This is a genomic window from Neisseria sp. DTU_2021_1001991_1_SI_NGA_ILE_055 (genome assembly GCF_032342915.1).
Taxonomy (GTDB): Bacteria; Pseudomonadota; Gammaproteobacteria; order Burkholderiales; family Neisseriaceae; genus Neisseria.
This window is the reverse complement of the sequence record NZ_CP135440.1, coordinates 807,402-1,038,087: the sequence shown is the minus strand read 5'-3', so window position 1 is coordinate 1,038,087 and position 230,686 is coordinate 807,402. Positions and strand designations below refer to the sequence as shown.

Genomic DNA, 230,686 nt, shown 5'->3' with positions numbered 1-230,686 from the left:
TCTTGAAAGCAATGTGTAAAAATTTACGTTAATATTGTAAAATATAATGATATAATTACTCTGTTATTGGGGTTATTTTTACGTATTTTTAAGAAAGTCATCAATATTTGATTGCAACAAGTTGAAATAATTAGAGTTTTATTTTTTCATTCTTTCCTTATATAGAAACAACCGTTCTGAGCATTAAGTTTTTTCTTGTTAATATGTATCTATGAAATTGACATCTCTTTTATTTTCTATGGTATTATTAGAATAGTATGGTTTATTAGAAATTATACATAGGTGATGTTTCAATTTTATCATTAAGGATAAGAAAATGAATTTAGATCTTTCTTTTGAAGTAGTAAACCAGCAATCAACAACGATGGCAAAATATTCCGACGGCTGTTCTGGACAGCGTAGTGATTGTTGTACGAGAGTATGTACGAGAATCAATAATGAAGCATCATCAACAGATGCTTGGGATATGTACCTTGAAGTTAATGCAGGTGTATTGCAATACTAAACAACTTTATGTGCCCTGTTTTAAACAGGGCTTTTTGCTAAAATTATTATGCTAAATAAAAAATTTAAATTACAAGATACTCTAGATGTTTATATTTCGGAATTGGAAAATGATAAAGTTATAGTTACTTTTAGTAGAATGACTACGCGAGAACGTTTAGAAATCACAACTCATCGTGATGTGGCTATGTTTTTAGCTTGCTTGAATGGAAAACAAACGACATTAGAAATTCTAAATACTTTAGGGCATTTTGATATTGGACAAGCAGTTAAACTATTAGATTTTTTACGATCTAAGCACCTTATTTGTGAAATAGATAATAATGCAATTGAAAATTCTCGTTATTCCCGCCAAATTGCTTATTTTGATGATATGGTATTGAATCAGAGCGGGAATGAATCACAGCAAAAATTGCAGAATAAGCATATTGTGATCATCGGTTGTGGGGCCGTTACTGGTGCTATGGCAGAAATTTTAGCTCGAGCAGGAGTAGAAAAATTTACGCTTATTGATGATAGAAAAGTTCGTCAATCAGATCTCCTTCGTCATTTATTTTGTCGTTTGAATCAGATTGGTAATTATAAAACAGATATATTAGCTGATTATTTAAAACGTATAAATTACAAAATTCAAACAAAAATTTTTCATGAAAAGTTATTGCCACAAACTGATTTGAATAATTGGATCACAGATGATGTTGATTTAGTGATTAATGGTTGTGATGAACCCTATATTGGACATACTTCTTTAAAAATTGGACGTTTTTTACAAAAGAAAAATATTCCAATGTATGTAATGGGGGGATTTGATGCACATCTAATGAGTTCGGGAGAACTGGTTTTTTCACCATATACCCCTTGTATTGATTGTTGTCAGCAAACCTTCCAAAAAGCGTTAACCAATTGGAAACCTACTTATACTAAAGTAGAAAAACCTGAGATATTAATAAAAGAAATAAATAATATTTCAATAAGTCAAGAACAGCTTTGGGATATTGGTGGAGCAGGTGGATTGTCAGCTATGTCACTTTTTTCTGCTAATTTGAGTTGTCTGAGAATTATTCAGTTCTTGGTTGGCGATGATAATTTTGATTATAAAACAGAGCGATATGAGTATTTAATTGATAAGGGTGAAATGACGGTATTTGAAATGGTTAAGCAAACTAATTTTTGTGGATTGTGTAATGGATAATTTGCGTTTACGTCGTTCAATAGGTATTGTTACTATGGAACAATACATTGATTTTTTTAAATCAAATACGCGAGAAAGTATCATATTGAAAATGAATAACCCTCAAATTGTAACATTGTTACAATGTTTTGATGGTAATACAAGCATACAACAGGTTTGTGAAAAGTATCAAATTAGCAATATAGCTCAATTAGAAAAATTATTAGAATATTTACATAAAGAACATATTTTAATTCATCAAGATGTACCATATCCATTAGATTTTGTTACAAATAAAATTCGTTTGTTAAATTTGCTGGAGGACTATTGTCATTCAACAAGTGAAGTAATGGCTAAAGTAAAAGATTTGGCTAATAAAACTGTACTGATCATTGGTTTAGGTGCAGTAGGAAGCTTTATTGCAATGCAATTAGTACAATTTGGTGTTTCTAACTTGATTTTTGTAGATAAAGATTGTGTTGATGAGAGTAATTTACACCGACAGTATTATTTTGAAGAACAAATAGGTAAGCTAAAATCTAAAGTTTTACAGCAAGAAATTTTAGCTATAAATCCTGATTGTCATATTGAGATTATTGACGATTTTCTAACTGAAGACTTTTTTAAAAAATATGAAATGCCTGCACATTTAGATCTAATTATTAATTGTGCAGATGAACCAAATGTAGATAAAACCAGCCGTATTGTGGCGGAGTATGCGATGGAGAAGCGTATTCCTCATATTATTGGAGGTGGTTATAATTTACATTTAACATTAATTGGTCAAACAATTATTCCATTTCAAACAGCTTGTTTCGAATGCTTTAATCTATTTTTGAAAGAGTTAAATGATACTAGTTTACGGAATGTGAAAAAACTACACAGAGAAAATAGAAAATTAGGTTCATTTGCACCATTATCAGGTATAGCATCGAATTTAGCTGTATTAGATGCATTTAAGTTGTTAATTGGTAGATTAGATAAACTACAACAAGCTAATAAGAGAATAGAATTTAACTCAGCTTCGCATAAATTTTCTGTTATGCAAGTAAACCGTTCAAAAAAGTGTAAATGGTGTGGTAATGAATAATAATATTGAACTTTATCAGGTACGAACTCATAATCTGAAAAACATTTCTGTATCGATTCCTAAAAAGAAAATTACAGTAATTTATGGGCGTTCTGGAGCAGGGAAAAGTTCATTAGCTTTTTCTACACTACATAAACTTTGTGCTGATGAATTTGAAGCAATGGAAAATGGTTTTAGTGATAACGAAGATTATCAGCTTGATGGATATAGTGGCATTATTCCCAGTATTGCGATTAATCAAACCAATAAAAATAATAATCCACGTTCTACACTTTATTCATTTTTAAATATGGCACAGATCATTTCTGCAGTTAAGAAAGATAATCTATTTCCATATACGTTACTTAAACTCAATAAACCACAAAATGAATGCAAATATTGTAACGGTTTAGGTGAAACAGCTGAAGTTATAGATACTAATTTAATTGATGAGCAGAAAACACTTGAAGAAAATCCATTTAAAATATGGCAAAAAGGATATCTATCAGAGTTATATTACAAATTAATGATTGCCTATTGCGAAGCTGAATTTATCTCAATAAATAAACCATATTATCTGCTTTCAGAGGATGAAAAAAATAAGTTGCTTTATGCTACAAGTAAAGAAAAATTAGTTGTGCGTTTTAAGCATAATGGTAAATATAAGCAAAGAAAGATATATTATCAAGGTGTAATGCTCTGTGCGGAATCTAAATTGAGTTCAAATACGATGGCTGATTGTGTAGAGATGAGGGTTTGTCCTTATTGCTTAGGAAGCAGGGTAGATCGAACAGTTTATAAGGATCAAAAAGTAGCAAATATTGATTTTATCGATTTTTTACGCTTACCTATTAGTGAGTTAGAAAATAAGTTGAAACATCAAGCCGAGTTCTCTCATTTGCACCGCGTATTAGATAGTATTTGTGAAATGGGATTAGGTTATTTGAATCTATCTCGTGCTATTCCATCTTTATCTGGTGGTGAATTGCAAAAATTAAAATTTAGCCGTATTTTAAATTCAGAGATTTCAGGGGTACTAATTGTGATTGATGAAATTTCATCTCAATTAAGTGATGAGGCATACCCAATTATTTGGTGTAAACTGAAACAGCTTACTGAAAAAAATACTGTGGTGTTAGTTGAGCATAATTGTTATTTTATTGAAAAAGCGGATTATCAGATTCATATTGGGAGATTCGCAGGTAGCCAAGGTGGTTATCTTTGTGAAAAAGAGAATATTTGTGCTTCTAATAATTCTATTAAACATAGAAAAACTAGGGATTTTTTCAAATTTACTGGGATAAATAAGCATAATTTACATAATCAAGCAGTAAATATTCCTAAGAAATCTATTACTGTGTTTACGGGTGTATCGGGAAGTGGTAAATCTAGCTTAGCAAAATGGATTGAAATTAATCAAAAAGCAATTTATATTACACAAAAAAATAGCCAGTTCTCTGCACGTTCAGTATTAGCTTCTACCTTGAAGGTTAATAAAATCATCGCTGAATACTTTGCTAAGCAGACTGGTTTACATGAAGATGAATTTCTCTTGCATAAAAATGCAGGTTGTAAAATTTGTCACGGTATTGGGGTTATTAAATATGAAAGAGGATTTGATAAGGATCTATATCTAAACTGCCATCAGTGTAATGGACATTTGTTTAATGAGCAAAATTTAGCAATTTATCAAAAAGTAGATGGATTGTCTATTTTAGATTTTTATCAGACTGAGATCAGCGAACTTTTATCTTTGTTACCCAAATCACTGGGAAGCTTTGTACAAATACTCACAACAGTTAATGAGTTAGGCTTGGGACATTTAACACTTTCTCGCAAAACTCAAACATTATCAGGTGGTGAGATCCGCCGTTTGAAATTGTGTGAACATCTTGCGCGTCAGAAAGAGACAAAGAAAATTTTGATTATTGATGAACCAGCAGCAGGCTTAGATCCAGAAACAGCAGATAAAGTTGCTGCTTTTATTCGGAAACGATCAGATTTATTCTCTAGTGTTATCTTGATCGAACATCGTTCTGAAGTTATTCGTTATGCAGATTATGAGGTAAAAGTAGGGCCTTCTGCAGGAGTTGAAGGAGGAAATATTGTTTCACAAGAATTCTTATAATTAAATAATTTAAAATTAATTTAGATGAGGTTTTAATAAATTTTTCTACAAAAATTATTAATAAAAATAAATATTATTTTTATACAAGCTAGCATCTTTATAAAGAATTAATTTGAAAGTTAAAAAATAATAAATTCTTAATTTATATTAAGATTGTCTTTAAAATTATCTAAAGAAAATCCTACATTTGTATCGAGCCGTTGACGGTCAGGCTGATTTCTTCCGAACCCGGAGAAGCCGGTACGCCATCTTCTATTCCTGCAGCCACTTCTGCGGCGGGGATTGCACGCAGCATTTTGGCGTGTGCAAAGTCGCCGCCGACTTGGCGGTTGCCGATATGGCCCAGGTTGAGTTTGACGATTTTGTAGCTGGAGAAGCCGAGTGTTTGGGCGAGGTTTTGGGCGCGGTCTTTGAAGCGCAGGATGACGGCTTTGCTCAGTTGATCGACGGTTTCTTCGCGTTTTTCTTTGGATACGGAAAATGAGGAGTTTTCCAAAACGGCGATATTGATACTGTCGGCAATCAGGCGGTTGAGTGCTTCAAAGTCTTTGCTTTCTACTTTGAAGTAAGCGTGTTCTTCCCAGCCGGTTTGGGTACGTTTGCCGTTGGTGTATTGATAGCGCGGGGAGGCGTTGCGTTCCATCAGCTCGGCTTTAAATTTGCTGTTTTGGGAGATTTTGTTGAACTGGTTGAATTTCTTCATGAAGGCTTGGTTGACGGCTTGACGGTCTTTGCCTTCTGCATTGACGCTGAAATACGCGGTCATGGTATCTCGCGGTACTTCCATGTTGGCAGATTCGGAAAATTCAACGATGTTGTAGTTGAGGCTTTCTGCTGCTACGGGCAGGGAGGCGGCTAGCAGTAGGGCAATAAGGGCTGGACGGAGCATTTTGGTTTCCTTATAAGGGGATTTCAAAAAAGTAATTTAGCATGAAAGATGGAAATGTTGGCTTTGGCAAGCGTAAGGATTTGTATGGACTGAGGCTGTCTGAAAAGAAGTTACTTTATATCCATCAGGCCGACTTCATGGGGATTGAGGCGGGCGTTTTCTTCTTGGCCTAAGCCGACCAATTTACGCAAGCGGGTCATGTAGGCGTTGACATCAAGGCCCCGTCCGTAGCGTTGCGCTTCCCAGATGGTTTCTGCCAAGGCTTCCATCATATCGTGTTCAGCTTTGACCCAGTCGCCGTTGTAACAGGCGCAAAGTTGTTGGTGGATGGCACGGATGCCCGGGGGCTGGTCGATGGCGCTTTGCTCTTGTAGGGAAAGGTGTAGCGACATGTGCAGGAATGGGTTGCTTTCGCCGTCTTCGGGCAGCCATTCTTTATCTAAATATTGTTCGATGTCTTCGAGATAGTGTCCGTATTCGGGATGGGCTTCGATAATGCGTAAGGCTTTTTGCTGTAGGCCGTCCAATTGGAGCGGTGCGAGCCTGTGTTGCCAGACGTGGGCAAAAAATCGGCGGACATCGTGGGTGTTTACGTCATACATGATGGGTGTAATTTGATTTTGGGATATGTGATTATATAGCGATTGCGATAAAAAAGGCCGTCTGAAAAGTGTGTTTTCAGACGGCCTTTGTTTTGTAGGGTTTAGCGGCGGTCGATGATTCGGTAATACACTTCGCCGTCTTGAACATAGCCCAATTCGACGCGGGCAATTTCGGCGATGGCCTCTTGTCCGTGTGCCAAGTCTTCAACTTCCGCATTGAGGAAATTGTTGCGTAAAGTGAGCGTTTGGTTTTTTTCCTCCTGACGGACGAGCTGCTCCTGCAATTCTTCCGTATGCCCGACGCTGCCTTTGCCAAACCAAAGGCTGTACTGACAGCACAACAGTGCGAAGGTTAAAACAAAAGTCACCCACTTCATACAATCAATATCCTATATTTTGCTTATTTGCTCAGTTGGTAGAATGCGGCTTTGCCGGGGTAGTAAGCGGCTTCTGCCAATTCTTCTTCAATGCGCAGCAATTGGTTGTATTTCGCCATGCGGTCGGAGCGGGACAGGGAGCCGGTTTTGATTTGCATACAGTTGGTGGCAACTGCCAAGTCGGCAATGGTGCTGTCTTCTGTTTCGCCGGAACGGTGGCTCATTACGCTGGCGTAGCGGTTGCGTTTGGCCAAGTCGACGGCTTGCAGGGTTTCGCTCAATGTACCGATTTGGTTGACTTTAACCAGCAATGCGTTTGCTACGCCTTTTTCGATGCCTTCGGCCAAGATTTTTGGATTGGTTACGAACAAGTCGTCGCCGACCAATTGAACTTTTTTGCCCAATTTTTCGGTCAGCAGTTTCCAGCCTTCCCAGTCGTTTTCGTCCATGCCGTCTTCGATGGAAATGATTGGGAATTCGTTAACCAGGCCTTCCAGGTATTCGGCAAATTCTGCGCTGGTGTAGGAGCGGCCTTCTGCTTCCAGGTGGTATTGGCCGTCTTTGTAGAACTCGCTGGATGCGCAGTCCAGGGCGAACAATACGTCTTCGCCTGCTTTGTAGCCGGCGGCTTCGGTGGCTTCCACCATCAATTGCAGGGCTTCTTTGTGGCTGTTCAGGTTGGGTGCGAAACCACCTTCGTCGCCAACGGTAGTTGGGAAGCCTTTGCTGTCACACAGTTTTTTCAGCGCGTGGAAAATTTCGGCACCGCAACGCAGGGCTTCGCGGAAAGATTTTGCGCCGACAGGCATGATCATGAATTCTTGGATGTTCAGGCTGTTGTTGGCGTGTTCGCCGCCGTTGATTACGTTCATCATCGGAACCGGCAGAGCCATTGGGCCTGCGCCGCCCAAGTAACGGTACAGCGGCAAGCCTGCATCTTCAGCGGCCGCGCGTGCTACGGCCATAGAAACGGCCAAAGTGGCGTTGGCGCCCAAGTTGCCTTTGTTTTCAGTACCATCCAATTCGATCATGATTTGGTCGATATAAGATTGTTCGCTGGCATCGATGCCGATGAGGGCTTGCGCGATTTGGTTGTTAACGTGGTCAACGGCTTTCAATACGCCTTTGCCCAAGTAACGGGATTTGTCGCCGTCACGCAGTTCCAAAGCTTCTTTTTGACCGGTTGATGCGCCGCTTGGTACGGCTGCACGGCCCATGACGCCGGATTCCAACAATACGTCACACTCTACAGTAGGGTTGCCGCGAGAGTCTAAGATTTCGCGTGCAAAAATATCAACGATTGCGCTCATGAATATCTCCAAAATAGGATGGTAAAAGAAAAGTAGCTTTGTTACGCTTCAGACAGCCTTGAGGATGATTGCCGAAGTCTGATGAATGCAGCCATTATACCGTCTTTGCCGGGCATGGCATCGGCATCGGTATGAAACCGACTGTAAGTTTGTTTCACGTCAATATCGGTTAAACAAACATAAGTCATATAGTGTAACATTTTTTCCCCTTTTTAGGGTGAAAAGCTGATTAAATAAGGCATAAGGCCGTCTGAAAACCAGATTAGCCTTCGCCTAAAATCATCGAACCTATGCCGTCATCGGTCAGCACTTCCAAGAGCAGGGCGTTGGGAACGCGGCCGTCTATGATGTGCGTGGCTTTGACGCCGCTTTTGGCGGCTTCGACGGCGGAGGCAATTTTAGGCAGCATGCCGCCGTACAGCGTGCCGTCTTCAATCAGTTCGTCAATGCGGCTTGGCGTCAGGGTGGTCAATAATTTGCCTTCTTTATCCAGTACGCCGGGGATGTTGGTCATCATCAGCAGTTTTTCGGCTTGAAGTTTTTCCGCCAGTTTGCCGGCAACCAAGTCGGCATTGATGTTGAACGCTTCGCCGTTTTGGCCTACGCCGATGGGTGCGATGACCGGAATGCAGCCGCGCTCGACCAAGCCTTCCACTAAACGGGTATCAATGTCGGCCACGGTGCCGACTTGGCCGATGTCCACGCCTTTTTGCTCGGGCGTGTCGATCAGGAGTTTTTCCGCTTTGATGAAGTGGTTGTCCCGGCCTGTAATGCCGACGGCGCGACCGCCGAAGGAGGTAATCATGGAAACGATTTCTTTATTGACGTGTCCGCCCAAAACCATTTCTACGATGTCCATGGTTTCGCTGTCGGTGACGCGCATGCCTTGAACAAATTCTCCTTTTTTGCCGACTTTTTCCAGCATTTCATTGATTTGCGGGCCGCCGCCGTGAACGATGACGGGATGCAGGCCGATCAGTTTGAGCAGGACGACATCGCGTGCGAAGCCCTCTTTTAAGGCCGACTCGGTCATGGCGTTGCCGCCGTATTTGATGACGATGATGGAGCCGGAAAAACGGCGGATATAAGGTAAAGATTCGGCAAGGACGCGCGCTTTGATCGCAGAGGAGACAGATTGTTGCTGAGTCATGGTTTCAACCTTGTTTCATGATTTCGGCCTTTATCTTAATCCCAAAGGCCGTCTGAAACAATATTTCCAAGCGCTTGAAATCCTGTTAAATCAGTTAAATGGTTGAAACCAGCCTCATGCAAACGGTAAAATGACGGTTTGCTTCGGCCTCTTTGCCGATTACTAAGGATACCCATGATGAAAATCAGCACCCAATTCGATGCCGGTTCGGTCGTTGTCAAAGATTTGAGCAACCCTGCCGATATCCGTCTCGCCCTGCGTCCCGACAATGCTTCGGAGTTTGCCCAATGGTTTTACTTCCGTTTGCAGGGTGCGGCCTATCAAAACTGCGTGATGCATTTTGAAAATGCGGCGGACGCTGCGTATCCTTTGGGCTGGGAGGACTATCAGGCTTGCGCTTCTTACGACCGCCAAAATTGGTTCCGCGTGCCGACCAGCTATGAAAACGGCGTGTTGACCATCAACCATACGCCTTTGTCCAACAGCGTTTACTACGCTTATTTCGAGCCTTATTCCAACGAGCAGCATTTGAACCTTTTGGGCGATGCGCAGGGTAGCGGCTTGTGCCGTATCGACGACTTGGGCAGTACCGTTCAAGGCCGCGACATCAATCTTTTGACCATCGGCAACCAAGTCGAAAGCGACATGAAAGTCTGGATTATCGCCCGTCAACATCCGGGCGAAACCATGGCGGAATGGTTTGTCGAAGGTTTGCTGGGCCGCCTGCTTGATCCGCAAGATCCGACCGCGCGCATGTTGCTTGACCGTGCGACTTTCTACATTGTGCCGAATATGAATCCGGACGGTTCGGTATTGGGCAATTTGCGTACCAATGCCGCCGGCGCCAACCTCAACCGCGAATGGGAAAACCCGACTTTGGAGCGAAGCCCCGAAGTCTTTACCGTCCGCGAAAAAATGATGGAAACCGGCGTGGATTTGTTCTTGGATATTCACGGCGATGAAGGTCTGCCGTTTGTCTTTGTGGCCGGTACCGAAGGCGTGCCGAACTACGATGAGCGCATCGAAGCCTTGGAAGACCAATTCAAGCTTGCGTTGCTCAATGCCAGCCCTGATTTCCAAGACGATTACGGCTATGACAAAGATGCGCCGGGTCAGGCAAACATGACTTTGGCGACCAACTGGGTCGGCAATCATTTCAACTGCCTTGCCTATACTTTGGAAATGCCGTTTAAAGACAATGCCAACCTGCCGGACGACGATTTCGGCTGGAACGGCCAACGCTCGCTGCGCTTGGGCGAGGCCATGTTGTCTGCTATTTTGAATGTGGTTGGCGATTTGCGTTAAACCGTCCGACACTGCATACAGGCCGTCTGAAAGTTCAGGCTTTCAGACGGCCTTTGAGATAAGGAACACACATTATGATGATACATCCCCAGTTTGATCCGGTGCTGATCAGCATCGGCCCGCTTGCCATCCGCTGGTATGCCTTGAGCTATATTGTCGGTTTTATCCTGTTTACGATTTTGGGCCGCCGCCGTATCGCGCAGGGCAATTCTGTGTTTACCAAAGAAACACTCGACGATTTCCTGACTTGGGGTATCTTGGGCGTCATCTTGGGCGGGCGTATCGGCTACGTTTTGTTTTATAAATTTTCCGACTATTTGGCCAACCCGTTGGATATTTTCAAAGTGTGGGAAGGCGGCATGTCGTTTCACGGCGGCTTCTTGGGTGTGGTCGTTGCCATGTGGCTGTTTGGCCGCAAGCACAACATCAGTATCTTGAAATTGATGGATACCGTTGCGCCGCTCGTACCGCTGGGCTTGGCTTCCGGCCGTATCGGCAACTTTATCAACGGCGAACTTTGGGGACGCGTGACCGAACTCAATGCTTTCTGGGCAATGGGTTTCCCGCAAGCGCGTTACGAAGATGCGGAAGCCGCGGCGCATAATCCTTTGTGGGCAGAATGGCTGCAACAATACGGCATGCTGCCGCGCCATCCGTCTCAACTTTACCAGTTTGCCCTTGAAGGCATTTGCCTGTTTGTCATTGTTTGGATTTTCTCGAAAAAACCACGTCCGGCCGGACAAACGGCAGCATTGTTCTTGGGCGGTTACGGATTGTTCCGCTTTATCGCTGAATTTGCCCGTCAGCCTGACGACTATCTCGGCCTATTGACTTTGGGCTTGTCCATGGGTCAATGGTTGAGCGTGCCGATGATTGTATTGGGTGTGATTGGTTTCGTTTGGTTTGGCCGTAAAAACAGTGTTGCCAAAGCGTAAATAAAACAAGAAATAAAGGCCGTCTGAAAAGGTTTTCAGACGGCCTTTTAATGTCTTCAAGAGGATGGATTTTAGGCTTAACCGAAAAAGCCCATTTTAACTTGAATGAGTTTTTCCAACTCCGGCAGGACGCGGCGGCGTGAAACGAAGAAGATAATGTGGTCGCCGTCTTGGAGGATGGTTTCGGTGTGGTGTCCCATAATGACCTCGCCGGTTGCGCCGCGGACGATGGCGGCGATGTAGCAGTCGCTTGGCCATTTGATGCCGCTGATGCGGCGGCCGACGATGGCGGAAGTGTTTTTGTCGCCATGTACCACCACTTCGATGGCTTCGGCCGTGCCGCGGCGCAGAGGGTGGACGGCAACGATGTCGCCGCGGCGGATGTGGGCGAGGATGGAGCCGATGGTGATCAGATGAGGGGAAACGACGATATCGATTTTGTTGCCTTCGAGCAAATCGACGTAACTTGAGCGGTTGACAATGGTAATTACTCGTTTGGCACCAAGGTTTTTCGCCAACAGGCTGGACATGATGTTGTTTTCGTCGTCGTTGGTCAGCGCGCAGAAGACGTCGATTTCGTCGATGTATTCTTCGTCCAGTAGGGTTTCGTCGGTGGCGGAACCTTGCAGGACGAGGGTGTTGTCCAGATTTTCGGCCAGCCATTCGGCACGGTGGGGTTTGTATTCGATAATTTTGATGTCGTATTTGGATTCGAGCTGCTTGGCGAGGCGGTAGCCGATGTTGCCGCCGCCGGCGATCATGATGCGGCGGGTACGCGCTTCTTTCGGACGCAATTCGCGCATGATGGCTTCCACGCTGTTGATGTCGGCGGCAAACAGGACTTCATCGCCTTCGATGATGACGGTTTGCGGGGTGGGGACGATCAGGCGGTTGTTGCGGTAGATGGCGCAGATTTGGCAGTCCACGCCTTCGAGCAGGTGTTGGTTGATGTCGGCAATTTCACGGCCGATCAGCAAACCGCCTTTGCGTGCTTGAACAATCACCATGCGCACTTTATCGTTGGCAAAACTGAGTACCTGCAATGAGCTGGTGTAGTTGAGCAGGCCGACAAGTTGTTCGGTAACCAGTTGTTCGGGGCTGATGGTTTCGGTAATGCCGAAGATGTTGAGGCTGCCTTCTTCGGGGTTGTCGCTGCCGTCAACCGGGTATTCGAGGTATTCGCTTGAGCGCACGCGTGCGATGCGGCTGGGGATGTTGAATAGGTCGGCGGCGATTTTGGAGGCGACAATGTTGGTTTCGTCGCTGCGTGTCAGGGCAAGCAGGAGGTCGGAGTCCGCCGCGCCTGCCTGTTCGAGGGTAAAGGGCGATGCGCCGTTGCCGACGATGGTTTGGACATCGAGACGGCTGCTGATGCGGTTGAGTGCTTTTTCGTCGATGTCGATGATGGTAACGTCGTTGCTGGGAACGGAGGCGAGGTTTTGGGCGACGGTCGAGCCGACTTGGCCGCTGCCGAGAATGAGTATTTTCACGGTAATCGAGTGTGTTCGGTAAAAATGAAATTGTAACAAAAGGCCGTCTGAAATTGGAGTTTCAGACGGCCTGATTTTTCAATCGGCTAAAGGATTACCAATAGCCCAAGGCTTTCCACCATAAGATGCCGACAGTGCTGAAAATCAGGATTTCGACCACGCTCATGATGAAGCCGGCTTTCCACCATTCGGTCATGTTGACGTAGTTTGAGCCGTAAATGACAGGTGCAGAACCGGTGGCGTAGTGGGTCAGCGACATCATGATGCCGGTAGCGGCTGCCATAATCAGGGCAAACAGCATCGGTGGTGCGCCCAAGGCCAAGCCTGCGCCGTAGAATGCGCCGAACATGGCGGTAACGTGTGCCGTACCGCTGGCGAAAACGTAGTGGGCGTAGAGGTAGGCCAGCATCAACAGGGCGCAACCGGCTTCCCAACCCAAGCCCATGTGGGCGATGCCGCTTTGCATGGAGTCGGACAACCAGCTGATGAGGCCCAGTTTGTTGAGGAAGTTTGCCATCATCACCAAGGCCGCGAACCAGACGATGGTGTCCCACGCGCTTTTTTCTTTCAGCGCGTCGTCCCAAGTCAGTACGCCGGTCAACAGGCACAGGCTCAAGCCGAGGAAGGTGGTGGCGGTAGCGTCCACTTTCACGCCGAACAGCATTTCAGGAATACCCGCCCACAACAGCAGCAGAACTAAGAAAATACCCAGCATGATTTTTTCTTCACGCTTCATCGGTCCCATGGCAGCCAAATGCTCTTTTGCCAATGCAGTGGCGTTAGGGGTTTGTTTGATTTCAGGCGGATACAGGAAATACAGCACCAGCGGCATCAGCAGCATAGCAATCAGGCCGGGTACGACCATTGCCAAGAACCAAGTACCCCAAGAGAGTTGGATTTGCGAATTGGTGGCTTTGGCAACCAATTCGACCACCAGCGGATTAGGTGCGGTGGCGGTGATAAAAATCAGACAGGTAATCACATTGGAGTGGAAATTGACCAGTGAAAGGTATTTACCGATTTTGCCTTCCGTCCCTTTTTCTGGGTCGGAGTCGAAGCTCAGTGCGATGGACTTCATAATCGGATGCACGATGGCACCGCCGCGCGCGGTATTACTCGGCGTTACCGGACCGATGACCAAGTCGGCCAGCGCCAGGCTGTAACCAACGCCCAGCGTGCGTTTGCCGAAGAGGGAAATCAAGAGGTAGCCAATACGCATACCCAAGCCGGTTTTCAACAGGCCGCGCGAGATGATGATGGCGATACCGATCATCCAGATGAGCGAGTTGTTGAGGCTGCTCAAAGCGTCTTTGGTTGCATCGGCAGCTTTTTCGTTGGTCACGCCGGTCAGTGCAACCAAGGTAATGCCCAAAATCGCCATTGCGCCGATGGGCATGGCTTTGCCGATGATGCCGGCGATGATGCCGACGAACAATGCCAAAAGATGCCATGCGTCAGGCGATACGCCTTGGGGAACGGGGATAACGAACCAGATAAGCAGCGTCAGCACAAGTGCGACCGCAGCAGGAATTGGCTTGAAGCCCATATTGAATCTCCTAATTTGAGGATTAAAGAATTGGGAAATCAGTTTTCAGACGGCCTGAGTATTGCTTAAGGCCGTCTGAACGTATTTTGGTAGGTTCGGAAGGTATTTTTCTTAATGGGTTTCTTTTCTATCTTGGAAAGAAGAGAAAGGGGGGCGGGTATCGTTTTTCAGACGGCCTTTACAGCAACAGGCCGTCTGAAAACAATACCGATTTACTCCTGTTCTGCCGGCAGGCCGTACTCTTCGGGGAAGGTGCGCAGCGAGCTTTGCAGCACGGTTACTGCGCCGTCAATCAAACCGCAACGGCCGCTTCGGGGCAGCAGTTGGCACAGGCTTTGCAAGGCGCGCAGGTCGTCTGAAGTGCCGATGCCGGTGTCCACGCGGTTGAGCAGGCGGGAAAGTTGGAACGTGCCGCCTTTGCACGGCGGACATTGTCCGCATGAGTTGGCAGCAAAAAACTCCACATATTCAGATACTTTACGCACCACACTCGTGCCTTCGGAAATCACAATCATCGCACCCGTACCGAGGCTGGATTTGCGTTCGCGCACGGAAACGAAGTCCAATGGCACATCCAAATCTTTGGCAGTCAGAAGCGTGTTTGACGGGCCGCCTGTGAAGACGGCTTTAAACGTGCGGCCTTCAAGCATACCGCCGCCGTGATCGAAAATCAGTGATTTCAGCGTTGTACCCATCGGCAGCTCGTACAGGCCCGGGTTCAATACGTCGCCGGAGAGCGAGTAGAGTTTCGTACCTGCGGCATCACCCAAACCCAGTGATTTGTACCATTCCGCGCCTTTGGCAAGGATTTGCGGAATATTGGCGAAGGTTTCGGTGTTGTTGATTAGGGTCGGTTCACCGTTGACACCGCTTTCGGCTGGGAAAGGCGGCTTGCGGCGCGGGAACGGGAAACCGCCTTCCAACCATGAAATGACAGCGGTTTCTTCGCCGCCGATATAACGGCCCGAAGTTTCAACCAGCTGCAAATCCAAAGGTTTGCCCAAGTAGTTTTCAATGCGGATAAACAAATCGCTGTTTTTCCATTGCTCGATGGCCGGTGTGATGGAAGCGATGGATTCGGTTTGATGCGGATTGATGTACAAAATCGCTTTGTTGGCGCGGCAGGCAACAGCGGCAATCAGGACGCCTTCGATGACTTGGTGCGGTGTTTTTGCCAGCAAAACGCGGTCTTTGAATGTACCCGGTTCGTCTTCGTTGGCATTGCAGACGACGTATTTGTCGCCATTTTTGCTTTGGGCGGCAACGGCAGCCTCCCATTTGCGCCAGGTCGGGAAACCTGCGCCGCCCATACCGCAAAGATTGGCTTCTTGCAGTTTGGAAACAATGCTTTGAGGATCGGCAAGCGCCGCCAACAGGCCTTCGCCGCCGCCAACTTTACGCCATGCGGCTAAATCTGCGCCGACTTGGCGGGAAGGGTGCAGTAAGTTTTGATTGGCTTGATTCATGATTGTTGCTCCTGCAAACCGGCGTGTTCGCGCAAATCGAATTTGCCGTAGTCGGGATATAAAACGGGGGCTTTGATGTCGCTGGTCAGACCGGCGCGGGTCATTTCGCGTTGCAGGTCGTGGACGTGGCCGACACCGCCGCGTACTTTTTTCAGCGGCAGGCCGCAATTTGCCGCGGCTTTACCGGCACGGCGGCCGAAGCTGATGATGTCCAGAAGTGCGTTGCCCATCAGACGGTTGCGACCGTGGATGCCGCCGGTTACTTCGCCGGCACAATAGAGGCCTTCCACGCAAGTCGCGCCGTCGCCGTTGATTTCGACGCCGCCGTTTTGATAGTGCAGGGTCGGATGAATCATCATCGGCTCAACAGCAGGGTCGATGCCACATTTGTGGGCGACGTGGCCGAGTGTTACCAAACGGTTCAATACATCGGGGTCGTTGGCAATCAGGCGCGGGGTATCGAGGAATACACCGACTTGACCGTCGCGCACCACGCCGCGGCCTTCGCGACATTCGCGCAGAATCGCGGCGGCAACGACGTCGCGCGGCTGCAATTCGTCAACAAAACGCTCGCCCAAGCCGTTGACCAGCTTGGTGCCAGCGGAGCGCACAGCTTCGGAAATCAGCGCACCTGCCAAGTGTGGCGGATGGGCGACACCGGTCGGGTGGTATTGGAAGGAATCGACATCGCGCAGTTTCGCGCCGATGCGGTATGCCATCACCAGGCCGTCTGCAGTCGCGCCATAGTGGTTGGATGTGGCGAAACCTTGCAGGTGCAGACGTCCGCTGCCGCCGGTTGCCAAGACCACGGCTTTGGCGTGAACCAATACCAAAGAGCGTTTTTCCAAATCGTACAAAATCGCGCCGACGCAGCGGCCGTGTTCGTCTGATAATAATTCGATGGTGGGGTGGCGGTTGAGCTGAGTGATGTTTTCGTCGAGTTCGACCGCCTCGCGCAGGACGCGCATCATTTCGAGGCCGGTAAAGTCGCGGTAGCTCAAAATACGCGGTACGGTTGTACCGCCTGCGCGTTTGCGGCTCAACATGCCGTTGCTGTCCGCGCCTTTGGCAAGGTCAAAAGTCATGCCCAAGCCGATCAGCCAGCGGATGGCTGACGGCGCGTCGGTAACCATTTGTGCCACCAATTCTTTTTTGCCTGCGTTGTGGCCGCCTTTGATGGTGTCGTCAAAGTGTTGCTGCAGGCTGTCTTCCGCACCGACTGCCGCCTGAATGCCGCCTTCGGCCATCACGGTATTGCTGTCACCGATACGCAGCTTGTTTGCCATAATCACGCGCGCGCCTGCCTCGGTCGCGGATAACGCTGCTGCCGCACCTGCGCCGCCGCCGCCGATTACCAAGACGTCAGTGTTCAAGTGTTCTGCACCCGACAAATCATAGTCGTCAATCAGAGGCTGACTGATTAAGAGTTTGGCCAAATCAGGGTGGCAGTAATCGCCTTGGTTCGGGCCGATAGGCAGTTTCACACGCGCATCGGCCTGATAGTCAGGGTGAAATTGGCTCAGCAATTCGTTTTTTTCAGGTAAATCGCCACGCAGTTCCAATGAGGATGCACGCAGATTGGCAAGGGCGGTTTCGTAGTCTATGCCTTGGATTTTGTTAGCCATCACACTGACTCCTCTTCAAATTCGACTTTCATTTTGCCACTGTCGATTTCGCGCAGGCGGCGCATCAAATCCACTGGGCGCAACGTACGCGCCGCTTTCATACGGCGGGCGAACAGGCCTAAGTGGTTCGGACGGATGTGTTCTGGGCAGGAGAGGGTGCAGAGGTTGCACATCACGCATTGGTCGAAGGTCAGCGCAGCCGCGCCAAAATCGCCGGAAACTACCTGCGCTACGCCGTTTTCCACTTGCAAACCTTTAGGACAGGCGCGGTTGCAGCCGCCGCAATGACGGCAGTTTTGCGCTTCGGGGAAGGCTTTGGCGGTATCGTCCAACCAGTTCCAGCCGTCGCCAATCTCGCTCACGTCGTAATATTGGATATGCTCAGGAATAAAGTAGTCCAAGAAGCTGACCTGCATGCCTTCCTCGACTTTGGTCTCGCATGCCAGTGCAGTGGTTACTTCGCGCTCGCCTTCTTTACGAATCATGCAGCGGCAGGAACCGCATACGCCTTGACCCATGCAGCCGACGTTGGCAGTAATCGCATTGCCCGAACGTGCATAGGCTTGGATGATTGACGAATCGGCGGAAGCTTTGACTTCGTGGCCGTCTATGGTCAGGGTTAACAAATTTTCACTCATGATTTGTTCCTGTGAAATTGGAAGTTGGAATAGTGGATAATTTGGTTAATTGTATTTTTATTACATTTATTGCGTATGAGGAAATATCCAAGTGATTTACTCGGAAATTCTTTTAAAATCAATGTTTATCTATATAAGGCGAAGTGTATCAGAATTTGTTGAATTTGATGATAGGGAGGAATTGGCATTGCTTAAGGAGAAGATTGTAAACAAAATATGCCTATTATTTAGACAAATTAATTATTTATATTTGATTTTAAAGGTAAAAGAAAATTACCTTTTCAGTATATTTGCAAAAATAATCTAATATTTGCTAGTAGAAATCATTATTATATCTTAAGGTTTAATATATAACTTATTGTATATATTAGATAATATTAATTTTGTAAACAAACGAAAAGGCTGTTATAAAATTTCAGAAAATTAAATAAGTTTGACATCCGTCAAGAAGGTTGAGGGAGAGAATGACATAAATTTTACAATTGTGTATCGTATTAAAAAATAAAATGGCCGTCTGAAATGGAGATAGTTCTCTTTTAAATACAGGCTACTAAATTTTTTACTCAGATGTGTAGGGCAAATATTTCAGACGGCCTGGCAATAAGGTTATCATTTAATAATAATGTAGTTTTATTTCTATGTAAGTGAATGGCCAGTAGATATGGGTTATCAATAACCAAGTGATTTAATATGTTATTAAATTCTAATTAAATCAATAAGGTACGAAAATGATATTGTCTAGATTATTCATTTGAAAGCACTATTACGCTATTGAAGGCCGTCTGAAAAATCGGTCTCTTAAAAAATAAACAAACCCTTCCTACCATGACTCCCGAAAAGGAACACAATCATGACCGTCATCAAGCAAGAAGACTTTATTCAAAGTATTTTCGACGCTTTCCAATTTATCAGCTACTACCATCCTAAAGACTACATTCAGGCTTTGTACAAGGCTTACCAAAAAGAAGAGAACCCTGCCGCCAAAGATGCAATGGCGCAGATTTTGGTCAATAGCCGTATGTGTGCCGAAGGCCATCGTCCGATTTGTCAGGATACCGGTATTGCGACCGTATTTTTGAAAGTGGGCATGGATGTACAGTGGGATGCCGAGATGAGCGTACAGGAAATGGTTAACGAAGGCGTACGCCGCGCATATACCTATCCTGACAACAAACTGCGCGCCTCCGTATTGGCCGACCCGGCAGGCAAACGTCAAAATACCAAAGACAACACCCCTGCCGTTGTACATATGGAAATCGTGAAAGGCGACAAAGTCGAGGTTACTTGCGCGGCTAAAGGCGGCGGTTCTGAAAACAAAACCAAAGTGGCCATGCTCAACCCATCAGACAGTATCGTGGACTGGGTATTGAAAACCGTTCCTCAAATGGGTGCTGGCTGGTGTCCTCCGGGTATTTTGGGTATCGGCATCGGCGGTACGCCTGAAAAAGCAGTGTTGATGGCTAAAGAGAGCCTGATGAGTCACATCGATATTCAGGAGCTCAAAGAAAAAGCCGATTCCGGTGCAGAATTGTCTACCACCGAAGCCCTGCGCTTGGAACTCTACAAAAAAGTAAATGCCTTGGGCATCGGCGCACAAGGTTTGGGCGGTTTGAGCACCGTGCTGGATGTCAAAATCCTTGACTACCCAACCCACGCGGCTTCCAAACCGATTGCCATGATTCCAAACTGTGCGGCTACCCGCCACATCGAATTTGAATTGGACGGCTCAGGCCCGGCCAAACTGGAAGCCCCGTCTTTGGAAGACTGGCCGGATTTGACTTACAGCCCTGACAACGGCAAACGTGTCGATGTCAACAATCTGACCAAAGAAGAAGTAGCCACATGGAAAACCGGCGACGTATTGTTGCTGAACGGTAAAATCCTGACCGGCCGTGATGCCGCGCACAAACGTCTAGTTGACATGCTCAACAAAGGCGAAGAGTTGCCGGTGGATTTCACCAACAAACTGATTTACTACGTCGGCCCGGTTGATCCAGTCCGTGACGAAGTTGTTGGCCCGGCCGGTCCGACTACTTCCACCCGTATGGATAAATTTACCCGCCAAATGCTGGAACAAACCGGCCTCTTGGGTATGATCGGTAAATCCGAACGCGGCGCAGCAACCTGCCAAGCCATTGCCGATAACAAAGCCGTTTACCTGATGGCTGTCGGCGGCGCGGCATATCTGGTGGCCAAAGCCATTAAAGCATCTAAAGTTTTGGCGTTCCCAGAATTGGGTATGGAAGCGATTTACGAATTTGAAGTCAAAGACATGCCGGTTACTGTTGCAGTGGATAGCAACGGTGAATCGGTTCACGCCATTGCACCAAAACAATGGCAGGCCAAAATCGGTATTATCCCGGTTGAAGCTTGATATTTGACTGAATAATCAAAGGCCGTCTGAACGATTTCAGATGGCCTTTTTTGCGTATAAATAATTCAAATATTTTCAAACGAGTAAATTTCCCTTCCTAAAAAACACTTGTCAAAATCAGTATTTGAAACTAAAATTCACAACTTATCAAGTCGGAGTGTGGCGCAGTCTGGTAGCGCACTTGCATGGGGTGCAAGGGGTCGAAGGTTCGAATCCTTTCACTCCGACCAAAAGATTTTAAGGACTTAACCTGTTTTTCCGGTTAAGTCCTTTTTGTTTTTACTCGTGGAGTAAACAAAAAATTGGCTAGTATTGGTTATTGTTAGATACAGTTAGAAACATTTAACCATCTTTTAAGATTTATTGTTGCTTTCTATAACTGTTTTATCTAATTAATCTCCTTAACATCAGAATGCTCAATATATCAAGATATTCAATACCTTTTCTGTATTCAAGCTACATTTTTTCTAAACAATTTAAAAACTTTTGCTGTTTTACTGTGTAAATGAGACCTTTACAAAATTCCCCAAAATCCCCTAAATTCCCATCAAGACATTTAGGGGATTTTCCATGACCACCTTCTTCCAACAAACCGCACAAGCCATGATCTCCAAACACATCGACCGCTTCCCACTATTGAAGTTAGATCAGGTGATTGATTGGCAGCCGATCGAACAATACCTGAATCGTCAAAAAAACCGTTACCTTAGAGACCACCGCGTCCCCTATTGTCCATGTTCAAAGCCGTCCTGCTCGGACAATGGCACAGCCTCTCCGATCCCGAACTAGAACACAGCCTCATTACCCGCATCGACTTCAACCTGTTTTGCCACTGAGCATCCCCGATTACAGCACCTTATACCGCTACCGCAACTGGCTGGCGCAAGACGACACCCTGTCCGAATTGCTCAAACTGATTAACCGACAATTGACCGAAAAAGGCCTAAAAGTAGAGAAAGCATCCGCCGCCGTCATTGATGCCACCATTATTCAGACCGCCGGCAGCAAACAGCGTCAGGCCATAGAAGTCGACGAGGAAGGACAAGTCAGCGCCCAAACCACACCGAGTAAGGACAAAGATGCCCGTTGGACAAAGAAAAACGGTCTCTACAAACTTGGTTACAAACAACATACCCGTACCGATGAGGAAGGCTATATCGAGAAACTGCACATCACCCCCGCCAATGTCCATGAGTGCAACCATCTTTCCCCTTTGTTGGAGGGTATTGCCGAAGGCACGACCGTCTATGCCGATAAAGGCTATGACAGTGAGGAAAACCGGCAACATCTGGAAGAGCATCGGTTACAGGACGGCATTATGCGCAAAGCCTACCGCAACCGTCCGCTGACGGAAGCGCAAACCAAACGTAACCGATATTTGTCGAAGACCCGTTATGTGGTCGAACAAAGCTTCGGTACGCTGCACCGTAAATTCCGCTATGCGCGGGCAGCCTATTTCGGACTGATTAAAGTGAGTGCACAAAGCCATCTGAAGACGATGTGTTTAAACCTGTTGAAAGCGGCTAACAGGCTAAGTGCGCCTGTTGCTGCCTAAAAGGCGGCCCGGATGCCTGATTATCGGGTATCCAGGGAGGATTAAGGGGGTATTTGAGTAGAATCAGTGGGTACTTGGAACGAAAACAGCCGAAAACCTGTGTTTGGATTTCGGCTGTCGTGGGAAGGGCTTTTTTGCAAAGGTCTCGGCCTTGGCCAATTTATTGGGCAAAGCGGATCAGGCTGTCGGCAAGCTTATCGGCTGCAGTTTCATAGCCTTGTGCAGAAAAGTGAACGCCGTCTTTGGCTGCCAAGCCTTGCGCCATCCAGTTTTTCATGCTGCATGCCCCGCCCATCGCATCCTGCCAAGACCAGAACATGATTTTTTCATCACGGGCGATGCGTTGCTGCATTTGTTGTACTTCGCTGAGCAATACAGGGCGGTTGCCGCAGCTGCCGTAGGCGGTTTTCAAAGATTCCGGCGCGCCGAGGATCAGGATGCCTGCGTTGGGCAGGGTGTTTTTGATTTGACGGATATAGTTGCGCCATGTCCGCTCGGTAGAGGAAATATCGAGGTTGCCGGAAAAGGCTTCGTTGGTACCGTAGGCAAGAATGATTAAATCGGCTTTGGTTTGTGCCAAATCTTCCCACATGCCCGGCCGCCATTTTGACCATTGGGACAATTGCGCGCCGTTGATGCCCATGGCGGAAACGGTTACGCCGCGTCCGGGGCGTTCGATATTAATGAAACCGATTTGCCAAGGCATGCTGCTGCTGAGGGTCATCGGTAGGGAGGCATTGGTATGCAACAGTTGCCAGCCGTTTTGTTTGGCCGGGATTTCGCGGCCGTTAACGATCAGGGTTTGCTCGGACCAAACCGGTTTGCCGAAGATGGAGATTTGTTGCATGTCCATGCTGCCGTCGGCTGCGCTTAAGGTAACGCTGCCACCGTCGGCGCGTGCTTCAATGCCGCCGAAAGAGAAATCGCTGTGTGATTTGCGGCTGCTGATGGTGTTCCAACCGCTGCCGCTGTAACGGACGGTTGCCATGCGCTGGCCTTTGACGGTGTTGGGGTAAACCCAACCGATGCCGCCGTTGCCCCATTGTTGTTGCAAACGGCGGCGCAGGCGGTCGGTGAAATAGTCGCCGGCGGTGTGTGAGTCGCCGACTTGGATAATGCGGAATTTGCCGTCTGAAGTATTGTTGAGCTGTTGCAGTTTGTTCAGCCAGGCAGGGCGGTTGGAGCCGTAGTTGCTTAACAGGCCGTCATCGGCGGCACAGGCGGCCATAGGGAGTGCAAGAAGCGTGAGGAGTAAGGTTTTATTAAATTTCATGGTTGTGTATCGTGTGTAAAATTAATTTTTTCCATAATTTTTTCGGCCAATAGTTTTTGGCCTTCTGCGGAAAAGTGAATGCCGTCCTTGCTGCGGTAACGGATGATTTTTCCATCTACTTTGACAGAGTCGGCATATTCTTCTGCGCCATTGCTCAACAGTTTGTCGGTCGGCAGCCAGATGGCTTGAGGCGACACCGTATCCGACAGAATTTTGTCGAGGTAGCGCATCTGTTCGTTGAGCTTGGCTTTTTTCATGTAAGGAATGCCCAGCCAAATGACTTGGACATCATGTGTGGAGGCTGCATCAAGAATACGGCGGACGCGGCTGAGGTATTCTGCTTCCCATTCAGGGGAGGCGAACTTCAGGTATTTTTTACCCATTGGGAAATCCCAAGGGTCGTTAGGGCCTAAGAATACAACCAAAACGCGGATGTCGGGTTCTTTTTGCAAAGTTTGTTCGATGGTTTTCGGCCAATCGAAGAAGTTGGGGTAGGACAAGCCGGTGCTTTGTTTGCTGAGGTTGACCGATTGTACGCCATATTCTTGCTTGAGGTGTTTTTGTACGAAAGGTGCAACGCCCTGCATCAGTGAGTCGCCGGCAAAGAAAACTTTGTTGCCTTTTTTCAATATAACCTGTGTTGCCGACTGATCAGCCTGATTGTTTGGCTCGCTGGCGGCGGCATCCGTATTGTTAGCCGCATCAGAAGCGGCAGTCTCTTTTTGATTGTCCGATGTCTCAATGTTTTCCGTATTTTCAGACGGCCCTGTTGTTTCAATGCCAGAATCTTCCGAAGCTAAAGCGTCTTCTGCTTCCAGCGAGGCTTTCAGGCCGTCTGAAAATTCGTAGGCTTTTTGTTGCCAATCCGCACCGATACGCCACCAAGCGTATTCGGATAAAGGCTCAAGCGGACTGTTCTCATGATAGGTCTGCTGCCAATAGGCATTGATGGAGTTTTGGGCAAACCACGTCAACGCAACCGCACTGAGCAGAATAGAAACAAACAGGGAGATAAAGCGTTTCATGTTCTGCTCCTTAGAAGTTGGCGTAAATAAAGCCGGGAATGCCGGATGGGGCGAAGACGATAATCAGGGCGAGGATCAGCGTGATGGGGATAAACCACAGCCATGCAGGCAGTTTGTCCAAGCCTTTTACCGATGCTTCAAATAAGCGAAGCAAATACGGGTACAGCAAAAGCATCAGTGCAAATGCACCCAGCAACATGAGATCGGTCGGCAGAGGCGCGTTCCAACCTTTATCATTGGCAAATAAGGCGCTGAACAGCATTTCCGTATCGGCAAGCGTTGCGCTGTTGAACACGACAAACGCGAAACAAACGAAATGGAAGGTAAACAGCCAGGCGAGCGGTTTGCCGATTTTCAGACGGCCTAAGGCGTTGCGGCCGACGATTTTATCGCCGCAGTTAAGGAACACTAAAGCCGCACCGTGCAACGCGCCCCAAATCAAAAAGCTCCAGCCGTAGCCATGCCAAATGCCGGAAAGCAACATGGCAATCATCAGATTGAGCTGGGTGCGTCCGAAGCCTTTTTTGCTGCCGCCCAAAGGGATATAGATATAGTCGCGAATCCAAGTGGACAGGCTGATGTGCCATCTGTCCCAGAAGTCGCGGATGTTGATGGCACGAAGCGGCGCGGCAAAGTTTTTCGGCAGCTGGAAGCCGAGCAGCATGGCCAAGCCGATGACCAAATCCGAGTAGCCGGAAAAGTCGAAAAAGAGTTGGAAGGTGTAGCCATAAATCGCAGACAACACGCCCCAGCCGTCGAACTGGGCCGGATTTTCAAAAACAGGCGATACCCAGCCTTCCGCCAATACGCCGGCAAGCCACCATTTTTTAGCAATGCCCAACACAATCAGGCCGACCGCCAACGCTGGATAAATCAGCTGGCGTGTCTGTTTGGTGCGGATTTGCGCCAATGCGCCCGCTTGTTCGCCGTCTATGCTTTTAAAAGCGGCCGCACGGATAATCGGGCCGGATGTGATGGTGGGGAAGAAGCTCAGATGCAGTAGGAGCTCGTGCCACTCAAAACGGTCCCCTTTAGGCTCGCGGTAGCAATACACCAAGTAAGCCAGCGATTGGAAAGTGTAATAAGACAAGCCCAGAGGCAAAATAATGTCGATGACGGCGCTTTGCCCTGTATATTGCTGAATAATTGGGCGGAAAAAGTCGAAATATTTGAAGAAACACAAAACAGTCAATGCCGCCGAAATACCGCAACCCAGCCAAAATTTGCGGATATTCTCGTTTTCAGAAAACATCAGCACGCTGATCAGGTAAACCACAGACGAGTAAACCAAAATCAGTGCGGCAAAAATGGGGTCGATACGGTAAAGCCAGCCCAGCCCGGCAACCAAAAGTAAAACGTTTTGAACTTGCGGCAAACGTGCAAATGCCCAGTACAAGGGCAAAAATACGATAAAGAATACCGCAAATTCAATAGACAGCAACGGCATGACAATTCCTTGATGTGTTTAAACTTTCAAACTTTTCGATTGATTGTTATTTTTTGGCGTTAAGTTTGGCACGGATAATTTCGACTACCGCGGGTAAAATCGAAATCACGATGATTGCCGCCATAACTAAGCCCAGATTGTTTTTGACGACGGGGATATTGGCGAAGAAGTAGCCTGCATAGGAAAACAACAATACCCACAACACTGCGCCGATAATGTTGTAACGGATAAACGTTGCGTAGTGCATATCGCCCATGCCGGCGACAAATGGCGCAAACGTCCGCACAATCGGCACAAAGCGCGCAATGATGATGGTTTTGCCGCCGTGTTTTTCATAGAACGCATGGGTTTTTTCCAAATACGAACGGCGGAAAATTTTGGAATCCGGATTGGCAAACAGTTTTTGTCCAAAATACTTGCCAATCATAAAATTGGCCGCATCGCCTAAAATGGCGGCTGCTAAGAGCAGCAATACCATGACGTGGATGTTCATGCCACCGATGGCCGCAATACCGCCTGCAGCAAACAGCAGTGAGTCGCCGGGTAAAAATGGCGTTACGACCAAACCGGTTTCGCAGAAAATCACAACAAACAAAATCGCGTAAATCCACGGGCCGTATTGGGCGGAGAGGTGGACAAGGTGTTGGTCGATATGGAGGATGAAATCGATAATGGTAGAAATCACTAGGGTTCCTAAATAAAAAGGCCGTCTGAAAAAGAACAGACAAATGTTTCGGCGAGAAGTTCGACATTGTAAAACCAAAGCGGAATAAAACCAATGCCGTAAGCTGTTTAGAAGTGCAGATATGTTGCAGGTATAGGCTTCAGACGGCCTTTATCCTTGATGGTGAACCGCAAAACAACGTAAAATAAAGCCGATTTCAATCTAACCGGTGTGCCTTTGTGAACCAGCTCATCTTCGATTTTGCCAGCCATGATTATCCCGGCTTCGACAAATTTCTGGGAACAGAAAATGCCGAGCTGGTGTATGTGTTGCAGCACAAACATGGGCAATTTATCTATGTTTGGGGCGAAGAGGGCGCAGGCAAAAGCCATCTCTTGCAGGCATGGGTCGCCCAGGCGCTCGATGCCGGTCGAAATGCCCTCTATATTGACGCCGCCGCCACGCCGCTGACAGAAGCTGCATTGGATACGGAATATCTTGCCATTGACCAAATCGAAAAGCTTAATAATGAAGAACAGGCTTTACTGTTTGCCATCTTCAACCGCTTCCGCAACAGTGGCAAAGGCTTTTTGCTTTTGAGTTCCGAATATACGCCGCAGCAGCTCGTTATCCGTGAAGACCTGCGCACACGCATGGCGTATTGCCTGGTTTACGAAGTCAAACCGCTGACTGACCGGGAAAAAATCGATGCGCTTGTCAGCATGGCCGCCGCCCGTCAGGTAACTATCGATCCAGAAATCTTCGAATACCTGCTGAACCATTGGCGGCGCGATATGGACAGCCTGATGCAAATGCTCGATACCCTCGACAACTACGCCGTTATGATGGGCAAGCGCATTACTTTGCCGCTTTTGCGCCAGCTTTTAAAACAACAGGAAACCCAATGAAAAACCTTGCCATTTTCGACCTCGACAATACCTTGATCAATACCGATTCGGATCACTCCTGGCCGCAATACCTGATTAAAAAAGGCATAGTCGATGCGGCTGAAACCGAGGCGCAAAATGAAAAGTTTTACCAAGACTATCAAAACGGTTGCCTTGATATTGATGCCTTCCTTAAATTCCATCTCGCGCCTTTAGCCCGTTTCAGCAAGGAAGAATTGGCTGAGTTTCATCGCGAGTTTATGGCCGAATATATTGTTCCGCATATTTCTCCGATGCAGCGTATGTTGGTGCAAAGTCATCAAATGGCGGGTGACGAAATGTTGGTTATTTCTTCGACCAACGAGTTCATCATTACCCCTATCTGCCATCTTTTCGGTATTCACAACATTATCGGCACACAGCTTGAAACCGGTGAAGACGGCCGATATACCGGCAACTATGTCGGTACGCCCAGCCTGAAAGAAGGCAAAATTACCCGATTGAACCAATGGCTTGCCGAGCGCGGCGAGACCTTTGAAAGCTACGGTAAGGTTTATTTTTACAGCGACTCCAAAAACGACTTACCGTTGCTGCGTATCGTAGACGAACCTGTCGCCGTCAATCCGGATGCCGAGCTGGAAAAAGAAGCCAAAGCAAAAGGTTGGCCAATTTTGAATTTCAAATAAAGACGAATCAGGCCGTCTGAAATATTTAACCTAACCACAACCCTAATAAGGACTAAAACATGAAAACGACTAAACTCCTCGCCTCAGCCCTGTTGTTTGCCACTGTATTCGGTACTGCAAAAGCAGCCGATACCGAAACTCTGGAAGCCATGAAAGCGCAAAACGGCAGCGTTAAAACCGTTTTGATGGATGTTTTCACGACTCCTGCCGGCAATGTTGACCGCGTGAATATCATTCAATCCAGCGGCAATCCTGAAATGGACGAACGCGCAGTGAAAAGCGTTTCCAAATATCCTTATCCGAAACGCAAAACCGCATCTAAATACCAACACACCGTTACTTTTGAAACCAATGTTGAAGTAATCAACAACTGATTCGGACGCAAGGCCGTCTGAAAAACAGAAGGCGTTTTGATTGGGAAATTTCCTGTCAAAACGCCGTTTTATTCGTTAAACAAGTATAACCAAAATTGCCGTAAAACCACACACTCCGGTGCTATACTAAAACAAATAAACTGATTCGTCACACATCATGTCTCCCCGTCCAGTTACCATTACTTCTTACAATATGCACAAAGGCATGTCTGCGCTCAACCGCAAAGTGCAGGTCAACCGCATGGCTGACGCGTTGGGTGCATTGGGTTCGGACGTTTTGTTTTTACAAGAAGTCCAAGGACAACATCTCAACAGAAGCCGCCGTACCGACTTCCCCGATGCGCCGCATTACGACATCATCGGCGACAGCCTCGATTACCATCGCAGCTACGGCAAAAATGCCGTCTATCCCAAACGACACCACGGCAACGCCATTCTCAGCCGCCTGCCGCTGAAAACGGAAAACAACCTCAACATCAGCGTCAACAAACTCGAACAGCGCGGTCTGTTGCATTGCGAAGTCGTACCCGAAGGTTGGGAAGACCCGCTGGTGTGTCTGTGCGTCCACCTCAATTTGCGAGAACCTGACCGCCTCAAACAATACCGCGCCATCAGTGACTACGTTGGCCGATACATTCGTCCGGAAAGCCCGTTGATTATCGCAGGTGATTTTAATGACTGGCGGCAGAAATCAGCACGTGAGCTGGGCAGGGCATTAGATTTGAACGAAGTATTCGTCGATAATACAGGCAAACGCCCCAAAACCTTCCCTTCGCGCCTGCCCATCCTCAGCCTCGACCGCATTTACACGCGCAACCTTGATGTCATCGATTCTGAAATTCACAACAGTAAAGATTGGCAGCATTTATCAGATCATCTGCCGTTGAGTGTAACAGTTAGACCGCATCGTAAAATGAATATGAAATCAGATAGAAAAATGTAAGGCTGAAATTTTTTAAAGCAAAGCACTATTGGTAATGTATCGAAAGAAAAAGTTTTTCACTCAGATATTTGAGACAAAACAGGCCGTCTGAAACGTTTCAGACGGCCTGTTTTAAGTTTATAAAAAAGCGCAAACCTTTTTAAATCAAAAGTTTGCGCTTTAAATCTGGTGGAGGCGGGGTCAACCGTACTTTGAGATTAACTCATTGATTTAAATGGAATCATATCTTTATATTCGGTAAAAGTTACCCCAAAAGTTACCCCAAAAATGTCAGGTAGGTGCATTTTTTTGCCACTATTTTTCCCTTTGTTAGATTGCCAGTTTAAGCCGTTTGGGTAGCAGGGCAAAAATATTTTGCGGCATTTCTGCCAAGCTGTAAACATGGTTGAATTGTAACACTGGAAATTATCTGCGCTTGTGGGGTGCTCTCTGCTTTCTTCTTCCAGCCGTCCGATATTGCCTTTCGGGCGGCTTTTGTTTGTATCGGCTCTGTCAGTCATGCGCCCAAACAAGAAAGCGTATATACAGAAAAAACGCAAAAATCGTTTGTTACCTTGTTACCAATGGCTGTAAGCCTTGCCAGTCATGGCTTACACGGTAACAAAACACATATTTTAACCTTGTTACCATTTGTTACCGCTCCTATTTTTTAAGCGTAACCATTTGAATATAAAAGGGTAACAAGTGGTAACAAATCGGTAACAAGTAAATTTATGTTCATTTGTTACCGTTTTTTCTGTGTTTTTATATTTATACTCATATAGTTATAAGTGTTAAGTTTTGTGGTAACAAAGGTAACAAGTGATTTTGCCTCGCGCATATGGTTTTATCTTTTCGCGCGTCTTGGTCTTCTTTCCTTTTTTATGGGCTCGCAAAATTCAATGGGCTGCATGATTACGCGCTTATTGGTATAAAAAACATTAAAAAACATGGGTGTAGTCATATGAATACACCATTATTACGCGCGGGCGCGCGCGTATTGGTGTCGAAATTATTTATTCCACTGCCTGCCTTTTTGGTAGATATGGCGTAAATAGGCTAAAATTGCGCTGTAAGCGTGTTTCGTTGATTTGGTAGGGTAGGGTATAGGGAATCGGTCAAACAGCCTTAATTTTTGAGATTTAGGGGCTTTCTGTTGATTTTATGCTTCTTGGTTGGTCTGCCTGAATGTTTGGACGTAAAAAAGCCCGCCTGTGTTGGTCATGGCGGGCTTGGTTAGGATTTTGGAATTAACCCCATGTAAATGATTAGTCGTCCAGTTCTATATTTGTAGCTAAAACATGAAACCAGCCGTTACCTTTCCGCTGGTGTTGATAGCCTCTGTTTTTGTGGTTATATTTCAACAATCCATTATCTGCTAATACGCGGCAAACTTTCGCTTCATCGAAACTCTGGGCGATTTCATCGGCAAAGACACGGCGGATTACCCATAATTCCAATTTTTCCCCCTCCTGTTTCCTATATCCTGCATGGTCTTTATTGGTGCTTTTATCGCTCCATTCCATAAACCGCGTGCCTAATGCGTGTTGGGCGATAAAATCCTCTGCCTGCTCAATAATTCGGCGGTCTTCGTGTTTTCCTGCTCCGTTGGCTTCTAGCCATTCATCAAAGCATTTTTTCACGCCTGCCATGCCTACACCTACGGGCAAGCCGGTAACAGGGGCGGCAAGTTCCAAAGCAGCGGCGGCAATCGCAAAGCGTTTTGCTACTCTTCGCGCCTGTCCTGATAATTCGGGAATAGTTGCCATAAATGCGGCCATGCGCTCCGTTGCCTGCTGTTTGGCTTGTTCTAGGTCGTCTAAAAGCTGTCGGATAAATAGTCTTCCTGCCGTTCCGTGATATTTTTCTGTTGATTGGGCGATATGCTCACTCAACAATGCGCCATCTTCAAATCCGTGCAATGTGTCATAAATGCCGTATTGCGCGGCGGCTCTGATACTAGGCAAGCGGGCGGCTTGTCCTGCGTTCCAATCGCCCTTATGGTGCTTCAAGATGGAATCGGGGGTCTTTTCGCCGGTGGAAAACATCATCACTTTCCAGCGGGTCAAAGCACGGTTTCCGCCTTGTTTTGCGCCTTGCACTTTGTTGATACCGTTCATAACGCTATAAACAGTATCGCCGATAACGTGAGGGCTTGCCTGTCCTATTTCGTCCAACACCAGCAAGCCATCATTACGGGCGGCGGCTGTGTTGGAAAAGCCTATTTTCGTACCGCTCCAAGACAACAGGCTTCCTGATGGTTTGCCCCATACGCTCAAGGCTACTTTTGCGGCTGTGGTTTTGCCGTCTGAAGAATCGCCCATCAAGTGGAAGCCCCCCGATTCTTCGTTTAACAGGGAAAGCAACGGGGCAGCAAATGAAGCTCCCAAAGCAAGGCATAGACGGCTATTTCCTACTGCATATCGGGCTATGTTTTGTTGCCAGTCGGTAAGCTCTCCGTTTGGCTGATATGCCTTTGCTTGGCTGGTGTCGCCGTTGTAGATAATGGCGGGGTCTTTGTCGGTCGCTGTGATGGTTTCCCCGCTAGGCATAATGTAGCTGTCTTCGTGCCAGCCTGCGCGGTCGGTAATGGTAAAGGCTGTCTGGCTTCCCTCTTTCTGCAAATAGTCTGCCAGTTTTCGCCTTTTTGTTGGGTTGCTCTCAATGAATAAGCCGTAAAACCCCAAACGCTCCCAGCATTTCCCACCGGCAATTTCTGCTTGTGGTAGGGCGGCGGTTTTATGCCGGCGTGTGATTTTGTCTTTAAACTTGATAATCCGATAATACGCGCCGTCATTGTCTTGCCCCGTGCCTATGATGTCGATAGGGTCGGAAAGCAATAGTGGCTCTGCTTCAACAATATCGCCGTCTTTGTCGGTTCTAACGTTTATCCACCATACGCCCCGATTGTCGGTTTCAAAGCGTGGGTGTGGGCGGAATGGCTCGATATTCTCAAGGTTGTAGTCGTTGGTGCTTTCCTGCTTCGCTGTTTCGGTATTTTTCATGCTGTCTGTCCTCCGAAATGATTGTCTGATTGCTTCTTCTCGTTCAGTTCGTCTAGTGCATCATAGCCGGGCGTTTTGCTTTGCCATATGCTCGCTTTGATTCCCTGCTTAATGGCTCGCATTGCCAAGTCATAAGCGGCTCTGTAACCAACAGGGCGGGGCGTGTCGTTATCGGCAATAATCGCAATTTCTTTTATACCGTTCGGAAAGTGAAAATTTGCCATGCTGTTTGCGCTCAAGGCCGCGTATAAGCCCCAATCGTAAGCCTTGTACAATTCACGGGCGGCAAGGGCGGTTTCTATGCCCTCTGCAATGACAAGACGGCCATTTTCAGGAATCGGGAACAAGTGGACGGCTTGCCCCGATATACTGCCTTGCTTACGGTTTCGCATTTTCTTTGCCGGTAATGTTTCGCCTGTTTCAGGGTCTTTGATTGCCAGTTTCTGATAGCGTGGGGCGTGTAGTCCGTCCTCTCCGCATGGCTTGTCATAGCCCGCCTGCAAATAGGTCAGGTGCAAGCCTTGTAGTTCCTCGTCCATATCGCGGATAGCGCAAACCATACAAGGGAAACGGCCAAGCAAAAGCGGCTTATCCTTGCCCGTTGTCCAATAGTCTTTTTCAGGTAGGAAACGGACGTTTTCGGGTAAATGCGCCATATCCAAACCGCGTGATTTCAAATACTGGATAACAGGGGAATCGGGGCGGATAGGTTCTGTGCGTCTCCACAATGCGGCCAGTTTCTCGATTTGGTCTTTTTCGGGGCGTGGTTGCGCTTGTGGGCGTTTGGGCGGTATCGGCAAAGGGTCTGCATTATCCATGCCTAAAACGCCTGAAACCTGCTTTAAGGCCGTCTGAAAATCACACCCGAAAAAGTGCATTACCAAGCCGAAACCATCGCCCGCGCCGTTGTTGTAATGGCTGCAAATGAATGTGCCGTTTCCGTCCTTGTCGTCATATCTGAAACGGTCTTTCCCTCCACACGCGGGGCAGGGCTGGTGTTTGTCGCGTAAAAACTTAGGGTCTATGCCGATTGCCGCGTGTATTTCCGGCCAGCGGTATTGCGCGGCGGCTCTGATTTCTTTGTATGTTGGTTTCATTTTCCTACCTCCTCGAATCTGTCCATAGCTTCGCGGGCTATGACTGATACAGTATGAATCGCCTCTTTTTGGCTTGCTCCGTCATTCACAATCAGCAAGATAGTGCTTACAACGTCCACCGCTACGATTGCTTTCTCTTTGTTGTTTAGTTGGTTTGCCAGCTTATCCAAGATGGTTTTCATTGCTCTGCCTCCTCTGATACAGGTTCTAAAACGATTCCGGCTGTCGGGTCTGTTTCCCATATTGCGGGCGTTTCCGGCTCTAGTTGCTCCGTGTCGGCGTGGGCGGGCTGGTTACAGGCTCGGACTACCAAAGCCAAAAGCAACACCCAAAACACCAGCAAAGCGCGGTTAAGATACCGGCGGAAACGGTCGGATTTATTGGTCTGTTTCATGGTTTTATCCTTTGCTCTGCCTCCAGTGTTTCAAAACATGAATCTAATAAAATCAATTAGTTATGAAAACACTAGGGCGAAGTTTGCCCTATGCCGTCTGAAATAGGCGGCATAAAGGCGGGTAAATTTCAGGGAATAAGAGGGCTTAATCTGCTTTGGTTACGCTGTAAGTAGCCCATTCTTTCAGGCCGTCTGAAAGCCCAAGCAGGGCGGAAACCTGATTTACAGATTCCGTAAAGCTGTAAACAAACACCAACGTCAGCAGGTCAAAACCGCTGCCGCCTTTGGGGGTGCATTGGTTGCAGATGTAGCCGCCGCCGTCTGAATCGTCAGGGCGCGGGATGGGGTCGGTTTTGAATATATCCCTCAAGCTCGGATGACAAATCGAAAGATTCCAAGTTTTCCGCATGGGGGACTAGGGTTTGAATGACTGTGGCAAGGCGTGCCGTGCTTCCACTCGCACTTATGGGGGCGTTGCGGACGGAATGGGCGGCCATGTTGTCGCAAATGGTGTCGATGATTGCGCCCGTATTGGCGATAAATTCGCCGCCGTAGTACAGCGCGTCCATGATGCGGTTTGCCAGCTCTAAGGGGATGGTTACCGTTTGGGCTTGATTTTGAATGGTTTGGATTTGGGTAGAATTTGAAGATTTCATGAGGTGCTACCTTTCTGTTTGGCTAATGCCTCCTCCGTTCTCACACGGTAGGGCGGCGGGCAAAGGCAAGGTGTGAGAAACTGGCAAACAGTACCAGCGGGCGTGCGCCCTCCTTGCCCCGCCCACCATGAAAGGTAAAGCTAGGGGATAGATACAAAAAAACCGCTAGGTGGGTTTGTATCTGCCTGTTTGTTTCAGCTTCTCACGGCTGACCTGCTATTGAACAGGTTAGCTAATCTTGCCGTTTTGCTTGGTGTTTGTAAATACTTTTCAGACGGATTTTTATAAATGTCTGATTCTGCTTTTAATTAAAAGGGGCTATGCCTCGCCTGGCACGTTTTACAGGCGCGCTTGGCGTTATGACTTGCTCCTTTCCGACACCAGCAAAGAAAACCGCCCGCGTTTCACGGTCTCCCCAAATTGGTTTTTTACATCTTCCATCACGGTTATGATTTCATGCCCCGCTCTGCGAAGCTCCATAATGCGTGAGTTATAGCCAAGTATGCCCATTTGGGAAAGCTCCCATGATGTAACACTTCCCTGTCTTAATCGGTTTAAAACGCGCTCTCTTTGGCTTGGTGTTTTGGGCTTAATACTGATAGAATTATTGCTCATAATCTTTTACCTTTTAATTTTGCCGTCTGAATGGCCGTTCAGGCGGTTTTATTTTTCAAAAATCAGGTCTTGAGTTATCATCGCGCGCGCGGGCGCGTATTGGTCCGAAAACTCCTGTTCTCCTTTCATTAGCTTGCCTGTTCTGTAAGCCATTTCTTCACTTCTCCTGCTACATAAAAGCGGCTGCGCGTGCCTGTGATTTGGCGTGATTGCGGGAATTGTCCTGCTGCCTCCAGTCGTCTAATTTGGCTGCTGCTCAAGCGAGTGATTCCGCGCCGTCCTTTCGCTTGGCTTGTCTCAAGTTCTGCAATAGTTAATTGCGCGGTATCAGGTAAGCTGTCGATATTGATAATGTGCATTTATTGCCTCCTTTTGGTTAATCTTGCCTGCGGGTTGCTGGCGTTTCGATAGGCATAAATATAGCCGCCTCAATGGGCGGCTTGTCCTATATAGGATTGCATAAAACCTAATTAGGTTATTGTGAAAGACGGTCGATACCTTGCTTAATATATTTTGCTAATGTGTCTCCAGTGGGGGGCTTGCCTAGTTTATCAGCTTGTCTTTCCCACTCTTGGATAATAGTTTCTGCTGTCTCGTATGGTTTACTACAATCAGTTTTTGTATAGATAGCGGAAAGTGCCGCAATAATTTCAGCTTGTTTATTTTCAGTGCGTTTGCTGATAGATTTTTGTATCTTCATTTTTTCGCTCAATACTTCTTTTAGCTCATTAAAACTCTTACTTGTAAGGCGTAAGGTATCAGTAGTAACCGTTATACTCCATTTATTACTCTCTAAAAAATCTCTATCTGGGTATCTAGGTTGAAACCGATAGTCTCCTACTTTAGCAAAATCGGCTAATGCCTCATTTGGAATGTATTGAAAAAACCAGCCCTCAGTTTTCAAGTCTGTAATGTATGGTAACCCTGCTATTTGTCCGTAATTTTCATTTTCTACATCAATTACTTCCTGTGGTGTTTTACATTCTATCAGTTTTGTTTCAGAAGCTAGTTTGGGGATTCTTACAGTATAGTTTTCAAAAGCTGGATTAATGCCAAGATGCTGTAAACCCTCTGGGGCTGCCTCAATATGCTCCCCATTAATGTCTAATAGATATGGACATACGCTAGCTTTAGCTGATTTTTTAATTTCAATTTCTTGCATTGTGGTGCTGTGAATTGGTGCGAAATAACCTTTAAATAAATAATATTCAATAATTAAGGGCTTATCAATATTTGGGAAATAACGTTCTGCCAAGCTCCTTTTAAAAAATCTCATTGTAGATGCTTGTATGCAAAATTCAGTTAATCCGATAGCCCCATAATGGATAATATCATTAACTTCAAAGCTATCATTAAGCTGTTTACTTAATTCATTAGCTGCATCTTTCAAGGTGTAATATGCGCGCCATGCCATTTTGCGTTCTCCTGCATAAATATAAATACACACCAGCAAGGCTATCTAATGCCTCTATCCATAAATAATTTTTAGGGGCGCGGTTGTTTATCCTGCTATGCCTGAATGTGCTTTCAATTCATCGAGATAATCAGCCCATTTTTGAACCATATCGGCGCGTTGTTCTAAATATTCCGCATGGTTATAGGTTGCCCTTCGGCATAAAACGGATTGAGTAGCCCTATCCCAAAAATCAACAGGGGGGGCGTTGTGTGGTACTTCGCGGCGGAAATATATCCGCTCCTTTTCTGTTTCCAGTATCAGGCTATCGCTTCAATGCCCTTGTTCTTGACGATAGTAAGCAGCTTCAAAGCCGCGCCGCTCGGCTTTTTAATACCCCGCTCCCATTCGGAAACTTGGTTTTTACCGATGTTTAGATACATGGCAAAAGCGGCTTGTGATAATGCTTCGCGCTCTCTGATTGCCTTGATGTCTTCGCCGCTCAATGGTTTGATTTCGGTCAGGCATGATTTGTCAAAATCGCGCATTGTTTTTTTGTCGATAACGCCGATGTCGTGCAGTCCCTGCATGGTTTCATGTATTGCTGCGAAAATCTCGCTTTTGTATTTCATGGCTGTATCTCCGTGAAAGTGCCGTTTGATTTGGCTTGTTCTATGTCGGTTTCCGTCATTGCCAAGATGATGGCGGCGGCTTTCTTTAATTCTGCAAGTTCTTTATCTGTGATGTTTTCGCGGTCGTTCTTGGCAAAGGCGGTCATGAAAAACGCCCGTTCTCCATGCCTGAAAAATATCAGGCTACGATAACCGCCGCTTCTGCCTTGTCCTTGCCTTGCTATGCGTTGCTTGATAACGCCGCCGCCTAAATCTGCGTCTATCAGTCCGTCATTTGCCCGCTCTACTGCTTCTATTAGCTCGGAATCGCTGATTTTGTGCTTCTTGGCAAATTTCGTTATCCACTGGTTTCTAAATATCCGCATGGTTTTCTTTCGTAATGCTTAAGATGATAGTTTATTCTGCCGTTTCCTGCAATACGCCTGAATGTGCTTTTAATTCATCAAGATAATCAGCCCATTTTTGAACCATATCGGCGCGCTGTTCTAAATATTCCGCATGGTTATAGGCTGCCCTTGTCGTATTGGGGTCTTTGTGGGCTAGTTGTCGCTCTACCCAATCAGCGTTATAGCCCATCTCATTCAATATCGTGCTGGCTGTATGCCTAAAGCCGTGCTGTGTGGTTTCTTCCAAGAATCCTAGACGGTCTAATGCTTTTCGTATTGCTCCCTCGCTCAAGGGCTGTTTTTTGCTGGTGTTACAAAATACATATTCATAATGCCCCGTTACGGGCTTCAAGCCGTCCAGTATTGCTAAGGCTTGGCGGCTCAAGGGGACAATATGGTCTATCTTGTTCTTCATGTTTACGCCGTCTTTATAGTATTGCTGCCCCTCCCAATCAATTTCACACCAGCGCAATAAACGTAATTCGGAAGGGCGGGCAAATACATAAGGGGAAAGCTGTAATAGGGCGCGTGTTTGCGGAAAGCCAGCGTAACCGTCAAAAGCCCGTAACATCTCGCCTATCCTTTGCGGGTCTTTAATGAAGCGGTAATGTTTCTGTTCCACCTTTGCCAGCTCTCCCCGTAATTCGGCGGCGGGATTGAACAGGCTCAAGCGAAGTTTCACGGCATATTTGAAAACTTGATTTACCACGTCATAAACTTTCTGTGCCGTGTCATATTTCCCCGCCGATTCCAGCTTCTGCAACAGTCCTAAAACCTCAAGCGGCATGATTTCGTCTATTTTGCGTGTTGCAAGGTCAGGGAAAATATGAAGCTCAAGGCTGCGGATAACTCTTTGTGCATGGTCGGGCTTCCATTTATTCGGCTTTGCTACTTGGTCGCTATGCCATTTGCGCGCGATAGCCTCAAATGTGTTTTTTAGCTGCTCTGCCTGCCTCTGTGCTTTGTCTTGCTGGTGTAGCTTAGGGTCTATCCCTTTTGCTATCAGCCCGCGTAATTCTTCGCGTTTTTCCCTTGCTTCTTTTAAGCTGATTTCAGGATAGACACCCAGTCGCATTTCATCGCGTTTGTTGTCGCTTGGCCGGTAGTAACGAAAACGCCAGTATTTGCCGTTTCCCCTTGCTTGAAGATATAACCCCCCGCCGTCTGATAATTGATTCGGCGGTTGTAGTTTTTTGCATTGGCTATCTGTAAGCGGTAGCGTCTGTTTAGGCATTTTTAATCCAGTTTGGGGTAACTTTTAAAAACTCATTAAGCCATTGTTAATAATTGGTTTTATGGGTTTTTGGGGTAACTTGTTTAAAAAAATAGGGCTAATTTGCCCATTTTTCGGGCTTGTTTTTTGGGTAATTCCTGAAAAGTTACCCTAAAAGTTACCCCATAAATGATGAAAACTCAAGCATACGCCAGCATATTTGAGGCAATAAAAAAGCCTTGAAACCGTTATGGCTCAAGGCTTTATGCGTATTACAGGATACTGCTGAAAATTGGGTATGGTGGAGGCGGGGGGAATCGAACCCCCGTCCGAAAGTCCTCTACAGAGCGTTCTACATACTTAGTTGTGTCTATTTAGAATCTCGTCCCCATCATGCCGACCAACAGGCCTTCAGGGAACCAGTTACCTTAAATCTCGTTTCCTGCCAAGTAACCCGACAGAAAACCAGTCAATGTAGAATGACGTTGCGGTAGCTTGCGCTACACAGCCCATTGACCAACTGCTGCAACGGCAGGCCTTAAGCGGCCAGTGCGTAAGTTTCGTCGTTTGCGACTATTTTGATTCAGTGTTTAACGGGAAATCTGAGACCCCGGTATGCCCGCATCTGCTTTGCAACCCCCGTCGAAACCAAGATCGCCCCCAGATAGGAAAGGTCGATTATACGCATGTCGGCGGGCTTTGCCAAGTTGCTGTTTGATTAAAAAGGCCGTCTGAACAGCGGTTTGCTTTTTCAGACGGCCTCTTTGTTTAGGTTTATTGACGGTAGTTTTGCAGGAAACGTTCGAGTTTGCCCATGGCCTCTTCGATTTGATGAACGGGCGGCAGGGTAACGATACGGAAGTGGTCGGGGCGTATCCAGTTGAAGCCTGTGCCTTGGACGAACAGGACTTTTTCACGTACGAGTAAGTCGTAGATGAATTTCATGTCGTCGTGGATGCTGTACATTTCGGTATCGATTTTGGGGAACATATACAATGCGCCCATGGGTTTGACGCAGGATATGCCCGGAATCTGATTGACCAATTCCCATGCTTTGTTGCGTTGTTCGAGCAGGCGACCGCCGGGGAGGAGGAATTCGTTGATGCTTTGGTATCCGCCCAAGGCCGTCTGAATGGCGTGCTGCATGGGTGTGGTGGCACAAAGGCGCATAGACGAGAGCATATCCAAGCCTTCGATATAGCCTTTTGCATGATGTTTCGGGCCGTTAAGTATCATCCAGCCTTGACGGAAACCGGCAACGCGGTAGGCTTTTGAGAGGCCGTTGAATGTCACGGTCAGGAGGTCGGGGGCGAGCGCGGCGATATGGTGGTGTACGGCGTCGTCGTAGAGGATTTTGTCGTAAATTTCGTCGGCAAAAATAATCAGGCCGTGTTTGCGCGCCAATTCGGCGATTTCGAGCAGGATTTCTTTGCTGTACACCGCGCCTGTCGGGTTGTTGGGGTTGATGACGACGATGGCTTTGGTTTTAGGCGTAATTTTGGCTTCCATGTCGGCCAGGTTGGGAAACCAGTTGTTTTCTTCGTCGCATAGATAATGGCGGACGGTACCGCCTGCCAGTGTCGCGGCGGCGGTCCACAAAGGATAGTCCGGTGCGGGAATCAGGATTTCGTCACCGTCGTTGAGCAGCGCCTGCATGGACATGGTAATCAATTCGGAGACGCCGTTGCCGATGTAAACGTCGTTGACGGTAACGTCGAGCAGTCCTTTGGTTTGGTAGTAATGAACGATGGCTTTGCGTGCGGAGTAGAGGCCTTTGGAGTCGCAATAGCCTTGAGAAGTGGGCAGGTTACGGATGACGTCAACCAAGATTTCGTCAGGCGCTTCAAAGCCGAACGGGGCAGGGTTGCCGATATTGAGCTTGAGGATTTTGTTGCCTTCTTCTTCCAGTTGCAGGGCTTTTTTATGAACCGGGCCGCGGATGTCGTAGCAAACGTGGTCCAGTTTGGATGATTTGGGGAATTTCTCCATGATGTGTGTTCCGTAAAATTGTTAACAATGGGATAAATGTACTCTTTTTGCGGGTAAATTAAAAGGGTTTCAGACGGCCAAGGCTTACTTATTGCGTGCTTCGGCACGGCGAACCGTCACGCTTTTACCGCCTATGCCCCAGTTGTCCATATCGATTTCGTCGATGACGACGACGGTTGTCTCAGGGTTTTTATTGAGAACGCGTGAGAGTAATTCGGTGACGCCACGGATTAATTCGGCTTTTTGCTCCGCGCTCGGGGCTTCGCTTCCGCCGGTTACTTTAATGTTGACGTAGGGCATGGCTTCCTCCTTTGAAAATAATGTTTATATGTTATCTTATTTTTATCAGGCCGTCTGAAATTTAATTGCAGGATTTTTCATTGCTCATGCCTGCTTTTACAAAGAATTAAGTTTTTTGGAATGGATTGTTTTTACAATGCGGTTTTATTTTGGATGGATATCATCATGAACCGTTTTCTTCAGACTTTGATTGTGGCCGCTCCGATGGTGATTGCCGCGCCTTATGTGGCGGCGGAAACGCATCCGGCGCAAAAGCAGATGCAGCAGAACATTGATTCTGTGTTGAAAATCGCACGCAATACGTCTTTGACAGAGGCGCAACGCGTGAAACAGGTTGAGCAGTATGCCAACCGTTATTTGGATTATGAACGTATTTCGGCTTTGGCGGTCGGTGCGCCATGGCGTGAATTTTCTGCCAAGCAGAAAACCGATTTTATCCGTGCATTCAAAGATATGGTCATTGCGATGTACTCGCATTCCGCGTTAATTGGTGCGGCGGATGCAAATGTGCGCCTGTTGCCGAAGATGACGGCAAACGGCAATAAGTTTGACGTTTTCTCGGAAATTCAAACCAAAAAAGGCACGAAGTATGAGGTGGCTTACCAACTTTACCAAAGCGGCGGTGTGTATAAGATTTACAACATCCGCGTGGACGGTACCAGCTTGGTAACGGTATACCGCAATCAATTTGGCGAGCTGATTAAGAGCAAAGGCATTGACGGTACGATTGCCACTGTCGAAGCCAAGGGCTTGAAGAAACAATAAGGCAGATTGATAAAAGGCCGTCTGAAACTTGTTTCAGACGGCCTTTTTGTATTACGGGCTGATTAGGCGCGTTTGCGGAATTCGCCGGTACGGGTATCGATTTCGATTTTGTCGCCGTTTTCGATGTAAGACATCACTTGGATTTCAGTGCCGCCGACCAGACGTGCGGTTTTCATCACTTTGCCGGAAGTATCGCCTTTAACGGCAGGCTCGGTGTATTCAACTTCGCGAACGATGATGGTAGGCAATTCTACGGAGATTGGGTTGCCTTCGTAGAAAGTGACTTCGCATTGGTCTTCCATGCCGTCAACGATGAATTTCAACGCGTCGCCGATGTTGTCGGCTTCGATTTCGTATTGGTTGAACTCTTCGTCCATGAAGACGTACATTGGGTCGGCAAAGTAGCTGTAAGTACAGTTTTTGCGGGACAGGATCACGACGTCGAATTTGTCGTCGGCTTTGTAAATGGTTTCAGTAGCGGCACCGGTCAGCAGGTTTTTCAGTTTCATGCTGACTTTGGCGGAAGAGCGGCCGCCTTTGATGTATTCGGTTTTTTGAACGACCATAGGATCGTTGCCGACCATGAATACGTTGCCGGCGCGCAGTTCTTGTGCTGTTTTCATTGTGGTTTTCCAATCAAATCGGTTGTAATAAAACGCGCTATTTTAGCGTATTTTTTTGTGCTTTGAAATAAAGGCGGCAAGTTTTTCGACGGCACTTTTTTGGGCAAAAAGTCCGTCCCGCCATTTTGCCGCGCTTTGGCGCCATTCGTTTTGATGTGCCGTCAGGGTTTGCCATGCCTGCAGGCGTTGGTTGTCGCTGAGTGCTTCGCCGTTGTTGAGTTCGTCGGAAAGGAGGCGGTGTGCCGTGGCGACAACATCCGGATAAATCTGATGCGCTTTGTCCCAAAACGCGTGCAGCTTGTCGAGATGGATATTTTCTTCTTGCGGGTAGATGTGCCAAAAGAAAGGTTTTCCGGCGAGCTGGGCGCGAACAAAGCTGTCTTCGCCCCGTATGACGGCGCCGTCGGCAAGATTGAGCAGTTTGTCAAAATCCTGTTGGGCAACGAAAGGGATTTTGATCAGGGTAATGTGTTCGCTCTGATACACATCGCCGTCTTCAAGCAGGGCGTTTTGCGGCACTAGGCCGCTGTTTTTCAGGCTGGCGATGATTTGTGTACCTGCAAGCAGCAAGGTAATGGGTTGGCCGGCCTGTTGCCACATGGTCAGCCATTTTGCCCAAATATCGCTTTGATAGCCGAAAAGCAGCCATTCGTGCTTGTTTTTTGCGGGAAGTTTGAGTTGTCGGCGTAAGGTTTCCGTATCAAAGCGGGCAGATTCGGCGTAATCACGTTCGCGTAGCAGGCCGCCGCTTTTTTCGCTGAAACCCATAAACCAAAAGTATTTCTGTATGCCGCCGGCTTGTAGCGAGGGCATTAAGTGCAGTCTCTCGTTGCTGTCTTCCGCACTGAGGTATTCCCAGTTGAGCCAAAGCGGTCGGTGTCGGCGGATGATGGATTGAACGTCATCGGGCAGTTCGCAGGCGAAGGTTTCGATGACAATGTCGGGGGTAGGGGCTGTATCGGTATCTTCGGCATGGTCGGCTTGCCAAGCGTGAATGCCGATGCCTTGATGGATATTGGGAATCGAGGCTAGGTCAGGGCAGAGTGCCTGAAGGGATGGGAAATCGTCTGTCCATAAATGCACTTGCCAGCCGAGTTCCCGTTGCAAAACACGTGCCAGCCGCCATGAAACGCCGATGTCGCCGAAGTTGTCGATGACGTTGCAGAAAATCCAGCAGGTATAAGGTGGGGGAGTGTTCATGGAAAAATATGCCCAAGGCCGTCTGAAAACATTAGAATGCGCCGAAATAGTGGAACAAATAAACAATCAGCAAAACAATAGGGATAAACATCCAAATACTTTGCTGTTCCAATTCAGGCTCTTGTTTGAGGTGGTGTTTGATGACGTCAAAGAGGACGAATTTGAATAGAAATGTGGCCTCGCAGGCAAGGATGATGCCGTTGATGAGGTGTTGCGTTTTGTCTTCGGGCGGGTTGAGTGCAAACCACAAAAGAGTGGCGAGCGGAATCAGACAGACGGCGAGCCAGCGCAGAAGGATGGGTTTGGACATGGTGTGTGTGCAAGAAATAAAAAGGGCATTATACCTTGTCGTCTTTCAGACAAGTGCAAATCAGGCTATCATTCGTTTTATTTGAAGCGAACATTTATCCCTATGCAAACCCAAGCCATCATCCGCCATATTGTTCAATGGCTCAAAGATTACGCCGAGCAGGCGCGTGCCAAAGGTTTTGTCGTCGGCGTATCCGGCGGCATCGATTCTGCCGTGGTTTCCACCCTTGCCGCGCAAACCGGTTTGTCGGTTTTGTTGTTGGAAATGCCGATTCGTCAGAAGTCCGACCAAGTCAACCGCGCACAAGAACACATGGGCCGTCTGAAACAGCGTTATCCCAATGTAAAAGCGCAAAGCGTTGATTTGACCCCGGCGTTTGATACGTTTGCCGATACCGTTGACGTCAGCGAAACTGAATTTCCCAACAAACAGCTGGCACTGGCCAATGCACGCAGCCGCCTGCGCATGACGACGCTTTATTATTACGGCCAGCTGCATGGTTTGCTGGTGGCGGGGACGGGCAACAAAATTGAAGATTTCGGCGTCGGTTTCTTCACCAAATACGGAGACGGCGGCGTGGACATCAGCCCGATTGCCGATTTGACCAAAACTCAAGTGTACGCGTTGGCTGCCGAGCTGGACGTATCGGAAGACATTCAAAAAGCCGTACCGACAGACGGACTTTGGGATACCGAGCGTACCGATGAAGAGCAAATGGGCGCATCTTATCCCGAACTCGAATGGGCGATGAGCGTGTACGGCAGCCATAAGCCTGAAGATTTTGAAGGCAGGCAGCGCGAAGTTTTGGCAATCTATACCCGGTTGCACAAAGCCATGCAGCACAAAGTCAATCCGATTCCGGTTTGCAAGATTCCGGAAGAATTGTTTTAAGTTTGAACATTAAAAGGCCGTCTGAAAACGCTGGATTAAGGTTTTCAGACGGCCTTTTATATTTTATTTCAATAAGAATTAGGAATATGCTTGAAAAACAGCATCATCAAATACCAAAACAGCGTAGCCGCCGCCGCACCCAGCAATACCCATGCGCTGATTTTGGCGATTTCCCGAATGGTGCGCTTTTGTTTGCGGCTGAACAAACGGTTCACAATCAATGCCGCTATGGCGCAAAAGAAAAAAAATCGCAAAAGCCTGCCTATCATTTCACATTCTCCCAAAAATATTGCCTTTAATCAGGGCAGGCCGTCTGAAGCCTCATGCACAAAACAAAAACGAAACGTTATAATACCCCTTTTGCCGCTTCACTTGGAAATTACAAATGACAACAAATGCCTCAGTGGGCATTGTAACGCCCCAGAAAATCCCGTTTGACACACCGCTTGCTCTGGAAAACGGCAAAACCTTACCCCGTTTCGACCTAATGATTGAAACCTACGGCACACTCAATGCCGACAAAAGTAATGCCGTCCTGATCTGCCACGCCCTGTCAGGCAATCATCACGTTGCCGGCAAGCACAGTGCGGAGGATAAATACGCCGGCTGGTGGGACAATATGGTCGGCCCCGGCAAACCCATCGATACCGAACGCTTTTTCGTTGTCGGTTTGAACAACTTGGGCGGCTGCGACGGCAGTACCGGCCCTTTGTCCGAAAATCCTGAAACCGGCCACGAATATGGCGCGGATTTTCCGGTTGTAACCGTCAAAGACTGGGTGAAGTCCCAATCCATGCTTGCCGATTATCTCGGTATTCAAAAATGGGCGGCCATTGTCGGCGGCAGCTTGGGCGGTATGCAGGCATTGCAATGGACGATTTCTTTGCCTGAACGCGTTGCCCACGCGCTCGTCATCGCTTCTGCGCCTAAACTTTCCACTCAAAACATCGCGTTTAACGATGTTGCCCGTCAGGCTATTTTGACCGATCCCGATTTCCATGAAGGCAATTACCGCAGCCATCATACCGTTCCTTCACGCGGTTTGCGTATCGCGCGCATGATGGGGCACATTACCTATCTTGCCGAAGACGGCTTGGGTAAAAAATTCGGCCGCGATTTAAAATCAGACGGCTATCAGTATGGCTACGGCGTTGAATTTGAAGTGGAATCTTATCTTCGCTATCAAGGCGATAAGTTTGTCGGCCGCTTTGATGCCAATACTTATCTGCTGATGACCAAGGCGCTTGACTACTTCGACCCGGCCGCCGATTACGGCCACAACCTCACGCGCGCCGTGGAGAATGTGCAGGCCAAGTTTTTTGTTGCCAGCTTCAGTACCGACTGGCGCTTCTCGCCGCAACGTTCGCATGAATTGGTCAAGGCATTAATCGCCGCGCAAAAATCCGTGCAATACATTGAAGTCAAATCCAATCACGGCCACGATGCGTTCTTGATGGAAGACGAAGCCTATATCCGCGCGGTTGCCGCTTACATGAACAACGTTTACAAGGACTGCCAAAAATGAATCTGCGCGACGATTTGCAACTCATTTACGATTGGATACCCGAAGGCAGCCGCGTACTCGATTTGGGCTGCGGCGACGGCGAGCTGTTGGCCGCGTTGGTGGAACATAAAAACTGCACCGGCTACGGTGTTGAAATCGATACCGACAGTGTGATTGCCGCTATATCCCGCGGCGTAAACGTCATTCAAGCCGATTTGGAAGAAGGCTTGGTGGCTTTTGGCGATCAAAGCTTTGATGTGATTGTTTTGAGCCAAACCATTCAAGCCATGCAGAACACGGAAAAAATCCTGCGCTGCCTGATGCGCGTGGCCAAGCAGGCCATCGTCAGCTTCCCTAACTTCGGCTACTGGCGCAACCGCTTTCAAATCGCCATTGGCGGCCATATGCCGGTTTCCGAGCGGATGCCGTATCATTGGTACGATACGCCCAATATCCATTGGTGTACCCTCAAAGACTTCGATTTATTGTGCGCCAAAAACAAAATCCGCGTGCTTGAGCGTGCGGTCATGACGGGCAACCGACAGGTCAAACATCTGCCGAATTTATTGGGCAGTCTGGCGTTTTATCGCGTAGGTTGATTACGGTGAACAATAAAGGCCGTCTGAACAGGTAATCACGAAAGCATGGCTTTTGAGATAGCTGTTCAGACGGTCTTTTTTTGTTAAAGCCGATTTAAGCCTGTTTCAATTTTTCCAATAAGGCCAAACTGCCGGCATCGACCAGACGGTAGGTTTCGTCAAAGTCGCCTGTGTACCACGGATCGGGAACGTGGTTGTACCCTGAATCGGGGATCCTGAGATTTTCATCTCAAGCTCTATCAAAATAATTATTTTCTATATTAGAAAAGTGAGAATACAAGCACAGCCAAGGCTGCACCGATAACAGGTCCCACAACTGGAATCCAAGCATAAGACCAGTCTCCATCGCCTTTGTTTGGAATTGGCAAGATACTGTGCATGATACGAGGTCCAAGGTCACGCGCAGGGTTCAAGGCACAACCTGTTGTCCCACCTAGTGATAGACTAATACCGACAATCAAAGTCCCCACTGCAAAGGTGCCGATACCTGCCTGAAAATCATAAAGCCCCAAAGCAAAGATTGTCAATACCAAAACAAAGGTGCCAAGGATTTCACTGATTAAGTTAGAAACTGTATCCTTGATGGCCGGTCCAGTACTGAAGGTTGCCAGGATATTGCCTGCATTTTCTTCTGCCTCATAATGCGGTTTGAATTGCAACCAAACCAAAATCTGACCCAGCATAGCCCCTGCGAACTGAGCTAGGATGTATGGGAAAACGGAAGCCCAAGGCAAACCACCTTTTAAGGCCACACCAATGGTCACAGCTGGGTTTAAATGAGCTGGACTGAGCTTGCCAGATACAAAGACCGCAACTGCAACCGCAATTCCCCAACCCATAGAACTCACAATCCAACCTGCATTGTTGCTCTTGGTTTTAGGAAGAACCACACCTGCAACAACACCATTTCCTAGAAGAATCAGGATTAAAGTCCCCAAAAATTCTCCAAATAATTCATTCATCATCTTTCTGTCCCCATTAAAAAGAAGGAGAGGGTAGACTAGGAGTCCTGCCCTCCACCTCTTTTATTTTAATTCTGCTAAATCATTGTTAGCAAGAGCTGCTTCGACATCAGCACGGTAAGCGGCTTTTTCTTCTTCAGTCCAGTCATAGAATCGTCCCATTTCATTCAAAACTGGCTCAACGATGCTGTCCAAGCTATCACGCATGAAAAGCATGTGGTTGGTACGACGAAGGTCGGTCAGTTTGAAGATTTTGCCGGGGTGGAAACCGAGCTGTTTTTCAGTTTCTCTGAGATTGTTGTCGTCCATCACGATGATGTAGTCGAAATGTTCGGCATCGCTGGGTTTGATTTTGCTGCTGGTAAAGCATGACGGGTCGATGCCGTGTTGCTTGAGTGCGCGGCGCGTGCCTTCGTGCATGTCTTCCCCATCGTGCCAACCTGATGTGCCTGCGCTGGCCGTAATGATGGCATTGTCCATGCCTGCTTCGCGGGCGCGATGGCGCAGGACGTATTCGGCCATGGGGGAGCGGCAGATATTGCCGAGGCAGACGAAAAGGATTTTGTGGGTTTTCATATGCGTGAAAATGAGCGGTAAGGTTTGAAAATCAATGCAACACGCTAAACCGTTTTCAGACGGCCTTGCGTGTTGCATTTTCAATTTAGTTTACATTGCTGAAGAAAGGATTATGGCCTTCCAGTTTCAACGCTTGGGCATAAGTAGGGATGTTCTCGTTTTCTCCCAGTGGGTTATGCAGCAGGTAGAGGTGCTCGATTCGGCATTCTGCCATCAGGTCGAGGAAGTTTTGCTGCACGATGGCGATATTGTCGGTTGAGGCCAGCTCCCAAGTGAAGGTCTGTGGAACGATTTCAAACGCGCTGTCTGTCGCGTTGAAGCTGAACTGGAGCTTGCCGTCCGCTTTCGCTGCGGCAACAACGCCGACACGCGGGCTTTGCATACGGATGGCGCGGATGGCGTTGGTGGCAAAAACGTCCATGGCCATGCGTTGGCGGGTGTGGCTGCCGTCGGTAAGCGCGTCAAGCGGTGTATTGGGCGAGAGCGGGTTGGTAAAGAGGGTAACGCCGTCGAGGGCGAGATGTTCTTGCCAAACCTGCATCAATGGCAGACCTGCCTGTTGCAGGTTGAGGCCCAAGGCCGTCTGAATGTCTTTATTGCCGTAGCCCAGCGCGTAAACAACATGGACGGATTGACCTTCGGGCAGCATCAATGGTTTGTATTCGAATTTTTGCAGGAATGCGCCTGCCGCTTCATCGTTTTGCTTGGCTTGGAACCAGTCGCCCGGGGTAATGCTGCTCAAGTCGGTAGATTGGACGAGGTAAGGCAGCCATTGCGTGTTTTGCGTGAGGGTGCGCAGGTTGGGGTAGTTTTGCAGGCAGGCGAAGAGGGCTTCGGTAGGCAGTGTGAGCGGCAGGGTTTGTTCTTTTTTGCAACCGGCAACCAAAACGACAGGCAGGGCAAACCATTGGGCTTCGTTATCGTTTTCTGCCTTCAGGACTTCGCCCACGCTTTGAATCAGGCTGGTGTAAGTGCCGACATCGGGGGCCATGGTCATCGCCAATGAAAGGTTGATGTAATGGTTTTGGCTGAGCATGGTGCGGATTTCGGTTTGCAGTTGGCCGGCCGAAAGCTTGCGTGATGCGGAGGAGGAGTTGTGTGCCAGCTGATAGGCATTGAGCAGAAGGTAGTTTTTGATAGGGCTTTGCGGATAAGGGCGGGTATCGGGAAGAACAAAGGTTTTCATGACGGTTTGAAGTGTTGTGTTGTAAGTGTGGCGATTATAGCAATTTAGTCAGTCGGTGTGCTTGTTAATAAATTAAATTCAACTGGCGATAGGGATACGCTTCATTTCTATACGGTTTAAGTATCGGCATTTTCTAAGTTGAGGAGGGTAAATGCCCGATGTGTTATAATCCATGACCAAACATAATTCAGAAAGGAACAAAATCATGCGCTTGCTTCATACTATGTTGCGTGTCGGCAATCTCGAACGCTCTTTGGATTTCTATCAAAACGTATTGAATATGCAACTGCTGCGCCGCCGCGATTATCCTGAAGGCCGTTTTACTTTGGCTTTTGTCGGTTATGGCGATGAGGCGGACCATACTGTTTTGGAACTGACCCACAACTGGGATACCGAGTCTTACGACTTGGGCGATGCTTACGGCCACATCGCGATTGAAGTTGATGATGCTTACGCCGCGTGCGAACGCGTCAAAGAAATGGGCGGCAAAGTGGTACGCGAAGCCGGCCCGATGAAACACGGCACGACTGTGATTGCGTTTGTCGAAGATCCGGACGGCTACAAAATTGAATTTATTCAAAAGAAAAGCGGTAGCGATTCGGTTCAATATTCATCTTAAGACATAAGATAGTGGAAAAGGCCGTCTGAACATTCAGACGGCCTTTTTTGATCAGCCCAACTGTTTTTGCTTTTCGCTCAACAGGGCGTGTACTTGAAGCGCGGTAGCGTAGCGGTCTTCTCCTGCTTCAATCGGATCGAGGAAATGCAGTTCGACTGTACTGGAAGGCTGGCTGATGACCATGCAGATGGATTGCCAGAGGCTGATGTCGCCGTAGTAGGCAGTGTGCGGATTGGGGCTGCTGCCGTCCGGATTCGGATAGCGGCAGAGCGCCGGAATAATCGGTACGCCTGCATCATAGGCCGTCTGAAAAAAGCTGGGTTTGAACGGCAGGATTTCACGGCCTTCGGTACTGGTTCCTTCGGGGAAAATGGTGACAGTATCGCCGTTTTTCAGCGCTTCGGTTACGCCGGCGATTTTGGCGGAATTGCCTTTGATGCCGCGGTTGCGCGAGACGTAAACAGTTTGTGCCTGCGTAGCGAGATAACCGACCACCGGCCATTTGGCTACATCGTCTTTAGCCACGAAACGGCCGGGGAAAGCGCCGTTGACCGCCATAATGTCCAACCATGAAATATGGTTGCTGATAAGCATTTGGCCACGGCCTTCTTGCGGCGGCGTGCCGAAAGTTTGCAGTTTCATGCCGCAGGAAGCGAGCACGCGCAGCGACCATAACTGGATTGCGCGCAGTTTGCGTTTGCTGCTGTAAAAGGGAAACAGAAAAAACATTTCGGCCATGCCGTACAAAAGGCAGCCGGCAATGCAAAGGAGGCGGAAGATAAAACGGATTTTGGCGGTCATTGTGTGTGTTTTTTTATAAAAGATGAGGCAGGCCGTCTGAAGCTTCAGACGGCCTTTTATTATGAATCGGTTTTAGGGGCGAAACGCTGCAAGTAGCGGTCGGAAAGGTGGCTGATGTCCATCATGATCAGCACATCCGCGCAGTTGAACGCTTCATCGACGCAAGGCTCGCCGCAAAACCACGCACCCGCTTTGAGATAGCCTTTGATCAGTGCGGGTACAGGCGGGTTTTCAGACGGCGTGATGCTGTCCCATTTGAGCGGGTTGAGCGGTTTGACGCGCCATTGTTCCGGAGCAAGGTATTTGCCTTTTAAAGCATGATACAGACCGGCCGCATCGCTGCCGCCGTCGCGCATTTCGATACTGCCGCAACCAATCATAAAGCGCAGGTTTTCGTCTTTCATGAATTTGACCAAACCGGTCCACAACAGCATGACCAAGCCGCCGTTGCGGTAGTCCGGGTGGGTACAGGCGCGGCCGAGTTCGACAGTTTGCGGCAGGATGTCTTTCAAAGGCTCAAGGTCGAATTCATGCTCGCTGTACCAGCCGCCGACTTTTTTTGCGGTTTCTTCGGTAATCAGGCGGTAGCAGCCGATAACTTCGCCGGTTGCATCGTCAAATGCGAGCAGGTGGTGGCAATGCTCATCATAAGGATCGACATCGCGGCCGTCATCACTTTCGATTTCCGCACCCAATTCTTGGGCAAAAACCTGATAGCGCAATCTTTGGGCGGCTTCGATTTCAGCTTGGGTTTCTGCAAGGCGTACGCTCAGGCCGATTTTGGGGCCCGTTTGATTGAAACGGCTGGGGGACATGATGTTTCCTGTTTGAAGAAAATGGCTGATTATAGCGGATATACGGACAGATTTATATTGGTTTGCTTTGCGGTAGGGCAAATTATGTCGGGTTGTTGGAAAAAGGCTTCAGGCCGTCTGAATTTGGCATGCCAAGCGGTAGAAGCGTAAAATCAATGTTTTTGCCGCTTTTTTTGTTATGGAAACCTCTTTTCTGCTTGCCGGAAAAATTACCGAGCTGACGCTGATTGTTTTGATGGGCATGGCTTTGGTGAAGGCCGGGCTGTTGAAATCGGAAAACAGCTACACGCTCTCCGTCATTGCGCTTTATTTGATCAGCCCGTCTGTCATGATTCATGCTTTTCAGATGGACAATACGTCGCAGATTATCGAAGGGCTGAAGCTTTCCATCATGCTGGCGGTGTTTTTTCATATAGTGCTGATTGTTTTGGGCAGGGTGTTTAAACACTTGTTCAAACTCGATGCGCTCGAACACGCGGCGACGGTGTACAGCAATTCGGGCAACCTGATTATTCCTTTGGTAATGTCGGTATTTGGTGCGGAATGGGTGATTTACACCACCGGTTTTATCTTGGTGCAGACGTTTTTGTTTTGGACGCATCTGCGCCTGTTGATTTGCGGTCGCGGCAATGTGGCTTGGAAAACCATTTTCACCAATATCAACATCTTATCCATGTTGGTCGGGCTGCTGATGTTTGCCTTTCAAATCAAGCTGCCGCACATTGTTGATAATACTTTGGCGACGGTGGGCAGTATGATTGGCCCGGTTGCCATGTTGGTGGCGGGCATGCTTTTGGCCTCTTTGCCGTTGCGTTCGATTGTGTGGACGCCGAGGCTTTATCTCGTTGCTTTTTTAAGGCTGATTTTGATTCCGGTATTATTGCTTTTCGCCGTCAAAGCCTGCGGTTTTGCCCATCATGATGCGCATGCGGATACGGTTGTGTTAATCAGCTTTTTGGCAACGACTTCGCCTGCCGCTTCGACAGTTACCCAAATGGCGGTTGTTTACGGCAAAAATGCCCAAAAAGCCAGTGCGATTTATGGGCTGACGACCCTGCTTTGTGTGGTAACCATGCCGGTAATGATTGCCTTATATCGTTGGATTATTTAAGAAAAGGGCAGGCCGTCTGAAACTTTGACTTTATGTTTCAGACGGCCTGTTTGGTATTTTAATTTTGAAAATAACTTTTATTATCAATTAATTAAGTAATTAAAAAACTATACAAAGCCGCAAGCAGCGTGTATCCTTATACCTAACATTCATCCAATATCAATCTTTAAAGGAACACAGCCATGACCGACTTTACCGTTTGGGAAACCGCACCTTTCAATTCTACCATCGACCATATCCTGCAGCGTTACCACAATGTTCACCGCGCCCAGTTTGAAGAGTTGGTTCCGCTGGCGCAAAAAGTGGCGCAGGTTCATGCCGATACTTTCCCTGCCGAAGTGCCTGATTTGTTGGCCTATATGCAAAACGAGCTGTTGATGCACATGATGAAAGAGGAGCGCATGTTGTTCCCGATGATTAATCAGGGTGTGGGTCGCGGCGCGGCCATGCCCATCAGCGTGATGATGCATGAACACGAAGACCACGATCAGGCCATCGCGCGTTTGGAAGAATTGACCAATAATTTTGAGCTTCCCGAAGGCGCTTGCGGCAGCTGGACCCGTTTGTACGCATTGGCCAAAGAGATGGTGGACGATTTGAAAGACCACATCCACTTGGAAAATGAGATTTTGTTCCCCCGCGTTTTGGCTTCTTAAGAATTGATGTTAATCAAGGCCGTCTGAATGTTCAGACGGCCTGTTCTTTAATCCCTTGCTAAGTTAGTACAATAGTTCTAAAATTTTAATAAAGAAACAAAAATAAGCAGTAAAGGCACACATCCGTTTTTTTGTTTACTTGAGAAGGAGTTTATGAATGAAACATTCTAAAGTTTTACTATCGGGTATTCTGTTTGCTGCTGTGACTGCATGCGCCCAAACGACGGACGGTAGCTGGAGTGCCCTGCAGGATACGAAAACAGGTGTGCAGTCGCGACCTTATTATGAATTTGGCAATGTGGTTCAGAAGATTTCTTTTAAGAAAACCGGCAATCCGGAAAATGGTTTGAAAAAGCCTGTCTTGACGGTGTATCGCCAAGGCAAGCTGTTGGGCGAAGCATATAATTTGGAAGCCTCTCATGGCAGCCCCTTGTTGCCAACCCTGTTTCTGGTAAACGGCAAGTCATTAAATGTAAATGACGGCAACGATAAAAAACAATTGGCTTCTGCGAAGAGAATCGATTTTTACGATTTCGGCCACGGCCGTATCGGCCATGCAGTCTTTACCGCGCCTAACGGCATCTGTCAGGATATGAAACACGGCAAAGGCGTTTCCTATAAGCTGGTTACCAACTATGTTAATTTTCCGGATTACCCTTCGCCTGAAAATATCTTGATTATCACTGCGCAAGGCAAATATGAGCAAGACGGGTTTATATTGGATGCCACTGAGTCGAGAGTGACCAGTGCCAATAAAGAGTTTGCCAAAAAATATGGCGAAGCCCTGAAATCCAAGAATGGCCCTGAGACCAGGCATGTGAATATGGCCAATGCAGCCAGTGCGGAAAAAGGCAGACTGTTGGCTGATTATATCTGTCAGTAATCATATTAAAGGCCGTCTGAAATTCAGACGGCCTTTTTGAATCATGAATGCATCTCTTGTTCAAACGACAGCAGAATCTGTTTTACTTCATCCGCTTCTTTGACGGCGCGGATACGGTCAAACAATATCTGCGCCTGTTCAAACTCTTTTTTCATCATGCCCAGCCATTGTTTCAAACGGGCAACCGGATATTTGTTGTTGGCCTCTTTGGCAAGGCATAAGTCGAAGAATTGGACTATCCATGAAGAGACTTCGGCAAAGTCGGTGTCTTTCACTGTTTCGCCGTTTTCATATTGCTTGATTTGCCGTGCCAAGTCTGGACGGATAACCGCGCCGCGCCCGAGCATCACGCTGTCGCAGCCGCTGACGGTTTTAATGTCGAGATAGTCTTGAAGGCTGAACACATCGCCGTTGGCAGTAACGGGAATACTGACTGCATCGCGGATTTTGCGCACCCATTCCCAATGAGCCGGCGGCTCGTAGCCTTCGACTTTGGTGCGCGCATGGACGGTCAACGCGCATGCGCCGCCGTTTTCAATCGCGGAGGCGCATTCCAATGCCAGACTTTTGTCTTCATAACCGAGCCGCATCTTGGCAGTCAGCGGAATGTGTTGCGGCAGGCGTTGGCGCAGGGTGCGGACGATGTGATAAATCAAGTCGGGCTCTTTGAGCAAGACCGCGCCACCTTTGTGTTTGTTGACCGTCGGCGCGGGGCAGCCGAAGTTGAGGTCGATTTTGTCCGCACCGAAACGCACGGCTTCCAAAGCATTGACGGCCATGTTTTCCGCATCGCTGCCCAAAAGCTGGACAGTACAGGGCGTGCCGGCCGGCGTACGGTTGGCATGGGCGATTTCGGGAACATATTTAAGCCAAGTGGCGCGTGAGTGGACCGTGTGTGTAATGCGGACAAATTCGCTGACACATTCGTCAAATCCGCCGATGCGCGTCAACAGGTCGCGCATCACATCGTCCACCAGCCCCTGCATGGGGGCAAGAATAAGCTGCATGAGTCAGGCCGTCTGAAAAAAGGAGGACATATTGTAGCGGTATATCGGTTAAAATACAGCTTCCTTTTTCAGACGGCCTTTTTATGATGCACACAATTCCGGCAACCGCCGCCATGTTGGTAAAAAATTCAGAACGTTATCTCTCAGAAGTTTTGAGTGCGCTGAAAGACTTTGACGAAGTCCTGCTGTTGGACAACGGCTCGACCGACCGTACTTTTGAAATTGCCAAGGGTTTTCCCAATGTCAGCTATTACAAGCATGACTTTATTGGGTTTGGGCCGATGAAAAATCTGGCGGCCAGGCTGGCGCAAAACGATTGGATTTTCAGCATAGACAGCGATGAAGTGGCGGATGAGGCTTTAATCGAAGCCATTCGTGCGGCCGTTTTGGAAAATGAGAAGGAACATATCTTTTCGCTTTCCCGTCTGAACCATTACCACGGCTGCCTGATTAAAGGCTGCGGCTGGTATCCGGATATTATTCCGCGCCTTTATCATCGCAGGTTTACCCGTTTTTCCGACCGTCAGGTGCATGAGTCTTTGGTGTTGCCGCAGGAAGCCAAGGTTAAACAACTTGATGGCCGTCTGAAACATTATTCTTTTGAAAACGCCGAAGGGCTGATTCAGAAAATGCAGCAGTACAGCTCGCTGTATGCGGAAGAAAACCGCTTCAAGAAAGACAGTTCGCCGTTTAAGGCTTTGCTGCATGGCGGCGTATCGTTTGTGAAAAATTACCTGCTCAAACGCGGTTTTGCCTATGGGGCGGACGGGCTGACGATTTCGGTGTCCAACGCGCAAGGTTCGTATTACAAATATGTCAAACTTTACGAGCGCAACCGCACGATAACTGTCTCCCTCATCATCACTACCTACAATCGTCCCGATGCTCTGGAGCTGGTGTTGAAATCGGCTTTATCGCAAACCCGTCTGCCGGATGAGATTATTGTCGCGGATGACGGCTCAAGGCAGGAAACCGCCGAAGTGGTTGATTTTATCCGCCGCAGAACAAGCATTCCGGTCAAGCATTCATGGCAGCCGGATAGGGGCTTTCGTGCCGCCGAATCGCGCAATCGTGCGCTGGCGCAGGCGAAAAGTGATTATATTGTGTTGATTGACGGCGATATGGTTTTGGATCCGTCTTTTATCGCCGATCATTTGAAGATTGCCCGCAAAGGCCGTCTGATACAGGGTTCCCGCGTGATTTTGACTGAGGATAAAACGCAGGATATTTTAGACGAAGGTGATTTGCCTGCTTTGTCCATGTTCAGCTCGGGAATAGAAAAACGGCTTTCCGCCCTGCGCTGTCGTTGTTTGGCCAAACTGGCAGGCCGAAAAGGCAACCGCAAACACAAAGGCATCAAAACCTGCAATATGGGCTTTTTCCGCAGCGATGCGCTGGCTGTTAACGGGTTTGACAATAGCTTTGTCGGTTGGGGCAGGGAGGACAGTGAATTTGTCGCCCGTTGCTATCATAATGGGATGAAACGCTATAATTTGAAATTTGCCGGCATTGCGTACCACCTCTGGCACAATGAGGCAGAACGCGATTCCTTGCCGCAAAACGACGCCTTGTTGGAGGCAACCTTGTCGGAACGCAAAATCCGCTGTGTTCATGGCGTATCGGATTTTATAAAAGATGAAGAAGTAGCCGGAAAATAGCCTTATCATTTCATCTGAATCATAGAGGCCGTCTGAAAATCTTCAGACGGTCTTTTTTGTGCTTTTGATGAGTCTATTGGTTAAATGAGAATATTATTTATTTGATGTGGATCAGTATGTATAATTAGGTAAAGTATGGTTAGGGAAGAGGGTTTACTCTATAATCCAACCGTTTGTAATTTTATTTCGGCGAAGGCCAGATTTTGGGAGTTGTGATGTCAACTATGTTTTTTATCCAGTTTGCCGTTGTGCTGCTGTGTATCCTGATTGGCGCGCAGGTTGGCGGTATTGGTTTGGGCGTGCTCGGCGGTATCGGCTTGGCCGTATTGTCTTTTGGTTTCCATCTTCAGCCGACCAGCCCGCCGATTGATGTGATGCTGATGATTATGGCGGTAGTGTCTGCCGCGGCGGCCATGCAGGCCAGTGGCGGTTTGGACTATATGATTAAAATTGCTACGCGCGTGTTGCACCGTAATCCGAAATACATCACTTTTATCGCGCCGGCGGTAACGTACACCTTCACTGTGTTGGCGGGTACGGGCCATGTGGCTTACTCGGTCTTGCCCGTGATTGCCGAAGTCAGCCGCCGCAATGGCATCCGTCCTTCCCGTCCGTTGACAATGGCGGTTATCGCTTCCCAATTTGCGATTGTCGCCAGCCCGATTGCCGCTGCCGTTGTTGCCTGCGTCTCCATGCTTGAGCCGCAACACGTCACGATGGCGGATGTGTTGAAAGTCACCGTTCCGTCCACGATTTTGGGTATTGGTTTGGCTTGCGTGTTCGTAAACAAACTGGGCAAAGAATTGAAAGACGATCCGCATTATCAGGCTTTGTTGAAAGACCCGAACTATGTGAAAGAATACATCGATGTGGAGGAACAACAAACCGATGTTGCCATTTCGCCGAAAGCCAAATTGTCGGTCGGTATTTTCTTGACTGCGGCATTGCTGGTGGTCGTGATGGGTGCGCTGCCTGAGTTGCGTCCGGCCTTTGAACACGATGGCGCGATCAAGCCTATGGGCATGGCGCATACGATTGAAATCGTGATGCTGTCTGCTTCTGCGCTGATTATTTTGGCGTGTAAGCCTAATGGCGATGCGATTACCCGAGGTTCGGTATTCCATGCCGGTATGCGTGCCGTGATAGCGGTGTTTGGCGTGGCTTGGTTGGGCGATACCTTGATGAACGGCCACTTGGCAGAAGTGGAATCGACCGTCAGCCATTTGGTTGAGTCTGCACCATGGACTTTTGCCTTCGCCCTGTTTGTCTTGTCGGTATTGGTCAACAGCCAGGGCGCGACAGTAGCGACGTTGTTCCCAATCGCCATCAAACTGGGGATTCCTGCGCCCATTATTATCGGCACATTTGTTGCGGTAAACGGCTATTTCTTTATACCAAACTACGGTCCGATTATTGCCGCTATCGACTTCGATACAACCGGCTCGACCAAAATCGGCAAATTCATCTTCAACCACAGCTTCATGATACCGGGCTTGTTGAGCATGGCATTTAGTCTAGCTTTCGGTTTGTTGTTGGTTCAACTGTATTATTGATGGACTGAGACCTTTGCAAAATTCCTCAAAATCCCCTAAATTCCCACAAAGACATTTAGGGGATTTTTCATGAGTACCTTCTTCCAGCAAACCGCACAAGCCATGATTGCCAAACACATCGACCGCTTCCCGCTATTGAAGTTGGATCAGGTGATTGATTGGCAACCGATCGAACAATACCTGAATTGTCAAAAAATCCGTTACCTCCGAGACCACCGCGGCCGTCCCGCCTATCCCCTGTTGTCCATGTTCAAAGCCGTCCTGCTCGGACAATGGCACAGCCTCTCCGATCCCGAACTCGAACACAGCCTCATCACCCGCATCGATTTCAACCTGTTTTGCCGTTTTGACGAACTGAGCATCCCCGATTACAGCACCTTATGCCGCTACCGCAACTGGCTGGCGCAAGACAACACCCTGTCCGAACTACTGGAACTGATCAACCGCCAACTGACCGAAAAAGGCCTAAAAATAGAGAAAGCATCCGCCGCCGTCGTTGATGCCACTATTATTCAGACCGCCGGCAGCAAACAGCGCCAGGCCATAGAAGTCGACGAGGAAGGACAAGTCAGCGGCCAAGCCACACCGAGTAAAGACAGCGATGCCCGTTGGATAAAGAAAAACGGCCTCTACAAACTCGGTTACAAACAACATACCCGTACCGATGCGGAAGGCTATATCGAGAAACTGCACATTACCCCAGCCAATGCCCATGAGTGCAAACACCTGTCGCCTTTGTTGGAAGGTCTGCCCAAAGGTACGACCGTCTATGCCGATAAAGGCTATGACAGTGAGGAAAACCGGCAACATCTGGAAGAGCATCGGTTACAGGACGGCATTATGCGCAAAGCCTACCGCAACCGTCCGCTGACGGAAGCGCAAACCAAACGTAACCGATATTTGTCGAAGACCCGTTATGTGGTCGAACAAAGCTTCGGCACGCTGCACCGTAAATTCCGCTATGCGCGGGCAGCCTATTTCGGGCTGATCAAAGTGAGTGCGCAAAGCCATCTGAAGGCGATGTGTTTGAACCTGTTGAAAGCCGCCAACAGGCTAAGTGTGCCTGTTGCTGCCTAAAAGGCGGCCCGGATGCCTGATTAATCAGGTATCCAAGGGGGATTAAGGGGGGATTTGGGTAGAATCAGTGGATATTTGAAACAAAAACAGCCGAAAATCTTTGTTTGGATCTCGGCTGTCGGAAGGAAAGGAATTTTGCAAAGGTCTCGGACTGAACGATGAAGGCCGTCTGAAATTTAATTTCAGACGGCCTTTTTGATATTGTTATTTGAGAGCTTAATTGCAGTATTTATTGACGTCGTTTTGGTATTGCTTAATCAGGCTGTCGCGATTGGCCAAGCGTGCGCTTTCGGCGACTTGGCGGTTGATTTTGGCGATTTTGCAGTTTTCCAGCTTGTTTTGGCGGTTTTGTTCTTCGATTTTTTTATTGCGCTCTTCGATTTGTTTGTTTTGTTCCGCAACCTGTTCGTTGGGTTGCTCGGCAACCGGCTCAGATGCCGCCGCGGCAGGCGCAACGGCAGGTTTGACGTTGTGCGTGCGGATGTTGACCACGCCGGAACGCTTCGGTTGCAGGCGGTTTGGCGTATCGGAATAGCTGTTGCCCGATGCGCCTTTCCAAGTGTATACCTCGGCCGCACCGGTCAGGGCGGCGGAAGAGAGAAGGGCTGCTATCAGACAGGTTTTGAGTACGGAAGATTTCATGGGTTTCCCTTATGTAAATGATGTTCTCATGCGGCTTATTTTACTTGAAACTGCAATGCGTTGGCATATTTTTGTACGCCAAATCAAATCATGTAAAAAAATAACGTTAAAACATGTATTGCCAATGTTAGCATCAAGCCGGTGTGATATAATGCCGTGCATCTTGCACAAACTGAAAGACCGAGCATCATGCGTATTGTAGAAAAAGCCTATACTTTCGACGACGTTTTGTTGGTTCCAGCGCACTCAAACGTGCTGCCTCGAGATGTCAAACTTCAAACCAAACTCACCCGCGATATCACGCTCAACCTCCCTCTACTTTCTGCTGCAATGGATACCGTTACCGAAGCGCGTCTGGCCATCTCTATGGCTCAAGAAGGCGGCATCGGCATCATCCATAAAAACATGACGCCGGAGTTGCAAGCGCGTGCCGTTTCCAAAGTGAAGCGCCATGAGAGCGGCGTGGTGAAAGATCCCGTTACCGTTGCGCCGACCGCATTGATCCGCGACGTATTGGAAATGCGCGCACAACGCAAACGCAAAATGTCCGGTCTGCCTGTTGTTGAAAACGGTAAAGTGGTTGGTATCGTGACCAACCGCGACCTGCGTTTTGAAAACCGTGTCGATCTGCCGGTTTCTGCCATCATGACCCCCCGCGACCGTTTGGTTACCGTTCCTGAAGGTACCAGCATCGACGAAGCCCGCGAAATCATGCATGCGCACAAAGTAGAGCGCGTTTTGGTATTGAACGACCAAGATGAACTCAAAGGTCTGATTACCGTTAAAGATATTCTGAAAACAACCGAATTCCCTAATGCCAGCAAAGATGCCGAAGGCCGTCTGCGCGTCGGTGCTGCGGTGGGTACCGGCGGCGATACCGAAGAGCGCGTCAAAGCATTGGTAGAAGCAGGTGTGGACGTGATTGTGGTCGATACTGCCCACGGCCATAGCCAAGGCGTTATCGATCGCGTGCGCTGGGTCAAAGAAACTTATCCGCACATTCAAGTCATCGGCGGCAATATCGCGACTGCCCAAGCCGCTTTGGATTTGGTGGCCGCCGGTGCGGATGCCGTTAAAGTCGGTATCGGCCCGGGCTCGATTTGTACGACCCGTATCGTGGCAGGCGTGGGCGTGCCTCAACTGACTGCGATTCACAATGTTTCCGAAGCCTTGAAAGGTACAGGCGTTCCCCTGATTGCCGACGGCGGTATCCGCTTCTCCGGCGATATTGCCAAAGCTCTGGCAGCAGGTGCATACAGCGTCATGCTCGGCGGTATGTTTGCCGGTACGGAAGAAGCCCCGGGCGAAATCGAACTCTACCAAGGCCGCTCTTACAAGTCTTACCGCGGCATGGGTTCGTTGGGTGCGATGAGCCAAGGCTCTGCCGACCGCTACTTCCAAGACAAAACCGACAGCACAGACAAATATGTTCCTGAAGGCATCGAAGGCCGCGTTCCTTACAAAGGCCCGATTGTGAACATCATCCACCAGCTGACCGGTGGTCTGCGCTCCAGCATGGGTTATTTGGGTTGCGCCAATATTGCTGAAATGCACGAGAAAGCAGAATTTGTGGAAATCACTTCTGCCGGTATGAGCGAATCCCACGTTCATGACGTACAAATCACTAAAGAAGCGCCTAACTACCATCGTTAAACCAGTATAAAAAGGTCGTCTGAAAATATTTCAGACGGCCTTTCTGTTTTTATAAGGTTTTCAAAATGAAGAGAATATTGCTTGCCGCCGTTATGCTTGGTATTTCAGGCTTGGCATTTTCAGAGTCTATTTAAGAATTGGAAAGAAGGCCGCTTAATATATTGAAAGGTCTGGGATTATCTGTTGAGGCTCAAAAAGGGTTTGTTTGGGTTGTTGTTCCTGTTGATGAACAAGGCAGGGCCGGTCAAGCAGTATGGAGCAAGGAGGGTGAAGTTTCTTCTGAGTTTATGGAATTGGCAAAACAGAAAATTGCTTCATTTAAACGATTCAAACCTAAATGGGCTTATGCTCATACTCTGGCAGGATATCAAGAGAAATTGCTAAAAGTGCAGAAACAAAAATGTGCAGCAATTGATCCTGATGGGTTTAAACGATGGAACAATAATCCGTATATTAAATCGGATTTAATAGGTGAGCCTTTATTGGATTGTTTGAATAAAGTATCCGAAGAGCAGGCCAATATCAAAGTCAACATTCCCAGCGTTGCCCAATTTTTTATTATTTCTGAGAAACAGGCAATGGTGAATATTGCTCAGATTTATCTTCCAGGATATCCCGCTCTATCAGCAGAAAATGGAGAAGAAGGCTCTGTCGTTATGGAATTACATATAGCAGGAGGAAAGGTTGATGCAGCAAAAATTGTTAAAAGCAGCGGTTATTCCCGATTAGATAAAGCTGCACGTAAGGCTATTTGGAGATTAACTTTTTCCAAAAAAGCTCGGGAAGATATTGGATATTATCAACTTGTACATTTTGTACTAGATAATTAAACCGAGTTTCAGACGGCCTTTTAAAAATCGTATTACAATAAGCCAAAATTAAAAACACATTCCATTATGTCCAAAAAAATCGTGATTATTACTCCAAGCTGGATTGGCGACTGCGTCATGACCCAACCGCTTTATCGCCGTTTGCATGAGCTGCATCCCGGCTGCACCATTGATGCTTTTGCGCCCAAATGGTCGATGGCTGTATTTGAGCGTATGCCTGAAATCAACCGTGTGATGGAAAATCCGTTTGGACATGGTGCGTTGGAATTGAAAAAACGCTGGCGTATCGGGCGTGAATTGGGAAGAGAAGGCTATGATCAAGTGATTGTTTTGCCCGGTTCGCTCAAATCCGCCATTATTGCCTTGGCTACGGGTATTAAACAGCGTACGGGCTACGTCGGCGAGTCGCGCTATTTTTTGCTGAACGATATCCGCAAGTTGGATAAGGCTGCGTTGCCTCTGATGGTTGACCGCTATACTGCGCTGGCGTATCCGACCCAAGCGGATTTTAACGGGCATTCCGATAATCCCTGTTTCACGATTGATCCCGAAAGCCGTCAAGCCGCTTTGGCAAAACATGGTTTGACGACGGATAAACCGATTTTGGCATTTTGTCCCGGTGCGGAATATGGCCCGGCCAAGCGTTGGCCTGCGCGTCATTTTGCCGAACTCGGCCGCCGCTATTTGGCTGAGGGTTGGCAGGTTTGGCTGTTTGGTTCGCAAAAAGATTTCGATATTGCAGATGAAATCAACCGGCTTTCAGACGGCCTGTGTACCAATCTTTGCGGCAAAACCAATCTTTCGGAGGCGATTGATTTGTTGTCTTGCGCCGATACGGTTGTGTGCAACGACAGCGGTCTGATGCACCTTGCGGCCGCGCTTGATCGGAAATTGGTTGCAGTTTACGGCTCATCCAGCCCTGACCATACGCCGCCTCTCAGCCAAAAGGCAAAAATTGTCAGTTTGAATTTGGATTGCTCGCCTTGTTTTAAGCGTGAATGTCCGTTGGGGCATACGGATTGTTTGAACAAGCTGATGCCGGATAGGGTACAAAAAGCGGCGGAAGAGCTGGCTCGTTCGGCGCAATCCAATAAAGATTAGATGGAAAGCAGCAAAGGGTAGATTTGAGTCTGCCTTTTGATTTTTTGTTTCTTTTATTTTTTAACCAAAGGCCGTCTGAAAATCATATTTCAGACGGCCTTTTTTGGTTTGAAATCAATACATCTGATTATTTTTGATGCAGATTGTAAACGTATTCGACTTCTTCGCGGCTGCCCATGAATACGGCAACACGTTGGTGCAGGCCGGTAGGTTGGATGTCGAGCATGGCTTCGATGGCGTTGTTTGATGCGCCGCCGGCCTGTTCCATAATCAGGCTCATCGGGTTGGCTTCGTACATCAGGCGAAGTTTGCCCGGTTTGGATGGGTCGCGTTTGTCTTGCGGATACATGAATACGCCGCCGCGCATCAGGATGCGGTGGATTTCGGCAACCATGCTGGCTACCCAGCGCATATTGTAGTTTTTGCCGCGTACGCCGGTTTCGCCTGCCAGCAATTCGTCAATGTATTGTTGAACAGGGGCGAACCAATGTCTTTGGTTGGACATATTGATGGCGAATTCTTTAGTGGATTCTGGAACGCGCGGATTTTCTTTAGTCAGCAGGAATTGGTTGGCATCGTCCAGAGTGAAGACGAATACGCCATGACCGACAGTCAGTACCAGTTGGGTTTGCGGACCGTATAAAACATAACCTGCGGCCACTTGGTCGCGGCCTTTTTGCAGGAAGGATTCGGTAGTCAATGCGCCTTCAGGTTTGGCCAAGACGGAGAAAATAGTGCCAACGGAGATGTTGACGTCGATATTGGAAGAGCCGTCCAACGGGTCAAACAATACCAAATAACTGCCGTTTTCGTGCGTGGCGACATAGGTGTCTTCTTCTTCGCTGGCGAGGCCTGCGATGTTGGCATTGGCTTTTAAAACATCAATCATGATGTTGTTGGCGATGACGTCAAGTTTCTTTTGGTCTTCGCCTTGGATGTTGCCGGTACCTGCCATGCCCAAAACGCCGGAAAGCGCGCCGAGGCGGACTTTGGCATTAATGTCTAAACAGGCGGCGGCTACGGACTCCAGTACGCCGGCCAGCTCTTGCGGCAGTTTGTGTTCGGGCAGGTGTTGGGCTAAAAATTGGTTCAATGTCTTCATGGTTTCACTCTTTTCCTAAGTTTGAATCGAATATTTTTCAATTTCAGGCCGTCTGAAAACGGCGTGTTCATTTGGTTTTGCTCTCGGCCATACCTAAAACTTCTTTAGTGCAGGCGATGCTGGTGTCTTTGATGCGTTTTTTCAGCTCGTCACTCATGGTATTGCTGCCGCCCAAAAGCGAGGTTGCTTCTTCGGGGCTGATTTTATCAACTGTTTTTTCGCCGATACAGCGGCAGATTTTTTCAGTGGTCGCGGAATCAAACGGGCTTTTTCCGGAGGCTTTTTCTACGCAGGCTTCGGTTGCCGAGCGGACAAATTCGGTGCGGAAACTTTGGGTAAATTCTTCTTTAAATTCGTTTTTTACTGATTCGCTGCACGCGCAAAGCAGGAGTGTGCAGGCTAGGGGTGTGCGTATATTCATGAGTGGACGGCCGTTAATTTTTATGTTGTGAATTGTAGTGGAAAAAGGCTTAAGTATAAAGGGTTAAGGCCGTCTGAACAGGTATGGCGACAAAATCGAAGCGCTTGGTATACGTTCAGACGGCAGCGTTTATTTCGTTTTGCTTTCCAATACATAATGCGCGCCGGTATCTTGCGCCAAAATTTTGGAAAGCTCGGGCAGATTGTTTTGTAATTGTTCGGCAAGCATATAGGGCGGATTGATGACGAACATGCCGCTGCCGTGCATGCCGAAGCCGTCGCTGCGCGGCGTATGGACATGAAGCTCGGCGTGCAGATAATTGTTGGGAGCGATTTTTTTGAGTTCGTCCGGCAGTTTGCGGCTTTCTTCGCGGCTCAAGCAGGGATACCAAACCATGTAGCAGCCGGTTTCAAAGCGTTTTAAAGCATCTTTCAAAACTTGGACGACGCGGCGGTAGTCTTGTTTTTCTTCGTAGGGCGGATCAATCAAGACGGCGGCGCGGCGGGGCGGAGGAGGCAAGAGTGAAATCAGGCCTTGATAACCGTCCGCTTGGCTGACCTGTACTTTGCGCGTCGGACGGACTTCGCGCATATTGTTTTGCAAATGGACAAAATCGGCAGGGTGCAGCTCAAAGAGGCGCATTTTGTCGCTGTCGCGCGTGAGCGCCTGTGCCAGCCAAGGCGAGCCGCAGTAAAGGTTGTCTTGCGGCAGTATTTGTTTCAGACGGCCTACAAATTCGGCCAATTCGGCAGGTAGCTTGTCAGCTTGTTCCAAGAGCGCAATGCCTTGTTTGTATTCGCCGACTTTTTGCGCTTCATCACCGCTCAAATCATACAAACCGGCACCACTGTGCGTATCGATATACCAATAAGGCTTGTCTTTGCGGTTGAAATATTCGAGGACGAGGAAAAGGGTAAAGTGCTTGAGCATATCGGCATGGTTGCCGGCATGGAAGGCGTGGCGGTAGCTGAGCATGATCGGGCTGCGGAAATAAAAATCCGATTATACCCCAAACCATCGCCATCACCGCTTTCAGACGGCCTTTGTGCCTGGAAAATGCTACAATATCCGCCTTATCGTACCATCGGAAAGAAGACATTATGTTTACAGGCATCGTACAAGGCATGGGCAAAATTACAGACATCGCCCAACCTTCGCCCGACTTTCGTACTCACACAGTCGAGCTGCCCCCCGAAATCGCCGACAATCTGCAAACCGGCGCCTCTGTCGCCAACAACGGCTGCTGCCTGACCATTACCCGAATCGACGGCAACAAAGTCAGCTTTGATTTGATGGACGAGACCTTACGCAAAACCAATCTCGGCAGCTTGAAAGTCGGCGACAGTGTCAATTTGGAACGCGCGGCGCGGTTTGGCGATGAAATCGGCGGCCATGTGATGAGCGGCCATGTGATGGCGGTTACCCGAATTTCCCGAATTCAATCCAGCGAGTTCAACCGTACAGTTTGGTTTGAGCTGCCGGAAAACCTCAAACCCTACATCCTGACCAAAGGCTTTGTCGGTTTGGACGGTTGCAGCCTGACCATAGGCGAAGTCAGCGACAGCGAATTTTGCGTACACCTGATTCCGGAGACTTTGGAGCGTACCCTGTTTGGCAGCCGCAAAGAAGGCAACCTCATCAATATTGAAATCGATCCGCAAACCCAAGCCGTTGTCGATACCGTTATGCGTGTATTGGCTCAAAAGGCCGTCTGAAAAAAGAAAGCCGAAATGAAATTATCCAATTTTTTGAAAAAAGCGAATTCCGTTTTAAACCGTCTGGATTTAATCCTGCCTGACGAAGCCGGTAAAACCGACTGGCGCGCTTTGGCCTACCGTTGGCACAGCGTGGGCAAAAAAGGTATTTTGGAAAGCCTGCCGCGTCCGCATACGTTTCCTTTGAGCAGATTGGCGGCAGTCGGTTCGCAAACCGATAGGCTGAAACGCAATACCGAGCAATTTTTGGCAGGCCGTCCGGCAAATAATGTCTTGATGACCGGCGCGCGCGGTACGGGCAAATCTTCCTTGGTGAAAGCATTGTTGCACGAATACGCCGAGCGCGGCCTGCGACTGATTGAGGTGGATAAAAGCGATTTAATCAGCTTGCCGGCTTTGTTGACGCTGTTGTCCGAACGTCCTGAGAAATTTATCGTCTTCTGCGATGATTTGTCGTTTGAAACCGGCGATGAAACCTATAAAGCCTTGAAAACCGCTTTGGATGGCGGACTGTCGCAACGTTGCACCAATGTTTTGGTTTATGCCACTTCCAACCGCCGTCATTTAATTCCCGAATACATGGATGAAAACGGCGGTACTACGGGCACTCGCGGCGAAATCCATCAGAAGGAAGCCATCGAGGAGAAAATCTCCCTTTCCGACCGCTTCGGCTTATGGCTGAGTTTTTATCCTTTCGATCAAAACGATTATTTGACCGCCGTAGCCAACTGGTTGGACGATTTTAATGTGCCTTTTGACGATACCTCGCGCCAAGCCGCGTTGCAATGGGCGCAAATGCGCGGCAGCCGTTCAGGCCGCTCGGCATGGCAGTTTGCCTGCGACTGGGCAGGACGCTTGCCGGAAGAAAGAGTGTTGGATTAAGGCTGAAAAAGTAAAGGCCGTCTGAATATGGTTTCAGACGGCCTTTTGTATTTTTATTTATCCATCAGCGCAAGCATGAAGACAACCATTGTTGGCGTTGGCGCGGATTGAGCAGATGATAGAGGCGGTATTGGATTTCCATTTCATCCACTGCATAGTCCATGCTGGAGAGGTAGCGGCTTTCAACATAGTCGCGGGCGGCGTTTGAGTCGAATGAGTCGCCGGAGAGGATTTTGATGATGGTTTGACGGCGGTTGCGGTCGGAGCGTACGGTTTTGCGGTAGGCTTTATCGTTGATTTGTTTGAAGTCGGTACGCAGGCGGCGCAGTGCAGCGTGTTGGTCGGCGGATAAATTGAGCTGTCGGATGTCGCAATTTGGGTGGAAGTCGTCCAAAGTGGCCAGAAACGGACCGGCGTGTGCAGGCAGACTGGAACAGAGTAGGGCGAGTGCTAAGAAAATAAAAGTCGGATAGCGGGAAAGTGCAACAGACACGGTGTTTTCCTAATGTTTCATCAGGTTTGGAAATATAACCGATAAGCGTGTGAAAGGCAGTATCAATGCAGTTAACTTTTGTTAATGATGTTAGATTTTTTTGAATGTGTATGTAATCTAATAATTTATTTTCAAAGCCTTACTATGTGATTATAAGTTTCATTAATGTATATGAAATGTAAATTCATAAAAATGACGGCAGAGACGTTGTCGGCGGCATACAACATAGGGTTAAAAATGCGATAATGATAAAGGAACACACTTTAGGAGAATAAACATGACCGACTACCGTATTGCCCCCAGTATTTTGTCTGCCGATTTTGCCCGCCTGGGCGAAGAGGTTGCCGAAGTTATCCGCGCTGGTGCGGATTTGATTCATTTTGACGTGATGGACAATCATTATGTGCCGAATCTGACTTTCGGCCCTATGGTTTGCGCAGCTTTGAAACCATATGCAACCGTGCCGGTCGATGTGCATTTGATGGTTGAGCCGGTGGATGATTTGATTCATGCGTTTGCCAAAGCCGGTGCCAATATCATTACTTTTCATCCGGAAGCCAGCCGCCACATCGACCGCAGCTTGGGTTTGATTAAAGAATACGGCTGTCAGGCAGGCTTGGTATTGAATCCTGCCACGCCGGTCAATATTCTGGAAAACGTTTTGGACAAACTGGATATGGTGTTGCTGATGTCGGTCAACCCGGGCTTCGGCGGACAAAGCTTTATCCCGAATACACTGGTGAAAATCCGCAAAGTGCGCGAGATGTTGGACGAGTATGAACGGCAAAGCGGCCGCCGTATCGCATTGGAAGTCGATGGCGGCGTGAAGACAGACAATATTGCTGAAATTGCGGCGGCAGGTGCGGATACATTTGTGGCTGGTTCGGCGATTTTTGGCAAACCGGATTACAAAGCCGTTATCGATGAAATGCGCCAACAGTTGGCGCAAGTCGGATAACCAAGCCGGGATATTCTTGGTTTCCAAATTTTAAATAATCAATGTTTAATATTAAAGGCCGTCTGAAATGATTTTCAGACGGCCTTTTGTTTTAGCCTAAACCCTTACAGCGGCCATTTCAATGCCGGATTGCTTTCAATGACTGCTTTGAATTGGTTTTGAATACGCTCAATCGCTTCTTGCGTATCCGCTTCAAAACGCAACACCAAAATCGGTGTGGTATTGGAAGCACGCATCAGGCCGAAGCCGTCGGGGAATTCAACGCGCAGGCCGTCGATGGTGATGATTTCGGTCGCGCCTTCGAATTTGGCTTTGGCGGCGAGTTCGTCGATAACCTGATGGCCGTTGCTGCCTTCCGGCAGGTCGATGTTGAGTTCAGGAGTGGAAATGCTTTGCGGCAGCTTGTTCAATACTTCGGACGGATTGTCGAAGGCAGACAGGATTTCCAAGAGGCGTGCGCCGGCATACATACCGTCGTCGAAGCCGAACCAGCGTTCTTTAAAGAAGATGTGTCCGCTCATTTCGCCGGCAACCAGTGCGCCGGTTTTTTTCATGGTGGATTTGATGAAGCTGTGGCCGGTTTTCTCCATGACAGGATCACCGCCGTGTTCTTTAATCCAAGGCGCGAGCAGGCGGGTGGATTTGACGTCGAAAATCACTTTGGCTTTGGGATTGCGGCTTAATACGTCTTGCGCGAAAAGCATCAGTTGGCGGTCCGGATAGATGATGTTGCCGTCTTTGGTAACCACGCCCAAGCGGTCGGCATCGCCATCAAATGCCAAGCCGATTTCGGCATCGCCGTTTTTGAGCTCGACAATGAGGTCTTGCAGGTTTTTCGGTTTGGAAGGGTCGGGGTGGTGATTAGGGAAATTGCCGTCCACTTCGCAGAAAAGTTCGGTTACTTCGTTGCCCAAGCCTTTGTAGAGTTTGCCCGCGAATGCGCCGCCGACACCGTTGCCTGCATCGATGGCGATTTTCATCGGGCGTTTGAGCTTGATGTGGCCGACGATATTGTTGTGGTATTCGCCGGAGATGTCTTTTTCGGTTACGCTGCCTTGTTTGTCGGCGGCAACAAAACCGTCTTTTTCAACAATGGCTAAAAGTTCTTGAATGGCTTCGCCTGCGAGCGTGTCGCCGCCGAGCATCATTTTGAAACCGTTGTAATCAGGCGGATTGTGGCTGCCGGTAATCATCACACCGCTGCCGCCGCATTCGTTGATGGCCGCGAAGTAGAGCATAGGGGTAGCAACCATGCCGACGTTGAGGACGTCGATGCCGCTATCTGTGAAACCGCGTTGAATCTGCGCCATCAGGCCGGGACCGCTCAAACGTCCGTCGCGGCCGAGTGCGATACGGGTAATGCCTTTTTCGGAGGCTTTGGTGGCAATGGCTTTGCCGATTAAATAGGCAGCTTCGTCGGTCAGGGTTTTGCCGACGATGCCTCGGATGTCGTAGGCTTTGAAAATGTTGCGGGCGATATTTGCCATGTGGATTTCCTTTAAATTTAAGGGGAAATAATGAGGCTTATTCTAACACGGCTAAAAGGCCGTCTGAAGAATTCAGACGGCCTTTTATCGTTACATCAAAGAACAGTGTTGCTTGGACGAATCAATTGTTAAAAGTGTTGCACTGGTTGATGTCGCCGCTTTCCAAACCGCGCTTGAGCCAAGTCATACGTGCTTCGGACGAGCCATGGGTAAAGCTGTCGGGAACGACATAGCCCTGAGCCTGTTTCTGCAAGCGGTCGTCGCCAACGGATTCGGCGGCCAGCATGGCTTTTTGAATGTCTTCGGCTTTGAAGATATTGTTATTGACGGCGTAGTGTCCCCAAATGCCGGCGAAACAGTCGGCCTGCAATTCGAGTTTAACAGAAAGGGCATTGGCCTCTTTTTTGCCGACTTGCTGTTGCATTTTGTGGACTTTAGGCAGAATGCCGAGCAGGTTTTGAACGTGATGGCCGACTTCATGGGCAATAACGTAGGCAAACGCGGCATCGCTGGCCGATTCGAGCTTGGTGCGCATGTCTTCGTAGAAGCTCAAGTCCAAATAAACTTTTTGGTCGCCTGGACAGTAAAACGGGCCCATGGCAGATTGGCCCGTACCGCAGGCGGTGGACGTACCGCCTTCATATAACACCATGGTTGTCGGCGTGTAGCGTTGGCCGTGTTGTTGGAAATATTTGCTCCATGCTTTTTCCGTATCGGCAAGGACGACGCGGGACAGTTCGTTCAATTCAGCTTCTTGTTGGCTGTCGAGTCGGGAGGCTTGCTGGGTAGGGATACCCATCGAAGATGAGCCGCCGACCAAACCGCTCAAATCCACGCCGTAATATGCGCCGACCAAAACCACGATAATGCCGAGTATGCCCGGCGTTTTGCCGCCACCGCCGCCGCCACGGCTTCCGCGGCGGTCTTCGACGTTTTGGCTTTGTTCACGGCCTTTCCAATCCATAATGCGTATCCTGTATAGTTTTCATGCGGCGGATTATACTATGGAATGTCAAATGTGTTTGATCGAATTGTGAATATTGCTTGAGGCCGTCTGAAAATGCGATATCGGGAAAGTGAAAACGGCAGTATCTTTCAGACGGCCTTGGGGTTTGTTAGAATGAGCCAACCTACTATTGGGAGATATAAGATGAAAGTCAGCAGTAAAGCTATTGTCAACGGTGAATTTGAAGACAAATACGGCAAGCGCGGCAGCCAGTTCAGCCCGAACGGTATGCCTACTTATTCGATTCCTTTTGAGATCGAAGATGCGCCGGAGGGAACAAAATCGTTTGCCGTGGTGTTGGAAGACAAAGATGCCATTTCAGCATCGGGCTTCGTATGGACGCATTGGTTGATTTCGGATTTGAAACGTACTTCCGTGGAAGAAAATGAAAGCATTTCTGCAACGGATTTCACGCAAGGCGCGAATACTTGGGCGAGCGCGTTGGGTAAATTTGAAATCGAAGAGGCTTCGTTTTATGGCGGTATGGCGCCACCGAACAACCGCCATCGTTACGAGCTGATTGTGTACGCGCTGGATACCGTTTTGGATTTGCCGCGCGGTTTCCGCTTTAATGAGCTGCATTTTGCCATGCAGGGTCATGTTTTGGATTCGGCATGTGTGGTCGGTACTTATGATGTGTGAAGGTATCGTCATTAATGATTGAAAAACAGCCTGTCCGTTTTGAATTCGGACAGGCTGTTTTTATGTGAAATCAAATCAATTAAACCACTTCGGCTTTGGTGATGATGACAGGTTCGCTCGGTACGTCGTCGTGGTAGCCGTGACGTTTGGTAGAAACGCCTTCGATAGCATCGACAACGTCAAAACCGTCAACGACTTTGCCGAATACGGCATAGCCCCAGTCTTGGACGACGGTTTTGCCGTACAGCTCTTTAGAACGGAAGTTCAGGAAAGCGTTGTCGGCAGTGTTGATGAAAAATTGCGCGCTGGCAGAGTGCGGATCGGAAGTACGCGCCATGGCGATGGTGTATTTTTCGTTAGGCAAACCGTTGGACGCTTCGTTTTGAATCGGATCGCGGGTTTCTTTTTCGTTCATGTTTTCATCCATGCCGCCGCCTTGAATCATGAAGCCTTTGATGACGCGGTGGAAGATTACGCCGTCGTAGAAGCCGTCTTTAACGTATTGCTCGAAGTTTTTAGCTGTAACGGGGGCTTTGTCGAAATCAAGTTCGATTTTGATGTCGCCTTTGTTGGTGTGCAGGATAATCATGGGTTTCCTTTCGTTAGAATCCGGTTTTAATCATTCGTTAAATTGTGTCTGAACGACAAACTTCAAGGCCGTCTGAAAAATATTCTTTCAGACGGCCTGGACTATGTTTACGGGTTTACGGCATCAGGACGAAATAAGCCCACAGCGCAACCAATACGATACAGAGGACGTTCAGCAATAAGCCGACGTTCATCATTTCGCGTTGTTTAATCAAGCCCGTACCGAACACAATCGCGTTAGGCGGCGTAGCAACCGGCAGCATGAACGCGCAAGATGCGCCGATGCCGATAACGAATACCAAGACTTGTTCGGGCAGCCCCATTTGTGTGGCGATGCTGGCGAAAATAGGCACGAGCAGCGCGGCGGAAGCCGTGTTACTGGTGAACTCGGTCAGGAAGATGATGAAGGCGGCAACCACGAAAATCACCAGCAATGCAGGAGAATGGGAGAAGGTGGAGGCAACCTGTTGACCCAATGCTTCGGACGCGCCGGAAGATTGCAGCAACGCGCTCAAGCTGATACCGCCGCCGAAGAGCATCAATACACCCCAGTCGGTATTGCGCGCAACTTCTTTCCATTGCGCCACGCCGAATACGACGACGGCAACAGCGGCAATCAGGGCGATGACGGTGTCTGGGTTGGAAATACCGAATGTTGCTTTGATTTTGGAGCTGAATACCCAAGCAACGGCGGCAGCCAAGAAAATCAACAATGCGATCACGCGGTGCAGCGTCCAAGGGATAGATTCCTCTTTAACTTCCACGCGCTCATTCAAATTAGGTTTGAGGATTACATACATGGAGAACAGCATCAGTGGCAGGATCAACAGCATCATCGGCAGGCCGAGCTTCATCCAGCCGACGAAGTCCAAGTTCAGCGCTTTGGCGGCAATCATGTTTGGCGGCGAACCGACCACGGTACCCAAGCCGCCGATACTGGCGCAGTAGGCGATGCCGAGCAGGACGAAAACGTAGGTTTTGCGTTCTTTTTCTTGGTCGAGGTGGCTCATCATACCCATTGCCAAAGGCAGCATCATGGCGGCGGTCGCGGTATTGCTGATCCACATGGACAGGAAGGCGGTAACGGCAAACAGCATCAACACGGCCACTTTCATATTGCCGCGCGACAGGCGCAACAGGCTGACAGCGATTTTACGGTCGAGGCGCTGCATGTGCAGGGCGGTGGCAAGCGCGAAGCCGCCGAAGAAGATGTAAATCGTCGGATCGGCAAAGCCCGCCATCGCTTTTTTGATGTCCATGTCGGGGAAGCCGAGTACGACGGCGAGAATCGGCACCATCAATGCGGTTACCGTGATGTGTACGGCTTCGGTAAACCAAAGTGCCGCAACGAAAATCAACAGCGCAATACCTTTGTTGGCATCGGTGCTGTAGGGAAGGATGTAATAAATGCCGAAGCAGACAACAGCAGAGATAATGGTCGTCAGCAGTCCTTTAAAGTCGGTAATCGGCTTCTGCGCACTGAGAAGCTCAACGTTCTCAGGATGCTGAGTTTTATCCTTGGCGTTTAAGTCCATGATGTATTCCTCTGAAACATGATTGGTTTTTCTTTTCAGCCGTACGTTCAGACGGCCTAATAGGCGACAGTATATTTGTAATTTGATGTAGTGTAAACAAATTGTAAATTATTTTTTAAAAATGAAATGAAAACCGGATAAGCAGCAAGAAAACTGCTTATCCGGCGAAATGAAGACCCATCGTGAGCTAATAAGAATCAGGACAAATCGGTAAAATTGCCAAAATTACGGTAGAGTCAGTAATACCATCCTGATTTATATGGATTTAAACCTTTTACGTCAGATTGTCTTGTTCCTTAAACAACAAGCCGCAAACGGCCAGACCTGCCGCCGCCAGCAAGGCTCCGGCAATGCCGATATTGGAAAGACCGAACCAGACGGTTACATAATGTCCCAAAAGCGCACCGCCGCCGATACCGACATTGTACAAACCTGAATAAATCGAGTTGGCCACATCTGTCGCATCGGAAGCAAACGTCAATACTTTGGAGACCATGCCCAAGCTGACAATGACGATGGCCACGCCCCAAATAAACACCAGCGCGTACACCGCATAAGGGAAAGAGGCAAACGGCAGAAGCAGCAGGGCGGAGAGCAGGATGACTGCCACTGCGCCGAGCATAAACAAACGTTGCGATTTGGCAAACCATTTGCCAAACAGATAAGAAGCGGCGAAGCCTGCCAAACCGTACAGGCTCAAAACGATGGTAACTTGTTCTGCCTTAAATCCGCCAACTTGCAACACAAAAGGCTCGATATAGCTGTATGCCGTGAAATGGGCTGTAATAATCAACACCGTCATGGCATAAAGCAACATCAGGTTGCGGCGTTTGAACAAACTCGGCAGACTGCTTAAAGAGCCGGTATTTTGGCTGGGTAAAGCAGGTAGGTTTTTGGCCAACACCAGCATTACGCCGGCAGCACAGACCCCGATCAGCAGGAAGCTGAGCTGCCAGCCGAAGTATTGCCCGACCACGCGCCCCAGCGGAATGCCCAAAACCATAGCCAAAACCGTACCCGTACTGAGCAAGCCCAAAGCCTGATTGGTTTTGCCGGTGGGCGCAAGCCGTACCGCCAAAGAAGCCGTAATCGACCAAAATACCGCGTGTGTCAGCGCAATCCCGATACGGCTGACCAAGAGGATGTTGAAGTTCCAAGAAAAGAACGACAGCGCGTGAAACAGCGCAAACAGTGCAAACAGCATCAGCAATAATTTGCGCCGTTCGATGTTTTTCGTCATCAGCATCAGCGGCAGCGATAGGAGCGCAACAATCCACGCATACACCGTAATCATCATGCCCACTTCCGTTGCCGGTTTGCCAAAGCTTTGACCGATGTCACTCAAAAGCGCAATCGGAATATATTCGGTGGTATTGAAAATAAACGCCCCCACCGCCAGCGCGCATACGCTAACCCATTGTTTGAATGTTGAAGTCATTATTATGTCCGTTTGATGAAGCAAAGGGCATTATTGTACGCCTATCTGCATTTTTCAGACGGCCTTAATGAAGAATTTGCAAGTCGTTGGCGTAAGGAGTAAAGTGTTTGGCAATTATCTTTGTTTGAACGAAAGGAAATACAAATGCAAACAGTTACCCTCAACATCGACGGCATGACTTGCGGCGGCTGCGTGAAAAGCGTAACCCGTCTTTTGGAAGGCGTAGAAGGCGTGGAAAAAGCAGAAGTCAGCCTGGAAAACAAAAATGCAGTGATTACTTTCGATGAAAGCAAAACAGATGCCGACGCGCTGATTGATGCCGTAGAAGACGGCGGCTACGATATCACCCTTTAAGGCTTAAAAACATAGAGTAAGGTAGTTTTGTTGACTACTGAGTATTAAAAACACTTATTAAAAAATAAGTGTTTTTAATCATAATTTTAAATAGAAATTATTATGATTTTAACTGAAAGAAAAATAGAGCAAAAATTTATTCAAAAACTCATTGATTTAAAATATACCCACCGACCTGATATTCACGATCGTGAGTCACTCGAACAAAATTTTCGTCAAAAATTCGAGCAGTTGAATCGCGTCCGTTTAACTGATAGCGAATTTGAGCGCCTAAAACTGGAAATTATCAAGCCTGACGTATTTTCTGCCGCGAAACTACTGCGTGAGATCAATACTTTCATTCGCGAAGATGAGACTCCACTTCACTATACTCTAGTTAATATCAAAGACTGGTGTAAGAACGACTACGAAGTCATCAGTCAACTGCGCATCAATACTGATACTAGTCATCACCGTTACGACGTAATTTTGTTAATTAACGGGCTTCCGTTGGTACAAATTGAGCTAAAAACCCTGCAAATTCCGCCGATAAAAGCCATTGAGCAGATTATCGACTACAAGAACGATACTGGAAATGGTTACGGGAACAGTCTTTTATGTTTTATGCAGCTTTTTATCGTCAGTAATGAAAGTAGTACCTATTATTTTGCTAATAACTCAAACAAACATTTTAGCTTCACCGCAGACGAACGCTTTCTGCCCGTTTACCATTTTGCCGATGAAGCCAACAACAAAATCAACCATCTCTACGACTTTGCCGATAAATTCTTAGAAAAATGTACCTTAGGCAGAATGATCAGTCGTTATATGGTATTGGTTGCCAGTGAGCAAAAATTGTTAATGATGCGTCCTTACCAAATTTATGCCGTCAAAGCGATTGTGGATTGCATTCATCAAAGTCGCGGTAATGGCTATATCTGGCACACTACCGGTTCAGGTAAAACACTGACTTCCTTTAAAGCCTCAACCCTGCTCAAAGACAATCCTGACATCGATAAATGCCTGTTTGTTGTAGATAGAAAAGACCTTGATCGCCAAACACGTGAGGAATTCAACCGTTTCCAAGAAGGCTGCGTTGAAGAAAATACCAATACCCAAACTTTGGTAAACCGTCTGCTGTCCGATGATTACGCTGACAAAGTCATCGTAACTACTATTCAAAAACTCGGCTTGGCACTCAAAGAAAACAGCAAATACCACAACCAATTAAGCACACTCAAAGACAAACGCATGGTCTTTATCTTTGACGAATGCCACCGCAGCCAATTCGGTGATAACCATCGGGCGATCAAAAACTTCTTCCCTAATGCGCAACTGTTTGGTTTTACTGGCACACCGATTTTTGAAGAAAATGCCAGTTATAAACGTATTGATGGCACGGATGCTACACTTCAGACGACCTTAGACATCTTTGAACAGCAGCTGCATGCCTACACCATCACCAATGCCATTGATGATGGTAACGTCTTGAAATTCCATATTGATTATTACAAAGCCGAAGGCGATAAACCTGTTTCTGCCGCTCACTCAACCACCAAGCAGGCGATTGTTGATTCCATTTTGAGTAAACACGATGCAGCAACGGCTGAACGTCGTTTTAATGCTATTTTTGCCACTGCATCCATCAACGATGCTATCGAATACTACAACTTATTCAAGTCTGCCCAAGCCAAGTTGCAAGCAGACAATCCCGAATTTGAGCCGTTGAACATCGCCTGCGTTTTCTCGCCGCCTGCACAGGCAATGCAGAAAGATGACCACAAAAACCAATCCGACATCGTTCAAATGCAGGAAGATTTACAACAGGAAAAATTCGATAATCAAACTGATCCAGAAGGAAAAAAAGCAGCCTTAAAAACTATTATTGAAGATTACAACCGTCAATACAGTACTAACCACAGCATTGGTGAATTCGACGTGTACTATCAGGATATTCAAAAACGCATCAAAGACCACCAATATCCCGACAAAGACTATGCGCACAAAAACAAGATCGACATTACCATTGTCGTCGATATGCTGTTGACCGGATTCGACAGCAAATATCTAAACACGCTCTATGTCGATAAAAACCTCAAGTACCACGGCTTGATCCAAGCCTTTTCCCGTACCAACCGCGTTTTGAACGCAAGTAAGCCCTACGGCAATATCCTCGATTTTCGAGGACAAGAGGCGCAGGTAGATGAAGCCATCAAACGCTTTTCAGGGCAGGATGCAGAGCGCGCCAAAGAAATCTGGATAGTCGATCCCGCAGAAATCGTCATGACCAAACTGCAAAACGCCATGACTCAACTTGAAGACTTCATGTCATCGCAAGGCGTAGCATGCGAACCATCCGAGGTTTATAACCTTAAAGGCGACAACGCCCGCGCAGGCTTTCTTAACCTATTTAAAGAAGTCCAACGTTACAAAACCCAGCTTGGGCAATACACCGATTTAAGCGAAGAACAAAAGCAAGAAATAGAAGCCATTCTACCCGCCGATACTCAGCGTGCTTTCAAAGGCGTATATCTGGATATGGCACAACGCTATAAAGAACAAACTGGTAAGAAAGATACTGTTTTACCCCAAGAAATCGAACAATTGGATTTTGAATTTGTCCTCTTTTCATCTGCCATCATCGATTACGACTATATCATGCGCTTGATTGCTGAAAACACATCCAAGCCGAAGAAACAGCAGATGAGCCGCAAGCAATTGGTCGACCTGATTGCCTCCAGCAGCGACCTAATGGACGAAAAAGACGACATCATCGCCTATATCGACAGCCTGAAAGCAGGCGAAGCCCTAAGCGAACAAGACGTTAAAACAGGCTATCAGGCATTCCGCCAAGAAAAAACAGACAAAAAACTGACCGCACTTTCCGAAAAACACGGCATCTCAGGCGCAACCCTGTCCGCTTTTGTCAACGAAATTATGGATAGAATGATTTTCGACGGTGAAAAACTGACCGACCTGCTTGAGCCGCTGGATTTAAGCTGGAAAGAACGCCGTCTGAAAGAGCTTGCCCTGATGGAAGACCTTGTCCCTTTGCTGAAAGGTTTGGCAAAAGGCAAAGAGATTTCAGGGTTGAAGGCTTACGAATAGGCTGCCTGTTTTTTCAGGTAGCCCGACAAGACAAAAGAGAACAAACATGGACAAACAAGACGATAAACAAGAACGTGTGACCCCAAAACTGCGGTTTCCGGAGTTTCAGACGACGTTGGGGTGGAGTAATAAACCTTTAAGTAAGCTAGCGAATCGTATTACATCAAAGAACAAATCAGGAGAAATCACTCGTGTATTTACTAACTCTGCGAATGATGGTGTAGTAGATCAAAGTGATTATTTTGATAGAGAGATTGCAAATAAAGATAATCTAAACGGCTACTACATTATTGAACTGGGTGATTATGTATATAACCCTAGAATTTCAACTGCCGCCCCAGTAGGACCGATTTCCAAAAACAAAATAGCCAAAGGGGTAATGTCGCCGTTATACACAGTATTTAGATTTCATCAGACTGACAACGACTTCTATGAGCACTATTTCAAAACCAATTGCTGGCATAAATACCTGCAACACGTTTCTAATAGTGGGGCCAGGCATGATCGTATGAATATTACGAATGATGATTTTATGGCAATGCCAGTGCCAATATTATCACCAGAAGAGCAACAAAAAATCGCCGACTGCCTGTCTTCCATCGACGAATTGATAGAACTGGAAGAACAGGCGATTGCAGGCTTGAAGCAGCATAAAAAAGGTCTGATGCAGCAATTGTTTCCGGCAGCCGGATAAATACAGGATAGAAACAAACGATGAATAAGCAAGACGACAAAAAACGAGTAACGCCCAAAATGCGGTTTCCCGAGTTTCAGACGACGTTGGGGTGGGAGGCAAGCAGTGTTTCAAAAACCTGCAAGTCATTTAGTGGCGGAACACCAAATACTGCCAATAAATATTTTTATGGCGGGAAAATTCCATTTATTCGATCTGCTGAAATTGCACTTGAAAAAACTGAATTATTTTTAACAGAAGAAGGGTTGAACAACTCATCTGCCAAAATGGTAAATAAAGGGGATGTTTTAGTAGCTTTGTATGGAGCAAACAGCGGAAATGTTGCATTGTCTAAAATTGATGGTGCTATTAATCAAGCAATATTGTGCCTGCAGCACCAAAATAATAACGCCTTTCTCTATCACATTTTATCCTATAATCAAGAAAAAATTGTTAATACCTATATTCAAGGAGGGCAAGGAAATCTTTCAGGAGAAATCATAAAATCAATAAAACTTCCCTTTCCTAGCCCGAAAGAACAACAAAAAATCGCCGACTGCCTTTCATCAATCGACGAACTGATTAATTTTAGAGAACAAAAACTTGCTGCCTTAAAACAGCATAAAAAAGGCTTGATGCAGCAGTTATTCCCAAGCCACAATGACCTGCAAGCAAGCAAGCAAGCAAGCAAGCAAGCAAGCAAGCAAGCAAGCAAGCAAGCAAGCAAGCAAGCAAGCAAGCAAGCAAGCAAGCAATAGTTTATCCGAAACTTAGATTCCCGCAATTTAAAGATTGTGAAGGTTGGAGGGTTGTACGTATTTCTGATTTATTAGTCGAGAAAAAACGTCCTGTTAAACTTGAAAATGAAACAGAATATTGTCTCGTTACAGTTAAACGACGCCACGGTGGAATTACGCTAAGAGAAGTTGCAAAAGGCAAAGAAATTAAAGTTCAATCACAATTTAGAGTATTTACAGATGATTTCTTAATTTCAAAACGCCAAATAGTACATTGTGCATGTGGGGTATTACCTGAAGAGCTTGATGGTTCTATAGTTTCAAATGAATATTCAGTATTAAATGCCAAAGAAAATGTAAATATTACGTTTTTTAATTATTTTTGCCACCAGCCAATCGTTGAGAAATCATTTCTTGATTGTAGTAGTGGGATTGTTATCGAAAAAATGCTATTTAAGTTAGATGAATGGATGAAGCAAGAATTCTATTTCCCTAAAAATCCAAAAGAACAACAAGCCATAGCCGATTGCCTATCATCACTAGACAAGCTGATCAACGAAGAAAACGAACAGATAGGCCGTCTGAAAGACCATAAGAAGGGACTGATGCAGCAGTTATTCCCTAACATTTAGGAATCGATATGAATAATAATCAAATAAAAATTACAACCTATAAAACTATGAAATGGCTTGCCAAAAGAATTCGAGACGATTTAAATAATAAAGATTTTGTCTTGCTTTATGCTTACAATGGCACAGGTAAAACCTGCCTATCTATGGAAGTAAAAAAACAAAATCAAAAGAAGAATAATAATCAAACCAACACTCTTTATTTCAACGCATATACTGAAGACTTGTTTTATTGGAATAATGATTTTATAAATGATGGCCATGAACCAAAATTGCTACTAAATTCTGATTCAAAATTCTTTAGCGGATTAAAAGAACTAGCATTGGAAGAAAAAATTTCATTTTATCTGAATCGATATGCGGATTTTGATTTTAAAATTGACTATAAAAATTGGTACATATCATTTACCAATCCAACTCAACCAGATAAATTAATTAAAATCTCGCGAGGGGAAGAGGTTATTTTTATTTGGTGCTTTTTTCTTGCATTATGTCAATTGGTTTCAGATAGACATGAATCTTACCAATGGGTTAAATATATTTATATTGATGACCCTGTTTCATCTTTAGATGATAACAACACTATTTCCATTGCTTGTGATTTGGCAAAATTATTAAAGGAAAATAAAGATAAATTTAAAGCAATCATTTCATCACATCATGGATTATTCTTTAATGTCATGTGCAATGAATTAAAAAAACAGGAGCATAAGAAATATTTTTTACACAAAGATAAAACGACAAATTATCTTCATCTCCAGTCAACTGACGATGTTCCTTTTTTTCATCATGTAGCCAGCCTTAGTAAGATACAAGCGGCTATTGATAGTGATTCAATATATACATATCACTTTAATATGCTAAGAAGTATCTTAGAAAAAACTTCTAGTTTCTTAGGTTACAATGATTTTTCAGATTGCCTGACAGGTATTGATGATGAGATTCTATATGCTCGAGCTCTAAATTTATTGAGTCACGGTAATCATTCTATTTATGAGCCTAGGGAAATGAATCAAGATAATAAGGATTTATTTAAAGAAATCTTCCAAAATTTCTTAGATAAATACCACTTTTCTTTACCCCAATTAATCGAGAAGCAACCATGACCCAAGAACAATTAAACCAACTCGGCAAAACGCTATGGGCAATCGCCGATCAACTGCGCGGGGCGATGAATGCCGACGATTTCCGCGACTATATGCTGTCGTTTCTGTTTTTACGTTATCTGTCAGACAACTACGAGCTTGCCGCACAAAAAGAATTGGGGCGGGATTATCCGCAATTGAGCGATGAAGACAAACGTACACCGCTTGCCGTGTGGTATGAACAAAATGCTGACTTCGTCGCAGATTTTGAAAAACAGATGCGCCGTAAAGTACATTATGTGATTAAGCCCGATTTTCTTTGGAGCAGCATTGCTGAGCTTGCACGTATTCAAAGCAGTAAATTATTAAATACTTTGCAAGAGGGTTTTAAATATATTGAAAACGAGTCTTTTGAAAGTACGTTTGGCGGCTTATTTTCCGAAATTAATTTAAATTCGGAAAAACTTGGCAAAAATTACGAAGAACGAAATAACCGATTAAGTGAGGTCATCAAAAAAATTGCTGAAGGCATCAATGAGTTTTCTACCGATAGCGATGCTTTGGGCGATGCCTATGAATACTTAATTGCCCAGTTTGCGTCCGGCTCTGGTAAGAAGGCCGGCGAGTTTTATACTCCCCAACAGGTTTCCACTATTTTGTCACGGATTGTCACGCTTGACAGCCAAAACCCCGCCAGCGGCAAAAAGAAAAAGCTGGACAATGTGCTGGACTTTGCCTGCGGTTCGGGGTCTTTATTGCTGAATGTGCGTCATCAGATGGCGGAAGAAGACGGGCATATCGGCAAAATCTACGGACAGGAAAAGAATATTACCACCTACAACCTGGCGCGGATGAATATGCTGCTGCACGGTGTAAAGGATACAGAATTTACCATTCATCACGGCGATTCTCTGCTCAACGATTGGGATATTCTCAATGAAATGAATCCTGCGAAGAAGCTGGAATTCGATGCCGTTGTTGCCAATCCGCCGTTCAGTTACCGCTGGGAGCCGAAAGAGGATTTGGCAAACGATTTCCGCTTCAAAAACTATGGGCTTGCCCCTAAATCGGCAGCAGATTTCGCCTTTTTGCTACACGGTTTCCATTTTTTAAGCGATAGCGGCACGATGGCCATCATTCTGCCGCACGGCGTATTGTTCCGAGGCGGTGCGGAAGAAAAAATCCGCACCAAACTACTCAAAGACGGCAATATTGATGCCGTGATCGGTCTGCCTGCCAATTTGTTTTATTCAACAGGTATTCCAGTCTGCATTTTGGTGTTGAAAAAATGTAAAAAAGAAGACGACGTTTTGTTTATCAACGCCGCCGATTATTTTGAAAAAGACAAACGCCAAAACCGCCTGACAGGCGAACATATCGATAAAATCGTGGACTGCTACCAATACCGCAAAGAAGAACAAGGCTACTCACGCCGTGTATCTATGCAGGAAATTGAAGATAACGGCTACAATCTGAATATTGCCCGCTATGTCAGCAATACTCCTATTGAGGAAGAAATCGATTTGGTCGCTAATCATAGTATTTTGATGGATTTGGATTTAAAAATTAAAGAGGCTACGGAAAAACATAATGCATTTTTGAAAGAATTGGGATTACCATTGTTGCCATAATATATTTATTAATTGGACCCCAAGTGAGAGATATGTAAGAATCTTTGGCCGTCTGAAACGTTTCAGACGGCCTTTGTCTCTTGATAACTTACTTTTTGCCATTATGTCGTTTTCGTTTGATAATACATAAACACAAAAAACACGCGCCAAACAATCAATAGGAGGCTTTGCCATGCAACAAAAAGTCCGTTTCCAAATCGAAGGCATGACCTGTCAGGCCTGCGCTTCGCGTATTGAAAAAGTGTTGAATAAAAAAGATTTTGTCGAATCGGCGGGGGTAAACTTCGCCAGCGAGGAGGCACAGGTTACGTTTGACGACAGCAAAACCTCCGCCGCAGACATTGCCAAAATCATTGAGAAAACCGGCTACGGCGCGAAGGAAAAAACGGAAGATACATTGCCGCAGCCTGAGGAGGCCGCGCATATCGGCTGGCAGCTGTGGCTGCTGTTCGCCATCAATATCCCGTTCCTTATCGGTATGGCAGGCATGATGATCGGGCGGCACGATTGGATGATTCCGCCGTTGTGGCAGTTTGCGCTGGCGAGCATTGTGCAGCTTTGGCTGGCGGTGCCGTTTTACAAAAGCGCGTGGGCGAGCATCAAGGGCGGGCTGGCGAATATGGACGTGCTGGTTACCATCGGTACGGTGTCGATTTACCTGTATTCCGTCTATATGCTGTTTTATCCCATTTATATGTTTTTTTTCAGTCCGCACGCGGCGCACGGTATGGAGCATGTGTATTATCATGTGTATTTTGAAGCGGGCGTGATGGTGATCGGTTTTGTGTCGCTGGGCAAATTTTTGGAACACCGTACCAAAAAATCCAGCCTGAACAGCTTGGGCCTGCTGCTGAAACTTACGCCGACCCAAGTCAACGTGCAACGCAACGGCGAATGGGAACAATTGCCCATCGACCAAGTGCAAATCGGCGATCTGATCCGCGCTAACCACGGCGAACGCATTGCCGCCGACGGCATTATCGAGAGCGGCAGCGGCTGGGCGGACGAGAGCCACCTCACCGGTGAATCCAACCCCGAAGAGAAAAAGGCAGGCGGCAAAGTGTTGGCAGGCGCGCTGATGACCGAAGGCAGCGTGGTGTACCGCGCCACGCAGCTCGGCAGCCAAACCCTGCTCGGTGATATGATGAACGCGCTATCCGAAGCGCAAGGCAGCAAGGCGCCGATTGCGCGCGTGGCAGACAAGGCGGCGGCGGTGTTCGTGCCAACTGTCGTGGGCATTGCGCTTTTGACTTTTATCGCCACTTGGCTGGTGAAAGGCGATTGGACGATTGCACTGATGCATGCCGTCGCCGTTTTGGTGATTGCCTGTCCATGCGCGCTTGGTCTGGCAACGCCCGCCGCGATTATGGTCGGCATGGGCAAGGCGGTGAAACATGGCATTTGGTTCAAAGACGCGGCGGCGATGGAAGAAGCCGCCCACGTCGATGCCGTCGTATTGGACAAAACCGGCACGCTGACCGAAGGCAGGCCGCAGGTTGCCGCCGTCTATTGCGTTCCCGACAGCGGCTTTGACGAAGACGATTTGTACCGCCTCGCCGCCGCCGTTGAACAAAACGCCGCTCATCCGCTTGCCCGTGCCATCGTTTCCGCCGCCCAAGAGCGTGGCTTGGATATTCCCTCCGCGCAAGATGCGCAAACCGTTGTCGGCGCAGGCATTACCGCCGAAGTGGAAGGCGTGGGTTTGGTGAAAGCGGGCAAAGCCGAATTTGCCGAATTGACCTTGCCGAAGTTTTCAGACGGCGTTTGGGACATTGCAAGCATTGTTGCAGTCTCAGTCAATAGCAAACCTATCGGCGCATTCGCGCTTGCCGACGCATTGAAAGCCGATACCGCCGAAGCCATAGGCCGTCTGAAAAAACACGGCATCGACGTTTACATCATGAGCGGCGACAACCAAGGCACGGTCGAATACGTCGCCAAACAACTGGGCATCGCACACGCTTTCGGCAATATGAGTCCGCGCGACAAAGCCGCCGAAGTGCAAAAACTCAAAGCCGCCGGCAAAACCGTGGCAATGGTCGGCGACGGCATCAACGACGCGCCCGCGCTCGCTGCCGCCAACGTCAGCTTCGCCATGAAAGGCGGTGCGGACGTTGCCGAACACACCGCGTCCGCCACGCTGATGCAGCATTCGGTCAACCAGCTCGCCGATGCCCTGCTGGTGTCGCAGGCGACTTTGAAAAACATCAAGCAAAACCTGTTCTTCGCCTTCTTCTACAATATATTGGGTGTTCCGCTCGCCGCGCTCGGCTTCCTAAATCCTGTTATCGCAGGTGCGGCAATGGCGGCAAGCTCGGTTTCAGTATTGAGCAATGCTTTGCGCCTGAAACGGGTGAAGATTGAGTGATAATATAAAGGCCGTCTGAAGATTGTTTTTCAGACGGCCTGTCATTTAAGTATTTTTGAAGGAATAATCAGATGAAAACACTTCGTTTATTGTTTGGCTTGGCATTGGTTGCTACTGGGTTTAGCGTGCAGGCTGGGGATTACAGCGAGAAGCAGCACGATAAGCTGATACGAGAATGCAATCGGAACAATCTGGAGAGTTGTGTCACTGCGGCCATTTGGACGCGCGATTATCTTGAAGCGCCTGCTCATGCTTATCCGTTTCTGAAAAAAGCCTGCGATGGCGGCAATATGCGCGGCTGCAATGTTTTGGGTAATCTGTATCTCAATCCGTCCAGCGGTTTGGGCATGGATTATGCCGCCGCGGTCAAACTCTACGAACGGGCCTGTAAAGGCGGTTATGAAAATGCCTGTACCAATCTTGAAGAAACTAAAGCGGAGATGGCGCAAGGCACTACATCAGACCGCGACAGCCGTTTAAACCAACTGAGCGAATCTTGTGCTTTGGAAAACGAAGCTGCTTGTCAGGCGTTAATGCTGGAAATGCAACGTTGAGCGTCAAGCTGAGGCCGTCTGAAGACTGTTTCTTCAGACGGCCTTTAATCCATATTTTCTGATTTTGAGACCCACGCGGGAGTATGTTGTATGGACATGATGTTGTTTACCAATATTGTATTGATTGTTTTATGTATTTTTACCATGTTGCTGGTGTGGTCGCGTAACTGGAAACGCAAGCAGGCGTATTTTGAGAAAATCAAAAGCAATCCGGAAAACCTCAAATGGGTTGGGCGGAATCTGACCGGTCAGGAATGGAAGGATTGGAAAGCCGTGAGCGACCGTTTTGGGCTGCCCATGTTGCAGGCCAAGCAATTAATTGATTTTTATAAAAACAGTCAGCGTTAATTTATGATTTAACGATAGAACTTGACTGAAGTTAAGGCCGTCTGAAATAGCGCTCTTATAATAATATAAGTGATATTTCAGACGGCCTTGCTGTTTGTTCAAATAAAGGGAGGAGAACAAAAATGACCGTTTACTTAATCGGCGATTCCGTTCGGCTTGCTTCGGAGCCTTACACACGCGCCGCTTTGCCTGAGGCGGATATTGTTTCTCCATCGGAAAACTGTCGCTCGTCGCATGATGTATTAGAGCATATCGAGCAATGGACAGAGGGCGCGACTGCGGGAGACATTATCCACATCAACTGCGGTTTGCACGACATCCGCTACAATCAAGGCTGTAATGAGCCAGTGGCTGATATAGAAACCTACCGCAACAATCTGACCCAAATTTTCGAGTATCTGAAACAGACCGGGACAAAAATTATTTGGGCGAGCAGTACGCCCTTTTTGGAAAGCGTACACAATATCGTCAAACCTTCGCGCCGCTATATGGCTGATTTGAAGGCCTATAACCGTGTGGCGGAGGATTTGGCAAGGCAATATGGTTTTGCCGTCAATGATTTATACAGTCTGATGTTTGAGCAGGATTTGACCGATGTGATGCTGTGTGACGGCCTTCATTTCAATGAGTTTGGCAGTAAGATGATAGGCAAGGCAGTAGCCGAAGCGATATCGAAACAGATGGGCTAACCCTACTTAACTCGTTTTGTCATGTTTTGGCTTTCAGACGGCCTTTGAAGTTAAAGCGAAGCCCCTGATATAAGGTAATGCAGCACTAATCTTATCAACATTAATCCAGGAGTATAACCATGAGCGGCGAATTAGATAAAATCAGCGGTAAAGTAAAAGAAGTGGCTGGCGATGTATCCGGCAATGCTAAACTTGAAGCTGAAGGCTTGGTTCAACAAGGCGTTGGCAAAGTAAAAGAAGTGGTCGGCGACATTGAAGAAAAAGCAGGCGATGTTTTGCAAAAAGGCAAAGAAGAAGCCGAGCATTTGGTTGATGAAGCCGAAGAAAAAGCCGAAGGCTTGATTAATGATATTAAAAGCAAATTTTAATATTTAAAGAATAAAAGGCCGTCTGAAAGATTTTTCAGACAGCCTTTGTTTATGGTTTTAAAGTTTAGGCAAACTGTTTGCCAAATTCGATAAACTCGTCTTTTTTGGCTTTGGCTTTGCCGGAGTCGATGGCTTCTTGCGCGGCTTTGACACCGTCCGCCAGCGAAGCGACCACATTTCCTGCGTAGAGCGCGGCGGCGGCATTGAGGACGACGATGTCGCGTGCGGCACCGGCTTTGCCGTCCAGCACTTCGTTCATTTTTTGCAGGGATTCTTGCGCGTTTTCGACTTTGATTTCGTCCAAATTGCGGCGGATTTCCATGCCGAAATCGGCAGGGCTGATGTCGTATTCGGTAATTTTGCCGTCTTTCAGTTCGGCAACGCGGGTTTTGCCGGTCAGTGTGATTTCATCCAAACCGCCTTCGCCGCACACAACCAAAACATGTTTGGAGCCAAGCTGTTGCAATACGCGGGAAAGAATGCCGCACAAGTCGATGTGGAACACGCCCAAGAGTTGGTTTGCCGCGCTGGCAGGATTGGTCAGCGGGCCCAAGATATTGAAGATGCTGCGGAAGCCGAGCGAACGGCGGACAGGGGCGACATAGCGCATGGCGCTGTGATGGTTGGGCGCGAACATAAAGCCGATGCCGGTTTGCTGAATGCTTTGGGCGACCTGTTCTGGGTTGAGGTTGAGGTTGGCGCCCATTTGTTCCATGACATCGGCGGCGCCGCTCGATGAAGAAACGGAGCGGCCGCCGTGTTTGGCGACTTTTGCGCCTGCCGCAGCCGCGACAAACATGGAAGTCGTGGAAATATTGAAGGTTTTGGCACCGTCGCCGCCTGTACCGACAATATCGACCAAATCATCGGCGTTTTCCAACGGCACTTTGGTGGCAAATTCGCGCATTACGCTGGCTGCAGCGGTAATCTCGGAAACGGTTTCAACTTTAATCCGCAGGCCGGTCAGAATGGCGGCGATTTGCTCGGGCGGAACTTGGCCGCTCATGATTTGGCGCATGAGGTCGGTCATTTCATCGTAGAAAAGTTCGTTGTTGCTGATGAGGCGTTCAATCGCTTGTTGAGGGGTGATCATGATTTTTCCTTTGTTCGTGTCCGATGTGATTCAGGCCGTCTGAAAATGCGGTTTGAACACTGTCAAACCCATTTCAGACGGCCTTTCATTAAGATTTTTGCGGGCGGTAGTCTTTGAATTCTTCCAAGAAGTTTTTCAGCATGTCGTGGCCGTGTTCGGTCAGCAGGGCTTCGGGGTGGAACTGTACGCCTTCGACGGCATATTCTTTGTGGCGTACGCCCATGATTTCGCCGTCTTCCGTCCATGCGGTAACTTCGAGGCAGTCGGGCAGGGTAGCTCGGTCGATGGCCAGGCTGTGGTAGCGCGTGCAGTTGACCGGATTGGGCAGGTCTTTAAACATGCCTGTGCCGTGATGGAAAACGGGGGAGACTTTGCCGTGCATCATCGTTTGCGCGCGCACGACATTGCCGCCGAACGCTTCGCCCATGGTTTGATGGCCGAGGCACACGCCCATGACGGGCAGCCTGCCGGCAAAGTGCTGCATGGCCGCAACAGAAATGCCTGCCTCTTTAGGGGAGCAAGGGCCCGGACCGATGACCAGATATTGCGGTTTCAGGGCTTCGATTTCTTCGAGGGTGATTTCATCGTTGCAGCGTACCAAAACTTCCTGCCCCAATTCGGCAAAGTATTGAACGATGTTGTAGGTGAAGCTGTCGTAGTTATCAATGAATAAAAGCATTTGCAAACCTTTAATGACATTTCGGCAGACAGGGTAAGGCCTGCCAAAAGTGTAAAAACCGTTTATATTTGCATAATATCACAATCTTCCCCTAAAGGCCGTCTGAAACGGCGGATAAGACAAAACAGCTAAAAAATGCTATGCTTTACGCTTTGAACCTAATCTGTTTGAAGTGATGAAAAAGTATCTTATCCCGACTGCCGCCGTCGTTATCGCCGCTGCGCTCGGCACGCCTTACTATCTCGGTGTCAAAGCGGAAGAAAGCCTGACCGAGCAACAAAAGCTGTTGCAGGAATCCGGTTTTCTGACCGTTGAATCCCACCAATACGATCGCGGCTGGTTCAGTTCAACCGAGACGACCGTCATCCGCCTCAAGCCGACCCTGCTTCAAAATACGCAAAAATACCTGCCGGACAATTTGAAAACCGTCCTGCAAGAGCCGATTACGGTTATCAACCACGTGACCCACGGCCCGTTTGCCGGCGGCTTCGGTACGCGCGCCCACGTGGAAACCGAGTTCCAATACCATCCGGAAACCAAAAAAGTTTTGGACCGCTTCTTCGGCCAGCAAACGCCGTTGACCATGACCAATACGGTTTACCTTTCCGGCGACGGCAAACTCAGCCTCAATATTCCCGCCTTCGATTATGAAGAGCTTTCCGGTATCAAGCTCAACTGGAAAGGCTTTAGCGGCAATACCGATTACAGCCAAGGCTTCAAAAGCTATCGCCACGATTACCTTGCGCCGTCTTTGCAAGTCAAATTGGCCGACAAAGGCGATGTGTCTTTGGAAAACCTGCGTTTCCAATCCGAAACGGAAGACGGCCTGACCAAACTTGCTTTGGGTAAGAGCAGCATTACGCTGGATAAATTCCTGCTGCAATGGAAAGAAAACATCGATTACAACGTTAAGTTGAACGAATTGGTCAACCTCGTAACCAATCTGCAAATCGGTGCGTTTATCAATCCGACCGGTACGATTGCTCCGTCTAAAATCGAAGTCAACAAACTGCGTTTCGATACTCAGACCGGCGAAGTCGATAAATTCATCAACAGCGAAGGCCGCTTCCAATTTGAAAGCCTGACTTATGGCGAAGACAAATACGGCCCTCTAGATATTAATGTTGCTGCCGAGCATTTGGATGCTGCATCACTTTTGGCATTGAAAAACAAAATTGCCGAAGTGTCCGTGAAGAAAATGAGCGAAGAAGAAATTCAGGCTTCCTTGATTCAGACGGCCAAAAACGAGGCTTCGGGTCTGTTTACCAACAATCCGGTTTTAAACGTCAAAACCTTCAAATTTACCATGCCTAATGGTGATGTCGATGTCAGCGGCAAGCTTGCCTTTAAAGGTTTGACGGCCAAAGACCTCAACAGCCTGGGCGATATGCTGAAAAAAACCGAAGCCGACTTCAACATGAGCGTACCGCAAAAATTGTTGGAGCAGCTCGCCGTCAACCAAGCCAGCAGCCTGTTTAGCGTCAATGCCGAAGATGAAGCCGCAGGCCGCGCCAGCATCGACGATATCAACGAGACCTTGCGCCTGATGGTGGACAGCACTATTAAAAGCATGGCAAGAGAAAAATATTTGACCTTAGAAGACGATAATGTCAAAACTCATCTGACTCTGCAAAACAGCGAGTTGAAATTAAACGGAAAAGTCCTTCAAAGCGACCCGGATCCCGAGTTTGACGAATCAGACTTTCCCAATAACTAATCCTCAATCACACAAACAGCGGTTTTAGCTTCCCCGAAGTTAAAACCGCAAATCAACCCACAATCAAAAAGGAAACCCATGTTCCGTACCATGCTCGGCGGCAAAATCCACCGTGCCACCGTTACCGAAGCCGACCTCAACTACGTCGGCAGTATTACCGTTGACCAAGACCTGCTGGATGCGGCAGGTATTTGCGTGAACGAAAAAGTCGCCATCGTCAACAATAACAACGGCGAACGTCTTGAAACCTACACCATTCCCGGCGAACGCGGCAGCGGCGTCGTTTGCCTCAATGGCGCGGCCGCGCGTTTGGTTCAAAAAGGCGACATCGTGATTATCATGTCTTACGTCATGTTGTCCGAACCTGAAATTGCAGCGCATGAGCCGAAAGTCGTCCTCGTCGATGAGAACAATAAAATCCGCGACGTGATTTCTTATGAGCCGCCGCACACTGTGTTGTAATATTCAAACAAAGGCCGTCTGAAACGTTTCAGACGGCCTGTTTCCCAAATTCAACTTATCTGAAAGGCTTTGCCGTGAATATCCAAATCAACAACATCACCGTCAGCAACGATGCGCCCTTTACCCTTTTCGGCGGCATCAATGTCCTTGAAGACCTCGACTCTACGCTCAAAGCCTGTGAGCAATACGTTAAAGTAACCGATAAACTCGGTATCCCTTACGTGTTCAAAGCCTCTTTCGACAAGGCAAACCGCTCTTCCATCCACTCTTTCCGCGGTGTGGGTTTGGACGAAGGCATGAAGATTTTTCAAGCGGTGAAGCGCGAGTTTAACATTCCCGTGATTACCGACGTTCATGAGCCTTACCAATGCCAGCCGGTTGCCGAAGTCTGCGATGTCATCCAGCTGCCTGCATTCTTGGCACGCCAAACCGATTTGGTGGTGGCAATGGCGAAAACCGGCAATGTCATCAACATCAAAAAGCCGCAATTCCTCAGCCCGTCTCAAATGAAAAACATCGTTGAGAAATTCCAAGAAGCAGGCAACGAGCAAATCATTTTGTGCGAACGCGGCGCAAACTTTGGCTACGACAACTTGGTGGTCGATATGCTCGGCTTTGGCGTAATGAAAAAAACGTGTCACAACCTGCCGGTTATTTTTGACGTAACCCATTCCCTGCAAACGCGCGAATCCGGTGCCGCCGCATCAGGCGGCCGTCGCGCCCAAGTATTGGACTTGGCGCTTGCCGGTATGGCAACCCGATTGGCCGGTTTGTTCCTCGAATCCCATGCCAATCCTGACCAAGCCAAATGCGATGGCCCAAGCGCATTACCGCTTGCGCAATTGGAAGATTTCCTGACCCGTGTTAAAGCAATCGATGAAACCGTGAAATCGTTTGCACCTATGGATATTCGTTAAGGACAAATAAGTTAAAAGGCCGTCTGAAAGCATTTTCAGACGGCCTTTTTATCGGCGTTACTGTCCGCGTAAAAACAACGCATCCAATTCTTTTAAAGTCAGTTTGACCCAAGTCGGACGGCCGTGATTACACTGGTTGCTGCGCGGTGTATTTTCCATATCGCGCAGGAGCGCATTCATTTCCGGCAGGGTAAGCTGGCGGCCGGCACGGACGGAGCCGTGGCAGGACATGGTGGCGAGGATGTGGTTTTCGTGTTCTTCGATGGTTTGGCTGCTGCCGACTTGGGCGAGTTCGCCCAAAACGTCTTTGGCGAGCGAAACGACGTCGGCTTTGCCGAGCATGGCGGGAACTGCACGGACGGCAAGGGTATTGCCGCCCATGTCGGACAATTCCAGCCCGAAGCCTGCCAGCGTTTCGGCATGATCGGCGAGGGCGGCGCATTCTTCGTGGGACGCGGCAAAGGTTACGGGAATAAGCAGGCGTTGGCTTTGCAGGTTGCCGTTTTCCTGACGTTGGCATTTCATTTTCTCGTAGTTGACGCGTTCGGCGGCGGCGTGCATATCGATGAGCAACAGGCTGTCTTCGGCTTGGGCAAGGATGTAGATGCCTAATAATTGGGCAATGGCAAAGCCAAGCGGCGGCAGTTCGGATTGTGATGGAAGGCCGTCTGAAAGCGGTGTATCTGTTTTTTGGGTAGGCATTTCAGACGGCATATTGCCGAAACGTGCCTGCTCGAATTGGCTCAACTCAAGGTCGATATTGTCGGTTTTTTTGTAGAGCTCAGCATAAGTATTCATGGCCGCGCGGCTTTCGCGCAGGGACAGGCTGCGTTGTTGCGGCGCGCGTGCAGCTTGGTAAGGTATGGGCGCGGTTTTGCCTGATGAGCCAAAGGCATTGTGTGTATCGGGTTTGTTGCCTGTCGGGTAGTTGGATGCGCCATCAAACAGATTTTCGCTGTCGTTTTCAGACGGCATTGGTGCAGGCGTAACGCCGGTAATGTCATGCAACACTTCGCCTGCGTTGCTGACGCTTTCGGTCAAGTCGGCGCGCGTGTCGGCAAGGGCTTTGTTGAGCGTGTGGAACACGAGTTGGTGCACCTGCTGGCTGTCGCGGAAGCGGATTTCGGTTTTGGTTGGGTGGACGTTGACATCCACGGCTTCGGGCGGCAGGTCGAGAAAGAGGACGAAAGCAGGCGTCAGCGCGTTGTGCAATACGTCACGGTATGCCTGCTTGACGGCATGGAGCATGACTTTGTCGCGCACAAAACGATGGTTGACGAAGCAGTATTGTTTGTCGGTTTTGCCTTTGGCGAAAGTCGGCTTGGCAATCGCGCCATAAAGCCGCAGCGCGCCATTGCCGCTGTCAATTTCCAATGAGGCCGTCTGAAAATCATCGCCGACAATGGCGGCTATGCGTTCGTGCAGGCTTTGCGCAGGCAGTTTGAACACTTGTTTGCCGTCGCGTTTGAGTGAGAAGGCGATGTGCGGATGCGCCAGCGCGAGGCGTTCGAGCATGGTGGCGCAGTGGGCGTATTCGGTGTTTTCGGATTTGAGGAACTTGCGCCGCGCGGGGGTGTTGAAGAAGAGTTCGGCGGCTTCGATGGTGGTGCCGACGGGGTGGGCGGCGGCGGTGGGGCTGCTGATTTTGCCGTCTTCTGCTTTGACTTGGGTAGCGTGCGCGCTGCCGTCTTGACGGCTGGTCAAGGTCAGGCGGCTGACGGAGGCAATACTGGCCAAACCTTCGCCGCGAAAGCCCATGCTGGCAACGTGTTCCAAATCGTTTAAGGTTTTGATTTTGCTGGTGGCATGGCGGTGGAGCGCAAGTTCGATGTCGTCCGGATGGATACCGCTGCCGTTGTCGCTGACGCGAATCAGGCGGATGCCGCCGCCGGCCAGCTCGACATCAATCGCTGTCGCGCCTGCATCGATACTGTTTTCAACAATTTCTTTCAAGGCATTGGCAGGGCGTTCGACCACTTCGCCGGCGGCGATTTGGTTGACGAGATGGTCGGGCAGGGCGGCAATTCGGGACATCGGTTTCTTTCAAAAAAGCAACGGCGGAAGGGGAATTTACAGGTATTTGCGCATCAATTCGCATTCGACGCGGACGGTTTTGTTCAGCTGCAACACGGCAGTGCCGAGCGATTCATAACGGTTGAGCCGATAGAAAGGCACGGAATTGAGCGAGGCATACAGTTTGAGAAAGCTGAGGCCTGCATTTCGGGCCATTTCTTCGGCGCGGCTGAGCAGGGCCGTACCCAAGCCGAGATTGTGGAAGAGCGGATGGACGTATAAGGCGTCCAGTTGCGCTTCTTTGAAATCGACTTGGAAGAAGCCTTGAATCAGTCCTTTGTATTCGACAACCCACAAGGCTTTATTTTTATCGGAGATGGTTTCCAAATAGCTGTTGATGTCGAGCAGACTTTCCCATGTGTGCATAATGGTTTCGTCGTAACTGCGGATGCAGGCATATTGAACGGCATGCAGATGGGCGTTGTGTATGGCTTGGCAGTCTTTTTCGGTTGCCGGACGGAGGATGGTCAGAAGGCTCATGGCGGATGGTCGGAAAAATTGATTTCAGACGGCCTTTGGCAATCAAAGGCCGTCTGAAAAAAAGTAGGTATGGTTACAGGCTTTGATGTAAGGTTTGCGCGGTTTGGAACGCGTTGTCTGCATCGTTGGCCAAGACGGTAAAGTGGCCCATTTTTCGGCCTTTGCGCGCGGCTTTTTTACCGTAAAGATGCAGATGTGCGTTCAGGTTGCTTTGCAGCGGCAGCCATTCGGGTTCGCCGCCGTCTTCCTTCCAAACGTCGCCCAAAATATTCGCCATACAGCAAGAACTCAGCAATTTAGTGTCGGCCGGAGGCAGGTTGCACATCAGGCGGACCTGTTGCTGGAATTGGTCCGCCGCGCAGGCGTCGATGGTATGGTGGCCGGAATTGTGCGGACGCGGTGCGATTTCGTTGACGACCAATTCATGTGTATCGCCGACAACAAACATTTCTACCGCCAATACGCCGACGTAGTTCAATTCATCGGCCAAACGCTGCGCCATCTGCCGCGCCTGTTGCTGAATGTCGGCACTCAGTCGGGCTGGGACGATGGAGTAGGCGAGGATGCCGTTTTCGTGAATGTTTTCGGCAGGGTCGAAGGTTTGCACGTTGTCATTGTTCAGACGGCATACGATAACGGAAATCTCGCCGCGCAAATCCACCATTTTTTCTAAAACGCAATCCACGCCGCCGTGTTCGGCAAATGCGGCTTTGAGTTCATCCAATGTTTTGACGCGGATTTGGCCTTTGCCGTCGTAGCCCAAAGTAGCCGTTTTCAGGATGCCGGGCAGAAATTGTACGCTTTCTTCAGTGATGTCTTCGGCTTTGCAAACTGCTTGATACGGCGCGGTTTGCAGGCCTGCTTTGCGTATCCATGCCTTTTCCTGAATGCGGTTTTGCGCGATGGCAACGCAGTCGCCGCTGGGGGAAACATTGGTGTGTTTGGTGAGAAAACGCATCGCTTCGGCATTGACGTTTTCAAACTCGGTCGTAACCGCCGCGCATTTTGCCAACTCTTCCAAAGCGGCCGAATCATCAAACGGCGCGCACAAATGGCGGTCGGCAAATTCCGCTGCCGGCGCATTCGGGTCGGGATCGAGTACGGTTACTTTGTAGCCCATGGTTTTGGCAGCAACAGTAAACATTCTGCCTAATTGTCCGCCGCCGAGGATGCCTAGCATGGCAGGAGGGAGGATGGGGGATGTGTTCATGGATAATCGCTTTATGAAGAAATTGGGTAGGGTGTTTGCAGGCCGTCTGAACATGGTTTACGGCTTCAGACGGCCTGGTGTTTTAAAGCTTGCCGATAAATTGCGGCGGAACGTTTTCAGTTAACCATACGCCGTTGTCCGCCAGATAAAATTGATGTCCTGCCGCAAGCATGGCGACAGTGTCGATGGTCAATACAACCGGCTTGCCGTGGCGGGAGCCGACTTTGACGGCTGTTTCGGCATCGGCAGACAGATGGACAAAATGGCGCGAGGCAGAATGCAGGCCTTGCTCCAAAATAGACGGAACAGAGCGTTCAGCCGTACCGTGATACAAAATCTGAGGAGGCGTCGCCACTTTGTGTTCGACCTGAACTTGTGCCGTCGAATGACCTTGCGCAGCGCGGATGCGTTTGCCGTCTTCTGATACGGTAAACCGTTTTTTATCGTTGTTTTCGACCACTTCCATCAATATTTCGTAGGTCAGCGGATTGCCCGTAAAGCCGCGCTCAGGATGGTTTACCTGCGTCAGTAGGGTATCAATATCCACCCAGCCGTCTTTATCCAAAGTAATACCAATTTGCTCGGGATGATGGCGTAATATAAAGCTGAGAAATTTGCTGATGGATTTTAGTTGTTTTTCGTTGAGTATCATAATCTTGTTGTTTAGTCATTTCAGAGCGCAGGCCGTCTGAAAATTATTTATCCAACCCTTCTTGCACCATTTGCGCTGCGCGGATCACGGCGCGGGCTTTGTTTTGGGTTTCCTGCCATTCGGATGTCGGGTCGGAGTCGGCAACTACGCCTGCGCCGCTTTGGACGAAGAGTGTATTGTTTTTAATCACGGCAGTGCGGATGGCAATGGCCAAGTCCATGTCGTTGTTGAAACTCCATACGCCGACTGCGCCGCCGTAGATGCCGCGTTTGCTCGGCTCGACTTCTTCGATGATCTCCATGGCGCGGACTTTGGGGGCGCCGGAGAGTGTGCCGGCGGGGAACGTGGCGGCGAGGATGTCCATGTTGGTCATGCCGTCTTTCAGACGGCCTTCGACGTTGGAAACGATGTGCATCACATGGGAGTATTTTTCAATTACCATTTTGTCGGTGACTTTGACTTCGCCGGTTTTGCTGATGCGGCCGACGTCGTTTCGTCCTAAGTCAATCAACATGACGTGTTCGGCAATTTCTTTGGCATCGCTCAGCAGGTCTTGTTCGTTGGCAAGATCTTCGGCTGGTGTCTTGCCGCGCAGGCGCGTGCCGGCGATAGGGCGGACGATGACGTCGTCGCGTTCGCGGCGGACGAGGATTTCGGGCGAAGAGCCGACAATATGGAAATCGCCGAAATCGTAGTAGAACATATATGGCGATGGGTTCAGCGTACGCAGGGCGCGGTAGAGGGCAAGCGGATTGTCGGTAAATTCCATGCTCATGCGTTGGCTGGGGACAACCTGCATGCAGTCGCCTGCAAAGATGTAGTCTTTGATTTTGTCGACGCAGGCTTTGAACGGCTCTTCGCCGAACTCGCTGACGGCTTGGGTTTGTTTGCTGCCGAGCGAGAGCGGGATGGCGCAACTTTGGCGTAACTGGGTACGGATGTCTTCAAGACGTTCGCGCGCGCGTTCGTAGCCGTCGGCTTGAGACGGATCGGCGTAAACAATCAGGTAGATTTTGCCGCTTAGGTTATCCACTACGGCAAGCTCTTGCGAGAGCATCAGGAGGATGTCGGGCGTACCGAGCGGATCGGCTTTGGCCGTATGTTTCAGGCGGTGGGCAAAATGTTCGAAATTATAGATGGTTTCATAACCGAAGTAGCCGACCAGGCCGCCGGTAAAGCGCGGCAGGCTTGGGATTTCGGGCGTTTTGAAGCGGTTGTGGAAGGCTTCGATAAAGGGTAGGGGATTGCCGTCGTGTTGTTCGACGATTTCGCCGTTTTGATACACATCGACATGTTTGCCGCTGGTTTTGAGATAGTGGCTGCAAGGCAGGCCGATAAAGGAATAGCGGCCGAAGCGTTCGCCACCGACAACGGATTCGAGCAGGTAGGTGAAAGGCTTGTTGGCTAGTTTGAGGTAGATTGAGAGCGGTGTATCCAAATCGGCAAGCAGCTCTTGAACGAGTGGAATGCGGTTGTAACCTTGTGCGGCTTGGGCTTGGTATTCTTGTTTGCTGATCATCTTGATAAGTCTTTCAGACGGCCTGTTTCAGGGTGTTAAATCGTGTGAAGAGTATAGCATTTTATTGGAATTGTTGACAGTCTGAGCGCTATGTCAGATATGGAAAACGCCGTCTGAAAAAGACGGCGTAAGGTATCAGGCAAGGGGATCGGAAATTTTGTTTTTCCGGCTTCGCTTCCACTTGAAGACATAAGCGGCAACAACGGGAATCAGGGAGATAATGGATTTGAATGTCCAGCCTGAATACCATGTGCCTTCGGGAACGTCGCTTGCAAGCCAAGTGAAGTACGGCCACCAGCAGGCAACCAGGCTGCCGAGAAACAGCGGCCAAATATGACGGCTTAAGTTGCGTTGCCACAAGAGGAAGCATGCAATCGCCCAAATAAAGGTCAATACGGTAATCAGGAGGATGGTGTAGGCATCTGAAATCAGGATGGCGGCGAAGTAGTAGCTGAGTGCGACCCATAATAGGGCAAGTACCAAAACAATAATTTCTTCCGGGCGTTTAAACATGATTTTTCTCTTTGTAAGACTGACAAGGCGACAATACTATACCCTAAACAAGGTGCGATGATAAGAGTCTTTCAGACGGCCTTGTAATCGGGTTTGCTATAATGTACGCAATCAATTTTTTGGAAAGGACAAACCATGACGGCAAACTTTCAAGAAACGCTGAAGGCTTTGGGTAAACAGGCGAAAAAGGAAGCTGCGGAGCGGGAGGCGGAAGCGAAGGCTAAAAAGCAGGCGGAAGATGTGGATTTCAGCAAGGCGGTTGGCAAGGTTACGCCGTTGAAAAATGCCGGCAACTATTATGAACAGCCCCGCGATAAATCGCCTATCAAACCGCGACCTAAAGAAATGGCGACTTTGGAACAGGAAGATTATTTTTATGTGGGCAGCGGCGGCTGGGAAGAACCGCCGGCTTCGTTCAGTAAAAACGGACAGGGGAAAAATGATTTGATGCGTTTGCGAAACGGCCATTATCCCGTGGTAGCGGATGTGGATTTGCACGGCTATACGCAGGAAGAAGCGCAGCAGGTATTGAACGAATTTATTGAGTTTACGAAAAAACGCGGCGTTTGCGGCGAGATTGTCCACGGCAGCGGCTTGGGTTCTTCAGGCTATAAACCGGTTTTAAAAAATATGACGCGCCGCTGGTTGATGCAGCATCCTGATGTGTTGGCTTATGTCGAGCCCCGACAAGGCAATGATGGCGCAGTCAGGATTTTGTTGAAGCGTCAACGCCGAGATGATGATTGGAAGCAGTAAAATAAAAAAGCAGTGTCGATAAATGACACTGCTTTTTTATGATTGTCAGACTAAGAAGATTTCTTTTTGGAAACCGATTCGCAACCTTTTCCATTAGTCATTGTGGTTTTAGAATCTTTGGCGGAATCCATATCAGTGCATTTGTAAGCATTGCCCAAGCTATCCATCCAAACGGAAAGGGTGTAGCCTGTTTTTGTGGGAATGGCTTTCAAACGATAGGCTCTTGTACTGGTATCAATCATTTCGGCAGAGTATTTGTATTTATCTGCCAAATCTTTATGGCCTTTATATGAGGAAATAAAGTCATCCAACTTGGTTTTAATCTCATCAGTTTTCCACTTTGGATTTTTAACCATCTGGTTTTTAAAAGCAGAATTGATGGCGACTAACTCGGCATGCGCTTGTGATTGGTAGCCGCGTTCAATGTAGCGGTTGTAAGAGGGAATAGCAATGACGCTCAGGATGGCTAAGATGGCGACGGCAATCATCATCTCAACCAGAGTAAAGCCTAGTTGTTGGGTAGAGGTGGTATTCATTTTATTATTCGCTGGCAACGTAAGATTGAAGGACGACCTGTGTATTTTTATTCTTCCCCCATGCTTTGGCTGTAACGCGGTAAATAGTACGTTTGTCGGCAGAGTTAGTGCCTAGATATTCGATGATGAAGCGTGGACTATTTTCACCTTGAGAATATCTTTCGCCGTTGACATCAATACACAGGCTTTTGTCGCATTTGCGCTTCCAAGCATCTTCGGTTGGGTTGCCTTCTTCAGTAAAATCGCCATTGGATTTGACGTTTGGTGTGGAACATAAACCTTTTTCACATTTTGCGGTAAAAGTAGTCTTTTTACCTTCAATATCAAAAATTTGATTCTCACCCTTACGCAATGCCGCTTCGGCTAGGGTGGTTGCAAATTTGCGGTCGGCATCGTTGGTGCTGATACGCTGTTCGGTATTGTAGGACTGGGTGGCTGTGACCACGAGCAGTGCGATGACGACCATCATCATTAAGACGATAAACAAAGCATAGCCCTGCTGCCGGTCAGGTTTGATTAGAGTGATCGGTCGGCGCATACGTTTCCTCCGCGGATGGTGGCATTAATATTATAGATATCGACTTTATTGTCTTGTTCTTTTGATGGGTCAATACTGCCGTTATTCAGTACGATTTGGATAGAAGCCGGAGACTTAGCCTCAGCTGAGATATCCAATGCGTTTTTGTAATCAAATGATTCTGTATTCAATCCGCTGGCAGATGCATTTTCAGAATCAGGACATTCTGCATAGATATAATGGATATCCATAGCAGTGATGCCTTTAATCAACAGCTGCGGATTACTCCATGAGCCATCATTTGATAATTGGAAACGGAACAAACCACTCTCTTCGCCAAGTTTTCCGACAGCGTAAGCAATCATTTCATGTTTCATGATGGCGATACTGCCGTCTTGATCAGAGTCGGTAATTTTTAAAGCCAATTTTGCCGCAGCCAAATCTTTAATTTCTGTATGAGGTTTGGCAATGCCGGAGCAGCTGCTGGCAATGGCAGTTTTTGCAGCAGGGTTTGCTTTGTCGATACCGTATTGAAACAGCAGAGCTTTGCCAGTTTGAGCAAAACCTGCATAGCCTAATTTATTGATTTCTTTAACTGGCAACAGCTTATTCACACCAGCTGTTTTCAATGTGTATTCATCCGTGCTTTTGTCTTCTATCACTGCAGAAGCAGGAAGATTAGACATATTGAAGCAGCCGAAATTGCCTGCCATACGCGCATCGCGGACAATCATATTGGCGGCGTTGCGCAAATCTTGTTGGATACCGATGCGGGCGTTGGCAGATTTGTTTAATCCGCGTGCAGTAAAGTAGGTGGAGCTGACAGCCATTAAGACAATCATGCTGAGCAGGCTGGCAACCAAAAATTCAAGGATGCTGAAGCCTCGAATAGCGGTTTTATTGGGAATATGGTTGAGTAAGCGTTTATTGTTCATTGTTAGTCTCTTACGCGTGATTGATAGGTATAGACAACGTGATGCCCCGATGTATTGAGATTTTTTGCGGTATTTTCTTCTTCGACATCTTGCAACCATAAAACTTTCACGATGGTTGTGTCGCCTTTGCCATCGCATTTTGCGTTAAACCCCTTTTCGTAAGTCGGCTCTGCACCGGAAGAATCTTTGCAGATGGTCGAGAAGACTTGGGCTTCGGGAAGGGCTTTGGCTAAATCGGCTTTAAACTGTGCAATTTGAGCTTGCGCAAGTTGCGCTTTTGTCATTTTATCTTTAAATTCATTAGTTTGCTTTGAGTCTTTAAGCTGTTCAGAGCTTGATGTGATGTAAGCATCGTAGGATTTTTTATAACGGGAGGTTTTGTCGCCTGCAGTATCGGTTTCTTCAGAGAGCGTCGGGTTAATGAGCATGCCTTCGATTAGATTTTGCGTAATTTGGGCGACTGTAGTCTGATTTTCAGACTCACGCACGTTGGATACGGTACGTAATTGAACAGCCAGAAGAGCGAGCACACCGATGGCAAGTACAAACATGGCAATCAAAACTTCAATCAGGGTCATGCCTGATTGAAGTTTCGGAGTAAAGCTTGTTGAGCTCGTTTTCAGACGGCCTTTAAATGATCTGAGATGAGTAGGATTACTAATGTTCATAAGGTACCGTTGTTATTCTTTGGAGAGTATTCGCATATTTTGCGCTCATCGTTTTTAGCACAGATTTCGACATGCCCATTGCCATTGACTAAAAGTACGGTAGCACGGGCTTTCTTGGTTTCAGCATCGGCGGCGGATTTATCCGTCAGGCTGATTTTGATGTAGCCGTCTGAAAATTGATAATTCTTGCCATCGGTTGAATGTTCAAATGTACCATTGGGCCGGAATTTCCACCAAACTTCTTCTGGATTGGAAGAGGAGAGGGCAGAACGGTCATTGCCGATAGGGATATAGTCGAAGCTGTATTCCACTTTTTCAGTGTCGCCATTGAGAATGATGTAGCGGATAGATAAATCGTCTTCATCATTTTGATAGCTGGAATTTTCGTTTTTATCGGCGTAGGCCAACATACCAATACTGGTACTGGTACTGTTTTTTTTGTGAACGCAACCATTATGCGAGCCATCGGATTTGATTTTAGCCGGGCAGATGTAAACGTGAAGATTGAGACGGACGGCCTCATTTCGCGCGAAACGCAGCAGGTTGGCAATTTGCTCTGCTTGCGATGCCGCAAGTCTGGAGGCAATCCATTGATTCATATTTGGAAATGCGATGACAGCCATTACTGCTGCAATAGCAATGACGATCAGCAACTCGATTAGGGTGAAGCCTTTTTGTGTCTGATACATGAGTGATTTTTGGGTAGTAATGTGTTGGGGTAACCGACGTTTTCTCTTTTTGCATTTGCTTGTGTCAATGCTTTTGCTTTTATTGGATTTATTCTAAACGATTTTGGAATGCGTGACTAATAAAATATGAAATTCGGTTAGTTTTTCAGATAACCTGTCTCAATCTTCCATCAACATGGATTCTGGAACATAGGCAGCATTATCAAATTTGGTAAATTGGCCCATCCAAGTGAGGAATACTTTCCCGACGGGACCGTTACGGTGTTTGCCGATAATACATTCCGCCAAGCCTTTTGCGGGTGATTCTGAGTTGTAGTATTCATCACGATACATGAACATAATCAAGTCGGCATCTTGTTCGATTGCGCCGGATTCACGCAAATCGGACATCATCGGGCGTTTGTCGGTACGCTGCTCAACGGTACGGCTCAACTGCGACAGGGCAATGACGGGAACTTGCAACTCTTTAGCCAATGCTTTGAGGGAGCGGGAAATTTCGCCAAGCTCGGAAGCGCGGTTGTCAGAACGGCCGGAGCCTGACATTAATTGCAGGTAGTCGATGACGATCAAGCCCAATTTACCGTTGAACTGGCGCGCAAGGCGACGGGCGCGGGCGCGCAGTTCGAGCGCGGTCAAACCCGGAGTTTCATCGATATACATGGGTGCATCGGAGAGTTTAACGACCGCTTCGTTCAGACGGCCCCAGTGTTCGTCTTGCAATCTGCCGGTTTTTAAAACGCTTTGATCCAAACGTCCGACTGAACCCAGCATACGCATAACCAGCTGCGCACCGCCCATCTCCATCGAGAATACGGCGACAGGCAGCTTGCCCTCTACGGCAACGTGTTCGGCAATATTGATCGAAAAGGCGGTTTTACCCATAGACGGACGGCCTGCGACGATGATCAAATCACCCGGTTGGAGGCCTGATGTTTTTTTGTCGAGGTCGATAAAGCCTGTCGATATGCCGGTTACTTCATCAGGGTTGTCACGCGAATAAAGCATATCGATGCGTTCGACTACTTCTTTCAACAGGTCAGGCATCTCAAGGAAGCCTTGTTTAGATTTGGCAGTACTTTCGGCGATTTGGAATACTTTGTTTTCCGCCTCGTCCAAAAGCTGGCCTGCATCGCGCCCTTGCGGATTGTATGCGCTGCGTGCAATTTCCGTGCCGACTTCGGCAAGCTGGCGCATGATGGAACGTTCGCGCACGATTTCGGCGTAGCGTCGGATATTGGCTGCGGATGGCGTGTTTTGCGCCAGCGTAATCAGATAGTTGAATCCGCCTGCCGCTTCCAATTCTTCATTGCGTTCCAAACTTTCTTGAACGGTAATGACGTCGGCTGGGCGGCTTTCGTTAATCAGGTTGGCAATGGCACGAAAAATCAGGCGGTGTTCGTGGCGGTAGAAATCTTCGCCGGAAACGACATCGGCAATACGGTCCCAAGCCGAATTTTCCAGCATCAGGCCGCCCAAAACGGATTGCTCCGCTTCTGTGGAATGCGGCGGCAAGGATAATGCGCTGATTTCACGGTCTTCAGACGGCATGTCGGAATAATTGCTCATGACGGGCATCTCTGGCTGGAAAATTGTAATCCGCTATTATAACGCAGTGTAAGTTCAATTGGTTTGTTTAGGCTAAAGCAGGTAAAATAGTCATGTTGTCAATATGACGACGCACACTACCAAAATATAAATATCAACAATCAGGAGCACAAAAATGGAACATAAGCTGCCACAACTGCCTTATGAACTGGACGCATTGTCCCCACATCTGACCAAAGAAACTTTGGAGTTCCACTACGGCAAACACCATCAAACCTACATCACCAATTTGAACAATCAAATCAAAGGCACTGAGTTTGAAGAAATGCCTTTGGAAGAAATCGTGAAAAAATCTTCCGGCGGTATGTTCAACAACGCTGCCCAAACTTGGAACCACACTTTCTACTGGCTGGGCTTTACCCCTAAAGGCCAAGGCAAACCTGCCGGTGAATTGGCTGCGGCCATCGACGCCAAATGGGGCAGCTTCGAGAAATTCCAAGAAGCGTTCAATGCCTGCGCGGCCGGTACTTTCGGTTCCGGTTGGGCATGGTTGGTGAAAACGCCTGCCGGCGAATTGGATTTGGTTTCTACTTCCAATGCAGGTACTCCGCTGACTACTGAAAATACTCCGCTGTTGACTTGCGACGTATGGGAACACGCCTACTACATCGACTACCGCAACAGCCGTCCTAACTACCTGAAAGGTTTTTGGGAAATCGTTAACTGGGATGAAGTTGCCAAACGCTTCGCCGCATAAAACGATATGAATGAAAAGGCCGTCTGAAAGATTTTCAGACGGCCTTTTTGTTGATATTGGATGAGGAAAATGGTTTAGATGAATGTTTTTTCTGTCTGATGCGCAAAATTATCATGGAGCGGATAAAAAGGAAAATGGGAGATTAATGTTACAATATTGTTAACAATTTTTCGATTTCATATGATATGGAATCAGCGTTTGACATACATAAGATAAGAGGATTTTATGAAGTTTTTAGACCGTGAGGCGACCATTGCCAAACCCGGCTTTAATCGTTGGCTGGTACCGCCTGCCGCTTTGGCCGTGCATCTTGCCATCGGGCAGATATACGCTTATTCCGTGTTTAATGCGCCTTTAACCAAGCTTATCGGTATCACTGAGTCGGCTGCCGGAGATTGGAAGCTGACCACGGTGGGTTGGATTTTCAGTATCGCCTTGGCAATGTTGGGCGCGTCTGCGGCCATGTTCGGTACATGGATGGAACGCGTTGGGCCGCGTAAGGCGATGTTTGTTGCCGCCTGCTGTTTTAGTTTGGGCTTTTTTGTGTCGGCAATCGGCGTCCATACGCACAATCTGTTTTTGCTTTATTTGGGCAACGGTGTGATTGGCGGGGTCGGTTTGGGCTTGGGCTATATTGGGCCTGTATCGACACTGATGAAATGGTTTCCCGATAAACCGGGTATGGCGACAGGTTTGGCGATTATGGGCTTTGGTGGCGGCGCGATGTTGGCTTCTCCTTTGTCGGTATCGCTGATGAATTTTTTCTCCAGTGAAACTTCGGTTGGCGTAGCGCAGGCTTTTGTCGTCTTAGGGTTGTTCTATCTGGTGTTGATGATGTTCGGTGCGTTTACCATCCGCATACCTGCCGATGGCTGGAAACCTAAAGGTTATGTTGCGCCGAAAAACAAAAGCAAATTGGTCAGCAGCAATCATGTCAATGTCTCACAAGCCATGAAAACGCCGCAATTCTGGCTCTTGTTTTGGGTGTTGTGCTTGAATGTGACGGCCGGTATTGGTGTGTTGGGACAGGCTTCAGTCATGATTCAGGAGCTGTTTTCCGAGGCATCTGTAGGAAAACAAGCGGCCATTGGTGCGGGCGCGGCGGCAGGTTTTGTGAGCCTGTTGAGCCTGTTTAATATGGGCGGCCGCTTTTTGTGGTCCAGCGTGTCCGATAAAATCGGCCGTAAAAACACTTATACCATTTTCTTCGTGCTCGGCTCGCTGTTGTATTTTGCCATTCCGTCTATTGGCGGGAGCGGTAACAAGGCTTTGTTTGTCATTGGTTTCTGCGTCATTATTTCCATGTATGGCGGCGGTTTTGCAGCGATTCCGGCGTATTTGAAGGATTTGTTCGGCACTTATCAAGTCGGTGCAATCCACGGCAGGATTTTGCTGGCATGGTCAACTGCGGCCGTTATTGGTCCGGTATTGGTCAACTATATCCGCCAAAGCCAAATTGAAAGCGGCGTTCCGGCTGCCGAGGCTTATAGCATTACCATGTACATCATGGCGGGTTTGTTGATTGTCGGTTTGCTGTGTAACTTGAGTGTCCGCTCGGTTCATGAAAAGCATCACGAGAAAGACATTAAAGTAGCGGCCCATAGCCGTAATCCCGATGATGAAACCGCTGTATCCGATGCCTATCTGATTAGCAAAAAAGTCTCAGCGGGCGGTATCGGCGTATGGTGGCGCTGGGCTTTGGTCTGCATTCCTTTGGGTTACGGCGTCATTATGGTGTTTGTGAAAGCCTTAAGTTTGTTTAATTGATTGTTGAAAATGAAAGGCCGTCTGAAAGTTTCAGACGGCCTTTTTAAATGTTAAATAACTAATCTTTTGATACGCTGATGGTATGCTTGATATGTTTTAAATTCGCAACGATGGTAAAAGTCATCATCACCAGTAAAGCCCATGAGCTCCATTTGCTGATGTGTACCGATGCCCACGCGCCGATTTGGTTGGGATAGCGCCAAACGCCGAATAAAGTTCCTAAATTTTCCGCCAGCCAAATGAAAAATCCAATCAGGACGAAAGCGAGCAGGAGCGGCATTTTGCGAGTGGTGTCATAGGGCGTGTACAAGACTGTCGTCCGGGCGTATAGGCCGAGGGCAAAGGCTGCGAGATACCAGCGATAGTCGCCAATGTAGTGATGGGTGAAAAAATTGATATAAATCGCCAGCGCGCACAAAGTGCCCAACCAATATGGCGGATGGCTTTTGATTTTGAGGTCAAACAGCCGCCATGCTTGGATAATATAGCTGCCGACCGCAGCATACATAAAGCCCGCAAACAGCGGTACGCCGCCGATTTTGGTATATGCTTCTTCCGGATAGCTCCAGGATTGGATACCGCCTGATGTCTTGAACCACTCTAAAGCAAAGCCGACCAAGTGAAACAGCGTAATCGATTTTACTTCGTCCCAAGTTTCTAGCTTGAAATACAGCATGGCTGCTTGTACGGAGACGGCAAAAATCAGCAGCAGGTCATAGCGCGAAATTCCCAGCCAACCTGTTTTCGGAATAAGAAACATAGCAATGAAAAACAAGCCTGCAAATAAGCAGGCTCGTGCTTCTTTCAAACCGAAAAACCAAAATTCAACGATAAAGCGTCGCCAACCATGCAAATCCTTGCGTTTGGGATGCTCAGTCAGCCAAGTATCCAGTTTGCCCAACATATTTTCAGACGGCCTCTTTAGCTTGATAATGTTTTAGGCAGACTGAATTGGAATGACACGGTTTTGCTTACGTTTTGCGCCACCTTCACAATAGTTGGTTTTGACATAATCTTCAACGATTTGCAAAAACTCGGCAGCGATATTGTCGCCTTTGAGGGTCACTTTGCGTTCGCCGTCTACATAAACCGGCGCAACCGGAGTTTCGCCTGTACCTGGCAGGCTGATACCAATATCGGCAAGCTTGCTTTCGCCCGGGCCATTGACTACGCAACCCATTACGGCAACGTTCAATGATTCAACGCCTGGATACTCAGTGCGCCAAACAGTCATTTTTTGACGTAAATAGTTTTGTACGTCTTGCGCCAATTCTTGGAATACGGTACTGGTGGTACGACCGCAGCCCGGGCAGGCTGTAACCATTGGTGTGAAGGAACGCAAGCCCATGGTTTGCAGGATTTCCTGACCGACAATGACCTCCTGAGTGCGCGAACTGCCGGGCTCGGGGGTTAGGGAGATTCGAATGGTGTCGCCGATGCCTTCTTGCAGCAATACAGCCAAGGCAGCGGTAGATGCCACAATACCTTTGCTGCCCATGCCGGCCTCGGTCAGACCGAGATGGAGCGGATAGCGGCAACGGCTGCCCAATTCGCGGTAAACCTGAATCAAGTCTTGTACGGCGCTGACCTTGCACGACAAAATGATTTTATCTTCAGGCAAGCCCAAAGCCACGGCTTTTTCTGCCGACTCCAGCGCCGAAACAATCAAAGCTTCTTTCATGATTTCTTCAGGCGGCTTCGGTGTGGCAGAGGCCAAGTTGGCATCCATCATGCGCTTGGCAAGGCTTTGATCAAGCGAACCCCAGTTCACACCGATGCGTACGGCTTTATTGTTTTCTGCCGCCGTACGAATCATAAAGGCAAATTTCTCATCACCTTTTGCGCCTTTGCCGACATTGCCCGGGTTGATGCGGTATTTAGACAGGGCTTTGCCGCACTCGGGAAATTCAGCCAATAAGCGTTCGCCATTGAAATGGAAGTCGCCGATCAGGGGCGTGGTGTAACCCATATCGTCTAAGCGGCTGCGGATTTCGGCGACTTTGGAAGCCGCTTCCGGAGTATTGACCGTGATGCGTACCATTTCCGAGCCGGCATCGCTCAACTCTTTGACCTGTCGGGCGGTTGCTTCTGCATCTGCGGTGTCGGTATTGGTCATAGATTGCACAACAACGGGCGCATCCGAACCGACGATGAGATGATCAATTTGTACTTGATGTGTCAGACGGCGTTTAGGTGTGGTCATTTTAGTTTTTTCCTGCAACAAAAGAGGCGGATTTTTCACCGGCAACACGGTGTTTTAAAGGTTCGATTGGCGTGCCGCCGTAATTGGCTTCCGAACCGGCTGCAATACCGATCCAAACATTATAAGGCGCGCCTCCTCTCAGACGATGTTCGCTTCCGGCTGGAACGATGCGGCTGAATACTACTTTTCCATCTTTGTCTGCAATAATCAGATTGCTTCGGTATTGGACTTTAATCCACAGTTCGTCTTTTTCGACTTTGACGGCAGGTTTTTCTTCTACAACGTCAGAAGCTGCTGAAGCTGCTTGTTCATTGGCTGCTTCAGGCTTATTGGTAATTTCTTTTTTACCGTCTTCGGTCATTTCGCTAACGGCAACATTATCCGTTTTCAAAGCAGGCGTTTTCATCGTATCGGCAACATCTTTGCTGTTTTGAATATTTGCCTGTTCGTTTTCATAGCTGGATTTACTTTGCCAAAAGTAAACACCGCCTATTGCTAAAGCCAATGCGGCTGCACCCAATATCCATTTAGGGAAACCCTGTTTTTCAGCATCTTCGTAGCTTAAGCCGCTGTTGGTGCTGCGTGTTACTGCATATACATGGTCTTCAAGTTGCGGAGTAATCAAGTGCAAATGTTTGGTGATGGTTTGTTCATCGATTTTGAGGAATCGTGCATATGAACGAAGATAGCCTGAGATGAAGACAAGGCCCGGAAAATTTGAATATTCCCCTTTTTCCAAGGCATCAATTTGTTCGGCAGACAGTTTTAAACGTGAAGCAACATCTTCAATATCGATTTTGGCATCAGTTCTGTGTTTGCGTAATTCATCCCCCAGTGTTTTGGCGGCTTGTGTGTCGTAGTTGATTTTATCGTTATTTTCCATTTAGTGGCCTGTTGTAACAGTTTGTAGTTCGTCTGAATAAGGGAAGTTTGCCCTAAGTTGGGCTTCGTATTCGTATGCGGCGTGTTTATTGCCCAAGGCAGTGGCCAAGCGCCAGCCTAAAAGCAAATCGTCAGCCTGCAGGACATCGACTTTGCTTTGGTATTGACGGAAATAATAGTCGGCATCGTTCAGATTGCCTGCCATCATTTTGGTTCGGGCAAGCTCTTTGAAAGCAGGGAAGAATTGTGGATTGGCTGCCAAAGACCTTTCCAAATAGGCTTGAGCCAAAGAGTATTGGCCTAACCTTGCGCTGCAAATGCCTTTATTCATATTGGCAATAAAGGGGCTCGGGTAGGTCGGATCGGCCAGTGCTTTATCAAAATAAGCCATGGATTCGGCAGGTGCATTCATTTGATTGCATAAGAACCAACCGTAATTGTTGTTAACTTCCGCACTATCCGGTTTTAAAGACAATGCTTTAAGAAAGCTTTCCTGAGCTTTATCACGGACCTTCAGATATTGATATATTTCAGCGCGTACCAGCCAAGCAATATCGTTTTTTGAATTGAATTTAAGCGCCTCTTCGATACTTTCAGTAGCTTGGCGGTAGTTTTGGCCGCGCATATATTCCACGGCAAGCTGGGTTTTGATATTGGAAACTTGAATGGCACGTTCTTTAGGGCTTGGTCCGGAAGAGGATGCGCAGGCAGAAAGAGTCAGTGCGGTAAGTAAAGCGAATCCGAACTTGATTTTCATAATTAACCTTATTGTTCGACCAAAATTTGTTGCCATTTTTGTTGGCGGCGTGTTTTATCTTGTACTTGTCCGGCCAATTGTCCGCAAGCGGCATCAATATCGTCGCCGCGGGTTTTGCGGACAGTAACGACAAAGCCGGCTTGTTGCAGAATGTCGCGGAAGACACGGATATTTTCATTGGTAGAACGTTCGTAGCCGGAATTCGGGAAAGGGTTGAACGGAATCAGATTGAATTTGCACGGTACGTCTTTAACCAATTCAATCAATTCGCGCGCGTGTTGAGCCTTGTCGTTGATGCCGTCGAGCATAACGTATTCAAAGGTAATAAAGTCGCGGGGGGCTTTGACCAGATAACGTTGACAGGCTGCCATCAATTCTTTCAACGGATATTTCTTATTCAGCGGAACGATTTGATCGCGCACTTCGTCGTTGGAGGCGTGTAAAGATACAGCTAAAGCAACAGGCATAGCGTCGCGCAGCCTGTCCATTTGCGGGACCATGCCCGAAGTGGAAACGGTCACGCGGCGGCGGCTCAAGCCATAGCCGTGATCATCCAGCATAATGCTCAAAGCGGTAACAACATTATCAAAGTTTGCCATGGGTTCGCCCATACCCATCATCACCACGTTGGAGATAACGCGTTCATTTTTAGGGGTAACACCCATGGCTTTATTGGCCCACCAAAGCTGGCCGATAATTTCTGCGGCAGTCAGGTTGCGGTTGAAACCTTGTCGTCCAGTAGAACAGAAGGTGCATTCCAATGCGCAACCTACTTGGGAAGAGATGCACAAAGTACCGCGTTCGGCTTCGGGAATGAAGACGGTTTCTACACCGTTGCCCGTGCCGACATCCAGCAACCATTTGCGTGTGCCATCCGTAGATTCTTGTGCCATCATTAATTTAGGCACTTCGATTGTGGCTTGTTTATTCAGCTTGGCGCGCAATGATTTGGCCAAGTCAGTCATTTCTTCAAAGTTTTGTGCACCGGCTTGATGCATCCAACGCATGACTTGCTTGGCGCGGAAAGGTTTTTCACCCATTTCGGCAAAGTGTTGCGTCAGTCCGTTTAAATCGTAATTCAGTAGATTGGTTTTCATGTATTTTTATGTTTCTCAATAAAGCTTTTAAAGTAAAGAGGCTTATCGGTCAGCTTTGCTTTAAAAGCCTTTAGGGGGTTTCAGACGGCCTGTCATTTGCAGGGCATACAAAGCAGTTTTGCCGTCCGATATGGAATCGGACGGCCGTAAAGTGGCTATAGGCTTTTACTCTTAGCGTGGGCAGATTTCGCTTTGGCTGAAGAAGTAAGCAATTTCAATTGCAGCATTTTCAACGCTATCAGAACCATGTACGGCATTGACACTGACAGATTCTGCAAAGTCGGCACGGATTGTGCCAGGAGCTGCATCGGCTGGATTGGTTGCGCCCATCAATTCGCGATTTTTGGCAACGGCGTTTTCACCTTCCAATACTTGAATCATGACAGGATTGCGAGTCATGAATTTAACCAAGTCTTCATAAAAAGGGCGATCTTTGTGTACGGCATAAAACTCTTTTGCTTCACGCTCAGAGAGATGTTTCATTTTTGCAGCAATAATGCGCAAGCCGTTTTCTTCAAAGCGGCTGTAAATCTTGCCGATGACGTTTTTTTCTACTGCATCGGGTTTGATGATGGAAATCGTACGTTCGATGGCCATGTTATGTCCTTGTTTTTATTGATAGGTAAGTTGTCGTAGCCAAGAGGCGAGGGAAGTGTATTCTACCAAATTTCGCCCCTTTTTGGGAAAGGCATTATTTGCTTAAAGTCAGGTGCGGTTGCTCCAAATAGACTTCAGACTGCATTTCGACCATACGGCTGGCTGTACGGGTAAATTCTTCGGCAAAATCGCCTTCAACATAAATATCGTTTACGCCAACGGCACTGGTGGCGCACAATTTCACGCGGAAGTCATATAAAACGTCAATCAACCATGTCAGACGGCGTGCTTCTGCTTTTTCTTGAGGGGTCAGGCGTTCCAATCCTGATAGAAAAACCATCTCGTAATGTTCGGCCAAATACAGATAGTCTGCTTGTGAGCGCGGGCCGAAACACAATGCACGGAAATCAAACCAGATGGCGCGTTCCGACTGGGCTTTATGAGGAATTTCCCGTCCATGAATAATGCTGATTCCCGGATTCAATTCAGAGATTCCGCTCATTTCTTTAAATAAAGTAGCCAGTTTTTGCTCGTTTTCTTCGTTATTGGGTACAAAGAAAATTTCGGCAGGACGTAGTGTGCGCAATCGGTAATCTTCTCCGCCATCCACATTTAAAACGGTTAGGTTAGATTCGATAAGGGCGATGGTTGGCAGAAAGCTGCTGCGGTTTTGGCCTTGTGGATAGAGTTCGGATGGAGCGTAGTTGGAAGTAGCCACCAAAACAACACCTTCGCTCAGCAGGTTTTCCAACAAACGGCCTAAAATCATCGCATCGGCAATGTCGCTGACGTGAAATTCATCAAAGCATAATACGCGTGTTTCTTTGGCAATTTCTGCTGCAACGGCTTTTAAAGGATTTGCTTCGCTCTTTAAAGCTTTCAGCCGTTGATGAATTTCGGCCATAAAGGCATGGAAATGCACGCGGCGCTTACGGCGATAAGGGAGGCAGCCAAAAAAAGCGTCCATCAGGAAACTTTTACCGCGTCCTACGCCGCCATAAAAATAGAGTCCTTTAGGCACTTGAGGGGAACGCAGGCTGCGGCCGAGAAAACGGTTGCGTTTGCGTTTGAACATCATCAGCTCGGTCCATAAGCGATCCAAATATTCAATGGCTCGTGCTTGTGCTTCGTCACGGATGAAGTTGGGTTGTTCGGCGGCGGCCTGATACCAAGTCAATGGGCTGTGGTTTTCAAATGGCGGTGGCGTAAATAGTTGGTCTCTATTGCTCATGTATAACCTTTATTATGTTTTGCTGGCGATAGTCGAAACATCATCCGCAATAATTTGGACGGTAGTCGGAATGATGTTCTCATTATGGAATAGTCGGTCTATTATAAATGATTTCAGACGGCCTGCGTTTTTTGCAAAGGCTTTGTTGTCAATATAGTTGGAAAAGTGTGCGATTAAAGTGCAAGTAAAAAGGGCTGGCTTTAGTATTTTTTGAAAAAACAAAAAAACGCCGCATTTCTGCGGCGTTTTGCTACTAAGTATTAATGAGCACTTTCTTGCAATGCTAAGTCTACACGCTCACGCAACTCTTTACCCGGTTTGAAGTGGGGAACATGTTTTTCAGGCACTTCCACACGTTCACCGGTTTTAGGGTTGCGCCCGATACGGGCAGGGCGGTGGTTCAAGTCGAAGCTGCCGAAGCCGCGGATTTCGATACGTTGTCCACGAGCCAGTGAGCGGGTCATGGTGTCAACCAAGACTTTTACACTGTATTCGACATCTTTAGCCAGCAGTTGGTTGCCATTTTTTTCGGCAAACACTTCTGCGAGGCGAACCATCAATTCAGACTTCGTCATGTCTGCAACCTTATTCTTGGTCGCCGGACAGTTTGGCTTTCAGCAAGTCGCCCAGGCTGGTAGTACCGGCATTGGCAGTTGCAGCGGCGTTAACTGAATTCAGCGCTTCGCGGTTTTCTTTAGCGTCTTTCGCTTTAACAGACAGACGGATGCTGCGGTTTTTGCGGTCAACGGTAACGATAACGGCTTCAACTTCGTCGCCTTCTTTCAGTTTGGTAGTCAGGTCTTCAACGCGGTCAGCGGCAAATTCAGAAGCAGGCAGGTAGCCTTCAACTTCTTCAGACAGAGCAACTACGGCACCTTTGGCGTCAACAGATTTCACAGAACCTTTAACCAAAGAACCTTTGTCGTTTACGCTGATGAAGTTGCCGAACGGATCACCTTCCAGTTGTTTGATACCCAAAGAGATACGTTCTTTTTCAACGTCGATGGCCAATACAACGGCTTCAACTTCTTCGCCTTTTTTGTATTTGCGTACAGCTTCTTCGCCGGCTTCAGTCCAAGACAGGTCAGACAGGTGAACCAGACCGTCGATACCGCCAGGCAGGCCTACGAATACGCCGAAGTCGGTGATGGATTTAACTGCGCCGGAGATTTTGTCGCCTTTGTTGTGGTTGGCGGCAAACTCTTCCCAAGGGTTAGCTTGGCATTGTTTCATACCCAAAGAGATACGGCGGCGGTCTTCGTCGATTTCCAGGATCATGACTTCAACTTCGTCACCCAGTTGAACAACTTTGCTTGGGTGTACGTTTTTGTTGGTCCAATCCATTTCGGAAACGTGTACCAAACCTTCGATGCCTTGTTCGATTTCAACGAATGCACCGTAGTCGGTCAGGTTGGATACTTTACCGAACAGGCGGGTACCTTGTGGGTAACGACGGGTCAGGCCGCTCCAAGGATCTTCGCCCAGTTGTTTCATACCCAGAGAAACGCGTTGTTTGTCTTGGTCAAATTTCAGGACTTTAGCTTCTACTTCTTGACCAACTTCCAAAACTTCGCTTGGGTGTTTCACACGGCGCCATGCCAAGTCGGTGATGTGCAACAGACCGTCGATGCCGCCCAAGTCAACGAATGCACCGTAATCGGTGATGTTTTTAACGATACCTTTGATAACTGAACCTTCTTGCAGGTTTTCCAGCAAGGCTTTGCGTTCTTCGCCCAAAGTAGCTTCCAGAACAGCGCGGCGGGACACAACAACGTTGTTGCGTTTTTTGTCCAGTTTGATCACTTTGAATTCAATTTCTTTGCCTTCGAAGTGAGAAGTGTCTTTTACAGGACGTACGTCAACCAAAGAACCCGGCAGGAATGCGCGGATGCTGTTGATCATAACAGTCAGGCCGCCTTTGACTTTGCCATTGATAACGCCGGACAGGATGTCGCCGTTTTCCATAGCTTCTTCCAAAGCGATCCAGTCGGCAGCGCGTTTGGCTTTTTCGCGGGACAGTTTGGTTTCGCCGAAGCCGTTTTCAACAGATTCGATGGTAACGGTAACGAAATCGCCAACTTTAACTTCAATCTCGCCCTGAGCGTTTTTGAATTCAGCAACATCAATCAGAGATTCTGATTTCAGACCTGCGTTAACGGTAACGAAGTTTTGATCGATGCCGACTACTTCGGCAGTAATCACTTCACCTGGGTTCATCTCTTGCAGGGTAAAGCTTTCTTCCAGCAGCTGGGCAAAATTTTCCATAGTCATATATACTCTTTTCGGTACACCGCCAAGGGGTGCGGGTTAGGTTTGAAATGACCTGCCGTCCTTGGCGCGGCAGGTTGGGAAATGTTTTCAGACGGCCTTGTTATTAGGGTCAACAGGCCGTCTGAAATGAAAACTTCGCGATTATACTCCAAATTTTAAACTTTATGATACCAATCAAGCACTTTTTTTACAGCTTCTTCGATAGAAAGGTTGTCAGTATCTAAAAGCAGGGCGTCGGGCAGCTGTTTCAACGGAGCAACAGGGCGACGGCGGTCTGCTTCGTCGCGCGCTTCAATGTCCGATAAAATACGCTCGAATGCAACGCCTTCGCATGGGATACCGAGTTGCTTGGCACGACGTTGGGCTCGGACATTGGCACTTGCAGTCAGGAAGATTTTTAATGCGGCATCAGGGAAAATAACCGAGCCGATATCGCGGCCGTCGGCGACCAAACCTTTTTCGGTCAGGAAATCGCGTTGGCGCTGCAAAAGGGCGGTACGCACTTTAGGCAACTGCGCGACGGCAGATGCGCCCATGCCGATGGCTTCGGTACGGATTTGTTCGGATACATCTTCGCCGTTTAATAACACGACGCTGCCTTCAAATTGTGCGGGCAAGGTTTCTGCCAGTGTGCTGACGGCGTCTTCATCTGTCCAGGCAACATTTTGTTTTTGTGCGTAAAGCGCGGTCAGGCGGTAAAGCGCACCGGAATCGAGGTAAAGAAAACCCAAGGCTTCGGCTACGCGTGAGGCAACCGTCCCTTTGCCGGATGCGCTGGGGCCGTCGATGGCAATGACTTTTTGCTTGAGGCTCATGTGTTCTCCTGAATGCGATAGGTATTTGAATTAACCGTTTATTATACGTTGCTTTGGCCGTCTGAAAACGAAAATTTTTGTGTGATTTAAATTTGAAGGAAAAGTGGTTCGGCCTTATCGGGTATAATGGCCAAAATCATAATTTAACCGCTTTATCTGATTGTTCGGGCCGTCTGAAACAACGGGTCGGGAATAATCTTAGAATTTAGAAACATTATGTTACAAACCGATAATCTTACTTCTGCACAACCTCAGCGCATTATCACTGCTCAAAATATTTCCGCTCAGGAAGAATTGCTTGAACGCGCTTTACGTCCGAAAACTTTAGACGACTATATCGGGCAGGATAAGGCCAAAGAGCAGCTGGCTATTTTTATTCAGGCGGCGAAAAAACGTGGAGAGGCGCTTGACCACACTTTGTTGTTTGGCCCTCCGGGTTTGGGTAAAACTACTTTGGCGCATATTATCGCCAAAGAGTTGGGCGTTAATTTGCGCCAAACCAGCGGCCCGGTTTTGGAACGCGCCGGCGACCTTGCTGCTTTATTGACCAACCTCGAGCCGCATGATGTGCTGTTTATCGATGAAATTCACCGTTTAAGCCCTGTGGTTGAAGAAATCCTTTACCCTGCGCTTGAGGATTATCAGTTGGACATCATGATAGGCGAAGGGCCGGCCGCGCGTTCGGTCAAAATCGATTTGCCGCCGTTTACATTGGTGGGGGCGACGACCCGTGCCGGTATGTTGACCAATCCGTTGCGCGACCGTTTCGGTATCGTATCCCGATTGGAGTTTTATCAGAATAAAGATTTGGCGACTATTGTTGCCCGTTCTGCTCAACTATTGCAGTTGGAAATGGGTGAAGAGGGTGCGATGGAAGTGGCCAAGCGCAGCCGCGGTACGCCGCGTATTGCCAACCGCCTTTTGCGACGAGTGCGCGATTACGCTGATGTGAAAAACAACGGCGTGATTGATGCGGAAATTGCCGATGCTGCCTTGAGTATGCTGGATGTGGATGGGCAAGGTTTGGATGTGATGGACAGGAAATTCCTTGAGGCAATTCTGCACAAATTCAGTGGCGGCCCTGTCGGTTTGGAAAACGTGGCTGCTGCGATTGGCGAATCGACCGATACCATCGAAGATGTGATTGAACCATATCTGATTCAGCAGGGCTTTTTGCAGCGTACACCGCGCGGACGCGTGGCAACCGAAAGAGCTTATCTGCATTTCGGTTTAAAGATCCAAGAATAATAATGAAGGCCGTCTGAAAACTGCTTTCAGACGGCCTGATACTTTCAATTTCATATGATTGTCGGCAAATATCTGCCGATAATCGGTTAAAATGTCCCCCTTTCTTTTTTGAAGTTTCCCCATGAATATCTTATCCGTAGAAAATGCTTCTTTTGCTGTCGGCCACGTCGCCTTGCTCGACAAAACTTCTTTTCAACTCGACAGCGGCGAGAAAATCGGTTTAATCGGCCGCAACGGTGCGGGTAAGTCTTCGTTTTTAAAAATCCTTGCAGGTGTACAAAAGCTCGATGACGGGCAGATTATTGTTCAAAACAACCTCAAAATCGTTTATGTGCCGCAGGAGTCCTTTTTTGATAAGGACGCAACCGTATTTGATACTGTCGCCGAAGGTTTGGGTGAAATCCGTGATTTATTACGCCGTTATCATCACGTCAGCCATGAGTTGGAAAATGGTTCGAGTGAGGCTTTGTTGAAAGAACTCAACGAATTGCAGCTTGAAATCGAAGCGAAGGACGGCTGGAAGCTGGATGCGGCGGTGAAGCAGACTTTGGGCGAACTCGGTTTGCCGGAAAACGAAAAAATCGGCAACCTCTCCGGCGGGCAGAAAAAGCGCGTCGCCTTGGCGCAGGCTTGGGTGCAGAAGCCCGACGTATTGCTGCTGGACGAGCCGACCAACCATTTGGACATCGACGCGATTATCTGGCTGGAAAACCTGCTCAAAGCGTTTGAAGGCAGCCTGGTCGTGATTACCCACGACCGTCGTTTTTTGGATAATATCGCCACGCGCATCGTCGAACTCGATCGCGGCATTCTACGTTCCTATCCCGGCTCGTTCTCCAAATACAGCGAGAAAAAAGCGCAGGAATTGGCGGTTGAAGCGGAACACAACCGCCTCTTCGACAAATTCCATGCTCAGGAAGAGGCATGGATACGCAAAGGCATCGAAGCGCGCCGTACCCGCAACGAAGGCCGCGTGCGCCGTTTGGAAGAACTGCGCCGCCAACGCGCCGAACGCCGCAACGTACAAGGGCAGGTCAATTTCAAGCTCGACAGCGGCGAGAAAAGCGGCAAAATCATTGCCGAATTGGAACATGCCTCGTTTGCCTACGGCGACAAAGTCATCATGGACAAATTCTCCGCCATCTTGCAGCGCGGCGACAAAATCGGCTTAATCGGTCCAAACGGTATCGGCAAAACCACCTTCCTCAAGCTGATTTTGGGTGAATTGCAGCCGACTTACGGCAGAATCCGCATCGGCAGCAAGCAGGAAGTTGCCTATTTTGACCAGTTCCGCAGCGCGTTGAACGAAAACGACACCGTGTTTTACACGCTCGGACAGGGCAATGATTACGTTGAAGTCGGCGGTAAGAAAAAACACGTCATGAGCTATTTGGAAGATTTTCTGTTCCACCCCGCCCGTGCGCAAAGCCCTGTTTCATCGCTCTCCGGCGGCGAACGCAACCGCCTTCTGCTGGCAAAACTCTTCACCCGTCCTGCTAATATTTTGGTCTTGGACGAACCGACCAATGACTTGGACATCGATACCCAAGAGCTGCTCGAAGACTTGCTGCGCGATTACCAAGGCACGGTATTCCTTGTTTCGCATGACCGTATGTTCTTGGATAATGTGATTACCCAAAGCATTGTTTTCGAAGGACAAGGTCGTCTGAAAGAATACATCGGCGGCTATCAGGACTACATTGACGCAAAATCACGCGAAGAGAAAATTCAGACGACCTCCGCGCCGAAAACAACCGCAGAACCGGAAAAAGCCAAACCCAAGGCCAACCGCACGGTCAAACTTTCCTACAAAGAACAGCGCGAACTCGATGCGCTGCCTGACGAAATCGCTGCTTTGGAAACCGAACAGGCTGAAATCAATACCCAGCTTTCCGATCCTGAAATTTTCAAAGATTACGAAAAAGCAGGTGCATTGCAAAGCAGGGCTGAAGAAATCGAAATGCTGCTTTTGGAAAAGCTGGAACGCTGGGAATGGCTGGAAGCGAAACAAAATGGAGAAGCGGTTTAAATTGGGAATTTTGTCCCAAAGTAGGGCGGATATTTTTCTACATCATGCCGTCTGAACCCCGAATATTTAAAAACAAGGTCTACAACCAACATGAAAAAAGTTGAGAAAAATGTATTGGTGCTGCATAGCGCTAAGGAAATGTTTGAGCTGGTGGACAAAGTTGAGGACTATCCAAAATTTTTGCCGTGGTACAGCAAGACCGAAGTCATCGAACGCAAAGGCAACGAGCTCAAAGCGCGCCTGTTTATGGACTATATGCGCGTTAAGCAGTCGTTTGCAACGCACAACCACAATATCCCGGGGCAGGAAATCCGCATGGATTTACTCGAAGGGCCGTTTAAAACCCTGCGCGGCACTTGGAAATTTATCGATTTGGGCGATGATATGTGTAAAGTCGAATTCAGATTAGAATACGATTTCTCCAATGCCGTACTTTCTGCCATGATTTCCCCGGTGTTCGGCCACCTCGCCGGCACGCTGGTGGATGCTTTTATTAAAGAGGCCGACCGCCGCTATGCTTGAGATTGAAATTGTTTACGGACTGGCCGATAGGCAAGTGTTGAAGAACATGACCGTTGCCGAAGGGACAACCGTACGCGAAGCCGCCCTGCAAAGCGGTTTGGAGGTAGAGTTTCCAGAGTTGGATTTGCGGCAAGCGCCTTTGGGTATTTTCGGCAAGGCGGTGAAAGACGAGACGGTGTTGCGAGATGGCGATCGGATTGAGGTTTATCGTCCATTGTTGATTGATCCGAAAGAAGCGCGACGTAAACGCGCAGGGCAAGAATAAATCCAAGGCCGTCTGAAACTTTTTCAGACGGCCTGTCAAACTGAAAGAACAGTAATGAGCTTGAAAATTAAATTAATCGTCGGTTTGGGTAATCCAGGCCAAGAATACGAACAAACGCGCCACAATGTCGGCTTTTGGCTGTTGGATGAACTGGCGTGGAAATGGAAAGTCAATTTTAAAGACGAGAAGAAATTTTACGGCGAAGTAGCGCGCGCCACTACGCCTGATGGTGATGTTTGGCTGCTCAAACCCATGACATTTATGAACCGCTCCGGTCAGGCTGTTGCCGCTTTGGCTCAGTTTTACAAAATCAAGCCGGAGGAAATCTTAGTGGTTCATGACGAGCTGGATATCCCATGCGGCCGTATCAAATTCAAACTTGGTGGCGGCAACGGCGGACATAACGGCCTCAAAGACATTCAGGCTCGTTTGGGTACGCCTAATTTCTACCGTTTGCGCTTAGGTATTGATCATCCTGGCGACCGTAATCTGGTTGTCGGTTATGTATTGAATAAACCGTCGGCGGAACACAGACAGCAAATCGATGACGCCATCGCCAAATCCCTGCAAGGATTGCCGGCCGTGTTGAATGGCGAATGGGAAGAGGCAACACGTTTTTTACACAGTAAGTAAGCGTGCCCAAATCAAACGGGCAGCCTTGCACATCATGTTCAGACGGCCTGAAAACAGACGGCGCAGTCTGGCTAGCGATAAACCAATTAAAGAAACAGTAAATATGAACGAACTGACCAGCCTGATGCAGACCGAAGCCCCCGGCGTTGTTGGAGAAACATTAGACTTCTGCCTTTACGAATGCAGTATTGAAGATGCTCCGGATGCAGAAGAAGTAGCACAATGGCGTGATATTTTGAAGGCGCGGGGTGGAAAATTTGTCCGCTTGGCAGGCATCTGTCAAACATGGCTGGATGAAGAGGCCGACAAATGAAAGCCTTGCCATTAAACAAATTTACTGCCGCTGCCTTAATCTGGTTTGCCGCCGCCATTTATGCCTTACTTTTCAAAGAGGGCGGCAATAGCGCTCCACCATTTCCCCATTTTGATAAAGTCGGCCATTTCGGACTGTTTTTCGGTCAGGCATGGTTGTGTGCAAAAATATTTATTCAAGACAATAGGAATATTCCCTATAAAGGCATTCTGTTTGCCGCTTTATTATTTGCAGTAGGAAGCGAGCTGGCTCAGGCATTTCTGACTACTACGCGCCAAGGTTCAATCGCGGACGGCATTGCCGATATGGCAGGTACGGCTGCGGCGCTGTGGTTTGCAGAAAAAGTAAAAGCAGCAAAAAGTTAGATATATTTAAAGAAGTTAAAAGGCCGTCTGAAATCCTGAGAAACAGGTTTCAGACGGCCTTTTGTTACTTGATAATAAGTATCATATTATTAGAATCTCATGCGTACGTCAACAGATAATTTGTTTCAGATTATCGAATTTACTCCAGTAGCTCTACATCTGTATCTGAGGCTATATTTATGATGTAAATCGTTTAACTATTGATTTTAAAAGGATAGAGCTTCCATTATTATGGGAAAAATATTTTGCATTTTCAATGTCATTGATTAAATCAGGATTTAATCCTAATAAATTATCTTCAAATTTCAATATACTTGAATCCGTGTTTTCCCAAGCTGCATCCAAACTTTTAATTATTAATTCTTTCAATTTATAAAAAGCATTTTTAGCTTTGGTTATATCTTCTTCGTTTTGGGCACATTCTTTGAGTAAAAGAAATAACCTTGTTAAAACAGGTTGAGTCCAATGGTTAAATGGAAATTCTAAAAAATGCTCGTATTGTTGAATTGCTTTTGACAGGTTTTTATTAACCCAAAGTCCTTCCTGATATGCGAAACCTAAATATAACACTCCAAGATAATTTGGAAATTGTTGCTGTTTATTTGACCGTTTAATATTCCCATCCATATCAAGCATTATCGGCCCTTCTTCAATAATAGGAAATGGATTAAATCCGTTAATTTCTGCTGATTTTCTTGCATATTCAAAAAATTGTTGATATTTTCGTGTGCAATAAGATAAATATGCTAATTTATTAAATGCAAAAGGAAAGTCATATTTAGTAGCTCCTTTATAATATTCTATTGCTTTATCAATATCTTTCTCAATATGTCCATTTACGCCAATTTCATAAATCTGTCCCAATTGATAGAGAGCTAACACATCATAATTTTGGGCTGCTGATTTATAAAATTCCAAGGATTTGGAGTATTTTTGTTTTTTGTAAAAATAAAAATTACCTAAGTAAGTCTGTAAACTCCCTATGTTATGTTTTTCTGCTAAGTTCTCTAATCTCTTCTGTTCATTGTAATTTTTATCTAATAACTCCCAAGCATCTAGAATGGATTTAGGTTTGTTGTTATAAAATAAGGTTGCGGCATTGAAGTAAATTTGCAAATCACTATCCCAAGAAAGTATTTCTTGAGTTTCTATTGTTTTGTCAATAATTCTTTTTATTTCTAGTTCTTTATCATTATCGATATTATCTAATACTTCACTTTGATTTTGCACATCAGGGTATTTTTTAGATACTGCTTCCCAACATTGCTTCCAAGTAATTTTTCTACTTTTATCTTCATATAGTTTAAAACTAGGTTCTAGTTTATCATTAGTTTTTAATCGCTCTAGTCCTTTAGAAAATCTTTCGCAGAATAACCTTATCTCTTTTTCCTCTTCAGCGCTGGATAGATACCGAATTTCGTCATCATGTAAAATATTGAAAACCTCTTTAGCCAGGTCATTATTCGACCAGTTTTTAAAATTCTTTAAATTCATAAAGTTAGAAAATATTTCTTTATTTTTCATTATAAACTCCTATTTGTCCCTAATTTTGTCGCTGTTTGTCCGAGTGCCGAATTTATCATGACCATATTCGCTAAATATCCATCAGCGGATAATCTTCTTATCAATTTTAAAAGGAAACAATTATGGCAACCAATAATACTGGTAATACAAATCCCAACTGGCCAAGCCGAACAGGTAACCCTTCTGGTGGAGGTCGTGGTAATAACCCTGCTAAAAGTAAATAATTCCCTATACTAATAAAAATCTGGACCGTTATTGATTGAGAGGTCAGTAACGGTTTCTAAAAATCTAAGAAAGAAGATAAATGCACAGATATAGTACAAATTCTAAAATAGATAAATTGGTCAAAACCAAGATCAAAGAAGGCTGGAAAGTAAAATTTGGCAAAAAACATCCAGCATTAATTGCTCCAAATAACCGTAGAATTGCAATCCCTGTAACACCAAGTGATTACAAAGCTTTTTATAGTTTTCGTCTTCAAGTCAAACAACTTATGCTTTGCCATTCTTAATTTTATGCGGTTTGAAATTCTTTGGATAGCTTTCTTTCATCTTGGATAAACTTATAAAAAACACTGTAACAAGTCGTTTAAGAACAAACGGCCTTGTTCGGTCGGGCGGAACACAGTCGGGTCTGATTCAAGCAGGCCTTTTTGTCTGGCGGTTTCGATTTGTGTCATAATTTTTGCAGTGGGTACGCCGGTACGTTCTTGCAGCGTTGCAGCAGGTACGCCGTCGGTCAGGCGCAGGACGTTCATCATGAACTCGAATGGAAGGTCTTCGGCAACAACGGTTTTGCGTTCAACTGCTTCATGCGGATTACTCTGCATGGCGGCAAGATAGTCGTTGGGATGACGGCGGCGGACGGTGCGCTCGATGCGGTCGGGATAGGAAATTTTTCCGTGTGCGCCCGCGCCGATGCCCAAATAATCGCCGAACTGCCAGTAGTTCAAATTGTGGCGGCACTGCATGGCTGGTTTTGCAAAAGCCGATGTTTCGTAGTGAATAAAGCCCGCGCCTTCCAGCGCGCCGTGTACGGCATCTTCAATATCCAATGCTGCTTCATCTTGCGGCAAATCTTTTGGCGGCGTATGACCAAAAGGCGTGTTCGGCTCCATGGTCAGATGATATGCGCTGATATGCGATACGCCTGTTGCAATAGCGGTTTGCACATCGTTTAAGGCCGTCTGAACCGTTTGGTTTGGCAGGGCGTACATCAAATCGATATTGACTTTTTCAAATAATTTCAAGGCAGTATCAATGGCTGTCAGGGCTTCTTTGCCATTGTGAACACGTCCCAATCGAGCAAGCATATCGTCGTTAAAACTTTGCACGCCGATAGATAGACGCGTAATGCCTGCATCTTTAAATCCTTGAAATTTCTCAATTTCAAATGTGCCCGGATTGGCTTCTAAAGTAATTTCCGCTTCGGGTTGCAAACGCACTAATGAACGCACGCCGCTTAACAAACGGTCAATCGATTTCGCTTGAAACAGGCTGGGCGTACCGCCGCCGAAGAATATGGTTTCCACCGGTCTGCCCCAAATATTGGGCAATTCAAGCTGCAAGTCGGTTAATAGGGCATCGATATAGGCTTCTTCCGGCAGGCCGTTTTTCAGGCTGTGTGAATTAAAGTCGCAATACGGGCATTTTTTGATGCACCACGGAATGTGGATATAGAGTGATAAAGGAGGCAGGGCGGTTAGCTGGCCGGGGCGTTGGAAGGTAATTTGGGTCATGATATGTGTTGAGGCTCGAGGCCGTCTGAAATTTTTAGGGCCTTATTTTAACTGAAATGTCGGCTGGGAAAGTAATCAGTAGGAAATTTGCGCAGTCTAAGCGCTCAAAAAAGCTTCAATTTCTTCTTCTGATAATTTGGAATTGCAGACAAATTTTATTCTGCCTTGTGAGATGTTGAGTAATGCGGGAACAGTTTTGATGCCGTGTTTTTCACGAAAATCTTTCAAAGCCGCTTTGTTGCTGCTGTCTGTAAAGCGGATGGTAAGCTGCTTGTTTAAGGAAACAGTAGACAGTTTTGCAACAAAACGGCGACAGTATGAACAACTTGGTTTTCCTAAAAAGACGATAGCAGTTTCTTGACTGTCAATGAGTTGAAGAAGTTCGTCAGGCGTAGTCGGGATAAAGGCAGCAACGTGTTTTGCAAAGGCTGCCAATTCTTCAGGTGTGGGCTTGGGCATGGGAATGAATGTGAGGTAGGCCGTCTGAAGGTTTCAGACGGCCTGTTGTTTTTATGTAGTTAAAGTCTTTTGCGCATCCAAGATGAGAGTTTGGGTGCACCAAATAGCAGGAAAATGCCGATAAAAAGCTGCGCGATGTTGGCAAGTATACCGGCTTGGTTTTGTGCGCCGAGGTCCGCCCAAACGGATGTATGTGTGTCGATAGCAATAGACTGTACAAAAAGATAGAGAGAGAACTGGTAAATTAGGTCGGGGATAGCTTGGAAAACAGTATATACGCCTATTAATACAATACCGGTCGTCAGCCATGGTGCAGGGTGTTTTGGGGCTTCCTGTACGGTTTGCAGATGTTCGGGCAACAGGCGGTTGGCAATGGCGGCAGGGAAACACCATAGCAGCAGCCATGCAATTAAATACAAGCCGTAGAGCATCAGTACGGATGAGATTTGTTTGCTGTCATACATGCTTTCTGACTGTGCGAATATGGTAGCGATGCTGCCAAGCGTTTGTACGATACCGATTAAAACGACCAAGCGGATGGCGACAATCAAGATTTGCTTAGGGGACATGGATTTCTTTTATTATTTATTGGATTTGGAACATCTAAAAAAACGTTTCAGGTTTTCAGACGGCCTTTGGTTTATAAGGACTCGATTTTTCTTAACAATTCACGCAATGCTTGGGCGCGGTGGCTTTCGGCATTTTTGATTTCAGGGTCAAGCTCGGCGGCGGTGCAACTGTGTTCGGCCAGATAGAAATGAGGGTCGTAGCCGAAGCCGTTTGTGCCGGCTGCTTCGGCCTGCCATTGGCCGCGCCAGATGCCTTCGGCGATGATGGGCTGCGGATCGTTTTCGTGGCGGACGAGGACGAGCACGCAGACGTAGTAGCAGCTTTTGTCGTCTTTATCGGCAAGATCGGCGGACAGTTTGGCATTGTTTGCGGTATCGGATTTGGGGTTTTCGCCTGCATAACGTGCGGAGAAAATGCCGGGTGCGCCGTTTAAGGCGTTGGTGCAGATGCCGGAATCGTCGGCAAGTGCCGGTAAGCCGCTGTATTTGGCGGCATGACGTGCTTTAGCCAGGGCATTTTCAACAAAGGTATGGTACGGCTCGGGACATTCGGGCGTATTGAACTGTGATTGTGGCAGGACTTCGATGTTTAAGTCAGCAAAAAGGCGGGAAAATTCTTTGAGTTTGCCTGCGTTGCCACTGGCAAGGACGATTTTTTCAAACATGGTTTTTCCTTAATGGTTTTCGGTTTGCTGCATACGAGCCATTTGTGCGCGTGCTTTGTGGCGGATGTAAAGGGCAAGGCTGCCGATTTGGGCAAAAACGGCGGCAAAGGCAAACAGAAAGGCGGCAACGGCAAATTGTTTGCTGTGAATGCTCAGAAGATAAGCGCCCAACAGAATCAGTACGATAAACATCAGGGTAAACAGGGCGGTCAGGAGCAGATAGGCTTTTTGTCGGGTCATGGCAGCTTGGTTAAGGGAGAAAAATATTCTGATTATAACGTCAGATTGGGAATTTGAAACCATGCTGGATTCGTTAAAAAGGCCGTCTGAATATTTCAGACGGCCTTAAGTCGAATAACGGATTAACGCAATTCTGTGTGCAGGCGGCTCAACAATGTGGAGGCATCGCTGCCTTTGTATGGGCTGCCGTCTTTGTTCAACAGATGGAGGCGTGCGCCATTGTTGATTGGCTCAACATAGACGATGATTTCAGGATAAGTTTTTGGTGCTTCTGCTTTGCCTTTGCCAAATACGCGTTTGAACAGGCCGGGTTTTTTATTGGCAACTGCTTCGCCTTCGGTTGGGGCTTGTTGAACCAAGAAAGCGCGGCGTTCGGCATTTTGACCGATAACAGTCAGGCCGATGCGGTCAAGCGCAAGGGCGGTACGGCGCCAGTTGCGGCCGTAATCGCCTGCCAGCAGCAGGGTGCCGTTGTCCACACGGGCCAACTCAGAAGCATTGCTGCGGGCGGCAACGCTTTGGGTCAGGGCCTGTTCGGCTTGTTGGCCGTCAACGCCCAAGTATTGCATAAAGCGGGCGAGGAATGCGGCTTCGAGGTTAGGGTCGCTCTCGCTTGGCTGCCACATGGTGGTGTCTTTTTTACGGTCGGCATAAACTTCTTTCATGCCTTTATGGGCGAAGAAGATGTCGGTTGAACCGTTTTTGCCTTGTTCGATGCGGATGATGAACTTGTCGCGTTCGCTGGTGGAGTAGATGCCGCCCAAGCCGACTTTGTCCAACAGGCGGCGCAGGCTGTCTTGAGGGATTTTGGCTCGGTTTTCAGCCCACTCGGTTTCCATTTGGCCGATGGCCGGTTCTTCGGATTTGATGTCGAAACCGTTTTCTTGCCAGAACACTTTCAGCAACGGCCAAATTTCGCGAGGCGATTTGCCATCGACAACCAACCAGCGTTGGTTGCCGTCACGCTCAAGGCGTACGCCTTTAACGGATTTCAAAACTTCTGCATTGGCAGGTTGTTGTACGGCTTGAGTGCGGCGTTTGTTGAAGTCGCTGGCACGGACTGCACCGCTGCCTGCCGGTAATTGATAGAGGTTGCCTTGGTCCGGGTTATTCAAATCAGGTGGTACTTCCAGTTTGACCAGGCGGTGCGATTGACTTTGATAGTCGAGTTTGGGTTGTTCTTTTTTGCTGCCGGAACAGGCAGTCATGCTAATCAGGGCGAGGGCTACTACGATGGGTTTGATATAAGTCATCTTGTTTTCCTGTGGATGAAGTTCTTAACAGGGAGGCCGTCTGAAAAGGGTGTTTGGGATTCAGACGGCCTTATTTCCGGATCAGATTTGTCCTGATTTTTCCAGAGCGGCTCGGACTTTGGCTTGACCGGCTTCGGTCAGTGCTACCAAAGGCAGACGAACATGGGGCTCGCATTTGCCCAATAAGCTCAGGCCCCATTTGGGCGCGGCCGGGCTGGGCTCGCAGAACATGGTGTTATAAATTGGGATAAGTTGCTCGTTTAGACGACGGGCGGTCGCAATATCGCCCTCAAGGGCGGCTCGGCACATATCGGCAAAGAGTTTCGGTGCAACGTTGGCTGCGACGGTTACTACGCCATGACCGCCACACAGCATGAAAGGCAGGCCGGTAGGATCATCGCCGGAGAACACGGCAAAACCTTCAGGAACGCTGTTGATCAATTCGATATTGCTGCCGATTTTGCCGCTGGCTTCTTTGACACCCACGATATTGGGAATTTCAGCCAAGCGCAAAATAGTGTCGTTGCTCATGCTGACGACGGTGCGGCCGGGAACATTATAAATAATCATCGGAATCGAAGTGGCTTCGGCGATGGCTTTGAAATGTTGGTAAATGCCTTCTTGCGAAGGTTTGTTGTAGTAGGGAACAACAGATAAGGTGTAGTCCGCACCGGCTTGCTCGGCGGCTTTGGAAAGGGCGATGGCTTCGACAGTATTGTTGGCGCCTGTGCCGGCGATAACGGGAATGCGCTTGTTGACGTGTTTGACAGTGGCTTCGATAACGGCCAAATGTTCTTCGACAGGCAGGGTGGCTGACTCGCCGGTGGTACCGACTGCGACGATGCCGTCGGTGCCGTTTTCAATGTGCCAGTCGATTAAGTCATGAAGTTGTTCGTAGTTGATGCTGCCGTCTTGATTCATCGGAGTAATCAGGGCAACCAGACTGCCTTTTAACATACGGAAACCTTTAATTTTATGGTGTGGGTGGATTATTCATCGGATTGTAGCTTACTTTGTTGTTTGTGTGAAACATATCCGCTATGAGGCCGGGCCGTTTAATCGTGATTTGTCATTATCTTAATGAATAATACATTTTTAAATCATTAGTTTGTTTGTTTTAAGATGGAAAAATACTGTCAAGGATTAAAATGTGTTAAGGCTGTTTGAGGCCGTCTGAAAATGATTGGGCAAAACTTTCATACGGCCTGATGATTTTGAATTTGCTGATACATTTTAAATTAGTTAAAATGCGCATCTTAATATTTTTTAACGATTCTTAAGAAAGGGTCATCATGGCCGAAATGACAGATAAACAGGCCGGTTCGCCTGATTTGGTTTACGGTTTGGAAGATAAGCCGCCGTTTGGGAATGCGTTGTTGAGTGCGGTTACGCACCTTTTGGCTATTTTTGTCCCGATGATTACGCCGGCGCTGATTGTCGGCGGGGCGTTGGAGCTGCCGGTTGAAATGACGGCTTATTTGGTGTCGATGGCGATGGTGGCTTCCGGTGTCGGTACTTATTTACAGGTCAACCGTTTCGGGCCGGTCGGTTCGGGCATGTTGTCGATTCAGTCGGTCAATTTCTCTTTTGTTACCGTGATGATTGCGCTCGGTGCCGGCATGAAAGAGGGCGGTTTGACTGAAGATGCGATGATTTCAACGCTTTTGGGCGTGTCCTTTGTTGGTGCGTTTTTAGTGTGCTTCTCTGCCTGGCTTTTGCCTTATCTGAAAAAAGTGATTACGCCGACTGTAAGCGGCGTGGTCGTTATGTTGATCGGCTTGAGCTTGGTGCATGTCGGCATTACCGATTTCGGCGGTGGCTTTGGTGCGAAAGCAGACGGTACGTTCGGCTCGATGGAAAACTTGGGTTTGGCATCGCTGGTGTTGCTGATTGTTTTGGTTTTCAACTGCTTGAAAAATCCTTTGCTGCGCATGAGCGGCATCGCGGTAGGTTTGATTGTCGGTTATATTGTTGCGCTGTTTTTGGGCAAAGTAGATTTTTCCGCCCTGCAAAACCTGCCGCTGATTACCCTGCCGGTTCCGTTTAAATATGGCTTCGCATTTGATTGGCACGCGTTTATCGTTGCCGGTGCGATTTTCTTGTTGAGCGTATTTGAAGCAGTTGGCGATTTGACGGCGACAGCAATGGTCTCCGAGCAGCCGATTGAGGGTGAGGAATACACCAAACGTCTGCGCGGCGGCGTATTGGCAGATGGTTTGGTGTCTGTAATTGCGACTGCGTTGGGTTCTTTGCCTTTGACTACTTTTGCGCAAAATAACGGCGTGATTCAAATGACCGGCGTGGCTTCGCGTCATGTGGGCAAATATATTGCGGCGATTTTGGTATTGTTGGGCTTGTTCCCTGTTATCGGGCGCGCGTTTACCACGATTCCGAGTCCGGTTTTGGGTGGCGCGATGGTGTTGATGTTTGGCCTGATTGCGATTGCAGGCGTGCGGATTTTGGTCAGCCACGGTATTCGCCGCCGTGAAGCGGTTATCGCGGCAACTTCTGTCGGTTTGGGTCTGGGGGTGGCGTTTGAGCCGGAAGTGTTTAAAAACCTGCCGGTATTGTTCCAAAACTCAATTTCCGCAGGCGGTATTATGGCGGTATTGTTGAACTTGGTTTTGCCGGAAGATAAAACCGATAAAGCGGTTAAGGTGGAAACCGATAGTTTGGATCACTAAGCAAGCTTTATTCAAAGGCCGTCTGAAGTTTCAGACGGCCTTTTGGTTTTCGGCTATAATATTGTTTTTATTTGTTATCCGAGTGGTTCGGATAGCTCTACCCGGAAAGGTCTTATATGACGGTTTATTCACTTTTTATCACTTGTCCTCGCGGTTTGGAAGCGCCTTTGACGCAGGAGCTCGACAGCATGGCATGTCAGGATATCCGTGCTGTTGACGGCGGTGTGGCATGTAAAGGCACGATGGAGCAGGTGTACCGCATCAACCTGCATTCGCGCGTTGCCAGCCGCGTTTTGCTGCGCTTGACCAAAGGCGGTTATCGCAACGAACACGATATCTACAAACTGGCACGAAATCTGCATTGGACAGGTTGGTTTAAGCTGGAGCAGACCTTTAAAGTTAAAGTCGAAGGCAAGCGCGCCAATGTGAAAAGCTTGGATTTTGTCGGTTTGAAAATCAAAGATGCCGTCTGCGATGCCTTCCGCGATATTTATGATGCGCGTCCGAGCGTGGGCAAAATCAACCCCGATATCCGCATTCATGCCTTTATCGATGAGCGCAATGTGGAGATCTTTATCGATACTTCCGGCGAAGCACTCTTCAAGCGCGGCTATCGTCAGGATACCGGCGAAGCGCCATTGAGGGAAAACTTGGCGGCAGGTCTGCTGCTTTTGGCAGGCTACGACGGTACGCAGCCTTTCCAAGACCCGTTTTGCGGCAGCGGCACGATTGCCATTGAGGCTGCATGGATTGCGACACATCGTGCGCCGGGCTTGATGCGCCGTTTCGGTTTTGAAAAACTGCAAAACTTCGACAAAGAAAAATGGCAAGCCCTGCGCCGTGAGGCTGAAAAACAAATCAAACCGGCCGCCGCGCCCATTTCCGGCAGCGACAACGACCGTTATATGATCCGTGCCGCATTGGCCAATGCCCAAGCCGCCGAAGTGGATAATTTCATCCGTTTTGACGTGCAAGATGCGCAGGCCGCGCGGCCGAACGGCGAACACGGCATTATGATTTCCAATCCGCCTTATGGCGTGCGCCTTGCGGAAGTTCAAGCTTTGCAGGCTTTATATCCGCAACTCGGTACATGGTTGAAACAATATTACGCCGGCTGGCTGGTAGGAATGTTTACCGGCGATCGCGATATGCCGAAATTTATGCGCCTTTCTCCGAAGCGGAAAATTCCTTTGTTTAACGGTAATTTGGATTGCCGATTGTTTTTGATGGATATGGTGAAAGGTTCGAATCGGGGTTAAAACCTGAAATTAAGGCCGTCTGAAAGATGATTTCAGACGGCCTTTTTTGATTTGTTAAAACCGTTTTTGTTATAACGGAGTTTGCTTTTCTTTTTTTATATTAATGCACTGAAATTGTTTTCAGACGGCCTTTATCAAAGGAGCCGTGTAGATGTAATTATTGAAATTTACAATCTATTAAATTATAAAAACCTATTACAAAATAAAGATGGATTGTTAAATAAAATACCATATCTAGTAGTATTGTGTTTTAATTCACACCATATTTTGTGTTTTATGGCATTGCAATGAGCGGTTTGAAATTCACAATCGAGCAAATTGTATGGCAGGAAGTGCCGGGCGAAGTGTCTCTGGCGTTTCTGTTTTCCGGTTGTCCGCTGCGTTGCAAAGGTTGCCATAGTGCCGATACATGGAAAGAGGGCATCGGCACGGAATTGACCGAGGATTACTTAAAAGGCCGTCTGAAACGCTATCGCGGATTAATCAGCTGCGTGTTGTTTATGGGCGGGGAGTGGCAACCGAAAGCCTTGCAGAAAATGCTGGCCATCGTGACGCAGGCGGGTTTGAAAGCCTGCTTGTACACCGGCCTGGAGCGTGAAGAGCTGGAGGCGGTTTCAGACGGCATCCTGCCTTATCTGACGTATCTGAAAACCGGCCGCTGGCAGATGGAGTTGGGCGGTTTGGAAAGTCCGGCCACCAATCAGAAGTTTATCAATTTGCACACGGGCGAAGTGTTAAACCGCTTGTTTATCAAAGACAAACCTGTGCCTAAAGTTTTTCCAGTGGCTTCAATTTAGCCCGGTGCTGTATTGCACTGATTTAAATTGAATTTATTGTATTCGCTGACAGCGATGTTTCAGACGGCCTGACCGTCATTGTTTAATAAATCAACCAAACCATACAGGAGAATTAACATGATTCGGCTGCATCCCGAACAGTTAAACGGAAAACTACAATTCATGCGTGACTACATCGGCGCGCAAAACGCGGCGGACGGCTCGAAAATGGACGCCAATGCCAACGTAACGCAAAAAAACATCGCTACGATGGAAGCGGAAATCATGAAAGACTTTTTCGTGCAGATTAACCGCGCCCAAGTGTCGCGCAAAATCGCCGAAATTTTCGACCAATCCGTTGCTGACGAATACATCCGCCAGATTGAGGCGCATGAGATTTATGTGCATGACGAAACCAGCCTCAAGCCTTATTGTGTGTCGGTTACGCTGTATCCCTTCCTGCTCGACGGCTTAAGCAAACTCGGCGGCGAATCCAAAGCGCCACAACATTTGGCATCTTTTTGCGGTTCGTTTATCAACCTTGTGTTTGCCATCAGCGCGCAGTTTGCCGGTGCGGTGGCGACAGTGGAATTTCTGACTTATTTCGACTACTTCGCCCGCAAAGACTACGGCGACGATTATTTGGAAACCCACGGCAAAGAAATCGCCAACCATATGCAGCAGGTGGTGTACAGCATCAACCAGCCCGCCGCCGCACGCGGTTATCAAAGTGTATTCTGGAATATTTCCGTTTACGATCAATACTATTTTGACGCGATGTTCGGCGATTTCGTCTTCCCCGATTTCAGCAAACCAGTGTGGCCAAGCGTGGCGAAGTTGCAAAACTTCTTCCTTAAATGGTTTAACCAAGAGCGCACCAAAGCCATTTTGACCTTCCCCGTCGTAACCGCCGCGATGCTGACCGACGGCGGCAAATGCAAAGACACCGTGTTCGCCGACGAAATGGCGAAAGAGTTGGCGGAAGGCAATTCCTTCTTCGTCTATCTTTCCGACAACCCCGACTCCTTGGCTTCCTGCTGCCGCCTGCGCAACGCCATCGAAGACCGAACCTTCAGCTACACCCTCGGTGCGGGCGGCGTGGCGACCGGTTCCATCAACGTCATCACCATCAATATGAACCGGCTGGAACAAGACGGGCGCGACCTTGCCGCCGAAGTCGCCAAAATCCACAAATACCAATACGCCTACCGCAAACTGATGGAAGAATACCAAGCCGCCGGAATGCTGCCCGTTTACGATGCAGGCTTCATCACGTTGGACAAACAGTTCCTCACCATCGGTATCAACGGCATGGCGGAAGCAGCCGAATCACAAGGCATCAAGGTCAGCTACAACGACGACTACATCAACTTCGTCCAAGGCCGTCTGAAAACCATATTCGAAGCCAACCAAGCCGCCAGTAAACACTACGGCGTGAAGTTCAACACCGAGTTCGTCCCCGCCGAAAACCTCGGCGTGAAAAACGCCAAATGGGACAAAGCCGACGGCTACCAAGTCAGCCGCGAATGCTACAACTCCTATTTCTACGTCGTCGAAGACGAAGAAATCAACGCGCTCGACAAATTCCTGCTGCACGGCAAAGAACTGGTGGACTGGCTCGACGGCGGTTCCGCACTGCACCTGAACCTTGACGAAGCCCTGCCCAAATCCGGCTACCGCTCGCTCTTGGACATCGCCGCGCAAACCGGCTGCAACTACTTCTGCGTGAACGTACGCATCACCATCTGCAACGAATGCGGCCACATCGATAAACGCACCCTGCACGCCTGCTCCGCCTGCGGCAGCCACGACATCGACTACGGCACCCGCGTCATCGGCTATCTAAAACGCGTATCCGCCTTCTCAAGCGGACGACGTAAAGAACACGCGCTCAGACATTATCACCGTAAAGCGGCGTAATTATTTAAAAAAGGATTACTTAAAAAAGCAAAGGCCGTCTGAAATTTCAGACGGCCTTATGTTTAGATAGACTGACTCTTTCAGCTGCATGATTTTAATTAAATTAAACAACAATGCTTGACACTTTAATATTTTGAAGTTCTGCATGATTCGCAGGTAGGGTGTGTGGCATAGCCACGCACGCGGTCGGTAGTGTTTTATAGCGCATTCATTCCCCAAAACTCATTACCGCTGTTTCTTTTGTGCCTCCCCAATCTAACGGCAGCAATCCGTCCCGCACATAACGGTGGAACGACGAAAACGCCCAATCGCGGACATTGTCGCACAATCCATGTTTGACGGGATTGAAATGGATGTAGTCCGCGCAACGTTGTAAATCCGTTTCGTCGCGTACGGTGTGTTCGTAAAAACGCCGTTGCCAAATACCGCGTTCGTTCCGCCGCTGTTTGCTGGCAGACAGGTTTTCGGCATGTGGGAAATGTACGGAGAATTTGGTTTTAATCAGCCGCCAGCGCAAGGAATAATCCGCATCGTCGGGCGGCAGCGTCCAAATGACGTGAATATGGTTCGGCAGTACACATACGGCGACGGTTTCAAAGGGATATTGTTTTTGCACATCCATATAGGCCGCACGCAATAAGTCGATATGTTCGACAAGCAGGCGCGATTTTGGGTCGGCGAGTTTGACGGTGAAAAAGAATGTGCCGCCAGCAATGAAGTTTCTTCGATAACGCGCCATAGGATTTTTGTTTGTGGCTTGGGTGTTGGAGAAGGAATGGGTTGTTGTTTAAGATTTTAACTTTGTTAAATTTGATGCTTTCAGACGACATTGGAGGTCGTCTGAAAGCGCTAGCTTCAACGAAGTTAAAAGTTGAAACGGCAAACCATCAATCAAATAACTGCGTGCGTACCGCACACACCCTACACGTTGGCTTTGAAGTTCCGTGCAATTCACAGGTAGGATGTGTAGCGCAGCCACGCACGCGGTCGGTTGAGTATACAGGATACTGCTTGCTGCGATAACGCGCCATAGGATTTTTGGCTTGTGGTTTGGGTGTTGGAAAAGGAACGGTTTGTTGTTTAAGGTTTTAACTTTGTTGAAGCTGATGTTTTCAGACGGCATTGGAGGCCGCCTGAAAAGTTGAAACGGCAAACCGCCAATCAAGCAACCGCGTGCGTGCGTACCGCACACACCCTACACGTTGGTTTTGAAGTTTCGTGGACTCACAAGTAGGGTGTGTGGCGCAGCCACGCACGCGGTCGGTTGGATATGCAGGCTACGGCTTGCTGATTTACAGTTTATTTAAGCAAATTTGATACAATTTTCCATGAATCAGTAAATCGTAATACTACAGTAAGTAAACCACCCATAACGATAAGTCCCGTGTATAGAGGATGAGCTTTCACTATCTCTGGAAATACAGACCAATGGAAGCCGTATTTTTCTCTAAATGTTCCATTATTCTTTAAAGTATTGGCATGAGTCCTATCAAAAAAATTAGCTAACATATCTAATTTTCTTAATGTTGACATATGCAATGCCTTATAATTTTTATCTTTAAATGCATTTGCTTCTTCAGCACCTTCCATTGCATCCCTAGTTGCTACCTTGTTCATAGCAGCAAGTACCATCATTCGACCTTTATGTTTTTTGCCATATTGGTCTGTATACTCATGACTTGCATAATTTCTCCCATACAAAGAAACTAAAGCACGTGCTAAATCAAATTTTTTATCATCTGAAATAGTAGTCGGCTCACCTCCTAAAACTCTATAACGATGCTCTAAAGCTTGGAAACCATAATTAATATCTCTCATATTCCAATGAATATAATGAGCTCTAGAGTTTGTTCTAATAAAGTTGAAATAGTTATCAAGTACATCTTTTTCAAGTTCATCTAATGACTCATCTATCTTATCTTCTTTTTTCTTAATTTCAGCCGATAGCCAAATTGACCAATAATGTGTCTGAGCATCTTCTAAGTTTCGGAGCCCTATAGATGTTACTCTTCCTGTTTTAAATGCTTTTTTATGTTCATCATAAAATGACTCGCAAGAATAATGAATAACGTAACTGTTTCCCTTCTCTGCATAAATATGATTCATTGACTCTTTATTCTTTTTCCTATTTTTCAATCTTTCAAGTTCTGATGTGGCTGATTTAGTCATTAAAAACTCCTGTCAATATGATTATTTTATTATGTATCCCAAATACTTCCCAGTATAACTCCCCTTAACCTTCGCCACATGCTCAGGGCTACCTGAAGCAATAATTCTCCCCCCACCATCGCCACCTTCCGGCCCCAAGTCCACAATCCAATCCGCAGTTTTAATCACGTCAAGATTATGCTCGATAATCACAATCGAGTTGCCTTTACCTTTCAGACGGCCTATGACTTCCAGCAGCAGGGCGATGTCGGCGAAGTGCAGGCCGGTGGTGGGTTCGTCGAGGATATAGAGTGTTCTGCCAGTGTCGCGTTTGGAGAGTTCCAAGGCGAGTTTGACGCGTTGGGCTTCGCCGCCGGAAAGGGTGGTGGCGGACTGGCCGAGGCGGATGTAGCCGAGGCCTACGTCCATCAGGGTTTGCAGTTTACGCGATACGGTGGGGACGGCGTCGAAAAATTCGCGGGCCTCTTCGACGGTCATGTCGAGGACTTGGCTGATGTTTTTGCCTTTGTATTGGATTTCGAGGGTTTCGCGGTTGTAGCGTTTGCCGTGGCAGACTTCACAGGGGACGTACACGTCGGGCAGGAAGTGCATTTCGACTTTAATCACGCCGTCGCCTTGGCAGGCTTCGCAGCGGCCGCCTTTGACGTTGAAGGAGAATCGGCCGACGTTGTAGCCGCGTTCGCGCGAGAGGGGGACGCCGGCGAAGAGTTCGCGGATGGGGGTGAACAGGCCGGTGTAGGTGGCGGGGTTGGAGCGCGGGGTGCGGCCGATGGGGGATTGGTCAACGTTGATGACTTTGTCGAGGTGTTCGAGGCCGTGGATGTCGTCGTATGGGGCAGGTTCTTCTTGGGCGCGGTTGAGTTCGCGGGCGGTGATTTTGGCGAGGGTGTCGTTAATCAGGGTGGATTTGCCGCTGCCGGATACGCCGGTGATGCAGGTAATCAAACCGAGCGGCAGTTCGAGGGTGACGTTTTTGAGGTTGTTGCCGCGCGCGCCTTTGAGGACGAGCATTCGGTCGGGATTGACGGGCGTGCGTTCAGACGGCACGGCAATGGATTTTTTGCCGCTGAGGTATTGTCCAGTAACGGATTTTTCGCATTTGGCGACGTTTTCGGGCGTGTCGGCAATCAGTACGTTGCCGCCGTGTTCGCCTGCGCCGGGGCCCATATCGACGACGAAATCGGCTTCGCGGATGGCGTCTTCGTCGTGTTCGACCACAATTACGCTGTTGCCCAAATCGCGCAGGCGTTTGAGGGTGGCGAGCAGGCGGTCGTTGTCGCGCTGGTGCAGGCCGATGGAGGGTTCGTCCAAAACGTACATCACGCCGGTCAGGCCGCTGCCGATTTGGCTGGCGAGGCGGATACGCTGGGCTTCGCCGCCGGAAAGGGTTTCGGCGGAGCGGGAGAGATTCAGGTAATCCAGCCCGACATTAATCAGGAAGCCGAGCCGCTCAGTGATTTCTTTGAGGATTTTTTCGGCGATTTGTTTTTTGTTGCCGTCCAAATCCAGCGTTTCGAAGAATTGGTGGGTTTTGGTCAGCGGCCAGGCGGAGACTTCGTGCAACGGTTCGCCGCTGACGTAAACGTAGCGGGCTTCTTTGCGCAAACGTGCGCCGCCGCAGCTCGGGCAGGCGCGGTGGTTTTGGTATTCGCGTAGTTTTTCGCGCACGGTTTCGCTGTCGGTTTCGCGGTAGCGGCGTTCGAGATTGGGGATGATGCCTTCGAAGGCGTGGCTGCGGTTGAAGGTGGTGCCGCGTTCGGACAGGTAGGTGAAGTCGATGACTTCTTTGCCCGAACCGTGCAACACGACTTTTTTCACTTTTTCCGGTAGGCTTTCCCAAGCGGCATTGACATCAAATTTATAATGATGCGCCAGCGATTGAATCATTTGGAAATAGAATTGGTTGCGTTTGTCCCAGCCGTCAATCGCGCCTGCTGCTAAGGATAATTCGGGATGGGCGACCACTTTTTCGGGATCGAAGAAGTTGGTGTTGCCCAAGCCGTCGCAAGTCGGGCAGGAGCCCATCGGGTTGTTGAAGGAAAAGAGGCGCGGCTCTAATTCGGGCAGGCTGTACGAACACACGGGGCAGGCGAAACGCGCGGAAAACCAATGTTCTTCGCCGCTGTCCATTTCCATTGCCAGCGCGCGCTCGTTACCGTGACGTAGCGCGGTTTCAAAACTTTCCGCTAGACGTTGTTTGATGTCGGCTTTTACTTTCACGCGGTCGATGACCACGTCGATATTGTGTTTGATGTTTTTTTCCAGCTTCGGCACTTCATCCAACTGATAGACCTCGCCGTCCACGCGTACACGCGCAAAGCCCTGAGCCTGCAAGTCGGCAAAGAAATCGACAAACTCACCCTTACGTTCGCGCACAGCCGGCGCAAGAATCATCACGCGTGTGTCTTCCGGCAGCTTCAACACGGCATCGACCATCTGCGACACGGTTTGGCTCGACAGCGGCAGATTGTGTTCGGGGCAATACGGCGTGCCGACGCGGGCGTACAAAAGACGCAGGTAGTCGTGGATTTCCGTTACCGTGCCGACGGTGGAACGCGGATTGTGGCTGGTGGATTTTTGCTCGATAGAAATCGCGGGCGACAGGCCTTCGATCAAATCGACATCGGGTTTGTCCATCATCTGTAAAAACTGACGGGCATAGGCGGAAAGGCTTTCGACATAACGGCGTTGGCCTTCGGCATATAAAGTATCAAATGCCAGCGATGATTTGCCGCTGCCTGACAATCCTGTTACCACCACGAGCTTGTGGCGCGGAATGTCCAAATCGACGTTTTTCAAATTATGCGTGCGCGCGCCGCGGATGCGGATGGTGTCGTTGTCATGTGAATGTTTGGGATGATGGTTGCACATATTGTCAGGCCGTCTGAAAAATAAAATAAACGGCTATTGTAGCACTTTTCAAATGTCAGACTGGATAGATAAAGCTTTTGATATATATAAAAGAAACAAAAAGGCCGTCTGAAAATGTGTTTTCAGACGGCCTTGATATAGATGGATCAGCTTATCAGTCGATTTTGCGGAGAATTTCGCGCAGGGCTTTTTGCCAGTCGGACGGTTTGATACCGAATTCGGTCTCCAGACGTGAGCAATCCATGATGCTGTATGCCGGACGTGGGGCGGGCAGGGGATATTGATCGGTGGTGATTGCGTTCAGTTCCGGAATGCGGAAGCTGTCGTCTAATTGGTGGGCCGTCTGAAAGATGGCTTTGGTAAATTCGTACCATGTTGCCGATTTATTGCCACAGTAATGGAAGATACCGCGTGGGGAGGTGGGTTGTTGTAATAATTCGATAATGGCGTGTGCCAAATCGCCTGCATAAGTCGGACAGCCGGTTTGGTCGTGAACGACGGAGAGGGAATCGCGTTCTTTGGCAAGGCGCAACATGGTTTTGACGAAATTGCTGCCGTATTCGCTAAACAGCCATGAAGTACGGACGATTGTACTTTCCGGATGCGCGGCTAAAGCCAAAAGCTCGCCTGCTACTTTGGATTGACCGTAAGTACTGCGCGGATTGGTGTAGTCGGTTTCGCGGTAAGGGCGTTTGCCTTCGCCGTCGAATACATAATCAGTGGAAATATGAATAAAGCGGGCGTGTGCGACGCGAGCAGCTGCTGCCAGGTTGTGAACAGCAGTTGCGTTGACGGCAAAAGCAGCCTCTGCGTTTTCTTCTGCTTTATCGACGGCAGTGTAAGCTGCGGCATTAACGATGGCATCGGGTTGGAAATTTTTGATCATGTGATGCACGGCTTCGGTATCGGTAATGTCCAGCGAAGTAGAGTCGGTAGCAATCAGTTCCCAATCTTCGGGCAGGCGGTCGCGCAGACAACGGGCAAGCTGACCTTTGGCTCCGGTCAATAAAGTACGCATGGTTGAGTATCTCCTCTGATGGCTGTTGAATAGGTATTCGTGTCATTATAATGTAAATAAGACAAATTCACATTATTAGCATCGAACAAAATACAAACAGGGCCGTGTTTGAGTAAGTAGTCGATATTATCTACCTATAATGTAACTATTTATCAATATTTTAATAATATACTATAACTATAGTTAAAATATAGGTTTTAACTAGATGGATTAAGCAGTTATATTGGTTAAGAGATTGTGAATCAATGTTAATGTTTTTATAATTGTTAGGATAATGGTATTTAAAATTAGGGGAGCTTCTGTCCTTTTGTCGGTAAATTCTACCGTTTGATATTTTTGAGTAAATATTTTGCAAAATATTACTAAAATAATAATTGGGCAAGGGCGGATTTGCTCGTTCCGTCAACCCAATATTTTATTAACTTTTGGGAGTAATTATTATGGCATACTGTTACGGGGGGTATTATACTAGACCCCTGGTTAGTTCTTACTGCGCTCCTGCGCCTAAGGCTTCCTACTCTTCTTACTACTGCGCTCCTGCAGCAAAATCTTCTGTTTCTATCGGCAGCATCGCTAGCATTGCCAGCATCGGCGTGTCAGTAGTTAACGCGGTAACCGGTTTGGTTTCTGCTATTGCGGCTTTCTGCCCACCGGCAAAAACGCCTAACTACAAATGTGTTCCGGTTTGCCCACCTTACAACTGCGACCCAATCAAACCGATCCCATGTCCAAAACCACAACCTAAACCTCAGCCTAAGCCTCAACCAAAACCTGAGCCTAAACCTGAGCCACAACCAGAACCTCAACCAGAACCAAAACCACAACCAAAACCTGAGCCTAAGCCAGAACCAAAACCTGAGCCGAAACCAGAACCTAAGCCAGAGCCAAAACCTGAGCCTAAACCAGAACCAAAACCTGAGCCTAAGCCAGAGCCAGACTGCAAAGACTGTGTTGACGACCATAACCAAAACAACTCATACGGTCACGAAGACAAAAACCCAGGTAATGTCATTCGAGCTGAAGACTGCAAAGACGGCAACGTTATCCGCGGTACTGATGCTAAAGATACCATTTATGGTACTGCTTGCGAAGACATCATCTACGGTGGCAACGGCACAGACGTAATCTACGCCGGTGCCGGTAACGACACCATTTACGGTGATGCCGACGGTGACTCTCTGTACGGTGAAGAAGGTAAAGACTACCTGCAAGGTGGTGCCGGTAACGACTACCTGAACGGTGGTTCCGGTGCAGACATCATGCGCGGTGGCGACGGTAACGACGTTTATTTCGTTGACAACGTTAACGACCAAGTTATCGAGTACGGCAATGCACACGCCGGTATCGATACTGTCCGTACCGTTATTGACTACACGCTGACCGATCACGTTGAAAACCTGATTTTGCAAGGTATGCAAAACCTGAACGGTACCGGTAACTCTTTGAACAACAACATCGAAGGCAACGGTGGCGACAACCATCTGTACGGCTTGGCCGGCGACGACTGCCTGGTGGGTAAAGACGGTAACGACTACCTCGACGGCGGTGTCGGCAACGACATTCTGATCGGTGGTACCGGTAACGATACTTACTTCTTCGACAAAGGTTACGGTCACGACACTATCCGTGAAGAAAGTGGTAATGACACCTTGTTGTTCGGTAAAGGCGTTGCAGCTTCTGACGTATTGCTGAGCAAATCAGGTGCTAACTTGACTGTTTCTGTCGGTACTAACGACAGCATCACCATCGACGACTGGTTCACCGGTAACGATCACAAAGTTGAAAACTTCAAGTTTGCTGACGGTAGCACTTACCAAGTAACCGGCCACGGCGACTACTACTCTCTGTCTGCTGTGAACCAAATCCAAGATCAGACTCAGGCTCCTGCCATCTGATAGGATGATGGTTTTTAGGGTTTATCCCTAAAATCAAAGGCTAAGGCCGTCTGAAACCGGGCTATAAGGTTTCAGACGGCCTTTATTTTGTAAACAATCTGACGAAAGATGCCAAATTGGGCTAAAATATCAAATTCTTCTGTTTACCAAAGAGATACCCGAAATGTCTGAAATCAGCTTGAAAAAAATCTACTCCGGCAAAGTCCGCGATTTGTACGAAATTGACGATAAACGTATGTTGATGGTTGCTTCCGACCGTCTGTCTGCATTCGATGTGATTTTGGATGATCCGATTCCGGGTAAAGGGGAGATTTTGACGCAGATTTCCAATTTTTGGTTTAAAAAACTGGCTCATATCATGCCTAACCATTTTACCGGCCAAACGGTTTACGATGTTTTGCCTGAAAACGAAGCCAAAGCTTTGGAGAAACGCGCCGTCGTGGCTAAAAAACTCACTCCGGTGAAAGTAGAGGCCATTGTGCGCGGTTATCTGGCAGGTAGCGGTTGGAAAGATTATCAAAAAACCGGTTCTGTCTGCGGTATTCAACTGCCTGAAGGTATGCAGGAAGCGCAGCAGTTGCCTGAAGTGATTTTTACGCCGTCGACCAAAGCTGCAGTCGGCGATCATGATGAAAACATCAGCTTTGAAGAATGCGAACGCATTATCGGAAAAGAATTGGCTGCGGAAGTGCGCGCCAAAGCGATTCAGCTTTATACAGAAGCGGCCGAATATGCCAAATCCCGCGGTATCATTATTTGCGACACCAAGTTTGAGTTTGGTTTGGATGAAGAAGGTACGCTGACTTTGATGGACGAAGTGTTGACGCCTGACTCCAGCCGTTTTTGGCCTGCCGATCAATACAAAGTCGGCACCAATCCGCCGTCTTTTGACAAACAATTTGTCCGTGACTGGCTGGAGCAAAGCGGTTGGAATAAAAAAGCGCCTGCGCCTAAAGTGCCTGCCGATGTGATTCAGAAAACGGTCGAAAAATATCAGGAAGCATTGACTTTACTGACACAAGATTGATTTTGAAGACTGAAGGCCGTCTGAAAAGGATATGTTTCAGACGGCCTTTTTATTGTATCAATACTGGATTTTAAGGATGGTTGCCTTTATAATTGAAAGTTGTTTTCAGCGTCCGAAAAGGCCGTCTGAAAGCTTGTTTATAACCTGCCGCACGGTCTGAAACCCTAACTATGCACATTCGGATTTTAGTGTGCATTATTAGTGTTTTAGCAGTGCGGTATTTTGAAAGGAACAATGATGTTCAATAAACACGTTAAGACCTTCCAATACGGTAATCAAACCGTTACTTTGGAAACCGGCGAAATTGCCCGCCAAGCCGCCGCTGCTGTTAAAGTATCCATGGGCGATACTGTTGTTTTGGTTGCCGTTACCACCAACAAAGAAGTGAAAGAAGGTCAAGACTTCTTCCCTCTGACTGTCGATTACCTCGAGCGTACTTACGCAGCAGGTAAAATCCCCGGCGGTTTCTTCAAACGCGAAGGTAAACAAAGCGAAAAAGAAATCCTGACCAGCCGTCTGATCGACCGTCCGATTCGTCCTCTGTTCCCCGAAGGCTTCTACCACGACATCCAAATCGTAGCGATGGTCGTGTCTGTTGACCCTGAAATCGATTCTGACATTCCGGCCATGCTGGGCGCGTCTGCTGCGCTGGTGTTGAGCGGCGTACCGTTTGCCGGTCCGATTGGTGCGGCACGCGTGGGTTATGTAAACGGCGTGTACGTTTTGAACCCAACTAAAGCCGAATTGGCGAAATCACAATTGGACTTGGTGGTTGCCGGTACTTCCAAAGCCGTGTTGATGGTGGAATCCGAAGCCGACATCTTGTCTGAAGAAGTGATGCTGGGTGCGGTTGTTTATGGTCACGATCAAATGCAAGTGGCCATTAATGCCATCAATGAGTTTGCCGATGAAGTCAATCCGGAAGTTTGGGATTGGAAAGCACCTGAAACCAATGAAGAATTGGTTGCCAAAGTACGCGAAATTGCCGGCGAGACCATTAAAGAAGCGTTCAAGATCCGTCAAAAACAAGCGCGTTCTGCCAAATTGGACGAAGCTTGGAATGCTGTAAAAGAAGCGTTGATTACTGAAGAAACCGACACTTTGGCTGCCAACGAAATCAAAGGCATTTTCAAACACTTGGAAGCCGATGTTGTCCGCAGCCAAATTTTGGACGGTCAACCGCGCATCGACGGTCGCGACACCCGCACCGTCCGTCCGTTGAACATTCAAACCGGCGTATTGCCGCGCACACATGGTTCCGCACTGTTTACCCGTGGCGAAACCCAAGCTTTGGCGGTTGCAACTTTGGGTACTTCACGCGACGAACAAATCATTGATGCGCTGTCCGGCGAATACACCGACCGCTTCATGCTGCACTACAACTTCCCGCCATACTCTACCGGCGAAGTGGGTCGCGTAGGTGCGCCAAAACGTCGTGAAATCGGTCACGGCCGTTTGGCTAAACGTGCGTTGTTGGCCGTATTGCCAGAACCTGAAGATTTCAGCTACACCATGCGCGTGGTTTCTGAAATTACCGAATCCAACGGCTCTTCCTCTATGGCTTCCGTCTGCGGCGGCTGCTTGAGCCTGTTGTCTGCCGGTGTGCCTTTGAAAGCACACGTTGCCGGTATCGCCATGGGTCTGATTTTGGACAACAACAAATTTGCCGTTCTGACCGACATCTTGGGCGACGAAGACCATTTGGGCGATATGGACTTTAAAGTAGCCGGTACAACCGAAGGTGTAACCGCGCTGCAAATGGACATCAAAATCCAAGGTATTACCAAAGAAATCATGCAAATCGCTTTGGCTCAAGCCAAAGAAGCACGTTTGCACATCTTGGATCAGATGAAAGCCGCCGTTGCAGGCCCGCAAGAGCTGTCTGCACACGCGCCACGCTTGTTCACCATGAAAATCAACCAAGACAAAATCCGTGATGTGATTGGTAAAGGCGGCGAAACCATCCGTTCGATTACCGCTGAAACCGGTACTGAAATCAATATTGCTGAAGACGGTACCATCACTATCGCTGCGACTACTCAAGAAGCAGGCGATGCGGCGAAAAAACGTATCGAAGAAATCACTGCCGAAGTGGAAGTGGGCAAAGTGTACGAAGGTACTGTGGTTAAAATCCTCGACAACAACGTCGGCGCGATTGTCAGCGTAATGCCGGGTAAAGACGGTTTGGTACACATCAGCCAAATCGCCCACGAGCGCGTACGCAATGTCAGCGACTACCTGCAAGTAGGTCAGGTTGTGAACGTGAAAGCATTGGAAGTAGACGACCGCGGCCGCGTACGTCTGTCTATCAAAGCTTTGCTGGAAGCACCTGCTCGCGAAGAGAAAGCTGCCGAATAATTTGATTGTTCAAGCTTGAAACAAAAGGCCGTCTGAAAATTTCAGACGGCCTTTTGTTTATTTGAATGATGAATTTAAAAATGGGTTTGCCTTTACTTTGATAAAAGGGATTACTACAATGTTTGTAATTTAATAAATATATTCATTTCTCAAGGAGTATGCAATGAACGCTACGCAATTAATCAGCCGGCTGACGCAAACCGTCGGCGAAAAATACATCATCACAGACCCGGCAAAAACCGAACAATACCGTCAGGGCTACCGTTTTGGCGAGGGCAAGGCGCTGGCGGTTGTCCGTCCGGGCACGGTTTTGGAAATGTGGCAAATTTTGCAGGCGTGTGTTGAGGCTGATGTCATTGTGATTACGCAGGCTGCCAATACTGGTCTGACCGGCGGCTCGACTCCTGACGGCAATGATTACGACCGCGATATCGTGATTGTGAATACCATGCGTCTAAACATCATTCAGCCGATTAATAATAACGAACAAGTTGTCTGCCTGCCCGGTTCTACCCTGAATCAATTGGAGCTGCTGCTGAAACCTTTAGGCCGTGAGCCGCATTCCGTGATCGGTTCGTCCTGTATCGGTGCATCCGTATTGGGTGGCGTATGTAATAACTCCGGCGGCGCTTTGGTACAGCGTGGCCCGGCTTATACGGAAATGGCCCTGTTTGCGCAAATCAACGATGAGGGCAAACTAGAGCTGGTCAACCATTTGGGTATTGATTTGGGTGAAACCCCTGAAGAAATTCTGACCAATCTGCAAGGTTTTCATTATCAGAAAAAAGACATTGTTCAAAATGCAGGCAAAGGGCATGATCATGCGTACTGCGATCATGTTCGCCAAGTGAATGAACCGACTGCCGCCCGTTTTAATGCCGACCCTGCGCGTCACTACGAAGCATCGGGTTGCGCGGGCAAGCTGATGGTGTTTGCCGTACGCTTGGATACTTTCCCGCAAGAAAAACAGACTGCCGTTTTCTATATCGGCACCAATGATATTAATGAGCTGACCGATATTCGCCGCGCCGCTTTGAGCGAGTTTAAAAACCTGCCAATTTCCGGTGAATATATCCATCGTCATGCCTTTGATATTGCTGCCGTTTATGGCAAAGACACTTTTTATATCATCAAGACGTTCGGCACCCACCAACTTCCGAAACTGTTTGATCTGAAAGCCCGTGTGGATAGATTCAGCAAAAAGATAAGTTTCTTGCCGAAACACTTCTCTGATAAATTCATGCAACTGATCAGTAAAATTTTGCCTGATCACTTGCCGAAATCTATGCGCAACTATCGGGATAAATATGAACATCACCTGATTTTAAAAATGGGCGGGGAGGGCGTAGAAGAAGCGCGTGCTTTCTTGAAAGAATATTTTGCAACCCATGGCGGCGCATTCTTTGAATGTAATGCCGAAGAAACGCAGGCGGCCATGCTGCATCGCTTTGCTGTGGCTTCTGCCGCGATCCGTTACCGTTCTGTACATGATGATGAAGTAGAGGATTTGGTTGCACTCGATATCGCCTTGCGTCGTGATGATCGTGATTGGTTTGAAACCCTGCCGCCCGAAATCGACAATAAAATTATCCATAAATTGTATTACGGACATTTTATGTGCCATGTGTTCCATCAGGACTACATCATTAAAAAAGGCAACGACTGCACGGCTTTGGAACATGAAATGCTCCATCTGCTTGACCAACGCGGTGCGCAATATCCTGCCGAGCATAATGTCGGTCATCTGTATGAAGCCAAGCCAGAGTTGAAACAGTTCTATAAAAAACTCGACCCGACCAACAGCTTTAACCCCGGTATCGGTAAAACCAGTAAGAAGAAAAACTGGGCAGAATAAATCATAGTTAAAATAAAGGCCGTCTGAATATTTCAGACGGCCTTTTTGTATGCTGTTTATCAGAACAAGTTGCTGACAAAAATCAGCAAAATCACCAAAGGCACAAGGTATTTCACATAGGCAAACCAGATATTGACTGTCGTATGGTTGCCTTTATAAAGCAATTCATCCTTCGCCTCGTCCTTCATCACGAAACCGACAAACAGCGCGGAGCCGAGCGCGGTCAGCATAAACAGGATATTGCCGCTGATGTAGTCAAAGGCATCAAAAATATTTTTGCCGAACACGGAAACGTCTTTCCACGGGCCGTAGCTCAAGATGGAAGGAATATTGCCGAAGATAAAAATACCTGCCAGTACGATGGTAATCGCGGCTGCGCGGCGGATTTTGGTTTTCTCCTGAATCGTCGTAATCAACACTTCATAAATCGTCAGCGAAGTCGTCAGTGCGGCAATCAGGAGCAGCGAGAAGAAAATCACGGCGAACACAGGGCCTGCCCACATATTCGAGAACACAATCGGCAAACTTTGGAATACCAAAGTCGGGCCGGAATTGGGCGCGACGCCGAAGCTGAAGAGTGATGGGAAAATCATAAAGCCCGCCAACACGGCGATGATGGTGTTGGTAATGGCGGTAATGACTGCCGTCTGAACCAGATTTTCGTTTTTATCCAGATAGCTGGACAAGGTAATCATCACGCCGAAACCCAAGCTCAGTGCGAAGAATACTTGCCCCAAAACGAAGACGAAAAGTTCGGCGGTAATTTTGCTGAAATCAGGCTTCAGATAGAAAGTAATCCCTTCCATTGCGCCCGGCAGGGTAACGTTGCGAACGACCATGGCAATCAGGAATAAAAACAGCAGCGGCATCAGGTATTTCGCCGCTTTTTCAATACCGCCGATGACGCCTTTAACCAAAATCCATTGGTTCACAACGACAAACAAGAAAGTGTAGAACGCAATTTCCCAAGGGCTGTTTTCAATGTGTTCGGTAAAGAAGCTTTTGGTAATTTCGCCAGAAACCGGGCTGGAAATATCCAAATTGCCGCCGATGATATTGACGATGTAACTGATGACCCAGCCGCCGAGCACCATGTAATAAGCCATGATGCCGAATGCACCGAGCAGGCCCATCCAACCGACCGTTTTCCAAATTTTGGCAACAGGTTTGCCGTTCATCGAACCGCCGAACGCATCCAGCGCGTTCACGCCTTTACGGCGGCCGATGACGTTTTCCACCAAAATCATCGGAATACCGATGACCAGCATGGCGATACAGAATAAAAACACATACGCGCCGCCGCCGTTTTCACCGACCAAATATGGGAAACGCCAGGTTGCACCAAAGCCGACAGTCGCACCGGCAACGGTAAGGATGTAAGTCAAACGGTTGGACCAAGTTTGACGGGGTTGATTGGAAGACATAAAAACTCAGATACATGAAAATAAAGACAACATTTTACCGCAAAGATTTAACGAATCTTGACTAAAGTCTAAAAAGAATGTTAGGTAAAAAAACTATTTAATGAAGAATTTTTAGTGAGTTTTTCTAGTCTGCTTGATATGGAAACGTGCAAACAGAGAATTCGGCTAAGGTAATATTGAATAAACAGTATCAGCAGAGGCCGTCTGAATGGCATACGTTTATACCTGTTTGGATAGCCGACAGCGCTCTTTTTATGAAACGATTTATTTGAAATTGAACGGGTTTGGATGGGTGCGGAAGAAATCGGAAACTAAGTGGGAATATTGGCAAGCAATGAATAGGGTTGCACGGTTTGGGAATGATGGGCTTTGATAAGGAGAGGCCGTCTGAAAGTACGTTTGCAGACCTGCCGAATTTTAGATAAAAAAAACCATCTATACTAAGGGGAAAGTATAGATGGCCAAACACATTACGGGGAAAACGTCTTACTCACTTACTCACTTCTCTCGAAGCAAGTGTTACTCAGACAGACGAATTATACAATAGTTCAGTCCTTCTAGTGTTAAATTCTGTTAAATAAAAATAATAAGGTTTAGATGTTTGATTTTAAAGCAATTAAAAATCCATTTTGTTTAAAAAATTATCTCAAAATTTTGGAATTTTTTTAGATTTGGATGAATTTCCATTCTCCGGCGGCCAAGTCGTCGACATTCCAGTCGCCGAATTGTTCACGGTGGAGCTGCTCGACACGGTTGCCTGCGGCTGCGACCATGCGCTTGACCTGATGATATTTGCCCTCGGTAATGGTCATCATCAATGTGTTTGGGTCGGCCAACACTGCTTCGGCGGCAGCGACGGTTTCATTATCGTCATGCAGGAGGACGCCGTTTTTCAGCGTAGCGCAAAGGGTATCGTCGGCAGGATGCTTCAAGGTAACGCGGTAGAGCTTCGGAACTTTGTGTTTGGGCGAAGTAACGCGGTGGTTAAATTGCCCGTCGTTGGTAATCAGAATAATGCCGGTTGTGTCTGCATCCAAGCGGCCGACTGCCTGCATATCGATATTGCGCATATGGTCGGGAAAAAGACTGAAGATACTCGGATATTGCTGGGGTTTGTGCGAAGTCTCGTAATCCGCAGGCTTATGAAGCAGAATGTAGAAATAGGGCATGGGGACGGCGGCAATTTCTTCGCCATCAACAGACAGGGTATGCACTTGAGATGGATCGATATCGTCTTTGGCACGATTATGAATTTCGCCGTTGATGGCGATACAGTCATTGTCTATCAGCCACTGGCATTGCTTGCGGCTGCCGAGACCTTGCGATTGGATGTATTTGAGCAGTTGCATGGTTGAAAAGTAGGAAATGTTCAGATGGCCTTTATTGTACTGGAAAACCGGTTTTGAGGCCGTCTGAAAAGCAGAGGCAAAAAAAATCGCCCCTTTAAAATGTTAAGGGGCGCAAAAGGAACACAAACCACTACCAAAAACTGTTACAGGGCAAATTCTCCTATTTGATGTGTTGCCGGATAAAGTGCTTTCATCAAGTCATGTGGTGAAAGCGAGAAATCTTCGCTGTTTGTCGTCAGACGGCCTTGCTGAGGCGTGAGTTCGAGCAATCGGGCGTTTGCCGACTGGATAAACTTGTTTTTCGTGCGCTGCATTTTTCGTTGCAGAGCGGAAACAACGCGGTTGTACAGACTGTCTTTTTGCTTGACTTCGCGTGTATCGGCCACCCAGCTTAAGCGTGTATTACCGTCTTCATCTTCAATCAGCAGGATGCCGGTTTCTGATTGGGGCGATTTACCCATGCAAGGGAGCCAAACATAATATCGGCCATCTAAAGTAATGAATACTGCGTCGTGTACTTCGCACTCATCGCAACATTTGGTGGCGATTAAAGAGCGGATGGCTTGTTGGTGCAGTCTCAGAATGTCAAGGGAGACTTGCTTAAAAATACTTTCGGGCATTTTCTTCTCCTTTCATTCTGTGGTGCGGTTGTTTCGTTTCGATGGGTTGTATTATACGGAGATTTTTTAAATTTGCAAATGATAATTGTTCCTATTATTTAAATAATAAGTAAGGTATTCATTATTAAAGAAATTAAATTTAAAAAATTTTGTAGAAATTGGGTTTTCTACTCAAAATTGGAGTAATAACCGGCCAATAGATGAAAAAGGAATAAAGGCCGTCTGAAAAAATTCAGCGTTAAAAGGGCATTTGAAAAAGCAGCTAAAGTTTTGCTGACTATACATTTCAGACGGCCTTCAGTATGATTCAAGGCGTTTTGATAATTGCAGAAACCACCAACCATGAGCCAACGTCAGATTATCCTCGATACGGAGACCACGGGTCTTTATCCTGAAAACGGCGACCGTCTGGTCGAATTTGCCGGCTTGGAAATGATCAACCGCCAAATGACCGACTCCAACCTTCATTTATATGTTCACCCCGAACGCGATATGCCGGAGGAAGCGGCGAAGGTGCATGGTTTGACGATTGAAGTATTGGAAGCGAAGAATGCGCCGCCGTTTGCCCAAGTGGGTAAACAGATTGCCGACTTTATTCGTGGCGCAGAGCTGATTATCCATAATGCCAAGTTTGACGTCGGCTTCCTGAATATGGAATTCCGCCGCATGGGGCTGCCTTCTATTGAGGAACTGGGTTGCAAAGTCACCGACACGCTGGCCATGGCGCGTGAAATGTTTCCGGGGCAAAAGGCAAGCTTGGATGCCTTGTGTAACCGCTTTTCCGTTGACCGCAGCAAACGTGTCTTGCACGGCGCGTTAATTGACTGCGAGCTTTTGGGTGAAGTCTATCTTGCCATGACGCGTCAGCAGTTCGACCTGATGGGGGGCGAGGCGGAAGAAGAGGGCGAAGTCAAACCAACCATTATTGCCGAAACCAAACGTACATCGCAGTTGAAAGTCATCAAAGCCGATGCGGACGAGCTGGCCGCACATGAAAAATATTTGGACGATTTGGGCGAAGCGTGCGTATGGCGCAAGGCTGAAACGCCGGATGGGGCCGATGCCGGAGCGTCAGCATGATGCGCCGCAATATCGCTTTGATTCCTGCTGCCGGTGTCGGGGCGCGATTTGGCGCAGGAAAACCTAAACAATATGTTGAAATCAATGGTAAAACCGTCTTGCAACACACCATAGAAATCTTTGAGCAACACCCACGCATAGATTTAATTGCCGTTATTCTTTCGCCGGAAGATTCGGTTTTTCAGACGGCCCTGTCTGAGAAGGTGCGTGTCTTCCGAGTGGGTGGTGCAAGTCGTGCCGAAACAGTACGCAACGGCGTATCTACTCTATTAGAACAAGATTTGGCCGAGGCGCAAGACAATATTTTGGTCCATGATGCCGCGCGCTGTTGCCTGCCTGCCGAAGCGTTAACGCGTTTGCTTGATGAGGCAGGCGAGAATGACGAAGGTGGCATTCTGGCCATACCGGTGGCCGATACGCTCAAGCGGGCAGACGGCAGTCATCATATTGATGAAACCGTTGCACGCGCAGGATTATGGCAGGCGCAAACGCCGCAGCTTTTTCAGACGGCCTTATTAAATCGTGCTTTATCGGTTGATGATTTGAGTGAGATTACGGATGAAGCGTCAGTAGTTGAAAAACTGGGTATCCGGCCGCGCTTGGTGCAGGGCGATACGCGCAATTTAAAATTGACGCTGCCGCAAGACGAATACATTGTCAGATTGTTGCTCAAGGCCGTCTGAACAATCAAAACCCATTATTTAAGGAAACAATATGAATATCCGTGTCGGACAGGGCTACGATGTCCATCAGTTGGTTGAAGGGCGAGATTTGATACTCGGCGGCGTCAACATTCCGTTTGAAAAAGGCTTGCTGGGCCATTCCGATGCCGATGCGCTTTTGCATGCGATTACCGATGCCCTGTTGGGCGCCGCCGGTTTGGGCGATATCGGCAGCCATTTTCCCGATACTGCCGCCGAGTTCAAAGATGCAGACAGCCGTGTGCTGTTGCGCAAGGCTTATCAAAGCGTGCAGGAATTGGGTTGGAAGGTGGTTAATGTCGATACGACCGTGATTGCGCAAAAACCCAAACTCGCGCCACATATTCCGGCCATGCGCGCCAATATTGCCGCCGATTTGGGCTTGCCTGAAAACTGCGTCAACATCAAGGGCAAAACCAACGAAAAACTCGGCTATCTGGGGCGTATGGAAGCCATTGAAGCACAAGCGGCAGTATTGCTGATTAAAGCCTAAGGGCTTAAAATCGTTTCATCATTCAAACCGAAAGACTGACAACATGGCAACTCAAGACGAACTTAAACGCATTGCCGCCGAAAAAGCGGTGGAATTTGTTCCTGAAAACGAATACATCGGTATCGGCACCGGCTCTACCATTAACTTTTTTATCGAAGCTTTGGGTAAAAGCGGTAAGAAAATCAAGGGCGCCGTATCTACTTCCAAAAAATCCAGCGAGCTTTTGGCAAAATACGAAATTCCAGAAGTTTCACTGAATGATGTGATGGGTTTGGCGGTTTATGTTGACGGCGCAGACGAAGTCAACCACGCGCTGCAAATGATTAAAGGCGGCGGCGGTGCACATTTGAACGAAAAAATCGTGGCCAGCGCATCGGATAAATTTGTCTGTATCGCCGATGAAAGCAAATATGTTTCCCGTTTGGGCAAATTTCCCTTGCCGGTGGAAGTGGTTGAAAATGCCCGTTCGCTGGTGTCGCGCAAACTGCTTGCCATGGGCGGACAGCCTGAGTTGCGTGTCGGCTATACTACTTTCTATGGCAACCAAATTGTTGATGTTCACGGCCTCAATATCGATCAAGCCCTGAAAATGGAAGACGAAATCAATAAAATCACCGGCGTAGTCGAAAACGGTATTTTTGCTCGCGATGCCGCCAATGTGTTGGTTTTGGGTACAGCAGAAGGCGCAAAAGTCATCCTGCCTTGTCAGGATTAATGAAGATTAATCAATCTTAAAAGGCCGTCTGAAAGCGCATCAGGTCTTTCAGACGGCCTTCAATTTGGCAAAATATGCAAATCAGTAAAATTATAAAATGGTTGCCCGTTGTTTTATCTGTTTTGGGTGCACTGGGTTATAGCTCACGCGATACCGAGTTGATTCGTACAGGGGTAAGTGTTGCCGCAACATTGGCACAAAACGACAATATCGGTTTGGAAAAGGTCAATGAATGGCTGGGTGAAAATGTCATCAAAGCCACATCTGACACCAAAACCGAAGCTGAACCCAAGCAAGAACAGAAACAAAAACAAAAGGCATCGCGACAAACTTACACATACAACGGAAAAATCATCAAAATCCATGATGGCGATACCATGCACATTATCGATAGCGACGGCAGAAAACACAAAATCCGCATGGCCTATATCGATGCGCCGGAAATCAATCAGGCCTATGGTACGCAATCACGAGACAATTTGATTGATGCCGCATTAAATAAAAAAGCCAAAGTGCGCGTGTTTGAAAGCGACCGCTATCAGCGCGAAGTCGCCCAAGTATCAGTCGGCACGATTGACTTGAATTTAATGCAGATACGGGATGGCTCCGCATGGCATTACGAAAGCTATGCCAAAAAACAACAAAGTAAAACCGCCTACACCGACTATTCGGCCGCACAAAAACAAGCCAAGGAAAAACGTAAAGGCTTATGGAAAAAAGACAATCCGCAAGCGCCTTGGCAATTTCGCCGTCAAAACCACGAACAGCAGAACGGTAATAAAAAGCAGTCTGATAAACAATGGTTTGGGATTTGGTAGGTTTTAAGAAAGAGGCCGTCTGAAAACTTTCAGACGGCCTTTAATCATTGAGGTTAAGAGTGTGTGGTAGATTTAGAAATCGTCTTTGAGAAGCCTTGGTTACTTTTAAATATCCTGAGAAATTCATTTAGCTTTACTCAAGATTTGGCAAATTATAGTATTATCATTTTAAAAATAGTAGAAACTTGAGCGATGGAATGGCATGGCGGATTTGAACAAACTCTTGGACAGCCGTTTGGTTGGCTAAATAGTAACGATACAATTCTTTTATCTTTGCTAGATGAAAATAGATTGTTCGAACTTTCAGGACGACTTTTATTTGATGTACTTGAGACGCCGTCCTGCGGATAGCACGATTTGCTATTCGAGCAAACCTGCAATGTCGCTAAAGCAGGCCGGTATATTACAGATGAGGAATGGATCAGTTGGAAAAACTGGATAGATTGTTTGGAATTTAAACTTGGGAAAATAATGTCTAATTTTTATTTTTTGTTTATCTTGGGGATGTGTGTATTTTATTCCGTATGGCTTTCGTTGGAGTTTTCCGTTAAAAGTAAATTTCATATCTTTTGGACGATTCCTGCCGGCTTTTTTGGCTGCTTTGTTGCGTTGGCAATATTTGCTTTGATAGTCGGTCAGACAGATGATGTATCATTTGTGGTGGCGGCAAGTGCCGTATTTCTTCCATTTCCGATTTGGCGGCTTTTCAAACAACAAAATAAGCAGGTTTTACCGACATCAGCATCTAGGCCGAAAGAGACTGCTGCGCCGTACCCACTGTTTAACATTCATAAAAATGTCAAAAGCAATATCGAGCAGCAAAAGGTATTGATACAAAAAGACAAAGGAGACAAATTGCCATCGGCTGAAGTAAGCGGGTCAAAATATATCAGTCCGAATCTTCCTTATTTTGATGATAACCATAATGCTGGCTACGAGCAGAAGTCCACTCTGCCAGATGGCTTAAAGTTCGGCGATACTATCTGTTTCTTTTACGCCAACACTAAAGATGAATCATCTGACTGTCGCGTTGTTCTTCGAGGTTTCGATGGAATTTATCTTAGCGGATGGGACTTAAGTAAGCATGGGGAACGGAAGTTCCGAATCGATCGAATCTCTGGTGGCATTGTTAACAGAAGTACTGGTGAAGTATTTTATTTATAAGTTTTTGACAGAACATAGGCCGACTGATTTCAGACGGCCTTCTTTGTCTGGCCAATATTTTTATTTTGAGTATGGAATGAGAATTGGCGGTTTCATGCCCAGTATGATCAAATACCCCTAAATCGGCAGTTTAGCACGCGTGGTTTTAACTTGTGCCAGCGTCAATGAAGTCACGATTTTTGGTGGTATGCATCCGTATGTTTCCGATACCAAATAAAATACCACAAAAAACTTAAAAAGATTTAAATCTGTCTGAGATTGGCTTAAAGTAAATAAAGAAAAAGCCCCATAAATATTTAATATTTACGGGGTTTTTTTGTATTTGAAAAGTTCGTATAACTTTTAAAAGTATCTATGGCAGAGAGGAAGGGATTCGAACCCTCGATACGCTATTCACGTATACACGCTTTCCAGGCGTGCGACTTAAACCACTCATCCACCTCTCTGTGGACTATTATCCTGACTTGTTATTTCAGAATAATATAAAAACTTGACTGATTGATTTATCAGTGGTGCCCAGGAGAAGACTCGAACTTCCACACCCGTGAGGATACTAGCACCTGAAGCTAGCGCGTCTACCAATTCCGCCACCTGGGCAATTTAAATTTTCTTAAGCAAAGAAGCACCAAATTATTTGGTGCCCAGGAGAAGACTCGAACTTCCACGCCCGTGAGGACACTAGCACCTGAAGCTAGCGCGTCTACCAATTCCGCCACCTGGGCTTTGCTTTATTCTTCAATTTCAGGTAGAGTTGACTATCTGAACCGCGAAGAAGCAGCTATTATATATTTTAAAAAAAGAATGTCAACCATCAAAATGAACAAAAATACTAAATCTTTAAATTTACGAGAAAAAGACCCGTATTTAGAGCGGGAGAAACAACGTTACGCTCATCCGTTGCCCAGCCGTGAATGGGTCATTGAATTATTGGAACAAAAAGGTGTGCCGACAAAAATCGAAGCTTTGGCACATGAATTGTCGATTGCAGAAGATGAATATGAATTCTTCGAACGCCGTCTGAAAGCGATGGCGCGCGATGGCCAGGTATTGATTAATCGACGTGGCGCGGTATGTGCGGCAGAAAAATTGGCATTGGTTAAATGCCGTGTCGAAGCGCATAAAGACGGCTTTGGTTTTGCCGTGCCGCTTACGCCGACAGGTGAGGGCGATTTCGTTTTGTATGAGCGTCAGATGCGCGGCGTGATGCACGGGGATATTGTTACCGTTCGTCCTGCCGGTATCGACCGCAGAGGCCGTCGCGAAGGTACGGTTTTAGATGTGGTGGAGCGTGCGCAGTCTAAAGTGGTCGGCCGTTTTTACATGGATCGCGGCGTGGCCATTTTGGAGGCGGAAGACAAACGCTTGAATCAAAGCATTGTTTTGGAACCTGAAAGCGTAGCGCACTTTAAACCGCAATCCGGTCAAGTCATTGTCGGTGAAATTGAGACTTACCCCGAGCAAAACCGCCCTGCCGTAGCGAAAATCATTGAAGTATTGGGCGATTATGCCGACAGCGGTATGGAAATTGAAATCGCCGTGCGCAAGCACCATTTGCCGTACCAATTTAGCGAAGCGTGTGCCAAAGCCGCGAAGAAAATTCCCGATCATGTGCGTAAAACCGACTTGAAAGGGCGCGTGGACCTACGAGATTTGCCTCTGGTAACCATCGATGGCGAAACTGCGCGGGACTTTGACGATGCGGTTTTTGCCGAAAAAATCGGCCGCAATTACCGTTTGGTGGTGGCGATAGCCGATGTCAGTCATTATGTCCGCCCGGATGACGCGATTGATGTAGATGCTCAAGAACGCAGTACCAGCGTGTATTTCCCGCGCCGTGTGATTCCAATGCTGCCGGAGAATTTGTCCAACGGCATCTGCTCGCTCAATCCTGATGTCGAACGCCTGTGTATGGTGTGCGATATGGTGATTACTTATGCCGGCAATATCAAGGAATACCGTTTTTATCCGGCAGTAATGCGTTCGCATGCGCGACTGACTTATAATCAAGTTTGGGATTGGATTTCAGACGGCCAGGATCATCCGTTTAAGCAGCAAATCGATACTCTGTATAAATTATTCAAAATCTTGCAGAAAAAACGTTTCGAGCGTGGCGCGGTTGAATTTGAGAGCGTTGAAACCCAGATGATTTTTGACGACAACGGTAAAATCGACAAGATTGTTCCCGTTGTCCGCAACGATGCGCACAAGCTGATTGAAGAATGTATGTTGGCGGCGAATGTTTGCGCGGCGGAGTTCTTGCTGAAAAACAAACATACGGCTTTATTCCGCAATCACTTGGGCCCAACCCCCGAAAAACTGGCTACTTTACGCGAGCAGCTTGGTTTGCTGGGGCTGAGTTTGGGCGGCGGCGATAATCCGATGCCGAAAGACTATGCCGCGCTTGCCGAGCAATTTAAAAACCGTCCGGATGCGGAGCTGTTGCAAGTGATGATGTTGCGTTCTATGCAACAGGCGGTTTATGAGCCGCATTGCGACGGTCACTTTGGTTTGGCTTATGGTGCATATGCACACTTTACTTCGCCTATCCGCCGTTATCCAGATTTGACGGTCCATCGTGCCATCACAGCTGTATTGAACGGACAAACTTACCAACCCAATAAAACCTGGCAGGCTTTGGGCGTACATACCTCTTTCTGCGAGCGCCGAGCGGATGATGCCAGCCGCGATGTGGAAAACTGGCTGAAAACTTATTATATGCGCGACAAAGTCGGCGAAGTCTTCAGCGGCAAGATTTCAGGCATGACCAGCTTCGGTATTTTTGTAACTCTGGACGATATTCATATCGACGGCTTGGTTCACATCAGCGATTTGGGAGAGGATTATTTCAACTTCCGTCCTGAAATTATGGCGATTGAGGGCGAGCGCAGCGGTGTCCGTTTCAACATGGGCGATACGGTTACTGTAAAAGTCGCGCGTGCCGATTTGGATACCAGCAAGATTGATTTGACCTTAATCAGCGGCGGCTCAGTCGGTAAGAAACGCGGCGGTAGAAAAACAAAACCTGTGAGTAAGCCGATAGCTGCTGACAAACCTGTCGAAAAGCGTAAGCGTAAACTTTCGGCTAAAGAAATTGATGAAGCGTTGGCTGCTCCCGCGAAGGCAAAGAAGGGTAAGGTAAAAAGCAAACCTGCTTCCAAGCCTACTAAACCAAGTAAACCTAAAGCCGCAGGTAAGAAAAAAGCGCAGGCGAAAACAGCCTCTGTTAAGGCCGGGCGTAAAAATAACGCCCAAGGCAAAAGCGTGAAGATTAAAGTGAAGAAAGCTGCTAAGAAATAAGCGGTATTTAAATCAGGCCGTCTGAAAGGTTTCAGACGGCCTGAATTTGTGATTTCATGAATGAAAACAAGGATAAATAAGATGATAAAACTATACGGTATTCCTAATTGCGATACGGTTAAAAAAGCGCGCAGTTGGTTGGCGGAAAACGGCATCGAGTTTGAGTTTGTAGATTTTAAGAAAAACGCCCCAACTGCTGATTTGATTGATGGCTGGCTGGTGCAGGCGGCTTTGGAGATTTTGCTCAATAAAAGAGGCACGACTTGGCGCAAGCTGGATAAAGATGCGCAAGAATCTGCTGCCACAAAAGAAGGTGCGATTTCTTTAATGGTGAAGAATCCCAGTATCATCAAGCGGCCTGTGTTGGTCAAAGAAGGACAGGTTCATGTCGGATTTTCAGTAGAAGCGTATCAGGAAATTTTCAGATAAGGCATTTTTAGATTTTTAGGCCGTCTGAAAAAGCAAGCCTCGAAAAAATACGTTACAATACGCGCTTTGAGCCTGTTTTCAGGATTTTAAGATTTTTGCGGCAGCATTTTGCAGCTGCCGCGCCAAACTTTTCTTTCGGATAAATATGTTCCATATTGTTGAAAAATATAAAACACCCGCCCAGATTGTTTTAGGTATCATCGGTCTGACTTTTATCGGATTCGGTGCCAATAATTTGTCTTCGCCGGGTTCTGATTACATTGTCAAAGTCGGGGATGAGAAAGTCAGCGAACACGCTTTACAGATTGCGATACAAAACGAGCAGGCTGCCGGCAATAATGCGCCTTCGCGTGATGCGGTATTCCAATCGTTATTGCAACGTGCTTATCTGAAGCAAGGTGCCAAGCTGATGGGCATCGCTGTGTCTCAGGAACAAATCAAGCAAGTTATCGTGGATGATCCGAATTTCCATGATGCTTCCGGTAAATTCAGCCAGGATTTGCTCAAGAAATATTTGGATCAACGCAGGATGACCGAGGATCAGTTCGTTGAAGATATCCGTGAACAGTTCCAATTGCAAAATCTGTTGAATTTAGTGCAAAACGGCGCTTTGGTCAGCGATGCGCAAGCGCGTCAGTTGATTAACCTGACTCAAGCAACACGTACCATCCGTTCATTTACTTTCAGCCCTGAAGCATTTGCGGCACAAGTCAAAGTAGATGATGCGGCTTTGCAAAAGTATTATGAAGCGCATAAGAAAGATTACTTGATTCCTCAAGCCGTTAAGCTGGAATATGTGGCTTTGAGCATCAAAGATTTGGCTGACAAACAAACCGTCAGTGCGGAAGAAGTACAAAAAGCTTACGATAGTAAAAGCGTAGATTTGTCGCCAAGAGCCGAAATTGCGCATATTTTCATTCCGGTCATGCCGAATGGAGATGAAGCAAGCAATGCGGAAATTAAAGCCGAAGTGGACAAAATGGCTGCGGAGCTTAAAGCACATCCGGATTCGTTTGCCGAGCTGGCGGCCAAGTATTCCAAAGACTTGTCCAGCAGCAATAAAGGCGGCAACTTGGGTTATCTGAGCAAAAGCGGCGGCAGCGGCTTTGGGCCGGAATTTGATAAAGCGGCATTTGCATTGGGCAAAGGCGAAGTCAGCGATACCGTTAAATCGTCTTTGGGTTATCACGTTATTAAAGTTTTGAATGTCGAAGCTGAGCCGACTTTGGAACAAGCCAAAGTGCGTATCGAAGCAGCTTTGAAGCTGAAAAAAGCAGCTTCTGCCTTTAATGCAGCCAAAGAAAAACTGGGTGAAGATACCTTCAATGATCCATCTTCATTGGCAAAAGCAGCCGCCAATTCAGGCTTGAAAGTGGAAAACTTGGATGAATGGGTGACCAAAGCTGGGGCGAAAGAAGCCGGTTTGCCTGAAGCGTTGATTAATGCCGCGTTTAGTGATGATGTACTGAAGAAAAAACACAATTCTGAAGTCATTGCCATCAACAACGAAACCGTTTGGGTCATTCGTGCGAAAGAAGTGCGCGAAGAGAAAATTGCACCATTTGCAGAAGTTAAAGACACTGTCCGTGCGGCATATCTGCGCTCCGAAGCCGCCAAACTGGCAGAGAAGAAAGCTCAAGAAACTTTGGCTGCATTGAAAGCCGGTAAAGCTGCCGATGTTCAATGGTCGCCTGTTTCTCAATTGAGCGCGCAAGATGCACGCAAAACCATGTCTCCGGAGGCTTATGCGGCTTTGTTGAAAGCGCGTCCTGTCGGCGGCAAACCTGCGTATACATTGTTGGAAGGTATGCCTGCGCCGGTTATCATGGAAGTTCAGAGTGTTTCTGCTCCTGAAAATGCCGATTCACAGATTCCGGCTGCCAAACAGGCTTTGGTTCAGCAGCTTTCTGCCAATGTTTTCGATGCCTTGCTCCAGTATTTGGATAAGAAAATCGATCGTACGCAAGGTGCACAACAAGTTAATAATGCTGCCGAATAAGCAGAATATTAGAGTAGGGCAGCCGGATGAATTCCGGCTGTTTTCTTATTTTTAGCCATCTTTTTAAAGGCCGTCTGAAATCATGAGTAAAAATCCTGATGCCTTTGTCCGCTTGATTAATGCATTAAAAATTCTGCCCAATGTCGGCCCGAAATCCGCACAACGTATGGCCTACCAGCTTTTACAGTATAAACGCGAAGAAGCGCAGGAGTTGGTGGACGCTTTGCAGTTTGCTTTGAGGCAGGTGCAGCATTGTCGGATGTGCAACACATTTTGCGAAGGCGATTTGTGTGAAATTTGCGCAGACGAAAAACGCGATAAAAGCCGTTTGATGATTGTGCATATGCCGGCGGATGTCTCCAGCATGGAGGCGGCCAATTGCCATGATGGCCTGTATTTTGTTTTGATGGGGCAAGTCAGTCCGGCGCAGGGCATGGATATTTCGGCAGTCGCATTAGATAAGCTGGTGGCCCGTTTGCAGGCGAGTGATATTGAGGAAATTATCATTGCGACCAACTTCACAGCCGAAGGTGATGCGACAGCGTATGTATTGGCGGAATTGTTTAAAAATCTTCCCTATAAAGTCAGCCGCTTGGCAAGGGGAATCCCTTTGGGCGGCGAGATGGAATATGTGGATGCCGGTACTTTGGCTCAGGCCGTTTACGATAGACGAAACATCCAATCTTAAATGCCAATATAAAAAGGCCGTCTGAATGTTTTTCAGACGGCCTTTTCATTGATGAAATCAGATTATTTGCAGCTCACGCCTTGAATTTGAGGCGTATCGCCGTTGCCGACTTTGAATGCGCATTTGGTTGCGCTGCTGCCGGATACGGTAACAACACCGTTTCCGCTGTTGAGGCTGACAGGTTCTTTTACGCCCATGCCGACAGCAGTGGCTGCCAGTTTTTGAACATCGGCGTCGGAGTAAGCGGTATTGTTTGAACTGATTTTGATTTCTTTGGCGGCATATGCATTGAAGCTGAATGACAAACCTACAGCTACAGATACGAGGGCCAAGAATTTTTTGCTGTTCATTAGTGTATTTCCTTTTTGATGGTGACAAAGTGTGTCACAGCTTCAGAATAAGGGCGATTGGGCGATTGTGCAAGTTTTTCGGCGGAATTTACGGGAAGATACATGGTTTTACATACACTATATCCCTGAATACCACATCAGTCGGGCAATCGGACGACCTGTCGGTTTTACGGTACAATAAGCCTTTTTTGACAAACGAATGAGGCATTTTTGAATGGCTTCTTTAGAAACTTGGATAGGCCTGCGCTATTTGCGTGCGAAAAAACGCAATGGCTTTATGTCATTTATTACCATGATTTCAATCGCCGGTATCGCCTTGGGCGTAACGGCGCTGATTGTGGTGTTATCGGTAATGAACGGATTTCAGAAAGAGATACGCGGTCAATTGTTGAACGTTGCACCTCATGCGGAAATCGGCTATTACGATGTCGGCAGTGCGCCGGGTTGGCAGAATTTGCGCGAATTTGTAAAAGGCAAAAAGGAAGTATTGGCCAGCGCACCTTATGTTTCCGATCAGGCTTTGCTTGCCAATGCCGGCGAAGTACGCGGTGTGCAGATACGCGGTATCTTGCCGTCTGAAGAAAAAAATGTCGTTGATTACGGCAAGGATATGCCGGCCGGTAGTTTTGACGATTTGAAGCCGGGCGAATTTGATATTATTTTAGGTCAAGGGCTGGCTGAGGCATTGGGTACGGAGCTTGGCGGTAAAGTTACTGTGATCACGCCGGAGGGTAATATCACTCCTGCAGGCGTAGTGCCGCGCTTGAAGCAGTTTAATGTGGTCGGTGTGGTAAAAACCGGTGTTTATGAAGTCGATAACACATTGGCCATGACGCATATCAAGGATGCGCAAGTCTTGTATCGACTGGGTGAAAATGTCGGTGGTCTGCGTTTGCGACTGGCTGATCCTCAGAATGCGCCGTCTTTCATTGCCAAGTTGATTCCCGATGCTAAAAAAGATGAAGTATGGGTGCGCGACTGGACGTTTAACAACCGCAGCTATTTTGAAGCCGTTGAGTTGGAAAAACGCATGATGTTCATCATTTTGACGCTGATTATCGCGGTTGCTGCGTTTAACCTTGTCTCGTCTTTGGTAATGGCGGTAACGGAAAAACAAGCCGATATTGCGATTTTGCGCACGTTGGGCCTGTCTCCTGGCGGCGTCATGAAGATTTTCTTGGTGCAGGGCGCTTTTGCGGGGTTCTTTGGTACGCTTGTGGGCGTGGTGTGCGGTGTATTGCTGGGGTGGAATGTCGGCAAGATTGTCGCGTTTTTTGAAGACCTGTTTGGCGTTCATTTGATTAACTCTCAAGTTTATTTCATCGATTACCTGCCTAGTGATGTGAATTTGAAGGATGTCGCCGTTATTGCCTGCATTTCGCTTGGCTTGGCATTTATCGCCACACTGTATCCGAGCTGGCGTGCTGCGAAAACCCAACCTGCGGAGGCTTTGCGTTATGAGTAAGACAATCTTGAAATGTATCGGCGTTGGCAAAAGCTATAATGACGGCGCATTGAATGTACAAGTGTTGAATCATTTGGATTTTGAAGTTGCCGAAGCGGAAAGCGTGAGTATCATCGGTTCGTCAGGCAGCGGTAAATCTACTTTGCTGCATCTTCTTGGTGGCTTAGATATGCCATCTGAAGGCAAGGTAATACTAATGGATCAGGATTTGGGCGGTTTGAGTCAAAAACAGTTGGGCGAATTGCGCAACCGTTATTTAGGCTTTGTGTATCAATTCCATCATCTATTGCCTGAGTTTTCTGCGTTGGAAAATGTCATGATGCCGCTTTTAATCGGCAAAATGCCCAAGGCGATGGCTGAGGAGAAGGCTGTCAAGATGCTGAAAAAGGTCGGCTTGGACAAACGTATGTTGCACCGTCCGAGCGAACTTTCCGGCGGCGAGCGTCAGCGGGCGGCGATTGCCCGTGCTTTGGTTAATGAGCCGAAATGCCTGTTGGCAGATGAACCGACAGGGAACCTTGACCGTAAAAATGCGCAAAATGTGCTGGATATGATGCTGGATTTGAAACGCGAATTGAACACCAGCCTGATTGTGGTAACCCATGATGACGAGCTGGCTGAGCGTTTCGACAGGGTAATGACCATGAAAGACGGCAGTCTGCAAGTGCTGCAATAAGGTTATTATTTCAGGCAAATATTTTATGCTTTGAACGGTATAATAGAGGCCGTCTGAAAAATAGGTTTTCATTTATGGAAACACTGTTTTTCAGACGGCCTTTCTTTTGTCCGTATCAATCAAGCTTGAGCCATGAACCCGACCGACTCTATCCTTTCCTCTGCCGCAGATGCGGCCATAGCGTTTTTCCGCCGCCACGAAGTACAGGGCGCATCCGTTATTGAGCCTTATGTGGTTCGACTGTTTGCAGCCTTGCAAAACGGGCATTCGTTTATTTACTTGGATAAAGCGGATGTCGATGCCTTAAGCAATTTGCCGAATTTGGTCGGCAATGCGGATAAACCGCTTATCCTGCAAGGCCGGAAATTGTTTTTAGGGCGGATGTGGCAGTTGGAGCATGATTTGGCTGTCGAAATCAAACGGCTGGCAAGTGCCGAGGCAGAAGAAGTGAATTTCATGGCGGCTTCAAAAAGCCTGAGCGACTGGTTTGATCCTAAAGACAGCAAAGAGCAACGGAATGCTGCGGCTTTGGCCTTGCTACAAAACTTTATGCTGATTACCGGCGGGCCGGGTACGGGTAAGACCACGACCGTCGCAAAGCTTTTGGGTCTGATTTGCAATAACAGTACGAAGCTGCCCCGTATTGCGTTGGCTGCGCCGACGGGCAAGGCGGCTGCACATATGGCACGGGCTTTGCAGCGTGCTTTGGATGGCTTTGATTTGTCTCCGAACATTAAAGCGCATTTGGAAAACTTGGAAGGACAGACTGTCCATCGATTGTTGAAATTGCGGCCACCGCAAATGCGTCCTGCGTTCAATCATGAACATCCGCTTGCTTTGGATGTTTTGGTGGTGGATGAGGCTTCGATGTTGGATTTGCCGCTGGTGTTGGATTTATTGCGTGCCGTGCCGACCGGTTGTCGTCTGGTGTTGCTTGGCGATGAAAACCAGTTGCCGTCGGTTGGATTGGGTGCCGTATTGGCGGCATTGTCGCGTCCGACGGCTTTGGATAAAGAAACCGCTGAAAAGCTGGAAGTTTATCTGCCCAATCATGGCTTTGAGATTAAAGAGCGGCCTCAAGCTTTATCGCAAAACAATGCCAAATTGACGTTCAGCCACCGTTTTGGCGCAGACAGCGGTATCGGTTGTTTGGCAAGGGCGGTGGTGTCCGGGGAAAAGCAAACTGCGGTCGAACAGTTTGACAAGTTCCCCAAAGAGTTGGAAATGAAATCAGGCCGTCTGAAAGAGCAGGTCGCCTTGCTGTATCAAAAGCAACAGGATTATTGGCAGGCCGTGGCAGAGAATAATGTTGCACTCGCCTACGGTCATGCGGCCGATGTGGTGGTATTGGCGGCTTGGCGGCAGGATGCGGATGATTTGAATCAGGCTTATCAAGAATATCTGCAACGGCAAGGCAAGGTTTCGGGCGAAACGCCTTGGTTTGCCGGACAAATCATCATGATTACCCACAATGATTATATGCTGGAAGTGTTTAACGGCGACATCGGGCTGATTATGAAAGATGAAGAATCGTTGAATGGCTTGTCTGCCTATTTTCCTGAGAAAGATGGATTCAAAAAAATTGCCATCAGCCGTTTGCCCGATTTTGAATCGGCTTTTGCCATGACGGTGCACAAGAGCCAAGGTTCGGAATATCGGGAAGTATGGCTGTTGCCGCCGTCAGTGCCTGCAACGACGGAGGGCGAAGAGGAAGCCAGAGGTTTGGATAAGGCTTTGCTTTACACAGCCATTACCCGCGCGCGTGAACGTTTTGTGTTTTGGGGAAATGCAGAGGAATTGTGTCAGGCTGTGGGATGCCACCAAAAACGCAGGACGGCATTGTCCGATGCCTTGGAGCGGCAGTTTGAACAGCCTGATATGCAGGCTTCTGTTTGACCTGAATCAAGAGGCCGTCTGAAAGCGGATAAAGCGTTTAAATCTGCTTGACTGATTACACTAATTTACATACGATAAAAATAATTAGTAAACAAAATGAATAATTTTTACAAAATCCACGATTTTGTACGCTTTATCGAATACTTCACTTTCAATACCTTCTTTTGGAGAGTCGGCATGAAATTTCAAACCAAACTGATTGCAACCTGTATTTTATTGGCTTCATCATCTTATTCATTGGCAGAGAATGCTGATGGCGGGCGTGATGCGGCGGCTTTGGCCACCACCAACGATTATGTCAATTCCGGCAGCATTATTCGCAAAGATGACGATAAAATCAGCATTTTCAATGATTTGTTGACTGTGAACGGCGGTTTGCGCGTACGTGCGGATACCAAAGACATCAATGCCAACAACAGCAGCGTTAATCCGACGCCTGAAGACACTAATGCCAACTTTAATGCGGAGTTTTGGTTACGCGCAAAACTGTACAAAGATTGGAAATTGGTAGCGCAAATCGAGCCGAATATCGATTTGGAAACCGGTAAATTCAACGGCGATCATGATGTGCCGGTCAATAAACTGTATGCCGAAGGGACTGTGTACAACAACATCAAAGCGCGTGTCGGTAAATTTGGCGCATTCTCTTCATACGGCCGCGTGTGGGATACCGAAGTCACCGGCGGTGAAATCTTCTTTGACAATAAAACCCTGCCTACCAAAATTTATGCGGGCCGCCGTACAGGCAGTCTGAACGACAACGCATGGGGTATCGGCGGCCGCCGCAGACATTTTGCCGCGATTCAAAGCGTGTTGCCTGTGAATGAGAATATCAACGTCGGCGCAACCGTCAGCTACATGAAAGACATTGATGTACGCGGCGCGAAGAAAAATGCGGTCTTCGGGGAAATTGGTACGGACATTAAATTTAATGACGATTGGCGTTGGATGGCTGCGGTCAGTAAGTCCAATATCAAAGCTTATAATGATGCCGGACAAAAAATCAAAAATGACGGCGTGTTCACTGAAGTTCGCTATAAATCAGCCGATTGGAACGTCCGTAATTCTTACGACGTATTCTTGAACTACCGCCGCGTCGGCTCGTTGTCCGGTGTCTCTTCTGTTGAGGATTACAGCAAAAACGTCCAAGGCGTGCAAATCGGTGCAACCTATATCCCTTGGAAAAACTGGAAACTCAAAGGCTTCTATTTGGCCGGCAAACAGGTTACGCCTACCGTTGGTACGGATAAGCAGGACGTGAACGTTATTCGTGGTCAGTTAGAATATAAATTTTAATCATCACAAATAAAAAACAGGCAGGATGTCCTGCCTGTTTTTGGTTTTCAGACGGCATGGATATAGGGCCGTCTGAAACAATGGATGAATCACTTTACCAGCTATCGCGCTTCATACGGTCAAGCTGGCGGCGGTCACGTTTGGTCGGGCGTCCGTCCGGATAAGCGGCACTGATGCGGCTGGCTTGGTCGAGTTGTTTTTGAGCTTCGCGTTCGGCAGCCGTTTTCATGTCTTCTTCGTACAATAAACGCGCTTCCGGTGCCGGGCGGCGTTGATGATTGAGCGCGGCGACTTTGAATTTATAGGGTAGGGAGTTCAAAGTCATGTCGATGGTGTCGCCGGCGGAAATATTTTTGCTGTTTTTCACCTTCGAGCCGTTGACCAAAACCCTGCCCAGCTCAATGTGTTTTTGTGCCAGCGCGCGGGTCTTGAAAAAGCGCGCGGCCCACAGCCATTTGTCCAAGCGCATGGACGAATTGTCATGATCGTTTTTCATAGCCTGTTTGAAATGATTGAACTGAATTGAAGTTTATCATAAGATACGGCACTCCATGAGTTTAGTGCAGATATACTATTTCTTTGTTAAAGGCCGTCTGAAAGTTTTTTATTGCAAAAGATGGCAGTTTCCGTTTGAGAAATGCTGTCAAATACGTCTGATTAGCGTATCATGTCAGCAACCATTACCGAGAGCTTCGTTTTATGAAACCCGTTTTTTTGGACTTTGAACAACCCATCGCCGAATTAACCAATAAAATCGACGAGTTGCGATTCGTACAAGATGAATCTGCCGTCGATATTTCCGACGAGATTGCCAGACTGCAAAAGAAAAGCAACGAGTTGACCAAGTCAATTTTCAGCAAGCTGACTCCGGCTCAAATTTCACAAGTGTCCCGCCATCCGCAGCGTCCTTATACTTTGGACTACATCAACGGTATTTTTACCGATTTTGAAGAGTTGCACGGCGACCGCCATTATTCTGACGATCATGCCATTATCGGCGGTTTGGCACGTTTCAACGACCAAAGCGTGATGGTCATCGGCCATCAAAAAGGCCGTGATACCAAAGAAAAAATCCGCCGCAATTTCGGTATGCCGCGTCCCGAAGGTTACCGTAAAGCGTTGCGCTTGATGCAGACTGCCGAGAAATTCAATATTCCGGTCATGACCTTTGTCGATACTCCGGGTGCGTATCCGGGCATTGGCGCGGAAGAGCGCGGCCAGTCCGAAGCCATCGGCCGTAATTTGTACGAACTGACCCGCCTGCATGTACCGGTATTGTGCACCATCATCGGCGAAGGCGGTTCGGGTGGCGCGTTGGCTGTGGCTGTCGGTGACTACATCAATATGCTGCAATACTCGACCTATTCGGTAATTTCTCCTGAAGGTTGCGCCTCTATTCTTTGGAAAACTGCCGAAAAAGCAGCAGACGCCGCGCAAGCATTGGGGATTACCGCCAAACGCCTGCAAGAATTGGATCTCATCGATAAAGTCATTGACGAGCCGTTGGGCGGCGCACACCGTGATTACGAAACCACGATGAAAAACGTCAAAACCGTTTTGGAACAGCAATTAAGCGAAGCGCAAAGCATGACCATGCCTGACTTGCTTTCTCGCCGTTTCGACCGCATCATGGCTTACGGTAAATTTACCGATAAATAAGTTTGACTGCTGAAAAAGCAAGCAGATGGCGCTGCTTGCTTTTTTTGTATTCTATTTTTGAGTAATTCACAATTTCAGGCCGTCTGAAATGTCGCAACTATCCCCTGATTCCCTATTCAAAAGTTTTCAAGCAACTTTTCCTGATTTGCCGAACCATACTGTTTTTGAAGTCGGTTTGAGCGGCGGATTGGATTCCGTTGTCCTGTTGCATCTTTTGCACCGGATGCGTGAATTCCGCCGTTTTGATTTGCGTGTCGTCCATGTTCATCATGGTTTAAGCACCAATGCCGACAGTTGGGCAAAATTTTGTCAGGATTATTGTCAGCGTTTGAATGTTACCTTGCGGGTGTGCCGTGTCAATGTGGAAAAACAAGGAAAAGGTTTGGAAGCGGCGGCCAGGGCTGCCCGATATCAGGCATTTTCAGACGGCCTGAAAAAAATTATTGTTTTGGCCCACCATCGCAATGATCAAATCGAAACATTTATGCTGTCGGCCGTGCGCGGCGGCGGATTGCGCGGTATGGCGGCCATGCCGGTATGGCGTGATTTAAATGAAGAGATCCAAATCTGGCGGCCGCTTTTGGCATTTTCCCGTCAGGAATTGGCAGAGTATGCGCAACAATGGGGGCTGTCTTTTGTCAAAGACGAAAGTAACGAGGATTCTGGCTATTTACGCAATTGGATGAGAAATCAGGCCTTGCCGCAATGGCAGCAGCGAATTCCGAATTTTGAGCGGCAAATTTGTGCCAATATCCGATTATTGCAGGAAGATTTGCAGCTTTTAGATGAATTGGTTGAGTCTGAATATCAGCGCATCAGTCCGGACGGAATATTCAGTATCAGTCTGTGGCGGCAATGTACGCCGCTCTTACGCCGTCGGTTGCTTTGGTATTTTTTGCGAAAGCAAACGGAATCATTACCTTCTTATCACAGCATTGCCGATTTTGCCCGAGTATTGGAAACCGCAGAACAGGCGCAGTTGAATTTGCCAGATGGGGAACTGGTCGCATATCGAGACAATCTGTTTGTTTGTCAGGAAAGTGAGTTTCAAAAACTGCCTTGGTGTAATGGTAGGGAAGTTCGAGGCCGTCTGAAAGATATTTTGCTGGAAAACGGTTTTGTTTTATTACCGTTTAAAGGCGGTTTGCCGGAAGAGGAGTTGGAGAAGCCGGCAGTACTCCGAAATGTGGTCAAAGGTGATGTGATTTATTTGGGGGAAAGGGAAAAATCAGTCGAAAAACTATTGCAAGAGTGTCATATTGTGCCACTCGTCCGTAAATATTGGCCGATTATCCTAAGTATGGGCAACAAGTGCCTTGCTGTTGTTAATCTTCGGGTGGGAAGCGATGTTCAAATAGGGGAAGGCTATCTGCCTGTTCATGAAAAGTTGGTCAAATATATAGCAGAAAAGCAAAGAGACTAACTGTAAATTTAGTAAGTATTAGTAATTTAACTACTTGTGCTAAGTGTATATATAATAAGCAATACAGCTTATGTTAGAGCATCTGCACGAATAAACTTTTGCCATTAAATGTAATCTTATGGAACTATTTCAGAGCGTTGCTGTCTTTACTGTGCACAGCACGCTTTACTATTTTTGGGTTTAAAGCAGTAAAATGATTAAAGGGTGGGTATGAACGATCGCCAAATAGATCAAGTTTTGGTGGAGCGCGCGCAGAAAGGTGACCATAAGGCATTCGAGATGCTGATGTCCAAATATCAGCGTCGGCTAAACAGACTGATTTCCCGTTTTATTCAGGATGAGCATGAAGTGCACGATGTAACCCAAGAGGCAATGATTAGGGCTTATCGTGCGCTGGTTAATTTTCGAGGTGAGAGTGCATTTTATACATGGCTGTACCGTATCGGCATCAATACGGCAAAGAATTTCCTGACCACTTCGGGTCGTCAGTTTTTTGTCAGTTCGGAAGCAGCCAATGAGGAAGGAGATGTTCTCGATTTAACCGATCAGATTGCGGATTATCATACGCCGGAAGCTGAGATGATGAATCGGGAAATCTTGCAGACCGTCGAGGCAAGCATTGCGCAACTGCCAGACGATATGCGTCAAGCCATTACGCTTAGGGAAATGGACGGCTTGTCTTACGAAGAAATAGCTCGGGTAGTGGATTGTCCGATAGGTACAGTACGTTCGCGTATTTTCAGAGCGCGTGAACTGATTGCAAAAGATTTGCGGCCGCTGTTGGATACTTCTGAAGATCAAAGGTGGTAATAAAAATGAACGATAAAACAAATAAAGCATTGGAGTATGTGTCCGCATTGATGGACGGTGAAGCATTGACTGATGAGATGCTGGATGCCGTATTGGCAGACGAGGAAGCATTGCGCGCTTGGCATGAGTACCACATTATCGGCGACTGTATCCGTCAGGGTGCGGCTGCGAAGGTGGCTGATGAAACCATGCAAAGCAAAGCATTTACAGTGCCTCAAGCTGAGATTGCCGGCAAGCAGAAAAAATATACTCATCGCGAAGCGGCCAATAACGGCTTCTTTAAATTTTTTGCAGCCGCTGCCAGTGTGTGTGCCATTGCTGTGACGGCATGGCAATTTGCACCGCAAACTTCTCGTGAGTCTATGCCGGTTGCAGAGAAGTCTAATGTTCAGCCTGCTCAAAATATCATTCCGGTAAGCGGTACGCCTGTTGATAAAGCAGCTTCCGAGCCTGGCGAGACTGTTGTGCCAAATGCAGCAAAAGACGGCAAAATTGAAAACCGTCCTACTGTTCGCACAGAGCAAAAAAATGAGCAGCAGACTGTTGTGCAGTAAAAAATGAAATCATGCAAAACCCTTGCTTTATTGCAAGGGTTTTTTATTTTCGTAGCAAAACCGTCAGGCCGTCTGAAAGCATAGCTTCAAAGAAGTCAAAACAGTTATAATGCGCTCCATGAAACTGATTACCTCTGCTCAAAACGAACAGCTCAAACATTTATTCCGTCTTTTGACGCAGGCCAAAGCAAGGCGCGAAAGCGGTGAAACCGTATTGGAAGGCGTACATCTGCTGCAAACTTATTTGCAAAGCGGCGGTACGCCCAAACAGGTTTACCTGCCTGAAAAGAAACAGCAACATTCTGAAATTCAAGAAATTACGGCGCAGTTGGACGAAGGGCTGATTACATGGGTTGGTAACGAAGCACTGTCTAAAATCACCAGTCTGACCGATGCCGATGATGTGATGACTTGGATTGATATTCCGAAGCAAACTGGCTTGCCTTCAAACGGCGATTGCGTGGTATTGGAGCGGGTACAAGACCCCGGCAATGCAGGCACAATTTTGCGCAGCGCGGCGGCGGCAGGGGTCAGGCAAATTGTGTGCAGCAATGATTCCGTGGATATCTGGTCGCCCAAAGTGTTGCGAGCGGGGATGGGTGCACATTTTTTGCTGTCTATTTTCAGCCGAGTGGAATTATCCGCTTGGATGGAAAAGTATCAGCATCCAATTTGGGCAACAGCTTTGGGTGGCCGCAATATCGGGTTGTATGAAATGGACCTCAGTCAACCCTGCGCTTGGGTATTTGGCAATGAAGGCAGCGGCGTGAGTGAACGAATAAAAGAGAAGGCTGAAGCCTGTGTCAAAATCCCCATGTTGGGGCAAACCGAATCCTTGAATGTCGCGATGGCGGCAACGGTTTGTCTGTTTGAACAAATGCGGCAACGTATCCATGCCCAGGCCGTCTGAAAACCATAATACGATTTTATTTTAAGGAACGAAAATGCAAATACTGACTTTTGATGAAGCGGCACGCAGCCGATTGATGGAATTGCTGGATGCCAAATCCGAAGCCCACAACACCATGCGTTGTGATGAAGTTCAAGGTTTTATGATGGCTTTATTGAGCGGTCCGGATGCTTTGAATCCGACCAACTGGCTGCCTGAGATTTTGGGTGAAGAATCTTTGTTTGATGCCAAAGAGCGTACCGAAATCGAGCGTTTGGTCATGGCAATGGCCGCCGATATGCGCATGAAGCTCAATGAGAAAATCCTGCCTGATTTGTGGTTTTATGAAGATGAAGCCGGCAATCCGGATTTCTACACATGGTGTAATGCTTATCTTTACGCACTGGATATTGTGCCTACCGATTGGTTTGAAGCAGTCGATCAGGAAGAGTTTGAAGATTTGTTCTACCCGATTATGGCTTTGGGCGGTATTTATGACAATGAGGAAAATGGCGAAGTCATTTTGCATCTGAATGAAAAAGAGCTGACCCAGTTGGAATCTGATTTGCCGCATGTCCTGCTGGATATTTACTGGTATTGGCAGGCCATCATCAATAAACCGCAAACCGTACGCCGCGAAGGCGAAAAAGTGGGCCGCAACGATCCTTGCCCGTGTGGCAGCGGTAAAAAGTACAAAGCCTGCTGCGGCAAATAAACAATGAAATGAAAAGGCCGTCTGAATGTTTGAAATTCAGACGGCCTTTAATGTTTTTTGTTTAGAAGAATGAGGCTAACCAAACAAACAGGATGGTTAACGCAATGGTTAATGCGCAGCCGATTTTGGCCACGGTGCCAATGATAAAGCCGATAAACGTACCGATACCGACTTTGCCTGCCTGCCAAGTGTCTTTGCGTGCGATAAATTCGCCGATAGCCGCGCCAGTCAACGGGCCGAGCAACAAGCCGGGAATAGAGAAGAATGCGCCGACAATGCCGCCGATAAACGCGCCCCAAACCGCGGTTTTACTTGCGCCGGTATATTTTGCACCCAATGCCCCCGCCACATAGTCCATTGCAGTACCAAATACGGCAACGATGGCCAAAAAGGTCAGCGTACCCGAGCCAAACACTTGATAATCGCCGGCATAACCCAACAACCATGCGCCACCAAACATCAAACCCAATCCGGGCAAGGCAGGGTAAATCGTGCCTAAGATGCCGACGACAATGGCAATCAAGCCGAGAACGATGAGAACAGCAGTCATGAGGTTCCTTTTGAATGTAAGAGTGTAATAACGGCAGTATTATGGGCACGTTTTGTTATATTTTCATGAGGGATTGTGCAATAAAATGAAAAATTATCCGGAGGCGCACTCAATTAAAATCGATGGATAAATATCTGAGCGAATTATTGTGAGTCACATTCTGAATGATTGAATAAATTTCTATTCAAATATAAAAGCAGGCCTACCAATACGGCCAAGTACACTGCAACCCAATACGCATCTGTATAGCCGACCGCCTTTGCCAGCCGTAGGGCGGCGAAACCGGCCGCGTAACTGCCGAGCAGGACGACGGAAAATTGCAGGCTGCTGTCGAGTGCGGCGGTGGCTCGGTCGGATTTATCTATCACCAACGCCAGTATCACCGGCAGCAGCAGCGTGTAGCTCAGGCTCAGGGCGATGATTTGCACGGATGGCAGCCAAGGATGGATGTGGGTGAGCGCGTCGATGGCGGTCATGGACGCTAAAAGCGGCAGTTGCAGCGCGTAGAGCAGGAACACGAGTTTGCGGCGCGGATAATTGCGCGAAAACCAGCCCGACAGCGGCGTCACAATCAGGCAGGCAACAGGAATACCTACCGCCAAAATTCCGCCTGTCTGTTTCGGAGTGAAGCCCAAATCCGCCAGCTTGGGTACAAAAGTTGCCGCCATAAATGCATATGGTGCGGCAACGGCAAACAGCAAAACCAGCCACCGCCAGCCCGTTTCAGGCCGCCGCCAAAAGGAGACCAGCCGCGCCGCCAACGCCGTCAAACCGCCTTGCGCCATCGGACTTTCCGGCTCGCGGTAGTACAAGAGTTGCAGCAGCATCAGCAGGCTGAACGTCAGCATAAAGCCGGCCGCCGCCATCTGTCCGTATTCCTGATACAGCCACAACACCAGCGCGCCGCCGATCATCTTGCCGCCGCGCGCCGCCATCGTCTGAATCACGCCGCCGAAGCCGCGTTCGCGGTGTGGCAGGACGATGCACGACAAACCCAGCATCGCGCAGCCGTACACTGCCGACATGGCCGAGAGCAAAACGCAGCAGGCCAGAAGCAGCGGGAAGTTCTGCGTGATGTCGGTGCAGGCCATCATTCCGAATACTGCCGAAAGCCCCAGCGTCGCCGCCAGCAGCCAGCCGCGAAACCGTCCGAACCGCCCCGCCGGCCGCCGCTCCATCAGCGCGGCAAACAACACTTTCGCCGCTTCGATTCCGCCGATTAAATGTATCCAGCTCAGTTGGTTCAGGCTGTAACCGTGGTTTTTCAAAATAGCCACCAGCGCGACCAGATAAAAACCAGTCAGCGTGAATTTGTAAGTGCTGCCGCCGATAAGCAGCAGCCAGTCGCGTGAGTTTGGGGAAGTCTGATTGTCGGACATCACATGATTCTTTTGAAGATGAGGCAAATAAAGGGACAAGGCCGTCTGAACATATTGGGTGGCAATACTTGATTTGTATTTAAATAGGTTTAGTATCTTTTCAGACGGCCTTCAATGCTTCTTCTGCGCGAAGCAGGGCGGTTGTTTCATCTGCTTCGACGATGTAGTTCACGCCCAATGCAGGGCCGAGTTTGGAAGATTGTTCGCGGAAGAACGCCAGTTGCGCCGCGTCGGGTTCGATAAGGAGCATGGCGGCGCAGCGTTCGGACAGTTGCGGCCGATGTGCCTTTATCCATTCGATGTAAGTTTTGCGGTCGGCAATGCGCTGTTCATCGCTTACCTGCCGCCGCATCGGGGTGCAGACGGTGGCGAAGCGGCGGTTTTGGTTTAACAGGGTTTCGAATTCGGCCAGCCAGTCGGCGAAGTCGGCAACGTGGGTCAGGTCGGTCAGGTAGATGGTGCCTTCGGGCAGGGTTTTGGCAGGGGTGAAGTAGTGCATGGGGCTCCTTTGGGTGTTTTGGGGAATAAACGGTAGGTCGGGCATAAATGTCCGACCTATGTTTTTTCAGACGGTCTCCATCATTTCAGCTTCGTCTAAAACTTCCATTCCGCGCTCAAACCTACGCTTCTGGGGCGTTGGTAGAGTGCGTCTTGACGGTCGGCGCTGGAAATGAATATGGGTCGGCGGCGGTTGAATACGTTGTTGGCATAGAGCGAGACGCGGCCTTGTTTGAAGTTGTAGGCGGTGTAGAGGTTGACTTGGTTGTATGCGCCGATTTTGCCTGATTCGGCATTATCGGCGGCGGAGTAGTAGCCGCCGTAGAAGCGCACGTCGCCGCCGGCTTCCCAGCCTTTGTCGTTCAGGTATTTCACGCCGATGTTAGCGGTGTATTTGGGCGCGCGGCCGAGTTTGTTGCCTTCGATGCCGCTGTCGGGATAGCTTTTGATTTTGGTGTTGAGCAGCCCCAGTCCGGTGGTGAGTTTCAGGCTGTCGGTCGCCTGCCAGTCGGCGGCGAGTTCCGCGCCGTAGGTGTGGACTTTTTTGGCGTTGCGGATGACGACGGAGTTGGTGCCGAGATAGAAGGGGAGCTGCATGTCGCGGTAGTGGTTCAGGAACAGGTTGCCGGAGAGTTGCAGGCGGCGGTCTGCGCTACGCCAGCGGGTGTACCACTCGTAGTTGTTCACATATTCGGGTTCATAGGTGTAGGTTACGACGGGGCGGCCGAAGGTGATGCCCGCGCCGCCGGGGTTGTAGCCGCGCGCGGCTTTGATACCGCTGACCCATTGGTCGGTGGGTTTGAAGGCGATGTCGATTTTGGGCAGGAAGACGGTCTGGCCTTTGTCTAAATCGAGGTGCAGCGCGCCGCTGCCGCCGCTTCGTTTGTGCGTTTCTTTTTCAATGCGGGCGGCGGCTGTGATGTCCCATTTTTCGCCGGGGCTGTATGTGGTTTCGGCAAACAGGGCGCGTACGCTGTTGCGGTCGTCAAAGGTGTTGCAGCCGCCGACGCTGCGGATATCTACCCATTCGTCTTGTTTGCTGCGGAAGTAGTGCAGTCCGGCAAGGCCTTTCAGACGGCCTTTGTTGGAAAAATGCAATACCGGCTCCCATTGCAGTTCGCGGCCTTTGAGTTCTGCGGGCACGCCTTGCGGGCTGACGGTCATCGGCAGGTGCAGCCGCTCGTTGTGGTAGCGGCCGTAAACCAGTTTGTTTTCCAGTTTCAGATAGTCGTTAAGCTGCCACGATACGTCCCAGATGCTCGATGTCGAGCCGGTTACGAACACGGGCTTTTCTTTTAAAAAACGGCGGCTGGCGGTGTTGCCCATAATTTCGTTTTGCGGCGCACGCGAACGGATGTGGTTCAGCGTCAGGCGGCTGTAAAAATCGGGATGGTTTTCGGGCGTGAGCAGAAGTTTGAAGCGCACGTTGGTGTTTTCCACGCGGCGCGGGTTGCCGGTCGGCTCATAGGACACGAATGGCTCGTAACTTTCGCGCTGCTGCCGCTCCGCGCTCAATCTGAAGGCAAGGTTGTTTTTCACAATCGGGCCGGACACTACGCCGGCGATGTTGCGCGTTTTCTGATTGCCCAAACCCAAGCGCAGCGCGCCTTCCCATTCGTCGGTCGGATCTTTGGAACGCATCACCACCGCGCCCGCCACCGCGTTCTGCCCACGCACATGGCTTTGCGGCCCGCGCAAGACTTCCACCTGCTGCATGTCCCACAGCGACTGCGTGCCGAAGGCGTATTCGTTGTAAGTGGCGGAGCGGCCGTCTATGGACAGGTTCAGGCGCGGCCGCGTACCTGCGAAAAACGCCACCGCACCGACGGCGGGACCGGAGCCGTCCACGCCGCGCACGGTCGGCAAATCGTTGCCGCTGCCCAAGTCCACTGTGTTCACGGTCTGTTTGAGCAGGTCGGTTGCGGAAAGGTTGTGGCCGCTGCGGTCAATGTTCGGCGTGGTGAAAACGCGGTTGGACGTGGCGGTTTCAAAGCCGCTGCGGTTGGTGCGTTCTCCGGTGACGACGACTTCTTCCAACTGCACTTGTTCCGCGTCTTGCGCCGCATCAGCGGCATAAATCCATTCGGAAGCAAAGGCGGCGGCAAGCAGTAGCGGCAGGCGGCGGAGGGCGGGTTTCTGCATTTCTTTATCCTTTCAGACGGCATAGGTCGGGGCGGATTGAACATCAGGCAATCCAATTGTTCCTTCATTATGCAAATATTTGTGTTTACACATTTACATAAAACAAACTATTAATGTAAAGTATAAGAAATAAGAAACCGGAATGCAAGTGTTTATCATTCACTTTACTTCCCCCCTTATCTTGTGAATCGTCCAAAAAATCCCTCTCCTATTTGACAGGAGAAGGTTGGAGGAGGGAGATTCTGTAATCTTCATGAATTTGGCCTGCTAAGCTTCCGATAGCTCTCATCCGTAGGGCAGAGCGGAGGATAAGGAAAGAGGCCGTCTGAAACCCCGCCGTATTGCCATTGCAGCCGTGGGGAAATATAGTGGATTAACAAAAATCAGGACAAGGCGACGAAGCCGCAGACAGTACAGATAGTACGGAACCGATTCACTTGGTGCTTCAGCACCTTAGAGAATCGTTCTCTTTGAGCTAAGGTGAGGCAACGCCGTACTGGTTTAAAGTTAATCCACTATATGATGAGTATCCGACTTGCGGATAACTTTAATGAAAACCCTTTATGAACAAAATCAAAACCTTTCTACCGTCATGACCGCCAGCAAACAACAAACCATCGCCGACACCGCCCGCCGCCTGTTCCGCGAACACGGCTTTTCCGCCGTATCCGTGGGCGGCATCTGCACCGAGGCCGCCGTCAGCCGCGTTACCTTTTACAAGCATTACAGCGGCAAAAACGCGCTCTTGCAGGAAATTGTTACCGAGCAGAAGAACCGCGTCCGTGCCGAATTTGAGGCGCTGCTTGCACGGCAATGCAGCCTGCGCGAAGCCGCTGAGGCTGTGTTTTCCCTGCAAAAACAATCGTTTGAAGAACTTTATTCCGCCGCCTTCCTGCGCGACATTGAAGAGAATACCGATTTGGAGCTGGAGCGGTTTTTCCACGAATTGAACGAAGAAAAATACGCCTTTATGCGCGGTTTCTTCCACACTCTGCAACAACGCCGCCTGATTCAGCCCGATTTGCCGGTGGAACTCATCGACCTGTTCATCCGACAGGCGGATATATTGATGCGCCACCCGCAACTAGCCGCGCTTTATGCCGCTGCGCCGCAAAAGCTGCCGCAAGACGTATTGGGATTGCTGCTGCACGGTTTGTCAGGGAAAGAATAGATAAAAAAGAATAGAAAAAATTTCAAATTTGAATATTCAGACGGCCTTTCGGTAAATAGCTACCGAAAGGCCGTCTGAATATTAAATGGAATTATAAACCGCAGGTTTTAGGTTTGTTTGCCAGAATATTGATGACTTTGCGTTCGGCTTTTTGCGGCTCGATTTTGATTTCGCTTTCGTCTTCTTCGCTGCCGTCGGAGAAACGTTCCGGCATTTTTTCGCTGTCAAACGCCAAGTCGCCACCATGTTTCAGGTTTTGACCGCGTTCCAAGCCGACAAAGTCGAAGAGTTCGGTATCGGCCAAATGCGATGGAACGACGTTTTGCAGGGCGGAGAACATCGATTCGATACGGCCGGGGAAGCGTTTGTCCCAATCGCGCAGCATATCGCCGATGACTTGGCGTTGCAGGTTGGGCTGCGAGCCGCAGAGGTTGCACGGGATAATCGGAAATTGTTTCAGCTCGGCATATTTGATCAAGTCCTTCTCTTTGACATATGCGAGAGGACGGATGACGATGTGTTCGCCGTTGTCGCTGACCAGTTTGGGCGGCATGGCTTTGAGTTTGCCGCCGTAAAACATATTCAGGAACATGGTGGCAAGGATGTCGTCGCGGTGGTGTCCCAAGGCGATTTTGGTGCAGCCCAATTCTTTTGCAGTGCGGTAGAGGATACCGCGGCGCAGGCGGCTGCACAGCGAACAAGTCGTTTTGCCTTCGTCCAACACGCGTTTAACGGTGGAGTAGGTGTCTTCTTCGACGATTTTGTACGGCACGCCGATGCTTTCGAGATAGGTCGGCAATACTTCTTCGGGGAAACCCGGCTGCTTTTGGTCAAGATTGACGGCAACCAGCTCGAAATCAATCGGCGCGCTGGCTTGAAGCTGGCGCAGAATGTCTAACAGGGCGTAGCTGTCTTTGCCGCCGGAGAGGCAGACCATGATTTTGTCGCCCGGCTCAATCATGTTGAAATCGTTAATCGCGTCGCCGACGGCGTGGCGCAGGCGTTTGCTGAGTTTGTTGTTTTCTAATTCTTGCTTGGTTTTTTTGGACATGGCTGTTTGTGCTTTGAAATAATAGAAAAATTTAAGGGCGGTATTGTACCGCAAAAGAATAAAGGCCGTCTGAAAAACTGCGCTTGCTTGGTCAATGCGGCATTTTCAGACGGCCTGATATTTGCGCTTTATTTGATTTGAAGGGCGGTAATTTTGATTTCAACCTTCCAGTCGGGTGAGGCCAGTTTTGCTTCCACGCAGGCGCGGGCCGGGGCGCGTTCGGGCGCTGTCCATGCGTCCCAGGCTTCGTTCATGGCGGCGTAGTCGTTCATATCGGGCAGATAGATGGTGGCTTCTAAAATGTGGGCTTTGTCGGATTGGCATTGGGCGAGCCATGAATCGATTTGTGCCAAAACATTTTCAGTTTGCGCTTTGGTATCGGCTTCAGGATTTTCGGGAACCATGCCGGAGAGGAAAACCAAGCCGTTGGCCACGACGGCTTCCGAATAGCGTTTGCTTGTGCCAAGATAGCGGATGTCCATGTTGTCTCCTGATTTCAAAAAGAAGGTATGGTAACATTGCAGTTGTTTACGTTCCACATTTAAGAGGGGCCGTCAGAAAAGGGTGGCGCAAAACAACCATGAGTAAAGCAGAATATCCGGTTACGCAGGCAGTGCGCTTTTTACGCAGTAAGAAAATCGATTTTGTCCCTTATGTTTATGCGTATGAAGAACATGGCGGTACGGCGCGTTTTGCCGAATGTACGGGCAAACCTGAGCATCAAGTCATCAAAACAATCGTCCTGCAGGATGAACACAAAAAAGGCTTGGTTGTGTTAATGCACGGCGACAAACATATTTCCACCCGCAATCTGGCACGCGAACTGGGCTTGAAACACATCGAGCCGGCAACGGCGGATCAGGCGGCGAAATGGACGGGCTATTTGGTCGGTGGGACATCGCCGTTCGGTATGAAAACCGCGTTGCCGGTTTATGTGGAAGAAAGTATTTGGGCTTTGGACGAGATTTTTATCAATGGCGGCAAACGCGGGTTTATCGTGGGCATGAAACCTGAAAACCTGCGTACGCTCAATCCGCAAGATGTTCATGTTGCAGTGGATGCATAAAGGATAGGAATAAAGATGGAACAATTAAATTTATACGAAATCTTGGGTGTGTCTCAGGATGCTGATATCAACGTTATCCGCGAGGCTTATGGAAAATTGGTGGCCAATCCGGATATTCAGAAAGATGCGGAGCGGTTTAAAGCCATCGGGCAGGCGTTTGAAGTATTGTCTCATCCGGAAAAACGTTTGGCTTATGATGCGGCTATGCAGTACGAGCGTCAGGAAACCAATACCAACAACTTCACTGATATGGCGACAAATGTGGTCAACACGCCCAGCTCTGACGTGAAAAACTATGTTTTTATCGCTTATGTTACATACGCTGTGGGCTTGTTGATTTTGTTTACCCCCGTTGTCGGTGTGATTATGGCGTATGTTAAACGCGATGAGGCTCAAGGTACCATTTACGCCAGCCATATCGATTATTTGATTAAGACATTTTGGGTGTCTTTGGTGGGTACGGTTTTGGGAACTTTTACTACACTTATCTTAATTGGTTGGCTGATTCTGTTGGTGACTGCCATTTGGTTTATTTACCGTGTAGTCATCGGACTGATTAAACTGAATGAAGATAAGCCTGTGCCTACTCAAGGATGGTTCTAAAGCATGGCATATTTATTGGCAAGTATCGTTTGCAGTGTGTTGGTTTCCGTATTGCTGAAAGTGGCGCGCAAGCAAAAAATCAATATTGAGCAGGCGGTGGCGGTGAACTACATCGTTGCCGTCACTTTGACCATGCTGGTGTTAAAACCCGATTTGAGCAATCCGCAGGTATTTTTGCCGACTTGGTGGCTTTTTGCGGCCTTGGGCATATTGCTGCCAACCGTGTTTGTCATTATGGGCAAATCCGTAGATGCGGCAGGTATCGTCAAATCGGATGCGGCACAGCGCTTATCGCTGTTTTTGCCCATTATCGCTTCATTCACGCTTTTTCATGAACAACTGACCGAAGGCCGTCTGATTGGTTTGGTATTGGCATTTACAGCATTGTTTTTCTTGCTTTGGAAAAACGATGGCGGTAAGAAATCCGGCGGTTTCGGCACGCAAGTGATGCTGCTTTTGGGCGTTTGGTGTGGCTACGGCATCATTGATATTCTGTTCAAACAAGTGGCGAAAAGCGGTACCGCGTTTGCCGGTAATTTGCTGGTAGCATTTTGTTTGGCCGGTATCTTGATGTTTGGCTACCTGTTTGCCAAAGGAAGCAAATGGACCAAAGAGGGTATAGTGGGTGGTATGATTTTGGGTTGCCTGAATTTTTTGAATATTGTTACCTACATCTCGGCACACCAAATCATGAAGGATAATCCGACCTTGGTGTTTGCCGGTATGAACATCGGCGTAATTGTTTTGGGTACGCTGATTGGTGCGGCAATGTTTAAAGAAAAAATCAGCAGCATTAATGCAGCCGGTATCAGTATTGCTATTTGCTCGATAGCCTGTCTGTTTTATTGGCCGCAAATTCGAAGCTTTGTAGGTTAAAAATACTTATGCCGTCTGAAAATTTTCAGACGGCCTTATTTTTATTATAAAATAGCCATTCATGCGCCGATTTGGCCGTATGGGAATTATTTTGCGCTTACGGGCGTTTCTATGTTAAACAATAAGTTGAACTCACACAATAATATCGATAGTTACATCATGAAACATATTAAAAAACACATTCAATGCGCCGTTCTCGGCATGCTGGTATTGTCCGGTTGCCAATCGTATCAGGAAGATCAAAGCCGCCGCAGTAAAATGGCACAATTTGCACTTAACCATCCCGTAGCCGCCCAAGTCATCGGGATGGAGGATGAAGGCTTAATCAATATGACCAGTAATGCCACACGCTTTGCCGAGCGTACAGGTTTGGATGACAAAGCAAACGGCGACAGCAGGGGAACACAGGTCAATGCCGTACGCCAAGCATTATGGCAGGCGGCGATTGCTTCTAAATTCGACAGCATTATTGCCGAAAAAGCAGGTAATGCGCGTCTGACGGATATGGAGTTGCGAGAAGGTAAAGACGACTACTTCAGCCGCTACCTTGCCGACCAGGCAGTCGATCAACGTAACAACCGTATTGGCCGCAGTATCGGCAGTGCCAAACCCGACAGCGATATGAAGACGCTGGCGGCAAGCATTTTGTTCTATTACAACAAAGTAGGCTTGTGGACGGCTTCCGAAGTGAACAACCGTTGGCACATCAAACAGGAAAAACTTTCAGACGGCCAATATGCCGAAGCATTGAAAAATATCGCCAAATTGGATCAAAACGGTATGACCGAGCAGGAACGTAATAGTTATAAAACCGGTACGCTCAGCGAAATCAAACGTTCGGTCAAAGCCATACGTCAAGTCGAAGACTGATTTTAAGACTTCATTATTGAAAGGCAATTGTTATGAATTTCCCTCCGCGTTATGTCTCAAACACCCGTATGCGCCGTATGCGTAAAGACGATTTTTCACGCCGTCTGATGCGCGAGCATACTTTGACGGCAGATGATTTAATCTATCCGGTTTTTGTATTGGAAGGTCAGAACCAGGAAGAGGCAGTGCCGTCTATGCCCGGCGTCAAACGCCAAAGTTTGGATAAATTGTTGTTTACCGCTGAAGAAGCACTGAATCTCGGTATTCCTATGCTGGCTTTGTTTCCCGTGGTAACGCAAAACAAAACCGAATTTGCGGAGGAGGCTTATAACCCGGAAGGCTTGGTACCGACAGTAGTGCGAACCCTGCGCGAGAAATTCCCAGAGCTGGGGATTATGACCGACGTTGCCTTGGACCCCTATACCATTCACGGCCAAGACGGTTTAACCGATGAAAATGGCTATGTCCTCAACGATGAAACCATTGAAGTTTTGGTAAAACAGGCTTTGTGTCATGCCGATGCAGGCGCACAAGTCATTGCCCCATCAGACATGATGGACGGACGTATTCTTGCCATCCGTGAAGCCTTGGAAGATGCCGGACATATCCATACACGCATTATGGCGTATTCGGCAAAATATGCTTCAGCATTCTACGGCCCGTTCCGCGATGCTGTCGGCAGCTCCGGCAATTTGGGTAAGGCAGACAAGAAAACCTACCAAATGGACCCTGCAAACACTAACGAAGCCTTGCACGAAGTCGCATTGGATATTCAAGAGGGTGCAGATATGGTCATGGTAAAACCGGGTTTGCCGTATCTGGATGTCGTCCGCCGAGTCAAAGACGAGTTTGGCGTACCGACTTATGCTTACCAAGTTTCCGGTGAATATGCCATGCTTCAGGCTGCCATTCAAAACGGCTGGTTGGATGGTGAGAAAACCATTTTGGAAAGCCTATTGGCATTCAAACGTGCCGGCGCTGATGGTATTTTGACTTACTATGCGATTGAAGCGGCAAAATTGTTGAAGAAGTAAAATAAAGAAATAAATTAAAAAGCGGCAAACAGTGTTTATCCTGTTTTGCCGCTTTTCTGTATTACTTAAGATTGGCTTAATAGAGCCCAACTAAGGTTTATACTTTGAAAATCTAAAAAATTTTGTATAGTAAGTTATGATCAAACAAAGGCCGAGACCTTTGCAAAATTCCTCAAAATCCCCTAAATTCCCACAAAGACATTTAGGGGATTTTTCATGAGTACCTTCTTCCAGCAAACCGCACAAGCCATGATTGCCAAACACATCGACCGCTTCCCGCTATTGAAGTTGGATCAGGTGATTGATTGGCAACCGATCGAACAATACCTGAATCGTCAAAAAATCCGTTACCTCCGAGACCACCGCGGCCGTCCCGCCTATCCCCTGTTGTCCATGTTCAAAGCCGTCCTGCTCGGACAATGGCACAGCCTCTCCGATCCCGAACTCGAACACAGCCTCATCACCCGCATCGATTTCAACCTGTTTTGCCGTTTTGACGAACTGAGCATCCCCGATTACAGCACCTTATGCCGCTACCGCAACTGGCTGGCGCAAGACAACACCCTGTCCGAACTACTGGAACTGATCAACCGCCAACTGACCGAAAAAGGCCTAAAAATAGAGAAAGCATCCGCCGCCGTCGTTGATGCCACTATTATTCAGACCGCCGGCAGCAAACAGCGCCAGGCCATAGAAGTCGACGAGGAAGGACAAGTCAGCGGCCAAGCCACACCGAGTAAAGACAGCGATGCCCGTTGGATAAAGAAAAACGGCCTCTACAAACTCGGTTACAAACAACATACCCGTACCGATGCGGAAGGCTATATCGAGAAACTGCACATCACCCCCGCCAATGCCCATGAGTGCAAACACCTGTCGCCTTTGTTGGAAGGTCTGCCCAAAGGTACGACCGTCTATGCCGATAAAGGCTATGACAGTGAGGAAAACCGGCAACATCTGGAAGAGCATCGGTTACAGGACGGCATTATGCGCAAAGCCCACCGCAACCGTCCGCTGACGGAAGCGCAAACCAAACGTAACCGATATTTGTCGAAGACCCGTTATGTGGTCGAACAAAGCTTCGGTACGCTGCACCGTAAATTCCGCTATGCGCGGGCAGCCTATTTCGGGCTGATCAAAGTGAGTGCGCAAAGCCATCTGAAGGCGATGTGTTTGAACCTGTTGAAAGCCGCCAACAGGCTAAACGTGCCTGTTGCCGCCTAAAAGGCGGCCCGGATGCCTGATTAATCAGGTATCCAAGGGGGATTAAGGGGGGATTTGAGTAGAAGCAGTGCATATTTGAAACAAAAACAGCCGAAAATCTTTGTTTGGATCTCGGCTGTCGGAAGGAAAGGAATTTTGCAAAGGTCTCAGGCCGTCTGAAAAAAACAGTCTTCTGATTTTTCAGACGGCCTTATATGATTTAAACCATCAGTGGTGGCTGCAACCGCCGTGGGTTTCACGCAATGCTTCGGCTGCTTGTTCGTCTGCGTGGTAGCTGGAGCGGACCATTGCGCCGATGGCGGCATTGGTAAAGCCCAATTCGTATGCTTCTTTTTCAAAAACTTTGAATTGGTCGGGCGTTACATAGCGCAAGACGGGCAGGTGGCCGTCTGAAGGTTGCAGATATTGGCCGATGGTAATCATCTCGATATTGTTGGCACGCATATCGCGCATGATTTCGCGCACGTCCTCGTCTGTTTCGCCCAAGCCGACCATGATGCCGGATTTGGTCGGGATATGGGGCATCATTTCTTTGTAGCGACGCAAAAGCTCGAGGGAATGTTGGTAGTTGGCACCCGGACGGGCTTTTTTATACAGGCTTGGATGGGTTTCCAAGTTGTGGTTCATTACGTCAGGCGGTGTTTCTGCCAAGATTTCCAGTGCTATGTCCAGACGGCCGCGGAAATCAGGAACAAGGATTTCGATTTTGGTATTCGGGCTGGTTTCGCGGATGGCTTTGATGCAGTCGGCGAAGTGTTGTGCGCCGCCATCGCGCAAATCGTCGCGGTCGACAGATGTAATGACGACATAGCGCAGGTTCATGGCTTTGACGGATTCGGCCAAGTGCTTAGGCTCATCAGGATCCAGCATATTCGGGCGGCCGTGGCCAACGTCGCAGAATGGGCAGCGGCGGGTACAAATATCGCCCATAATCATGAATGTGGCCGTACCCTTGGTAAAGCATTCGCTGATATTGGGACAAGATGCTTCTTCGCACACGGTATGCATTTTTTGTTCGCGAAGAATGTTTTTGATTTCAAAGAATTTCTTGCCCGGCAATTTGGCGCGGATCCATTCGGGCTTTTTCAATTTTTGTTCCAATGGAACCACTTTAATCGGAATGCGTGCAGTTTTGTCTGCACCTTTCAGTTTGATGCCGCGTTTGGGGTCGTTTTTTACTTCTTCACTCATGGTGATGTGTTCTTTCTGTCGTTATAAAGGCCGTCCGAAAAGCTTATTGCGGCCTTTATGGCCTAAGGGCTTGTGAGTTCAGAGGGCGGTTAAAAGATGGCAGTGTGACTGGATTTTTTCAGACGGCCTTATGCCAGCTCTTTTTGTAAATACTTGGTCAGCTTGTCTGCAACTTCTGCCAAACTGGGTGCCGGAGAGACATAGTCGGCAATTTGGGTCATTTCCATACCGGCATAACCACAGGGGTTGATGTGGGTAAACGGGCTTAAATCCATGTTCACGTTAAGCGCCAAACCGTGGTAAACGGAGCCGTCTTTGATACGCAGGCCGAGGGAAGCAATTTTACGCTCGCCGACATAAACGCCGGGGCGTTTGGGATCGGCGGCTGCCTCGATGCCGTATTCTGCCAAAGTGGCGATGATGCTGTTTTCAAGTGCGGAAACGATATGGCGGACGCTGGTCTTACGGCGTTTGAAATTGATCATCGTATAGACGACTAATTGGCCGGGGCCGTGATAAGTAATTTGACCGCCTCTGTCAATTTGGACAACGGGTATATCATCGCGGATGAGGAGGTGTTCGGGTTTGCCGGCCAAGCCTTGGGTAAATACGGGCGGATGTTCGACCACCCATAATTCGTCTTCGGTATTTTCGTCACGCGAGGCATTGAATGCCTTCATGGCTTCGAAAGTCGGCAGGTAATCGACCAAGCCTTTGTGCACGATTTTCATTACAACACCACTTTAACCAATTCGTGGGAAGTCAGGTCGCGGTAGATATTGTCCAACTGCTCTTGATTTTCAACATTTACATGGACAGTCGCGCCGGTATAGTTGCCTTTGCTGCTTGGGCGCGTAGTGATGTGGTGCGGCTCGGTATCGGGAGCATGTTTGCGCACGGTTTCCAAGATGGCGGATTCAAATTCCGGATGAACCGCGCCCATGACTTTTACAGGAAAGGTGCAAGGGAATTCAATTAATGATTTTTTTTCGGTTGAGTCTGTCATGGTTTACTACCTTGTTTGGTTTGCCAGGGCCGTCTGAAAAGTTTTCAGACGGCCCAAAATCCGATATATTTTATCGTAAACGTCCATATCGGGCTATTAAAAATGATGTTTTCGAAAATAGGTGCGGATAAGCTGTTTTCAAGTCTTGAAATGGAGCGCTTCAGCCCAATTTTGAGCTACATTCTGATTTAACAATGATTGAGATTATTAACTATGCCGACAAAAGACAAATATTTCGAGGAATACAGTGCGCTGGCTACTTTGCCTTTACGCGATGTCGTGGTGTATCCGCATATGGTATTGCCGCTGTTCGTCGGTCGTCCTAAATCGATTGCAGCCCTTGAGGCGGCAATGGCTAATGATGATCCGGTTTTCCTGTTGGCCCAGCTTGACCCTAATACAGAAGACCCTAAAGCTGAAGATTTGCACCAAACCGGTACGGTTGCCCAAGTTTTGCAGGTTTTGAAGCTGCCCGACGGCACCGTGAAAGTGTTGGTAGAAGGTATCCGTCGTGCGCGCGCGTTGACGGTTGACGAAACAGGCGGATTGTTTTTGTCCCATGTTGAGGCGATTGATGAAAACAGCGACAAGGACAATCCCGAAATTGAGGCCTTGCGCCGTACCTTGCTGACTCAATTTGAGCAATATGCGAAATTGAACAAAAAAATCCCTGCCGAAGTCATCAGTACCATCAGCAGTATCGATGACAACAGCCGTCTTGCCGATACGATTGCCGCGCATTTGCAGCTGAAATTGGAGCAGCGTCAATATGTGCTGGAGACTGCCGGCATTGTTGAGCGTTTGGAATTTCTGCTGGCTCAGTTGGAAGCCGAACTCGACATCATGCAGGTTGAGAAACGCATCCGTGGCCGTGTAAAACGTCAAATGGAAAAATCCCAACGCGAGTATTACTTGAATGAGCAAGTGAAAGCGATTCAGAAAGAATTGGGCGAAGAAGACGAGCGCGGCGAGCTGGACGCGTTGGAAGCAAAAATCAAAGAAGCAGGCATGAGCAAAGAGGCTGAAGAAAAATGTCTGTCTGAATTGAAAAAACTGAAAATGATGCCGCCGATGTCTGCGGAATCTACCGTCGTGCGCAACTACATCGATACTTTGCTCGAGCTGCCATGGAAGAAAAAATCCCGTGTCAGCAAAGATATTGCCAAAGCTGATTTGATTTTGAATGCCGACCACTATGGTTTGGAAAAAGTCAAAGAACGTATTTTGGAATATTTGGCCGTTCAAAAACGTATGGACAAGCTCAAAGGCCCGATTTTGTGTTTGGTCGGCCCTCCGGGGGTGGGTAAAACTTCCTTGGGCGAATCAATTGCCAAAGCCACAGGCCGTCAATATGTGCGTATGGCATTAGGCGGCGTGCGTGATGAAAGCGAAATCCGCGGCCACCGCCGTACCTATATCGGCTCTATGCCGGGCAAAATCCTGCAAAACATGGCAAAAGCGGGTGTGAAAAATCCATTGTTCCTGCTTGATGAAATCGACAAAATGGGCAGCGATTTCCGTGGCGATCCGGCCAGTGCATTGCTCGAGGTGCTCGATCCTGAGCAAAACAATAAGTTCGCCGACCATTATGCCGAAGTCGATTACGATTTGAGCGATGTGATGTTTATTGCCACTTCAAACAGCTTGAATATCCCGACTCCGCTGCTTGACCGTATGGAAATCATCCGTCTGTCCGGTTATACGGAAGATGAAAAAATCAATATTGCCATGCAATACCTTGTGCCGAAACAAATGAAGCGCAATGGTGTGAAAGAGGGTGAGTTGGTGGTTGATGAAAGTGCGGTGCGCGATATTATCCGTTACTACACCCGCGAGGCCGGCGTCCGCTCGTTGGATCGCGAGATTGCCAAAATCTGCCGTAAAGTGGTGATGCAGGTTACCTTGAATGAGGATAAGAAAAAAGCGTCCAAATCCAAAACAGCAAGCAAGGCCAAGCCTAAGGCAATTAAAGTTACCGAGAAAAATCTGCATGACTATCTAGGCGTGCGCCGTTTCGACTATGGCGTGGCCGAAAGCGAAAACCGCATCGGCCAGGTAACCGGTCTGGCTTGGACCGAAGTCGGTGGCGAGTTGTTGACCGTAGAGGCGGTTGCCTTGCCGGGCAAGGGTACAATTCAATGTACCGGCCAACTGGGCGATGTGATGAAAGAATCAGTATCGGCCGCATGGTCGGTTGTCCGTTCCCGTGCTGAATCAGTGGGTCTGGCTCCTGATTTTTACGAGAAGAAAGACATTCACGTCCATGTGCCGGAAGGTGCGACGCCGAAAGACGGTCCGAGCGCAGGTATTGCCATGACTTTGGCGATGGTTTCTGCCTTTACCAAAATTCCGGTGCGTGCTGATGTGGCGATGACCGGCGAAATCACTTTGCGTGGCGAAGTGTTGCCGATCGGCGGTTTGAAAGAAAAACTGCTGGCTGCTTTGCGCGGCGGCATCAAGCATGTATTGATTCCGAAAGACAACGTCAAAGATTTGGAAGAAATCCCTGAAAATGTTAAAACCGGTCTGACCATCCATCCGGTCAAATGGATTGATGAAGTGTTGGCTTTGGGTCTGGAAACTCAGCCTGAGCAATGGGTTGCTGAATTGACAGTTGCCGAGACCGTGCAAACTCCTAAGACAAAGTCAAGAACAAAAGCAACCAAGCATTAAGTTGGCTGTCTGATGTTGCAAAAAATGTGGTTTTGCCCTGAATGCCCCAAAAATAGGGCAATTCCACATTTTTTACTTGACATGATAATTTCAGAATTGCTATAAAGTGCGTATGTGCTTTGAAAGCGCTCAAGCCCCGAGTATTCGGGCATTTCATCATCTTTATACGATAGGAAGGGACTAATTGTGAACAAGTCTGAATTGATCGAAGCAATTGCTCAAGAAGCCGGCATTTCCAAATCTGCTGCGCAAAAAGCTTTGGATGCTACTACTAATGCCGTAACCAACGCACTGAAAAACGGCGATACTGTTACTCTGGTCGGTTTCGGTACTTTCTACGTCGGTGAACGTGCCGAACGTCAAGGCCGCAATCCTAAAACTGGCGAGCCTTTGACTATTGCTGCTGCTAAAACGCCTAAATTCCGTGCCGGTAAAGCATTGAAAGATGCTCTGTAATTGAGCGTTTTTTCCTGAATAGGAATAAAAAACCGATTCTATTCGGTTTTTTATTTTGAAGGCCGTCTGAAACTTTTCAGACGGCCTTTAGTTTATCGAGTGTATATAAAGGCTGAAACCCAAACAATCAAAGGATTTCTGCTTTTTTAATTCTCCTGCCTACATTTGATTTTTATATTAATAAGATTTATCATTAGCAAAGAAAATAACAATACTTAAAACAAACCGCACTTATTGAAAGAAGTAGCAAATAGCCACTCATATCCAACCTTTCAAATGTGCCACACATTCGTCAGCACTTCTCACATTTCTAATAATCTGATTTTTTAAAACAAATGAAAAGAGAGGCTTATGTCTACTGTTCCTTTGTCGCGCCTGAAAAAAGGCGCAGTCGTACATATTGATTCCATTGCTCCCAACCCTGTTTTTGGTGATTTGGATACCTTAGTAACCCGTCGTCTTGCGGATTTGGGTTTTTCCAGCGGAATGCCGTTGCAAGTGATTGCCGTGGGCGGCTTTGGAAGAGGGCCGTTTGCAGTGCGTTTGGGCAATCAATCCCAATTTTCCCTGCGCTTGGATGAGGCCGGGAAGATTATGTGTCGTATCATTGAAGCCGTTTGAGGCCGTCTGAAAGATAAGGAAAAATAATGGAACTGAGCTACTATGCTTTGGTTGGTGCGCCCAACTGCGGCAAAACCGTTTTGTTCAACGGCTTGACAGGTGCACATGCCAAAGTGGCCAACTACCCCGGTGTAACAGTCGATAAGCGCGAGGGTGCTTTCCTTGATGATGCGGCTGTCCGCATTGTTGACCTGCCGGGTACATACAGCTTGCGTACAACCAGCCCCGACGAAGCGGTGGCGAGAGATATGGTCGTGGGTAAAATGGGCATTCCGCCTGATGCCGTGATTGCCGTTGCCGATGCGACCAACTTGCGTATGACCCTGCGCATGGTTTTGGAACTGAAAACCTTGGGCCTGCCGATGGTTGTTTCGCTAAACCTAAGCGACGTTGCGCGCAACCGGGGCTTGAATATTGATGCGGACAAATTGAGCGAGCTGTTAGGCGTGCCCGTATTGGAAACCGTTGCCGTCAGCGCATCAGGTGTACGCGCAGTGCGTGAGGCGGTAGCCAAGCTGCCCCGTAAGCGTTCTTTCCCTGCCAATCCCAGCGCATCCGAGCGCAAGCTGGAATCACTTGACAGTGAGGTGCTCTACCAAGAGGTAGAATCTATTTTGAATCAGGTGGTACGTACGCAGATGACACTGCCGGCGTGGCACAAAAAACTAGACGAAATCGTTTTGCACCCTGTGTTGGGGACGATTATGCTGCTGGTTATCCTGTTTATGGTGTTCCAAGCGGTGTACACTTGGGCGGCACCGATTATGGACGCCATTGAAGGCGGTTTTACCGCGCTGGGGGAATGGGTAGGCGCAAACATGGAGCCAGGTATCCTCAATGATTTGCTGGTCAACGGTGTGATTGCCGGTATGGGCAGCGTGTTGGTGTTCCTGCCTCAGATTACGATTTTGTTTGCCTTTATCCTGCTATTGGAAGACTCAGGCTATCTGCCGCGTGCAGCCTTCCTGCTGGATAACATCATGGCAAAAAGCGGTTTGTCCGGCCGTTCGTTTATTCCCCTTTTGTCCAGCTTTGCCTGTGCCGTTCCTGCCGTGATGTCGGCGCGTACCATTCACGACCCGCGCGAACGCCTGGTTACCATCGCGGTTGCGCCGTTGCTGACTTGCTCCGCACGTTTGCCGGTGTATGCGCTGATTATCGCCGCCGTCATTCCTGACCGTACAGTGGGCGGTATTTTCAACCTGCAAGGCCTGACATTGTTTATTCTTTATATCGCAGGCATTCTGTCGGCCGCATTGGCAGCATATATCATGAAACGCTTGGCGCGCATGAAAGGCAATGTGCAACAATTCCCACTTTTGATGGAATTACCGACTTTCCGTACGCCTAACTTCAAACACATCATGACCAGCCTGTGGGATAGGGTAAAAGCCTTCCTGAAACGCGCCGGTACCATTATTTTTGCGTTAGCCGTGGTCTTGTGGGGCTTGGTAAGCTGGCCGCAACCGCCTGCTGGCGCGACCGGGGCAGCCATCGATTACAGCTTGGCGGGTACGCTTGGCCACGCAATTCAGCCATTGTTTGCACCTTTAGGCTTTACGTGGGAAATGTGTATTGCCATGATTCCGGGTATCGCCGCACGCGAAGTAGTCGTTGCCGCTTTGGGTACCGTTTATGCCGTCAGTGCGTCGTCTGAAGATGCCGTACAAAACGCACTGATTCCCATCGTACACAACAACTGGGGCTTGCCGACTGCCTTTGCCTTCTTGGCTTGGTATGTGTATGCGCCGATGTGTGCCGCAACTTTGGCCGTGATTAAACGTGAAACCAAATCCACGAAAAATATGCTTATGATTACAGGCTATTTGTTCCTGATGGCTTATTTTGCCGCATTCGTGGTTTATCAAATTTCTTCAAGGATATTATCGTCATGACTCAATATATTATCGTCGGCTTGATTATGCTCGCCTGCGTATTCTTCCTCTTGCGAAAATTCGTGTTCAAACCGAAAAAACGCGACTGCAGCAGCGGCTGCGGAAAATGTGGCGGTTGCGGTTAAATAAAGAGGGTTAGGTAAAAGTAAAAGGCCGTCTGAAATGGTTTCAGACGGCCTTTTTGTATGTTTGAACTATGGTTCAATTGTTGTTGTAGGGCTTTTTAAGTTTCTGTGACAAAATGTTTAAACTGTCTTTTTTCTTGGGAATAGGATACAAGTAATTAAGAATATCAATGCTCCCCCTACGAAATCAATCAAATGGTGTTGATAGACAAATAAGACCGAAATGGCGAGTAAAAATCCCCATATACCAAAAAATGATTTTAAGAATTTGGATTTGAATTCTCTACAATAAACCTCAGCTGAAAGAAAAGCGAAACTCACATGTAATGACGGGCATTGATTAAAACTACTGTCCAATTTTCCCAAAATATAAAAGAAGGATTTTAAAATTTGGTTATCGACTTCAGGCTTGGGAAAATAAAATTTCATGGGAAATATTACAAATAGAGCAGTAGAAACTCCGATTAAAAAGGTTGCTCTTTTTATCAGTAATTTCAGACTGCTTTCGTTCTTTTCCAAAAATATAGTGACCAAGAAGAAAAACGGTGATGTCATATAAGGCAACATAAATATGGGCAAGAAAGGAATATTCCTTTCCCAGTCCATAAAATATGAAGGTACATTATCGACTGTATAGGCATAAAACTCAGCTCCCTTGTAAAAAACGACAAAAAATATTGATATAAAAATTGTATATTTAATCTTTAGTTTCGATAGCTTATCCACTTACCGATTCTCTCCATCCATGATTCCAATATAATTAAAATCGTAAAAATCCATCACATTATCATATGTATCAGTGATATGGAATATGTCGCACTGTCTCTAATATTTTGTCGGATGGTTATCCCACCTATGGTTTCAGACGGCCTCGAAAGGTGGATTGCAAAAAAAGCGCAAAACTACAGATTGGATATGATATTGAAGTGAATTTTTCAGTAGTCTCATGATTTATTGAACGGGAAGCCTGAAATGTCCAGTGATGGTGTAGCGGTAGAGGACATCATCTTCACGGGTTCCTGAACCGATATTATGGATAATCAGTGGCCTGTCGCCGATTTTTCGATCGGAGACGATGCCGATATGGGGACGGTTGCCTTTCAGTTCCCAAGTTACAATATCGCCAGCTTGATAGTTTGTATTTCGAACTGCCCAGCCTTGACGCGTGAAATAAGTCATTAGGTTAGGTACGCGGCGGTGGTCAATATTGGTATCAGGTTGTTTCAAACCCCAGCGTTTCGGATAAACGGAAAAATTCCGACTCATATCTTGATGAACAAGCTCTTGCAAATCTATATTTTGGTCACGTAAGGCTCGGATAATGACGTCTGTGCAAACGCCTTTTGATATCGGCACATCGCCCATCGGATAAGTGAGCTTCGTGTAAGCCGGGTCGTAACGAAGGGTTTTGCCAATTTGGTTTCGCGCAGATTGTACGATTTGCGGCGATGGTTTGTCTGGTATGGTAATGGGTTGTAGGGAGTCAGTGTCAATACCGGGAATAAACACGTGATTACGGGCAAAAAATACAGCTGTTGTCATCAGAAAGATGGAAAATACAACGCTGAGAAATATAGGCTTGGCAGTTTTATGTTTCATGATATGCGCACAGCTTAGATGTTGTATGCATTATTTATCAGATTTTGGGGAAGGTTGGCAATACTTAATCGAATAATAGTCTTGCGCGTATGTACGGATAAATGGAAGATAAATGATATTTTATTATTGCCAGAGACCTTTGCAAAATTCCTCAAAATCCCCTAAATTCCCACAAAGACATTTAGGGGATTTTTCATGAGTACCTTCTTCCAGCAAACCGCACAAGCCATGATTGCCAAACACATCGACCGCTTCCCGCTATTGAAGTTGGATCAGGTGATTGATTGGCAACCGATCGAACAATACCTGAATCGTCAAAAAATCCGTTACCTCCGAGACCACCGCGGCCGTCCCGCCTATCCCCTGTTGTCCATGTTCAAAGCCGTCCTGCTCGGACAATGGCACAGCCTCTCCGATCCCGAACTCGAACACAGCCTCATCACCCGCATCGATTTCAACCTGTTTTGCCGTTTTGACGAACTGAGCATCCCCGATTACAGCACCTTATGCCGCTACCGCAACTGGCTGGCGCAAGACAACACCCTGTCCGAACTACTGGAACTGATCAACCGCCAACTGACCGAAAAAGGCCTAAAAATAGAGAAAGCATCCGCCGCCGTCGTTGATGCCACTATTATTCAGACCGCCGGCAGCAAACAGCGCCAGGCCATAGAAGTCGACGAGGAAGGACAAGTCAGCGGCCAAGCCACACCGAGTAAAGACAGCGATGCCCGTTGGATAAAGAAAAACGGCCTCTACAAACTCGGTTACAAACAACATACCCGTACCGATGCGGAAGGCTATATCGAGAAACTGCACATTACCCCAGCCAATGCCCATGAGTGCAAACACCTGTCGCCTTTGTTGGAAGGTCTGCCCAAAGGTACGACCGTCTATGCCGATAAAGGCTATGACAGTGAGGAAAACCGGCAACATCTGGAAGAGCATCGGTTACAGGACGGCATTATGCGCAAAGCCTACCGCAACCGTCCGCTGACGGAAGCGCAAACCAAACGTAACCGATATTTGTCGAAGACCCGTTATGTGGTCGAACAAAGCTTCGGCACGCTGCACCGTAAATTCCGCTATGCGCGGGCAGCCTATTTCGGGCTGATCAAAGTGAGTGCGCAAAGCCATCTGAAGGCGATGTGTTTGAACCTGTTGAAAGCCGCCAACAGGCTAAGTGTGCCTGTTGCTGCCTAAAAGGCGGCCCGGATGCCTGATTAATCAGGTATCCAAGGGGGGATTAAGGGGGGATTTGGGTAGAATCAGTGGATATTTGAAACAAAAACAGCCGAAAATCTTTGTTTGGATCTCGGCTGTCGGAAGGAAAGGAATTTTGCAAAGGTCTCTGCCAAATCGTTTTTTGTAAGTACAGTCATGATAAAAGGCCGTCTGAAAACCAAGCTCCGGTTTTCAGACGGCCTCAATCATTCAAAACTTTCAATAAACCCTTATTTCAATGCTTCCAACAGCTTTCCGTGTATTCCGCCAAAACCGCCGTTGCTCATGACTAAAATATGGTCGCCTGCCTCGGCATTTTTCACGATTTCGGCAACGAAGGCATCGAAGTCCTTGCCGACGTGTAGCTTGCCGCCCAAAGGCGCGAGGGCTTCGGCGACGTTCCAGTCCACGCCTCCGGCGTAGCAGAACACTTGGTCGGCACTTTTGAGGCTTGCAGGCAGGGCGGCTTTCATGGTGCCGAGTTTCATGGTGTTGGAACGCGGCTCGAGGACGGCGAGAATGCGGGCGTTGCCGACACGTTGGCGCAGGCCCTCTATGGTGGTTTCAATGGCGGTCGGGTGGTGGGCAAAGTCGTCGTAAACGGTGATGCCGTTTACCGTGCCTTTAATTTCCATACGGCGTTTGACGTTTTTAAACGCGCTCAAGGCTTCGCAGGCCGTCTGAATATCGACGCCGGCATGACGCGCGGCAGCGATAACGGCGAGGGCGTTCATGCGGTTGTGTTCGCCCATCAATTCCCAAGCGACGTGTCCGACCGTTTCGCCATGATGGCATACGTCAAACGAGCCGTCGGCATGAACAGTGCCAACTTGCCAGCCTTGTTCGGTGCCGAATTTTTCTACAGGCGTCCAGCAGCCTTTGTCCAAAGTGTCTTGCAGGCTTTGTTGCTGTCCGTTGCAGACGATGAGGCCTTCAGACGGCACGGTGCGTACCAAATGATGGAATTGGGTTTGAATGGCGCCCAAATCAGCAAAAATGTCGGCGTGGTCGAATTCCAGATTGTTCAAAATGGCGGTACGCGGACGGTAGTGTACGAATTTGGAGCGTTTGTCAAAAAAGGCGGTGTCGTATTCGTCAGCTTCGATGACGAAAAACGGCGATTTGCTGTTCGGGTCTTGGCGAGGTGTTTGTGGCAGGCGTGCGGAAACGCTGAAGTTTTCCGGTACTCCGCCGATGAGGAAGCCCGGTGCGAGTCCGGCATATTCTAAGACCCATGCCAGCATGGAGGCTGTGGTTGTTTTGCCGTGTGTTCCGGCTACGCCGAGCACCCAGTGCTGGTGCAATACGTTTTCAGCCAGCCATTGCGGGCCGGAAGTATAAGGCAGGCCTTTGTTCAAAATGGCTTCAATCACATCCATGCCGCGTTTGGCAACATTACCGATAACGTAAATATCGGCTTTAAATTTGTCCAATTGAGCGGCATCAAAACCTTCGTGTACGTCTATGCCCAAGGCTTCGAGCTGGGTACTCATCGGCGGATACATTTTGGCGTCGCAACCGCTGACTTTAAAACCTGCTTCTTTGGCAATAGCCGCTACGCCACCCATAAATGTGCCGCCGATACCGATAATGTGGATGTGTTTCATGATAAGACTGTCTTTGGATAAATTAATTTTAAAGCCGTCATTATAACGGAGTTTGGATAAAGGGGTCGTCTGAAAAGTTAGACAACAATAAGAATAGGAAAAAAATACGAGGGATTTGATTTTAAAGGGAGGGCGTTGAGGTTTTGATTGGGTAAGTATTACTTTGAAAAGAGTTATTTGATACGGTAAAGTCGTTCACGAAGGTCAGATGAAGCATTGCCTCGAACTCCTCCATGCTTGATAGCGTGAGGTTTTCAGTAACAGATTTGCTTGGATATACTTTAGAAAATGGGGGGGTGTTATTCAATAATGCCGTCTGAAGAATAAGCCCTGATTAAGACAAGTCATGGCTTTTTCCAGACGGCATTTGTATTCTGTATCTTGTGATTTCTATTAAAGCGCGGCATCCGAACGTTCGCCGGTCCGGATGCGGATAGCTTCTTCAACCGGATAAATGAAGATTTTTCCGTCACCGATTTTGCCGGAATGTGCGGTTTCCAAAATGGCATCAACAGCCTGATCGACTTTGTCGTCAGCCAATACCAATTCGATTTTCACTTTGGGCAGGAAATCAACTGCGTATTCTGCGCCGCGATAAATTTCTGTATGGCCTTTTTGGCGGCCGAAGCCTTTGACTTCGCTGACGGTCATGCCGGTAATGCCGATTTCGGTCAAGACTTCGCGCACATCGTCGAGTTTGAAAGGTTTGATAATGGCTTCGATTTTTTTCATATTAATTCTCCTTATTTGAGAAAAGGCCGTCTGAAACATTCAGACGGCCTTTGTTCCATTAAGTTCGTTCAAACTTTATTTGAGTGAACTTATTTCTTTTTCTGAGCCGGCAGGTCGGTACATACACCCAATGCCACTTCTGCAGCCATACCGATGGATTCACCCAAGGTTGGGTGTGGGTGGATGGTTTTGCCGATGTCGGTTGCATCGCAGCCCATTTCGATGGCCAAGCAGACTTCGCCGATCATATCGCCGCCGTTAGGACCAACGATACCGCCGCCGATGATGCGGCCGGTTTCAGCATCAAAAATCAGCTTGGTGAAGCCATTGTCGCAACCGTTGGCAATCGCACGGCCGGAAGCAGCCCATGGGAAGTTGGCTTTGGTGATTTTGCGGCCGGAAGCTTTGGCAGACAACTCGGTTTCGCCCACCCATGCCACTTCAGGAGAAGTGTAGGCAACGCCCGGAATAACGCGCGCGTCAAAGTAGGCTTTGTGGCCGGCACAGTTTTCAGCGGCAACGTGGCCTTCATGAACGGCTTTGTGCGCCAACATCGGTTGACCGACGATATCGCCGATAGCGTAGATGTGCGGCACGTTGGTACGCATTTGTTTGTCCACTTCGATGAAGCCGCGATCGGTCACGGCAACGCCGGCTTTCTCAGCGCTGATGAGTTTGCCGTTAGGCGCACGACCGGCAGCTACCAGTACGGCATCGTAACGTTGTGGCTCTTTAGGCGCGTTTGCACCTTCGAAGGTAACGTAAACGCCGTCTTCTTTAGGCTCGACAGCAACAGTTTTGGTGTTGATCATGATGTTGTCAAAACGGTATTCGTTTTGTTTTTGCCATACTTTAACCAAGTCGCGGTCTGCGCCTTGCATCAGGCCGTCCATCATTTCAACAACATCCAGGCGAGAACCCAGCGTGCTGTAAACCGTACCCATTTCGAGACCAATAATACCGCCGCCGATAATCAGCAGTTTGCCCGGTACTTCTTTCAGAGCCAAAGCGCCGCTGGAATCGATGATGCGCGGATCTTCAGGAATGAAAGGCAGTTTGGTTACGCGGCTGCCTGCTGCAATGATACAGTTTTTGAAGGCAACGATTTTTTTCTCGCCGGTAGGAGTCGCTTGCTCGTACACGTCGCCGGTGGTCAGCGACACTTCCAGGTGGTGAGGATCCAAGAATTGACCGTCGCCTTGGATAACATCTACTTTACGGCCTTTTGCCATACCTGCCAAGCCGGTAGTCAGGCGGGAAACCACGCCGTCTTTGTAAGCGCGCAACATGTCGATGTCGAGTTCTGGTTCTGGGTATTTGATACCGTTGGCAGCCAAGTGACGTACTTCATCGATTACGGCAGCGTTGTGCAACAAGGCTTTGGAAGGGATACAGCCGACGTTCAAGCAAACGCCGCCCAAAGTTTTGTAACGCTCGACGATGGCCACTTTCAAACCTTCGTCAGCAGCGGCAAATGCAGAGGAATAACCGCCGGGGCCGCCACCCAATACGACTACGTCGTACTCGGCATCGGCAGAACCGCCAAATTGTGCAGCTTGAGGAGCAGGAGCAGCAGCTTTAGGGGCTTCTTGTGCAGGAGCAGCTGGTGCTTCGGCTTTAGGAGCGGCAGCCGCACCTTCGGCTTCAACGACTGCAATCAAGCCACCTTCGGAGATTTTATCGCCGACTTTAACTTTAACTTCTTTAACGACACCCGCAACTTCGGCAGGTACGTCCATAGTGGCTTTATCGGTTTCCAAAGTAATCAGGGTATCGTCCACGGCAATGGTGTCGCCTACATTTACTTCAACCGCAATAATATCTACATTTTCGTGACCGCCAATGTCGGGCACTTTTAATTCAACTAAGCTCATGTCTAATCTTTCTGAATGATGTTCGGACTTCCTTTTTCAAACGGCCTGAGTAAAAAGGCAGTCTGAAAATGCTTGGATTACAGAGTAATGCGGCGGAAGTCTTTCAACAGGTTAGCTAGGAATACGGTAAAGCGCATACCGGCGGCACCGTCGATGACGCGGTGGTCGAAGGACAGGCTCAATGGGCACATCAGGCGAGGAGCAAATTCTTTGCCGTTCCAAACCGGTTTGATTTGGGATTTGCACACGCCCAAGATGGCAACTTCAGGAGCATTCACGATTGGCGTGAAGCCTGTGCCGCCGATACCGCCCAAGCTGGAAATGGTAAAGCATGCGCCTTGCATTTCTTGTGGTTTGAGCTTGCCTTCGCGGGCTTTTTTAGACAATTCGGTCAGCTCTTGGCTGATTTGTTTCAAGCCTTTTTGATCCACATCTTTGATCACTGGAACAACCAAGCCGTTTGGCGTGTCGGCTGCGAAACCGATGTTGAAGTAGTTTTTCAGCACCAGGTTGTCGCCATCCAGAGAGGCGTTGAATTCAGGGAAGGCTTTCAGCGCAGAAACAGAGGCTTTAATGATGAACGCTAACGGAGACAGTTTCACGCCTTCGCGTTCCCATTCTTTGTTCAGCTGTTTGCGGAATTCTTCCAATTCGGTCATATCCGCTTCTTCGTGTACGGTAACGTGAGGAATCACAACCCAGTTGCGAGACAGGTTTTGACCGGAAATTTTCTTAATGCGAGATAACTCTTTAACTTCGACGCTGCCGAATTTAGAGAAGTCGACTTTAGGCCATGGCAACAAGTCCAGACCGCCGCCTAAAGAGGCAGCGGCAGGTTTGCCAGCACCGCTTTGCATAACGGATTTAACGAAGGCTTTAACGTCTTCGCCCATGATACGGCCTTTCAGACCGGTACCTTTGACTTGACCCAGATCTACGCCCAATTCGCGTGCCAGTTTGCGTGCGGAAGGACCGGCATGTGCTTTGGCAAATGCAGCTTCGTCAATTTTGGCAGCTGCAGGTGCAGGTGCGGCAACAGGAGCCGGAGCGGCGGCAGGCGCGGCAGCCGGAGCAGGTACAGCTGCCGGGGCGGCGGCTTGAGAAGGAGCGGGAGCGGCGGCAGAACCGGCGGTTTCTACTTCGATAATGGCAGAACCTTCAGATACTTTGTCGCCAACTTTTACAAATACGGCTTTAACCACACCGGCTTCTGTACATGGTACGTCCATAGTGGCTTTGTCAGTTTCCAGAGTAATCAGAGTGTCGTCAACGGCAACAGTGTCGCCAACTTTGATTTCAACGGCAATAATGTCTACATCTGTATGACCGCCAATATCCGGTACAACAACTTTTACAGTTGCACCGCCTGCAGGGGCTGCAGCAGGAGCGGCAGCCGGAGCTGCAGGAGCTTCAGTTGCAGGAGCCGGGGCCGCATCGGCAGCGGCGGCATCGGTTTCAACGGTCAGAATAACGCCGCCTTCAGAGATTTTATCACCGACTTTAACTTTAACTTCTTTCACGACACCGGCTGCATCGGCAGGTACGTCCATAGTGGCTTTGTCGGTTTCTAAAGTAATCAGGGTGTCGTCAACGGCAATGGTGTCGCCTGCTTTAACTTCTACAGCGATGATGTCGACGTTTTCATGACCGCCGATATCAGGGACTTTGATTTCTACGATACTCATTTGAGTTCCTTTAATATTTTCAGTTTGATGCCGTCTGAAAACTGTTTCACACGGCATCGGTACAGTTTGTCTGTTCAAACCATTCAAGCATTTGGTTTTCAGACGGCCTAATGTTGGCATGAAGCAAACAGGCCGTCTGAAACATCAATTAGCGTTTCCAGCTAGGAGCTGCATCGGCTTTGATACCATATTTTTCAATGGCTTGTTGAACGGTTTCTTTGCTGACTTTGCCTTGTTCGGCCAGAGCACTCAATGCAGCAACGGCAACGTTGTAGCGGTCAACTTCGAAGAAGCTGCGCAGGTTGGCACGGCTGTCAGAACGACCGAAGCCATCGGTACCCAAGACGTGGTAGTCGTTAGGGATGTAGGCGCGGATACGGTCGGCATAGCTGCGGATATAGTCGGTAGCGGCAATAACCGGACCGTCATGACCTTGCAGTTGAGAAGTAACAAACGGTACTTTTGCAGTTTCTAATGGGTTCAGACGATTGAAGCGTTCCACTTCGATGGCATCGCGGTGCAGTTGGTTGAATGATGGGCAAGACCAGATGTCTGCTTCTACGCCGAAGTCGGCTTTCAACAATTCGGCACCGGCAATCACTTCTTGCAGGATGGTACCGGAACCCATCAATTGGACTTTTTTGTCGCCTTTGCCGCCGGCTTTCAGCAAGTACATACCTTTCAGGATGTCTTGTTCTACGCCTTCAGGCATGTCCGGATGGGTGTAGTTTTCATTCATCAGGGTGATGTAGTAGAACACGTCTTCGTGGTTAACATACATGCGGCGCAAGCCATCGTGTACGATAACGGCTACTTCATATTGGAATGTCGGATCGTAAGTTACACAGTTTGGAATCAAGTCTGCTTGAATGTGGCTGTGGCCGTCTTCGTGTTGCAAACCTTCGCCATTCAGTGTTGTACGGCCGGCAGTACCACCCAACAGGAAACCGCGTGCATGCATATCGCCTGCTGCCCATGCCAAGTCGCCAACGCGTTGGAAACCGAACATAGAGTAGTAGATGTAGAAAGGAATCATGGCAAAGTCGTTGTTTGCGTAGCTGGTCGCAGCAGCAATCCAGTCAGCCATGGCACCCGGTTCGTTAATACCTTCTTGCAAGATTTGACCGTCAACAGACTCTTTATAGAACATCAGTTGGTCTTTATCTTGAGGAGTGTATTGTTGGCCTTTAGGGTTCCAAATACCGTATTGGCGGAACATACCTTCCATACCGAACGTACGGCTTTCATCAGGAACGATAGGCACCACGCGTTTGCCGATTTTTTTGTCTTTCAGCAAAGTAGACAGGATGCGGACGAAAGCCATGGTGGTTGAGAATTCACGGTCGCCACTGGATTTCAGTTGAGTCTCAAATGCTGACAGTTCAGGCACTTCCAGAACTTCTTGGGTAGGTTTGCGTTGAGGCAGGTAGCCACCCAAAGCTTCACGGCGTGCATGCAGGTATTTGTATTCTTCGCTGTCGGGAGCAAAAGTCAGGTAAGGCAGGTCGCCGCTGTCGATTTGCTCGTCGGTAACAGGAATGTCAAAGCGGTCACGGAATTGTTTCAGAGAAGCTTTGTCCATTTTTTTGGCTTGGTGGGCAACGTTTTGGCCTTCGCCGGATGCGCCCATGCCGTAACCTTTAATGGTTTTAGCCAAAATGACAGTAGGTTTGCCGTCAGCGTGGTTCACTGCGCGGTCGTAAGCGTTGTACACTTTTTGAGGGTCGTGGCCGCCGCGGTTCAATGCCCAAATTTCATCATCGGTCATATCGGCAACCAATGCTTTCAGTTCAGGGGTATTGAAGAAGTGTTCACGGACGTATGCGCCGTCTTTGGATTTGTAAGTTTGGTAGTCACCGTCCAAGCATTCTTCCATGCGTTTGCGCAGGATGCCATCTTTGTCTTTTGCCAAGAGGCGGTCCCAACGACGACCCCAGATGACTTTCACAACATTCCAGCCGGCGCCGGCAAAGTTGCCTTCCAGCTCTTGAATGATTTTGCCGTTACCGCGTACTGGGCCGTCCAAACGTTGCAGGTTACAGTTGATGACGAATACCAAGTTGTCCAAGCCTTCGCGTGAAGCCAGAGCAATAGCACCTTGGCTTTCTGGTTCGTCCATCTCGCCGTCACCGCAGAATACCCATACTTTACGGCCTTTGGTTTTAGCCAGGCCGCGAGATTCCAAGTATTTCAGGAAACGGGCTTGGTAAATCGCCATCAATGGGCCGAGACCCATAGATACGGTTGGGAATTGCCAGAAGTCAGGCAACAGGTGAGGGTGAGGATAGGAAGGCAGACCATGACCGGCAACTTCTTGACGGAAGTTGTTCAATTGGTCTTCAGTCAGACGGCCTTCAACGAAAGCACGTGCATAAATGCCGGGAGCGGCATGACCTTGGAAGAATACCAAATCACCTTCTTCGCCTTCGCCTTTGGCTTTCCAGAAGTGGTTGAAGCCGACTTCGTACATGGTCGCAGCAGATTGGAAAGATGCAATGTGTCCACCCAATTCCAAATCTTTTTTACCTGCGCGCAATACGATAGCCGCGGCATTCCAACGTACGAAAGCACGAATACGGTGCTCGATGTTTTGGTCGCCGGGAATGCCTTTTTCGTTTTCAACGGAAACAGTGTTCAAATATGGAGTAGTGGTGCCGTGAGGCATGCGGATGCCTTTGTCACGGCTGTATTTGACCAAACTTTCCAGCAGGTATTGGGCGCGTTCGCTGCCTTCATATTCTAAAACAGAGCTTAACGCGTCTAACCATTCTTTGGTTTCAATTGGGTCAACATCGTGTAATTGGGTGGACATAATATCTATCCTTGTGTTGAGTGTTTTTCAATGACGGAGTAGTACCCCGATATTTTCGTTTGTGAACAAATACGGCTTATAAACGAAAATTCCAAGAGTCAAATTCGAAAAGATTTTAATTATTTAAATATTTTCAATACGTTATATTAAGCTATGAAAATTCTGAAAAATTAAAATTTTTTGCAAACTGGCTAACCTGCAAATGCTATCAGTAATTGGGCAAACTGGCAAATCGCGCTGTTGATATTAATAGGAGGGTAGAGGTTGAATTGATGATTTTTTGAGAGTGCCCTTATGATGGTTTTTAAATCGGAATATTAAACAGACACGGTAAAAGTCTCTGTTGTTTTGATGAATAAATTCGGATACGAAAGTTAATCTTCAAAATTTGTATAAAATCGAAAATTAAATTTATAATTTTAGTTTAAAAAAGAAAATTCAGACCGTGTTATTTTTTACAAGCGAATGGGCCGTCTGAAGATTTTGAAAGAGGTTAAGAAAGAAGTGAAATTCTAAGAAGACGACGATTGAGGAGGGAAAATTAAAAATGACATGCACAGGCTAGTTGAATAGCTGGGCATGTCATTTATCTAGTAGTCTGAGAATTTCAGACGGCCTTTAAACTGTAGAGGATTTTTGAGCAAATTGCTTCCATTGAGCTAAAAGCCCTTTGAGAACATCTTGCTGCTCATGTCCATGTTGGATGGCTTCTTGCAGCCAAAAACATGCGTTATTGATGTCTTTCTCTACACCCAGGCCGTGGTAATACAGACAGGCAAGATTATATTGAGCCATTGTATCCCTTTGTTTGGCTGCCGCTTCAAACCATTTCGCCGCTTGGGCATAGTCGACAGGTACGCCTTGTCCGCTGTAATACATCATGCCAAGATTGGTTTGTGATTTGCTGTGTCCTAGTTCTGCAGACTGAAGGTATAGCTCTAGTGCTTCGGCATAATTTTGTTGGCGTTTTAAACCATAGTGGGCCGCAAATGCCAGTTTGTATAGGCGCTCGGCCTCTTGGCGTTGGAGGGCGATTTCTTTGGTCAGCTCGTAGTTTTGCTGGTTATTCAACGCGCTGTCAGATAGAAGTTTTTGGTAAGCGACAAGATTGCCTAAGTCGGCTGCGCGTTGATAATACTGACGGGCAGTGTCTGCATCAACTGCTCGTCCCAATCCGTAGCGATGGATATCTCCTAAAAGGCGCAAGCCTTCCGGATCATTTTGATCCGCAGCAGACTTAGCATGTTGATAGGCCTTTTGAGGGTCTCGTTCGGTGTTTTTTCCCAAAAGATAGATTTCGGCAAGCGCTACATGCGCATTGCTGTCTCCTTGTTCTGCCGCTTTTTCAAACCATTCTGATGCCTCGGCAGGGTTTGAGGCCGATAAGAGTTCTGCAAGAGAAGTTTGAGCCGGAACAATGTCGTAATTGGCGGCAATGCGTAAATGTTCGATTGCTTTTTCAGGATTTTGTGCGACACCTTGCCCCAATTTATATTGAAGACCAAGTTGCCAGTGTGCTGCAATAAATCCCTGTGCGGCAGATTGCTGGTAGAGTTTATGGGAATATTCTAAATTGGGGGTGCTTGAGTATTGGTAGTGTTGGGCTAAGAAATATTGCGCCTGAGGGTTTTGTTGCTCGGCAGCTTTCAATGCCCATTTGACTGCTTGCTGTTCATTACCGCTATCTGCATATAAACGCATCAGGCGTAGCTGGGCCGGGACCAAGCCTTCTTCGGCAAGTTTTTGATAGGCTGAAATAAGCGTTTCTACTTCTGCGCCGTTATTTTCTTGTAATTGGAGAAGATTGTAGCGGGCATAGGGATGACCGGCTCTTGCCGCTTGTTTTAAATATTCAACTGCAATTGCCAAATCTTGTTCGTTTTCATGGTTTTCAAACAGGCATCCTGCCAGCTGAAATGCAGCCTCGATATGTCCCGCCTCTGCTGCCTCGCAGAGCAATGGAATAGCTTGCGCAAAGTCAGGCGGGTCTTGAGTAATTAATTTTTTTGCCAGAAGAAAAGATTCTTCATATTGTTGAGCATTCATCGTTTTTTATATTTATGAAGGATTCAAGGATAAAATAATCGGCCGACAGGGTGAGGCCGTTATGATTTTGTAATTTTGAGGTTATTTACAAAAACAGGCAACCGTATTTGTATTTTCATACTTAGAATAATGGAATAAATTGTTTTATGCTGCATAAATACAACAGAAGGTGGAATAAAGTGGGTTGAGAAAATACTTCTGCTGTTTGTTCAGTTCGAATTACTCTTCATCCGGTTTTTTACGCCACAAAACAAGTAATTTACCAATGTGTTGAACCAGTTGGGCACCCAGTGTCTCACACAAGGCATTGCAAATTTCAATACGTTCTGCACGGTCATCGCCAAAAACACGGACTTTAATCAATTCGTGTGCTGTCAATGCGGCGTCGGTTTCTTTAATGACGGAGTCGGTCAAACCTTGTTGGCCAACCATAACAACGGGATGGAGGTGGTGTGCTTGGGCTTTCAAGGCCAAAATTTCTTTGGTGCTTAGTTTGTTGTCGCTCATTTTGATAAGTATCCAATTAAAAAGAATAATTGGCTATATTGTACGCGATTTAGAACATTTACGGGGGAAATAACGTACAATACTGGTTTTTAACTTAAGTATTTCAAACCAAGATGGCTGTACGCTCAAAATCTTCAAAAGCATGGCTGCATGAGCATGTCAACGATCATTATGTCCATATGGCACAAAAGGATAGATATCGTGCCCGGGCGGCTTATAAATTATTAGAAATCAATCAGAAAGATAAATTGATCAGGCCGGGTACGGTCTTGGCGGATTTGGGTAGTGCGCCAGGTAGTTGGTCGCAGGTGGCGGCTAAGCTGGTCGGTAAAACAGGGGCAGTGTTTGCTTTGGATATTTTACCGATGGATGCGATTGAAGGCGTTTCGTTTATTCAGGGTGATTTTCGAGAAGATGCTGTTTTGGAGCAGTTTGAAGCCTTATTGGATAATCGCCCGTTAGACCTTGTAATCTGTGATATGGCACCCAATATGTCAGGCAATGCCGTAACAGACCAGGCACGCAGTTTTTACCTGTGTGAACTGGCTTTGGATTTTGCTTCGCAGCATTTGAAACCCGGAGGCAGTTTTTTGGTGAAGGTGTTTCAAGGCGCGGGCTATCAGGAATATACGGCGGCAATGCGCGAAATTTTTGCTAGTGTGCAAACTCGAAAGCCGGATGCTTCCCGCAATCGTTCCAGTGAGATTTACCTATTAGGCAAAAATAAACGCTGACAATGTAGGGTGGGTGCTTTAAAATTCTTTCCCTTGATTTTATTTATTTTGTAACCATGGAGCCTGTTCAGTGGGGAATACCATTAAAAACATATTAGTCTGGGTAGTGGGTGGTGCTATGCTTTTAGCAGCATTCAATGCACTCAGCGATAAGCAGGAAGATAAACAGCAAATCGAATATTCTCAATTTATTCAGCAAGTTAATAGTGGCGAAGTATCCAATGTCAATATCGAAGGATCTGTTGTCAGTGGCTATCTGATTAAAGGTGAGCGCACCGATAAAACTGCCTTCTATACCAATGCGCCTTTGGATGACAACTTGGTTAAAACGCTGTTGGACAACAAAGTACGCGTCAAAGTAACTCCGGAAGAAAAACCAAGCATGTTGGCCAGTCTGTTTTACAGCCTGCTGCCTGTTTTGTTGTTGATTGGTGCATGGTTCTACTTCATGCGCATGCAAAGCGGCGGTGGCGGTAAAGGCGGTGCCTTCTCTTTTGGTAAAAGCCGTGCGCGTTTGTTGGATAAAGATTCCAATAAAGTGACTTTTGCCGATGTTGCCGGTTGTGATGAGGCAAAAGAAGAAGTACAAGAAATCGTAGATTATTTGAAAGCACCCAATCGTTATCAAAGCTTAGGCGGTCGTGTACCGCGCGGTATTTTGTTGGCAGGCAGCCCCGGTACGGGTAAAACATTGCTGGCCAAAGCGATTGCCGGTGAGGCAGGGGTGCCATTCTTCAGTATTTCAGGTTCTGACTTCGTAGAAATGTTTGTCGGTGTCGGTGCGAGCCGTGTCCGCGATATGTTCGAGCAAGCCAAGAAAAACGCACCATGTATCATCTTTATTGATGAAATTGATGCGGTTGGCCGTCAGCGTGGTGCTGGTTTGGGCGGTGGTAATGATGAGCGTGAGCAAACATTAAACCAATTATTGGTTGAAATGGATGGTTTTGAAAGTAATCAAACCGTTATTGTGATCGCAGCAACCAACCGTCCTGATGTACTTGACCCTGCGTTGCAGCGTCCGGGTCGTTTTGACCGTCAAGTCGTTGTTCCATTGCCTGATATTCGTGGCCGTGAGCAAATCTTGAAAGTCCACGCTAAAAAAGTGCCTTTGGATGCATCTGTAGATTTGACTTCTTTGGCTCGTGGTACACCTGGTTTTTCAGGTGCGGATTTGGCAAACTTGGTCAATGAAGCTGCTTTGTTTGCCGGCCGTCGCAATAAAGTTAAAGTCGATCAAAGCGACTTTGAAGATGCGAAAGATAAAATCTACATGGGTCCTGAACGCCGCAGTATGGTGATGCATGAAGATGAAAAACGTGCGACAGCCTATCATGAGGCAGGCCATGCAATCGTAGCGGAAAGCCTGCCGTTTACCGATCCGGTTCACAAGGTAACCATTATGCCGCGCGGCCGTGCCTTAGGTTTAACTTGGCAACTGCCTGAGCGTGACCGCATCAGCATGTACAAAGACCAAATGTTGAGCCAGATCTCAATTTTGTTCGGCGGCCGTATTGCTGAAGATATTTTTGTCGGCCGTATTTCTACCGGCGCATCTAACGACTTTGAGCGTGCAACTCAAATGGCTCGCGAGATGGTAACGCGTTATGGTATGAGCGACAAAATGGGTGTGATGGTTTATGCTGAGAACGAAGGTGAAGTATTCTTGGGTCGCAGCGTGACCCGTTCTCAAAATATTTCCGAGAAAACCCAACAAGATATCGATGCGGAAATCCGCCGTATTTTGGATGAGCAATATCAAGTCGCTTACAAAATTTTGGATGAAAATCGCGATAAGATGGAAACCATGTGCAAAGCGCTGATGGATTGGGAAACCATCGATCGAGATCAAGTTTTGGAAATTATGGCCGGTAAACAACCTAGCCCGCCTAAAGATTACAGCCACAATGTCCGTGATGACAAAGTAGAAGAGCCTGAAGCACCTGTTGCTGAACCTGTTGAGCAAAATGAGGTTCAGACTGCTGAATCAGTAGAAGCAGAAAAAACGGATAAATCTGTATAAGGTTTGAAACAGAAAACGGTAGCTTTTAAGCTGCCGTTTTTATTTCAGGATAAGCTAAAGGCCGTCTGAAAAGTTTCAGACGGCCTGATTTTATTTGGTTAATTACAAAACAGCTAAAGCAGCTTCGTAGTCAGGTTCATTTGCAATTTCAGAAACCAGCTCAGCGTGGAGAACTTGGTTTTGTTCGTTCAAAACCACCACTGCGCGGGCAGTCAGGCCGTGTAATGGGCTTTCTGTCAGTGTAACACCGTAATCGTTAGAAAAGCTGCTGCGGAATGTAGAAAGTGTCACCACGTTTTCCAAATCTTCTGCACCGCAGAAGCGGGCTTGTGCAAACGGTAAATCGGCAGAAATACACAAGACGACGGTATTGTTCAAAGACGAGGCACGTTTGTTGAAAGTACGGACGGACTGAGCACATACGCCGGTGTCAATGCTAGGGAAAATATTCAGCACTTTGCGTTTGCCTGCAAAGTCAGCCAATGATTTCTCAGATAGGTCTGCTGCTACCAATGTGAAATCAGGTGCAACTTGGCCGATGGCAGGCAAATTGCCGTTTGTGGAAATAGGAGAGCCTTGGAAAGTAACTTGAGCCATGATTCAGTCCTTGTGTCAGGGGAAAATAGGGTGGGCAGGGTTTTAGTAATGACGGCGGCGGAAATAGAACATGCCTTCGCTGTCAATTTCTAAAATATAGCGGCCGTTTTGGACGGCGGCATAACCGCTTTTGCCTTCGGTATAAGGCTGTAAAGCAGCGTGAGAAATCAGATAGTCAGTCAGTTTGCTACCATCTTGGGCAATATTGTCCACCATTTTTGCAAAGGCAGTGTGGCAGACGCCGTTGGCTGACCAGCCGGCTGGAATACCTTTTTCATTTTTTTCCATGCATTGGCCGCTGATGACTTCTAAGTCGTTAGGGTGCTTGCCAATCAGATTGATAACGCCGCCCTCTATGCCGTTAATCGGATAGGTGCGTTGTTTTTTGCCTTCTTTCGTTTCGCCTTCTTGAGCTGTGCCCAAATCTAAACCGGCTATGGCTTGTTCATCGATGTATTTAACTTTGAAGGTAGGTTTAGGCGCTTTGCCTGAAGCAGCATCATTGGCGGCAGTATCTTCAGATTTGCCGCCGCAGGCAGCCAATAAAAGGCTGAGCAGGATAAGGGGGAAGGTTTTTTTCATATGAGAAACCCTGAAAAATAGTGATATTTTAAAATTTAGCGAGATGATGGCCGTCTGAAATATTCAGACGGCCTTGCTATTATTTCAACGGACGAATACCTACTGCATCGCGGACTTTATCCAACAATTCGCGTGCTTCTTTACGCGCTTTTTGTGCGCCGGCCTGCAAAATGTCTTCAATTTGAGATGGTTTGGCTGTCAACTCATTGTAACGCTCGCGCGGTTCTGCAAGCTCGGCATTGATTTTTGCGCCCAAGAGTTTCTTGGCTTCGCCCCAAGCAAGGCCTTCGGCCAGCATTTGCGTGAACTCGGCAGTTTCAGACGGCGTGGAGAAGGCTTTGTAGATTTCAAACAGAGGACTTTCATCAGGCTGTTTTGGTTCACCGGGCTCTTTCATGTTGGTGATGATTTTGTTAACCGATTTTTGGGTTTTCTTGTCGTTTTCCCAAAGCGGAATGGTATTGCCGTAGGATTTGGACATTTTACGTCCGTCCAAGCCGACCAAGAGTTCGACGTTTTCATCAATCTTCACTTCAGGCAGGGTAAAGAGCTCTTGGAAGCGGTGGTTGAAGCGGCCGGCAATATCGCGCGCCATTTCGACGTGTTGGATTTGGTCGCGGCCGACTGGCACTTCATGGGCATTGAACATAAGGATGTCTGCAGTCATGAGGATAGGGTAGCTGTATAGGCCCATTTCCACGCCGTGATCCGGATCTTCCTGACCGTTTTCGGTATTTGCCTGTACTGCGGCTTTGTAGGCGTGGGCGCGGTTCATCAGACCCTTTGCAGTAATACAAGTCAGAATCCAGTTCAGCTCCATGACTTCAGGAATATCGCTTTGACGGTAGAAAGTAGTCTGTTCCGGATTGAGTCCGCAGGCGAGCCATGTGGCGGCAACAGCTTGAGTAGATTGATGAATCATTTCCGGCTCATGACATTTAATGATGCCGTGATAGTCGGCCAAAAAGAGGAATGATTCGGTATTGGCATCCTGCGCCGCGCGGATAGCCGGGCGGATGGCGCCGACGTAGTTGCCCAAGTGCGGAATGCCTGTTGTGGTAACGCCTGTTAAAACTCGTTTTTTGCTCATGAAAGTATCCTTCGGCACAAAGGCCGTCTGAAAATTAATATGTTGCCGATTATACCTGATTCTTCTTGATTTTTCAGACGGCCTTTTACGTATGGGACAACTGGAAAAGAAAAGTTATACACATAAAATCATAAAAATAAATCAATATAAAACAATAATATAAATTAAATTTACTATTTAATGAAAAAATAACTCTTGAGTTATCCACATTTGCTCTTATATAGGCTTCAACGGAAATATATTTGTAGAGGAACGTTAAATGAGATTTGATAAATTGACTGCTAAATTTCAGCAAGCTCTGCAAGAAGGTCAAAGCCTGGCTTTGGCTGCGGACAGCAGCTATCTCGAGGCAGGCTTTATCTTAAAAGCATTGCTTGATGATCAAAACAGCGGAGCTGCTGCGTTACTGGCCCATGCGGGCGTGAATGTGCCTCAGGTGAAACAGCGTTTGCAGCAACATTTGAGCAGCTTGCCAAAAGTATCTGGCCAGGGGGGCGATATTATGCCCAGCCGTGAGCTGCAAGCTGTATTGAACTTGATGGACAAGGCTGCAACCAAACGCGGCGATGCCTATATCGCCAGCGAACTTTTCCTGTTAGCTTTGGTGCAGCAGAATGACGCTACCGGCAAAATTTTGAAAGAAGCCGGTGCGACCGAACAAAATATCAATGCCGCGATCGATGCGGTACGAGGAGGACAAAACGTGAACGATGCCAATGCTGAAGACCAACGCGATGCGCTGAAAAAATACACGCTCGACCTGACCCAGCGCGCTCGCGACGGCAAACTTGACCCCGTTATCGGCCGCGACGACGAAATCCGCCGTGCGATTCAGGTGCTGCAACGCCGTACCAAAAACAACCCTGTGCTGATTGGTGAGCCTGGTGTGGGTAAAACCGCTATTGTTGAAGGCTTGGCGCAACGTATTGTTAATGGCGAAGTGCCAGAATCCCTGCGCAACAAACGCCTGCTGGTTTTGGATTTGGCGGCATTGATTGCCGGTGCAAAATACCGTGGCGAATTTGAAGAACGCTTGAAAGGCGTGTTGAACGATTTGGCGAAAGACGACGGCAACACCCTGATTTTCATCGACGAAATCCATACTTTGGTCGGCGCGGGTAAAACTGACGGCGCGATGGACGCGGGTAATATGTTGAAACCGGCTTTGGCACGCGGCGAACTGCACTGCATCGGCGCGACTACTTTGGATGAATACCGCCAATATATCGAAAAAGATGCGGCACTTGAACGCCGCTTCCAAAAAGTATTGGTTGGCGAACCCAGCGTGGAAGACACCATCGCCATCCTGCGCGGTTTGCAGGAACGTTACGAAATCCACCACGGTATCGACATCACCGACCCTGCTATCGTTGCCGCAGCGGAGTTGAGCGACCGCTACATTACCGACCGCTTCCTGCCCGACAAAGCGATTGATTTGATTGACGAAGCTGCCAGCCGTATCAAAATGGAGTTGGACAGCAAACCCGAGCAGATGGACAAACTCGACCGCCGTATCATCCAGCTCAAAATGGAAAAAATGCACGTTGCCAAAGAGAGCGACGACGCCAGCAAAAAACGTTTGGAACTGATAGACGAAGAAATCGACGGTCTGCAAAAAGAATACGCCGATCTGGACGAAATCTGGAAAGCCGAAAAAGCCGCGTCTTCCAGCACCGCCGACATTAAGAAACAGATGGACGACATTAAAGTCAAAATCGAGCAGGCCAAACGTCAAGGCGACTTTGCCCGCGCGTCCGAACTCGAATACGGCGAGTTGCCTAAATTGGGTGCGCAATTGCAAGTAGCAGAAAGCAATCCTGACGGAAAAAAACAAAACAAACTTTTCCGTACTGAAGTCGGCGCGGATGAAGTGGCCGAAATTGTTTCCCGTATGACCGGCATCCCTGTGTCAAAAATGATGGAAGGTGAACGCGACAAGCTGCTGAAGATGGAAGAAGTATTGCACCGCCGCGTGGTCGGTCAAGACGAGGCTGTGCGTGCCGTGTCTGACGCTATCCGCCGCAGCCGTTCCGGTTTGGCTGATCCGAATAAACCTTATGGCAGCTTCTTGTTCTTAGGTCCGACCGGTGTGGGTAAGACCGAATTGTGTAAGGCATTGGCAGGTTTCCTGTTCGACAGCGAAGATCATTTGATTCGTATCGATATGTCCGAATACATGGAAAAACATGCTGTTGCCCGCTTAATCGGCGCGCCTCCGGGCTATGTCGGCTACGAAGAAGGCGGCTACCTGACTGAGCAAGTCCGCCGCAAACCATACAGCGTGATTCTTTTGGATGAAGTGGAAAAAGCCCATCCGGACGTGTTCAACATCCTGCTGCAAGTATTGGATGACGGCCGCTTGACCGACGGACAAGGCCGTACCGTAGACTTTAAAAATACCGTTATCGTGATGACTTCCAATATTGGTAGCCAACATATCCAACAAATGGGAACTCAGGACTACGAAGCAGTAAAAGAAGTTGTGATGGAGGATGTGAAAGAACATTTCCGTCCTGAAATGATCAACCGTATTGACGAAGTGGTCGTGTTCCATGGTTTGGATCAGGCCAATATCCGCAGCATTGCGAAAATCCAGCTTAAAGGTTTGGAAAAACGTTTGGAAGCACAACATCTGCATCTGAAAGTCGATGATGCTGCCTTGGATCTGATTGCTAAAGCCGGTTTCGACCCTGTGTATGGTGCCCGTCCCCTCAAACGCGCCATCCAGTCAGAAATCGAAAATACGCTGGCAAAAGCATTGCTTGAAGGTAAATATGCGCCCGATAGCACAATCCATGTTAAAGAAGAGGGTGGTAAGCTCTTGTTTGCATAGGATTAAATTAATGTAGTATATTGTTGTAACAGGCCGTCTGAAAGAATTCAGACGGCCTTTCTTGATTATTGGTTCATATTATATAATTGTTATGTAATTTGATTATTCTTTGAATTTTAGGGAAATTGATCAAAATCTTATGCCTTAGTTTGATAAAGAATGCGATATAATTTAACTTGTTTACCAAGGTTCTTGCTAAATACCTAATTTAATGTAATAATACTACAATGCAAAAACTGACTAATCAAAATCTTCACATTATTTTGTCGGAACGCTTAAACGATACCGACTTTGTTCTTATCCTCAATGCCTTAATCAAATTTTTGCGCCGAGGAGGCAAAAAGAAGGCCTCTGAACGTTTTGATTTGATTTTATCTACGTTAAAACAAGACGATGCTTTATGCCGTCAATTCAGCCTGCGCTTTTATACTTGGCTGTCTAAAGTTCACATTTATCCTGCGCTGATTAAGCTGGGTATTTTCTCGCGCCATAGTTTTACCCGGGAAATGGGCATACGGATTTATGAGCGGTTCAGCCCGTCTTATAAAGATTTTTCTAACTTGCGCGAAGTATTTTTATATCTTTTTCATTCTGAAAATGATGATAAATGGTTGCAAACACTGAGTTTGCGACAATGGCTGGGTATGTATGAATTGTTGTTGGCCAAGGCGGATCCCGCTTTGCTTCAGACGGCCAGCCGACAATTGACAGATGCACGTTTGCGTGCGGTAGAAATGTTGTCCATCTGGATTGCTTCCGAAGCGATTGAGCCGGATTTAATACGGATTGCCCCCCGTTTGTTGGAAGCGGATTCTGCATTTGTCGCTTTACAGCGCGAAGTTGCGAAGATGGTGGAACACTATCGCCATAGTGAAGAAACTTATGATACGGCGCATTTGGAGGTTATGTTTGACCAGTGTGAAAAGCAAATTGATTATTTGCGCCGTCGCGGTACGGGAGCAGGGTCTGGTTCGTCAGTAAAAGTTGCCCACTTGCTCGAACGCCTGCAACAAACCATAGACCGCCTGAAATTGTTGACCAATATTCAAATCGAAACCAGCCGCACCCGCTTAACCGTCAATCTGATGAATGCGATGATTTATGCGGCGGTGGAGCAATACAGCACCAGCCACTTGCGTAAAAGCAGTATCCGAATGCTGGCACGCAGTATTACGGAAAACAAAAGTCATCATGGCGAGCATTACATTACGCGCAACCGTAGCGAATATTTCAAAATGTTTTATTCCGCAGCAGGCGGCGGCGTAATTATTGCTTTGATGGCATTGAATAAAATCCATATTGCGTCTTTGGGGTTCGGCGAATTTACTACTGCATTCTTAGCCGGGCTCAATTATGGTTTGGGCTTTATGCTGATTCATATGCTGCATTGCACTGTTGCAACCAAGCAGCCTGCCATGACGGCGGCGAGCTTTGCCGAACAGGTGGACTCGAATGAAGGCAGCAAAGCGGTGGACAATAAATTGGCTAAACTGCTGATTGACGTGTGCCGTTCGCAAAGTGTCGCCGTGTTTGGCAATGTATCGATTGCGGTATTGTTGGCGGCAGGGATTGCTTTTGGCTATGCCCATACGCATGGTCAGCCTTTGCTGAATGAGGCAGTTACGGCCTATCAGTTCAAATCCATTGAGATTTTTACCCAACCGACCTTATGGTATGCCGCTATTGCCGGCGTATGGTTGTTTTGTTCGGGTATTATTGCCGGCTTTTTTGACAACCGTTCCGATTATCTGAACCTGCGTCAGCGCCTGCCGTTTAATCCGTTTTTACGAAAAATCATGCCTCCGGAGCCGCGCCGTCGGTTGGCCGCTTATATTCATAAGCATTATGGTTCGCTTATGGGTAATTTTATTTTCGGTATGCTTTTAGGCATGACAGGCTATTTTGGCCATCTTTTCGGCTTGCCGCTGGATATTCGTCATGTGGCGTTTTCTTCGGCAAACTTGGGTTATGCCGCGATCAGCGGCCATGCAGATGTATTCACGTTTATACTCGGCTTGGCAAGCGTATTGGCAATCGGTATGGTAAATTTAGTGGTCAGCTTTTCTTTGGCTTTGGCTGTTGCGCTCCGTTCCCGCGGTACGCGTTTGGGCAGTATACGCAATCTGCTGAAAAGCTTTTGGAACCAAGTTAAAGCCAACCCTTTAATTTTACTGTATCCGGTTCAAATGAATAATAAAGACAATACGAAGTAGGATTGAAAAAAGGCCGTCTGAATACATACGTTCAGACGGCCTTTGATTTAAACCAATAAAGATTAGGCTTGTAGAGATTCGCGGTTTTCCAAAACTTGGTCAATCAAACCGTATTCTTTGGCTTCATTGGCAGACATATAATTGTCGCGGTCGGTATCGCGTTCCAAGTCGGCCAAATCGCGATCACAATGTTTGGCAAGCAAGCGGTTCAGTTTCTCTTTGATTTTCAGCAGCTCTTTAGCGTGAATTTCAATATCGGAAGCCTGACCGGCCAAGCCGCCGCTGATGAGCGGTTGGTGAATCATGATGCGGCTGTTGGGTAGGGCAAAGCGTTTGCCTTTTTCACCGGCAGACAACAAGAATGCGCCCATGCTTGCCGCTTGGCCTAAGCATAAGGTAGAAACATGAGGCTTGATGAAGTTCATGGTGTCGTAAATCGACATGCCGGCAGTAACCGAACCACCCGGGGAGTTGATATAGAAGAAGATGTCTTTATCTGGGTTTTCGCTTTCCAAAAACAGCAGTTGCGCGACAACCAGATTGGCAGATTCGTCTGTTACCGGACCGACCAAGAAAACGATGCGCTCTTTCAAAAGGCGTGAGTAGATGTCGAATGCGCGCTCGCCGCGACCGCTTTGTTCGATAACGGTAGGGACAAGGTAGTTATTGAAATCGAAGGACATTTTTGTCTCCTGTTAATGATGGAAAAGCACCAAAGCCATTTAAAGCGCTTCGGTGCTTTTGATTGTCTGTTTCAGACGGCTTTAGAGCAATTAAGCTTGTGCGCCCATTACTTCGTCAAAAGACAGCGCTTTTTCAGTTACCTTGGCTTTGCTCAGAACGAAATCAACAACGTTGCTTTCTACTGCCAAAGAAGTCGGGCCTTGCAGGCGGGAAGGCTCTGCGTAGTACCAGTCGATAACTTCTTGAGGATCTTCGTAGCTTTCTGCGAAGTTGGCAACAACGGCTTTGATTTGGTCTTCAGTTGGCTCAAGTTTATTTTCTTCAACCAATTTAGCCAAAATCAGACCCAAAGCAACGCGGCGTTCTGCTTGTTCTTTGAACATATCCAAAGGCAGATCCAAGTTGGCAGCGTCAGCCATACCTTGGTTAACGAAGTTTTGTTTCATTTCGTTTGCCAAGCGGGCCGCTTCTTCGTTGACCAAAGCAACAGGAACTTGCAAGTCAGTCGCTTTGAGCAGGGCGTTCATGACAGACTCTTTGGTTTGTTCACCGATGCGGCGCTCAACTTCGCGGCCGACGTTTTTCTTCACTTCTTCACGCATTTTGGCAACGTCGCCGTCTTCAATGCCCAGAGCTTTAGCAAAGTCAGCGTTAACTTCAGGCAAAGTAGCTTCAGAAACGTTGTTCAGAGTGATGGTGAACACGGCAGATTTACCGGCAACATCTTTACCGTGGTAGTCTTCAGGGAAGTTTACGGTAACGTCTTTGCTTTCACCGGCTTTCATGCCGACAACACCGGCTTCGAATTCAGGCAACATTTGACCTGCACCCAATACGAAAGCGTAGTTTTTAGACGCGCCGCCGGCGAAAGGTTCGCCGTCGATTTTGCCTTCGAAGTCGATGATGACGCGGTCGCCGTTTTGGGCTTCGCGGTCAACATGGTTGAAACGGGTGCGTTGTTTGCGCAGGATTTCTACGGTTTGGTCAACTTCGGCATCGCCAACGGTTGCAGTTACTTTTTCTACTTCTTGGGCAGACAGGTCACCGATGGTTACTTCGGGGAAGACTTCAAAAATAGCGGCAACTTTGAAAGACTCTTGATCGTCTTGTTCTTCAACGGCTTCAAAGCGTGGGTAACCAGCAACTTTCAATTCTTGAGCAACGGCAACTTCGTAGAATTCGCGTTGTACCAATTCGTTGATAACGTCGTTTTGTGCGCTTGCGCCGTACATTTGGGCAATCATTTTGAACGGTGCTTTACCCGGACGGAAGCCGTCAATTTTTGCGCGGCGTTGGGTTTGTTTCAGTTTTTTCTCAGTTTCTGCGTTGATTTTGGACCAAGGCAGAGACAATACTACTTTGCGTTCCAAATTTTCTAAAGTTTCAACAGTTACGCTCATCGTAAGCCCTTAAATTTGTTGTGTTAAACGGTTATCCTTCTGCTTAATCCCCCGAAGGATTCCGGGAATATGCATAAGGTCAAAATTTAGCTGCTTAGTATAACACAATGTTTCACGAATAACATAAAAAGGCCGTCTGAAAAGTGGGAAATTCTTTTCAGACGGCCTTTTTGCCTTGACATTGTTTTTAAAGCTGGTCTTTTTGCGCCAGAATCCGTCGGCTGCCGTTGATATCTGCCGGAGAAAGTACGCCGGCATTTTCAAGTGCATCTACCAAATTGGCGGCGCGGTTGTAGCCGATGCGCAATTGGCGTTGCAGGGAGGAGATGGAAGTCTTCCGGCTTTCCAATACGAAGGCAACGGCTTGGTCAAACAGTTCATCGCTGTTGGCGTTCGGATTGACAATATTGGTGGTTTCAATGGCTGCTTCACCGCTGAGCAAGCCTTCCACATAATTGGTCGGCGCTTGTTCTTTGATGAAATTGACAACTTGATGCACTTCATCATCGGAAACAAACGCACCTTGCAGGCGTGTCGGTTCTGCGCTGCCCGGTTGCAGGAATAATGAGTCGCCGTATTTGAGCAATTCGTCTGCACCCATTTGGTCAAGAATGGTGCGGCTGTCGATTTTGCTTTGTACGGTAAAGGCCATGCGTGTCGGGATATTGGCTTTAATCAGGCCGGTAACCACATCAACGCTTGGGCGTTGGGTGGCGACAATCATGTGGATGCCTGCCGCACGCGCTTTTTGGGCAAGGCGTGCGATTTGCTGCTCAACGGATTTGCGTTCGGTCATCATCAAGTCTGCCAACTCGTCGATGACGACCACAATCAACGGTAGTTTTTCCAGAGGCTCAGGATCGTCAGGATTTAAGCTAAACGGATTGAGTAATGGCTTGCCTGCGGCTTTGGCCTGCTCGACTTTTTGGTTGAAGCCGTCCAGATTGCGCACACCGGCGTGTGAGAGCAGGCGATAGCGTTTTTCCATTTCGGCAACACACCAGTTTAACGCTTGTCCTGCCTCGCGCATATCGGTTACAACCGGGCAGAGCAGGTGCGGAATGCCGTCATAAATGCTCAATTCCAGCATTTTCGGGTCAATCATGATGAATCGGACTTCGTCGGGCGTGGCTTTGAAGAGCATGGACATAATCATGCCGTTCACGCCGACAGATTTACCCGATCCGGTCATGCCTGCGACCAAAAGATGCGGCATTTTCGCCAAGTCGCCGACCACGGGCGTACCTGCAATATCTTTACCCAAGGCAACGGTCAGTTTGGACTTGGCATCGGTAAACACGGGTGAAGAGAGGATTTCGCTCAACATCACGTCTTGGCGTTTCTCATTGGGCAATTCAATCCCCATGGTGTTTTTACCGGCAATGGTCTCAACAATGCGTACGGCTTGCAGAGACATCGAGCGTGCCAAATCTTTTGACAGTGCGACAATTTGGCTGCCTTTGACACCTTGTGCCGGTTCGATTTCGTAGCGGGTAATCACGGGGCCGGAAGTGGCGGAAACAACCTGTACGCCGATGCCGAATTCAGCCAGTTTGGTTTCAATCAATTCTGCAGTCTGTTGCAATTCATCCGGATTGACGGCAACCGGTTCTTCAGACGGCATACGCAACAGGTTCATATTGGGTTTGTGGTATTCGCCGTTGTTTTTAGGTTCGGTATCGTCAAACAGGGAAGTTTGGATTTTAGGGGGCGGTGCAACGGATACGGCAACGGTTTTACGGTTGCTGCTGCTGCCGGCCAACGGAGCCACCGGAGTAGCGGTAATGGTTTTGGCTTCTTTAACCATGCGGCGCGTATTTTGGGTTTCCAAAGCTTCGGCGCTGACGTCTTCTTTTTTATTTTTGAATTGAGACAATTTTTTCATCAGGCTGCCAAACAGGCCGCCCACATGGCTGCCGGATTTGGCCATGACTTCAAGCCATGACACCTGAGCCAGCAGGGAAATGGACAACAGCAACATCACCAGCATAATCAACAGGCTGCCTGATTTGCCCAGCAGCCAAGCCAAGCCTGAGCCGGCCAATAAGCCGACCAAGCCGCCGGCACCGACGGGAAGGGATTCGCTCAATGCGTTGTCAAACAGGAAATGTTCGATAATCGGGCTGCACACCAGCAGGAGGAATAATGCCAAAGCGGCTACGCCGTGATTGTAGGGCTTATGGTTTTCCTGCTTTTTCATGGGGCGGAAGTTTTTGTAGAGGAAAACGCAAGAGGCGACAATCCACCACCAAAATGACAGGCCGAACAAATAATACCCGACATCGGAAAGATAGGAACCAAAAAGGCCGCCGAGGTTGGCAACATCATGACTTTTGGGAACGCTGCGCGACCATGCAGGGTCGTCCATGTTGAAACTGGCCAGGGAAATGGTCAGATAAATGGTGATAACCAAGCCAAACAGCCATAAGGCATCATTAATCAAGTTGACGACATGTTCGGGGCGCGCTTTTTTTTCTTCGTTTTTTTGCAGCTCTTTGGCGGCTTTCAGGCGTTGGGAGACTTTATTGTCGGCTTGAGTTTGTGTTTTGGCGGATTTGCGTGTGGTCGGTTTGGCAGCCGGTTTGGTGGAAGCACGTTTTTTTGTTTGGGTTTTAGAAGATTTTGCAGTCATGAGATAAAGGCCGTCTGAAAAGACCGGAGGTAATGTGCGTAAATGGCAAATTATACCGTATTTACCAGACGCGAGAAATTGAAACGGGCGTAATCATTATGGGATTCAGGCCGTCTGTATGGTGTGACGAAAATTTTGGATTTCGTTTCCACCTATTCAGACGGCCTGATGTTTTGATTGATTTGGGCTTACATTCTGCCCAGTTCGCGCTGGAGGGCTTGAATGTTTTTCTCCCTATCCAAAACCGCACCTTGCAGCGTACTGATGGCCTGTTGATTGACGCTGCCGCCTTTGGCTGTCCGCGCTTGGCTCAGTTGCTTTTTGGCATCGGCCAAAGCCGCGCGTTCATTCGATAACTCGGTTTCCAAAATAGAGCGGCGGCTGTTGACGCCGGAGGATTTGGGAACCGGAGGAGGAGCCGCTTCAGAAGCGGTGCGGACGAGGGCAGGTTTAGGCGTTGCTTTATGGTTGGATTTTGCAGCCGTATTTTTGCTTTTTGCCGGAGCCGTTTGTGATGTCGGCGCGTTGAGTGTCGGCGCATCGCTAACCGGGGCATCGTATCGGCTGCTGCTGTATTTGCCGACAATCGGCAAATCGTTGACGGCTTGGCAGTTGCCGCTTGGACGCGAGGTATAGACGATCGAGCCGTTGACTTCACAGGTGTAGATTTTTGCGGCGTGGGCTTGGCTGTTGAAAACGGCAAGCGGCAGCAAGGATAGGGTAAGCAGGTATTTTTTCATGATTCAGGTAGGGCTGATTCGTTGCAGTTGAGCATTTTATTCTTGTTCAGACGGCATGGGCTGCTGTTTTTTGGCTTTTTTACCGTTCTTGTTTTTACTCGGTTTGTCGGCTTTTTTCTCTTGTTTATCCGATTTTTCCGTGCGCTTCTTTTTCTTAGGTTTTGCATTGACGCGTTCATCAGAGGCATTGAGGCTTCTGATGTTAAGATGATAACCGCTGCCTTGATGGCCGCTGATTTTAGGCAATTGGGCCTGTGCGCAGGAGGAGTTAGGTTCGGAGGTATAGCTGCCGTTGCCGCAGGAATAAACTGCGGCGGCTGCGTGAAGAGAAATGCCTAAGACGAAAGAGGATACGAGGAAGTATCCGGCTTGTTTGATAATTGAAGTCATGTTTTTCCGTATTGTGTTTTATTTCAGACGGCCTGATAGCTCTATTTTTATTGGGAAAACTCGGCCTCGACATCAGCTTGGATTTGCTCAAGCTCTTCTTGCCATTGCAGCCAGTTTTCTTCCAGTTGCGTTAATTTTACTTTAGTTTCTGTTAATTGTGCGAGTGTCTCTTGCAATTTGGGTTTATTTTCTTCTGAATAAGCAGATTCTTGTGCCAAAAATGCTTCACAGGCCGTCTGAATATCAGTCAATCGTGCGATTTCTTTTTCGGCTTTGTCGATTTTCTGCTGAATCGGTTTGCTGCGTTTGGCTTTTTCCTGACGGATTTGTGCCTCGATACGCTTGGTGTCCTTGCGGCTTTGGCTTTGTGCTGAAGCGGCAGGGGCTGCTGCGGCGTTTTCTTGTGCCAACCGCCATTGATGGTAGTCGTTCAAATCGCCGTCGAAGTTGTTCAGACGGCCTTTGTCAATCAATAGGAAGCTGTCGGTAGTCGCTTCAAGCAGGCTGCGGTCGTGCGATACGACAATCAATGCGCCTTGGAAACTTTGCAGGGCAAGTGTCAGGGCGTGGCGCATATCCAAGTCCAAATGGTTGGTCGGCTCGTCAAGCAGCAGCAGATTGGGTTTTTGCCAGATAATCATGGCAAGGGCGAGCCGCGCTTTTTCGCCGCCCGAAAAAGGCTCGGTCTTTTGAACCGCCATATCGCCGACAAAGTTGAAGCCGCCTAAAAAGTTGCGGATTTCCTGTTCGCGGACTTCGGGCGAAAGCTGTTGGATATGCCAAACCGGACTTTGGTCTGTGCGCAAGGTATCCAGTTGGTGCTGGGCAAAATAGCCGATATTGAGCTTTTCAGAGCGGACGATGCTGCCGGCAAGTAAATCGATTTTTCCTGCCAAGGCTTTGATAAATGTGGATTTGCCGCTGCCGTTAACACCCAGCAGGCCGTAACGTGCGCCGCTTTCCAGAGACAAGGTGATATCGTGCAAAACGGTTTTGTCGCCATAGCCCAAGTCGGCATGATCGAGTTTCAATAATGGGTTGGGCAGGTGGGTCGGATTGGCAAATTCAAAGGAAAACTCGCTATCCAAATGCGCAGGGGCGATGCGCTCGAGTTTGGCTAATGCCTTCATGCGGCTTTGGGCTTGTACGGCCTTTGTGGCTTTAGCTTTGAAACGGTCGATAAAGGATTGCAGATGTTTGATTTGCGCCTGCTGTTTAACGTAGGCGGCTTGTTGTTGCGCCAGACGCTGGGCGCGTTCGGCTTGATAGAAATCGTAATTGCCGCCGTATTGGGTCAGTTTTTGTTGCGACAGTTCGATGGTTTGCGTGGTGGTGGCATTTAAGAAGTCGCGGTCATGGGAAATGATGATTTGCGTACAGGGCAGGGAAGCGAGATGGTTTTCCAGCCACAATACGGTTTCTAAATCCAAGTGGTTGGTCGGTTCGTCCAAAAGCAGCAAATCGGCACGGCAAATCAGCGCTTGGGCAAGGTTGAGACGCATACGCCAGCCGCCAGAGAAGGATTTGACGGGATGGGTATGTTCTTCTTGTGCAAAACCTAAGCCGTTAAGCAGTTTGGCGGCGCGTGCCGGAGCGGTATAGGCATCGATTTCTTCCAATTTGGCGTGATATTCGGCTTGTTTCATGCCGTCGTTTTGCGCTTCTGCTTGTGCTAGGGCCGTCTGAAAAGCCTGCAATTCGGCATCGCCTTGCAAAACGTAGTCTAAAGCGGAAATATCTAAATCAGGCGTTTCTTGAGAGACGGAAGCTAGACGCCATGTTTTGGGAATCAGGATTTCGCCGCCATCTTGAGTGATTTCACCTTTTATCAGCGCAAACAGGCTGGATTTTCCCGTACCGTTTTTACCGATTAAACCAACGCGTTGGCCAGGGTTGATGACGGCATCGGCTTTCTCGAGCAGGACTTTCAAACCGCGTTGCAGGGTGAGTTTTTTGATTTCTATCATGATGGCGGGTAAGGAGATAAGTAAAACGAAAGGCGTTATTTTACCTGAAAAGACATATAAAAGGCCGTCTGAACAAGTATGAAAACGAAATCAGCGATTTCTATTTCACTTATTCAGACGGCCTTTATGAAATGACAGTCGGAAATGCTTTCAAATTTTCTGTCGTTTCAATTAAATTTAAAGGTCGGCATTGTCCGCACGGATTTGGCGCAGGAATTTTTGTGTCCGCTCATGTTTGGGATGATTGAACAAATCTTGTGGGCTGCCTTGTTCGACAATAACGCCGCCGTCCATCACGACGACGGTGGTTGCCACTTCCAAGGCAAATTTGATTTCATGTGTAACGACAACCATGGTCCAGCCTTCTTGTGCCAATTCCTTCATGGTATCCAAAACATCTTGCACCAGTTCAGGGTCGAGCGCGGAAGTCGGTTCGTCAAACAGCATCAGTTCAGGCTGAATCGCCAATGCTCGGGCAATGCCGACGCGCTGCTGTTGACCGCCGGAAAGCTGGTAGGGGTAGAGGTCGATCTTGTCGCCCAAACCGACTTTTTTAAGCAATTTGACAGCCTCTTCACGCGCTTGGGCGACAGGCTTACCTTGTACGGCAACCGGTCCTTCCATGACGTTTTCCAACGCAGTTTTGTGCGGAAAGAGGTTGTATTGTTGGAACACCATGCCGGACTTGCGACGCAGTGCCAAAATATCGTGTTTGCTTGGTTTTTTGGAAAAATCGATGCTTAACGGCTGCGCGTTATCAAACTCGATCTGACCTTGTTCAGGCATTTCCAAAGCGTTTAAACAGCGTAAAAACGTGGTTTTGCCTGAGCCGGAGGGGCCTAAGATAACAACCACCTGTCCTTTGCCGACATCCAAATCGATGCCGCGTAAAATGGTATTTTCGCCAAAGGTCTTATGGATATTGCGGATTTTAATCATGACAACTCCTTATTTGGCGACATAGCGGTCAAAGCGTTTTTCCAAACGCGCCTGAATCAGAAACAGCACTTTGCAGAAGCACCAATAAACCAATGCGGCTTCGATATAAACGGGCAAAAAGTCATAAGTACGGTTTGCTGTCTCTTGGGCAACACGGAAAAGCTCGGTTACCGTTACTACGGCGGCAAGCGAGGTATTTTTGAACAAGCCGATAAACTCGTTGCTCAGAGGCGGTACGGCAACGCGGAATGCTTGTGGTGTGATAATACGGCGGAACGTCTGCATATAGGTCATACCGATGGAGAAGCCGGCTTCCCATTGGCCTTTAGGTACGGACAAGATTGCCGCGCGTATGGTTTCGGAAGCGTATGCGCCGACATTGAGCGAAAAGCCGATGATGGCGGCAGGAATCGGGTCGATATAGATGCCGACGGAAGGTAAACCGTAGAATACGATGACCAACTGCACCAAAAGCGGCGTACCGCGAATGACGGAAATATAAAATTCCACCAGCTTCAGCAAGCATTTTTGGAAAATACCGCCGGAGGGCATGATCCGCACCAAAGCAACGGCTACGGCAATAATCATGCCGATAACGAAAGAAGCGATCGCCAAAGGCAAAGACACTGCGAAGCCGGCTTTGACCATGGGCCAAAACGCGCTGATGAGCATATCAGCGCGTGTTTCCGTCATAAACGGCAGGGAGGCAAGGAAATTATTTAACACTGATGTCTTTTCCGAAGAATTGTTCGCCCAGTTTTTTCAGCGTGCCGTCGGCTTTCAGCTCAGTCATGGCTGTGCTGAATTTGGCCAATGCTTCATCATTGCCTTTATTGACAATCAAGCCTGAACCGACTTTTTCGTCAGCCGGTGCAGACCAAACGATTTTTACGCCGGCATTCGGGTTTTTCTTCAGATAGTCCAATACCGCCAATTCG

General features: G+C 47.9%; 219 protein-coding genes, 4 tRNA genes, 1 other RNA gene and 4 pseudogenes (1 of these 228 running past the window's edge). 102 read left to right on the top strand and 126 right to left on the bottom strand.

All coding sequences use genetic code 11. The annotated features are described in order from the left end of the window. Positions 1–316 precede the first annotated feature (316 nt). Genes RRV97_RS04850 through RRV97_RS04835 form a run of 4 tightly spaced genes read left to right on the top strand, consistent with a single transcriptional unit; the run spans position 317 to position 4,872 of the window. On the top strand, positions 317–505 hold the full coding sequence (locus tag RRV97_RS04850; protein WP_080614082.1) for a hypothetical protein: 189 nt from the start codon (positions 317–319) through the stop codon (positions 503–505). A 48-nt stretch (positions 506–553) separates the two neighbouring features. Continuing rightward, a complete protein-coding gene (locus RRV97_RS04845; protein ID WP_070849699.1) occupies positions 554–1,696 on the top strand; it encodes a HesA/MoeB/ThiF family protein in 1,143 nt (380 codons plus the stop codon). Then, on the top strand, positions 1,689–2,765 hold the full coding sequence (locus RRV97_RS04840; protein WP_315612137.1) for a ThiF family adenylyltransferase: 1,077 nt from the start codon (positions 1,689–1,691) through the stop codon (positions 2,763–2,765). Before RRV97_RS04845 ends, RRV97_RS04840 begins: the two co-directional genes overlap by 8 nt. After that, positions 2,758–4,872, top strand: a complete 2,115-nt coding sequence (locus tag RRV97_RS04835) for an ATP-binding cassette domain-containing protein (protein ID WP_315612136.1) — start codon at positions 2,758–2,760, stop codon at positions 4,870–4,872. Before RRV97_RS04840 ends, RRV97_RS04835 begins: the two co-directional genes overlap by 8 nt. A gap of 181 nt (positions 4,873–5,053) precedes the next feature. Here RRV97_RS04835 and RRV97_RS04830 read toward each other — a convergent pair whose 3' ends face one another. The 5 genes from RRV97_RS04830 to argB form a co-directional block, all read right to left on the bottom strand. Then, the gene (locus RRV97_RS04830) at positions 5,054–5,761 is read right to left on the bottom strand and encodes an SIMPL domain-containing protein (RefSeq protein ID WP_315612135.1); all 708 of its coding nucleotides are present in this window, start codon (positions 5,759–5,761) and stop codon (positions 5,054–5,056) included. Positions 5,762–5,871: 110 nt separating this feature from the next. Then, positions 5,872–6,363, bottom strand: coding sequence for a DUF1841 family protein (locus RRV97_RS04825; RefSeq protein ID WP_315612134.1), 492 nt, complete (start codon positions 6,361–6,363; stop codon positions 5,872–5,874). Between the two features lie 101 nt (positions 6,364–6,464). Further along, entirely contained in the window at positions 6,465–6,740 is a 276-nt protein-coding gene (gene ftsB / locus RRV97_RS04820) for a cell division protein FtsB (RefSeq protein WP_003679613.1), read from the bottom strand. Between the two features lie 23 nt (positions 6,741–6,763). After that, positions 6,764–8,050, bottom strand: a complete 1,287-nt coding sequence (eno, locus tag RRV97_RS04815; protein ID WP_315612133.1) for a phosphopyruvate hydratase — start codon at positions 8,048–8,050, stop codon at positions 6,764–6,766. Positions 8,051–8,312: 262 nt separating this feature from the next. After that, complete coding sequence (gene argB, locus RRV97_RS04810; protein ID WP_315612132.1) at positions 8,313–9,200, bottom strand: acetylglutamate kinase; 888 nt, start codon at positions 9,198–9,200, stop codon at positions 8,313–8,315. Between the two features lie 174 nt (positions 9,201–9,374). Here argB and RRV97_RS04805 point away from each other — a divergent pair, with 174 nt between their 5' ends. Continuing rightward, positions 9,375–10,505, top strand: a complete 1,131-nt coding sequence (locus RRV97_RS04805) for a M14-type cytosolic carboxypeptidase (protein WP_070849708.1) — start codon at positions 9,375–9,377, stop codon at positions 10,503–10,505. 74 nt (positions 10,506–10,579) lie between these two features. Further along, a complete protein-coding gene (gene lgt / locus RRV97_RS04800; RefSeq protein WP_003746206.1) occupies positions 10,580–11,440 on the top strand; it encodes a prolipoprotein diacylglyceryl transferase in 861 nt (286 codons plus the stop codon). A 77-nt stretch (positions 11,441–11,517) separates the two neighbouring features. On the opposite strand, the gene trkA is transcribed toward lgt, so the two are convergent. From trkA to RRV97_RS04775, 5 genes are all read right to left on the bottom strand, one after another. Continuing rightward, complete coding sequence (gene trkA / locus RRV97_RS04795; RefSeq protein ID WP_003746208.1) at positions 11,518–12,930, bottom strand: Trk system potassium transporter TrkA; 1,413 nt, start codon at positions 12,928–12,930, stop codon at positions 11,518–11,520. Between the two features lie 94 nt (positions 12,931–13,024). Further along, positions 13,025–14,476: a DASS family sodium-coupled anion symporter gene (locus RRV97_RS04790; RefSeq protein WP_036491426.1), complete on the bottom strand. Its 1,452-nt coding sequence runs from the start codon at positions 14,474–14,476 to the stop codon at positions 13,025–13,027. 212 nt (positions 14,477–14,688) lie between these two features. Next, on the bottom strand, positions 14,689–15,942 hold the full coding sequence (locus tag RRV97_RS04785) for an NADH-quinone oxidoreductase subunit F (protein WP_036491428.1): 1,254 nt from the start codon (positions 15,940–15,942) through the stop codon (positions 14,689–14,691). After that, complete coding sequence (locus RRV97_RS04780; RefSeq protein ID WP_315612131.1) at positions 15,939–17,567, bottom strand: FAD-binding protein; 1,629 nt, start codon at positions 17,565–17,567, stop codon at positions 15,939–15,941. Before RRV97_RS04780 ends, RRV97_RS04785 begins: the two co-directional genes overlap by 4 nt. Then, entirely contained in the window at positions 17,567–18,205 is a 639-nt protein-coding gene (locus RRV97_RS04775) for a 2Fe-2S iron-sulfur cluster-binding protein (protein WP_063068720.1), read from the bottom strand. Before RRV97_RS04775 ends, RRV97_RS04780 begins: the two co-directional genes overlap by 1 nt. Before the next feature lie 850 nt (positions 18,206–19,055). On the opposite strand from RRV97_RS04775, the gene RRV97_RS04770 reads away from it, so the two are divergent. The 3 genes and pseudogenes from RRV97_RS04770 to RRV97_RS04760 all read left to right on the top strand — a co-directional run bounded on the left by RRV97_RS04770 (position 19,056) and on the right by RRV97_RS04760 (position 22,134). Continuing rightward, a complete protein-coding gene (locus tag RRV97_RS04770; protein ID WP_049323434.1) occupies positions 19,056–20,579 on the top strand; it encodes a fumarate hydratase in 1,524 nt (507 codons plus the stop codon). Between the two features lie 153 nt (positions 20,580–20,732). Next, a tRNA-Pro gene (locus RRV97_RS04765) sits at positions 20,733–20,809 on the top strand. Between the two features lie 340 nt (positions 20,810–21,149). After that, positions 21,150–22,134: pseudogene (locus RRV97_RS04760) on the top strand (IS5 family transposase). 160 nt (positions 22,135–22,294) lie between these two features. Here RRV97_RS04760 and RRV97_RS04755 read toward each other — a convergent pair. From RRV97_RS04755 to RRV97_RS04740, 4 genes are read right to left on the bottom strand one after another with little or no spacing between them, the layout of a single operon-like run. Then, a complete protein-coding gene (locus tag RRV97_RS04755) occupies positions 22,295–23,407 on the bottom strand; it encodes an SGNH/GDSL hydrolase family protein (RefSeq protein ID WP_410505881.1) in 1,113 nt (370 codons plus the stop codon). Further along, on the bottom strand, positions 23,404–24,432 hold the full coding sequence (gene patB, locus RRV97_RS04750; RefSeq protein ID WP_315612130.1) for a peptidoglycan O-acetyltransferase PatB: 1,029 nt from the start codon (positions 24,430–24,432) through the stop codon (positions 23,404–23,406). The genes RRV97_RS04755 and patB overlap by 4 nt, the downstream gene beginning before the upstream one ends. A gap of 10 nt (positions 24,433–24,442) precedes the next feature. Beyond that, complete coding sequence (locus tag RRV97_RS04745) at positions 24,443–25,879, bottom strand: MBOAT family protein (RefSeq protein WP_315612129.1); 1,437 nt, start codon at positions 25,877–25,879, stop codon at positions 24,443–24,445. A 46-nt stretch (positions 25,880–25,925) separates the two neighbouring features. Continuing rightward, positions 25,926–26,564 carry a DedA family protein gene (locus RRV97_RS04740; RefSeq protein ID WP_003747165.1) on the bottom strand — a complete coding sequence of 213 codons (639 nt, stop codon included), beginning with the start codon at positions 26,562–26,564 and terminating at the stop codon, positions 25,926–25,928. A 218-nt stretch (positions 26,565–26,782) separates the two neighbouring features. Between RRV97_RS04740 and hda the strand changes: the two genes are divergently transcribed. The 4 genes from hda to RRV97_RS04720 all read left to right on the top strand — a co-directional run bounded on the left by hda (position 26,783) and on the right by RRV97_RS04720 (position 29,433). Next, positions 26,783–27,451, top strand: a complete 669-nt coding sequence (gene hda, locus RRV97_RS04735; protein WP_315612128.1) for a DnaA regulatory inactivator Hda — start codon at positions 26,783–26,785, stop codon at positions 27,449–27,451. Further along, positions 27,448–28,116, top strand: coding sequence for an HAD family hydrolase (locus tag RRV97_RS04730; protein ID WP_250589796.1), 669 nt, complete (start codon positions 27,448–27,450; stop codon positions 28,114–28,116). The genes hda and RRV97_RS04730 overlap by 4 nt, the downstream gene beginning before the upstream one ends. 59 nt (positions 28,117–28,175) lie before the next feature. After that, positions 28,176–28,490 carry a TonB family protein gene (locus RRV97_RS04725; RefSeq protein ID WP_315612127.1) on the top strand — a complete coding sequence of 105 codons (315 nt, stop codon included), beginning with the start codon at positions 28,176–28,178 and terminating at the stop codon, positions 28,488–28,490. A gap of 157 nt (positions 28,491–28,647) precedes the next feature. Beyond that, complete coding sequence (locus tag RRV97_RS04720; RefSeq protein WP_070584190.1) at positions 28,648–29,433, top strand: endonuclease/exonuclease/phosphatase family protein; 786 nt, start codon at positions 28,648–28,650, stop codon at positions 29,431–29,433. 197 nt (positions 29,434–29,630) lie between these two features. Here the strand turns inward: RRV97_RS04720 and RRV97_RS04715 are convergent, their stop codons facing one another. From RRV97_RS04715 to RRV97_RS04640, 16 genes are all read right to left on the bottom strand, one after another. After that, positions 29,631–29,933, bottom strand: a complete 303-nt coding sequence (locus tag RRV97_RS04715) for a hypothetical protein (RefSeq protein ID WP_315612126.1) — start codon at positions 29,931–29,933, stop codon at positions 29,631–29,633. A gap of 747 nt (positions 29,934–30,680) precedes the next feature. Further along, entirely contained in the window at positions 30,681–32,417 is a 1,737-nt protein-coding gene (locus RRV97_RS04710; protein ID WP_315612125.1) for a DUF927 domain-containing protein, read from the bottom strand. Beyond that, positions 32,414–33,514: a primase-helicase zinc-binding domain-containing protein gene (locus RRV97_RS04705; RefSeq protein ID WP_315612124.1), complete on the bottom strand. Its 1,101-nt coding sequence runs from the start codon at positions 33,512–33,514 to the stop codon at positions 32,414–32,416. The genes RRV97_RS04710 and RRV97_RS04705 overlap by 4 nt, the downstream gene beginning before the upstream one ends. Further along, positions 33,511–33,696, bottom strand: coding sequence for a polyribonucleotide nucleotidyltransferase (locus RRV97_RS04700; protein ID WP_315612123.1), 186 nt, complete (start codon positions 33,694–33,696; stop codon positions 33,511–33,513). Before RRV97_RS04700 ends, RRV97_RS04705 begins: the two co-directional genes overlap by 4 nt. Next, positions 33,693–33,908, bottom strand: coding sequence for a hypothetical protein (locus RRV97_RS04695; RefSeq protein WP_049331046.1), 216 nt, complete (start codon positions 33,906–33,908; stop codon positions 33,693–33,695). Before RRV97_RS04695 ends, RRV97_RS04700 begins: the two co-directional genes overlap by 4 nt. Before the next feature lie 145 nt (positions 33,909–34,053). After that, complete coding sequence (locus RRV97_RS04690; protein WP_315612122.1) at positions 34,054–34,278, bottom strand: hypothetical protein; 225 nt, start codon at positions 34,276–34,278, stop codon at positions 34,054–34,056. Continuing rightward, entirely contained in the window at positions 34,238–34,564 is a 327-nt protein-coding gene (locus tag RRV97_RS04685) for a hypothetical protein (protein ID WP_315612121.1), read from the bottom strand. The genes RRV97_RS04690 and RRV97_RS04685 overlap by 41 nt, the downstream gene beginning before the upstream one ends. Before the next feature lie 357 nt (positions 34,565–34,921). Beyond that, positions 34,922–35,179, bottom strand: coding sequence for a helix-turn-helix domain-containing protein (locus RRV97_RS04680; protein ID WP_315612120.1), 258 nt, complete (start codon positions 35,177–35,179; stop codon positions 34,922–34,924). Positions 35,180–35,307: 128 nt separating this feature from the next. Next, positions 35,308–35,538, bottom strand: a complete 231-nt coding sequence (locus RRV97_RS04675; RefSeq protein WP_049344708.1) for a helix-turn-helix transcriptional regulator — start codon at positions 35,536–35,538, stop codon at positions 35,308–35,310. Between the two features lie 116 nt (positions 35,539–35,654). Then, positions 35,655–36,593 carry a hypothetical protein gene (locus RRV97_RS04670; RefSeq protein ID WP_070589901.1) on the bottom strand — a complete coding sequence of 313 codons (939 nt, stop codon included), beginning with the start codon at positions 36,591–36,593 and terminating at the stop codon, positions 35,655–35,657. A gap of 299 nt (positions 36,594–36,892) precedes the next feature. Continuing rightward, positions 36,893–37,204 carry a helix-turn-helix domain-containing protein gene (locus tag RRV97_RS04665; protein WP_070646835.1) on the bottom strand — a complete coding sequence of 104 codons (312 nt, stop codon included), beginning with the start codon at positions 37,202–37,204 and terminating at the stop codon, positions 36,893–36,895. Then, the gene (locus RRV97_RS04660; protein ID WP_101755566.1) at positions 37,201–37,569 is read right to left on the bottom strand and encodes a type II toxin-antitoxin system RelE/ParE family toxin; all 369 of its coding nucleotides are present in this window, start codon (positions 37,567–37,569) and stop codon (positions 37,201–37,203) included. The genes RRV97_RS04665 and RRV97_RS04660 overlap by 4 nt, the downstream gene beginning before the upstream one ends. A 31-nt stretch (positions 37,570–37,600) precedes the next feature. Beyond that, positions 37,601–38,824, bottom strand: a complete 1,224-nt coding sequence (locus tag RRV97_RS04655) for a tyrosine-type recombinase/integrase (RefSeq protein ID WP_315612119.1) — start codon at positions 38,822–38,824, stop codon at positions 37,601–37,603. A gap of 278 nt (positions 38,825–39,102) precedes the next feature. Next, positions 39,103–39,465, bottom strand: a transfer-messenger RNA (tmRNA) gene (gene ssrA, locus RRV97_RS04650). Positions 39,466–39,577: 112 nt separating this feature from the next. Then, entirely contained in the window at positions 39,578–40,792 is a 1,215-nt protein-coding gene (locus RRV97_RS04645; RefSeq protein WP_003747157.1) for a pyridoxal phosphate-dependent aminotransferase, read from the bottom strand. An 84-nt stretch (positions 40,793–40,876) separates the two neighbouring features. Further along, positions 40,877–41,092: a tautomerase family protein gene (locus tag RRV97_RS04640; RefSeq protein ID WP_003682441.1), complete on the bottom strand. Its 216-nt coding sequence runs from the start codon at positions 41,090–41,092 to the stop codon at positions 40,877–40,879. 165 nt (positions 41,093–41,257) lie between these two features. Here RRV97_RS04640 and RRV97_RS04635 point away from each other — a divergent pair, with 165 nt between their 5' ends. Continuing rightward, on the top strand, positions 41,258–41,857 hold the full coding sequence (locus RRV97_RS04635) for a phospholipid-binding protein MlaC (RefSeq protein ID WP_036491216.1): 600 nt from the start codon (positions 41,258–41,260) through the stop codon (positions 41,855–41,857). A gap of 62 nt (positions 41,858–41,919) precedes the next feature. Here the strand turns inward: RRV97_RS04635 and efp are convergent, their stop codons facing one another. The 3 genes from efp to RRV97_RS04620 are packed head-to-tail and all read right to left on the bottom strand — an operon-like array spanning position 41,920 to position 43,990. Beyond that, positions 41,920–42,480 carry an elongation factor P gene (efp, locus tag RRV97_RS04630; RefSeq protein ID WP_036490530.1) on the bottom strand — a complete coding sequence of 187 codons (561 nt, stop codon included), beginning with the start codon at positions 42,478–42,480 and terminating at the stop codon, positions 41,920–41,922. 42 nt (positions 42,481–42,522) lie between these two features. Further along, positions 42,523–43,680 (bottom strand): elongation factor P maturation arginine rhamnosyltransferase EarP, encoded by a 1,158-nt coding sequence (gene earP / locus RRV97_RS04625; protein WP_315612118.1) that lies wholly within the window; start codon positions 43,678–43,680, stop codon positions 42,523–42,525. Positions 43,681–43,711: 31 nt separating this feature from the next. After that, entirely contained in the window at positions 43,712–43,990 is a 279-nt protein-coding gene (locus tag RRV97_RS04620; RefSeq protein WP_315612117.1) for a hypothetical protein, read from the bottom strand. A gap of 102 nt (positions 43,991–44,092) precedes the next feature. Here RRV97_RS04620 and nadE point away from each other — a divergent pair, with 102 nt between their 5' ends. Continuing rightward, positions 44,093–44,881 carry an NAD(+) synthase gene (gene nadE / locus RRV97_RS04615; protein WP_003747146.1) on the top strand — a complete coding sequence of 263 codons (789 nt, stop codon included), beginning with the start codon at positions 44,093–44,095 and terminating at the stop codon, positions 44,879–44,881. A gap of 68 nt (positions 44,882–44,949) precedes the next feature. On the opposite strand, the gene RRV97_RS04610 is transcribed toward nadE, so the two are convergent. Beyond that, positions 44,950–45,150 carry a protein MIGRI gene (locus RRV97_RS04610; RefSeq protein WP_003682450.1) on the bottom strand — a complete coding sequence of 67 codons (201 nt, stop codon included), beginning with the start codon at positions 45,148–45,150 and terminating at the stop codon, positions 44,950–44,952. 116 nt (positions 45,151–45,266) lie between these two features. Between RRV97_RS04610 and RRV97_RS04605 the strand changes: the two genes are divergently transcribed. Both RRV97_RS04605 and metW read left to right on the top strand, forming a co-directional pair. Further along, positions 45,267–46,406, top strand: a complete 1,140-nt coding sequence (locus tag RRV97_RS04605; protein WP_004519859.1) for a homoserine O-succinyltransferase MetX — start codon at positions 45,267–45,269, stop codon at positions 46,404–46,406. After that, complete coding sequence (gene metW, locus RRV97_RS04600) at positions 46,403–46,984, top strand: methionine biosynthesis protein MetW (protein WP_049329691.1); 582 nt, start codon at positions 46,403–46,405, stop codon at positions 46,982–46,984. Before RRV97_RS04605 ends, metW begins: the two co-directional genes overlap by 4 nt. Before the next feature lie 94 nt (positions 46,985–47,078). On the opposite strand, the pseudogene RRV97_RS04595 reads toward metW, so the two are convergent. The 4 genes and pseudogenes from RRV97_RS04595 to RRV97_RS04580 form a co-directional block, all read right to left on the bottom strand. Next, positions 47,079–47,198 (bottom strand): annotated as a pseudogene (locus tag RRV97_RS04595) (low molecular weight phosphotyrosine protein phosphatase); the annotation flags it as partial. A gap of 46 nt (positions 47,199–47,244) precedes the next feature. Further along, positions 47,245–47,949, bottom strand: coding sequence for an MIP/aquaporin family protein (locus tag RRV97_RS04590; protein ID WP_315612116.1), 705 nt, complete (start codon positions 47,947–47,949; stop codon positions 47,245–47,247). A 60-nt stretch (positions 47,950–48,009) separates the two neighbouring features. Next, positions 48,010–48,522, bottom strand: coding sequence for a low molecular weight protein-tyrosine-phosphatase (locus RRV97_RS04585; RefSeq protein ID WP_315612115.1), 513 nt, complete (start codon positions 48,520–48,522; stop codon positions 48,010–48,012). An 85-nt stretch (positions 48,523–48,607) separates the two neighbouring features. Next, positions 48,608–49,708, bottom strand: a complete 1,101-nt coding sequence (locus tag RRV97_RS04580; protein WP_070734790.1) for a conjugal transfer protein — start codon at positions 49,706–49,708, stop codon at positions 48,608–48,610. Positions 49,709–49,913: 205 nt separating this feature from the next. Here RRV97_RS04580 and gloA point away from each other — a divergent pair, with 205 nt between their 5' ends. Then, positions 49,914–50,327 (top strand): lactoylglutathione lyase, encoded by a 414-nt coding sequence (gloA, locus tag RRV97_RS04575; RefSeq protein ID WP_003685011.1) that lies wholly within the window; start codon positions 49,914–49,916, stop codon positions 50,325–50,327. A gap of 51 nt (positions 50,328–50,378) precedes the next feature. Here gloA and RRV97_RS04570 read toward each other — a convergent pair whose 3' ends face one another. Further along, positions 50,379–51,128 (bottom strand): lysophospholipid acyltransferase family protein, encoded by a 750-nt coding sequence (locus tag RRV97_RS04570; RefSeq protein WP_003747133.1) that lies wholly within the window; start codon positions 51,126–51,128, stop codon positions 50,379–50,381. Positions 51,129–51,187: 59 nt separating this feature from the next. Next, positions 51,188–51,943, bottom strand: coding sequence for a GNAT family N-acetyltransferase (locus RRV97_RS04565; RefSeq protein WP_315612114.1), 756 nt, complete (start codon positions 51,941–51,943; stop codon positions 51,188–51,190). Positions 51,944–52,121: 178 nt separating this feature from the next. Here RRV97_RS04565 and RRV97_RS04560 point away from each other — a divergent pair, with 178 nt between their 5' ends. The 3 genes from RRV97_RS04560 to RRV97_RS04550 all read left to right on the top strand — a co-directional run bounded on the left by RRV97_RS04560 (position 52,122) and on the right by RRV97_RS04550 (position 54,593). Continuing rightward, positions 52,122–53,054: an AEC family transporter gene (locus RRV97_RS04560; RefSeq protein WP_315612113.1), complete on the top strand. Its 933-nt coding sequence runs from the start codon at positions 52,122–52,124 to the stop codon at positions 53,052–53,054. 182 nt (positions 53,055–53,236) lie between these two features. Next, positions 53,237–53,710: an iron-sulfur cluster repair protein DnrN gene (dnrN, locus tag RRV97_RS04555; RefSeq protein ID WP_036490552.1), complete on the top strand. Its 474-nt coding sequence runs from the start codon at positions 53,237–53,239 to the stop codon at positions 53,708–53,710. Between the two features lie 157 nt (positions 53,711–53,867). Next, positions 53,868–54,593: a hypothetical protein gene (locus RRV97_RS04550; RefSeq protein ID WP_070850613.1), complete on the top strand. Its 726-nt coding sequence runs from the start codon at positions 53,868–53,870 to the stop codon at positions 54,591–54,593. Between the two features lie 41 nt (positions 54,594–54,634). Here the strand turns inward: RRV97_RS04550 and RRV97_RS04545 are convergent, their stop codons facing one another. Next, entirely contained in the window at positions 54,635–55,600 is a 966-nt protein-coding gene (locus tag RRV97_RS04545) for a tRNA-dihydrouridine synthase (RefSeq protein ID WP_314593354.1), read from the bottom strand. Positions 55,601–55,683: 83 nt separating this feature from the next. On the opposite strand from RRV97_RS04545, the gene RRV97_RS04540 reads away from it, so the two are divergent. The 3 genes from RRV97_RS04540 (at position 55,684) to RRV97_RS04530 (ending at position 59,888) form a co-directional block, all read left to right on the top strand. Then, positions 55,684–57,258, top strand: a complete 1,575-nt coding sequence (locus RRV97_RS04540; RefSeq protein ID WP_315612112.1) for a glycosyltransferase family 2 protein — start codon at positions 55,684–55,686, stop codon at positions 57,256–57,258. Between the two features lie 224 nt (positions 57,259–57,482). Continuing rightward, positions 57,483–58,811, top strand: a complete 1,329-nt coding sequence (locus RRV97_RS04535; RefSeq protein WP_315612231.1) for an anaerobic C4-dicarboxylate transporter — start codon at positions 57,483–57,485, stop codon at positions 58,809–58,811. 69 nt (positions 58,812–58,880) lie between these two features. Beyond that, complete coding sequence (locus RRV97_RS04530; RefSeq protein ID WP_315611114.1) at positions 58,881–59,888, top strand: IS5 family transposase; 1,008 nt, start codon at positions 58,881–58,883, stop codon at positions 59,886–59,888. Between the two features lie 216 nt (positions 59,889–60,104). Here RRV97_RS04530 and RRV97_RS04525 read toward each other — a convergent pair whose 3' ends face one another. After that, entirely contained in the window at positions 60,105–60,530 is a 426-nt protein-coding gene (locus RRV97_RS04525; protein ID WP_003747116.1) for a DUF4124 domain-containing protein, read from the bottom strand. A 189-nt stretch (positions 60,531–60,719) separates the two neighbouring features. On the opposite strand from RRV97_RS04525, the gene guaB reads away from it, so the two are divergent. The 3 genes from guaB (at position 60,720) to waaF (ending at position 64,114) form a co-directional block, all read left to right on the top strand. After that, complete coding sequence (gene guaB / locus RRV97_RS04520; protein ID WP_036490563.1) at positions 60,720–62,183, top strand: IMP dehydrogenase; 1,464 nt, start codon at positions 60,720–60,722, stop codon at positions 62,181–62,183. A gap of 161 nt (positions 62,184–62,344) precedes the next feature. After that, complete coding sequence (locus tag RRV97_RS04515) at positions 62,345–63,013, top strand: energy transducer TonB (protein ID WP_315612111.1); 669 nt, start codon at positions 62,345–62,347, stop codon at positions 63,011–63,013. Between the two features lie 66 nt (positions 63,014–63,079). Further along, positions 63,080–64,114, top strand: a complete 1,035-nt coding sequence (gene waaF, locus RRV97_RS04510; protein WP_315612110.1) for a lipopolysaccharide heptosyltransferase II — start codon at positions 63,080–63,082, stop codon at positions 64,112–64,114. A 127-nt stretch (positions 64,115–64,241) separates the two neighbouring features. Here waaF and RRV97_RS04505 read toward each other — a convergent pair whose 3' ends face one another. The 3 genes from RRV97_RS04505 to RRV97_RS04495 all read right to left on the bottom strand — a co-directional run bounded on the left by RRV97_RS04505 (position 64,242) and on the right by RRV97_RS04495 (position 66,612). After that, positions 64,242–65,216 carry a class 1 fructose-bisphosphatase gene (locus RRV97_RS04505; RefSeq protein ID WP_315612109.1) on the bottom strand — a complete coding sequence of 325 codons (975 nt, stop codon included), beginning with the start codon at positions 65,214–65,216 and terminating at the stop codon, positions 64,242–64,244. 67 nt (positions 65,217–65,283) lie between these two features. Beyond that, the gene (locus RRV97_RS04500; RefSeq protein WP_036490569.1) at positions 65,284–65,637 is read right to left on the bottom strand and encodes a hypothetical protein; all 354 of its coding nucleotides are present in this window, start codon (positions 65,635–65,637) and stop codon (positions 65,284–65,286) included. A 129-nt stretch (positions 65,638–65,766) separates the two neighbouring features. Then, positions 65,767–66,612 carry a 23S rRNA (adenine(2030)-N(6))-methyltransferase RlmJ gene (locus tag RRV97_RS04495; protein WP_315612107.1) on the bottom strand — a complete coding sequence of 282 codons (846 nt, stop codon included), beginning with the start codon at positions 66,610–66,612 and terminating at the stop codon, positions 65,767–65,769. A gap of 125 nt (positions 66,613–66,737) precedes the next feature. Between RRV97_RS04495 and RRV97_RS04490 the strand changes: the two genes are divergently transcribed. Both RRV97_RS04490 and RRV97_RS04485 read left to right on the top strand, forming a co-directional pair. Continuing rightward, on the top strand, positions 66,738–67,352 hold the full coding sequence (locus RRV97_RS04490; RefSeq protein WP_315612106.1) for a riboflavin synthase subunit alpha: 615 nt from the start codon (positions 66,738–66,740) through the stop codon (positions 67,350–67,352). Positions 67,353–67,367: 15 nt separating this feature from the next. Continuing rightward, positions 67,368–68,234, top strand: coding sequence for an ATP-binding protein (locus RRV97_RS04485; RefSeq protein ID WP_315612105.1), 867 nt, complete (start codon positions 67,368–67,370; stop codon positions 68,232–68,234). Between the two features lie 64 nt (positions 68,235–68,298). Here RRV97_RS04485 and RRV97_RS04480 read toward each other — a convergent pair whose 3' ends face one another. Beyond that, entirely contained in the window at positions 68,299–68,727 is a 429-nt protein-coding gene (locus tag RRV97_RS04480; protein WP_070837665.1) for a Spy/CpxP family protein refolding chaperone, read from the bottom strand. Between the two features lie 277 nt (positions 68,728–69,004). Here RRV97_RS04480 and rpe point away from each other — a divergent pair, with 277 nt between their 5' ends. Then, entirely contained in the window at positions 69,005–69,685 is a 681-nt protein-coding gene (rpe, locus tag RRV97_RS04475; RefSeq protein WP_315612104.1) for a ribulose-phosphate 3-epimerase, read from the top strand. Between the two features lie 104 nt (positions 69,686–69,789). On the opposite strand, the gene RRV97_RS04470 is transcribed toward rpe, so the two are convergent. Then, positions 69,790–71,172 carry a phosphomannomutase/phosphoglucomutase gene (locus tag RRV97_RS04470; protein ID WP_315612103.1) on the bottom strand — a complete coding sequence of 461 codons (1,383 nt, stop codon included), beginning with the start codon at positions 71,170–71,172 and terminating at the stop codon, positions 69,790–69,792. Between the two features lie 121 nt (positions 71,173–71,293). Then, positions 71,294–72,136 carry a neutral zinc metallopeptidase gene (locus tag RRV97_RS04465; RefSeq protein ID WP_315115253.1) on the bottom strand — a complete coding sequence of 281 codons (843 nt, stop codon included), beginning with the start codon at positions 72,134–72,136 and terminating at the stop codon, positions 71,294–71,296. 186 nt (positions 72,137–72,322) lie between these two features. Between RRV97_RS04465 and RRV97_RS04460 the strand changes: the two genes are divergently transcribed. Next, the gene (locus RRV97_RS04460; RefSeq protein ID WP_070460894.1) at positions 72,323–72,820 is read left to right on the top strand and encodes a YbhB/YbcL family Raf kinase inhibitor-like protein; all 498 of its coding nucleotides are present in this window, start codon (positions 72,323–72,325) and stop codon (positions 72,818–72,820) included. Positions 72,821–72,899: 79 nt separating this feature from the next. On the opposite strand, the gene RRV97_RS04455 is transcribed toward RRV97_RS04460, so the two are convergent. The 3 genes from RRV97_RS04455 to RRV97_RS04445 all read right to left on the bottom strand — a co-directional run bounded on the left by RRV97_RS04455 (position 72,900) and on the right by RRV97_RS04445 (position 76,381). Continuing rightward, positions 72,900–73,409, bottom strand: a complete 510-nt coding sequence (locus tag RRV97_RS04455) for a peptidylprolyl isomerase (RefSeq protein WP_004519830.1) — start codon at positions 73,407–73,409, stop codon at positions 72,900–72,902. Between the two features lie 115 nt (positions 73,410–73,524). Beyond that, complete coding sequence (locus RRV97_RS04450) at positions 73,525–74,943, bottom strand: SLC13 family permease (protein WP_315612102.1); 1,419 nt, start codon at positions 74,941–74,943, stop codon at positions 73,525–73,527. Between the two features lie 274 nt (positions 74,944–75,217). Further along, on the bottom strand, positions 75,218–76,381 hold the full coding sequence (locus RRV97_RS04445; protein WP_315612101.1) for a sugar transporter: 1,164 nt from the start codon (positions 76,379–76,381) through the stop codon (positions 75,218–75,220). Between the two features lie 144 nt (positions 76,382–76,525). On the opposite strand from RRV97_RS04445, the gene RRV97_RS04440 reads away from it, so the two are divergent. From RRV97_RS04440 to RRV97_RS04385, 12 genes are all read left to right on the top strand, one after another. Then, positions 76,526–76,735: a heavy-metal-associated domain-containing protein gene (locus tag RRV97_RS04440; protein WP_315612100.1), complete on the top strand. Its 210-nt coding sequence runs from the start codon at positions 76,526–76,528 to the stop codon at positions 76,733–76,735. Positions 76,736–76,837: 102 nt separating this feature from the next. Next, positions 76,838–79,822 carry a type I restriction endonuclease subunit R gene (locus RRV97_RS04435; protein WP_315612099.1) on the top strand — a complete coding sequence of 995 codons (2,985 nt, stop codon included), beginning with the start codon at positions 76,838–76,840 and terminating at the stop codon, positions 79,820–79,822. 46 nt (positions 79,823–79,868) lie between these two features. Further along, entirely contained in the window at positions 79,869–80,516 is a 648-nt protein-coding gene (locus RRV97_RS04430) for a restriction endonuclease subunit S (RefSeq protein ID WP_315612098.1), read from the top strand. 20 nt (positions 80,517–80,536) lie between these two features. Continuing rightward, positions 80,537–81,253 (top strand): restriction endonuclease subunit S, encoded by a 717-nt coding sequence (locus RRV97_RS04425; protein WP_315612097.1) that lies wholly within the window; start codon positions 80,537–80,539, stop codon positions 81,251–81,253. Continuing rightward, positions 81,250–81,864, top strand: coding sequence for a restriction endonuclease subunit S (locus RRV97_RS04420; protein WP_315612230.1), 615 nt, complete (start codon positions 81,250–81,252; stop codon positions 81,862–81,864). The genes RRV97_RS04425 and RRV97_RS04420 overlap by 4 nt, the downstream gene beginning before the upstream one ends. A gap of 8 nt (positions 81,865–81,872) precedes the next feature. Continuing rightward, a complete protein-coding gene (locus RRV97_RS04415; RefSeq protein ID WP_315612096.1) occupies positions 81,873–82,967 on the top strand; it encodes an AAA family ATPase in 1,095 nt (364 codons plus the stop codon). Beyond that, positions 82,964–84,577, top strand: a complete 1,614-nt coding sequence (locus RRV97_RS04410) for a type I restriction-modification system subunit M (RefSeq protein WP_315612095.1) — start codon at positions 82,964–82,966, stop codon at positions 84,575–84,577. Before RRV97_RS04415 ends, RRV97_RS04410 begins: the two co-directional genes overlap by 4 nt. Positions 84,578–84,749: 172 nt before the next feature. Next, positions 84,750–86,945, top strand: a complete 2,196-nt coding sequence (locus tag RRV97_RS04405) for a heavy metal translocating P-type ATPase (RefSeq protein WP_315612094.1) — start codon at positions 84,750–84,752, stop codon at positions 86,943–86,945. Between the two features lie 71 nt (positions 86,946–87,016). After that, a complete protein-coding gene (locus RRV97_RS04400) occupies positions 87,017–87,499 on the top strand; it encodes a sel1 repeat family protein (protein WP_314593337.1) in 483 nt (160 codons plus the stop codon). 90 nt (positions 87,500–87,589) lie between these two features. Next, the gene (locus tag RRV97_RS04395) at positions 87,590–87,847 is read left to right on the top strand and encodes a thiol-activated cytolysin C-terminal domain-containing protein (RefSeq protein ID WP_049322434.1); all 258 of its coding nucleotides are present in this window, start codon (positions 87,590–87,592) and stop codon (positions 87,845–87,847) included. A gap of 122 nt (positions 87,848–87,969) precedes the next feature. Then, the gene (locus tag RRV97_RS04390) at positions 87,970–88,536 is read left to right on the top strand and encodes an SGNH/GDSL hydrolase family protein (protein WP_315612093.1); all 567 of its coding nucleotides are present in this window, start codon (positions 87,970–87,972) and stop codon (positions 88,534–88,536) included. Between the two features lie 119 nt (positions 88,537–88,655). Continuing rightward, the gene (locus RRV97_RS04385) at positions 88,656–88,904 is read left to right on the top strand and encodes a CsbD family protein (protein ID WP_315612092.1); all 249 of its coding nucleotides are present in this window, start codon (positions 88,656–88,658) and stop codon (positions 88,902–88,904) included. Between the two features lie 64 nt (positions 88,905–88,968). On the opposite strand, the gene trpD is transcribed toward RRV97_RS04385, so the two are convergent. Together trpD and RRV97_RS04375 are read right to left on the bottom strand one after the other, a co-directional pair. Continuing rightward, on the bottom strand, positions 88,969–89,997 hold the full coding sequence (gene trpD, locus RRV97_RS04380) for an anthranilate phosphoribosyltransferase (RefSeq protein WP_315612091.1): 1,029 nt from the start codon (positions 89,995–89,997) through the stop codon (positions 88,969–88,971). 88 nt (positions 89,998–90,085) lie between these two features. After that, complete coding sequence (locus RRV97_RS04375; protein ID WP_296117248.1) at positions 90,086–90,676, bottom strand: aminodeoxychorismate/anthranilate synthase component II; 591 nt, start codon at positions 90,674–90,676, stop codon at positions 90,086–90,088. A gap of 175 nt (positions 90,677–90,851) precedes the next feature. On the opposite strand from RRV97_RS04375, the gene RRV97_RS04370 reads away from it, so the two are divergent. The 3 genes from RRV97_RS04370 to kdsA all read left to right on the top strand — a co-directional run bounded on the left by RRV97_RS04370 (position 90,852) and on the right by kdsA (position 93,772). Next, entirely contained in the window at positions 90,852–92,393 is a 1,542-nt protein-coding gene (locus RRV97_RS04370) for a YdgA family protein (protein ID WP_315612090.1), read from the top strand. A gap of 78 nt (positions 92,394–92,471) precedes the next feature. Further along, on the top strand, positions 92,472–92,855 hold the full coding sequence (gene panD, locus RRV97_RS04365; protein WP_003678944.1) for an aspartate 1-decarboxylase: 384 nt from the start codon (positions 92,472–92,474) through the stop codon (positions 92,853–92,855). A 74-nt stretch (positions 92,856–92,929) separates the two neighbouring features. Beyond that, positions 92,930–93,772 (top strand): 3-deoxy-8-phosphooctulonate synthase, encoded by an 843-nt coding sequence (gene kdsA / locus RRV97_RS04360; protein WP_315612089.1) that lies wholly within the window; start codon positions 92,930–92,932, stop codon positions 93,770–93,772. 57 nt (positions 93,773–93,829) lie between these two features. Here the strand turns inward: kdsA and mutL are convergent, their stop codons facing one another. The 6 genes from mutL to RRV97_RS04330 all read right to left on the bottom strand — a co-directional run bounded on the left by mutL (position 93,830) and on the right by RRV97_RS04330 (position 100,219). Beyond that, a complete protein-coding gene (gene mutL, locus RRV97_RS04355) occupies positions 93,830–95,806 on the bottom strand; it encodes a DNA mismatch repair endonuclease MutL (RefSeq protein WP_315612088.1) in 1,977 nt (658 codons plus the stop codon). Between the two features lie 36 nt (positions 95,807–95,842). Then, positions 95,843–96,325 carry a GNAT family N-acetyltransferase gene (locus RRV97_RS04350; RefSeq protein WP_003678948.1) on the bottom strand — a complete coding sequence of 161 codons (483 nt, stop codon included), beginning with the start codon at positions 96,323–96,325 and terminating at the stop codon, positions 95,843–95,845. Positions 96,326–96,398: 73 nt separating this feature from the next. After that, positions 96,399–97,535, bottom strand: a complete 1,137-nt coding sequence (locus RRV97_RS04345; RefSeq protein ID WP_315612087.1) for a 5-(carboxyamino)imidazole ribonucleotide synthase — start codon at positions 97,533–97,535, stop codon at positions 96,399–96,401. Between the two features lie 82 nt (positions 97,536–97,617). Beyond that, complete coding sequence (locus RRV97_RS04340; RefSeq protein WP_315612086.1) at positions 97,618–98,187, bottom strand: RNA 2'-phosphotransferase; 570 nt, start codon at positions 98,185–98,187, stop codon at positions 97,618–97,620. Between the two features lie 43 nt (positions 98,188–98,230). Beyond that, complete coding sequence (gene trpE / locus RRV97_RS04335; RefSeq protein ID WP_315612085.1) at positions 98,231–99,706, bottom strand: anthranilate synthase component I; 1,476 nt, start codon at positions 99,704–99,706, stop codon at positions 98,231–98,233. A 135-nt stretch (positions 99,707–99,841) separates the two neighbouring features. Then, positions 99,842–100,219, bottom strand: a complete 378-nt coding sequence (locus RRV97_RS04330; RefSeq protein WP_315612084.1) for a hypothetical protein — start codon at positions 100,217–100,219, stop codon at positions 99,842–99,844. Positions 100,220–100,354: 135 nt separating this feature from the next. Here RRV97_RS04330 and RRV97_RS04325 point away from each other — a divergent pair, with 135 nt between their 5' ends. Continuing rightward, positions 100,355–100,975 carry a Smr/MutS family protein gene (locus RRV97_RS04325; protein WP_107723136.1) on the top strand — a complete coding sequence of 207 codons (621 nt, stop codon included), beginning with the start codon at positions 100,355–100,357 and terminating at the stop codon, positions 100,973–100,975. Positions 100,976–101,025: 50 nt separating this feature from the next. Here RRV97_RS04325 and RRV97_RS04320 read toward each other — a convergent pair whose 3' ends face one another. From RRV97_RS04320 to dnaB, 6 genes are all read right to left on the bottom strand, one after another. Then, a complete protein-coding gene (locus RRV97_RS04320; RefSeq protein ID WP_315612083.1) occupies positions 101,026–101,511 on the bottom strand; it encodes a PilX family type IV pilin in 486 nt (161 codons plus the stop codon). A gap of 4 nt (positions 101,512–101,515) precedes the next feature. After that, entirely contained in the window at positions 101,516–102,049 is a 534-nt protein-coding gene (locus tag RRV97_RS04315) for a pilus assembly protein (RefSeq protein WP_315612082.1), read from the bottom strand. Further along, on the bottom strand, positions 102,028–102,963 hold the full coding sequence (locus RRV97_RS04310; protein ID WP_315612081.1) for a pilus assembly protein PilW: 936 nt from the start codon (positions 102,961–102,963) through the stop codon (positions 102,028–102,030). Before RRV97_RS04310 ends, RRV97_RS04315 begins: the two co-directional genes overlap by 22 nt. Before the next feature lie 2 nt (positions 102,964–102,965). Next, complete coding sequence (gene pilV, locus RRV97_RS04305) at positions 102,966–103,631, bottom strand: type IV pilus modification protein PilV (RefSeq protein WP_314594956.1); 666 nt, start codon at positions 103,629–103,631, stop codon at positions 102,966–102,968. After that, on the bottom strand, positions 103,628–104,320 hold the full coding sequence (locus RRV97_RS04300) for a Tfp pilus assembly protein FimT/FimU (RefSeq protein WP_315612080.1): 693 nt from the start codon (positions 104,318–104,320) through the stop codon (positions 103,628–103,630). The genes pilV and RRV97_RS04300 overlap by 4 nt, the downstream gene beginning before the upstream one ends. Before the next feature lie 159 nt (positions 104,321–104,479). Then, positions 104,480–105,886, bottom strand: a complete 1,407-nt coding sequence (gene dnaB, locus RRV97_RS04295) for a replicative DNA helicase (protein ID WP_036490624.1) — start codon at positions 105,884–105,886, stop codon at positions 104,480–104,482. Between the two features lie 154 nt (positions 105,887–106,040). Between dnaB and RRV97_RS04290 the strand changes: the two genes are divergently transcribed. Next, on the top strand, positions 106,041–106,622 hold the full coding sequence (locus RRV97_RS04290) for a superoxide dismutase (protein WP_003683473.1): 582 nt from the start codon (positions 106,041–106,043) through the stop codon (positions 106,620–106,622). A 225-nt stretch (positions 106,623–106,847) separates the two neighbouring features. Further along, positions 106,848–108,389, top strand: a complete 1,542-nt coding sequence (locus RRV97_RS04285) for an OFA family MFS transporter (RefSeq protein WP_315612079.1) — start codon at positions 106,848–106,850, stop codon at positions 108,387–108,389. A gap of 58 nt (positions 108,390–108,447) precedes the next feature. Here RRV97_RS04285 and RRV97_RS04280 read toward each other — a convergent pair whose 3' ends face one another. From RRV97_RS04280 to cmk, 10 genes are all read right to left on the bottom strand, one after another. Then, positions 108,448–109,293 (bottom strand): DUF817 domain-containing protein, encoded by an 846-nt coding sequence (locus RRV97_RS04280; RefSeq protein ID WP_036490627.1) that lies wholly within the window; start codon positions 109,291–109,293, stop codon positions 108,448–108,450. Positions 109,294–109,326: 33 nt separating this feature from the next. Further along, positions 109,327–110,592, bottom strand: a complete 1,266-nt coding sequence (gene ispG, locus RRV97_RS04275) for a flavodoxin-dependent (E)-4-hydroxy-3-methylbut-2-enyl-diphosphate synthase (RefSeq protein ID WP_070837691.1) — start codon at positions 110,590–110,592, stop codon at positions 109,327–109,329. A gap of 1 nt (position 110,593) precedes the next feature. Beyond that, entirely contained in the window at positions 110,594–111,475 is an 882-nt protein-coding gene (locus RRV97_RS04270) for a helix-turn-helix domain-containing protein (RefSeq protein ID WP_315612078.1), read from the bottom strand. After that, a complete protein-coding gene (pilW, locus tag RRV97_RS04265; RefSeq protein ID WP_003683469.1) occupies positions 111,476–112,231 on the bottom strand; it encodes a type IV pilus biogenesis/stability protein PilW in 756 nt (251 codons plus the stop codon). 8 nt (positions 112,232–112,239) lie between these two features. Then, positions 112,240–113,328, bottom strand: a complete 1,089-nt coding sequence (gene rlmN / locus RRV97_RS04260) for a 23S rRNA (adenine(2503)-C(2))-methyltransferase RlmN (RefSeq protein WP_070632906.1) — start codon at positions 113,326–113,328, stop codon at positions 112,240–112,242. Positions 113,329–113,499: 171 nt separating this feature from the next. Further along, positions 113,500–113,925: a nucleoside-diphosphate kinase gene (gene ndk / locus RRV97_RS04255; protein ID WP_004519785.1), complete on the bottom strand. Its 426-nt coding sequence runs from the start codon at positions 113,923–113,925 to the stop codon at positions 113,500–113,502. A gap of 94 nt (positions 113,926–114,019) precedes the next feature. Next, positions 114,020–115,156: a cell division protein ZapE gene (zapE, locus tag RRV97_RS04250; protein WP_315612077.1), complete on the bottom strand. Its 1,137-nt coding sequence runs from the start codon at positions 115,154–115,156 to the stop codon at positions 114,020–114,022. Positions 115,157–115,416: 260 nt separating this feature from the next. Continuing rightward, a complete protein-coding gene (locus RRV97_RS04245; RefSeq protein ID WP_003678992.1) occupies positions 115,417–115,731 on the bottom strand; it encodes an integration host factor subunit beta in 315 nt (104 codons plus the stop codon). Positions 115,732–115,741: 10 nt separating this feature from the next. Next, a complete protein-coding gene (gene rpsA, locus RRV97_RS04240) occupies positions 115,742–117,427 on the bottom strand; it encodes a 30S ribosomal protein S1 (RefSeq protein WP_003678994.1) in 1,686 nt (561 codons plus the stop codon). Positions 117,428–117,582: 155 nt separating this feature from the next. Then, positions 117,583–118,242, bottom strand: a complete 660-nt coding sequence (cmk, locus tag RRV97_RS04235) for a (d)CMP kinase (protein ID WP_036490635.1) — start codon at positions 118,240–118,242, stop codon at positions 117,583–117,585. A gap of 216 nt (positions 118,243–118,458) precedes the next feature. Between cmk and ruvB the strand changes: the two genes are divergently transcribed. From ruvB to RRV97_RS04200, 7 genes are all read left to right on the top strand, one after another. Further along, on the top strand, positions 118,459–119,490 hold the full coding sequence (ruvB, locus tag RRV97_RS04230; RefSeq protein WP_188211627.1) for a Holliday junction branch migration DNA helicase RuvB: 1,032 nt from the start codon (positions 118,459–118,461) through the stop codon (positions 119,488–119,490). Positions 119,491–119,611: 121 nt separating this feature from the next. Beyond that, positions 119,612–121,519 (top strand): ATP-binding cassette domain-containing protein, encoded by a 1,908-nt coding sequence (locus tag RRV97_RS04225; protein ID WP_315612076.1) that lies wholly within the window; start codon positions 119,612–119,614, stop codon positions 121,517–121,519. Between the two features lie 90 nt (positions 121,520–121,609). Further along, positions 121,610–122,041 (top strand): type II toxin-antitoxin system RatA family toxin, encoded by a 432-nt coding sequence (locus RRV97_RS04220; protein ID WP_003683270.1) that lies wholly within the window; start codon positions 121,610–121,612, stop codon positions 122,039–122,041. Further along, positions 122,034–122,306, top strand: coding sequence for an RnfH family protein (locus RRV97_RS04215; RefSeq protein WP_315612075.1), 273 nt, complete (start codon positions 122,034–122,036; stop codon positions 122,304–122,306). Before RRV97_RS04220 ends, RRV97_RS04215 begins: the two co-directional genes overlap by 8 nt. 54 nt (positions 122,307–122,360) lie before the next feature. Further along, complete coding sequence (gene pth / locus RRV97_RS04210; protein ID WP_070837715.1) at positions 122,361–122,939, top strand: aminoacyl-tRNA hydrolase; 579 nt, start codon at positions 122,361–122,363, stop codon at positions 122,937–122,939. Positions 122,940–123,042: 103 nt separating this feature from the next. Next, the gene (locus RRV97_RS04205; RefSeq protein ID WP_070850571.1) at positions 123,043–123,252 is read left to right on the top strand and encodes a dioxygenase; all 210 of its coding nucleotides are present in this window, start codon (positions 123,043–123,045) and stop codon (positions 123,250–123,252) included. Further along, the gene (locus RRV97_RS04200) at positions 123,249–123,617 is read left to right on the top strand and encodes a VanZ family protein (protein ID WP_315612074.1); all 369 of its coding nucleotides are present in this window, start codon (positions 123,249–123,251) and stop codon (positions 123,615–123,617) included. The genes RRV97_RS04205 and RRV97_RS04200 overlap by 4 nt, the downstream gene beginning before the upstream one ends. Positions 123,618–123,794: 177 nt before the next feature. Here RRV97_RS04200 and RRV97_RS04195 read toward each other — a convergent pair whose 3' ends face one another. Continuing rightward, positions 123,795–125,141 carry a hypothetical protein gene (locus RRV97_RS04195; protein WP_315612073.1) on the bottom strand — a complete coding sequence of 449 codons (1,347 nt, stop codon included), beginning with the start codon at positions 125,139–125,141 and terminating at the stop codon, positions 123,795–123,797. 304 nt (positions 125,142–125,445) lie between these two features. On the opposite strand from RRV97_RS04195, the gene RRV97_RS04190 reads away from it, so the two are divergent. Beyond that, positions 125,446–125,652: a phosphoribosylglycinamide formyltransferase gene (locus RRV97_RS04190; RefSeq protein ID WP_107769408.1), complete on the top strand. Its 207-nt coding sequence runs from the start codon at positions 125,446–125,448 to the stop codon at positions 125,650–125,652. A gap of 51 nt (positions 125,653–125,703) precedes the next feature. On the opposite strand, the gene hemW is transcribed toward RRV97_RS04190, so the two are convergent. From hemW to dapA, 7 genes are all read right to left on the bottom strand, one after another. Beyond that, entirely contained in the window at positions 125,704–126,879 is a 1,176-nt protein-coding gene (gene hemW / locus RRV97_RS04185) for a radical SAM family heme chaperone HemW (protein ID WP_315612072.1), read from the bottom strand. A gap of 96 nt (positions 126,880–126,975) precedes the next feature. Then, positions 126,976–127,338, bottom strand: a complete 363-nt coding sequence (locus RRV97_RS04180) for a thioredoxin family protein (protein WP_315612071.1) — start codon at positions 127,336–127,338, stop codon at positions 126,976–126,978. 59 nt (positions 127,339–127,397) lie between these two features. Then, positions 127,398–127,907 carry a hypothetical protein gene (locus tag RRV97_RS04175; protein WP_315612070.1) on the bottom strand — a complete coding sequence of 170 codons (510 nt, stop codon included), beginning with the start codon at positions 127,905–127,907 and terminating at the stop codon, positions 127,398–127,400. 71 nt (positions 127,908–127,978) lie between these two features. Beyond that, on the bottom strand, positions 127,979–128,572 hold the full coding sequence (rdgB, locus tag RRV97_RS04170) for an RdgB/HAM1 family non-canonical purine NTP pyrophosphatase (protein ID WP_315612069.1): 594 nt from the start codon (positions 128,570–128,572) through the stop codon (positions 127,979–127,981). 9 nt (positions 128,573–128,581) lie between these two features. After that, positions 128,582–128,812 carry an NGO_0222 family membrane protein gene (locus RRV97_RS04165; protein ID WP_003679018.1) on the bottom strand — a complete coding sequence of 77 codons (231 nt, stop codon included), beginning with the start codon at positions 128,810–128,812 and terminating at the stop codon, positions 128,582–128,584. Positions 128,813–128,934: 122 nt separating this feature from the next. Then, entirely contained in the window at positions 128,935–130,065 is a 1,131-nt protein-coding gene (gene bamC, locus RRV97_RS04160; RefSeq protein WP_003746991.1) for an outer membrane protein assembly factor BamC, read from the bottom strand. Positions 130,066–130,146: 81 nt separating this feature from the next. Then, complete coding sequence (dapA, locus tag RRV97_RS04155) at positions 130,147–131,022, bottom strand: 4-hydroxy-tetrahydrodipicolinate synthase (RefSeq protein ID WP_315612068.1); 876 nt, start codon at positions 131,020–131,022, stop codon at positions 130,147–130,149. 335 nt (positions 131,023–131,357) lie between these two features. On the opposite strand from dapA, the gene RRV97_RS04150 reads away from it, so the two are divergent. The 4 genes from RRV97_RS04150 to nrdD all read left to right on the top strand — a co-directional run bounded on the left by RRV97_RS04150 (position 131,358) and on the right by nrdD (position 136,704). Beyond that, a complete protein-coding gene (locus RRV97_RS04150) occupies positions 131,358–132,749 on the top strand; it encodes a nucleobase:cation symporter-2 family protein (RefSeq protein ID WP_315612067.1) in 1,392 nt (463 codons plus the stop codon). 116 nt (positions 132,750–132,865) lie between these two features. Next, entirely contained in the window at positions 132,866–134,008 is a 1,143-nt protein-coding gene (locus RRV97_RS04145; protein WP_003746986.1) for a class I SAM-dependent RNA methyltransferase, read from the top strand. Between the two features lie 287 nt (positions 134,009–134,295). Further along, positions 134,296–134,805: an anaerobic ribonucleoside-triphosphate reductase activating protein gene (gene nrdG, locus RRV97_RS04140; RefSeq protein ID WP_315612066.1), complete on the top strand. Its 510-nt coding sequence runs from the start codon at positions 134,296–134,298 to the stop codon at positions 134,803–134,805. Positions 134,806–134,922: 117 nt separating this feature from the next. Next, a complete protein-coding gene (gene nrdD / locus RRV97_RS04135; RefSeq protein ID WP_315612065.1) occupies positions 134,923–136,704 on the top strand; it encodes an anaerobic ribonucleoside-triphosphate reductase in 1,782 nt (593 codons plus the stop codon). Positions 136,705–136,912: 208 nt separating this feature from the next. Here the strand turns inward: nrdD and RRV97_RS04130 are convergent, their stop codons facing one another. The 4 genes from RRV97_RS04130 to rfbD form a co-directional block, all read right to left on the bottom strand. Next, positions 136,913–137,443: an REP-associated tyrosine transposase gene (locus RRV97_RS04130; RefSeq protein WP_315612064.1), complete on the bottom strand. Its 531-nt coding sequence runs from the start codon at positions 137,441–137,443 to the stop codon at positions 136,913–136,915. Between the two features lie 560 nt (positions 137,444–138,003). Further along, positions 138,004–138,873 carry a hypothetical protein gene (locus RRV97_RS04125; RefSeq protein WP_315612063.1) on the bottom strand — a complete coding sequence of 290 codons (870 nt, stop codon included), beginning with the start codon at positions 138,871–138,873 and terminating at the stop codon, positions 138,004–138,006. A gap of 21 nt (positions 138,874–138,894) precedes the next feature. Continuing rightward, positions 138,895–141,744, bottom strand: a complete 2,850-nt coding sequence (uvrA, locus tag RRV97_RS04120; RefSeq protein WP_315612062.1) for an excinuclease ABC subunit UvrA — start codon at positions 141,742–141,744, stop codon at positions 138,895–138,897. Between the two features lie 154 nt (positions 141,745–141,898). Next, complete coding sequence (rfbD, locus tag RRV97_RS04115; RefSeq protein ID WP_315612061.1) at positions 141,899–142,762, bottom strand: dTDP-4-dehydrorhamnose reductase; 864 nt, start codon at positions 142,760–142,762, stop codon at positions 141,899–141,901. Between the two features lie 440 nt (positions 142,763–143,202). Between rfbD and RRV97_RS04110 the strand changes: the two genes are divergently transcribed. From RRV97_RS04110 to dld, 4 genes are all read left to right on the top strand, one after another. Continuing rightward, positions 143,203–144,657, top strand: coding sequence for a calcium-binding protein (locus RRV97_RS04110; RefSeq protein WP_410505880.1), 1,455 nt, complete (start codon positions 143,203–143,205; stop codon positions 144,655–144,657). A gap of 163 nt (positions 144,658–144,820) precedes the next feature. After that, the gene (locus RRV97_RS04105) at positions 144,821–145,684 is read left to right on the top strand and encodes a phosphoribosylaminoimidazolesuccinocarboxamide synthase (protein ID WP_049322835.1); all 864 of its coding nucleotides are present in this window, start codon (positions 144,821–144,823) and stop codon (positions 145,682–145,684) included. A 234-nt stretch (positions 145,685–145,918) separates the two neighbouring features. Next, positions 145,919–148,042, top strand: a complete 2,124-nt coding sequence (pnp, locus tag RRV97_RS04100) for a polyribonucleotide nucleotidyltransferase (RefSeq protein WP_107697060.1) — start codon at positions 145,919–145,921, stop codon at positions 148,040–148,042. Between the two features lie 163 nt (positions 148,043–148,205). After that, positions 148,206–149,897 (top strand): D-lactate dehydrogenase, encoded by a 1,692-nt coding sequence (dld, locus tag RRV97_RS04095; RefSeq protein WP_315612060.1) that lies wholly within the window; start codon positions 148,206–148,208, stop codon positions 149,895–149,897. A gap of 59 nt (positions 149,898–149,956) precedes the next feature. Here the strand turns inward: dld and RRV97_RS04090 are convergent, their stop codons facing one another. The 3 genes from RRV97_RS04090 to RRV97_RS04080 form a co-directional block, all read right to left on the bottom strand. Further along, positions 149,957–151,321, bottom strand: a complete 1,365-nt coding sequence (locus RRV97_RS04090; protein WP_315612059.1) for a sodium-dependent transporter — start codon at positions 151,319–151,321, stop codon at positions 149,957–149,959. A gap of 665 nt (positions 151,322–151,986) precedes the next feature. Continuing rightward, positions 151,987–152,670 carry a 16S rRNA pseudouridine(516) synthase gene (locus RRV97_RS04085; RefSeq protein ID WP_315612058.1) on the bottom strand — a complete coding sequence of 228 codons (684 nt, stop codon included), beginning with the start codon at positions 152,668–152,670 and terminating at the stop codon, positions 151,987–151,989. A 143-nt stretch (positions 152,671–152,813) separates the two neighbouring features. Continuing rightward, on the bottom strand, positions 152,814–153,290 hold the full coding sequence (locus tag RRV97_RS04080; RefSeq protein ID WP_003746951.1) for a hypothetical protein: 477 nt from the start codon (positions 153,288–153,290) through the stop codon (positions 152,814–152,816). A gap of 342 nt (positions 153,291–153,632) precedes the next feature. Here RRV97_RS04080 and dnaQ point away from each other — a divergent pair, with 342 nt between their 5' ends. From dnaQ to RRV97_RS04050, 6 genes are all read left to right on the top strand, one after another. Next, positions 153,633–154,370 (top strand): DNA polymerase III subunit epsilon, encoded by a 738-nt coding sequence (gene dnaQ / locus RRV97_RS04075; RefSeq protein ID WP_314575502.1) that lies wholly within the window; start codon positions 153,633–153,635, stop codon positions 154,368–154,370. Further along, positions 154,367–155,053: a 2-C-methyl-D-erythritol 4-phosphate cytidylyltransferase gene (gene ispD / locus RRV97_RS04070; RefSeq protein WP_315612057.1), complete on the top strand. Its 687-nt coding sequence runs from the start codon at positions 154,367–154,369 to the stop codon at positions 155,051–155,053. Before dnaQ ends, ispD begins: the two co-directional genes overlap by 4 nt. 31 nt (positions 155,054–155,084) lie before the next feature. After that, entirely contained in the window at positions 155,085–155,564 is a 480-nt protein-coding gene (gene ispF / locus RRV97_RS04065; protein ID WP_137040839.1) for a 2-C-methyl-D-erythritol 2,4-cyclodiphosphate synthase, read from the top strand. 43 nt (positions 155,565–155,607) lie between these two features. Next, entirely contained in the window at positions 155,608–156,279 is a 672-nt protein-coding gene (gene rpiA / locus RRV97_RS04060) for a ribose-5-phosphate isomerase RpiA (RefSeq protein ID WP_315612056.1), read from the top strand. 74 nt (positions 156,280–156,353) lie between these two features. Next, positions 156,354–157,097, top strand: a complete 744-nt coding sequence (locus tag RRV97_RS04055; protein WP_315612055.1) for a thermonuclease family protein — start codon at positions 156,354–156,356, stop codon at positions 157,095–157,097. A 357-nt stretch (positions 157,098–157,454) separates the two neighbouring features. Then, positions 157,455–158,261 (top strand): hypothetical protein, encoded by an 807-nt coding sequence (locus tag RRV97_RS04050; RefSeq protein WP_315612054.1) that lies wholly within the window; start codon positions 157,455–157,457, stop codon positions 158,259–158,261. A 355-nt stretch (positions 158,262–158,616) separates the two neighbouring features. Here the strand turns inward: RRV97_RS04050 and RRV97_RS04045 are convergent. The 3 genes from RRV97_RS04045 to RRV97_RS04035 all read right to left on the bottom strand — a co-directional run bounded on the left by RRV97_RS04045 (position 158,617) and on the right by RRV97_RS04035 (position 158,983). Further along, positions 158,617–158,707: transfer RNA gene (locus RRV97_RS04045), tRNA-Ser, on the bottom strand. Between the two features lie 64 nt (positions 158,708–158,771). After that, positions 158,772–158,858: transfer RNA gene (locus RRV97_RS04040), tRNA-Leu, on the bottom strand. Between the two features lie 38 nt (positions 158,859–158,896). Continuing rightward, a tRNA-Leu gene (locus RRV97_RS04035) sits at positions 158,897–158,983 on the bottom strand. Between the two features lie 94 nt (positions 158,984–159,077). On the opposite strand from RRV97_RS04035, the gene rnr reads away from it, so the two are divergent. From rnr to recR, 4 genes are all read left to right on the top strand, one after another. Continuing rightward, positions 159,078–161,558 (top strand): ribonuclease R, encoded by a 2,481-nt coding sequence (gene rnr / locus RRV97_RS04030; RefSeq protein WP_315612053.1) that lies wholly within the window; start codon positions 159,078–159,080, stop codon positions 161,556–161,558. 81 nt (positions 161,559–161,639) lie between these two features. Continuing rightward, a complete protein-coding gene (locus RRV97_RS04025) occupies positions 161,640–161,987 on the top strand; it encodes an arsenate reductase (RefSeq protein ID WP_315612052.1) in 348 nt (115 codons plus the stop codon). 145 nt (positions 161,988–162,132) lie between these two features. Further along, positions 162,133–163,986 carry a SurA N-terminal domain-containing protein gene (locus RRV97_RS04020; protein WP_315612051.1) on the top strand — a complete coding sequence of 618 codons (1,854 nt, stop codon included), beginning with the start codon at positions 162,133–162,135 and terminating at the stop codon, positions 163,984–163,986. An 82-nt stretch (positions 163,987–164,068) separates the two neighbouring features. Next, positions 164,069–164,674: a recombination mediator RecR gene (gene recR / locus RRV97_RS04015; RefSeq protein WP_070814021.1), complete on the top strand. Its 606-nt coding sequence runs from the start codon at positions 164,069–164,071 to the stop codon at positions 164,672–164,674. A 62-nt stretch (positions 164,675–164,736) separates the two neighbouring features. On the opposite strand, the gene RRV97_RS04010 is transcribed toward recR, so the two are convergent. After that, positions 164,737–165,024 carry a hypothetical protein gene (locus RRV97_RS04010; protein WP_003683377.1) on the bottom strand — a complete coding sequence of 96 codons (288 nt, stop codon included), beginning with the start codon at positions 165,022–165,024 and terminating at the stop codon, positions 164,737–164,739. A 214-nt stretch (positions 165,025–165,238) separates the two neighbouring features. Here RRV97_RS04010 and RRV97_RS04005 point away from each other — a divergent pair, with 214 nt between their 5' ends. The 4 genes from RRV97_RS04005 to RRV97_RS03990 all read left to right on the top strand — a co-directional run bounded on the left by RRV97_RS04005 (position 165,239) and on the right by RRV97_RS03990 (position 170,357). Next, on the top strand, positions 165,239–166,489 hold the full coding sequence (locus RRV97_RS04005) for a lipoprotein-releasing ABC transporter permease subunit (protein WP_315612050.1): 1,251 nt from the start codon (positions 165,239–165,241) through the stop codon (positions 166,487–166,489). Next, a complete protein-coding gene (gene lolD / locus RRV97_RS04000) occupies positions 166,482–167,165 on the top strand; it encodes a lipoprotein-releasing ABC transporter ATP-binding protein LolD (protein ID WP_003679081.1) in 684 nt (227 codons plus the stop codon). The genes RRV97_RS04005 and lolD overlap by 8 nt, the downstream gene beginning before the upstream one ends. 132 nt (positions 167,166–167,297) lie before the next feature. Beyond that, entirely contained in the window at positions 167,298–169,061 is a 1,764-nt protein-coding gene (gene recD, locus RRV97_RS03995) for an exodeoxyribonuclease V subunit alpha (protein WP_315612049.1), read from the top strand. Between the two features lie 96 nt (positions 169,062–169,157). After that, positions 169,158–170,357, top strand: coding sequence for a hypothetical protein (locus tag RRV97_RS03990; RefSeq protein WP_315612048.1), 1,200 nt, complete (start codon positions 169,158–169,160; stop codon positions 170,355–170,357). 94 nt (positions 170,358–170,451) lie between these two features. On the opposite strand, the gene RRV97_RS03985 is transcribed toward RRV97_RS03990, so the two are convergent. Further along, entirely contained in the window at positions 170,452–170,853 is a 402-nt protein-coding gene (locus RRV97_RS03985; RefSeq protein WP_003679090.1) for an RNA-binding S4 domain-containing protein, read from the bottom strand. 203 nt (positions 170,854–171,056) lie between these two features. Here RRV97_RS03985 and RRV97_RS03980 point away from each other — a divergent pair, with 203 nt between their 5' ends. From RRV97_RS03980 to RRV97_RS03955, 6 genes are all read left to right on the top strand, one after another. Next, positions 171,057–172,016: an acetyl-CoA carboxylase carboxyltransferase subunit alpha gene (locus RRV97_RS03980; protein WP_315612047.1), complete on the top strand. Its 960-nt coding sequence runs from the start codon at positions 171,057–171,059 to the stop codon at positions 172,014–172,016. A gap of 88 nt (positions 172,017–172,104) precedes the next feature. Next, positions 172,105–173,439, top strand: coding sequence for a tRNA lysidine(34) synthetase TilS (gene tilS, locus RRV97_RS03975; RefSeq protein ID WP_315612046.1), 1,335 nt, complete (start codon positions 172,105–172,107; stop codon positions 173,437–173,439). Between the two features lie 210 nt (positions 173,440–173,649). After that, entirely contained in the window at positions 173,650–174,249 is a 600-nt protein-coding gene (rpoE, locus tag RRV97_RS03970) for an RNA polymerase sigma factor RpoE (protein ID WP_004519728.1), read from the top strand. A gap of 5 nt (positions 174,250–174,254) precedes the next feature. Next, complete coding sequence (locus RRV97_RS03965) at positions 174,255–174,803, top strand: sigma-E factor negative regulatory protein (RefSeq protein ID WP_315612045.1); 549 nt, start codon at positions 174,255–174,257, stop codon at positions 174,801–174,803. 118 nt (positions 174,804–174,921) lie between these two features. Beyond that, complete coding sequence (locus RRV97_RS03960; RefSeq protein ID WP_315612044.1) at positions 174,922–175,713, top strand: RNA methyltransferase; 792 nt, start codon at positions 174,922–174,924, stop codon at positions 175,711–175,713. A 34-nt stretch (positions 175,714–175,747) separates the two neighbouring features. Beyond that, positions 175,748–176,407 carry a YecA family protein gene (locus RRV97_RS03955; protein WP_315612043.1) on the top strand — a complete coding sequence of 220 codons (660 nt, stop codon included), beginning with the start codon at positions 175,748–175,750 and terminating at the stop codon, positions 176,405–176,407. Positions 176,408–176,468: 61 nt separating this feature from the next. Here the strand turns inward: RRV97_RS03955 and RRV97_RS03950 are convergent, their stop codons facing one another. From RRV97_RS03950 to RRV97_RS03935, 4 genes are all read right to left on the bottom strand, one after another. Beyond that, a complete protein-coding gene (locus tag RRV97_RS03950) occupies positions 176,469–176,957 on the bottom strand; it encodes a DUF456 domain-containing protein (RefSeq protein ID WP_063075298.1) in 489 nt (162 codons plus the stop codon). A 143-nt stretch (positions 176,958–177,100) separates the two neighbouring features. After that, positions 177,101–178,336 carry an MFS transporter gene (locus RRV97_RS03945; RefSeq protein WP_315612042.1) on the bottom strand — a complete coding sequence of 412 codons (1,236 nt, stop codon included), beginning with the start codon at positions 178,334–178,336 and terminating at the stop codon, positions 177,101–177,103. A gap of 100 nt (positions 178,337–178,436) precedes the next feature. After that, positions 178,437–178,835: an extensin gene (locus RRV97_RS03940; protein ID WP_188213938.1), complete on the bottom strand. Its 399-nt coding sequence runs from the start codon at positions 178,833–178,835 to the stop codon at positions 178,437–178,439. A gap of 95 nt (positions 178,836–178,930) precedes the next feature. Next, positions 178,931–180,976: a TonB-dependent receptor gene (locus tag RRV97_RS03935; RefSeq protein ID WP_315612041.1), complete on the bottom strand. Its 2,046-nt coding sequence runs from the start codon at positions 180,974–180,976 to the stop codon at positions 178,931–178,933. Positions 180,977–181,526: 550 nt separating this feature from the next. Between RRV97_RS03935 and RRV97_RS03930 the strand changes: the two genes are divergently transcribed. Next, positions 181,527–182,147, top strand: a complete 621-nt coding sequence (locus RRV97_RS03930; RefSeq protein WP_315612040.1) for a helix-turn-helix domain-containing protein — start codon at positions 181,527–181,529, stop codon at positions 182,145–182,147. 91 nt (positions 182,148–182,238) lie between these two features. Here RRV97_RS03930 and ttcA read toward each other — a convergent pair whose 3' ends face one another. Then, entirely contained in the window at positions 182,239–183,198 is a 960-nt protein-coding gene (gene ttcA / locus RRV97_RS03925; protein ID WP_003746908.1) for a tRNA 2-thiocytidine(32) synthetase TtcA, read from the bottom strand. Positions 183,199–183,326: 128 nt separating this feature from the next. Beyond that, entirely contained in the window at positions 183,327–183,680 is a 354-nt protein-coding gene (locus RRV97_RS03920; protein WP_315612039.1) for a RidA family protein, read from the bottom strand. Positions 183,681–183,778: 98 nt separating this feature from the next. Here RRV97_RS03920 and ybaK point away from each other — a divergent pair, with 98 nt between their 5' ends. The 6 genes from ybaK (at position 183,779) to RRV97_RS03890 (ending at position 188,871) form a co-directional block, all read left to right on the top strand. Continuing rightward, the gene (gene ybaK, locus RRV97_RS03915) at positions 183,779–184,264 is read left to right on the top strand and encodes a Cys-tRNA(Pro) deacylase (RefSeq protein WP_004519716.1); all 486 of its coding nucleotides are present in this window, start codon (positions 183,779–183,781) and stop codon (positions 184,262–184,264) included. 15 nt (positions 184,265–184,279) lie between these two features. Beyond that, positions 184,280–184,867, top strand: coding sequence for a DnaJ domain-containing protein (locus RRV97_RS03910; RefSeq protein ID WP_070814034.1), 588 nt, complete (start codon positions 184,280–184,282; stop codon positions 184,865–184,867). A 3-nt stretch (positions 184,868–184,870) separates the two neighbouring features. Beyond that, the gene (locus RRV97_RS03905; RefSeq protein WP_315612037.1) at positions 184,871–185,743 is read left to right on the top strand and encodes a DMT family transporter; all 873 of its coding nucleotides are present in this window, start codon (positions 184,871–184,873) and stop codon (positions 185,741–185,743) included. A gap of 159 nt (positions 185,744–185,902) precedes the next feature. Further along, complete coding sequence (locus tag RRV97_RS03900; protein ID WP_295697437.1) at positions 185,903–186,613, top strand: DUF6973 domain-containing protein; 711 nt, start codon at positions 185,903–185,905, stop codon at positions 186,611–186,613. Positions 186,614–186,645: 32 nt separating this feature from the next. Next, a complete protein-coding gene (gene hemB, locus RRV97_RS03895) occupies positions 186,646–187,647 on the top strand; it encodes a porphobilinogen synthase (protein WP_039863499.1) in 1,002 nt (333 codons plus the stop codon). 216 nt (positions 187,648–187,863) lie between these two features. Continuing rightward, positions 187,864–188,871, top strand: a complete 1,008-nt coding sequence (locus tag RRV97_RS03890; protein ID WP_315612036.1) for an IS5 family transposase — start codon at positions 187,864–187,866, stop codon at positions 188,869–188,871. A 207-nt stretch (positions 188,872–189,078) separates the two neighbouring features. Here RRV97_RS03890 and lipA read toward each other — a convergent pair whose 3' ends face one another. From lipA to RRV97_RS03875, 3 genes are all read right to left on the bottom strand, one after another. Then, positions 189,079–190,062, bottom strand: coding sequence for a lipoyl synthase (lipA, locus tag RRV97_RS03885; protein WP_070460755.1), 984 nt, complete (start codon positions 190,060–190,062; stop codon positions 189,079–189,081). Between the two features lie 128 nt (positions 190,063–190,190). Next, positions 190,191–190,793 (bottom strand): lipoyl(octanoyl) transferase LipB, encoded by a 603-nt coding sequence (gene lipB / locus RRV97_RS03880; protein WP_036490755.1) that lies wholly within the window; start codon positions 190,791–190,793, stop codon positions 190,191–190,193. Beyond that, complete coding sequence (locus tag RRV97_RS03875) at positions 190,793–191,068, bottom strand: YbeD family protein (RefSeq protein WP_003746890.1); 276 nt, start codon at positions 191,066–191,068, stop codon at positions 190,793–190,795. Before RRV97_RS03875 ends, lipB begins: the two co-directional genes overlap by 1 nt. Positions 191,069–191,281: 213 nt before the next feature. Between RRV97_RS03875 and lon the strand changes: the two genes are divergently transcribed. The 5 genes from lon (at position 191,282) to RRV97_RS03850 (ending at position 196,838) form a co-directional block, all read left to right on the top strand. Then, positions 191,282–193,741 carry an endopeptidase La gene (lon, locus tag RRV97_RS03870; protein ID WP_188213947.1) on the top strand — a complete coding sequence of 820 codons (2,460 nt, stop codon included), beginning with the start codon at positions 191,282–191,284 and terminating at the stop codon, positions 193,739–193,741. A 186-nt stretch (positions 193,742–193,927) separates the two neighbouring features. Beyond that, positions 193,928–194,197, top strand: a complete 270-nt coding sequence (locus RRV97_RS03865; protein WP_003683413.1) for an HU family DNA-binding protein — start codon at positions 193,928–193,930, stop codon at positions 194,195–194,197. A gap of 351 nt (positions 194,198–194,548) precedes the next feature. Beyond that, positions 194,549–194,818, top strand: a complete 270-nt coding sequence (locus tag RRV97_RS03860; protein ID WP_222571242.1) for a ferrous iron transport protein A — start codon at positions 194,549–194,551, stop codon at positions 194,816–194,818. A gap of 26 nt (positions 194,819–194,844) precedes the next feature. Beyond that, on the top strand, positions 194,845–196,713 hold the full coding sequence (gene feoB / locus RRV97_RS03855; protein ID WP_315612035.1) for a ferrous iron transporter B: 1,869 nt from the start codon (positions 194,845–194,847) through the stop codon (positions 196,711–196,713). Further along, positions 196,710–196,838, top strand: a complete 129-nt coding sequence (locus RRV97_RS03850; protein WP_003683546.1) for a FeoB-associated Cys-rich membrane protein — start codon at positions 196,710–196,712, stop codon at positions 196,836–196,838. Before feoB ends, RRV97_RS03850 begins: the two co-directional genes overlap by 4 nt. 120 nt (positions 196,839–196,958) lie before the next feature. Here the strand turns inward: RRV97_RS03850 and RRV97_RS03845 are convergent, their stop codons facing one another. Then, on the bottom strand, positions 196,959–197,564 hold the full coding sequence (locus tag RRV97_RS03845; RefSeq protein ID WP_311476149.1) for a phosphatase PAP2 family protein: 606 nt from the start codon (positions 197,562–197,564) through the stop codon (positions 196,959–196,961). 225 nt (positions 197,565–197,789) lie between these two features. Then, positions 197,790–198,437 carry a DUF1287 domain-containing protein gene (locus RRV97_RS03840; protein WP_315612034.1) on the bottom strand — a complete coding sequence of 216 codons (648 nt, stop codon included), beginning with the start codon at positions 198,435–198,437 and terminating at the stop codon, positions 197,790–197,792. Positions 198,438–198,632: 195 nt separating this feature from the next. Between RRV97_RS03840 and RRV97_RS03835 the strand changes: the two genes are divergently transcribed. Next, a complete protein-coding gene (locus RRV97_RS03835) occupies positions 198,633–199,640 on the top strand; it encodes an IS5 family transposase (protein ID WP_315611182.1) in 1,008 nt (335 codons plus the stop codon). 251 nt (positions 199,641–199,891) lie between these two features. On the opposite strand, the gene mpl is transcribed toward RRV97_RS03835, so the two are convergent. From mpl to yhbY, 7 genes are all read right to left on the bottom strand, one after another. Then, entirely contained in the window at positions 199,892–201,268 is a 1,377-nt protein-coding gene (gene mpl, locus RRV97_RS03830) for a UDP-N-acetylmuramate:L-alanyl-gamma-D-glutamyl-meso-diaminopimelate ligase (RefSeq protein WP_315612033.1), read from the bottom strand. A gap of 393 nt (positions 201,269–201,661) precedes the next feature. Next, complete coding sequence (locus tag RRV97_RS03825; protein WP_003746874.1) at positions 201,662–202,000, bottom strand: P-II family nitrogen regulator; 339 nt, start codon at positions 201,998–202,000, stop codon at positions 201,662–201,664. 89 nt (positions 202,001–202,089) lie between these two features. Then, a complete protein-coding gene (gene lpdA / locus RRV97_RS03820) occupies positions 202,090–203,874 on the bottom strand; it encodes a dihydrolipoyl dehydrogenase (protein WP_315612032.1) in 1,785 nt (594 codons plus the stop codon). 77 nt (positions 203,875–203,951) lie between these two features. Further along, positions 203,952–205,559 carry a dihydrolipoyllysine-residue acetyltransferase gene (gene aceF / locus RRV97_RS03815; RefSeq protein WP_315612031.1) on the bottom strand — a complete coding sequence of 536 codons (1,608 nt, stop codon included), beginning with the start codon at positions 205,557–205,559 and terminating at the stop codon, positions 203,952–203,954. A gap of 148 nt (positions 205,560–205,707) precedes the next feature. Beyond that, positions 205,708–208,371: a pyruvate dehydrogenase (acetyl-transferring), homodimeric type gene (aceE, locus tag RRV97_RS03810; protein WP_049349813.1), complete on the bottom strand. Its 2,664-nt coding sequence runs from the start codon at positions 208,369–208,371 to the stop codon at positions 205,708–205,710. 618 nt (positions 208,372–208,989) lie between these two features. Beyond that, positions 208,990–210,417, bottom strand: a complete 1,428-nt coding sequence (locus RRV97_RS03805; protein WP_315612030.1) for a tetratricopeptide repeat protein — start codon at positions 210,415–210,417, stop codon at positions 208,990–208,992. A gap of 219 nt (positions 210,418–210,636) precedes the next feature. After that, on the bottom strand, positions 210,637–210,924 hold the full coding sequence (yhbY, locus tag RRV97_RS03800) for a ribosome assembly RNA-binding protein YhbY (RefSeq protein ID WP_049323205.1): 288 nt from the start codon (positions 210,922–210,924) through the stop codon (positions 210,637–210,639). A 113-nt stretch (positions 210,925–211,037) separates the two neighbouring features. Here yhbY and RRV97_RS03795 point away from each other — a divergent pair, with 113 nt between their 5' ends. Then, positions 211,038–211,658 carry an RlmE family RNA methyltransferase gene (locus RRV97_RS03795; protein ID WP_315612029.1) on the top strand — a complete coding sequence of 207 codons (621 nt, stop codon included), beginning with the start codon at positions 211,038–211,040 and terminating at the stop codon, positions 211,656–211,658. Between the two features lie 70 nt (positions 211,659–211,728). Continuing rightward, complete coding sequence (gene ftsH / locus RRV97_RS03790) at positions 211,729–213,681, top strand: ATP-dependent zinc metalloprotease FtsH (protein ID WP_315612028.1); 1,953 nt, start codon at positions 211,729–211,731, stop codon at positions 213,679–213,681. A 102-nt stretch (positions 213,682–213,783) separates the two neighbouring features. Here ftsH and tpx read toward each other — a convergent pair whose 3' ends face one another. The 3 genes from tpx to trpS form a co-directional block, all read right to left on the bottom strand. Beyond that, on the bottom strand, positions 213,784–214,278 hold the full coding sequence (gene tpx, locus RRV97_RS03785; RefSeq protein ID WP_315612027.1) for a thiol peroxidase: 495 nt from the start codon (positions 214,276–214,278) through the stop codon (positions 213,784–213,786). 42 nt (positions 214,279–214,320) lie between these two features. Next, a complete protein-coding gene (locus RRV97_RS03780; RefSeq protein WP_315612026.1) occupies positions 214,321–214,860 on the bottom strand; it encodes a hypothetical protein in 540 nt (179 codons plus the stop codon). A 79-nt stretch (positions 214,861–214,939) separates the two neighbouring features. Further along, positions 214,940–215,950 (bottom strand): tryptophan--tRNA ligase, encoded by a 1,011-nt coding sequence (gene trpS, locus RRV97_RS03775; RefSeq protein WP_003746855.1) that lies wholly within the window; start codon positions 215,948–215,950, stop codon positions 214,940–214,942. A 259-nt stretch (positions 215,951–216,209) separates the two neighbouring features. Between trpS and clpB the strand changes: the two genes are divergently transcribed. Both clpB and RRV97_RS03765 read left to right on the top strand, forming a co-directional pair. Then, positions 216,210–218,783, top strand: a complete 2,574-nt coding sequence (gene clpB / locus RRV97_RS03770) for an ATP-dependent chaperone ClpB (RefSeq protein WP_315612025.1) — start codon at positions 216,210–216,212, stop codon at positions 218,781–218,783. Positions 218,784–219,010: 227 nt separating this feature from the next. Continuing rightward, the gene (locus RRV97_RS03765; protein WP_315612024.1) at positions 219,011–220,996 is read left to right on the top strand and encodes a recombinase; all 1,986 of its coding nucleotides are present in this window, start codon (positions 219,011–219,013) and stop codon (positions 220,994–220,996) included. Between the two features lie 62 nt (positions 220,997–221,058). Here RRV97_RS03765 and clpP read toward each other — a convergent pair whose 3' ends face one another. The 10 genes and pseudogenes from clpP to RRV97_RS03720 all read right to left on the bottom strand — a co-directional run. Beyond that, positions 221,059–221,679 (bottom strand): ATP-dependent Clp endopeptidase proteolytic subunit ClpP, encoded by a 621-nt coding sequence (gene clpP, locus RRV97_RS03760; RefSeq protein WP_315612023.1) that lies wholly within the window; start codon positions 221,677–221,679, stop codon positions 221,059–221,061. 90 nt (positions 221,680–221,769) lie between these two features. After that, positions 221,770–223,080, bottom strand: a complete 1,311-nt coding sequence (gene tig, locus RRV97_RS03755; protein ID WP_314575288.1) for a trigger factor — start codon at positions 223,078–223,080, stop codon at positions 221,770–221,772. Between the two features lie 187 nt (positions 223,081–223,267). Then, a pseudogene (locus tag RRV97_RS03750) lies at positions 223,268–224,908 on the bottom strand (DNA translocase FtsK); the annotation flags it as partial. A gap of 101 nt (positions 224,909–225,009) precedes the next feature. Next, positions 225,010–225,712, bottom strand: a pseudogene (locus tag RRV97_RS11485) (DNA translocase FtsK 4TM domain-containing protein); the annotation flags it as partial. A gap of 188 nt (positions 225,713–225,900) precedes the next feature. After that, positions 225,901–226,452: a hypothetical protein gene (locus RRV97_RS03745; protein ID WP_315612021.1), complete on the bottom strand. Its 552-nt coding sequence runs from the start codon at positions 226,450–226,452 to the stop codon at positions 225,901–225,903. 36 nt (positions 226,453–226,488) lie between these two features. Continuing rightward, on the bottom strand, positions 226,489–226,842 hold the full coding sequence (locus RRV97_RS03740) for a nucleolar protein (protein WP_315612020.1): 354 nt from the start codon (positions 226,840–226,842) through the stop codon (positions 226,489–226,491). Between the two features lie 47 nt (positions 226,843–226,889). Next, positions 226,890–228,809: an ATP-binding cassette domain-containing protein gene (locus tag RRV97_RS03735; RefSeq protein ID WP_315612019.1), complete on the bottom strand. Its 1,920-nt coding sequence runs from the start codon at positions 228,807–228,809 to the stop codon at positions 226,890–226,892. A 177-nt stretch (positions 228,810–228,986) separates the two neighbouring features. Continuing rightward, positions 228,987–229,748 carry an amino acid ABC transporter ATP-binding protein gene (locus RRV97_RS03730; RefSeq protein ID WP_036490792.1) on the bottom strand — a complete coding sequence of 254 codons (762 nt, stop codon included), beginning with the start codon at positions 229,746–229,748 and terminating at the stop codon, positions 228,987–228,989. 9 nt (positions 229,749–229,757) lie between these two features. Then, positions 229,758–230,474: an amino acid ABC transporter permease gene (locus tag RRV97_RS03725; RefSeq protein ID WP_315612018.1), complete on the bottom strand. Its 717-nt coding sequence runs from the start codon at positions 230,472–230,474 to the stop codon at positions 229,758–229,760. Further along, positions 230,464–230,686, bottom strand: the final stretch of a protein-coding gene (locus RRV97_RS03720) for an amino acid ABC transporter substrate-binding protein (protein ID WP_063069012.1). 602 nt of this gene lie beyond the right edge of the window; the window shows 223 of its 825 coding nt (coding positions 603–825); its start codon lies off the right edge, out of view — the gene reads right to left on this strand; its stop codon occupies positions 230,464–230,466. Before RRV97_RS03720 ends, RRV97_RS03725 begins: the two co-directional genes overlap by 11 nt.

Coding starts and splice junctions, on each gene's coding strand:
- trpS (WP_003746855.1), bottom strand. CDS start 215,950: ATGAGCAAAAAACGAGTTTTAACAGGCGTTACCACAACAGGCATTCCG.
- eno (WP_315612133.1), bottom strand. CDS start 8,050: ATGAGCGCAATCGTTGATATTTTTGCACGCGAAATCTTAGACTCTCGC.
- rpsA (WP_003678994.1), bottom strand. CDS start 117,427: ATGACTATGGAAAATTTTGCCCAGCTGCTGGAAGAAAGCTTTACCCTG.
- nadE (WP_003747146.1), top strand. CDS start 44,093: ATGCAAACCCAAGCCATCATCCGCCATATTGTTCAATGGCTCAAAGAT.
- pnp (WP_107697060.1), top strand. CDS start 145,919: ATGATGTTCAATAAACACGTTAAGACCTTCCAATACGGTAATCAAACC.
- RRV97_RS03860 (WP_222571242.1), top strand. CDS start 194,549: ATGTCTACTGTTCCTTTGTCGCGCCTGAAAAAAGGCGCAGTCGTACAT.
- RRV97_RS04005 (WP_315612050.1), top strand. CDS start 165,239: ATGGCTTCTTTAGAAACTTGGATAGGCCTGCGCTATTTGCGTGCGAAA.
- RRV97_RS04225 (WP_315612076.1), top strand. CDS start 119,612: ATGAATATCTTATCCGTAGAAAATGCTTCTTTTGCTGTCGGCCACGTC.
- dld (WP_315612060.1), top strand. CDS start 148,206: ATGAACGCTACGCAATTAATCAGCCGGCTGACGCAAACCGTCGGCGAA.
- RRV97_RS04665 (WP_070646835.1), bottom strand. CDS start 37,204: ATGAAATACAAAAGCGAGATTTTCGCAGCAATACATGAAACCATGCAG.
- RRV97_RS03950 (WP_063075298.1), bottom strand. CDS start 176,957: ATGACTGCTGTTCTCATCGTTCTCGGCTTGATTGCCATTGTCGTCGGC.
- RRV97_RS04340 (WP_315612086.1), bottom strand. CDS start 98,187: ATGATACTCAACGAAAAACAACTAAAATCCATCAGCAAATTTCTCAGC.
- RRV97_RS03850 (WP_003683546.1), top strand. CDS start 196,710: ATGACTCAATATATTATCGTCGGCTTGATTATGCTCGCCTGCGTATTC.
- ttcA (WP_003746908.1), bottom strand. CDS start 183,198: ATGTCCAAAAAAACCAAGCAAGAATTAGAAAACAACAAACTCAGCAAA.
- RRV97_RS04850 (WP_080614082.1), top strand. CDS start 317: ATGAATTTAGATCTTTCTTTTGAAGTAGTAAACCAGCAATCAACAACG.
- RRV97_RS03840 (WP_315612034.1), bottom strand. CDS start 198,437: ATGAAACATAAAACTGCCAAGCCTATATTTCTCAGCGTTGTATTTTCC.
- RRV97_RS03940 (WP_188213938.1), bottom strand. CDS start 178,835: ATGCACTACTTCACCCCTGCCAAAACCCTGCCCGAAGGCACCATCTAC.
- RRV97_RS04385 (WP_315612092.1), top strand. CDS start 88,656: ATGAGCGGCGAATTAGATAAAATCAGCGGTAAAGTAAAAGAAGTGGCT.
- RRV97_RS04010 (WP_003683377.1), bottom strand. CDS start 165,024: ATGAACAGCAAAAAATTCTTGGCCCTCGTATCTGTAGCTGTAGGTTTG.
- RRV97_RS04055 (WP_315612055.1), top strand. CDS start 156,354: ATGCAAATCAGTAAAATTATAAAATGGTTGCCCGTTGTTTTATCTGTT.
- RRV97_RS04205 (WP_070850571.1), top strand. CDS start 123,043: ATGAACGAACTGACCAGCCTGATGCAGACCGAAGCCCCCGGCGTTGTT.
- RRV97_RS04790 (WP_036491426.1), bottom strand. CDS start 14,476: ATGGGCTTCAAGCCAATTCCTGCTGCGGTCGCACTTGTGCTGACGCTG.
- RRV97_RS04645 (WP_003747157.1), bottom strand. CDS start 40,792: ATGGAGAAATTCCCCAAATCATCCAAACTGGACCACGTTTGCTACGAC.
- RRV97_RS04145 (WP_003746986.1), top strand. CDS start 132,866: ATGACGGTTTATTCACTTTTTATCACTTGTCCTCGCGGTTTGGAAGCG.
- RRV97_RS04680 (WP_315612120.1), bottom strand. CDS start 35,179: ATGAGCAATAATTCTATCAGTATTAAGCCCAAAACACCAAGCCAAAGA.
- RRV97_RS04830 (WP_315612135.1), bottom strand. CDS start 5,761: ATGCTCCGTCCAGCCCTTATTGCCCTACTGCTAGCCGCCTCCCTGCCC.
- RRV97_RS03730 (WP_036490792.1), bottom strand. CDS start 229,748: ATGATTAAAATCCGCAATATCCATAAGACCTTTGGCGAAAATACCATT.
- lon (WP_188213947.1), top strand. CDS start 191,282: ATGCCGACAAAAGACAAATATTTCGAGGAATACAGTGCGCTGGCTACT.
- ispD (WP_315612057.1), top strand. CDS start 154,367: ATGATGCGCCGCAATATCGCTTTGATTCCTGCTGCCGGTGTCGGGGCG.
- patB (WP_315612130.1), bottom strand. CDS start 24,432: ATGAAACGCTTTATCTCCCTGTTTGTTTCTATTCTGCTCAGTGCGGTT.
- ispF (WP_137040839.1), top strand. CDS start 155,085: ATGAATATCCGTGTCGGACAGGGCTACGATGTCCATCAGTTGGTTGAA.
- RRV97_RS04325 (WP_107723136.1), top strand. CDS start 100,355: ATGACGGCAAACTTTCAAGAAACGCTGAAGGCTTTGGGTAAACAGGCG.
- mpl (WP_315612033.1), bottom strand. CDS start 201,268: ATGAAACACATCCACATTATCGGTATCGGCGGCACATTTATGGGTGGC.
- RRV97_RS04440 (WP_315612100.1), top strand. CDS start 76,526: ATGCAAACAGTTACCCTCAACATCGACGGCATGACTTGCGGCGGCTGC.
- RRV97_RS04345 (WP_315612087.1), bottom strand. CDS start 97,535: ATGAACACATCCCCCATCCTCCCTCCTGCCATGCTAGGCATCCTCGGC.
- dnaQ (WP_314575502.1), top strand. CDS start 153,633: ATGAGCCAACGTCAGATTATCCTCGATACGGAGACCACGGGTCTTTAT.
- feoB (WP_315612035.1), top strand. CDS start 194,845: ATGGAACTGAGCTACTATGCTTTGGTTGGTGCGCCCAACTGCGGCAAA.
- dnrN (WP_036490552.1), top strand. CDS start 53,237: ATGACCGACTTTACCGTTTGGGAAACCGCACCTTTCAATTCTACCATC.
- RRV97_RS04245 (WP_003678992.1), bottom strand. CDS start 115,731: ATGACGAAGTCTGAATTGATGGTTCGCCTCGCAGAAGTGTTTGCCGAA.
- RRV97_RS04775 (WP_063068720.1), bottom strand. CDS start 18,205: ATGAGTGAAAATTTGTTAACCCTGACCATAGACGGCCACGAAGTCAAA.
- RRV97_RS04685 (WP_315612121.1), bottom strand. CDS start 34,564: ATGAAATCTTCAAATTCTACCCAAATCCAAACCATTCAAAATCAAGCC.
- RRV97_RS04745 (WP_315612129.1), bottom strand. CDS start 25,879: ATGCCGTTGCTGTCTATTGAATTTGCGGTATTCTTTATCGTATTTTTG.
- RRV97_RS04710 (WP_315612125.1), bottom strand. CDS start 32,417: ATGAAAAATACCGAAACAGCGAAGCAGGAAAGCACCAACGACTACAAC.
- RRV97_RS04190 (WP_107769408.1), top strand. CDS start 125,446: ATGCACAGATATAGTACAAATTCTAAAATAGATAAATTGGTCAAAACC.
- lpdA (WP_315612032.1), bottom strand. CDS start 203,874: ATGAGCTTAGTTGAATTAAAAGTGCCCGACATTGGCGGTCACGAAAAT.
- RRV97_RS04280 (WP_036490627.1), bottom strand. CDS start 109,293: ATGTTGGGCAAACTGGATACTTGGCTGACTGAGCATCCCAAACGCAAG.
- lipA (WP_070460755.1), bottom strand. CDS start 190,062: ATGAGTGAAGAAGTAAAAAACGACCCCAAACGCGGCATCAAACTGAAA.
- trpE (WP_315612085.1), bottom strand. CDS start 99,706: ATGATCAGCAAACAAGAATACCAAGCCCAAGCCGCACAAGGTTACAAC.
- RRV97_RS03930 (WP_315612040.1), top strand. CDS start 181,527: ATGAAAACCCTTTATGAACAAAATCAAAACCTTTCTACCGTCATGACC.
- RRV97_RS04150 (WP_315612067.1), top strand. CDS start 131,358: ATGGCCGAAATGACAGATAAACAGGCCGGTTCGCCTGATTTGGTTTAC.
- RRV97_RS03960 (WP_315612044.1), top strand. CDS start 174,922: ATGAAACTGATTACCTCTGCTCAAAACGAACAGCTCAAACATTTATTC.
- RRV97_RS04495 (WP_315612107.1), bottom strand. CDS start 66,612: ATGCTCAGCTACCGCCACGCCTTCCATGCCGGCAACCATGCCGATATG.
- RRV97_RS03805 (WP_315612030.1), bottom strand. CDS start 210,417: ATGAATGCTCAACAATATGAAGAATCTTTTCTTCTGGCAAAAAAATTA.
- RRV97_RS03945 (WP_315612042.1), bottom strand. CDS start 178,336: ATGTCCGACAATCAGACTTCCCCAAACTCACGCGACTGGCTGCTGCTT.
- RRV97_RS04770 (WP_049323434.1), top strand. CDS start 19,056: ATGACCGTCATCAAGCAAGAAGACTTTATTCAAAGTATTTTCGACGCT.
- cmk (WP_036490635.1), bottom strand. CDS start 118,242: ATGAGCCTCAAGCAAAAAGTCATTGCCATCGACGGCCCCAGCGCATCC.
- RRV97_RS03835 (WP_315611182.1), top strand. CDS start 198,633: ATGAGTACCTTCTTCCAGCAAACCGCACAAGCCATGATTGCCAAACAC.
- RRV97_RS04105 (WP_049322835.1), top strand. CDS start 144,821: ATGTCTGAAATCAGCTTGAAAAAAATCTACTCCGGCAAAGTCCGCGAT.
- RRV97_RS04090 (WP_315612059.1), bottom strand. CDS start 151,321: ATGTCTTCCAATCAACCCCGTCAAACTTGGTCCAACCGTTTGACTTAC.
- panD (WP_003678944.1), top strand. CDS start 92,472: ATGTTCCGTACCATGCTCGGCGGCAAAATCCACCGTGCCACCGTTACC.
- hemW (WP_315612072.1), bottom strand. CDS start 126,879: ATGACCCAAATTACCTTCCAACGCCCCGGCCAGCTAACCGCCCTGCCT.
- RRV97_RS04525 (WP_003747116.1), bottom strand. CDS start 60,530: ATGAAATCTTCCGTACTCAAAACCTGTCTGATAGCAGCCCTTCTCTCT.
- RRV97_RS04450 (WP_315612102.1), bottom strand. CDS start 74,943: ATGGACTTAAACGCCAAGGATAAAACTCAGCATCCTGAGAACGTTGAG.
- efp (WP_036490530.1), bottom strand. CDS start 42,480: ATGAAAACAGCACAAGAACTGCGCGCCGGCAACGTATTCATGGTCGGC.
- tig (WP_314575288.1), bottom strand. CDS start 223,080: ATGAGCGTAACTGTTGAAACTTTAGAAAATTTGGAACGCAAAGTAGTA.
- RRV97_RS04435 (WP_315612099.1), top strand. CDS start 76,838: ATGATTTTAACTGAAAGAAAAATAGAGCAAAAATTTATTCAAAAACTC.
- RRV97_RS04560 (WP_315612113.1), top strand. CDS start 52,122: ATGGAAACCTCTTTTCTGCTTGCCGGAAAAATTACCGAGCTGACGCTG.
- RRV97_RS04835 (WP_315612136.1), top strand. CDS start 2,758: ATGAATAATAATATTGAACTTTATCAGGTACGAACTCATAATCTGAAA.
- RRV97_RS04425 (WP_315612097.1), top strand. CDS start 80,537: ATGAATAAGCAAGACGACAAAAAACGAGTAACGCCCAAAATGCGGTTT.
- RRV97_RS04715 (WP_315612126.1), bottom strand. CDS start 29,933: ATGACTGACAGAGCCGATACAAACAAAAGCCGCCCGAAAGGCAATATC.
- RRV97_RS04580 (WP_070734790.1), bottom strand. CDS start 49,708: ATGAAAACCTTTGTTCTTCCCGATACCCGCCCTTATCCGCAAAGCCCT.
- RRV97_RS04635 (WP_036491216.1), top strand. CDS start 41,258: ATGAACCGTTTTCTTCAGACTTTGATTGTGGCCGCTCCGATGGTGATT.
- RRV97_RS04640 (WP_003682441.1), bottom strand. CDS start 41,092: ATGCCCTACGTCAACATTAAAGTAACCGGCGGAAGCGAAGCCCCGAGC.
- RRV97_RS04545 (WP_314593354.1), bottom strand. CDS start 55,600: ATGCAGCTTATTCTTGCCCCCATGCAGGGGCTGGTGGACGATGTGATG.
- RRV97_RS04020 (WP_315612051.1), top strand. CDS start 162,133: ATGTTCCATATTGTTGAAAAATATAAAACACCCGCCCAGATTGTTTTA.
- guaB (WP_036490563.1), top strand. CDS start 60,720: ATGCGTATTGTAGAAAAAGCCTATACTTTCGACGACGTTTTGTTGGTT.
- dapA (WP_315612068.1), bottom strand. CDS start 131,022: ATGTTAAAAGGCAGTCTGGTTGCCCTGATTACTCCGATGAATCAAGAC.
- pilW (WP_003683469.1), bottom strand. CDS start 112,231: ATGAAAATCAAGTTCGGATTCGCTTTACTTACCGCACTGACTCTTTCT.
- RRV97_RS04605 (WP_004519859.1), top strand. CDS start 45,267: ATGACAACAAATGCCTCAGTGGGCATTGTAACGCCCCAGAAAATCCCG.
- RRV97_RS04460 (WP_070460894.1), top strand. CDS start 72,323: ATGAAAGTCAGCAGTAAAGCTATTGTCAACGGTGAATTTGAAGACAAA.
- RRV97_RS04270 (WP_315612078.1), bottom strand. CDS start 111,475: ATGGAAAATAACGATAAAATCAACTACGACACACAAGCCGCCAAAACA.
- RRV97_RS04165 (WP_003679018.1), bottom strand. CDS start 128,812: ATGACCCGACAAAAAGCCTATCTGCTCCTGACCGCCCTGTTTACCCTG.
- hemB (WP_039863499.1), top strand. CDS start 186,646: ATGAATTTCCCTCCGCGTTATGTCTCAAACACCCGTATGCGCCGTATG.
- ftsB (WP_003679613.1), bottom strand. CDS start 6,740: ATGAAGTGGGTGACTTTTGTTTTAACCTTCGCACTGTTGTGCTGTCAG.
- RRV97_RS04590 (WP_315612116.1), bottom strand. CDS start 47,949: ATGATGAATGAATTATTTGGAGAATTTTTGGGGACTTTAATCCTGATT.
- RRV97_RS04465 (WP_315115253.1), bottom strand. CDS start 72,136: ATGGATTGGAAAGGCCGTGAACAAAGCCAAAACGTCGAAGACCGCCGC.
- recR (WP_070814021.1), top strand. CDS start 164,069: ATGAGTAAAAATCCTGATGCCTTTGTCCGCTTGATTAATGCATTAAAA.
- yhbY (WP_049323205.1), bottom strand. CDS start 210,924: ATGAGCGACAACAAACTAAGCACCAAAGAAATTTTGGCCTTGAAAGCC.
- RRV97_RS04670 (WP_070589901.1), bottom strand. CDS start 36,593: ATGGCATGGCGCGCATATTACACCTTGAAAGATGCAGCTAATGAATTA.
- RRV97_RS03890 (WP_315612036.1), top strand. CDS start 187,864: ATGAGTACCTTCTTCCAGCAAACCGCACAAGCCATGATTGCCAAACAC.
- RRV97_RS03990 (WP_315612048.1), top strand. CDS start 169,158: ATGAATAATTTTTACAAAATCCACGATTTTGTACGCTTTATCGAATAC.
- RRV97_RS03795 (WP_315612029.1), top strand. CDS start 211,038: ATGGCTGTACGCTCAAAATCTTCAAAAGCATGGCTGCATGAGCATGTC.
- ndk (WP_004519785.1), bottom strand. CDS start 113,925: ATGGCCATCGAACGTACGATTTCCATCATCAAACCCGATGCAGTAGAA.
- zapE (WP_315612077.1), bottom strand. CDS start 115,156: ATGAGCAATAGAGACCAACTATTTACGCCACCGCCATTTGAAAACCAC.
- RRV97_RS04565 (WP_315612114.1), bottom strand. CDS start 51,943: ATGTCCCCCAGCCGTTTCAATCAAACGGGCCCCAAAATCGGCCTGAGC.
- RRV97_RS04655 (WP_315612119.1), bottom strand. CDS start 38,824: ATGCCTAAACAGACGCTACCGCTTACAGATAGCCAATGCAAAAAACTA.
- RRV97_RS04840 (WP_315612137.1), top strand. CDS start 1,689: ATGGATAATTTGCGTTTACGTCGTTCAATAGGTATTGTTACTATGGAA.
- RRV97_RS04700 (WP_315612123.1), bottom strand. CDS start 33,696: ATGAAAACCATCTTGGATAAGCTGGCAAACCAACTAAACAACAAAGAG.
- RRV97_RS03745 (WP_315612021.1), bottom strand. CDS start 226,452: ATGAAAAAATACCTGCTTACCCTATCCTTGCTGCCGCTTGCCGTTTTC.
- RRV97_RS04550 (WP_070850613.1), top strand. CDS start 53,868: ATGAAACATTCTAAAGTTTTACTATCGGGTATTCTGTTTGCTGCTGTG.
- rfbD (WP_315612061.1), bottom strand. CDS start 142,762: ATGCGTACTTTATTGACCGGAGCCAAAGGTCAGCTTGCCCGTTGTCTG.
- RRV97_RS04570 (WP_003747133.1), bottom strand. CDS start 51,128: ATGACCGCCAAAATCCGTTTTATCTTCCGCCTCCTTTGCATTGCCGGC.
- RRV97_RS04825 (WP_315612134.1), bottom strand. CDS start 6,363: ATGTATGACGTAAACACCCACGATGTCCGCCGATTTTTTGCCCACGTC.
- RRV97_RS04585 (WP_315612115.1), bottom strand. CDS start 48,522: ATGAAAACCCACAAAATCCTTTTCGTCTGCCTCGGCAATATCTGCCGC.
- RRV97_RS04730 (WP_250589796.1), top strand. CDS start 27,448: ATGAAAAACCTTGCCATTTTCGACCTCGACAATACCTTGATCAATACC.
- argB (WP_315612132.1), bottom strand. CDS start 9,200: ATGACTCAGCAACAATCTGTCTCCTCTGCGATCAAAGCGCGCGTCCTT.
- RRV97_RS04025 (WP_315612052.1), top strand. CDS start 161,640: ATGATAAAACTATACGGTATTCCTAATTGCGATACGGTTAAAAAAGCG.
- RRV97_RS04620 (WP_315612117.1), bottom strand. CDS start 43,990: ATGTCCAAACCCATCCTTCTGCGCTGGCTCGCCGTCTGTCTGATTCCG.
- RRV97_RS04455 (WP_004519830.1), bottom strand. CDS start 73,409: ATGATTATCCTGCACACCAACAAAGGCGACATCAAAATCGAACTTGAT.
- RRV97_RS04200 (WP_315612074.1), top strand. CDS start 123,249: ATGAAAGCCTTGCCATTAAACAAATTTACTGCCGCTGCCTTAATCTGG.
- RRV97_RS04675 (WP_049344708.1), bottom strand. CDS start 35,538: ATGCACATTATCAATATCGACAGCTTACCTGATACCGCGCAATTAACT.
- RRV97_RS03765 (WP_315612024.1), top strand. CDS start 219,011: ATGCAAAAACTGACTAATCAAAATCTTCACATTATTTTGTCGGAACGC.
- RRV97_RS04300 (WP_315612080.1), bottom strand. CDS start 104,320: ATGTATCAGACACAAAAAGGCTTCACCCTAATCGAGTTGCTGATCGTC.
- ybaK (WP_004519716.1), top strand. CDS start 183,779: ATGAGTAAAGCAGAATATCCGGTTACGCAGGCAGTGCGCTTTTTACGC.
- RRV97_RS03965 (WP_315612045.1), top strand. CDS start 174,255: ATGAACGATAAAACAAATAAAGCATTGGAGTATGTGTCCGCATTGATG.
- RRV97_RS04720 (WP_070584190.1), top strand. CDS start 28,648: ATGTCTCCCCGTCCAGTTACCATTACTTCTTACAATATGCACAAAGGC.
- RRV97_RS03780 (WP_315612026.1), bottom strand. CDS start 214,860: ATGAAAAAAACCTTCCCCCTTATCCTGCTCAGCCTTTTATTGGCTGCC.
- rpiA (WP_315612056.1), top strand. CDS start 155,608: ATGGCAACTCAAGACGAACTTAAACGCATTGCCGCCGAAAAAGCGGTG.
- RRV97_RS04725 (WP_315612127.1), top strand. CDS start 28,176: ATGAAAACGACTAAACTCCTCGCCTCAGCCCTGTTGTTTGCCACTGTA.
- RRV97_RS04080 (WP_003746951.1), bottom strand. CDS start 153,290: ATGCCCGAAAGTATTTTTAAGCAAGTCTCCCTTGACATTCTGAGACTG.
- RRV97_RS04610 (WP_003682450.1), bottom strand. CDS start 45,150: ATGATAGGCAGGCTTTTGCGATTTTTTTTCTTTTGCGCCATAGCGGCA.
- RRV97_RS03910 (WP_070814034.1), top strand. CDS start 184,280: ATGGAACAATTAAATTTATACGAAATCTTGGGTGTGTCTCAGGATGCT.
- dnaB (WP_036490624.1), bottom strand. CDS start 105,886: ATGAGCAATTATTCCGACATGCCGTCTGAAGACCGTGAAATCAGCGCA.
- lipB (WP_036490755.1), bottom strand. CDS start 190,793: ATGAAAATCGTGCACAAAGGCTTGGTCGATTACCTGCCGACTTTCGAA.
- RRV97_RS04530 (WP_315611114.1), top strand. CDS start 58,881: ATGAGTACCTTCTTCCAGCAAACCGCACAAGCCATGATTGCCAAACAC.
- waaF (WP_315612110.1), top strand. CDS start 63,080: ATGTCCAAAAAAATCGTGATTATTACTCCAAGCTGGATTGGCGACTGC.
- RRV97_RS04415 (WP_315612096.1), top strand. CDS start 81,873: ATGAATAATAATCAAATAAAAATTACAACCTATAAAACTATGAAATGG.
- RRV97_RS04375 (WP_296117248.1), bottom strand. CDS start 90,676: ATGCTTTTATTCATTGATAACTACGACAGCTTCACCTACAACATCGTT.
- RRV97_RS03920 (WP_315612039.1), bottom strand. CDS start 183,680: ATGGACATCCGCTATCTTGGCACAAGCAAACGCTATTCGGAAGCCGTC.
- RRV97_RS04400 (WP_314593337.1), top strand. CDS start 87,017: ATGAAAACACTTCGTTTATTGTTTGGCTTGGCATTGGTTGCTACTGGG.
- RRV97_RS03980 (WP_315612047.1), top strand. CDS start 171,057: ATGAAACCCGTTTTTTTGGACTTTGAACAACCCATCGCCGAATTAACC.
- RRV97_RS04125 (WP_315612063.1), bottom strand. CDS start 138,873: ATGACTAAATCAGCCACATCAGAACTTGAAAGATTGAAAAATAGGAAA.
- RRV97_RS03985 (WP_003679090.1), bottom strand. CDS start 170,853: ATGAAAAACGATCATGACAATTCGTCCATGCGCTTGGACAAATGGCTG.
- RRV97_RS03900 (WP_295697437.1), top strand. CDS start 185,903: ATGAAACATATTAAAAAACACATTCAATGCGCCGTTCTCGGCATGCTG.
- RRV97_RS04320 (WP_315612083.1), bottom strand. CDS start 101,511: ATGAATACCACCTCTACCCAACAACTAGGCTTTACTCTGGTTGAGATG.
- gloA (WP_003685011.1), top strand. CDS start 49,914: ATGCGCTTGCTTCATACTATGTTGCGTGTCGGCAATCTCGAACGCTCT.
- RRV97_RS03935 (WP_315612041.1), bottom strand. CDS start 180,976: ATGCAGAAACCCGCCCTCCGCCGCCTGCCGCTACTGCTTGCCGCCGCC.
- lgt (WP_003746206.1), top strand. CDS start 10,580: ATGATGATACATCCCCAGTTTGATCCGGTGCTGATCAGCATCGGCCCG.
- ruvB (WP_188211627.1), top strand. CDS start 118,459: ATGTTACAAACCGATAATCTTACTTCTGCACAACCTCAGCGCATTATC.
- nrdD (WP_315612065.1), top strand. CDS start 134,923: ATGATTCGGCTGCATCCCGAACAGTTAAACGGAAAACTACAATTCATG.
- clpB (WP_315612025.1), top strand. CDS start 216,210: ATGAGATTTGATAAATTGACTGCTAAATTTCAGCAAGCTCTGCAAGAA.
- RRV97_RS04390 (WP_315612093.1), top strand. CDS start 87,970: ATGACCGTTTACTTAATCGGCGATTCCGTTCGGCTTGCTTCGGAGCCT.
- aceF (WP_315612031.1), bottom strand. CDS start 205,559: ATGAGTATCGTAGAAATCAAAGTCCCTGATATCGGCGGTCATGAAAAC.
- uvrA (WP_315612062.1), bottom strand. CDS start 141,744: ATGTGCAACCATCATCCCAAACATTCACATGACAACGACACCATCCGC.
- RRV97_RS04130 (WP_315612064.1), bottom strand. CDS start 137,443: ATGGCGCGTTATCGAAGAAACTTCATTGCTGGCGGCACATTCTTTTTC.
- RRV97_RS04805 (WP_070849708.1), top strand. CDS start 9,375: ATGATGAAAATCAGCACCCAATTCGATGCCGGTTCGGTCGTTGTCAAA.
- earP (WP_315612118.1), bottom strand. CDS start 43,680: ATGAACACTCCCCCACCTTATACCTGCTGGATTTTCTGCAACGTCATC.
- RRV97_RS04330 (WP_315612084.1), bottom strand. CDS start 100,219: ATGTTTAAACGCCCGGAAGAAATTATTGTTTTGGTACTTGCCCTATTA.
- RRV97_RS04845 (WP_070849699.1), top strand. CDS start 554: ATGCTAAATAAAAAATTTAAATTACAAGATACTCTAGATGTTTATATT.
- rpoE (WP_004519728.1), top strand. CDS start 173,650: ATGAACGATCGCCAAATAGATCAAGTTTTGGTGGAGCGCGCGCAGAAA.
- RRV97_RS04370 (WP_315612090.1), top strand. CDS start 90,852: ATGAAAAAGTATCTTATCCCGACTGCCGCCGTCGTTATCGCCGCTGCG.
- RRV97_RS04350 (WP_003678948.1), bottom strand. CDS start 96,325: ATGAGCCTTCTGACCATCCTCCGTCCGGCAACCGAAAAAGACTGCCAA.
- RRV97_RS04535 (WP_315612231.1), top strand. CDS start 57,483: ATGTTTTTTATCCAGTTTGCCGTTGTGCTGCTGTGTATCCTGATTGGC.
- RRV97_RS04485 (WP_315612105.1), top strand. CDS start 67,368: ATGAAATTATCCAATTTTTTGAAAAAAGCGAATTCCGTTTTAAACCGT.
- RRV97_RS04085 (WP_315612058.1), bottom strand. CDS start 152,670: ATGCAACTGCTCAAATACATCCAATCGCAAGGTCTCGGCAGCCGCAAG.
- RRV97_RS04705 (WP_315612124.1), bottom strand. CDS start 33,514: ATGAAACCAACATACAAAGAAATCAGAGCCGCCGCGCAATACCGCTGG.
- recD (WP_315612049.1), top strand. CDS start 167,298: ATGAACCCGACCGACTCTATCCTTTCCTCTGCCGCAGATGCGGCCATA.
- RRV97_RS04215 (WP_315612075.1), top strand. CDS start 122,034: ATGCTTGAGATTGAAATTGTTTACGGACTGGCCGATAGGCAAGTGTTG.
- aceE (WP_049349813.1), bottom strand. CDS start 208,371: ATGTCCACCCAATTACACGATGTTGACCCAATTGAAACCAAAGAATGG.
- lolD (WP_003679081.1), top strand. CDS start 166,482: ATGAGTAAGACAATCTTGAAATGTATCGGCGTTGGCAAAAGCTATAAT.
- rdgB (WP_315612069.1), bottom strand. CDS start 128,572: ATGTTTGAAAAAATCGTCCTTGCCAGTGGCAACGCAGGCAAACTCAAA.
- bamC (WP_003746991.1), bottom strand. CDS start 130,065: ATGACTTATATCAAACCCATCGTAGTAGCCCTCGCCCTGATTAGCATG.
- RRV97_RS04470 (WP_315612103.1), bottom strand. CDS start 71,172: ATGGCAAATATCGCCCGCAACATTTTCAAAGCCTACGACATCCGAGGC.
- RRV97_RS04180 (WP_315612071.1), bottom strand. CDS start 127,338: ATGCCCAAGCCCACACCTGAAGAATTGGCAGCCTTTGCAAAACACGTT.
- RRV97_RS04405 (WP_315612094.1), top strand. CDS start 84,750: ATGCAACAAAAAGTCCGTTTCCAAATCGAAGGCATGACCTGTCAGGCC.
- RRV97_RS03955 (WP_315612043.1), top strand. CDS start 175,748: ATGCAAATACTGACTTTTGATGAAGCGGCACGCAGCCGATTGATGGAA.
- rlmN (WP_070632906.1), bottom strand. CDS start 113,328: ATGAAAACCAATCTACTGAATTACGATTTAAACGGACTGACGCAACAC.
- rpe (WP_315612104.1), top strand. CDS start 69,005: ATGACCGACTACCGTATTGCCCCCAGTATTTTGTCTGCCGATTTTGCC.
- trpD (WP_315612091.1), bottom strand. CDS start 89,997: ATGATCACCCCTCAACAAGCGATTGAACGCCTCATCAGCAACAACGAA.
- RRV97_RS04785 (WP_036491428.1), bottom strand. CDS start 15,942: ATGAATCAAGCCAATCAAAACTTACTGCACCCTTCCCGCCAAGTCGGC.
- RRV97_RS04110 (WP_410505880.1), top strand. CDS start 143,203: ATGGCATACTGTTACGGGGGGTATTATACTAGACCCCTGGTTAGTTCT.
- clpP (WP_315612023.1), bottom strand. CDS start 221,679: ATGTCCTTCGATTTCAATAACTACCTTGTCCCTACCGTTATCGAACAA.
- pth (WP_070837715.1), top strand. CDS start 122,361: ATGAGCTTGAAAATTAAATTAATCGTCGGTTTGGGTAATCCAGGCCAA.
- RRV97_RS03825 (WP_003746874.1), bottom strand. CDS start 202,000: ATGAAAAAAATCGAAGCCATTATCAAACCTTTCAAACTCGACGATGTG.
- RRV97_RS03905 (WP_315612037.1), top strand. CDS start 184,871: ATGGCATATTTATTGGCAAGTATCGTTTGCAGTGTGTTGGTTTCCGTA.
- RRV97_RS04755 (WP_410505881.1), bottom strand. CDS start 23,407: ATGAAATTTAATAAAACCTTACTCCTCACGCTTCTTGCACTCCCTATG.
- RRV97_RS04290 (WP_003683473.1), top strand. CDS start 106,041: ATGGAACATAAGCTGCCACAACTGCCTTATGAACTGGACGCATTGTCC.
- mutL (WP_315612088.1), bottom strand. CDS start 95,806: ATGTCCCGAATTGCCGCCCTGCCCGACCATCTCGTCAACCAAATCGCC.
- RRV97_RS04315 (WP_315612082.1), bottom strand. CDS start 102,049: ATGCGCCGACCGATCACTCTAATCAAACCTGACCGGCAGCAGGGCTAT.
- RRV97_RS04195 (WP_315612073.1), bottom strand. CDS start 125,141: ATGAAAAATAAAGAAATATTTTCTAACTTTATGAATTTAAAGAATTTT.
- RRV97_RS04395 (WP_049322434.1), top strand. CDS start 87,590: ATGGACATGATGTTGTTTACCAATATTGTATTGATTGTTTTATGTATT.
- tilS (WP_315612046.1), top strand. CDS start 172,105: ATGTCGCAACTATCCCCTGATTCCCTATTCAAAAGTTTTCAAGCAACT.
- RRV97_RS04430 (WP_315612098.1), top strand. CDS start 79,869: ATGGACAAACAAGACGATAAACAAGAACGTGTGACCCCAAAACTGCGG.
- RRV97_RS03735 (WP_315612019.1), bottom strand. CDS start 228,809: ATGATAGAAATCAAAAAACTCACCCTGCAACGCGGTTTGAAAGTCCTG.
- rnr (WP_315612053.1), top strand. CDS start 159,078: ATGAACAAAAATACTAAATCTTTAAATTTACGAGAAAAAGACCCGTAT.
- ispG (WP_070837691.1), bottom strand. CDS start 110,592: ATGACCACACCTAAACGCCGTCTGACACATCAAGTACAAATTGATCAT.
- RRV97_RS04660 (WP_101755566.1), bottom strand. CDS start 37,569: ATGCGGATATTTAGAAACCAGTGGATAACGAAATTTGCCAAGAAGCAC.
- RRV97_RS04445 (WP_315612101.1), bottom strand. CDS start 76,381: ATGACTTCAACATTCAAACAATGGGTTAGCGTATGCGCGCTGGCGGTG.
- metW (WP_049329691.1), top strand. CDS start 46,403: ATGAATCTGCGCGACGATTTGCAACTCATTTACGATTGGATACCCGAA.
- RRV97_RS04780 (WP_315612131.1), bottom strand. CDS start 17,567: ATGGCTAACAAAATCCAAGGCATAGACTACGAAACCGCCCTTGCCAAT.
- RRV97_RS04220 (WP_003683270.1), top strand. CDS start 121,610: ATGAAAAAAGTTGAGAAAAATGTATTGGTGCTGCATAGCGCTAAGGAA.
- nrdG (WP_315612066.1), top strand. CDS start 134,296: ATGAGCGGTTTGAAATTCACAATCGAGCAAATTGTATGGCAGGAAGTG.
- RRV97_RS04310 (WP_315612081.1), bottom strand. CDS start 102,963: ATGAACAATAAACGCTTACTCAACCATATTCCCAATAAAACCGCTATT.
- RRV97_RS04695 (WP_049331046.1), bottom strand. CDS start 33,908: ATGAAACAGACCAATAAATCCGACCGTTTCCGCCGGTATCTTAACCGC.
- RRV97_RS03875 (WP_003746890.1), bottom strand. CDS start 191,068: ATGACAGACTCAACCGAAAAAAAATCATTAATTGAATTCCCTTGCACC.
- RRV97_RS04410 (WP_315612095.1), top strand. CDS start 82,964: ATGACCCAAGAACAATTAAACCAACTCGGCAAAACGCTATGGGCAATC.
- RRV97_RS04490 (WP_315612106.1), top strand. CDS start 66,738: ATGTTTACAGGCATCGTACAAGGCATGGGCAAAATTACAGACATCGCC.
- tpx (WP_315612027.1), bottom strand. CDS start 214,278: ATGGCTCAAGTTACTTTCCAAGGCTCTCCTATTTCCACAAACGGCAAT.
- RRV97_RS04540 (WP_315612112.1), top strand. CDS start 55,684: ATGATGCACACAATTCCGGCAACCGCCGCCATGTTGGTAAAAAATTCA.
- RRV97_RS04500 (WP_036490569.1), bottom strand. CDS start 65,637: ATGAATATACGCACACCCCTAGCCTGCACACTCCTGCTTTGCGCGTGC.
- pilV (WP_314594956.1), bottom strand. CDS start 103,631: ATGAACATTAGTAATCCTACTCATCTCAGATCATTTAAAGGCCGTCTG.
- RRV97_RS04175 (WP_315612070.1), bottom strand. CDS start 127,907: ATGTCCCCTAAGCAAATCTTGATTGTCGCCATCCGCTTGGTCGTTTTA.
- RRV97_RS03740 (WP_315612020.1), bottom strand. CDS start 226,842: ATGACTTCAATTATCAAACAAGCCGGATACTTCCTCGTATCCTCTTTC.
- RRV97_RS04505 (WP_315612109.1), bottom strand. CDS start 65,216: ATGAAGACATTGAACCAATTTTTAGCCCAACACCTGCCCGAACACAAA.
- RRV97_RS04285 (WP_315612079.1), top strand. CDS start 106,848: ATGAAGTTTTTAGACCGTGAGGCGACCATTGCCAAACCCGGCTTTAAT.